The sequence below is a fragment of the Caulobacter segnis genome, assembly GCF_029543125.1.
In the GTDB taxonomy this organism is placed as follows: domain Bacteria; phylum Pseudomonadota; class Alphaproteobacteria; order Caulobacterales; family Caulobacteraceae; genus Caulobacter; species Caulobacter segnis_D.
In genome coordinates, this window is sequence record NZ_JARQWW010000003.1 from 332,173 (window position 1) to 560,291 (window position 228,119).

Genomic DNA, 228,119 nt, shown 5'->3' on the forward strand with positions numbered 1-228,119 from the left:
GCGCGGGCAGGGGCCTTCGACGCCATCCACCCCAACCGCGCCCAGATCATGGCCATGGCCGACAAGCTCGCGGCCTACGGTCAGAGCGTGGCGGCCGACCGCGTCTCCGATCAGCTCAGCCTGCTGGGCGGCGACAATGTCGCCTCCGCCCGTCCGCCCATGGCGCGCACCGAGGCGTGGAACCAGGTCCAGCTGCTGGACGAGGAGCTGGCCGCTGTCGGCTTCTATCTGACCGGCCACCCGCTGGATGACATGGTGGACGCCCTGCGCCGCAAGCGCACGACCCTGCTGGCCGAGGCCATCGTCCGCGCCGAGGCGGGGGCCGAAGCCTTCAAGATGGCCGGGGTGGTCCGCCGACGTCAGGAGCGGGTGCAGCAGAGCGGCGACCGTTTCGCCTTCGTCTCGCTGTCCGACCCCACCGGGGAATACGAAGTCCTGTTCCCGCCGGAGCAACTGCGCCGGTGCCGTGATGTGCTGGAGCCTGGCAAGGCTGTCGTCATCAAGGTGCGGGCCAAGGGCCGGGATGGAGAGGTGCGTTTCTTCGGCGACGACGCGGAGCCCATCGAGAAGGCGATCGAGGGGGCGGTGGCGTCCCTGCGCGTCCACGTCTCGCCGCGCTCGGCCGAGATCGAGGCCCTGCGGAAGCGGCTGGAGGCCGGCGTCGGCCAGAAGGGTGGGGAGATCATGCTGATCGCCAGCCTGGAGGGGGGGCGTGAGGTCGAGATGAAGCTGCCCGGCCGATACAATCTGGATGCGCCCTTGCGCGGCGCCCTGAAGACCGCGCCGGGCGTGCTCTATCTCGAAGAGGCCTAGAATGAACGGAATGCAGACTTTCGAGGGCGGCTGCCAGTGCGGCGCGGTGCGCTACAAGGCGAACGCCAGTCTCGACCAGCTGATCGAATGCAATTGCTCGCGTTGCGGCAAGCTGGGCTCGATCCTCACCTTCACCACGCCGGATAATTTCGAGCTGTTGAAGGGGGAGGACGCCCAGACGACCTTCCATTTCAACCGCAACGCCATCGACCACATGTTCTGCGCCACCTGCGGGATCGAGTCTTTCGCCCGGGGCCGCACGCCGGACGGCAAGACCATGATCGCGCTGAACGTCCGCTGCCTGGACGGGATCGAGGCCAAGGATCTCAGCCCCGCCCTGGTGGACGGCAAGAACTTCTGATTTTCAGTCTGTGCGCGGGATGAGGCGGGCGCTTTCCCGCCTCCTTTCGGTCGGTTCGCGCGGCGGCGCTTGATTTTAACGTCGTTTGCGCCTATCTCGCGCGCCATCACACACGCAGGCGTTCGGCATGAGCGGGTAAATCCCCGTCCGTACCGTTCCGGTCCCAGATCGAATTCGTCGGTTCGGGGTTTGCCTGCGGAGGCGCAACCGGAAGAAGGAAATATCTTATGGCGCTTCCCGAATTCTCCATGCGTTCGCTGCTCGAAGCTGGCGCGCACTTCGGTCACCAGACCCACCGCTGGAACCCGAAGATGGACCGCTACATCTTCGGCTCGCGTTCCAACATCCACATCATCGACCTGTCGCAGACCATCCCGCTGCTTCACCAAGCTCTGGTGAAGGTGCGTGAAGTCGCCGCCGCCGGCGGCCGTGTGCTGTTCGTCGGCACCAAGCGTCAGGCTTCCGATCCGGTCGCCGCTGCGGCCAAGCGCTGCGCCCAGTACTACGTCAACCACCGCTGGCTCGGCGGCACCCTGACCAACTGGCGCACCGTGTCGGGCTCGATCGCTCGCCTGCGCGAACTGGAAGGCCTGCTGGAGACCCCGGGCAGCCGCTCCAAGAAAGAGCTGCTGCAGCTGACCCGCGAGCGCGACAAGCTCGAACTGTCGCTGGGCGGCATCAAGGACATGGGCGGCATTCCGGACATCATGTTCGTGATCGACACCAACAAGGAAGCGATCGCGATCCTGGAAGCCCGCAAGCTGAACATCCCGGTCGTGGCCATCCTGGACACCAACTGCGATCCGGACGGCATCACCTACCCGATCCCGGGCAACGATGACGCCGCTCGCGCTCTGCAGCTGTACTGCGACCTGATCGCCGACGCCGTTCTGGACGGCCTGGCCGCCGGCCAAGCCGCCTCGGGCGTGGACCTGGGCGCTTCGGTCGCCCCGGTCGAGCCGGCCCTGGCCCGCGAACTGGCCCCGGAAGCTCCGGCCGCCGCTCAAGAAGCGACCGCTGAAGCCAACGAAGCCGTCGCTGAAGAGCCGGCCGCCAGCTAAGCGTTTCGGCCGCGCCGAAATGGGGCGGCCGTCCGAAATCTGACATGCGACCGGGCTAGATCAGCCCGGTCGCCAACTTTTTATCTGGAGATTTCTCATGGCTGAGATCACCGCCGCGCTCGTCAAGGAGCTGCGCGAAAAGTCCGGCGTCGGCATGATGGACTGCAAGAAGGCGCTCGCCGAAAACAACGGCGACATCGACGCGTCCATCGACTGGCTGCGCGCCAAGGGCCTGTCCAAGGCCGCCAAGAAGGCTGACCGCGCCGCCGCCGAAGGCCTCGTGGCCGTCGCCGTCGTCGAAAACGGCGCTGGCGAAACCGCCACCGCCGTCGAAGTGAACGCCGAAACCGACTTCGTCGCCCGCAACGACCTGTTCCAGACCGCCGCCCGCCAGATCGCGCAAGCCGCGCTCGGCACCGACGGTTCGATCGAAGCCATCACCAGCGCCAAGCTGGCCGGCGGCGAAACGGCTCAGGAGCACCTGACCAACCTGATCGCCACGATCGGCGAGAACATGATGGTCCGCCGCGCCGCCCGTTTCACGGTCGATAACGGCGTCGTCGCGTCGTACATCCACAACGCCACCGCGCCGGACCTCGGCCGCATCGGCGTGCTGGTGGCCCTCGACTCGACCGCTTCGGACAAAGCCGCTCTGCGCGACCTGGGCCGCAAGATCGCCATGCACGTGGCCGCGACCGCTCCGCTGTCGCTGCAGCCGGAAGATCTGGATCCGGCCGCCATCGAGCGTGAAAAGGCCGTGTTCACCGAGCAGGCTCTGGAATCGGGCAAGCCGGCCGCCGTCGTCGAAAAGATGATCGAAGGCCGCATCCGCAAGTTCCTGGAAGAAGTCGTGCTCGTGAAGCAGGCCTTCGTCATGAACCCGGACCAGACCATCGAGCAGCTGCTGGCCGACGCCGGCAAGACGCTCGGCGCTCCGGTGTCGATCAAGGCGTTCACCCGTCTCGCCCTGGGCGAAGGCGTGGAGAAGAAGACCGAGGACTTCGCCGCGGAAGTGGCGGCTGTTTCCGGTCAGGGCTAAGCCCTAGTCAATTAGAGTACCCTATGAGGGCGCGGCGCGTTCGACGCGCGCCGCGCCCTTGTTTATGTTGCGTCCACGAGTCGACGAGAGCCCGCCCATGACCCTTCAGACGCCCCGCTATCGCAAGATTCTCCTGAAGGTCTCCGGCGAGGTGCTGATGGGCGACAGCCCGTACGGCATCGACACCAACACCGTCGAGGCGGTGGCTCAGGACATCGCCGAGATCGTCCGCCAGGGCATCCAGCTCAGCCTGGTGATCGGCGGCGGCAACATCTTCCGCGGCCTGGCCGGCGCGGCCAAGGGCATGGAGCGCGCGAGCGCCGACTACATGGGCATGCTGGCCACGGTCATGAACGCCCTGGCCATGCAGGACGCGCTGGAGCGCATCGGCGTCCAGACCCGCGTCCAGTCCGCCATTCCCATGGACACCATCTGCGAGCCCTACATCCGCCGCCGCGCGCAGCGGCACTTGGAGAAGGGCCGCGTCGTGATCTTCGCCGCCGGCGTCGGCGCGCCGTTCTTCACCACCGACACGGGCGCGGCCCTGCGCGCTGCTGAAATGGGCGTGGACGCCCTGTTCAAGGGCACCAGCGTGGATGGCGTCTATACCGCCGACCCGAAGAAGGACCCGAGCGCCCAGCGTTACGACCGCTTGAGCCACCAGGACGTCCTGGCCAAGGATCTGCGGGTCATGGACGCCTCGGCGATCAGCCTGATGCGCGACAGCGCCATCCCGATCGTCGTCTTCTCCATCAAGGGGCGCGGCAATCTGCTCAGCGTCCTCGCCGGCGATGGCGTGCATACCACCATCGCCTGAACCGTCTGACTGAACCGAGAACAAGAGAGAGCCTGACATGGCCGCTGAGAAGCCCGTTCTGTCGAAGTACAAGGACCGCATGGACAAGGCGGTCGCCGCGCTGAAGGAGGAGTTCGGCTCCCTGCGCACCGGCCGCGCCTCGGCCAGCCTGCTGGATCAGGTGATGGTCGAAGCCTACGGCTCCATGACCCCGCTGAACGCCGTGGCCAACGTCACCGCGCCCGAGCCGCGCTCGCTGAGCGTCAGCGTCTGGGACCGAGGCGTCGTGGTGTCGGTGGAGAAGGCGATCCGCGCCGCCGGCCTGGGCCTGAACCCGGTCGTCGATGGTCAGAACCTGCGCATCCCGATCCCGCCGCTGACCGAAGAGCGCCGCAAGGATCTGGCCAAGCTGGCCGGCAAGTATGCCGAGCAGCAGAAGATCGCCGTCCGCAACGTCCGCCGCGACGCCAACGACGATCTCAAGAAGGCCGAGAAGGACGCCGTCATCAGCCAGGATGAGCTGAAGAAGATGGAGACCGAGGTCCAGAAGTTCACCGACGAAGCGGTGAAGCGCATCGACGAGACCTTGAAAACCAAAGAACAAGAGATCATGCAGGTTTAGGCCGTCAGGGCTGTCAGGGAAAAGCCGCATGACGATGACCGGCCAGCAGAGCGAAGCGCGACCGGCGGACGCCGGGACGGCGCCGCTGCACGTGGCGATCATCATGGACGGCAACGGCCGCTGGGCGAAGCGTCGCGGCCTGCCGCGCACTTTCGGCCACCGCGAGGGCGTCAAGGCGCTCAAGCGCACGGTCGAAGGGGCCGCCGCTGTCGGCGTCGGCCGACTGACCGTCTTCGGGTTCTCCACCGAGAACTGGCGGCGTCCCGCCGCCGAGGTCTCCGAACTGATGGGCCTGCTGAAGGCCTATGTGTCGAGCGACTTGGAGCGCCTGGCCAAGGAAGGGGTGCGGGTCACCATCCTGGGCCGCCGCGAGGGGCTGTCGCCCGACGTGCTGGAAGTGATCGAGCGGGCGGAGCGCCGCACCGCCGAGAACACCGCCTTCCATCTGCAGGTGGCCTTCAACTATGGCGGCCAGGCCGACATCGTCGACGCTGCGCGCAAGTTCGCCAAGGCGGTCGAGGAGGGGAGGGCCAAGGCCTCCGATCTCGACGAGGCGCTGTTCGAACGCTCCCTGTCCACCGCCGACGCCCCGCCGCCCGACCTGATCGTGCGCACCAGCGGCGAGCGACGGCTGTCCAATTTCCTTCTCTGGGAAGGCGCATACGCCGAACTGGTCTTCCAGGACGTGCTGTGGCCCGACTACGGGCCCGAACACCTGAAGGCCGCAATCGCGGAGTTCGCCACGCGCGAGCGCCGATATGGCGGAGCCATGGTCGATGACGTCCTCGCCGCCGGCTAGACGCTTCGACTGGAGCAATCTCGGCATTCGCGCCGTCTCGGCCGTGGTTCTCATCCCCGCGGTCGTCGCGGCCGTCTGGCTGGGCGGCTGGCCGTTCGTGATCATGCTGACCGTCGCCGTGGGCCTGCTGGCTCGCGAGTGGGGTTTCATGACCGCGCCCAAGTCACCCTATCTGCTGGCGGTGATCATCGGCGTCGCGGTGATGTTCGGCGTGGTGGTGGCGCAGTTCGGCTTCTATCGCCTGGCTTGGCTGGCCGCCGTGCTCGGGGCGGCGGCGGCGGGCCTCGCGGCGCGCGGGGCCGTGGAGCGGCGGGCGGATGCGGCCTATGGGGTCGTCTATCTCGCCCCGGCCTTCATCGCGCTGGTCTGGCTGCGGGCCATGCCGCACGGGATCGGCTGGACGCTGATGGTGTTCATCGTCGCCTGGTCGGCGGACATTTTCGCCTTCCTGACCGGCAGCGCCCTGAAGGGCCCGAAGCTGTGGCCGCGCATCTCGCCCAACAAGACCTGGTCGGGCCTGTTCGGCGGCCTTTTGGCCGCGATCCTGGCCGGCGTTCTGGTCAACTTCATCACGCGCCTCGGCCTCACCTGGCCGCTGGCCGCTCTGGCGGGCCTGGCGGGTGGTGCGGCGACCATGGCCGGCGACCTTTGGGAATCGTTCCTCAAGCGTCGTTTCGGCGTAAAGGATTCGGGCGATCTGATCCCTGGCCACGGCGGCCTGCTGGATCGCGTCGACGGTTTGTTGTTCGCCGTGGTGGCCGTCGCCGCCATCCGGCTGATCGTCCACTACGGATGGGCCTTTTGAGCACGCCGCGTAAAGTTGTGGTGCTCGGCTCCACCGGATCGGTGGGGGTGTCCACCCTTGATCTCCTCGAAAAGTCCGCAGCCGAGGTCGAAATTCTCGCCCTGACGGCGGGCGGCAATGTCGACAAGCTGATCGAGCAGGCTCTGCGCTGGCGGCCCCAGGTCGCGGTGATCGCGGACGAGGCGCGGCTTTCACAACTGCGAGCCGGCCTGGCCGGCTCGGGCGTCGCCGTGGCGGGGGGCGCTCAGGCTGTGATCGATGCGGCCGCCATGGGCGCCGACTGGGTCATGTCGGCTATCGTGGGCGCCGCCGGCCTCGCCCCCACCTGGGCGGCGGCGAAAACCGGCGCGGTCGTGGCCCTGGCCAACAAGGAAAGCCTGGTCTGCGTAGGCCCGGCGCTGATCGAGACGGCGCGCGCCGCCGGCGGGACGGTGATTCCCGTCGATTCCGAGCATTCGGCGATCTTCCAGGTGCTGCAGCCCGCGTGCGTGGACAAGGTGACGCGCCTGATCCTGACGGCCTCCGGCGGCCCGTTCCGCAGCGCCAGCTTGGCCGCGATGCGTGCAGCGACCCCGGCTCAAGCCAAGGCTCATCCAAATTGGTCGATGGGCGCCAAGATTTCGATCGATTCCGCGACCATGATGAACAAGGGCCTCGAGATGATCGAGGCGTCGTACCTGTTCGCCATGCCGCCGGAGCGGATCGACGTCTTGATACATCCGCAGTCCGTGATCCACAGCATGGTCGAATATGCTGACGGCTCGACCCTGGCGCAGCTGGGCGTGCCTGACATGCGCCCGCCGATCGCCTGCGCCTTCGCCTGGCCGGACAGGCTGGAGTGGCCCGCGCCCAGGCTGGATCTGGCCAAGATGGGCCAACTGACTTTCGAGGCGCCGGACGAAGAACGCTTCCCCGCCATCGCCATCGCGCGCCAGGCGCTGCGGGCCGGGCAGGGAGCCACCACGGCGATGAATGCGGCCAATGAGGCGGCCGTCGCCGCCTTCCTTGACCACAGGATCGGCTTTCTCGATATTGCCGCCGCCGTGACCGAGACTGTTGAACGTCTCGACCGCGACGGGGAACTGATCGCGGGGGCGAGCAGCGACGTGTTGGAGAACGCGATGACGATCGACCGACGCGCCCGTCAGAGAGCGGGTGAAGTCATCGACCGCCTGCGTCTTCTGGCTCACGGTTAGGAAGACCCAATGCTCGGCTTCGCCCAGACGGCGCTGACCTACATCATTCCGTTCCTGTTCGTGCTGACCCTGGTGGTCACGGTGCACGAGCTCGGCCACTTCCTGGTGGCCAAGTGGTTCGGGGTCGCCATCGACCGCTTCGCCATCGGCTTCGGCCGTCCGATCTTCCAGCGTGTGGACCGCTCCGGCGTCGAATGGCGCATCGGCTGGGCCCCCCTGGGCGGTTATGTCCGCTTTTCGGGGGACGACAACGCCGCCAGCGTGCCGGATCAGGAAGACCTGGATCATCTGCGCAGCCAGATCACCCGCGTTGAGGGCGCGCAGGCGGTCAGCAAGTACTATCACTTCAAGCCTCTATGGCAGCGAGCCTGCATCGCCGCGGCTGGCCCCATGGCCAACTTCATCCTCGCGGTCTTCCTCTTCGCCCTGCTGCTCAGCACGGTGGGCGAGATCACCCATCCGGCCCGTGTCACCGGCGTTGCGCCGGGCGGTGCGGCCGCGGCCGCCGGCTTCCAGCCGGGCGACGTCGTGCTCGAGGCGGACGGCCGGAAGATTCGCAGCTTCGAGGACCTTGAGCGCTACATCATCGTGCGCGCCAACGTGCCGATCCAGTTCGAGATCGACCGTGGAGGGCGCACTGTCGACCTGACCGCGACGCCAGCCATGGTTCGCGACGTGGATCCCACCGGCGGCAGCCAGGAAGTCGGCCGCCTGGGGATCAGCAGCCAGGTCACCGCTTCCGACGTGGTCCGCACCCGCTACAATCCCGTCGAAGCCGTGGTCGTGGGCGCCCGCAAGACCTGGGAGGTGCTGGACACCACCATCTATTACCTGGGCCGTCTGGTGACGGGTCAGGTCTCGGCCGAACAACTCGGCGGCCCCATCCGCATTGCTCAGGCGTCCGGCGCGGTGGCGCAAGCCGGCGCGGAAGGCGCGCCTGACTTCGGCTTCATGCTGCTGGGCGCCTTCGTCTCATTGCTGGGTCTGGCGGCGGTGCTTTCTGTCAGCATCGGCTTCATGAATCTCCTGCCGATTCCCGTGCTCGATGGCGGGCATCTGCTCTTCTACGCCTACGAGGCGGTCGCACGGCGTCCCTTGGGCGCCAAGGTCCAGGCGGCCGGATATCGCGTAGGCCTTGCGCTGCTCCTCGGATTCATGTTGTTCGCGACGTGGAACGATCTGCAGCGCTTGCGAGTGTTCCAATTCCTCGGCGGCTTGTTCTCCTGAGCGCCCGCCCACCGGTCATGGCTTATCCAATGAAGAATCCCCGCGTTCGTCGCGCCGCGCTTTTCTCCGGCTTCGCGCTCCTTCTGGGCTCGACGGCCATGACGGCGCCGACGACGGTCATGGCCCAGGTCCAGCAGACCGGCGTCGTCCAGCGCATCGTGGTGCAGGGCAACGAGCGGATCGAGCAGGGGACGGTGACCTCCTACCTGCCGATTCAGATCGGCGACACGGTCGATCCGGCCCGCCTCGACTTGGCGGTGAAGACCCTGTTCCGCACCGACCTGTTCGCCGACGTGGCCATGCAGATGCAGGGCACGGATCTGGTGATCCAGGTCGTCGAGAACCCGATCATCAACCAGGTCGTGTTCGAGGGGAACTCGGCCATGAAGGAAGACAAGCTGCGGGACGAGGTGACCATCCGTCCGCGCGGCATCTTCACCCGCGCCAAGGTTCAGCAGGACGTCCAGCGCATCATCGAACTTTATCGCCGCTCGGGCCGCATCTCAGCGACCGTGACGCCGAAGGTGGTCGAACTGCCGCAAAAGCGCGTCGACCTGGTCTTCGAAATCAATGAAGGCCCGAAAAGCGGCGTCCTGAACGTCAATTTCATCGGCAATCGCGAATTCTCGGACAACGACCTGCGCGACGTGGTCGTGACCGAGGAAAGCCGCCTGCTGAAGTTCTTCTCGTCGAACAACAACTACGATCCGGACCGGATCGAGTACGACAAGGAGCAGCTGCGCAAGCACTACCGCAACCGCGGCTACTATGATTTCCGCGTCATCTCGGCGGTGGCCGAGCTGTCGCCGGACAAGAACGGCTTCGTGATCACCTACACGATCGACGAAGGCCAGGAATACAAGTTTGGCAAGATCTCGGTGGACACCGAGAACAAGAAGCTCGACGGACAGATCCTGGCGGCGATCCTGCCGATCCGCTCGGGCGAGCTGTACGAAGACCAGCGCATCGAACAAGCGACGGACTCGCTGACCTTCGCCGCCGGCGCTGCGGGCTTCGCCTTCGTGGATGTCCGTCCGCGCTACACGCCGAACCGCGAGAACAAGACCGTCGACGTGACCTTCCTGGTCCGCGAAGGTCCGCGCGTCTACATCGACCGTATCGACATCGTCGGCAACACCCGCACCCTGGACACCGTCGTCCGCCGCGAAATGAACGTGGCCGAGGGCGACGCCTACAACCGCGTGCTGGTGGACCGTTCGCGCAACCAGATCCGCGCCCTTGGCTTCTTCAAGGACGTGACGATCGACGAACAGCCGAGCGCCCAGCCGGACCGCACCACCCTGCGCGTGCAGGTGGAGGAGCAGCCGACCGGCGAACTGTCCTTCAGCGCGGGCTACAGCTCGGTGGAAAAGGCGGTCATCGACCTCGGCATCACCGAGCGCAACTTCCGCGGCCGTGGCCAGAACGTCCGCGGCCGCGTTTCGGTCGGTTCGCTGCGTCAGCAGGTGGACCTGGGCTTCACCGAGCCGCGCTTCATGGGCCGCGACCTGCGGGCCGGCATCGACCTGTTCTCGTTCCGCTACGATCTGAGCGAGTTCGCCGCCTATGACACCAAGTCGCTGGGCGGCACCCTGCGCGTCGGCTTCCCGCTGACCCAGAACGCGTCGATGACGATGCGCTACCAGCTGAAGACCGACGACGTCATGATCGGCGACGAGTACTGCTCAGGCGGCTCCGTCTCGCAGATCTTGTGCCGTCAGCGCGGTTCGTTCGTGACCTCGCTCGTCGGCTACGGTCTGCGCCTGGATCGCCGGAACGACCCGATCAACCCGACGCGCGGCTTCTACGGCGACTTCACCCAGGATCTCGCCGGCTTCGGCGGCGACATGAACTACCTGAAGACCGAGGTCGGCGGCGGCTGGTTCCACGGCTTCAACAAGGACTTCATCCTCAGCTTCGTGGGCACGGCCGGCTATATTGAAGGCTGGAGCGGCGACAGCATCCGGATCAACGACCGCTTCTACAAGGGCGGCAACACGTTCCGCGGCTTCGAAATCGCCGGCATCGGTCCGCGCGACACCTCGGGCAACGACGACGCCCTGGGCGGCAAGCTGTACGCCATCGGCACGTTCGAACTGACGATCCCGACCTACCTGCCGGAACAGTACGGCATCAAGGCGTCGCTCTTCAGCGACTTCGGCACCGTCGGCATGCTCGACGACGAAGATAAGCAAGAACAGCCTGGCGTGTTCGACAACTTCATTCGGGACGATCTGTCCCTGCGCGCTTCAGCGGGCGTCAGCATCCACTGGCGTTCGCCCATGGGCCCCATCCGTTTCGACTTCAGCCGAATTTTGGCCAAAGAAGATTACGATAGGACCGAAACGTTCCGGTTCTCCACCTCCACAAGGTTCTAAGCTCCATGACCCTCCGCAACATCGTCGCGACCGCCTCCGGCGTGGTCGCCGGTCTCGCCATCGCGTCGACCGCGCTGGCCCAGACCCAAGCTCCGGCCGCTGTCCCGGCTGCTCCGGCCATGACCCATGGCGCGGCCATCCCCGGCATGTGCCTGTTCTCCAGCGCCGCCGTGGTCGCCAATTCGGCCGTCGGCAAAGCCGTGAACACCCGCCTGCAACAGATCGCCACCCAGGTGAACTCCGAGCTGACGACCGAGCGCACCGCGCTTGAGACCGAAGCCAAGACCCTGGAGACCCAGCGCGCCACGCTCGACCAGAACACCCTGGAACAGCGCGCCGCCGCCCTGCAGGTCAAGGCGAACGCCTTTGAGCGCAAGGCCCAGCTGCGTCAGCGCGAAGTCGCCGCCACCGAGCAGAAGGCGCTGAACCGCGTCGCCACCGAGATGAACCCGATCGTGCGTCAGGTTTATCAGGCTCAGAAGTGCGCCGTTCTGGTCGATCAGAACGCCGTTCTGGTGGGCAACCCGGCCATGTCGATCAACGATCAGGTCGTCCAGGGCCTGAACGGCAAGATTCAGACCTTCGCTTTCGACCGCGAACGTCTGGACCAGCCGGCTCCCGCCGCCCAAACTACGCCGCCTGCGCGTAAGTGAGTCTCGCCCGCGTCGCGGCGCGGGACCTTAGAGACGGATTGAGAACAGCCATGCCCGACCCGCGCTTTTACGAAGACCTGGGTCCGGCCACGCTTTCGGAGCTGGCCCGCCTCACCGGCGGCCAGCTTCTTTCGTCTGAACGGGCCGATTTGGCGATCAGGTCTGTCGCGCCGCTGGCGCGCGCCGACGCCGACAGCATCGGGTTCTTCTCCGACAAGCGTTACGTCGCTGATCTGAAGGCGACCAAGGCCGGGGCCTGCTTCGTCACCCAGGCGGTGGCGGGCGATGTGCCCGAGGGCTGCGCCGCGGTTGTCGTGGATCGTCCCCAGGTCGCCTGGGCCGCCGCCGCCAATCGCTTGCACCGCGCCCGACGTTTCGAGACCGGTGTTCAGGCGGTGGATCCCACCGCGAGGCTGGAAGAGGGCGTACTGGTGTCTCCAGGCGTCGTCATCGGTGCGGACGTCCAGATCGGGCGCGGCACGCGCATCGGCCCAGGCGTGGTGATCGGTCCAGGGGTCACGATCGGCCGCGACTGCGAGATCAGCGCCCGGGCGGTGATCGGCTTCGCCATGATCGGCGACCGCGTTCGCATCTATGCCGGCGCCGTCATCGGCGAGGCGGGATTCGGCGCGACGGTCAGCGCCAGCGGGATCATCGACCTGCCGCAGCTCGGCCGCGTTCTGCTGCAGGACAACGTCACGCTTGGCGCCAATTGCTGCATCGACCGCGGCGCCTATGACGACACCGTGGTGGGCGAGAACACCAAGATCGACAACCTCGTGCACATCGCCCACAACGTCCGTATCGGTCGCAACTGCTTGTTGGCGGCCTATACGGGCATCTCGGGCAGCACCATCGTGGGTGATGGGGTGAGCATGGGGGGGCAGGCCGGTGTGGCGGACCACCTGGTCATCGGCGATGGCGCGCGCATCGGCGCGGCCGCCGGGGTGATGAAGAACGTGCCGGCCGGCGAAACCTGGGGCGGATTTCCCGCCCAGCCGATCCGACAATGGTTGCGGGAGACCGCGTGGCTTGCGCGCATGGCGGCGGGCCGCAAATCCGGGGGTGTTGAATGAGCCGCAAGGACGCGGAAACCGAACAGTCGATCTCGATCGACATCAGCGAAATCCTGGCGCGGATTCCGCACCGCTATCCGTTCCTGCTTGTGGACCGGGCCGAGGACTATCGCGCCAATCAGTCCATCGTCGGCATCAAGTGCGTGACGATGAACGAGCCCTTCTTCATGGGCCACTTCCCCGACAATCCGGTGATGCCGGGCGTGCTGATCGTCGAGGCCATGGCCCAGACGGGCGCTGTCCTGATGTCCAAGTCCCTGGAAGTGGACGTGGAGGGCAAGACCATCCTGTTCATGTCTGTGGACAACTGCCGCTTCCGCCACCCGGTGCGTCCGGGCGATGTCCTGCGCATGAACGTCGAGGTCGTGCGCGCGCGTTCCTCGATCTTCAAGTTCCGCGGCCAGGCCATGGTGGGCGACAAGGTCGCCGCCGAGGCCGAGTTCGCCGCCATGGTTGTCGAGACGCCCCGCTGATGCCCATCGTTCACCCCACCGCCCTTGTCGATCCCGCCGCGACCCTGGCGGACGACGTCGAGATCGGCGCCTTCAGCATCGTGGGCCCCGACGTGACCCTGGGCGCGGGCGTGAAGCTGATGAGCCACGTGGTCGTCGAGGGCGTCACGACTGTGGGCGAGGGGTGCGTCGTGCATCCCTTCGCCAATCTCGGCGGACCGCCGCAGCACCTGGGGCACAAGGGCGAGAAGACCGAGCTGCGCATCGGCGCCCGGAACATCATCCGCGAGCATGTGACATTCCACACCGGCACGGCGTCGGGCCGGGGCGTGACCACCATCGGTTCGGACGGCCTGTACATGGTCGCCGCGCACGTGGCGCATGACTGCATCGTCGGCGACAACGTGGTCATGGCCAAGGGGGCGACCCTGGGCGGGCACGTTGTGCTGGGCGACTTCGTGTTCATGGGCGGTCTCGCCGCCGCGCACCAGTTCGGCCGCATCGGCCGCTACAGCTTCATCGGCGGCCTCGCGGCCGTCACCAAGGATGTGATCCCCTACGGATCGGTGTGGGGCAACCATGCCCACCTGGAGGGGCTGAACCTGGTCGGCCTGAAGCGTCGGGGCTTTTCGCGCGAGACGATCAACGCCCTGCGCGCCGCCTACCGCCTGCTGTTCGCCGATGAAGGCACGTTCCAGGAGCGGATCGACGAAGTGGCTGAAAACCACGCCACCTCGCCGGAGGTGATGGAGATCGTCGATTTCATCCGCGCCGACGCCAACCGGCCGCTCTGCCTGCCGGAGCGCGAGGTCTGAGGTCGTGAGGAAGCTCGGCATCATCGCGGGTGGCGGCACGCTTCCCGCCGAGATCGCCAACCACTGCCGATCGGCTGAGCGGCCCTTCGCGGTCATGCGCCTGCGCGGTTTCGCCGGTCCGGAGATGCGTGACTTTCCCGGCGTCGACGTGGGGCTCGCCGAACTCGGCAAGTGCATCAAGGCGCTCAAGGATGCGAACTGCGAGGCGGTCTGCTTCGCCGGCAATGTCAGCCGTCCGGACTTCTCCGCCCTGAAGCCTGATCTGCGCGGCCTGGCGGCCTTGCCGGGCGTCGTGGCGGCCGCGAAGCAAGGGGATGACGCCCTGCTGCGCAAGATCCTCTCCGAGTTCGAGAAGGAAGGCTTTGTGGTCGAGGGCGCCCACGAGGTCGTCGCCGGCTTGACCCTGCCGGTCGGTCGTCTCGGTGCGCATTCGCCATCAGACGGTGATGGGGTGGATATCGCCCGCGCCCTGGAAGTCGCCCGTGAGATCGGCCGGCTCGACATCGGGCAAGGCTGTGTGGTCTGCCGCGGCCTCGTGCTGGCCGTGGAGGCGCAGGAAGGCACGGACGCCATGCTCCGCCGCGTGGCGGACCTCCCCGAGGCTGTGCGCGGCTCCGCGGAGCATCTGCGCGGCGTTCTGGCCAAGGCGCCGAAGCCGATCCAGGAGACCCGCGTCGATCTGCCGACCATCGGGGTCGCCACCGTCCAACGCGCGGCGCGCGCCGGGCTGTCCGGCATCGTGGGCGAGGCGGGACGACTGATCGTGCTGGATCGGGAGGCTGTCATCGCCATGGCGGACGAGCTGGGCCTGTTCATTCTCGGCGTGGAGCCTGCCCAGCCGTGACCAAGCCGCTGACCGTCATGCTGGTGGCGGCCGAGGCCTCGGGCGATCAGCGGGGCGCGGAGCTGGCGCGGGCGTTGAAGAAGAAGCTGGGCGGCGATGTCCGCTTCATCGGCGTCGGCGGCGCCCGCATGGCGGAAGAGGGGATCGAGAGCCCCTTCGATATCGCCGAGCTTTCTATCCTGGGGCTGTGGGAGGGCGTGAGAGCCTACGGCCGGGTCAAGAAGCGCGTCGCCGAGACCGCCGCCATGGCGCAGGCGGACCGGCCCGATGTGGCCGTGCTGATCGACAGCTGGGGCTTCACGGTCCGGATGGCCAAGGCGCTGCGCGCCATCGACCCCGGCATCCTGCTGGTCAAGTACGTGGGGCCCCAGGTCTGGGCCTCGCGTCCCGGTCGGGCGAAGGTGCTGGCTCAGGCGGTGGATCACCTGCTGGCCATCCACGCCTTCGACGCTCCCTATTTCGAGAAAGAAGGCCTGCCGACGACTTTTGTCGGCAACGGCGCCCTGGCCAAGGATTTCTCCAAGGCCGATCCGCGACGCCTGCGCGAGGCGATCGGCGCGCATCCAGACGAGCCGATTCTGCTGGTCCTGCCGGGCAGCCGCCCGGCGGAGATCGAGCGGGTCATGCCGGCTTTCGAGGATGCGGTCAGCCGGGTGAAGGCCAGGCATCCCGAGCTGCACGTGGTGATCCCGGCCGCATCGACCGTCACCGCGGCCGTGAAGGCGAGGGCGGCGGGTTGGCCATATCGGGTCCACGTGATCGAGGATGAGGGGCTCAAGGACGACGCCATGGTCGCCGGCACGGTGGCCTTGGCTTGCAGCGGGACGGTGACGATAGAGCTCGCTCTGGCCGGGGTGCCGATGGTGGTGGGCTATCGGATCGGCAAGATCACCCACGCCATTCTCAAGCACCTGATCCTCACGCCCTGGATCACCTTGTTCAACATCGCGGCGCGAGAGTTCGTGGCGCCGGAGCTGATCCAGAATGACTGCACGGGTCCTAAACTGGCTGCCGAGATCGAAAGCCGCCTGAACGATCCGGGTTTGCGACGAAGGCAGGCGGAAAAGCAATTCGCGGCTCTGGACCTCATGGGCCGAGGCGGTCCTGATCCTGCCGACGCCGCCGCCAAGGCGATTCTACGGCTGACCGCCGAAAGGAACTGAACATGCCGACCCAGGCCCCCGTCATCGAAACCGAGCGCCTGATCCTTCGCGAATTCCGGATTAGTGATCTGGATGCCAGCGCGGCGCTCTGGGGCGACGAAGAGGTCACGCGGTTCATCGGCGGGCGTCCGCAGAGCCGTGAAGAGGTCTGGCCGCGAATTCTTCGCTACATCGGCCACTGGGCCGCACTGGGCTATGGCTTCTGGGTGATCGAGGAGAAGGGAACCGGCCGTTATCTGGGCGAGATCGGTTTCGGTGATTTCCAGCGGACGCTGGAGCCGTCGTTTGGCGACACGCCAGAAGCGGGATGGGCCCTGGCGCCCAACGCCCACGGCAAGGGCTATGCGAGCGAGGCGCTGGCCGCCGTCCTGTCCTGGGGCGAACAGCACTTCGGCGCCGATGCCAGGACGGTCTGCATGATCAACATCGACAACGCGCCGTCGGTGAAGGTCGCGGAAAAGGCCGGGTTCAAACCCTTCGCCTACGCCACCTATCGCAACGAACCGGTCATCCTGTTCGAACGCAAACCCAACTAGTGCAAGGGGTGCGACATTCGCCCGCTGCGCTTGCATGTCCTTTGGCGTAAAGCGCCGCCTTGGTTAAACTGGCTTCGCCGCCTGGGGGAGGCCAAGAGTGCTGCGTGACGACGACGAACTACGCCGGGGGCTGGCCGCCAGCGCGCATGAGCGCCTGAAGCAGGCGCCTGTCCGGCTGTCCACCCTCATCGCCATGTCCTGGGCGTTCTACGAGCTGGGCGAAGTTCGATTCATCATCCCTTGGCTTGTGGCCAATGTGATCGGCCAGACGATCGAATTCTTCGTCATGCGGCCGTTCAGGCTCAATCCAGCCAAGGCTGGCAACTCGATCGGCGGCCGTATGGCGGCGCTGACGGTGATCACCTTCCTGCCGGTGATCGGCTGCACAGCGATCTACTATCTGTGGACGCGGGGGGATCTGACGTCGGTGACGATGTCGCTGCTGCTTTTGACCGGGGTGGTGCTGGTCAATGCGACTTCGGCCCTTGAATCACGGGCGGTTTTCTATGTGGGCGCCGCGCCATTCGTTCTGACCACGATCGCCATGATCGTCCATTCGGCGATCAACAAGCAGGGATCTCTGGCGATCCTGGTGGTCTGCTTCGGCCTCTTCCTGTCAGGCGCGCATGCGGCGTGGGAGCGGGTCTACAGGGCCCGCAAGGCGGAGCTGGCGGCACGCCAGGAAGCCGAGGCGCGACGACGCGAAGCGGAGGAGGCGGTGGCCAACCGCGCCGCCATGGCCGCCATCGTCAGCCAGGAGCTGCGCAGCCCGCTCGCCACGGTCACGGCCGGCGCTTCTTTGATCGAGGAGGGCGTTGCGCCCCACAAGACCATTTCGGCCGCCCGCACGATCACCGACGCGGCACGCCTGATGGGCAAGCTGCTTGATGACCTGCTGGACCGCTCGAAGGTCGAGGCCCGCGCCATGGCGCTGGACGTGCGGGATTTCGAGCTGGTCGGCAGCATGGTGGACGTCGCGCGCTTCTGGCAGACCGCCGCTCACGCCAAGGGGCTGGAGTTCGAGGCGCCGGACATAGCCAGCGGGCCGATCTGGGTTCAGGGCGATCCGAACCGCCTGCGACAGATCCTCAACAACTTCCTGTCCAACGCCATCAAGTTCACGGACCGTGGGCGTGTCGCCCTTCGCCTCAGCGTGCAGCGCGAGGGCGGTTTGAAGCAGGTGCGCATCGACGTGGTGGACGACGGTCCTGGGGTGCCGCCCGACGCCGTTGAGCGCCTGTTCACGCCGTACGTCCAGGGCGCGGCGCGCACGGCCAAGACGTACGGCGGCACGGGCCTGGGCTTGGCGGTCAGCCGTGACCTTGCGGAGCTCATGGGCGGACGGGTGCAGGCGCGGGCCGGCACGCCGCGCGGGTCCGTGTTCAGCCTGATCCTGCCGATGCCTGTCGGAACGGCGACCATCGTCCTGGCTGAGTAGCCCTGCGTTGACCGTGGACGCCGTTGCGAGCACAACGGCGCTCCTTCGCTTTCCGGGACACCTTCCATGCAGACTTTCGACGTCGTCGTGATCGGCGCCGGCGCCGCCGGCATGATGTGCGCCATCGAGGCGGGCAAGCGCGGCCGCAAGGTCCTGGTGATCGACCATGCTTCCGCGCCGGGTGAGAAGATCCGCATCAGCGGCGGCGGGCGCTGCAACTTCACCAATCTGGACGTCCGGCCCGAGGCCTATATCTCGGCCAATCCGCGCTTCTGCATCTCGGCCCTGCGCCGGTACACCCAGCGTGACTTCATCGCCTTGGTCGACCGCTACAAGATCGCCTGGCACGAGAAGACCTTGGGGCAGCTGTTTTGCGACGGTTCGGCCAAGCAGATCATCGAGATGCTGCTGACCGAGATGGACGCGGCGGGTGTGACCCTGTGGCTGGAGACGGCCGTCCAGAACATCGACCATGCGGACGAGGGCTATGAAGTCCGGCTGAACAAGACCTCCGTCCGCTGCGCCTCGCTGGTGGTGGCGTGCGGCGGCAAATCGATCCCCAAGATGGGGGCGACAGGCCTCGGCTATGAGATCGCCAGCCACTTCGGCGTGCCGGTTCGCGAGACCCGCCCGGCCCTGGTGCCGCTGACCTTCGATCCTTCGAAGCTGGAGCGGCTGAAGCCCCTGGCCGGCGTAGCGGTGGACGCCGTGGTCGCCAGCGGCAAGACCAGGTTCGCGGAGGCGATGCTCTTCACCCACCGCGGTCTCAGCGGCCCGGCCATTCTGCAGATCAGCTCATACTGGCGCGAGGGCGGCGAGATCGAGGTCTCCATGGCTCCCGGCGTGAACGTCTTCGAGACGTTGAAGGCCGCCAAGGCGTCCAACCCCCGCCAGGCCGTGCACAACGCCCTGACCGCTGTTGTTCCTTCACGGCTGGCCGATCTGCTGGCCGCTGAGGCCGGCGCCAAGGGGAACCTGGCCGACACGCCGGACAAGGTGCTGCGCGCCATCGACGAAGCCGTGAACCGCTGGCGCGTGAAGCCGGTCGGCTCCGAAGGGTATCGCACGGCGGAAGTGACCCTGGGCGGTGTCGACACCGATGCGCTCGACAGCAAGACCATGGAGGTGAAGGCCGTTCCCGGCCTCTACTTCATCGGCGAAGTGGTGGACGTCACCGGCTGGTTGGGCGGCTACAATTTCCAGTGGGCCTGGTCCAGCGGCTGGGCGGCGGGGCAGGCGGTCTAGGTCTACTTGCCGGCTGGCGGGACGTCATAGGCCGACACGTGGTTCAGGGCGATCAGCCAGCGCCCGTCGATCTTGCGCATCAGACGGGTGTTGATCCCGCTCATAGCCTTCTGAGGCCGCTCCAGATGGTAGCGGCTGATCAGCTGCGCCGCGTCCGGCGCCAGGAATTCGATGCGGATGTCCGAGAAGGTCAGGGTTCCGCGCGTGTCGACCGAGTCGCCATAGTCGCGGATGTAGTGATCCAGCGTGCCCTGCCAGCCGTCCTGGAACTTGCCGCCCGAGACGAAGATCACCCCCGGGTTCTGGAAGCCGGCCATGTAGCCTCGATAGTCGCCCCGGTTCCAGGCGGCCTGCATGTCGGCGATCACCTGACGGATGCCGGCGTCCTCCCGCGCCGTGTCGGCCGGCGACAGAGCCGGCGCGGCCAGCAGGGGCGCGGGCAGGGCGGCGAGCATCAGGGCGATGGCGGCTTGGCGGATCATGACGGGCTCCAGATACGAAAACGGCGGCTCCATTGGAGCCGCCGTCATCAGAATGAAGCCGAAGCCTAGCGCTTGTCGACCGGGACGTAATCCCGCTGCGTCGCGCCCGTGTAGAGCTGACGCGGACGGCCGATCTTGCGGGTCGGATCCTCGAACATTTCCTTCCACTGGCTGATCCAGCCCACGGTGCGGGCCAGGGCGAACAGCACGGTGAACATGTTGGTCGGGAAGCCCATGGCGCGCAGGGTGATGCCCGAATAGAAGTCGATGTTCGGGTACAGCTTGCGGTCGATGAAGAACGGATCGCTCAGGGCGATCTTCTCCAGCTCCATGGCCACTTCCAGCAGCGGGTCGTTGATGCCCAGCTGGCCGAGGACCTCGTGGCAGGTCTTCTGCATGACCTTCGCGCGCGGGTCGAAGTTCTTGTACACGCGGTGGCCGAAGCCCATCAGCTTGTACTCGCGCTTCTTCACGCCCTCGATGAAGGCCGGGATGTTCTCGACCGAGCCGATCTGCTCGAGCATCTCCAGGGCTTCCTGGTTGGCGCCGCCGTGCGACGGGCCCCACAGGCAGGCGATGCCGGCCGCGATGCACGCGAACGGGTGAGCGCCCGACGAGCCGGCCAGGCGGACGGTCGAGGTCGAGGCGTTCTGCTCGTGATCGGCGTGCAGGATGAAGATGCGGTCCATGGCGCGGGTCAGAACCGGGTTTGGCACCCAGTCTTCCGCCGGCACGGAGAAGCACATGCGCAGGAAGTTCTCCGAGTAGGAGAGGTCGTTGCGCGGCGACACGAACGGCTGGCCGATCGTGTACTTGTAGGCGCGGGCCGCGATGGTCGGCATCTTCGCGATCAGGCGATGAGCGCTTATTTCGCGTTCACGGGCGTCGTCGACGTTCATGCTGTCGGCGTAGAAGGCCGACAGGGCGCCGACCGCGCCGGTCATGACCGCCATCGGGTGGGCGTCGCGGCGGAAGCCCTCGAAGAAGCGGTCGAACTGCGCGTGCAGCATCGTGTGGTAGGTGATGTTGTTGTCGAACTTCGCGAACTCCGCCGCGTTCGGCAGTTCGCCGTTCAGCAGCAGGTAGCAGACTTCCAGGAAGCTCGACTTCTCGGCCAGTTGATCGATCGGATAGCCGCGGTGCAGCAGCACGCCGGCGTCACCGTCGATATAGGTGATCTTGCTCTCGCAGGAGGCCGTGGAGGTGAAGCCAGGGTCGAACGTGAAGGTGTCCGAATCCGCGTACCACTTGCGGACATCGACGACGTCCGGGCCGGTCGACCCCTTCATGATCGGCAGGTCGTACGACTTGTCGCCGATGGTCAGGACAGCTTTATCGCTCATTCCCGTTCCCTCTGTAGCTGTGCCCTAACGGGCGTTTGCGGTGCGTTATAGCGCCTTACTGCGATTGCGAAAGCGCATCGTGAATCCGAACAAGACTCTCTGTGCGGCCTAGCGCCGCAAGGATCTTCGCCAGGTCCGGCGCGGGGGCGCCGCCGGTCAGCACGCCGCGCAGCGCAGGGCCGATCTTTCCAAGGCCTACGCCCTCGGATTCCGCGAAGGCCTTCAAGGCCGGCTCAAGCGTTTCGAAGGTCCAGTCGTTGATGCCGGCCAGAGTTTCTCGCAGTCGCGAAAGGCGGCCGGAGGTTTCGTCCGTCAGAAGGCCCTTGGTCTTGTCGTCCAGGGCGATCGGGCGCGCCTTCAGGGCAAAGGCGAGTTGGTCCGCCAACTCTAGGATCGTCTTGGCGCGCTCCTTTACGAAGGGCAGGGCGGCCAGCAGCTTTTCCTTGTCCGCCGCCTCGCCGCGCTTGGCGAGGACGCCGGCGACCAGATCGGCCAGGCGCGCGTCGTCGGCGGCCCGGATGTAGTGCGCGTTGATGAAGGCGAGCTTGTCCCAGTCCAGCCGCGCGGCGCCCTTGTTGACGTCGGCGATGTCGAACCAGCCGATGGCCTGCTCGTCGGAGAAGATTTCGTCGTCCCCGTGGCTCCAGCCCAGCCGGGCCAGATAGTTGCGCATGGCCTCGGGCAGGTAGCCCATGTCCTCGAAGTCGCCGACCGCCTGGGCGCCGTGGCGCTTGGACAGCTTGGCGCCGTCCGGCCCATGGATCAGCGGGATGTGGGCGAAGGTCGGCAGCGCCCAGTCCAGCGCCTGATAGATCAGGGCCTGGCGGGCGGCGTTGTTCAGATGGTCGTCGCCCCGGATGATGTGGGTGACGCCCATGTCGTGGTCGTCCACCACCACGGCGAGGTTGTAGGTCGGCGCACCGTCCGAACGCAGCAGGACCAGATCGTCCAGCGCCTTGTTCTGGAAGGTGACCTCGCCTTGGACCAGATCGGGGATCAGGGTCTCACCGTCGATCGCGCCCTTGAAGCGGATCACGTGCGGCTGTGACAGGTCGCCGTCGGTGCGGTCGCGCCAAGGCGAACGCAGGGCGTGGCCGGCGGCCTTCGCCCTTTCACGCTCGGCTTCCAGTTCGTCGCCGATCAGCCAGCAGCGATAGGCGCGGCCGGCCTCCAGAAGCTGCTGCACGGCCTCCTTGTGGCGTTCGACGCGGGAGAACTGGAAGACCGGCTCATCGTCGGCCTGCAGACCCATCCAATCCAGGCCCTGGAAAATGGCCTGGACAGCAGCATCCGTCGAACGCTCGCGATCAGTGTCCTCTACGCGCAGCAGAAACTTGCCACCCGTATGGCGCGCATATAGCCAGTTGAATAACGCCGTTCTCGCGCCGCCGATGTGCAGATAACCGGTGGGCGAGGGGGCGAAGCGGGTGACGACGGGAGAGGACATAGGTCTTTCGAGTACTCGGATCAGTGGGCGGCGTCTTAGCACGCGGCTTCCACGGGCTCCTAGTGCGGCGGACCTGATCGCCTGGCTCCGGGCTGAAGCGGCGGCGCAGGCGGGGCGGGCCATGCTGTGGGCGCCGGTGGCGCTGGGGCTTGGCGCGGCGACCTATCTGGCCCTGCCGATCGAGCCCTCCCTGCCGTGGATGGGCGTCTTGTTCAGCGCGACGCTTGGCGCAGCCTTGCTCGCCCGCAGGCGGGGTATGAGGGGCGCCGCCTTGCTGATCCTGCTGGCGGCGTTCGTGGGCGGCATGTTCGCTGGAACGGTGCGCACCCAGCGCGTGGCCGCTCCGATCATCAGCGAGGCGGATGGCCCGCGCCGGATCGAGGGCTGGGTGATCGACGTGGCGAGCCCGGGCGTCAGCGGCGGCCGGATCCTGATCGCGCCGGTGTTCATATCCGGCGTGGCGCCCTCTGACCTGCCGCACCGCATCCGCGTGACCGTGGCGCGCGAGGCGGTGATCGGGCCGGGGGAGGTGGTCACCTTCCGCGCCATGGTCGGGCCGCCCCCGCCGCCGGCCAGCCCCGGCGCCTATGACTTCGCGCGCGACGCCTGGTTCGACGCCGTGGGCGGCGTCGGCTTCTCCCGCGAGGCGCCGATGTTCACTCAGCTGGAGCCGCCGCCTTGGCGGCTGAGGCTGGTGATGAAGATCAACGCCCTGCGCTGGGCCTTGGCGAGCAGGATCGTGCGGTCCATGGAGCCGGAATCCGGCGCCATCGCCGCCGCCATGGTCACGGGGCACGAAGCCTGGATCACGGAGGAGCAGACCGAGGCCATGCGCGCCTCGGGCCTGGCGCACATCCTGTCGATCAGCGGCATGCATATGGCCATCGTCGGCGGCTTTGTCTTCGCGGCGGTGCGAGTGAGTGTCGCGGCCTTGCCGTGGCTGGCGCTGCGGGTTTCCGGGAAGAAGATCGCCGCGGTCGCCGGGCTGGCGGCCATCGGGCTCTATCTGGTGATCTCCGGCGCGCCCGCGCCGGCCGAGCGCGCGGCGATCACGGGAGCGGTCGCCTTCCTGGCCATACTGTTCGACCGCCGCGCCATCAGCCGCACGCCCTGGCCATCGCGGCCCTGGCGATCCTCATCGCCCAGCCGGAGGCGGCGGCCTCTCCGGGCTTCCAGATGTCCTTTTCCGCCACGGCCGCCTTGGTGGCGTTGGTGGAGGCGTGGCGGCCGCCGGCGCGCGAGATTTCGGTGCCCTGGCCGATCCGCGCCGCTCAGGCCGTGGGGGCGTGGCTGGCCGTCAGCGTCGGGGTGAGCTTCGTGGCCGGCATGGCCACCGCGCCCTTCGCCATGCAGCACTTCAACCGCGTGGCCATGTGGGGCTTGCCGGCCAATCTGCTGACCGCCCCGCTGTCGTCCTTCATCATCATGCCGTTCCTGGCGATCGGCGCGGTGCTGACCCCGCTGGGCCTGGGCGGCCCGTTCTTGGCCGTGGCCGGGTGGGGCGTCGACATGATGACCACCCTGGCGGTCTGGTTCGGGACCGCGCCTGGCGCCGACGCCCTGGTCCCCAGCGCCCCGAGCGCCGCCCTGCCGGCCGCCTTCATGGGCGTGATGATCCTGTGCCTTTGGAAGGGACGGCTGCGTTGGGTCGGCTTGCCGCTGTCGCTGGCGGTTCTCCTGTGGCCGCGACCGGCGGCTCCCGACGCCTGGATCGAGGCGGAGGGCGCGGCGGCCGCCGTTCGCCTGGGCGGGGAGGGTGTCCTGCTGCGGCCGGAGGCGCGAAGGTTCGGCGCCGAATTCTGGATGAGGCGTCGCGGCCTGACGGAATTGACGGATAAGCATATGTACATATGTAGTCGCTATACATGTCTGCCGAGGCAGGATGCGCCGGTCCGCATGGCGGCGAGCTGGACGCGTCGGGCGCCCAAGCTTGAAGCGCTCTGCGCCGGGGCTGAGGTGGTTGTGCTGAGAGGTGTGCAGCCCGCGCTTCCAAGCGCATGTGACGGTGTTCTCATTCTCGACGCCGAGCATTTCGCAGCCGGCGGCTCCGCCGAACTTTATCGAACGCCGCAGGGTTGGCGGATCGTCTGGGCGCAGCCGCTCAGAGGAAAACGGCCCTGGGTGCGGTGAGCGCCCAGGGCCGTCAAAACTTCCAGAAGAGCGAAGGGCTCAGTGGTAGCGGCGGATCAGGCCGACCAGCTTGCCCTGCACCTGAACCTGATCGGGACCGAAGATGCGGGTCTCATAGGCCGGGTTGGCGGCCTCCAGAGCGATGGAGGCGCCCTTCTTGCGCAGGCGCTTCAGGGTGGCTTCCTCGCCCATCACCAAGGCCACGACGATCTCGCCCGAGGTGGCGGTGTCGCCTCGGCGGATGACGACGTAGTCGCCATCCAGGATGCCGGCGTTGATCATGGAGTCGCCCTGGACCTCCAGAACATAGTGCTCGCCAGCGCCCAACATGCTCTCCGGCACGGTCAGGCGGTCACGCTCGTGCTGGATGGCCTCGATCGGCACGCCGGCGGCGATGCGGCCGAGCACCGGCAGTTCGCGGACGTCGTTGGCGACCATCGGCTCTGGCGCGGCCAGATGCGGCGTGCCTTCGATGACTTCGGGGCGGAAAGCGCCGCGTCCCTTGGGGGGAGCCGAGGTCGTGGCCTGCGACGGCAGCTTCACGACTTCCAGCGCGCGGGCCCGATGCGGCAGGCGGCGCAGGAAGCCACGCTCCTCCAGCGCCGTGATCAGGCGGTGGATGCCTGACTTGGACGCCAGATCCAGCGCCTCCTTCATCTCGTCGAAGGACGGGGACACGCCGGTCTCCTTGATGCGTTCATGAATGAACATCAGGAGCTCGTGCTGCTTGCGGGTCAGCATGGATCAGCCTCACGGGAGCTGCGGAACAAACCGCTAACACATGAGGATGTTCTCTAGGCGTTCTTGGTTAGTGTCAAGTTAACAAGAACGCCGCTCGGATCAGCCAAGCAGGGCCTTGGTCGCGGTCATCACATCGTCCTGACGCATCAGGCTTTCGCCCACCAGCATCGCCTTGGCGCCGGCGGTTTCCATGCGCCGGGCGTCGTCAGCGGTGAACAGGCCGCTCTCGGTGACCAACAGCGCGTCTTGCGGGGCCAGGGGGAACAGGCGCTCGGTGACGGCGAGGTCGACCACGAAGCTCTTCAGATCGCGGTTGTTCACGCCGACCAGTGTCGAGCCCAGCTTGCCGGCCCGCTCCATCTCGGCCTCGTCATGGACCTCGACCAGGGCGTCCATGCCCAGACGCGCGGCCTCGGACATCAGCTCGCCGGCCAGCACGTCGTCGATCATCGCCAGGATCACCAGGATGGCGTCGGCGCCGAGGGCCCGTGATTCGGCCACCTGCCAGGGATCGACCAGGAAGTCCTTGCGGATGGCCGGCAGGGCCACAGCTTCACGCGCAGCCACCAGATAGGCGTCATCGCCCTGGAAGCTGGGGCCGTCGGTCAGCACGGAAAGGCAGGCCGCGCCGCCCGCCTCATAGGCGCGAGCCAGGGCGGGGGGATCGAAATCCGCCCGGATCAGTCCCTTGGACGGCGAGGCCTTCTTGATCTCGGCGATCAGGGACAGGCGGCCGGGCGCGTGCTTGGCCTCCAGCGCGGCGCGGAAGCCCCGAGTCGGCGAGGCGGCCTTGGCGGCGGCGTCCACATCGGCCTGGCTGCGTACGGCTTTGCGGCCGGCCACGTCCTCGCGCTTGTAGGCGGCGATCTTGGCGAGGATGTCGGTCATCAGGCGGTCGCTTCAATAAGGGCGGCGAGGGCGTTCTTGGCGCGGCCGTCGTCAATCACGTCGGCGGCGCGCTCGACCCCTTCGGCCAGGGTCTCCACCTGCTCGCCCACCAGGAAGGCGGCGGCGGCGTTCAGCAGCACGATGTCGCGATAGGCGCCGCGCTTGCCGTCCAGCAGCTCCAGCAGGGCCATCGCGTTCTGCTCCGGCGTGCCGCCGGTCAGGTCGGCCAGGGCGGCGCGGGGCAGGCCGACGGCCTCGGGCGTGATGGTGAAGTGGCGCACGCGTCCTTCGCTCCACTCGCAGACGACGCTGTCGCCCGTGGTGGTCAGCTCATCCATCCCCGAACCATGGACCGTCCAGGCCCGCTTGGCGCCCAGCGCGCCCAGCACGCGGGCCAACGGCTCCACCAGGCGCGGGTCATAGACGCCGAGCACCTGACGGGTCGCCCCGGCCGGGTTCGACAACGGGCCCAGCAGGTTGAAGATGGTGCGGAAGCCGAGCTCCGCGCGGATCGGTGTCACATGCCGCATGGCCCCGTGATGAGCCGGGGCGAACATGAAGCAGATGTTGGCGGTCTCCAGCGCCTCGCGCTGCTTGGCAGCGCCGGCGTCGATCTTCACGCCCAGCGCGGTCAGCACATCAGCCGTGCCGGAACGGGAGGAGATGGCGCGGTTGCCGTGCTTGGCGACCTTCAGACCGCCGCCGGCCGCCACGAAGGCCACGGCTGTGGAGACGTTGTAGGTGTGCAGACCGTCGCCGCCGGTGCCGCACACGTCGATCACCTCGAACGGGTGATCCAGCATGGTGGCGGCGCGGCGCATGGCGCGGGCGCAGGCGGCGATCTCGCCGATGGATTCGCCGCGCAGGCGCATGGCGGTGACGGCGGCGGCCACCTGCGGGCCTGTCGGCTCTCCACGCAGGCAGGCGGCGAAGAAGGTCTCGGCGTCGCTTTCCGAAAGCGTCTGACCGTCCGCCAGCTTGGCCAGCAGCGGCTTGAAGGCGTCAGACATAGGTGGTCGGGTTCCGGTTGACGCCGGCCAGGTCGAGGAAGTTGGCCAGAAGCTGATGGCCGCCCTCGGTGGCGATGGATTCGGGGTGGAACTGCACGCCGTGGACGGGGCGGGTCTTGTGCTGCACGCCCATGATCTCGCCGTCGTCGGTCCAGGCGGTGACCTCCAGCTCGTCCGGCAGGGTCGCCTTATCGATCGCCAGGCTGTGATAGCGGGTGGCCGTGAAGCCGTCCGGCAGATCCTTGAACAGGCCCTTGTCGGTGTGGCGGATCTGGCTGGTCTTGCCGTGCATGATGGACTTGGCGCGGATCACGTCGCCGCCATAGGCCTCGCCGATGGCCTGGTGGCCGAGGCAGACGCCCAGGATCGGCATGTCTTCCGGTGCGGCGCGCAGAATCGGCAGGCAGATGCCGGCCTGGGCCGGGGCTTTCGGGCCCGGTGAAAGCAGAATCGCCGACGGCTTCAGGGCCAGGGCCTCCTGCACCGTCAGGGCGTCATTGCGATGCACGACCGTCTGCGCCCCAAGCTCGTTCAGATAGTGAACGAGGTTGTAGGTGAAGCTGTCGTAGTTATCGATGACGAGGATCATGCGCCGCCTTTCACTAGGCGTGCATGTAGTCCCTCACGAGGCTTCTCGCCAAGCATTTGCGACTCGCGCATCCTTAACGTCATGTCCGTCCGACAACCCGCGATAGATCCTGCCGCCATGGCCTATGCGAGAGGCCTGCTGAAGTCGCCCATGCGGCAGGAGCAGGTGTGGCCGGCCTTGGCCGCGGCGGCCTTCGCGGCGCTCTGCGCCTTGGCCTTCGTGGTGGCCATGGTGCTGGCGCCGCCGGTGATCACCGAACGCCTGCCCAAGGACACCCTGGCGAACGACGCTTCGCCCGTGGACCCCGCCAAGCCGCTCTGAATCGGGCGAAGGCGCCTGATGAACAGGCGCCGTAACGCTGGTTTTGAAAACCCGTGATCCGTGCATTGTAGGCGTCGCGATCCACGCCTTTGATCCGGACATCAAGGGGGACCTCATGGGCATTTCGCGTCGGCGTTTCTTGAGTGCGGTGGGGCAGGCGGGCGGCTACGGCGCGCTCTACACGACCATGATGGGCATGGGCCTGCTGGCCGCGCCCAGGGCCTATGCCGGAACCCCGAAGCTGCCGGCCGGCTCAGGCGCGGGCAAGAAAGTAGCGGTGCTCGGCGGCGGGATCGCCGGCCTGGTCGCCGCCTACGAGCTCAGGAAAGGCGGCTATGAGGTCACGGTCCTGGAGGCCCGCGATCGCCCGGGCGGCCGCTGCTGGTCCATCCGCGGCGGCGACCGCATCCAGCAGATCGGCCGGCCGGATCAGGTGGTGGAGTGGGAGCGGGGCAGGCACCACTACTTCAACGCCGGCCCGGCCCGCATTCCGCAATGGCACCACGCCATCATCGGCTATTGCCAGGAGCTGGGCGTGCCGCTGGAAGTGCTGGTCAACGCCAACCGCTCCGCCAAGCTCTTCTTCAACGGCAAGGTGACGACCGAGAGCCAGGCGGTGAACGACACCCGCGGCGTCTTCGCCGAGCTGCTTTCAAAGGCCATCGGCAAAGGCTCCCTGGATCAGGAGCTGACTGGGGTCGATAAGCAGATGCTGCTCGACTATCTGGCGGCTTACGGCGACCTCTCGGCCAGCCACACCTATACCGGCTCGGTCCGCTCCGTCTTCACCCAGGCGCCGGGCGCCTACGCCCGACCCGCCATCCCCGGCGCGTCGCTCAAGCTGCAGGACATGATGTCATCGCGCTTCTGGGGGGCGAGCCTGATCTTCGAGGAGATCACGGAGATGCAGGCGACCATGCTGGAGCCCGTGGGCGGCATGGACCGCATCGCCTACGCCCTCTACGAGCCGGTGAAGTCGTCCGTCCGCTTCGGCGCCGTCGTGAAGAAGATCGGCAAGGCGGGGAAGGGCGTCCGCATCGTCTATGACGAGGCGGGTGCTGAGAAGGCGCTCGACGCCGACTACTGCATCGTCACCATCCCCCTGCCGGTTCTAGCCAAGATCCCGTCCGACTTCGCGCCGGAGGTGAAGCAGGCCATCGCCTCGGCCCACTATGAGCCGGGCACCAAGGTCGCCTGGCAGAGCCGGCGGTTCTGGGAGCAGGATGATTTCCAGTACGGCGGCCTGGGCTGGACCGACGAGGAGAGCGAAGTCGTCTGGTACCCCAGCGGCGGCTTCGGCGAGAAGACCGGCGTCATCGTCGGCGCCTACTCGATCGGCTTCTCCGGCCCGGAGAACCGCCTGAAGTTCGAGGCCAAGTCCTTCGACGACCGCTTCGCCCTGTCACGCAAGGTGATCGAGACGTTCCACCCCGGGCGGGGAAAGGAGCTGATGCTGCCCGCCACGGTGTCCTGGCGTCAGACGGCCTTCAACGAGGGCGTGGCCGTGGGCTGGCGCGAGGAGCAGCGCTCCACCGACTACGCCACGCTCAGCAAGCCGGACGGCCCGTTCTACTTCGCGGGCGAGCACATGAGCTATCTCAACGCCTGGCAGGAGGGCGCGGCCCTGTCCGCCCAGGAGAGCGTGACCGCCATCCACAAGCGCGCCACGGCCGCCTAGGCGAAGCGCCAGGCTTCCTCGGCGGCGCGCTTCAGGGCGCGGGACTTGTTGAGGGTCTCGTCGTACTCGGCGTCCGGGTCGCTGTCGGCCACGACGCCGCCGCCCGCCTGGACGTAGAGCACGCCGTCCTTCACCAGACCGGTGCGCAGGACGATGCAGGTGTCCACCGAGCCGTCGGAGCCGAAGTAGCCCACGGCCCCGGCATAGCCGACGCCGCGCTTCTCGATCTCCAGCTCGTCGATGATCTCCATGGCCCGCACCTTCGGCGCGCCGGAGACCGTGCCGGCGGGCAGGGCGGCCATCAGCACGTCCACCGGGTCCAGGCCGTCAGGGGCGTCGCCCTCGACGTTGGAGACGATGTGCATCACGTGGCTGTAGCGCTCGATGACGAAGCTCTGGGTCACGCGTACCGTCATGCCCTTGGACGGCGCATCGGCGGCGTTGGAGCCTTCGTCGCGCAGCATGGCTACGCGGCCCACATCGTTGCGGCCGAGGTCGAGCAGCATCAGGTGCTCCGACCGCTCCTTCGGATCGGCGAGCAGCTCCTGCTCCAGCGCCAGGTCCTCTTCCGGCGTCTTGCCGCGCGGGCGGGTGCCGGCGATGGGGCGGATGGTGATCTTGCCGTCGCGCAGGCGGACCATGACCTCGGGGCTCGACCCGGCCATCTGGAAGTCGCCGAAGTTCAGGAAGAACATGAACGGCGACGGATTGGTCCGGCGCAGCGAGCGGTACAGCGCCAGCGGCTCCAGCTCGAACGGCGCGCTGAAGCGATGGCTGGGCACCACCTGGAAGATGTCGCCGGCCCGGATGTAGTCCTTGGCCTTCTCCACCACGCCAGCGTAGTCGGCGCGGCTGACCTTGGTCTCGAAAGCCGGCTGTTCGCGCGGGGCGTGGGGTTCGCTGCGCGGCAGCGGCTCGCGCAGGTCGTTCATCACCGCCAGCAGGCGCGCCTTGGCGGCGTCATAGGCCGTCTGGGCGGAGCCGCCGTCCGGCCGCACGCTGGTCACCAGGATGATTTCCTGGGCGATGGCGTCGAACACCGCGACGATGGACGGGCGGGTCATGATCCCGTCCGGCAGGCCCAGACTGTCGGGATTGATGTCCGGCAGATGCTCGGCCAGACGCACCATGTCGTAGCCGACCGCGCCGAACAGGCCGGCGGCCATGGGCGGCAGGCCCGCGGGCAGCGGAATGCGGTTGGCGGCGACCAGGTCGCGCAGGCTTTCCAGCGCGCCGGCGCTTTGCGGCATGAAGGACCCGGCCGCGACAGCATCCCAGCCCTCGGCGATCTCGGCCTTGTCGCCATGGCAGCGCCAGACGAGGTCGGGGTTCATCGCCACGATGGAGTAGCGGTCGCGGTGCTTGCCGCCTTCCACCGACTCGAAAAGGAAGGCGTAGGGGCGGCCGCCCGCGATCTTCATATAGGCGGAGACCGGGGTCTCCAGGTCGTCGATCAGACGCGTCCAGACGACTTGAGGTCTGCCGGCGTCATAAGCCTCGGCGAAGGGGCTGAACGCCGGCTCGAAACTCATTTCGCCTTCTCCGGAGCGGCCTTCGTATCCGCCGGGGCGTTCTTGGCGATCTCGGGATCGACGCCGATGGCGGCGCGGGCGCGATCGAGGTTAGTGGTCACCTTGATCGCCTTGCGGGCATAGGCGGCGGTCGCCTGACCCATGTCCTGGAAGATGCCGTAGGTCAGCTGGCGGCGCAGGCTCTCGGCGGCCTGGGCCATCTGGGCCTGGTCGCCGCCGCGGACGTTCTCGACCTTGGCGACGCTGAAGGCGAACTGGCTGGATTGAGCCGTGAACACCGAGCCCGGCTTCTGCGCGAAGGCCTCGCCCAGGATCTGCGGGCTGAGGGTCTGGTTCTGCTGGGCGGTCAGGCGCGACAGGCCGGCGGCCTTCTTCACCTGGGCGCCGGCCGAGGCGGCCACCGCTTCCAGGCTCTCGCCCTTGCGGACGCGCTCGGCCAGGGCGTCGGCCCGGGCGCGCATGCGGTCAGCGGTGCGCTGCATGATGATGATGCGCGACAGTTGATCCTTCACCTCGGCCAGAGGGGGCAGGGCGGGCGGGATGATCTGATCGACGCGGACGGCGAAATACTCGCCGTTGCCCAGTTCGGTCACGTCGCTTTCGCCGCCGGACGGCAGCTCGAACGCGGCCTTCATCAGGGCGGGGGGCAGTTGGATAGGCTGGCCGCTCTGGGCCATGCCCTGGGCGCTGATCGGCGGGGTGGTCAGGACCTGGGCGTTGGCCTTGGCCGCGGCCTCGGTCAGGCTTGCGCCGCCGGAGTGAGCCTCGTCATAGGTCTGGGTCTGCTCATAGACCTTTTCGTTGGCGGCTTCCTGGCGCAGTTCGGCTTCGATCGCCGGGCGCTGCTCTTCGAGCGAGGCCTGCCGGCCAGGGGTCACTTCAACGACCTTAATCACCGCGAAGCCCAGGTCGCCCTGGATCGGGGCGCTGACTTCGCCGGCCTTCAGCGCGAAGGCGGCGTCGGCCACCTTGCGGTCCGGGATAGCGGTCTTCGGCTTGGCGGCGATGGTCACCAGCTCACGGCCGACGGACTTGGCCACGGCGGCGGCGTCTTCGCCCTTGCGCAGGCGGTCGGCCACGGCCGCGCCCGTCTTGGCGTCGGCGACCGGAACCTGCAGCACGGTGCGGGTTTCCGGGGTGGACAGGCTGTCCTTGCGGAAATCGAACTTCTTCTGGACCTCGGCCTGGTCGATCGGGGCGTTGGTCTGGAACGCCTGGGGCGTGAAGCGGACGATCTTCAGAACGCGGAACTCCGGACGCGTCAGGCGCGAGGCGTTCTCCTTCATGAACGCCTGGATCTCGGCGTCGGTCGGGGCCGGCGGCTGGCCGACGCTGGCGGCGGTGACCTCGAAATAGGCCACGTCGCGCTGCTCCATCATGAAGGCGGCCTGCAGGGCGCCATAGATGCGTGGCGCGCGCAGGCCGCTGGCGAGGCCGGCCGACAGGTGGCTCTGGGCGATGTCGTCGCGCAGCAGGCCTTCATAGACCGCCGGGGTCAGATTGTTCTCGGCCAGGCGCTGTTGGTATATCGCCGGGTCGAAGACGCCGCTGACCGGGTTGAACAGGGCCGGGCTCTTGCGCAGCTCATCGGCGATCAGCTTGTCCGACGGCTTGACGCCGATCTTGGCGATCAGGGCGGCCATGGCCTCACGGGTGGCCATTTCATCCATCAGGCGCTTGTCGAAGCCGCGCTCGACCACCAGTTCGAGCGGCAGCTCCTGGCCGCTCTGCTGCTGGGCCTGCTGGCGCCAGTTGTCGAACATGCGCTTGAACTCGGGGGATGAGACCTCGCGGTCGCCGGCCTTGATCACCCAGGTCCCGATGCGGTTGGTGAACACGTCGCTGATGCCGAAGATGGCGAAGCTGACGATCAGCAGGCCCATAAGGACCGCGGCGACCCAGGATTTCGCGAACTTGCGAGTGGCGGCGAGCATCGAAGACCTTCCTGACTGGGTCGCGCGGAGAGCGCGTGAAGCTTGGCGCGCCGATGAGCGCGAGCAGGCGGTATAGTAGAGGCGCTAACTCGCCCGCAAGCGTGCAGAGGGTTGACTTACCCTGCGCCGACGATGCTCACAGGCGGTCATGAGCAAATTGACGACCCTTCGCCCGCTGATCGCTGGCAACTGGAAGATGAACGGTCTGGCCGCCGCCCTTGATGAGGCGCGCGCCGTGGCCGCCGGCGTGGACAGCAATCCGCCCGCCGCCCGCGTGGCGATTTTCCCGCCCGACACGCTTGTTCACCGCATGTCCGAAGCCTTGGCGGGGCAGACCGTCGTGGTGGGCGGACAGGACTGCCGGGCCGAGATTTCGGGCGCCTTCACCGGCGACACCTCAGCCGAAATGCTGGCCGACGCCGGCGCGGCCATGGTCATCCTCGGCCACTCGGAGCGGAGAGGCGGCTATGGCGAAAGCGACGCTCTGGTTCGCTCGAAGACCGAAGCGGCCCTGCGCGCCAGCCTGGAGCCCATCGTGTGCATCGGCGAAAGCCTGGAGCAACGCGACGCCGGCCGGGCCATCGAGGTGATCACCGGCCAATTGCGCGGTTCGCTGCCGGTCGAGGCGCTCAAGGGCGAATCCTTCGCCGTGGCGTATGAGCCGGTCTGGGCCATCGGGACGGGCCGCACGCCGACCATGGCGGACATCGAGGCGGCGCATGAGGCGTTGCGCTCCGTTCTGGTCGAATTGTTCGGAGAGCAGGGGGCGGGCGTGCAGATTCTGTACGGCGGCTCGGTGAACCCGAAGAACGCGGCCGACATCCTATCGCAGAAGGAAGTGGGCGGCGTCCTGGTGGGCGGCGCCTCGCTAAAGGCGGTCGACTTCCTGGCCATCGCCGCGGCGGCCTGAAATCAAGCTCGGGACTTGGCGGCGCACTAATGCGTCCCCAAGTCTGGCGCGGCGGCCTCTCCGGTGCTAGGAGGGCCGCTTCGTTTCGCGCGGCCCGTTTTTGGCCGCCCAGACACAAGAAATAAACGACATGCTGACCGGCATTCTTCTGACCGCCAACATCATCGTGTGCCTGGCCCTGATCGGGGTCGTGCTCCTGCAGCGCTCCGAAGGCGGCGCGCTCGGCATGGGCGGCGGCCCGACGGGCTTCATGTCGGCGCGCGGCGCGGGCGATCTGCTGACCCGCATCACCTGGATCCTGTTCACGATCTTCGTGCTGCTCAGCTTCGGCCTGACCCTGCTGTCCGGCCGCGAACGCGCCAGCCAGTCGATCGTCGATCGCATGAAGATCGACCGCATCGACCCCAATGCTCTCAAGCAAGGTCCGGCCGCGCCGGCTCCGGGTTCGGTCCCGCCGCCGGTTCAGGCCCCGACCCCGCAACTGAACCAGTTCGATCCCCAACTCTCGCCGACGACCCCGTCGGCAGCCGCCCCGGCTCCGGCCCAGGTCCCGGCTCCGGGGTCCACGCCGACCCCGCAATGACGACCTCTCTACAAATGCTGTTGATGAACACCGGGCCGCGAGTTTCGCGGCCCGAATCACGAGTACTCTGACCTCCCATGACGCGGTATATTTTCATCACCGGCGGCGTGGTTTCCTCTCTGGGGAAAGGCCTCGCCTCCGCAGCGCTTGGCGCGCTCCTTCAGGCTCGGGGCTACAAGGTCCGCCTTCGCAAGCTCGACCCTTATCTCAACGTCGATCCGGGCACGATGAGCCCGTATCAGCACGGCGAGGTCTTCGTGACCGACGACGGCGCTGAGACCGACCTGGATCTGGGCCACTACGAGCGCTTCACCGGCGTGTCGGCCCGCAAGGCCGACAACATCACCACGGGCCAGATCTACAAGACGATCATCGAGAAGGAGCGCCGCGGCGACTATCTGGGCGCGACCGTCCAGGTGATTCCGCACGTCACCAACGAGATCAAGGAGTTCGTTCTCAGCCCCGCCATCGACGATGCGACGGGCGAGCAGGCCGACTTCGTGCTGGTCGAGATCGGCGGCACGGTCGGAGACATCGAGGGCCTGCCGTTCTTCGAGGCTATCCGCCAGCTGGGCCAGGATCTGCCGCGGGGCGCGTCCTGCTTCGTGCATCTGACGCTGCTGCCGTTCATCAAGACGGCCGGCGAGATGAAGACCAAGCCGACCCAGCATTCGGTGAAGGAGCTGCGCTCCATCGGCATTCAGCCGGACATCCTGCTCTGCCGTTGCGAGCAGCCGATCCCGGCCGAGGAAAAGCGCAAGATCGGCCAGTTCTGCAACGTGCGGACCAGCGCCGTGATCACCGCCATGGACAGCTCGTCCATCTATGCGGTGCCGCTCGACTATCACCAGGAAGGCCTGGACGCCGAAGTGCTCGACGTCTTTGGCATCAAGGACGCTCCCGCGCCGAACCTGTCGCGCTGGGAGACGATCAACGAGACCACCACCAACCCGGACGGCGAAGTCACCGTGGCCGTGGTCGGCAAGTACACCGTCCTGAAGGACGCCTATAAGTCGCTGATCGAAGCCCTGCACCACGGCGGGGTGGCCAACAAGGTCAAGGTCAACCTGGACTGGGTCGAGAGCGAGACCTTCGAGGGCGAGGACGGCGCGGCCGCGGCTCGCCTGGAAGGCGCGCACGCCATCCTGGTCCCCGGCGGCTTCGGTGAGCGGGGCGCGGAAGGCAAGATCCGCGCCGCCCAGTTCGCCCGTGAGCACAACGTCCCGTACTTCGGCATCTGCTTCGGCATGCAGATGGCGGTGATCGAATCGCTGCGGAACCTGGGTGGCGTGAAGAACGCCAGCTCTACCGAGTTCGGCCCGACGTCCGAGCCCGTGGTCGGTCTGATGACCGAGTGGGTTCAAGGCAACGAGCGGGTCGAGCGCAAGGAAGGCGACGATCTGGGCGGCACCATGCGCCTGGGCGCCTATGACGCCGTCCTGACGCCGGGCTCCAAGATCGCCGACATCTATGGCTCCACCGCCATCAGCGAACGCCACCGGCACCGCTACGAGGTCAACATCGGTTACAACGACCGCATGGAGGCCACGGGCCTGAAGCTGACGGGCCGTTCGCCCGACGGCGTCCTGCCCGAGATCGTCGAGCGCCCGGACCATCCGTGGTTCGTCGGCGTGCAGTTCCACCCGGAACTGAAGAGCCGCCCCTTCGCCCCGCACCCCCTGTTCGCGAGCTTCATCGCCGCGGCCAAGGAGCAAAGCCGGCTGGTTTGACGCAATAAAAGTCAGGCCTTATGCTTTGAAATATAAGCATTATTTGAATCGATATCTTTGTTCTCCAGCGCCTCGTGGGAGGCGTTATGGAGGCAAAGAACGTGAAAATCATATTCGGAACCGATGAGGCTGACCGGCTGATCGGGACGGCCTTGGATGAGGCCATCCTTGCTGGCGGCGGAGATGATGTCGTTCGCGGCGATGGCGGTGACGACTTCATTGATGGCGGTGATGGGTGGGACGCGCTCTACGGCGGAGACGGTAACGACGTCATCCAGGCTGGCGAGGGAATCTTCTACATCGACGGCAATGCTGGTGATGACACTCTGATTGGCGGTGTTGGCGGCGGATCTATATCCGGCGGCGCTGGTCATGACCTTATGATCGGCGGCGGTGAATCCGTCGTCATGCGCGGCGAGGACGGTGACGACACGATCATCATCCTCCAACAGAGCGCCGGCCAGTTCAGCCTCGTCTGTGGCGGTGAGGGCGCTGACGTCATCGTCGCCAGCGACGGTGATGACAACATCTTCGCCGACGGGGGGAACGACTACCTCGATGGCGGAAAGGGTGTGAACATCCTCGGCGGAGGCGCCGGCGACGACATTTTCGGTATCGGCCCGGATAGTCTGACGACGATTAATGACTTCCGCGGTTCCTTCTATGGGACTGGTGAAAAGATCGATCTGACCAGGATCACCGACGGATGGACGTTCAACGACATCATGAGTCATTTCACTGACGAACAGGCGCAGTTTGGGCGAAATGCGATTTTCACTTACGAGGGCACAAAGATAACGCTGCTGGGGTACAGCATGCACTTGCTTCATCCGGCTGACTTCATCTTCGACTGATCGAAGTTTGGGCGTGGGGTTGAAACCTGAGCGCGTTTCAGGCATATGCCCCTGCTCACGCGGCGGCCCTTGCGCAATCTCGGGCCGCCGCATCCGTTTTCAAAGCTCAGCGAGCAGAGTCACTTCGATGGCCGTTCCTAAACGAAAAACCTCCCCGTCGCGCCGGAACATGCGCCGTTCGCACCACGCCCTGGGCGCCAACTCCTTCATCGAGGACAAGGACTCGGGCGAACTGCGTCGTCCGCATCATGTCGATCTGAAGACCGGCCTGTACAACGGCAAGCAGATCCTGACGCCGAACGAGGACTAAGTCTTCGCCGACGCACAGCGTTTCGAAACGCCGCTCGCCGCAAGGCGGGCGGCGTTTTGCTTTTGACCCGGAACCCGACCGCGAAGTCAGGGGTTTTGTTCCGAAGGTTCAAGCGCAGGGGCGTTCAAATGCTGAAATCCCAAACCCGTCTGGCCGCCGCCGCAACAGCGGCCTTTCTGCTGTCCGCGCCCTTGGCCGCCTGGGCGCACCACGGTTGGAGCAGCTACGACGCCGCCAAGACCATGACGGTCGAGGCGAAGGTGAAAAGCGCCGCCTACCGCAACCCCCATGGCGAGATCACCGTGGATCACGGCGGCAAGACCTGGAACATCGTGCTGGCGCCGGTGGCGCGGATGGAGGCGAGGGGCCTCGCCGCCGCCGACGTGGCGGTGGGCAAGACCGTGACCGTCGTCGGCTATCCCCGCACCGACGGCGTGGCCGAGATCAGGGCCGAGCGCATCATCGCCGGCGGCAAGACGGTCGAACTGCGCTAAGTTTGGTGATGCTCGAAAGTTTCTGGACGACGATCCAGGCGTCCGGCGTCGGCGCGTTCGTGCGCGAATCCGCCTGGGCCTACCCCTTGTTCAACGTCGCACACGTCCTGGGGGCGGTGATGGTCGCCGGCTCGGCGATTCTGCTCGACCTGCGCATCATCGGCTACGCCAACAGCCTGCACGCCTCGTCCGTCTGGCGCGCCCTGACCCCGATCGCGGTCTTCGGTTTCTCTGTAATGGTCGTCAGCGGCGTCTTCCTTTTCTCCGCCGACGCCGTGACCCTGGCGGCCTCCAGAGTGTTCCAGATCAAGCTCCTACTGATCGTCGCGGCTGTGATCAACGCCGGACTTTTCCGCCTCTACAAGCCGCGCCTGGACACCCCGCCGCTGGGCGCGAAGGTCTCCGCGGCCTTGTCGATAATGCTTTGGACGGGTGTGATCGTGGCGGGGCGCCTGATCGCTTATCTCTGATCAGTTGTGCGCGGCGTTTGCGAAATCGGCCCCGTGCGGCTAAGCCAGCCGCGCCCCTGAAACTCGGAGCCTCCCATGACCGAAATCGTCGACATCCTAGCCCGCGAGATTCTGGACAGTCGGGGCAATCCGACGATTGAGGTCGATGTCGTCCTCGAAGACGGCGCCTTTGGCCGCGCCGCGGTGCCCTCGGGCGCCTCCACCGGCGCTCACGAGGCTGTCGAGAAGCGCGACGGCGACAAGGCCCGCTATCTGGGCAAGGGCGTCCAGCAGGCGGTGGAAGCCGTCAACAACGAGATCTACGACGCCCTGGCTGGTCTCGACGCCGACGACCAGCGCCGCGTCGACAATGTCCTGATCGAACTGGACGGGACTAAGAACAAGTCCCGCCTGGGCGCCAACGCCATTCTGGGCGTCTCGCTGGCCACGGCGAAGGCCGCCGCGGAATCGGCCGGCCTGCCGCTCTACAAGTATGTCGGCGGCGTCTCCGCCCGTGTCCTGCCGGTCCCGATGATGAACATCATCAACGGCGGCGCGCACGCGGATAACCCGATCGACATCCAGGAATTCATGATCCTGCCCACCGGCGCGGAGAATTTCTCCGAAGCCCTGCGCATGGGCGCCGAGATTTTCCACGGCCTGAAAAAGGCCCTGAAGGACGCCGGCCACAACACCAATGTCGGCGATGAGGGTGGCTTCGCCCCGAACCTGGCTTCGGCCGAAGAAGCCCTGGCCTTCATCGTCAAGGCGGGCGAGGGCGCGGGCTACAAGGTCGGCGACGACTTCGTCCTGGGCCTGGACGTGGCCTCGACCGAGTTCTTCAAGAACGGCAAGTACGAGCTGGAAGGGGAGGGCAAGAGCCTCGACCCCGCCGCCATGGTCGATTACCTGGCCGGCCTGGTCAGCAAGTTCCCGATCGTCTCGATCGAGGACGGCATGGCCGAAGACGACTTCGACGGCTGGAAGCTGCTGACCGAGCGTCTGGGCGGCAAGGTGCAGCTGGTCGGCGACGATCTGTTCGTCACCAACCCCGAGCGTCTGGCTGTCGGCATCGAGAAAGGCCTGGCCAACTCCATTCTGGTGAAGGTCAACCAGATCGGCACCCTGTCCGAGACCCTGGACGCCGTGGATATGGCGCATCGCGCCGGCTACACCGCCGTCATGAGCCACCGTTCGGGCGAAACCGAGGACGCGACGATCGCCGATCTGGCGGTCGCCACCAACTGCGGCCAGATCAAGACTGGCTCGCTGGCCCGTTCGGACCGGCTGGCCAAGTACAACCAATTGCTGCGCATCCAGGAGATGCTTGACGACCAGGCGATCTACGCTGGCCGCGCGGCTCTGAAAGGTCGTGGGTAATCAGGCGTTAAGCACGATGCGCGACATGTCGGTTCATCCCTTTGGGAATCGGCATGTTCGCGCGTCTGCAGCCCTATCTGACCACCGCCATCCTGGCGTTCCTGATCTTCTACTTCGCATTTCATGCGCTGACGGGGGATCGTGGGTTGCTGACGTCGTCCCAACGCAACGCGACGCTGCAAGTCCGACAGCAGGAACTGAAGCGCATCCGCGCCGAAAGGATGGACCTGGAGGCCAGGGCTCGTCTATTACGCGACGGAAGCCTGTCGGCGGACCTTTTGGAAGAACGCGCACGCGTCCTTCTTGGGTTTGGCGACCCCAGGGATTATGTGATCCGCAAGAAACCCTGAGGCGGGACTTTACGTCCCTTGTTCTTGGGACGGAGACCGCAATGCAAACGGTCCAGGGAGAAATTCATGGCGCGAACGCGCAAAGCTGAGACTTCTTCGGGCAAGGGCACTGACACCGGTGTCAGCAACCGTAAGGGCGACCTGCTCGACAGCTACCGCAGCATGCTGCTCATCCGCCGCTTCGAGGAGCGCGCGGGTCAGTTGTACGGCATGGGTCTGATCGGGGGCTTCTGCCACCTGTACATCGGCCAGGAAGCCGTCGCGGTCGGGATGCAGAAGGTCGCCGTCAAGGGCGACCAGATCATCACCGGCTACCGCGACCACGGCCATATGCTGGCCGCGGGCATGGACCCGAACGAGGTCATGGCCGAACTGACCGGCCGCGCCGGCGGCTCGTCCAAGGGCAAGGGCGGCTCGATGCACATGTTCAGCGTCGAAGCCGGCTTCTACGGCGGCCACGGCATCGTGGGCGGCCAGGTCGCCCTCGGCACCGGTCTGGCGCTGGCCAACAAGTATCGTGAGAACGGCAACGTCAGCTTCACGTACTTCGGCGACGGGGCGGCCAACCAGGGCCAGGTCTACGAAAGCTTCAACATGGCCCAGCTGTGGAAGCTGCCGGTCGTGTACGTGATCGAGAACAACCAGTACGCCATGGGCACCTCGCTGGAGCGGGCTTCTTCGGAGACCGACCTCTACAAGCGCGGCGTGTCGTTCCGCATCCCCGGCGAAGCCGTGGACGGCATGGACATCGAGGCTGTCGAGGCCGCCGGCCGCAAGGCCGCCGACCACGCCCGCAACGGCGAAGGCCCGTACATCCTGGAAGTGAAGACCTACCGCTATCGCGGCCACTCCATGTCCGACCCGGCCAAGTACCGGTCGAAGGACGAGGTCGACGAGGTCAAGAAGACCCGCGACCCGATCGATCACCTGCGCGGCCTGCTGGACGCGGCCCGCGTGAGCGAGGAGGAGCTGAAGGAGATCGACGCCGAGGTGAAGAAGATCGTCGCCGAAGCCGCCGAGTTCGCCCGCACCAGCCCTGAGCCGGATCCCTCCGAACTTTATACCGACGTGTACCTGGAGGCCGCTCAGTGACGGACATCCTCATGCCCGCGCTCTCTCCGACCATGGAAGAGGGCACCCTGGCCAAGTGGCTGGTGAAGGAAGGCGACGAAGTGAAGGCCGGCGACGTGATCGCCGAAATCGAGACCGACAAGGCGACCATGGAAGTGGAAGCCGTCGACGAGGGCGTGCTGGAGACCATCCTGGTCGCCGCCGGCTCGGAAGGCGTGAAGGTCAACACCCCGATCGCGCGCCTGAAGGGCGATGGCGAGACCGCGGCTCCGGCCTCGGCTCCCGCCCAGTCGGCCGGCGATGCGGAGAAGCAGCAGCCTGAAGCCGCCAAGCCGCAGCCGGAAGGCGAGGCCACGGTTCCGGTGAAGCCGAAGGTCGAGCTGAAGGACCCGGAGATCCCGGAAGGCACGCCGATGGTGAAGATCACCGTCCGCGACGCCCTGCGCGACGCCATGGCCGAGGAGATGCGCCGCAACCCGGACGTCTTCCTGATGGGCGAGGAAGTCGCTCAGTACCAGGGCGCCTACAAGGTCAGCCGTGACCTGCTGCAGGAGTTCGGCGACAAGCGCGTCATCGACACCCCGATCACCGAGTACGGCTTCGCCGGTCTCGGCGTCGGCGCCGCCATGGCCGGCCTGAAGCCGATCGTGGAGTTCATGACCTGGAACTTCGCCATGCAGGCGATCGACCACATCGTGAACTCGGCCGCCAAGACGCTCTACATGTCGGGCGGTCAGATCAAGTCGTCCATCGTGTTCCGCGGCCCCAACGGCGCCGCCGCCCGCGTGGGCGCGCAGCACAGCCAGGACTATTCGGCCTGGTACGGCAGCGTGCCCGGCCTGAAGGTCGTCGCCCCGTATGACGCGGCCGACGCTAAGGGCCTGCTGAAAGCCGCCATCCGCGACCCGAACCCGGTCGTCGTGCTCGAGCACGAGATGATGTACGGCGTCGAGTTCGACATCCCGGACGTTGAGGACTGGGTGGTGCCGATCGGCAAGGCCAAGGTCCGCCGCGAGGGCAAGGACGTCACCATCACCGCGCACTCGCGCATGGTGGGCCTGGCGCTGAAGGCCGCCGAGATCCTGGCGGAAGAGGGCATCGAGGCCGAGATCGTCGACCTGCGGACCATCCGTCCGCTGGACCACGAGACGATCCTGGAGAGCGTCAAGAAGACCAACCGCCTGGTGGCGACCGAGGAAGGCTGGGGCCCGATGGGCGTCGGCGCCGAGATCGTGGCCCGGGTGATTGAGCACGCCTTCGACTATCTGGACGCCCCGCCGCTGCGGGTTCACCAGGAAGACGTGCCGCTGCCTTACGCCGCCAATCTGGAGGCGCTGTCGCTGCCGTCGGTCGACAAGATCGTCAAGGCCGCCAAGGCGGTCTGCTACAAGTGATGAAGCCGCCGGTCGCCCTGTTCTCAGCGGCGGCCGGCGCGCCTTCGAGATATTGGAAGGCCCGCAAGCCTTCCCCGCGCACCTGAATAGGGAAGACGCATGACCGACATCCTGATGCCCGCCCTGTCTCCGACCATGGAGGAAGGCACCCTGGCCAAGTGGCTGGTGAAAGAGGGCGACGTGGTCAAGGCCGGCGACGTGATCGCCGAGATCGAAACCGACAAAGCCACCATGGAGGTGGAGGCTGTCGACGAGGGTGTCGTCACCCAGATCGTCGTCCCGGCCGGCGCCGAAGGCGTGAAGGTCAATGCCTTGATCGCCGTGCTGAAGGCCGATGGCGAGGAGCTTTCGGCTCCGAAGGCCGCGCCGGCCGCCGAAGCCCCCAAGGCTGAAGCTCCGAAGGCTGAAGCCAAGCCGGCCGAAGCGCCCAAGGCCGCCGCGGCTCCGACGCCGGCTCCGGCCGCGCCGGCCAAGGCTGACGGTTCGCGCATCTTCGCCTCGCCGCTGGCTCGCCGCATCGCCGAGCAATCGAACATCGACCTGAAGAGCGTCTCGGGCACCGGCCCGCACGGCCGCATCATCAAGGCCGACGTCGAAGCCGCCAAGGCCAAGGGCCCGACCGCCGCGACCGCTGGCGCTCCCGCCGCCCAGGCCAAGAGCCTGGCGCAGCTGGGCATTCCGGACGGCTCCTACGACCTCGTTCCGCTGGACGGCATGCGCAAGACCATCGCGCGCCGCCTGACGGAGAGCGCCCGCGACATCCCGCACTTCCCGCTGAACATTGACATCGAGATCGATGCGCTGCTGGCCGCCCGCGGCCGGATCAACAAGATGCTCGAAAAGTCCGGTGTGAAGGTGTCGGTCAACGACATCGTCATCAAGGCCGCCGCCATGGCCCTGAAGCAGGTGCCGGAAGCCAACGCCAGCTTCACGCCGGAAGGCATCGCCCTGCATCACCACGCCGACGTGGCGGTGGCCGTGGCGATCGACGGCGGCCTGATCACCCCGATCATCCGCAAGGCCGAACTGAAGACCCTGTCTCAGATCGCCGTCGAGATGAAGGATCTGGCCGAGCGCGCGCGCAACAAGAAGCTGAAGCCCGAGGAATTCCAGGGCGGCACCTTCTCGGTCTCGAACCTCGGCATGTTCGGCATCAAGTCGTTCAGCTCGATCATCAACGAGCCGCATGGCGCGATCATGAGCGTCGGCGCCGGCGAGCAACGCCCGATCGTCAAGAACGGCCAACTGGCCGTGGCCACGGTGATGACCGTGACCCTGACCTGCGACCACCGCGTGGTGGACGGCGCCGTGGGCGCCAAGTTCCTGTCGGTCTTCAAGCCCATGCTCGAAGATCCGGCGACCATGCTGGCCTAAGTCCGCGGGCCCCGGTGAAAACCGGGGCCTGAACTTTTCATCGCCGCCTCGTGTCCGGTTCGCCGGCGGGCGGGGAAAGGGATTTCAATGTCCACGGAATTCGACGTTCTCGTCATCGGCTCCGGCCCCGGCGGCTATGTGACCGCCATCCGCGCCAGCCAGCTCGGCTTCAAGACCGCCATCGTCGAGCGGGAGAACCTGGGCGGCATCTGCCTCAACTGGGGCTGCATCCCCACCAAGGCCCTGCTGAAGTCCGGCGAAATCTATGAGCAGCTGGACCATCTGGGCGACTACGGCCTGGGCGTCACCGGCCGCTCCTACGACTTCAAGAAGATCGTCGAGCGCTCGCGCGGCGTGGCTTCGCAGATGTCGCGCGGCATCGCCGGCCTGATGAAGAAGCACAAGATCGAGGTCATCGAAGGGACCGCCAAGCTGGAGAAGGGCGCGCCCGCTCCGAAGGCCGTGATCGCCCTGAAGGCCGGCGGTTCGCGCACGGTCCAGGCCAAGCACGTGATCCTGGCCACCGGCGCCCGCGGCCGCAGCATCCCCGCCATCGGGCTGGAGCCGGACGGCGACCGCATCTGGGGCTACCGCGACGCCCTGGTCGCGCCGGAGCGTCCGAACACCCTGGTGGTGATCGGCTCGGGCGCCATCGGCATCGAGTTCGCCAGCTTCTTCCGCGCCCTGGGCGCGGAAGTGACCGTGGTGGAAGCCGTCGACCGCATCATGCCGGTCGAGGATGTGGAAGTGTCCAAGGCCGCCCAGAAGGCGTTCGAGAAGCGCGGCCTGAAGTTCCGCATCGGCGCCAAGGTGACCAAGCTGTCCAAGTCCAAGACGGGCGTGACGGTGGACATCGAGATCGGCGGCAAGGCTGAGACCCTGACCGCCGAGCGCGCCATCGTCGCCGTGGGCATCACCGGCAATGTCGAGAACCTGGGCCTCGAAGGCCTGGGCGTGAAGGTCGATCGCGGCCACATCGTCAACGACAAGCACGGCAAGACCAACGTCGCCGGCCTCTACGCCATCGGCGACGTGGCCGGCCCGCCCTGGCTCGCCCACAAGGCCAGCCACGAAGGCATCCACTGCGTGGAAGGCATCGCCGGCCTGAAGAGCAACAACCTGAACGCCCCGATCCCGGGCTGCACCTACGCCGACCCGCAGGTCGCCTCGGTCGGCCTGACCGAAGCCGCGGCCAAGGAAAAGGGCATCGAGGTGAAGGTCGGCAAGTTCCCCTTCATCGGCAACGGCAAGGCCGTGGCCGCCGGCCATTCGGACGGCTTCATCAAGACGGTGTTCGACGCCAAGACCGGCGCGCTGCTCGGCGCGCACATGATCGGCGCCGAGGTCACGGAGATGATCCAGGGCTTCGCCATCGCCATGACTATGGAAGCCACCGAGGAAGAGCTGTTCGCCACCGTGTTCCCGCACCCGACCATGTCGGAAGCGATGCACGAGGCGTCGCTGGCCGCCTACGGCCGCGTCCTGCACATCTAGGACGATGCTCGACCGCCGCCAGCTTCTCGCCGCCGGGTTCGCAACCGCCGCGGCGGGAGCTGCGCGGGCTCAAGAGCCATACTGGACGCCGCCGGCGCCGGAACGGGAGCTCATGGTTCCCGTCGCCGGCGGGCGCATCTATGCGCGCTCCAACGGAGCATCGACAGAGGGGCGGGCGCCGCTGGTCATGGCCCATGGCGGGCCGGGCAGCGCCCACGCCACCTTCCTGCCGGCGTTGAAGCTGGCCGAGGAGCGGCAGGTCATCCTCTACGACCAGCTCGATTGCGGCCGCTCCGACAACCCCAACGATCCCGCCAACTGGACCGTCCCGCGCTTCGTGGACGAGGTGGAGGCGATTCGCGCCGCGTTCGGGCTGGAGCGCTTCCATTTCCTGGGCGCGTCGTGGGGCGGGACCATCGCGCTGGAGTATGGGGCGCGACGGCCGAAGGAGCTCGCCGGTCTGATCCTGCAAGGGCCCCTGATTTCGACCAAGATCTGGATCGACGATGCGAACCGCTTGGTGGCGAACCTGCCGGCGCATGTGCGCGCGGTCCTCGCCGAAGGCGAGCGCACCGGCGTGCGGGGCGAAGCCTATGACCGGGCGGTGGCGGCCTTCTACGCCAGCTACAATCGCCTGGAGCGCCCGCCGGGCTATGTGCGTGACTATCAGGCCAAGCTGCCGATCCGCTTCAACACGGCCCTCTACAACCACATGTGGGGACCGAGCGAGTTCATATGTACAGGTACGCTCAAGACCTATGACGGCGAGCCGCTTCTGAAGCGGATCACCGCGCCGACCCTGGTTCTGTGCGGGCAGTACGACGAAGCCCCGCCGGCCACCGGCGCGCGGTTCGCCCGCCAGCTCCGCAAAGGGCGGCTGGAAGTGGTGCCGCGCGCGGCCCACGGCATCCAGACCGATCAGCCGGACACCTATGTGGCGGTGCTCCACAAGGCCCTGGCCCGGTTCGAGGCTGGTCTGGCCTAGCGGCCTGCCTAATGGACCTTGGTGGTCAGCTTCAGGCCGATGGCGCCGACCACGATCAGCCCGACGAACAGGATCTGCAGCGGCGACAGCGGCTGCTTGAACGCCAGCCATCCGATCAGGGAGATGGCCGCGATGCCCACCCCTGACCAGACGGCGTAGGTGACGCCCACGGGAATGCGGGTCATCACGAATGACAACGCCCAGAAGCAGCCCGAATAGAGAAGGATCGACGCCACGCCGTAGAGCGGCTTGGAGAAACCCTCCGACGCCTTCAGCAGCGACGTGGCGGCGACCTCGGCGGCGATGCAGATCGCCAGCAGCAACCAGACGTTCAAATCAACCTCAACTCGTCTTGCGGACCGTCGCGTCCAGGCTCCACGGACCGGGGCCCGCGAAGACCAGGTAGAAGAACACGAAGCAGAACAGCACCGCCGGCTCGCCGCCGTTCAGCGCCGGGTAGAAGCTGCTGCCGGCATGGGCGAGGAAATAGGCCACCGCCATCTGGCCTGACAGGATGAAGGCGACCGGCCGCGTGAACAGGCCCAGCGCCACCAACGCGCCGCCGATGATCTCCAGCCAAGCGGCGACCACCAGCATCAGGGGCAGGGGATCTGGCGCCCCCTCCTGAGGGGCCGGGAAGTGGAAGATCTTCATCAGACCGTGCTGCATGAACAGCAGGGCCGTCACGATACGCAACACGCTGAGCACCCTCGGCGCCCACACCGTCAACTGAAGCATCTTCGCCCTCCCTTGTTTTGGCCCCCTAGGCCGCTTGTGCGTCGGTCTCCGCCATACGTTGTATCGCGACGTAATCAGTCTTGCCGCTGCCGAGCACCGGCACCTCGGGCACTTTCAGGATGCGGCGGGGGACGGCCAATTCGGGCGCTCCGACGGTCTGGGCGTGCGCGACCAGCGGCGCCACGTCGGCGTCAGTCCGGTCGGTGACCAGGATCAGGCGTTCGCCCTTCTTCTTGTCCGGCATGGCGATCACTGCGTGACGGCCGTCGGGCCACACGGCGGTGGCCAGGTCTTCGGCGGCGGTCAGCGAGACCATCTCGCCGCCGATCTTGGCGAAGCGCTTCACCCGGCCCTGGATGGTGATCCAGGTCCCGTTGTCATCGATGGTGACGACGTCGCCCGTGTCGTGCCAGCCGTCCACGGGGGCTTCCAGGCTGCCGTCCTCGTTGAGGTAACCGGCCATGATGTTGGGGCCGCGCACATAGAGACGGCCGCCCGTATGGATGCCCTCAACCGGCTCGATCCGATACTCCATGCCCGGCAGCAGGCCGCCCACGGTGCCGCGGCGGTTGTCGTCCGGCTTGTTGACCGCGATCACCGGCGAGGCCTCGGTCGCGCCATAGCCTTCCAGCAGCGGCACGCCGCCGAAGCGTTCGGCGACCATGTTGTGAGTCTCGTCGCGGACCTTCTCGGCGCCGCAGACCACGAACTGCAGGCCGGACAGGTCGCCCGGCTCCGCCGCTCGGGCGTACTGGTTCACGAAGGTGTCGGTCGCCAGCAGCAAGGACGCCTTGCTCTCGCGGATCAGCGGCGGAATCTGCTTGGTATGCAGCGGCGAGGGGTACTCGAACGCCTTCATGCCGGTCAGCAGCGGGAGGATGACTCCGCCGGTCAGGCCGAAACAGTGGAAGGTCGGCAGCGGGTTGAACATCACCCAGTCCGGATCGAGGTCGATGTGCGCCGCGATCTGATAGGCGTTGGCGACCAGGTTCTCCTGGGTCAGCACCACGCCGCGCGGGGCGCCGAAGCTGCCGGAGGTGAACAGCACCACGCCCGGGTCGGAGGGCTTGGTCGCGGTGCGGAAGCGGCGGGGCAGGGCGCCGGCCGCGGCGGCGAACAGCTTGTCCGGCAGGCCGATGGTCTGGCGCACGTCTTCCAGATAGGTGATCTGGGCGAGACCCTCGATGGCGTCGACCAGGTCATGCAGCTTGCCCAGCTCGATGAACTTGTGGGCCGTCAGCACGCGCTTTACGCCCGCCAACTGGCAGGCGGCCTTGAGATTCCGGATGCCGGAGGTGAAGTTCAGCATGGTCGGCACGCGGCCGAAGGCATGCAGGGCGAAGAAGGTGACCACCACGCCCGCACCGGACGGCAGCAGAATGCCGACGCGCTCGCCGGGCTGCGTCATGGCGGCGATCTTGCGGCCAAGCGCGAAGCTGGCGCGGATCAGGTCGGTGTAGCTGAGCGGGTTGCGATCCTGGTCCTCCAGAATCTGCTTTTTCGCGCCGAAGCGGTCGCGGGCGTCGAGCAGGGCGTCGAAGATCGGACGCTGCGCCGACCGCGGATCAAAAGCACGCGGCATAAACTTAAAAACCTCCCCGAAAGACTCTCGTGCTTTCGTTATGACCGGCGAAGCTAGCCTTGGCCGTTGGGCTTGAAAAGATATGACACACTTCGTGAGAGGTAACGCTTTGCCGCATAAGGCGGTTCAAAGCTTGATCCTGAGCCTCAAAAGACCGATTTAGGCCCCATGGTCACCCTGATCGACACCGTTTCCGCCAAGGCGGTCCGCCACCCCGAAAAGCAGAACCGCCCGGAAACCCCGGTCCTGCGCAAACCGGAGTGGCTGCGCGTGAAGGCGCCGGGCTCCGCCGGCTACAACGAAACCCGCGGGATCGTGCGCGACCACAAGCTGGTGACGGTGTGTGAGGAGGCCGCCTGCCCGAACATCGGCGAGTGCTGGACCCAGAAGCACGCGACCATGATGATCATGGGCGAGACCTGCACCCGCGCCTGCGCCTTCTGCAACGTGGCGACGGGCATGCCCAACCCGCTGGACCCCACCGAGCCGCAGCGCGTGGCCGAGGCGGTGGCCAAGATGGGCCTGAAGCACGTGGTCATCACCTCGGTGGACCGCGACGACCTGACCGACGGCGGCGCCGACCACTTCGCCAAGGTGGTGCGCGCCATCCGCGTGGCCGCGCCCCTGACCACCATCGAAATCCTGACCCCGGACTTCCTGCGCAAGGACGGGTCCGAGAAGATCGTCATCGACTCCAAGCCCGACGTCTTCAACCACAACCTCGAGACCGTTCCGCGGCTCTATCTGAAGATCCGCCCGGGCGCCCGCTACTTCCACTCCCTGCGTCTGCTGCAGCAGGTGAAGGAGCGCGATCCCGAGCAGTTCACCAAGAGCGGCCTGATGGTCGGCCTGGGCGAGACCAAGGAAGAGGTCATGCAGGTGATGGACGACATGCGGTCCGCCGGCGTCGACTTCATCACCATCGGCCAGTACCTGCAGCCGACCCGCAAGCACGCGGCCGTCGACCGCTTCGTGACGCCGGACGAATTCAAGGCCTATGAGGCCATCGCGCGGGCCAAGGGCTTCCTGATGGTGTCCTCCAGCCCGCTGACCCGTTCGTCGCACCACGCGGGCGAGGACTTCGCCAAGCTGCAGGCGGCCCGCCGCGCCCGCGAAGGCGTGACGGCCTAAGCGCCTTGCGCCACAGCGTCTCACGCGTTCTGCCCTATACGCCCGACCAGCTGTTCGAACTGGTCGGCGACGTGAAGCGCTACCCGGATTTCGTGCCGTGGGTGACTTCGTTGCGCACCTGGAATGACAGGCCTGAGACCGACGGCGTCTCCAGCCTCGACGCCGAGGCGGCGGTGGGCTTCTCCTTCCTGAAAGAGAAGTTCTCCACCCACGTGCGTCGGGACCGCGCCAACCACCAGATCGACGTGTCGCTGATCAGCGGCCCCTTCAAGAAGCTCCGCAACCGCTGGCGGTTCATCCCGCACGAGCAGGGGACCGAGGTCCTGTTCGACATCGACTTCGAATTTCGGATGCGGTTTCTGGACGGCATCCTGGCGTCCAACTTCGATCATGCGGTCGCCCGTCTGATCGGCTGTTTCGACGCGCGGGCCAGGACGCTCTACGGAACGGCTTCCGGCGTCGTATGAGCTGAGGGACGGCTGAACTCGTCCACCACGTCGGCCAGGTCCTCCAGATTGTCCGTCAGACTGCTGAGGGCGAAGACCAGGCCGAACAGGCCCGCCGCCGCGTCAGCGGATAGGCTCACCGTCACCCGCTCATCCCTCAGCAACTGCAGGGTGGCTTCGAACTCGGCCTGATGCTGCAGCAGCGTGCCGCGCTCCACGACCTTGTGCGCCCCTGCGGCCTCGGCGCAGTTCTTCAGCCGCTTGATCTGCGCTTCGATGAGGCAGATGGCGGACGGGCGGAGGCGGTTCAGCGCCGGGCTTTCCTGCACCGCGCCCAGGGCGCGCTCCACGGTGACGGTGTCATTGCGGACGCGCCATAGGACGCGGGGCGCGCGTTCGGGCGTGTGCCGGCCGGGCAGGTGGCTGTCGGTCTCGCGTTGGGCCTCGGTGACGGCGGTCTCGATCTTGCCGATCACCTCCCGCAGTTCACGGTGCGCCTCGTCCACGTCCTCCACGTGGCTCTCGCCCTTCAGGATGCCGGCATAGAGCGCCAGCACATCCGCCAGCTTGTTCATGGCGCCGGACAGGCGGGACACCACCAGTCGGTGCGCCGGGGCGGGGAAGATGAACAGGGTCGCCGCCACGCCCACCAGTCCGCCGACCAGGATCTCGGCCACACGATAGAAGGCCGCGTGCCAGGGCCCCAGATCGTGCGGAGTCGCGATGACCACGATCACGGCGGTGACCGGCGCGACCTTCAGCTTCGGCCGACCAGCGGCGGCGAAAGCAGTGATCGCGGTCACGGCGCAGAGCACGAGGCCCGCATCAAGGCCGAGCAGGGCCTTCAGATAGGCGGCGACCGCTCCGATCACCCCACCCACCACCGTGCCGGTCAGGCGGTCCACCGTGGCGGTGATCGTGCCGCCGATGCTGGTCTGGACGACGATGACAGCGGTGAACACCGCCCAGAAGCCCTGCGGCAACTGCAAGGCCGTGGCCAGGGCGAACGAGACGCCGACCGCCGCCGTCACCCGGATGGCGTGGCGCAGGTCGGATCGCTTGGCCGCCGCGGCGGCCATGGCGCGCTTGGAAAGGGCGGCCAGGCCCCAGGACTGCGCTTCGGTGCGGCTGACCCGCACCATGCTAGACAGCCTCCCGCATCATGGTCAGGGCGACGGCGATGGCGGCGGCCTGAACCTCGGGACGAGTCTCGCCATCGAAGACCTCATGCCGGTGCATGACGGAGCGGTTGGCTCGCGCCACCGCCAGGTGGACCGTGCCGACGGGCTTCATGGGCGTGCCGCCGCCCGGACCGGCGATGCCGGTGATGGCGACAGCGATATGGGCGTTGGAATTGGCCAGCGCCCCCTCGGCCATGGCGCGGGCGACGGGCTCTGACACCGCGCCATGGTCGGCGATCATGTCGCCGGGCACGCCCAGCATCTCCTGCTTGGCCCGGTTGGTGTAGGTGACGAACCCGCGTTCGAAGACGTCGGAGGCGCCGGGAATCGCGCAGATGGCGCCGGCGACCAGTCCGCCTGTGCAACTTTCCGCCGTCGCCAGCCGGAGCGACCGGCTGCGCGCCTCGTCAATCAGAAGCCTGGCAAGGGTTTCGATCTCGATCGAGAACATCGCGCGTCCTTAAGCTTGAAACATGAACGCGCAAAGGTCAGCCTTCGGCACCGGTCATGCAACAGGACCGGGTGTTGCATGAGTCTCCATGACCGACGCTGCTCCGTCCGTTCGCACCGCGCCGCCGCCCGCCCTTTTCGTGGCCACGGTGTTCACCAGCGCCGCGCTGATCTTCTCTGTCCAGCCCATGATGGCCAAGCTGCTGCTGCCTCTTCTGGGCGGCACGCAGGCGGTCTGGAACGTCAGCCTGGCCTTCTTCCAGGCGGCTTTGCTGGCCGGCTACGGCTATGCGCACCTGCTGCAGAAGCTGAGTTTCCGTCGGCAGCTGACGGCTCATCTGATCGCGCTGATCATCGCGGCTGTCGTTCTGCCGCTGCGCATCACCACCTTGATGGGCGAGCCCAGGACGGACATGCCGGCCCTGTGGTTGCTCGGCGCTCTGGCCTTGTCGGTCGGCCTGCCGTTCGCGATCCTGTCGGCCACCGCGCCCCTGATACAGGCCTGGCGGGCCAGGGCGGTCAACGACGGCAGCGAGCCCTACGCTCTCTATGCGGCCAGCAACCTGGGCAGCCTCATCGCTCTGCTGGCCTATCCCGTCTTGATCGAGCCGCTCTTGACCGTGGGCGTGCAGCGCTACGCCTGGACCGGCGGCTATGCCTTGTTCATCGGGCTCATCGCCTTGCTGGCGTTGAAGCTGCGCAAAGTTCCCGACACGGTCGTCGCCGATGCGGATGAGGCCGCGCCGCCGGTCACCTGGCGTCAGCGGTTCATCTGGCTAGGCCTTTCGGCTCTGCCATCCAGTCTGTTGCTCGGCGTCACCGCCTATCTGACCGCCGACGTGGCTTCCGCGCCCTTCCTTTGGGTGGGGCCGCTGGCGCTGTACCTCGTCAGCTTCATCATCGCCTTCCAGACGCGGCCGCTGATCTCGCCGCATTGGGCGCTGGTTTTCCAGGCGGCGCTGCTGCCGGCGGCCGTCGTTCTCACGCCCTTCCCGACGCATGGGGCCATTGTGCAAGGCGCGGTTCATCTGGGAGCCTTTTTCTTCACGGCTCTGGTGAGTCATCAGGCTCTGGTGGCGCGACGACCGGCGGCGGGGCGGCTCACGGAGTTCTATCTCTGGCTCTCGCTGGGCGGCGTCCTGGGCGGGGCGTTCAACGCCTTCATCGCACCGGTCGTCTTCCCGCGTGTCATCGAATACCCGCTGGTCCTGCTGTTGGCCGCCGCCGTGCGGCCCTGGCGCCAGCCCAAGCTCACCAACTGGGAGTGGGGCGTCTTCGTCACGGGCGTCTTCGCCGCCTGTGTCGCCGTGGTCATGGCCGAGCCGCGCGGTGTGAAGGCCGAGGCTGCCGCCTCTCTCGTCTTCGTGGTGGCCGCCTGCTCGATCATGCGCCGCCACGCTCTGGTCTACGGCATCCTGCTGGTCATGCTGCTGGTCGGCGCCCAATCGGCGGGGCAGCGTGCCGAGGTGGAGAAGACCTGGCGCAGCTTCTTCGGCGTGGCGCGGGTCTCCAGCATCCATGTGAAAGGGCTGGGCGGGGATGTGAGGATGCTGACGCACGGCACGACGCTCCATGGCGCCCAGGCCCAGAACCCTGCCTTCCGCTGCCAGCCGCTGCTCTACTACGCCCGAAACACGCCTATCGCGCAGGTGTTCTCAACAAAGGGCGCGCAGCCCAGGCCGCTGAACGTCGGCGTGCTCGGCCTCGGAACCGGGGCGATCGCCGCCTACAGCCAGGCTGATGACCGGATGGTCTTCTTCGAGATCGATCCGTTGATGATCCGCCTGTCGGACGATCCCAACGGCTTCACCTATGTGCGCGAGTGCGCTGGCGGGAATGTGGAGTTCAAGCTGGGCGACGGCCGTCTGACCGTGGCGAAGGAGCCTGACAACTCCTTCGACATCCTTCTGATGGACGCCTTCTCGTCGGATGCGGTGCCGGCCCACCTGCTGACCGTGGAGGCGATCAGGCTCTACCTGTCCAAGTTGAAGCCGGACGGGGTGATGATCCTGCACCTGTCGAACCGCAATCTGGAGCTGGATGGTCCGGCGCAGGCGGCGGTCGCGGCGGCGGGCGGCTCGGCGCTTCGCCAGTACTACACGCCCAACCCGAACTCGCCGCCACTGGCTGAGACCGCCGAGGACGTGCTGATCGTCGGGCGGTCGCAGGAGGCTCTGAAGCCCTTCCGCGATGATCCCCGCTGGACATGGCCGCAGGCGGAGAAGGTTCGCCCGTGGACCGACGACTACACCGACCTGTTCGGGGCTATGGTGCGTCGCCTGAAGGAGCGCTCGCGCCTGTTCGGCCAGGGTGATTAGAGCGGTGTCTCCACCGTGGCGACCGCCTGCGCCGCGAGGCCTTCGCCGCGGCCCGGGAAACCCATGCCCTCGGTCGTGGTGGCCTTCACGCTGACGCGGTCCAGCGGCAGGTCGAGCAGGGTGGCCAGGCGCTCGCGCATGGCCTGCCGGTGCGGCTTGATCTTCGGCCGCTCGCAGATGAGCGTCACATCGACATTGATGATCTGGCCGCCCTTGGCCGCCACCAGCTCGGCGGCGTGGATGAGGAAGCGGTCGGAGGACGCGCCCTTCCACTTCGGATCGGTGGGGGGGAAGTGATCGCCGATGTCGCCTTCGCCGATCGCGCCCAGGATGGCGTCGGTCAGGGCGTGGAGCCCGGCGTCGGCGTCTGAGTGGCCGATCAGGGTCTCGTTGTGCGCGATCGCCACGCCGCAGAGCCAGACCTCTTCGCCCGGCCCCCAGCGATGGGCGTCAAAGCCCTGGCCGATGCGCGTGATGCGCGCGCCGCCGGCGAGCCGTTCGGCCATGGCGAAGTCCTCCGGATAGGTCAGCTTCATCAGCATCGGATCGCCGGCTGTCAGGGCGATGCGGCCGCCCGTGGCCTCGACCACGGCGCAGTCGTCTGTCGGATCGGCGGCTTCGGTCCAGGCGGCGTAGGCCTGTTCCAATGTCGCGCGGGGGAACGCTTGCGGCGTCTGAACCCGCCACAGGCCGTCGCGGGACGTGGTGCTGACCCGATCACCCTCAAGCCGCTTCAGGGTGTCGGCGACGGGGAGGGCGGGCGCCGCGCCGTCCGCATCTTCGAGGGCCGCCAACAACTCGGTGATGTGGCGGCTCGTCAGGAACGGGCGGGCGGCGTCATGGATCAGGACGGGCGTTTCGCCATCAGCCGTCAGGGCCGCCAGCCCGTTGCGCACGGATGCGGCGCGTGACGCGCCGCCAGTGACTGATCGCCAGCCATCCAGACCGGCCAGGGCGCCGGCAAGCTCAGCCTCGGCGCCGGCCGGAATGACCACCACGACTTCCGAGGCTCCGGCGGTCAGGAAGGCCTCGATAGACCAGCGGACGACGGGTTTTCCCGCGACCACGCGCCACTGCTTGGCGGGGCCGGCGCCGGCTCGCGATCCGCCGCCTGCGGCCACAACGACAGCTGAAAAGCTCATGCGCCGCTCATAAAGAGCTTTGGACGCGCGTTCCAGCTTTACGGCGCTGCACAAATTGCCTAAAAACAGAGCGGTGGGGATGTTTATAAAATGAGCAAATCGCTCAAGGTCGGTTCAGTCGATATTCCGGGGCGCGTTTGGATCGCGCCGATGACCGGCGTTTCGGACCTGCCTTTCCGCATTGCAGCCGTGAAGGCCGGCGCCGGCTACGTGGCGACGGAGATGGTGGCTTGCGCCGAATTCGCCCGTGGCCGTCCCGATGTCGTGCGCCGCGCGGCGGTGGGCGAGGGCTTGCCCCTGATGGTCGTGCAGCTTGTCGGCCGTGACCCCGTCTTCATGGCCGAGGGCGCGCGCCTGGCCGCCGAGGCCGGCGCCCAGATCATCGATCTGAACTTCGGCTGCCCGGCCAAGGAAGTCACCGGCGTGGCCTCCGGCTCGGCCCTGATGCGCGATCCGGATCTGGCCGAAAGCCTGGTGGCCGCCGCCGTGGACGCGGTGGACGTGCCGGTCACGGTGAAGATGCGCCTTGGTTGGGACGACGCCTCCCGGAACGCGCCGGAGATCGCTTCGCGCGCCCAGGCGGTCGGCGCCCAGGCGGTGACCGTTCACGGCCGCACGCGGTGCCAGTTCTACAAGGGCGCCGCCGACTGGTCGGCGGTGAAGGCGGTTAAGGATGAGCTGTCCATTCCTGTCATCGTCAACGGCGATATCATGGACGGCGACACCGCCGCTCAGGCGTTGCAGGCCTCTGGCGCTGACGGCGTGATGATCGGGCGGGGCGTCTATGGCCGCCCGTGGATCGGCGCCGCGATCGAGGCCGCACTGGACGGTCAGGCCTTTGTCGAGCCGGACATGGAGCAGCGCCTCGCCATCGCGCTCGACCACTTCCGGGGAAGCCTCGGCTTCTACGGCGAGCGCCTGGGCCTGAAGATGTTCCGCAAGCATCTCGCCTCGTACATCGAAGCCGCGCCCTGGCCTGAAGCGCCCGAAGCGCGTCGTGAGGCGCGCGCCCGCCTCTGCCGGCTGGAAAGCGCGGCGGAGGTCGAGGCGGCGCTCATCGCGCTCTGGACCGGCGACGATCGGAGGCTGGCCGCATGACCGAGCGCGCGCGTCCTCTTCTGGGCTCCCGGGTCGCCGACATGAAGGCCGCGGCCTTCGATCTGATCCCTGAACCCTCGCTGGTCATCGATCCTGACGGCGCCCTGGTGGCCGTCAACGACGCGGCCGAGGCGCTGTTCGGCCAGGGCCTGGCCTTGCTGGCGCGTGGACGCTTCCGGGCGGCCCTGCCGCCGGAATCCCATCTGGTCATGCTGATCGACCGCGCCGCCAACGAACAGACCCGCGTCCGCGAGCACGGCATCGTGGTCAACCTGTTCGGCCAGCCGCCGTTCGAGGCGGATGGCGCGGCGACGCCGCTGGACGACGGCTCGGTCCTTCTGACCCTGCATGTGCGCGGCGCACTGGGCGTCGAGCGTTCGAGCGACCCGGCCGGCCTGCGCTCGGTCGTCGGCCTCGGCCGCATGTTGGCGCATGAGATCAAGAACCCGCTCGCGGGCATCCGAGGCGCGGCGCAGTTGCTGAAGACCGGCGCGCCGGCCGAAGACGCGCCGTTGGCTCAGCTGATCGTCGATGAGACGGATCGCATCCGCCGCCTCGTCGACCGCATGACCGTCTTCGCAGACGACGCGCCGATGGATCTGCAGCCGGTGAACATTCACCAGGTTCTGGATCGCGTGCGGGCGCTCGCCGCCAACGGCGTCGCCGACGGCCTGGGCCTGAAGGAATCCTACGATCCTTCGCTGCCGCCGGTGCTGGGCGATGAGGATCAGCTGATCCAGATCTTCCTCAACCTGGTGAAGAACGCCGCCGAAGCCGCCCATATGCGCCGTGACGGCCAGGGCGAGATCACCATCTACACCGCCTATCGCCATGGCGTGCGCGTGCGTGGCGCCGATGGCCGGACGGCCAAGGGCGCGCCGCTGGAGGTCCGCATCCAGGACAATGGTCCTGGCGTGCCGCCCGCCATCCGCGAGGCGCTGTTCCAGCCCTTCATCAGCACCAAAAGCCATGGGGCGGGCCTCGGCCTGGCCTTGGTCGCCAAGTTGGTCGCCAGCCATGGCGGCCTGATCGATTTCGAATCTGAACCGGGCCGGACGGTCTTCCGCGTCCTGCTCCCGGTTGCTTCCTAGTCTGGAAAACGCATGAACGCCTCCGCCAAGAAGATCCTGATCGCCGACGACGACTCCTCGATCCGACTGGTGCTCAGCCAGGCCTTCACGCGTCTCGGCTATCAGGTCCGTGCGACCGGCAACGCCACGACCCTGCTGAAGTGGGTGTCGGACGGCGAGGGCGACCTTGTCGTCACTGACGTGGTCATGCCGGACGAGAACGTGTTCGACGTGCTGCCGCGCATTCGCAAGGAGCGCCCCAAGCTGCCGGTCATCGTGATGAGCGGCCAGAACACCTTGCTGACGGCGGTGAGCGCCGCCGACGCCGGGGCGTTCGAATATGTCTCCAAGCCCTTCGATCTGGATGATGTGACAGCCGCCGCGCGTCGCGCCCTGTCGAAACCTGCGGACAGCGAGGCGTCCAAGGCCCAGGCCCGCGCCATGCGCGACGAGCGCCTGCCGCTGATCGGCCGTTCCGCCCCGATGCAGGACGTCTATCGGACCATCGCCCGCCTGGTGGGCGCTGATCTGACCGTGCTGATCCTGGGCGAGTCCGGCACCGGCAAGGAGCTGGTCGCCCGCGCCCTGCACGAGCTGGGCCGTCGTCGTGACGGCAAGTTCGTGGTCATCAACCTGGCCGCCGTTCCCCGCGAGCGCGTCGAGGCGGAGCTGTTCGGCCGCGGCGACGGCGATCTGGGCAAGCTGGTCGAGGCCGACGGCGGCACCCTGTTCCTGGACGAGATCGGCGACATGCCGCTGGACGCCCAGACCCGTCTGCTTCGTGTGATCGACGGCTCAGAGCCGGCGGTGAATCCCAAGACCGGCCGTCGGCCGAATGTCCGCGTCATCGCCGCCACGAACCGCGACCTGCGCAGCCTGATCCAGCAAGGTCTGTTCCGCGAAGACCTGTACTTCCGCCTGAACGTCGCGCCCGTGCGTCTGCCGCCCCTGCGCGACCGCACGGAGGATATTCCGGATCTGGCGCGCGCCTTCCTGCTGCGGGCCAACCGCGAAGGCCTGCCGTCCAAGACCATCGACCAGGGCGCTCTCGACCGTCTCAAGACCCACGCCTGGCCGGGCAATGTGCGCGAGCTGGAGAACCTGGTCCGCCGCATCTGCGCCCTCTATGCCGAAGAGCTGATCAGCGCCCGCATCATCGAGCGCGAGCTGCAGGACCAGACGCCTGCCGTGCGGGGCGAGGAGGGGCCTGTCACCCTGTCCATGCTGGTCGAGCGTCACCTGGCCAGCCACTTCGCCGACCAGGATGGTCTGCCGGAGCCCGGCCTCTATGACCGCATCCTGGAGGAGGTGGAGCGCCCGCTGATCCAGATGACCCTGTCGGCGACGCGGGGGAATCAGGTGCGGGCCGCCGAGATCCTGGGCCTGAACCGCAACACCCTGCGCAAGAAGATCCAGGATCTGGGTGTGGAGATGGCCCGCGGTCGCCGCTGAGGCCTGATTAAACAAGCTTAATCCGGGAATGGCGCAGTTCGGCCACATAGCTGTTGAACATGGGCCACACCCGCCTCTAGTGTGCGTTTCATGGCTTTGTTCGGCCGCCTTTCCTGGTCAGGGTTCGCGCCGCCCGCTTTCGGACGCGGGCTGAGGCGGCTCTCCCGTTCGCGCTATCTGCTGGGCGGCGGCTATGCCTTGGCGGCCAGCCTGACCGTCACGGGCGTCCTGCTGGCGTCTTCGCCGCCGACCAGCGGACCGGTCGATCCCGCGATCAATCTGATCCTGGTCGTCCTCGGCCTGAACCTGATCCTGATCCTCGGCCTAGCCGCCTTCGTGGGCTGGCGGGTGCTGCATCTGATCGGCATGCGGTCCAGCGACGCCGGCGCGCGCCTGCACCTGCGCTTCGTCGCCCTGTTCTCCGCCGCCGCCGTGGCGCCGGCGGTCATCGTCGCCCTGTTCTTCGGGGTGCTGGTGAACCGGGGCGTGGAGGACTGGTTCAGCCGTCGGGTTCAGACCGTCGTCGAGAACTCCGCCACCGTGGCCCGTTCCTATGTGGAGGAGCAGAAGACCTACATCAGCGACCACGTGATGCTGATGGCGGCCAGCCTGAACAACGCCGCGCCGGCCATCACGCATTCGCCGGTGGCCTTCAGCCACTTCCTGGCGTCGGAGACGGCGGACAACGGCTTCACCGCCGCCTATGTGCTGGACGCCGACGGCCGCATCCTGGCCAGGGCGGAAGGCGAGGGCGCGCCGCCGTTCCTGGCGCCGCCGCGCACAAGCTTCGCCGGCGCGGACGAGGGGGTCATCTCCGCCCAGCAGTTCTACAGCGCCGACCTGTTCCGCGCGCTCTATCGGTTGCGGGCCTTCCCTGATGGCTACCTGTACGTCGTCCGTCCGGTGGATCGGGGCATCCTGAACCACCTGCGCGAGACCATGGAGTCCCTGGCCTCCTATCGGGAGGCGGCGAGCAGCCGTGCGCGCCTGCAGGCGGCTTTCGCCTTGAGCTATGGCGAGACGGCCTTGCTGCTGCTGGTCGGCGCGGTGTGGCTCGGGATCGCCGCCGCCAACTCGATTGCGGGCCCGGTGGCGCGTCTGGTGCAAGCGGCGGGCCGGGTGTCGGCCGGCGACCTATCGGCCCGGGTGGCGGTGGAGCGGGGGCCTGATGAGATCCGCGCCTTGTCCAACGCTTTCAATCAGATGACGGCTGATCTTAAGGATCAGCAGGAGGCCTTGATCGCCGCCGGCTACGAGGCCGAGGAGCGTCGTCAGTTCATGGAGGCCGTGCTGTCCGGCGTCAGCGCCGGGGTGCTGGGTCTGGACGGCAAGGGCCGCATCTCGGCGCTCAATCGTCAGGCGGCGGTGCTTCTGGGCATCGACGCGGCGGCGGCCGGCCGCAGCCTGGCCGAAGCCGCGCCTGAGCTGACGCCCCTGGCGCAGGAGGCCATGAGCAGCGGCGTGGACGTCGAGGCCGAGGTGGACGTGATCCGCGGCGCCGACACCCGGCGTCTGCGCGTGCGGGCCTCCGGCGGCGACGGCGGCCTGGTCCTGACCTTTGACGACATCACCCGCCTGGTGGCCGCCCAGCGCAACGCGGCGTGGAAAGACGTGGCGCGCCGCATCGCCCACGAGATCAAGAACCCGCTGACGCCGATCCAGCTGTCGGCCGAGCGGTTGCGCCGGAAGTACCGCAAGGACGTGACGCAGGACGTGGAGACCTTCGACCGCTGCACCGAAACGATCATCCGCCAGGTGGGCGACATCGGCCGGATGGTGGACGAGTTCAGCGCCTTCGCCCGGATGCCGGCGCCGAAGTTCGCCCCCGCGGATCCGCTAGAGCTGCTGCGCGAGACCGTCTTCGCCCAGCGCGTGGCCAACCCGGACATCGAGATCGAGATCGTCGAGAACCTGCCCGCGGGCGCCCTGATCTGCGACGCGCGCATGGTGGGGCAGGCCCTGACCAACATCCTGAAGAACGCGGCTGAGGCGGTGTCAGCCCGCCGCGCCGAAGATAACGATTTGAAAGGCCGAATCGTCGCTGAGATGCACGCTGACAGTTCTTCCTTCTGCTTCGTCATCGAGGACAACGGGGTCGGCTTGCCGACTAAAGACCGTGACCGATTGACGGAGCCCTACGTGACCACGCGCGAGAAGGGCACGGGCCTCGGCCTGGCCATCGTCAAGCGCGTGCTTGAGGACCACGGGGGCGACCTTGTCCTCACCGACGCCGGACATGGACGAGGAGCGCGGGCGATCCTGCGCTTTCCCGCGTCCGCACAAACCCAAGCTGCGCCGCGTAACGGCGGAGCCGATCTGAAGGAGAGCGCATGAGCGCTGACGTTCTGGTTGTTGATGACGAGGCGGACATCCGCGAACTCGTGGCGGGCATCCTGTCCGACGAAGGTTACGCGGTGCGCACGGCGGCGGACTCCGAGGCGGCCCTGGCCGCGATCCGGGCGCGCAAGCCGAACGTCCTGGTGCTCGACATCTGGATGCAGGGCGGCGGCATGGACGGGCTGGAGCTGCTCGACCTGATCAAGACCCTCGACCAGGATCTGCCGGTGATCATGATCAGCGGCCACGGCAACATCGAGACCGCGGTCAGCGCCATCAAGCGCGGCGCCTACGAGTTCCTGGAGAAGCCGTTCAAGTCGGACCGCCTGATCCTGGTGGTTGAGCGGGCGCTGGAGGCGGCGAACCTCCGCCGCGAGAACCGCCGCCTGCGCGCCCAGTCGTTGACGCCGGACGGCTTGATCGGGAAGTCGGCGGCGGCGCAGTCGCTTCGCCAGTTGATCACCAAGGTGGCGCCCGCCAACAGCCGCATCCTCATCTCGGGCCCGTCAGGCGCCGGCAAGGAGCTGGCCGCCCGCCTGATCCACGAGAACAGCCCGCGTTCGCGCAGCGAGTTCGTGGCTCTCAGCGCCGCCGGCATGGCGCCCGAGCGCATGGACATCGAGCTGTTCGGCGAGGAAGGCGAGGGCGGTCGTCCGCGCAAGATCGGGGTTTTCGAGCGCGCCCACGGCGGCACCCTGTTCCTCGACGAAGTGGCGGACATGCCGCGCGAGACCCAGAGCCGCATTCTGCGCGTCCTGGTCGAGCAACGTTTCCGGCGGGTCGGCGGTGACGCGGACGTCCAGGTGGACGTGCGCGTGGTGTCGTCCAGCTCCCGCGATCTGCGCGCCGAGATCGACGCCGGCCGGTTCCGGGAAGATCTGTTCCACCGTCTGAACGTGGTGCCCGTCCGTGTGCCCGGCCTCGCCGAGCGCCGCGAGGACATTCCGGAGCTGGTGAACTTCTTCATCGAGAGGATCAGCGAGGCCACCGGCATGCCCAAGCGCCGCCTGGGCGACGACGCCATGGCGACGCTGCAGGTCCATGACTGGCCGGGCAACGTCCGCCAGCTGCGCAACAACGTCGAGCGGATGCTGATCCTGGCCTCCGGCGATCCGGCCGAGGCCATCACCGCCGAGATGCTGCCGACGGAGGTGGCCACCGGCGCCCAGGCCGGCGCCATCGGCGCCGAGCGGATCATCGCCCTGCCGCTGCGCGAGGCGCGGGAGCTGTTCGAGCGTGAATATCTGAACGCGCAGATCATGCGCTTCGGCGGAAACATCTCGCGCACGGCCGCCTTCATCGGCATGGAGCGGTCGGCCCTGCACCGCAAGCTGAAGTCCCTGGGCGTGGCCGGTTCGCGCGCGGGCGAAGACGAAGAAGACTGATGTCCAGATACGCCTATGTGAACGGCGCCTTCGTGCGCCACCGGGACGCTGCGGTTCATATCGAGGATCGAGGCTATCAGCTGTCCGACGGCGTGTACGAGGTCTGGGCGGTGATGGACGGCAAGCTCGCTGATCCGGAAGGCCACTTCACCCGCCTGTGGCGCAGCCTGGACGAGTTGCGCATCGCTCACCCCATGAGCCGCGCGGCCCTGACCGCCGTGCTGCGCGAAGTGATCCGCAAGAACCGGATCAAGGAAGGCCTGCTGTACCTGCAGGTCACCCGCGGCGTCGCGCGCCGTGATCACGCCTTCCCGAACCCCGAGGTGGCGCCGGCTGTGACGGCGACCATCCGCCCCGTCGACCGGGTCGTGTCGGAGGCGAAGGCCGCAAAGGGTTTCACCGCCGTCACCGTGCCCGAGAACCGCTGGGGCCGTTGCGACATCAAGACCATCGGCCTGCTGCCCAACGCCCTGGCCAAGCAGGCGGCGCGGGAGCAGGGCGCGTTGGAGGCCTTCTTCGTGGACGAGCTCGGCTTCGTCACCGAGGGGGCGTCCAGCAACGCCTGGATCGTCGATCAGGACGGCTCGCTGCGCACCCGCGACACCCAGGCCAACATCCTTCGCGGCGTCACGCGCGGCACCTTGCTGCAGGTCATGGCGGACCAGGGCCTGAAGGTGAACGAACGCCCCTTCACCGTGGCCGAGGCGCAGGCCGCGCGCGAGTGCTTCATCAGCGGGGCGGGCAGTCTGGTCTCGCCCATCATCAGCATCGACGGCAAACCGGTTGGGGATGGCAAGGTCGGCCCACTGGCGACGAAGCTTCGGGCGCTCTATATCCAGCGGGCTCGCGAAACCGCGATCTGATCATCAATCCGACAACGCTGTCGAATTATGACTATTGCCGGGCCTCCTTTCGGCGGCCTAGCATCAACTGTGCGTGTGTGGAGGGCGTCGTGCTCTCCGGCCAATAAGAGGGAAAACCCCGATGTCGAACGAAAAGAAACAGAACCTTCAGGACACCTTCCTGAACAGCGTGCGCAAGTCGAAGACGCCGCTGACCATCTTCCTGGTGAACGGCGTGAAGCTGCAGGGTGTCGTCAGCTGGTTCGATAACTTCTGCGTGCTGCTGCGCCGCGATGGCCAAAGCCAGCTTGTCTACAAGCACGCCATCTCCACCATCATGCCTTCCGCGCCTGTGCAGCTCTACGAGCCGGGCCCTGACCAAGACGATTGACCAGTAAATTCATAGATCACAGCGCGCCGGTCATCACGGCGCTGGTGGTGCATCCCGTGCGGGCGTCCGACAGCGGCGCCCGCGATCCCCAGGCCCGTCTGGAAGAGGCGGTCGGCCTTGCGCTGGCGCTCGACCTCGACGTTCGTGAAACGCTGATCGCTCCGATCCGCGGCCATACTCCCGCGACTCTGTTCGGCAAGGGCAAGGTCGAGGAGATCGGCGGCATCTGCGAGGCCGAGGAGCTCGACGCCGTCGTCGTCGACGACCAGCTCACGCCGGTGCAGCAGCGCAATCTCGAAAAGGCGTGGAACGTGAAGGTCATCGACCGCACGGGCCTGATCCTCGAGATCTTCGGCCGACGGGCCCGCACGCGTGAAGGCCGGCTGCAGGTGGAGCTGGCGCGGCTCAACTACGAGCGCTCGCGCCTGGTCCGCACCTGGACCCACCTTGAGCGGCAAAGGGGCGGCACCGGCTCAACCGGCGGTCCGGGTGAAACCCAGATCGAACTCGACCGCCGCCTGATCGCCGACCGCATCGCCAAGCTGAAGAAGGAGCTGATCGAGGTGCGCCGCACCCGTTCGCTCCACCGTTCGGCGCGCAAGAAGGTCCCGTATCCGACCATCGCCCTGGTCGGATACACGAACGCGGGCAAGTCGACCCTGTTCAACCGCCTGACCGAGGCCAAGGTCCTGGCGCAGGACATGCTGTTCGCGACCCTGGACCCGACCTTGCGGACCGTGAAGCTGCCGGATGGGCGGCCCGCGATCCTGTCGGACACCGTGGGCTTCATCTCCGACCTGCCGCACGAACTGGTCGAAGCCTTCCGGGCCACCCTGGAGGAGGTGCAGGAGGCCGACATCGTCCTGCACGTCCGCGACATCGCCGGCCCCGACACCGAGGCCCAACGCCGCGACGTGGAAGGCGTGCTCAAGGAGCTCGACGTCACCGCCGAGGCCGGACGCACGATCATCGAGGTGTGGAACAAGGTCGATCTGGTCACCGACCATGACGACCGCGTCTCCCTGGTCGCCAAGGCGATCCGCAATGGCGCCCACGCCGTCTCCGCCGTCACTGGCGAGGGTTGCGAGGCTTTGCTGGAACGGCTGGCCACGCTCGTGGACGACGTGCCGGCCATCACCATCCATCTGTCCGCCAGCGAGGGCGAGGCTCTGGCCTGGCTCTATCGCAACGGCCGGGTGGAGGCGCGGGAGGCGGATGAGGACGGCGGCGTGAATGTCTCCGCCCGCCTCGACGCCCAGGCAAGAGGACGGTTCGAGCGCCTGTTCCCGGATGTCCGCTTGAGCGAGGCGGTTGACTAGATCGGATCTCCTCCCCTGCGAAGCGGGGGAGGCGTCGTGACTGGGCCCGCCTATCCCCTCGCCCCCTTTGGGGGAGAGGTAAGGGTGAGGGGGCGCTGAGGTTCAGCGGGCAAGGCGCTGCAAGCGGAACCGTCGCAAGACCCCTCACCCAACCTCTCCCCACAAGTGGGGAGGGGAAGAGTTATCCGCCCCCATTCCACCTCCCGTACTCTTCCCCCCGTCCCCGTCACGGGAAGGGCGCTCGGCCAGCGCCGGTTGTGACGGGGATGCGGTCGAGCGGGAAGCGCTCCGGCGGGCGCGCCTTACGGCCCCGTCGGATGTCGCAGGCGTGGAACCCCGGCGTCCACGCGGTCCGGGACCTCCTCGCTGGAGGAGGCCCGCCCGTCAGGGCCTTTGCTCGGAGATTTGTAAGTCCTCTCGAGGAGCCCCCAGACACGATCGCGCGGAGCGGAAAGACCCACGTCGAACCGGCACGCCTAAGTCCCACCGCCTGACGCAGGTCAGGCCGCTCCGCCGCCCTTCCAACCTCATGGGATTTCCCATGGGGAGGCTTTCGTGCGCCGATCGGCCTAGGCTTTCGCCTTCTCGGCGGCCTTGGCCGCGTTCCACAGGCCGTCCATCTCGGCCAGATCCGACTGGTCAGGCGTGCGGCCGCCCTTGGCCAGCTCGGCCTCGATGAAGGCGAAGCGGCGGGCGAACTTGGCGTTGGTAGCGCGCAGGGCGTCTTCCGGCTCCACATCCAGCTTGCGGGCCAGGTTGGCGACCACGAACAGCAGGTCGCCCATCTCCTCGCGGGCCTTGGCGTGATCGCCGGCCTCGATCTCCACCTCCAGTTCGGCGGTCTCCTCGCGCAACTTGTCGAGCACCTCGCGGGTGGAGGGCCAGTCGAAGCCGACGCGGGCGGCGCGTTTGGTCAGCTTTACGGCCCGGGTCAGGGCGGGCAGGCCGGCGGGCACATCGTCCAGCACGCCGCCCTTCTTCTTGGCGGCGCGCTCGGCGGCCTTGATGGTCTCCCATCCCGCCTTCTGATCCTCCACGTCGTCATAGGCGTGATCGCCGAAGACGTGAGGATGCCGACGCAGCATCTTGTCGCTGATCGAGGCCGCCACCTGGGCGAAGTCGAAGGCGCCTTGCTCTTCGGCCATGCGCGAATGGAACACCACCTGCAGCAGCAGGTCGCCCAGCTCGTCGCGAAGGTCGGTCAGGTCGCCGCGCTCGATGGCGTCGGCGACCTCGTAGGCCTCCTCCACTGTATAGGGCGCGATGGTGGTGAAGGTCTGCTCCAGGTCCCAGGGGCAGCCGCCCTGCGGGTCACGCAGGCGGGCCATGATCTGGATCAGTTGCTCGATCGCAGCGGCGGGATCATTCGGCGGGAGATCGGACGGCATGAGCGGCGGGGGAGACCTGGGCTGCGGGAGCCGCGCGGTCGATCTCCGCCAACTTCTGGCGAATCTCCGCATGGCGGGCTTCGGTCAGAGGATAGCGCGCCAGGACCCAGGCCGCGAGCAGGGCGAAGCCGCCAGGCAGGGCGGCATACATCCACTCGAGGCCCTTCAGGGCGAGGGGAGCGCTGGCGGCGGGGTTCTGGGCGTTGAAGCCCACCCAGCCGAGGATGATGAAACTGCCCACCGACAGGGCCATGCCGACCTTGATGGTGCCGGTGAGGATCGCATAGAGCGTGCCCGTCCGGTCCTGGCCCGTCCGCAGCCGCTCCTCGTCGCCGGCGTCCGCCAGCATGGCCCTAAGCAGGACGCCTGCCGACGAATAGGGCAGGCCCGCCGCGACCAGGAACGGCAAGGCCATGAGCAGGCCGGTGTTGGGCACGAACGGAATGGCGAACTGGACCGCGGCATAGACGATGGCGGCGGTGATCAGGGCCTTGTGCTTGCCGATCCGCTTGGAGACCACGGCCCAGATGGGCGCCCCGACGATGGCGGAGATGAAATAGATCAGCAGGAGGGTCTCGGCCTCGGTCTTCGAGTAGCCCTTGATGTGTTCGAAATAGAAGAAGAACAGGGCTCCGGCGACACCGGGGCCGATGTGCAGAAGCAGGTCCGCGAACAGGATGCGGGCGATGGTCGGCCGTCGGATCAGGTCGAAGTAGGCTTTCAGGCTGACGGTGTGGACCTCGCCGGCCGCGGGGCGGCGCGGTTCGGGCACGGCCGACAAGGCGACGCCGACCGCCAGCGGAATGAGCAGGACGATGAACCAGCCCATGGCCGGAACGCCTCGGATCGTGGCCTGCGGGATCGCGGTCAGGGCCACGGGCAACATCAGCACCAGGATCATCCCGACCACGTTGCCGCTCTGCCACCAGGCATAGATGCGCGAGCGCTCGTTATAGTCCTCCGACAGGGTCGAGCCCCAGGCGCTGTGCGACAGGATGCAGATCGAGTAGCCGCCGTAGAGGACGCAGAGCCACAGCCAAAGGTAGCCCAGCCCAACCCCTGGCTGCGCCATGAACAGCATCCAGGTGGCCAGCATGATCATCGGTGCGCCGATGCTCAACCACGGACGGAACCGCCCCGCCTGCCAGCGCGTGCGGTCCAGTATGGTCCCGAAGATCGGGTCAAAGATGATGTCGATCAGGCGAACTAGCAGGAACGCCGCCCCGACGGCGCTGACGCTCAGGCCCAGGCTCGCGGAGTAATGGTTCGGCAGATAGACGACGAGCGGCAGGCCAAGCGCGGCGAGGGGAAGGGATGGGGCCGCATAGGCGGCCATGACCCAGGACGAGCGTCGTTGGCTCTGCATGTGTTCACCCCGTCGGCCCATTCGGGCTCGAAAATCGTTTCCTCGCCACGATCAGAGACCGAGGCAAGCGCTCTGACAAGGGTGACTCTTGATAAGTTTGCGACAGCCTACTTGGCCGCCAGGGTTTCACCCTTGGCGAACTTGCTGGCGAAGCGGTCGAAGGCGCGGTTGGCGTCGCCCCAGGTCCCGCGCCACCAGGCTTCCCGGATGTCGTTCTCATACCAGCTGTACGAGACAGGCGTGCTGGCGCCGCCAGGAGCGCTGTAGGAGCCGGTCACCGAAGCGCCGCCGATGCTGAAGCTCTGGTAGGAGAGGCCAGGCGTGCGGGCCATCTGCTGCATGGTCGGACGGTTGGGCCTTGCGTCGGCGATGACCAGGTCCAGGCGGCCGCCTTGCGGGTTCAATTGCCCGGCGCGCTCCAGTTCGCGTTCGACGGTGCGCTTCAGGTCGCCTCTCAGATCGTCGAGCTCCCGGGCGCCGAGCTCCGGCGTCTTCTTGGCCAATTCGGGCCCGATGGAGACGGTGATTTCCGACACCGGGGCGGCAAGCGCGGCGCCGGCGGTGAAGGCGGTGAAAACCAGGGTGGCGGCGAAGGCGCGCATGACGGCTCTCCTCTCGTTCTAAGGCATCATATGCATGTTTAGTAAAAACTGCATATTGAAATTTCCCCGGCGGGTTGGCGAGGCTGGACGGGCTGGCTAGGGTCCGATGCCTTGAGTGCGGGGAGGCGGCCTTGATCCGATTGGCGAACGAACGTGGCGAGGTCGAAGTCCGGCCCGAACTCGGCGCCGGCGTCACCGCCTTCCGGTGGGACGGCTACGACATCTTGCGCCCGACTCCTGCGGACGCGGACGATGTCCTGCAGATGGGCAACTTTGTGCTGGCCCCCTTCTGCAATCGTATCCGCGATGGCGCGTTCGTCTTCGACGGACAGGCTGTACGCCTGCCGCCGAACCTCGGCGATCAACCTCATGCCTTGCACGGCCAAGCCTGGCGGCAGCCCTGGCGTGTCATCGCACAGACATCGACGGCGCTAGAGCTGGCCTACGAACACACACCAGGCGACTGGCCCTGGCGCTACGAGGTGGTTCAGACCATCAGCCTGACCGAGAATGGACTGGTGCAGACCGCGACCCTGACCAACACCGACGCCCGCGCGATGCCCGCTGGCCTGGGCTTTCATCCAGCTTTCCCGGCGCCCGCGGGGACGCGCCTTCAGGCCGATGTGCGGGGCGTCTGGATGATCGACGAAGAGGTCATGCCGACGGACTGGCGTCCCCTGGACTGGGGGCCGGACTGGCGCAGTGGCGCTCAGGTCGATAGCGGGACCTTCGTGGACAACAGCTACACCGACTGGGGCGGCGAGGCTGTGCTGACAGGCCTTGCGCCCAAACCTGTGCGACTGGAGGCTTCGTCCAACTGCCGCTGGCTTCACGTCTTCGCCCCGGTCGGCGGCGGCTTCGTCTGCGTGGAGCCGGTCAGCAATCGTCCGGATCCGTTCAATGGCGATGACAGCGGCCTCCAGATCCTCGCGCCGGGGGAGGGCATGACCGTCTCCATGTGGCTTTCGGTGCGCTGATCATGCGCCCGGGCCCGCTCAACCTGATCACGGACGTACCCGGCTTCACGGTCGGCAACGCCGTCGACGAAGCCGCGGCCACGGGCGTCACGACCCTGTTCTGCGGCGGTCTATGGAAGGCGGCCGTGGATGTACGCGGCGGCGGTCCTGGCGTGCGGGAGACCGACACCCTGTCGCCGGAAAACCTGGTCGGCGCGGCGCACGCCGTCGTGCTGACCGGCGGCTCGGTCTTTGGCCTTGCAGCAGCCGATGGCGTCGCGACGGGCCTATCCCACCGAAACGTGGGCCTGCGCCTGCAATCGCACTCGCCGGCGATCCCCATCGTGCCGGCCGCTGTGCTGCATGACCTCGGCAATGACGGCGACAAGGCCTGGGGGCTGGAGCCGCCCTATCGGCGACTTGGACTGGAGACGGTTGACACCGCTGGCGTCCGGTTTGATCTCGGCTCGACTGGCGCTGGGCGAGGGGCCATGGCGGGCCTTGTCGCTGGCGGGCTGGGATCGGCGTCGGTCGATCTTGGAGACGGCCTGGTTGTCGGCGCGCTGGTCGCCGTCAATCCGGCGGGTTCGGTCTATATGCCAGATGGCGAGACCTTCTGGGCCTGGCCGTTCGAGCTGGATGGAGAGTTCGGCGGTCGTCGTCCTGCGGGCGCCATGCCGGCGCCTAGCCCTATTCCGGATGACACCAAGCTGGCCCGGATGGGGCGGCTGCAGGCCGGCGCCAACACGACGATCGCCGTGGTGGCGGTGAACGCCGATTTGAGCACCGTCGAGTGCAGACGTCTGGCGATCATGGCGCAGGACGGCTTGGCTCGCTCCATCCGGCCGGTGCATACGCCCTTCGACGGCGACACCGTTTTTGCGGTGGCCAGCGGCGAGCAGAGCCTGGGTGAGGCCGGCTCGCGTCATCTGGCCGTGGCGCGCCTGGGCTCGGCGGCGGCGGACTGTCTGGCGCGCGCCATTGCGCGAGGCGTTCACGAGGCCCGCAAAGGCTAGACGACCGTCGTTCGGATATCTTACCACTGCCGCCAGGGAGCGGCCCACGGCCGAAATCAAGAATGACGGATGTTCAGTGCGTATGGGCGGTCGAGGCGGAACTCGGCGAGGGCCCGGTGTGGATGGCGGGCCAGAACGCGGTCTGGTTCGTCGATATCAAGAAGAAGAACATCCATCGCTTCGAACCCGCGACCGGCCGTCGGGACACCTGGGCGGCGCCGGATCAGCCGGGCTTCATCGCGCCGCGCAAGGCCGGCGGCTGGATTGCCGGCCTCAAGACGGGCCTGCACCATTTCGATCCGGGCAGCGGCGCCTTCAGCCTAGTCGCCCGGGTCGAGCCGCCGGAGCTGGGCAACCGTCTGAATGACGGCTTCGTCGATGCGCACGGCCGCCTGTGGTTCGGGTCCATGCATGACGGCGAGACCGACCTGACCGGCGCGCTCTATCGCTTCGACGGCGCGAACCTCGTCCGCTGCGACGACGGCTACTGCATCACAAACGGTCCGACCGTCAGCCCTGACGGGCGCACGCTCTATCACACAGATACTTTGAAGAAGACGCTCTACGCCTTTGATCTGGATGAAGAAGGTGGGCTGTCGAACAAGCGCGTGTTCGCTCAGATCGAGGATGGCGCGGGCTATCCCGACGGCCCGGCTGTCGACGCAGAGGGTTGTGTCTGGACGGGTCTCTTCGCCGGCTGGGGCGCGCGGCGCTATTCGCCCAAGGGCGAGTTGATCGACTTCGTGAAGCTGCCGGTGGCGAACGTCACCAAGATCGCTTTCGGCGGGCCGGACTTGAAGACGGTCTATGCGACGACCGCCTTCAAGGGTTTGTCCGCCGAGGAGCGGAAGGCCCAGCCCCTGGCCGGAGGCTTGTTCAGCTTCCAGGTCGGGACGCCGGGCCTTCCTCAGTCTTCGTTCAACGGGTGAGCGAGCCTTCCAGGCGACGCCACAGGCCGTAGGGGTTCTCGTCCTTCAGGGCCGCCGGCAGCAGATCTGCCGGGATATCCTGATAGCTGACCGGACGCAGGAAGCGCGCGATCGCCAGGCTGCCCACCGAGGTGGTGCGCGAGTCGGACGTGGCCGGGAACGGACCGCCGTGGACCATGGCGTGCGAGACCTCGACGCCGGTGCCGAAGCCGTTGACCAGGATGCGGCCGACCTTGCGCTCCAGAACGGGCAGCAGGGCGCGGGCGGCGTCATGGTCGGCGGCGTCGATGTGGATGGCCGCCGTCAACTGACCCTCTAGGGCGGCGAGCACCTTGCGCAGCTCCGCCTCGTCCTTGCAGCGCACGACCAGCGACGAGGAGCCGAACACTTCTTCCTGCAGATCGTGGTTGGCCAGGAACGCCGCGCCCGTGGTCGAGAACAGCGCCGCCTGGCCCTGATGGGTTTCGCCGGCCAGGCCGCGCGCCACCGTGGTCACCTCGGCATGCTTGGACAGAGCCTCGACGCCCGAGCAGTAGGACTTGTGAATGCCGGGGGTCAGCATGGTCTGAGCGGCGGCGCCGGTCAGAGCTTCAGCCGCGGCGTTGACGAACGCGTCCAGGCCGGCGCTTTCGACAGCCAGGATCAGGCCGGGGTTGGTGCAGAACTGGCCTGCGCCCAGGGTCAGTGAACCGACGAAGGCCTTGCCGATCGCTTCGCCGCGCGCCGCCAGGGCGTTCGGGAACAGGATGACGGGGTTGATGCTGCTCATCTCGGCATAGACCGGAATCGGCTCCGCACGAGCGGCGGCGATCTTCATCAGCGCCGTGCCGCCCCCGCGCGAGCCGGTGAAGCCCACGGCCTTGATGCGGGCGTCGGCGACCAAGCCCTGGCCCACGTCACGGCCGCTGTCGAACAGCAGGGAGAAAACGCCTTCCGGCAGGCCGCAATCGGCGACGGCCTTCTGGACCGCCAGGCCCACCAGCTCCGAGGTGCCGGGGTGGGCCGAGTGCGCCTTCACGATCACCGGGCAACCCGCCGCCAGGGCCGAGGCGGTGTCGCCGCCGGCCACCGAGAAGGCGAGGGGGAAGTTGCTGGCGCCGAACACGGCCACCGGGCCGACGGCGATGTTGCGCAGGCGCAGGTCGGGGCGCGGCGCCGGAGCGCGATCCGGCAGTGCCTTGTCGATGCGCACATCGAGGAAGCCGCCGTCACGCACGACGCCGGCGAACAGGCGCAGCTGGCCGACGGTGCGGCCGCGCTCGCCTTCCAGGCGGCCGCGCGGCAGGCCCGTCTCGGCCATGGCGCGGACGATCAGGTCGTCGCCCAGGTCGAGGATGTTCTGGGCGATCGCCTCCAGGAACTTGGCGCGGTCTTCGAGGCTGGTTTCGCGATAGGTGTCGAAGGCGGCCTCAGCCAGGGCGGCAGCCTTTTCCAGGTCGGCCGTGGTCGCGCCGCCGAAGGCCGGCTCCATAGCCGCGCCAGTGGCCGCCTCGACGCCGCGGATTTCACCGTTCGAGCCGCGCACGGCGGTCGCGCCGATCAAGAGGTTTCCGGCGATTGTCATTGGGGCAGGCTCCTGGGTAGGCTGGGGAGGCAAAGGTCAGACCTCCTATATAGGAAGTGATTGCGACGGATTGAACCAAAAGCCGCATCGGTCGATAGCGCCTTTGGCTTAGACCCGCATCGAAGCCCCCGATAGCGTCCCAGATCGATCGAGCGAACCTCGATCGCAGTGTTTTATCGACGCGCCTCCGAGGAAGGGCTGCGTTCGCACGAGGGCCATAATGAGCAGAATGACGCCGTCGGAGATGGCCGCCCAACTGGGCCAAGGTCTCCTGTCCTTCCCTGTCACCCATTTCGACGCCGAGCATCGCTTCGTCGAGGGCAAGTACCGTGAGCACTGCGGCTGGATGCTGCAGCGCAAGCTGTCGGGTCTGTTCGCCGCTGGCGGCACGGGCGAGTTCTTCTCGCTGACCCCGGCCGAGGTGGAGACCGTCGTCAAGGCCGCCGTGGCCGAGACCGCGGGCAAGATCCCCGTCATCGCCGGCTGCGGCTATGGCACCGCCATTGCGGTCGACCTGGCCAAGTCCGCTGAGCGGGCGGGCGCCGACGGCGTGCTGCTGCTGCCGCAATACCTGACCAACGCCACCCAAGACGGTCTGGCCGCGCACATCGAGGCGGTGTGCAAGGCGACCAAGCTGGGCGTCATCGTCTACAACCGCGATAACGGCGTCATCAACGAGGACACCCTCGAGAAGCTCTGCGACCGCAATCCGAACCTGGTCGGGTTCAAGGACGGCGTGGGTGATCTGGAGCTGATGATGCGGGTCTATGCCCGCATGGGTGATCGCCTGACCTATATCGGCGGCCTGCCGACCGCGGAGACCTTCGCCCTGCCGTACCTGGAGATGGGCGTCACGACCTACTCGTCGGCGATCTTCAACTTCCTGCCCGAATGGGCGCTGGAGTTCTATGACGCCGTGCGCGCCCGCGACCGCGCCAAGGTCATGGCCGGCCTGCGCGACTTCGTGCTGCCGTATATCGCGCTGCGCAACCGGGGCCGGGGCTACGCCGTGTCCATCGTCAAGGCCGGCATGACCGCCATCGGCCGCCCGGCCGGCCCGGTGCGCACGCCGCTCACCGACCTCACGGACGGCGAGATGGCCGAGCTGAAGGCTCTGATCGCCCGCGTTCAGCCGGACGCGCCGCGTCTGGCCGCCAACGGCTGAGACCTTATGACCGAGGCGAAGCGCTGCCTTTCCGGCGACGGATGGCGTAGCGTCTTCGCCCCGAGTCATGGAGGCGGCCGATCATGTTTGAACTGAGCCAGCTCCGCTGCTTCGTCGCGGCGGCCGAAGAACTTCACTTCGGCCGGGCGGCCCAACGCCTGAACATGACCCAGCCGCCGCTGAGCCGTCAGGTTCAGTTGCTGGAGCGCATTTTGGGCGTGACCCTGCTGGACCGCACCAGTCGGTCCGTGCGCCTGACGCCCGCGGGCAGAGCGTTCCTGCTTGAGGCGCGCCGCATTCTGCGTTTGGCGGAGAGCGCGGCGCTTGCGACGCGCCGCATCGCCTCGGGTGAGGCGGGGCGCATCGCTGTCGGATTCACGGCCGCCTCCGGCTACAGCTTCCTGCCGCGTTTGATCCAGTTGGCCAAGGCGCGCCTGCCCAATGTCGACCTGACTCTTCGCGAGATGGTCAGCGGCGAGCAGATCGAGGCTCTGCTGACCGGCCGCATCGATGTGGGTCTCGTCCGTCCGCCCATGAATCGGCTGGAGTTTGACAAGCTGCAGGTGGTGACCGAGCCGCTGGTGGCGGCCCTGCCGTCCGGCGATCCGCGCCTGGAGAAGGCGACGCTGACGCCCGAGGATTTCGACGCCAAGCCGTTCATCATGTATGCGCCCGAGGGCGCGCAGTACTTCCACAACATGCTGGTGTCGATGTTCGACGGGGCAGGGGTCTCGCCGACCTACGTCCAGCATATGAGCCAGATCCACTCCATGCTGGCGCTCGTCCATGCCGGTCTGGGCGCGGCCATGGTGCCCGAAGCGGCCATGCGCCTGCATTTCGACGACGTGCACTTCCGGCCGGTGGCCACCAAGCCTGAGCGCCCGGTGGAGCTGTTCATGGCGTGGCGCCGGGACAACGACAACCCAACGCTCGCGCCGCTGCTCGAACTCTGCGCCGCCGAGTTCTCGGGCGGCGCGCCGCCAGCCGCCAGAACCTGAAACGACAGAGCCCATCCAGCGGGCCGCCGGAGGAGACGCCATGACGAAGATGACCCCCAGCCGCCGCAGCCTGATCGCCGCCGCGGCCCTGGCGCTTCCAGGCGGCGCCTTCGCCGCGACGAGCATGTCGCCGGTCGCCGACACCCAGTACGGCAAGGTCCGCGGCTACACCGAGAACGGCGTCCATGTGTTCAAGGGCGTCCGCTATGGCGCCGACACCGGACCTCGACGCTTCATGCCGGCGATGGCGCCCGTCCGTTGGACCGGTGTGAAGGAGGCGATGGCCTATGGCCCCGCCTCACCCCAGAAGAACATCAAGGAGCCGACCAGCGAGGACTGCCTGTTCCTCAATGTCTGGACGCGCGGGCTCGCCGACGGCGGCAAGCGGCCGGTGATGGTCTATGTCCACGGCGGCGCGCATGCCTCCGGCTCAGGTTCTAGCCCGCTTTATGACGGGGTGAATCTTGCGCGGCGCGGCGATGTGGTGGTTGTGACGGTCAATCACCGCCTGAACGTCTTCGGCTACAACGGATTCGGGCGTCTGGCGCCGGATGGTCCGTGGGCCGACAGCGGCAATGTCGGCAACCTGGACCTGATCCTCGCCCTGCAGTGGGTGCGGGACAACATCGCCCGGTTTGGCGGTGATCCGGGCAATGTCATGGTCTTCGGCCAGTCGGGGGGCGGCGCCAAGCTCGTCACCCTGATGGCGATGCCGACGGCCAGGGGCCTCTATCACCGCGTGGCGACCATGAGCGGTCAGCATGTCCATGCCATGGGCTCGATCCACGCCGCCCAGCGGGCCCGCGCCTACATGGCGCACCTTGGCCTGAAGCCTGACCAGCTCGACGCACTACGGACCATGCCGGTGGAGAAGCTGACCGAGGCCCTGCGGATGACCGATCCGCTGACGGGCGACGGGGACATCATCTTCTGGTCTGTCGTGGATCACCGCAGCCTGACGCGGCACCCGTTCTTCCCCGACGCTCCGCGCGAGAGCGCCGACATCCCGATGATCATCGGCAACACGCATGATGAGACCAAGGCCTTCCTGGGCGGCGATCCCAAGAACTTCCAGCTCAACTGGGACGAGCTGCCGGCGCGTCTGGAGCCGGAGCTGGTGCTGGATGTGGACACCAATCACGTCATCGCGCGGTATCGGGAGCTGTATCCGAACTACTCGCCCAGCGACGTGTTCTTCGCCGCCTCGACAGCGGGGCGGTCCTGGCCCGGACATCTTGTGCAGGCCGAGCAGCGGGCCCGGATCGGCGCGCCGGCCTGGATGTACCAGTTGGACTTCGGCTCACCGCTCGATGGCGGCAAGATGGGCGCCTACCACAGCTTCGACATCGGCTTGGTCTTCGACAACTGCCACGTTCCGGAATCCAAGACCGGGAACACGGCGGAGGCCCGCGCCGTCGCTGCCAGGATGAGCGACGCCTTCATCGCCTTCGCCCGCATCGGAAATCCGAACACGCCGTCGATCCCGAACTGGACGCCGTACGAGCTGGAGCGTCGGTCGACGATGATCTTCGACGTCGAGGCGCGGATGCAGGACGACCCCCGCCGCGAGGAGCGCCTACTGTTCTCCGTCGCGCCCTATTTCAAGCCGGGCAGCTAGTCGAAGAGCTTCGGGTCCACCGCCGCGGCCATGGCGGCGTAGCCGGCGTCGCTGGGATGAAGCCAGTCGCCGCTTTGGAACTCGGCCCGCAGACGGCGCGGATTGGCCGGGTCCCGGGTGGCGGCGTCGAAGTCGGCATAACCGTCGAACGCTTTGCTGGTGCGGATCCAGGCGTTCACGGCCTGGCGCGTGGCCTCGCCCCCTTCGGTGAAGTAGTTCGCGCCTTCATAGGGCGGGATGGTCGCGCCGATGATCTTCAGGCCGCGAGCATGAGCGCGCGCGATCAGTTGGCGATAGCCGTTGATCAGGTCATCGGCGATCACCGGCTGGTGCGCGAACTCGGGCCGCGTCGCCCGGCCGATGTCATTGATCCCTTCCAGCACCATCGCATGGGTGACGCCGGGAACCGCCAAGACGTCGCGGTCGAAGCGCGACAGGCCGCTGGAGCCGGATATGTTGTTCAGCAGGCGATTGCCGCCGATGCCGACATTGACCACCGCCGCGCTCTTCAAACGGTCCGCCAACTGATCGGGCCAGGCGCGCCAGGCGTCGGGCGTTGAGCTCGAGCCCTCGGTGATGGAGTCGCCGATCGCCGCGATGACGACACCCTTCCGCGATCGCTCGACCTCGACGCCGGTGATCAGCGCCCCAAGGCGCATGACGGGGGTGTCGATCCTGGCGGCGGTCTGATCGCCCGCCGCCATCCGCTGGCGCAGCCTATGGCCGGGCAGGGCGGTCTCGTTGGGCAGGAACAGGCTCACGGCCAGCTTGTCGAAGGCTTTCACCGGCAGATCGACAGGGTCGCTGACGTAGGGCGCGCCGGCTGGAATGGTCACGACGCTCTTGCCGCCGAAGGTTACGGGATGGTCTGCGTCACCCTTGGCGACACGGACGGCGCCGAGGACCAGCGGGGCGGCGCCGAACTCGTTGCTGACGCGCAGGCGCACGCGGCCGCCGTCAGCAGTGACCCGCACGATCTGACGCAGTGTGGCGTTGGAGACCACAGCAGGACCCAAAGGTCCCCGCCGGTCGTCGGCGCGCGGTGTCCCCGTCGGGGTCTCGGATACGCCCGCCGGGGCCCAGCCCCACGCTCCGCTCCAGACCTGCGCCGCCGCGCCGTTGGAGATGACGAGGGCGGCGCTGAGGGCGATCAGGACGAGACGCACGGCTTTCTCCTCGATGCTCGCCTAGCGTTCCCATGGGAAGGCGAGGGTGGGCTGATTCACGTAGCGGTCCATGGCAATGACCAGCCGAGCGCCTGAGCCGGGCTCCAGGGTGACGGTGAAGGTCGAGGCGTTCACGGCGTTGGCCTTGCCATCCATGGCGACGCTGCGGATTTGGTGTTCGCCATAGCCGCCGCCCTGGATGGTGACAGTGCGGGTTTCGATCGCGCTGAGATTGACCAGGGTCACGGCGGTGCTGTCGGCCGTCATGGCGTCGACCAGGGCCGCCACATCTTCCGGCACGCCCGCGCGGCGAGCGATGGGATCGAAATAGCGCAGGCGGCTGTACATCGGCGAGCCGCCGACATTGGGGGAGCTTTGGGCCCAAGGCGGTCGGCCGATGTGGATGGCGCCCTGCATCAGATGCAAGAGGGCCGCGACGCTGGCCGGATTCTTGTTCAGCGCATCATCGGCCAGGCGAGTGTCGGGCGAGCTCTTGTCGTCGCGCTGCAGCAGGGCGCGATCTTGGACGCGCTTGAGATCCTTGCGCAGGGCTTCAGCCGGATAGCCCGGATTTTTGCCTTCGAGGTAGGACAGCCACGGATGCTCGCCAGTCCGCGCGCGGTCCGAGGCACGCTGCGACATGTACCAGATCTCGAAATTGTTCTGCCGATACTCGCCCGGCGCATAGCTGTACCAGCCGTTCGGGCCATACATGCGCGGCGCGCTGCGCTTGCCGTCGATGACCTTGGCGTTGGCGTTGATGGTGTCGTTCTGCTTGCGCCAGACGTCGAGGTACTTGTCGTCGCCGGTCAGCAGGTAGGCGTTCATGAAGGCCAGGACCGAGCGGGGGACGCGGTTGCGGTCCTCGCGCTTGTCTGTGCCCGGCACCTTGGGGCTGAAGCCCCAGCCATAGACGCCGCCCCACCAGTTGCCGTCGGCCGCGCCGCCGATCTTGCCGTCCAGCCCGATGTTGCTGGGCAGGACGTTGTTGTTGGCGCGGGCCCGCTCGACCCAGGCGTCCACATACTCCAGCAGCCACGTCCGGTACTTCGGCTCGTGGTCGAGCATATAGGCGTTCAGCGCCAGAGTGGTGCTGAGCAGGTTCAGGGGATTGTCGCCCACCACGTCGCCGTATTCGGCGTAGTGCTCGAGTGTCTCCTCGTAGCTCTTTTCGCCATGTCCCAGATCGAAGCGGTTCTCGACTTCGAAAGGATCGCCCGCCCATTCCTGAGGCGTGGCCTTGCGCAGCAGCGGGCCCCGACTGCCGTTGAAGGCGCTGCGGATGATCTTGACCTCAGGGTCGTAGTTGGGAGCGCCCGGGTCTTCGCCCATATAGAGGCCGGCGTAGCGGCGGGCCCGATCGCGAAAGCGCGGGCTGTTGGGGTCGGACAGGCCCTGGACGTTGAACATCGTCAGGCCCTCGCCGTGATGCTGCCAGTCCAGCATCGTGGGAAATTCCTTGTAGTACATGCCGTCGCGCCCGAAGGAGACCTCGGTTGTCTTCGCGGCTGTGTACTGACGAAGGTGACCTTCCCAGCCCTTGGTGTAGAGTGTCTTGACGCGATCGGACGCACCCAGGGAATGCAGGATCGGCCAGTCATTGAAGTGTTCGGCCGCATCGTCCGGGCCATCGTTGGCGCCCCACCGCTCGTAGGCGAGCAGATAGCCGCGATCGTCGAAATAGCGGTTGTAGAACGCCTCGCAGGCGGCGGCGTTGGCCCTCAGCAGCTCGCGTTCCAGCAGCGCCCACTCGGGCGGCGCCATGGGGGTCGAGATGCGAAGCAGCGGCTTGGCGGCGGCCTGGCTTGCGGCGGCGAGCAGCGGCGCGGCGGCCGCGGCGAACAGGAATGCGCGACGTCCGATCATGCCGCGGCCTTCACGGGCTTCAGCTCCAGGCGGCGGATCTTGCCGACCACCAGGAAGTAGGCGGCGATCACAAGCAGGCAGTGCGCGCCCACGAAGATCAGCGCCCCGTCGAACGATCCCGTGCCCTGCACGATGTAGCCGATGACGATGGGGGTCACGATGCCAGCCGAGTTGCCGAAGGCGTTGAAGATGCCGCCCGTCACGCCCGCCAGCTCCTTGGGCGAAGTGTCGGACACGACCGCCCAGCCCAGGGATGCGATGCCCTTGCCGAAGAACGCCACGGCCATGACCACGACGATCAGCCACTCCTGCTCGATATAGACGCAGGCGATGATCAGCGACGACAGCAGCATGCCGATCAGCAGCGGCGTCTTGCGAGCGATGTCCAGCGAGCCGGTCTTCCTCAGAAGGCCGTCGGAGATGACGCCGCCCAGCAGGCCGCCGAGGAAGCCGCAGAGGGCGGGGGCGGCGGCGGCGAAGCCGGCGTCGAGGATCGACATGCCGCGTTCCTTGACCAAGTAGATCGGGAACCAGGTGACGAAGAAATAGGTGAGCACGTTGATGCCGTACTGGCCCAGATAGACCCCCAGCAGCATGCGGCTGGTGAGCACCTGCTTGACGTTCGCCCAGGTGAAGGCCTTGCCGCGCTCGGCGGTCTTCTCCTCCATGCGCACCACGCCGCCGCCGCTTTCGATGTAGTCGAGCTCGGCCTTGTTGATGGCGGGATGTTCGATGGGGCTGTGAACGATCTTCCAGAACACGGCGGCGGCTACGATGCCGATGCCGCCCATGACGAAGAACACTGAATGCCAGTCGAAGGTGTGGACCAGCCAACCCATCAGCGGCGCGAAGGCGACGAGCGAGAAGTACTGGGCTGAGTTGAAGATGGCCGAAGCCGTGCCGCGCTCCGACCCGGGGAACCAGGCGGCGACGATGCGCGCATTGGCGGGGAAGGAAGGGGACTCCGCCAGGCCGACCATGAAGCGCATGCAGAACAGCACGGCGGCCGCGCTGGCGCCGGTCAAAAAGCCGGTGAAGCCCTGGACCAGGGTGAAGAGCGACCAGATGACCAGCGCGCTGGCATAGATGAGTTTGGTGCCCCAGCGGTCGAGCAGGGCGCCGCCGGGAATCTGGCCAAGCACATAAGCCCAGGCGAAGGCGGACAGGATGTAGCCCATGGCCACCGGATCCAGCCCGAGATCCTTGGAGGCGGCGTCGCCGGCGATCGAGAGGGTGGCGCGATCCGCGTAGTTGATCGTGGTGATCAGGAACAGGATCAGGATGATCAGATACCGGACCCGCGTCCGCTTTGAACTGGAATCGGCTGCGGCGGATGTCATCGACCAACCTCCCTTGAATCGACCTTTCTTCTGAAGGCCTGGCTTGACGATAGGGGCGAGGGGACAGGGCGTCTAAGTCAATTCGCCTATGGACCGATACGTCGAAGGCATGGATCGCGCTCTTTGATGCAGGCTGTGACTTGAACGCGACGGAAGGCCTGCACGCCCTTCCGGACTGCGCAAAACGTGCTTCGTCACCCTTTCGGCAGAGCAATGTCAGTGAATCGTCAGCTTTCCGTCAGGACGCGGAGCCCGGATTTCCACGAGCATCACGACGTTCGCTGGGGCGGTGACGAAAGGTCCTGATCAGATGTTCGACGGTGAAATGGAAAGCGCGGCGCAGCGTAGCGGGAAGCAAATCGACGAACTGCTGGCCTGCATCGCGCCGGATCATGAGAGCCGGGACCTGACGCCGAAGTCGGTCCAGAAATTCCACATCATGGCGGTGCGCGCCGGTGTGGGACGGCATGACGGACTCCTCTGGCCGGCCTTCTCGCTGGTCCGCCAGGCGAGCGCTCTTCGGGTGGCGTCCAGCCGCTTTGACGGCGCCGCTTTCGAAGGCGTGCTCGAAGCTGGTTCGATCTCGATCATCGCGCCTGGCGCCTGCATCGAGTCCGACTGGCTGTCGCGCCCGCAGGCGCACTACATCCACTTCGCCGATGACGATGTTGAAGAGGCGCTGGCGCGAAGTGGAAGCGGGCGGACGCCGCAGCTTCGCTCTGAGCTGAGCGTGGATGACAGCGTGCTGCGCGGGATGTTCAGCAACCTGGTGCTGGAGGCCGAGCAGGGTTGGCGCAACGGGGAGATGTTCGGCGAGTGGCTGGCCATGGCCATCCTGGAGCGCGCGGTTCAGGCGAATGTGCGGGAGTCCCAGCCCAGCTCGGACGGAACCGGCAAGCTGACCGCCCGGCAGCTGGCGCGGGTGCTCGGCATGATCGAGGCGCGCATAGACCAGGACGTCAGTCTGACCGAACTGGCGAACGCTGCGGGCCTCAGCCGTTACCACTTCGCCCGATGCTTCCGGGGCTCGCTCGGGGTGTCTCCTGTCCAGCATGTGATCAACCGGCGACTGGAGCGGGCGAGCAAGCTGCTGACCGCCAGCCGCCTTCCGGTGATCGAAGTGGCTTTGGCCTGCGGCTATGACAACACGTCCAACTTCGCCCGGGCGTTCAAGCAGCGCTATGGAGTGACCCCCACGCAATATGCCCGTCAGTAACGTCGGTATTTCAATTGAGGCGGGAAAAAGTCCTGTACGAAACTTAATTCTTTAAGCGCTTACGGGGTCGGTCCGGCGCTGGTAACGTCGAGTTACGATTGAATCGGATGCTTCGGGCCATCCGAGAGTGACTGGGCGATGACTGAACAGGCCGCGACATATTCGCGACAACGCGAGGTTGATCTGCTTGGCGAAGCTCCATTCGCCATCGGACGCCTGTCTGTTCGGCCCCGCACATTGGAGATCGAGGGTCCGCAAGGCTCCGTGACGGTCGAACCCCGCGTCATGGAAGTCCTGGTCGCGCTCCACCGCGCCAATGGCGAGACCCTCAGCCGGGACGAACTGAACGCCGTATGCTGGATGGGCCGGGTGGTGTCGCTGGACGCCCAGACCCAGGCGGTTGCTCGGCTGCGTCGCGTCCTGATCCAGGATCCCTCGGTTGAGGTCGAGACGGTCAGCAAGATCGGCTATCGCCTGCGTGTCAGCGAGCCCGTTGCGCCTGTCCTGCGGAAAGCCAACAACCCGCCGATGCAACGTCGCCGGCTGCCGATGTTCGCTGCGGCGGCGTTTGGAGCCACTACGGCGGCGGCCGCCTTCGCTGTGATCTGGATGGCGTCGAACGCGGCGGGAGCCGCCTCCAGCCTGGCCGCCGTCGAGCGAGAGGGCGCGGATGTGACCCTGTCGCCGGATGGCTTGATGCGCGCCTTCGCCAGCGCGCCCCGAGGCGGCCAGCGGGACATCTATCTGCATGTCATGGCCAAGGGAGCGCCGGTTCGACTGACTCGGACCGATGCTGACGAATATGGTCCGGTCTGGTCGCCGCGCGGCGACCGGCTGGCGTTCGTGCGCCACACCTCGGACGACAAGTGCCTCATCCTCACTGCCGTCGTGCAGGAGCGTTCGGAGCGTATCGTCGGGCGATGCTCAGGGGCGACATCCACGCGTCTGACCTGGGCGGACGGGGACACTCTGATCTCCTCCGACCGCGCGGAGACCGATGGCGCACGCCGCATTCTGGTCCTGGACGTGCGAGATGAAGAGGGAGCGGACGCCTTTCAACTGGCGGCCCTGAATCGTCAGCCGCTGAAGCGGCCGCTTTCATAATATTCTGTAATAATAATATCTTACGGCAATATCTGCCTGTGACTAGCAGGACCTGCCGAGCGGCCGCGTGCTGAGCGTCGCATAAAGGGCGTCCGGAAACCTCCATCCCATTTTCCGGCGCCCGCTCGATCTTGCGCCACCTCGCAGGTCGGGCGGGCGGTTGATGGCCTCGCCATCAGGATGCTTTCCTCAATCCGGTCATGTTCCGTCTGTCGCCGCGCGGCGCGTGACCGTATCCGCGCAGCGGATGTCTGGCGCAAAGAAAAAGGGCGGCGGACCGAAGTCCGCCGCCCCCGTTCAGGATTCGCCGAGCTCTTAGTACTTGAGCGTGGCGTTGATGAAGAACATCCGGCCCAGGACGTCGTACACGGCCGGGAAGCCGCTGTTCGACGGCGAGGCGTTGCCCGCCAGGATCGGATAGGATTCCTGGGTCAGGTTGCGGACGCCGCCGGTCAGGTTGACGTTGTCCGTGACCTTCCAGTCGGCGGACAGGTCGATGTAGTTCTTCACGCCGATCTTCTCGACGACGTAGGTCGTCGCGTCGTTGCCGTCGCGAACGTCATCCAGGAAGCTCCAGACGAGGTTCAGACCGACATTCTCATACGACCAGTTGATGGCCGTGCGCAGCTTGTGACGCGGCAGCGGCACGCCCTGCGGGTTGATGTTGGTGTTGGCGCAGGTCGAACCGAACTGATCGATGCAGTTCTTGGCCGAGGCCAGGGCGTCGGGCTGGAAGGAGTTCTTCCAGCTGTTGGTGTAGAGCGACTTGATCGACACGCCGCCAACGTCCGGCAGGCCGACATCGGCCAGGTCGAAGCGGTAGCTGACGCCGACGTCGATGCCCTCGTTCTTCAGGAAGCCGCCGTTGACGTTGGCCGCCTGCACGAAGTCGATCGAGCCGTTCGGCAGACGACGGATCGCCTGGCAGTACGGCGAAGCCGCGTTGCCGTTCACCGTCGAGCCGTAGCAGATGTTCATGATGCTCTGGGTCGAACCGCCGAAGCTGGTGATCACCTTCTCGATCGAGATGTCGTAGTAGTCGACGGTGATGGCCAGGCGCGGGATGAACGACGGCTGGTAGACGAAGCCGGCGGTGAAGGTCTCGGCCACTTCCGGCTCGAGGTTCGGGTTGCCGCCGTTCAGGGTCTGGGTCTGAGCATTGGCCGCGATCGTGCCGACGAGGTTCGCCGCCAGACCGGAGTTGATGCAGGCCTGACGGACCTGGGCGTTCGGAGCGCCACGAGCCGAGCAAGGATCGGTCGAGGTCGGGAAGCCGTTGCCCAGCGGTTGGAACAGTTCACCCACCGACGGCGTGCGGATGGCGCGGTTGAACGAGGCGCGCAGACGCAGATCGTCGTTGATCGCCCAGTCGCCGGCGATCTTGAAGGTTTTGGTCAGCTTGTCCTGGGTCGAGTAGTCGGCGATGCGGCCGGCCAGCTCCAGGTTCACCGACTGGGCGAACGGCAGGTCCTTCACCAGCGGGATCAGGGTTTCGCCGTACAGTTCGTACGTGTCGAAGTCGCCCGAGACCGGTGGCGAAGCGTTGAAGCCGGTGACGTTGCCGACCGCAAGATCCTGCGACGGACGGAAGTCGAAGGACTCGTAGCGATACTCGGCGCCGACGGCGAAGCCGATGCCGCCGGCAGGCAGGGTGAAGAAGTTGTCGGTGTTGCCGCTGACGAAGGCCGCGCTCACCAGTTGCTCGTAATCCTGCGAGGACTCGATGCGGGTCTTGATGAAGTTGGCGGCTTCAGCCGAGATGCGGCCGCGACCGAACAGGTTCACCGGGACGCAGCCATTGGACGGGTCGAGGCAGCCCGTGCCGGCGGCGTTCAGCAGCAGGCCCTGCTGGATGCGGGCGAGGCTGGTGTCGCCGAGCAGCGAGCTCGAACCATGGGTGTTGCCGTACTGGATGTAGGCTTCCCACCCGCCGTTGATGCCCGACAGGTCGCCGCGCAGGCCCAGTTGGGTCTGGAAGCCATAGAAGTTGTACTTCTGGATACGCGGGCCGACTTCGCTCAGGCGGCGGTTGAACACGCCGCTGACGGTGTCGAAGACGCCGTCGCCGTCAGTGTCGACGTCGGTGTAGGTGCCGGCCGCCCAGGAGGCGCTCGACGGAATGGTGTAGGCGGTGCGCGAACCCAGGCTGTTCAGGGCCTGCTTGGCGGCGGGCGTCAGGAACGGGTTGTTGTCCAGGGTGAAGCGGAAGGTGCGGTTGCCGATCGGCGTCTCGGCCAGCTGCGTCGTCACGTTGGAGTAGACGAAGTTGCCCTTGGCGAAAGCTTCGATGCTGTCGGTGATCTTGTAGCTGCCGAGGGTCGTGACCGAATAGCGGGTCTGCGGGGTCTGCAGGTAGTTGATCGGCGCGAAGTTGTAGTTGTCCGGATCGCCGGCGTAGGCGCGGACGTCGCCGTTGGGCAGGAACAGGGCCGAGGTGGCGCTGGTGGCCGGCGAGCCGGGGACGGTCGGGAAGGTGCCGGTGGCGAAGCTGTTGACGCGGCCGTCTTCCTGGCTGTTCGAGCCGGAGGGGATCAGGCCGACGCCGGCCGCGCGCTGGGCGGCCGAAGGTTCGCCCCACGAGGTGGCCAGCAGGCCGCCGCGCTTGCCTTGGGTCAGCGGCTCACGGTCGCTGTAGCCGAGCGACAGGACCACGTTGCCGCGGCCGTCGGCGAAGTTGGCGCCCATGGTGGCGTCGAGGGTGTAGATGGGCGCGTCCAGGTCGTCGGTGTTCTGGTAGCCGGCGGTGAACTGGAAGCCTTCGAAGTCCTTCTTCAGGACGAAGTTGACGACGCCGGCGATGGCGTCCGAGCCGTAGACGGCCGAGGCGCCGCCGGTGACGACTTCCACGTTCTGGATCAGGGCCGGCGGGATCAGGTTGATGTCGACCACGCCCGACTGAGTGGTCGGGGTCTGACGCTTGCCGTCCACCAGCACGAGGGTGCGGACCGGGCCGAGGCCGCGCAGGTTGACGGTGGCGGCGCCGCCCGAACCGTTGTTCACGGTCGAGGTCACGCCCGGAACCGCTTGCGGCAGGGTGTTCAGCAGGTTCTCGGTATTCACCACGCCTTGCTGCTGCAGTTCCTTCTCGCCGACCGTGGCGATCGGGCTGGAGGAGACGAGGTCAGGACGCGCGATGCGCGAACCGGTGACGACGATCTCTTCGACCGCGACTTCATCTTGCGCGTAGGCGGCGGTCGCCGAAAGCGCGGCGAAGGCCGCACCGCAGATCATGGACGACGCGAGCAGGCGCTCACGCATGGACTTGGTCTTCAATATTCTATCCTCCGACGGCCGCGCTTGCGGCCCGCCCCTAGAAGAGTGTGACGGCGTTCCCCCACCTGCCTTGTGGCCCGCGGCCCGCGTCCGATTTCTTGCGAATCGGATCGCGGCGTTCGGTCCGGGCAGACGGCGCCGGGTTCAGGGGTGTGACGGAGAGGTGAGGTCCGAGGCTCACTTGTTGCGCATGACATTCCGATCGTGCGCGCCAGGGCAGGTTTCGCTCAAAGTGTTGCTTTCCTGCACGGGCCGCGCAGCAAAGTCGGTCAGACGGGCACGGCCGTGGTATATTTCACCTGGCTGAGGGCGAAGTGTGACGCTGCAGTCGCCACCGCCGGGTGCTTGAGCAGGTCGTTCATCAAGAACCGCTCATAGGCGGCGACGTCGGGCACGACCACACGCATCAGATAGTCCCATTCGCCGGACATGGAGTGGCACTCCATGATCTCGCCCCGGGTCTGTATGAAGGCCTCGAACTTCTGACGGTCATCACCGGTGTGGGACTTCATGCGCAGCTGGCACATGACGTTGACGCCGCGCCCGACCTTTTCCGCATCCACGAGGCGCACGGCCTGTTTCAGCAGCCCTGCGGTCTCCAGCGCCTTGATCCGCCGCCAGCAAGAAGCCGGCGAAGCGCCCACCTGATCGGCCACGGCTGCATGACTGAGACCCGCGTCCTGCTGGAGAGCGCGCAGGATGCGGCGATCAATATCATCGAGCTGATCTGAATGTTTCATGGGTGGTCGAATTATCGATATGGCGTTTCAAAAATAGCGGGATATTCCGCAATTCTGAAAGCGTTTTATCAGGCTGATCGCCTAGCCTGCGATCATGACCCAAGTCTCGAAGCCGATGACGCCGCCGGAGGGTGCGGCCGCCGACTGGACCGTCCCGCAGGACTGGTCCCGGTACACGGCGGATGAGCACGGGATGTGGGACCTGCTGTTCGAGCGGCAGGCCCGGATGCTCAAGGGGCGCGTGACGCCGGCCTTCCTGCAGGGCCTCGACGTGCTGCGCCTCTCCAAGCCCGGAATCCCCGATTTCGAGGAGCTCTCCGAGCGGCTTCAGAAGCTCACCGGCTGGTCGGTCGTGGCCGTCCCGGGCCTCGTGCCGGACGATGTGTTCTTCGAGCACATGGCCAACCGCCGTTTCGTGGCCGGCAACTTCATACGCAGGCCCGATCAGATCGACTATCTGGAGGAGCCGGACGTCTTTCATGACGTGTTCGGTCATGTGCCGCTGCTCGCCAACCCGGTCTTCGCCGACTACATGCAGGCGTACGGGGAGGGCGGTCTGCGCTCCCTGAAATTCGGCTCGCTGGACAAGCTGGCGCGGCTCTACTGGTACACTGTGGAGTTCGGCCTGATCCGCGAGGCGGGCGATCTTCACCTTTATGGCGCGGGCATTGTCTCCAGCTATGGAGAATCCGTCTTCGCCCTGGATGACGCATCGCCTAACCGCATCGGGTTCGATCTGAAGCGCGTGATGCGGACCAAGTACCGTATCGACGACTACCAGCAGACCTACTTCGTCATCGACAGCTTCCAGGACTTGCTGCAGCAGACCCTCGATACAGATTTCGCGCCGCTCTACGCCGAGCTCGAAACCCTTCCAGATCTCGACACCGAAACCATTCTCCCGGGGGATCGCGTTCTCAATCGCGGCACCCAGGCCTACGCCGGAAAAAGGGCCCGCCTATGATCGATCTCAACACCGGGCCGGCGGCCCTGTTCGACGGCCTGCGTCCGCAGGCGCCGGATGCGCTGCTGTCCCTGATCGCCCTGTTCCGCAACGATCCGCGACCGCACAAGATCGACCTTGGCGTCGGGGTCTACAAGAACGAAGCCGGCGTCACCCCGGTGCTGCGCGCCGTGAAGGCGGCCGAGGGCATCCTGCTGGAGACGCAGGCCTCCAAGTCGTACCTCGGCCCCGAGGGCGACATGGGCTTCGTTGAAGCGCTGAAGCCCATCGTCTTCGGCGGCTCGACGAGCGGTGAGGAGCTGTTCGGGGTTCAGACCCCCGGCGGCACCGGCGCTCTGCGCCTGGCGGCGGAGCTGATCAATGCCGCGCGCCCCGGCGCGCGCATCTGGCTGGGCACGCCCAGCTGGCCCAATCACGCGCCGATCTTCGGGGCGGCGGGCCTGAAGACCGCGACCTATTCCTGGTTCGATCCCGCGACCCAGACGGTCCGCTTCGACGAGATGATGGCCGCCTTGAACAAGGCCGAAGCCGGGGATGTCGTCCTGCTGCACGGCTGCTGCCATAACCCTACGGGCGCCGACCTGACGCAGGACCAGTGGAAGACGGTCGCCCATGTGGTGGCGGCGCGTGGTCTGCTGCCCCTGATCGATCTGGCCTATCAGGGTCTGGGTGAGGGGCTGGAGGCGGACGCCGCCGGCGCGCGCCTGGTGATCGAGGCTGTGGACGACGCTCTGATCGCCTATTCCTGCGACAAGAACTTCGGCCTCTATCGCGACCGGACGGGTGCGCTGTTCTCGGTGAACCGCAATGTAGACCGCGCCGATCTGGTGCGCTCCAACATCCTGGCCCTGGCCCGGGCCAACTGGTCGATGCCGCCGGATCACGGCGGCGCTGTCGCCCGCATCGTGCTTGAGGACGCCGCCCTGGCCGCCGACTGGCGGGCCGAGCTGGAAGAGATGCGCGTGCGCATTGCGTCGGTGCGCGCAGCCCTGGCCGATGCCGATCCGCGACTGGACGGCCTGCGTCGTCAGCACGGCATGTTTTCTCTGCTGCCGGTCAGCCCGGCCCAGGTCTCGCACCTTCGCAGCGCCCACGCCGTCTACATGGCCGGTTCGGGCCGCATCAACCTGGCTGGCCTGACCGCCGCCACTGTTCCAGTTTTCGCGCAGGCCTTCGCCGCCTGCCTTGAGGGAGAATTCGCATGAGCACCGTCACCCAGGACAACCCGCTCGGTCTGGACGGCTTCGAGTTCGTCGAGTTCACCAGCCCCGATCCGGCGGCCATGAAGACGCTGATCGAACAGCTGGGCTTCGTTCCCTATTCCAAGCACCCGACCAAGGATCTGGTCCGCTACAAGCAGGGCCGCATCAATCTGCTGGTGAACCAGGAGACCGCCGGTCAGGTCGCGGACTTCCGCGGCGATCACGGCCCGTCGGCCAGCGGCATGGCGTTCCGTGTCGCTGACGCCAAGCAAGCCTTCGACACCGCCATCGCGCGCGGGGCCAAGGCCGCCGACGCAGGTCGCGGCGCTCTGGGCGAGGGCAGCTATGTGCTGGAAGGCATCGGCGGCTCGTACCTCTATCTGGTTGACCGCTATGGTGCGAAGGGCTCGATCTACGACGCCTGGGAGCAGATTCCGGGCGCGGCCGAGGCGGAAGCCGCCAACAATGTCGGCCTGGATCTGCTGGATCACCTGACCCACAACGTGCGTCGCGGCCAGATGCGGACCTGGTCGAGCTTCTACAATCAAATCTTTGGTTTCGAGGAACAAAAGTACTTCGACATCAAAGGGCAGGCGACCGGCCTGTTCAGCCAGGCGATGATCGCCCCCGACAAGGCGATCCGCATCCCGCTGAACGAAAGCCAAGACGACAAGTCCCAGATCGAGGAGTTCATCCGCGAGTACAACGGCGAAGGCATCCAGCACCTTGCCCTCACCACGGACGACATCTACGACACGGTGGAGCGCCTGCGCGCTCGCGGCGTGAAGCTGCAGGACACCATCGAGACCTACTACGAGCTGGTGAACAAGCGCGTGCCCGGCCACGGGGAGGATCTGGAGCGCCTGCGCAAGAACCGCATCCTCATCGACGGCAATGTCGGCGAGGAAGGCCTGCTGCTGCAGATCTTCACCGAGAACCTGTTCGGCCCGATCTTCTTCGAGATCATCCAGCGCAAGGGCAATGAGGGCTTCGGGAACGGCAACTTCCAGGCATTGTTCGAGTCCATCGAACTCGACCAGATCCGCCGCGGCGTGATCAAGGTCGACGCCTGATCTTCGTCTTCGGCCTGATCTTCGCCTTCGGGAGGAACCATGAACGACAGGCGTAACGAAGCGCCGGAAGCGTACGGGTCGGGTTTCTGCAACAGCTTCGCTTTCGAGGCTGTAGCCGGCGCCCTGCCGGTCGGCCGCAACTCGCCGCAGAAGGCGCCGTTCGGTCTTTATGCGGAGCAGCTTTCTGGCAGCGCCTTCACGGCGCCCCGGAACGACAATCGCCGCTCCTGGCTCTATCGCCTGCGGCCGACGGCGAGCCATGCGCCGTTCCAGCCCTATGGCGGCGGCAAGCTGATCCGCTCGGGGCCGTTCAACGAGGTCCCGCCGAGCCCCAACCGCTTGCGTTGGGATCCGCTGGCCATGCCGTCCGAGCCGACGGACTTCGTGGATGGCCTGACAACCTATGGCGGCAACGGCGATGTGGCGACGAACTCGGGCATCGCCATCCACCTCTATGTCGCCAATCGTTCCATGCAGGGGCGGGTGTTCTTCGACGCCGACGCCGAGCTGCTGATCGTGCCGCAAGAGGGCGCTCTCTTGCTGGCGACCGAACTGGGCCGCCTGTCTGTTGCGCCAGGGGAGATCTGCCTGGTCCCGCGCGGTGTGCGCTTCCGTGTCGAGCTGAAAGGCGCCGAGGCGCGCGGCTATGTCTGCGAGAACTACGGCGCGCCGTTCCGCTTGCCCGACCTTGGCCCCATCGGCGCCAACGGCCTGGCCAACAGCCGGGACTTCCTAACGCCGACGGCCTGGTACGAGGACATCGACGAGCCTTGCGAGGTGGTCCAGAAGTTCCAGGGCGGCCTATGGGCCACGACCTTGGACCATTCGCCCCTCGACGTGGTGGCGTGGCACGGCAATCTGGCGCCCTGCAAATATGATCTGGCTCGGTTCAACACGATCGGCACGGTCTCTTACGATCATCCTGATCCGTCGATCTTCACGGTTTTGACCTCGCCGTCAGAGCAGCCGGGCACGGCCAATTGCGACTTTGTGATCTTCCCGCCGCGCTGGATGGTGGCCGAAGACACGTTCCGCCCGCCGTGGTTCCACCGCAACGTCATGAGCGAGTTCATGGGCCTGATCCATGGCGCCTATGACGCCAAGGCCGGCGGCTTCGCGCCCGGCGGCGCGTCGCTGCACAACTGCATGAGCGGCCACGGCCCGGACCAGGAAAGCTGGGAGAAGGCGACCAACGCCGAGCTGAAGCCGCACAAGATCGAGAATACGATGGCTTTCATGTTCGAAAGCCGCTGGGTCATCCGCCCGACGCGCTTCGCCATGGAGACGCCGTTGATGCAGCTCGACTACGACGACTGCTGGAGCGGCTTCGACAAGGGGCGGCCGGTCGCTTGACCGAAGAGACGTCGTTCCGCCGCCTGCACGCCACGCCGGCCGGAGTGCGCCTTGGTCCGCTCGAACTGTTGGCGGACGGCAAGGCGCGCAATCTGGTGCTGGAGATCGGCGATGGCCGGTTTCATGGCTTTATCGTGCGCCGTGGCGAGGCTGTGTTCGGCTATGTGGATCGCTGCCCTCATGCCGGGCTTCCGCTGGCCCAGAAGCTGGACGACTATCTGACGCCGGACGGCGGGCTGATCGCCTGCAGCTGGCATAGCGCCTTGTTCGAGATCGACAGCGGCGTCTGTGTTGGCGGGCCGTGCGTGGGACAGAAACTGACGCCCTGGCCGGTCGAGGTCGTGGATGGCGTCATCAAGACGAAGCAAGGGGACTGAAATGGCGCAGCGGGTGATCGTGACGGGCGCGCGGGGCGTGCTGGGCCGCGCCGTGGTTGAGGCCTTCCTAGCGGCGGGCCATCGGGTGACGGCGCCGGTTCGGGGCGACGCTTCGAGCGTCGCCTTCTCGGGCGAGGTGGCGGTGATCGACGGCGCGGACCTGTCCGACCCTGCCGCCGCGCGGTCCGCTTTCGAGCGAGCCAAGGCGGCCTTGGGCGGCGCGGATGTGCTGGTGAACGTGGCCGGCGGTTTCACCTTCGAAATGATTTCCGACGGTTCGCCAGCGGCTTGGCGCGAAATGTTCGCGATGAACCTGGAGACCTGCGCCAATCTCTCGCGCGTCGCCGCGAGCGGTCTGGCGGACGGCGGCGCCATCGTCAATGTCGGCTCGGCCGCGGCGACAACGGCTGGCGCCGGCATGGCGCCCTATGCCGCCTCCAAGGCCGGAGTCGCCAAGCTGACCGAAAGCCTGGCGGCGGAGCTGAAGGGGCGGGTGCGGGTCAACGCCGTGCTGCCGTCCGTCATGGACACGCCCCGCAACCGCTCCGACATGCCTGACGCCGATCCGGCGGCCTGGACCGCGCCGGCCGCCGTGGCCGACGCGATCGTCTTCCTGGCCTCCCCACAGGCGCGGGCGATCAATGGGGCCCTGGTGCCGGTGACCAACCCCGCCAGCGCCTAGGGCTCGCGCGGCGTGGTCGGCGTCACGCGCCAGATCACGTCGCCCACATCATCGGCCACCAGCAAAGCCCCGACGTGATCCACGGCGACGCCTACAGGTCGTCCCCAGGCCTCGCCTTTGGGGCTGAGGAAACCGGTGAGGAAATCCTGGGCTGGGCCTGACGGCAGGCCGTCGGCGAAGGGTACGAAGGCGACCTTGTAGCCGCTGGCCGGCTTGCGGTTCCAGGAGCCGTGCTGGCCGATGAAGGCGCCGTTGACGTACCGGGCGGGGAAGGTCGCGCCCTCGTAAAAGGTCAGTCCCAGGGATGCGGTATGCGCGCCGAGGGCGAAGTCCGGCTTGATCGCCTTGGCGACCAGATCCGGGCGTTGCGGCTTCACCCGAGCGTCCACGGTTTGACCGTAATAGCTGTAGGGCCAACCGTAGAACCCGCCGTCCTTCACCGAGGTCATGTAGTCGGGGACCAGATCGTTGCCGATCTCGTCGCGCTCGTTGACGGCGGTCCACAGCGCGCCGCTCTGCGGCTGCCAGCTCATGCCGTTGGGATTGCGCAGGCCTGAGGCGAAGATGCGCGCCGCGCCCGTGGCCGGGTCGATTTCGAGGATGGCGGCGCGGCGTTCCTCGTTCTGCATGCCGTTCTCGCCGACATTGCTGTTGGAGCCCGTGGTCGCATAGAGCCTGGAGCCGTCCTTGCTGGCGATCAGGCTCTTGGTCCAGTGGTGATTGATCGCTCCCGCCGGCAGATCAGCGACTTTGCGCGGCGCAGCTGTGATCCTGGTCTGTCCCTCCTGATACGGGAAGCGCACCACGGCGTCGGTGTTGGCCACGTAGAAGCTGTCGCCGACCAGCGCCATGCCGAAGGGCGAGTTCAGCCCTTCCAGGAAGGCGGTTCTGACTTCAGCGACGCCGTCGCCGTCCTCGTCACGCAACAGGCTGATGCGGTTGGCGCTGGGTCCTCTGGCGCCGGCCTTGCCCATGATCTTGCCTTGAACCCAGCCGCGCAGGCCTTTCAACTTCTTGGGCGGGCCATTTGTCTCGGCGACCAGCACGTCGCCGTTCGGCAGCACATGGAGCCAGCGTGGGTGATCCAGTCCCGAGGCGAAGGCGGCGACGGTGAAGCCCGCCGGCGCTATCGGCTTCTGGCCATCCGGCCATCCCTTGGCGGGCGCGATGTTGATCACTGGCAGAAGCGACTTGTGCGGTTTGGGCAGTTTGGGATCGGGTCCATAGCCGTCTTTGGTGGGCAGAGCAGGGCCGCTGCAGGCGGCTAAGGCCAGCATCAACGGCGCCAAGGCCGTGATCGCACGTCTCTTCACTTGGGCTTCCTCCCGCCGCGTTTGCCGGCTTAGGCGTCGGACTGTGCCGCAAGTTCGTGCATCTGGCGATCGAGGCTTCAGCGGAACTGCAGGTCTATCTGCATCAGCAGAATTCCTGCGGTCGCATAAGCCGAGCGAAACACTAGGTTTAGCATTGACTTTCCACGTTCCGGAGCCGGGTCATGACGACGGCCGCCGCCCAGAAAACCTCTAAGCCCCTCTGGTCCAATTTCGGGTTCCAGGTTCTGATCGCGATGGTGATCGGCCTCGGCGCTGGTCTTCTGGCGCGCAACCTCGGCGTGGAGGAAGGGCAGGCGGGTTTCGCCTTGGCCGAAACCCTGCGTCAGGTCGGCTCCCTGTTCGTGCAGTTGCTACGGACCCTCGTGCCGCCCCTGGTGTTCACCGCCATCGTCGCCAGCATCGCCAATCTGCGCGAGCTTCAGAACGCAGCGCAGCTTGTCTGGAGAACCCTGCTGTGGTTCGCGATCACCGCCCTGGTCGCGGTGACCATCGGCATCGCGCTTGGCCTGCTGCTCCAGCCGGGTCTGCATGCGTCGGTGGCCGCCAGCCAGGCCAAGGCGCCGTCCACTGTCGGTTCCTGGCTCGATTTCCTCACCGGCCTCGTGCCCAGCAACATCCTGGGTCTGCAAGCGTCCACCAAGCTGAAGGATGCCGGCGCGACGACCAGCCTGTCGTTCAACGTGCTGCAGATCGTGGTCATCTCTCTGGTGGTCGGCATCGCGGCGCTCAAGGTTGGCGAGGCGGGCCGCAGCTTCCTGGCATTCAACGCCTCGGCCTTGGCCATCGTGCGCAAGATCCTGTGGTGGGTGATCCGCCTGACGCCGATCGGCACGATCGGCCTGTTCGGCAACGCCGTGGCTCAGTACGGTTGGACTACCTTGGGCCAACTCGGCGCCTTCACCGTCGCGGTCTATGTGGGCCTCGGTCTGGTGTTGTTCGTGGTCTATCCGGCGCTTCTGCTGGCGCACGGTCTGAACCCGCTGAAGTTTCTTGCGGGCGTCTGGCCCGCCGTGCAGCTCGGCTTCGTCTCGCGTTCCTCGATCGGCACCCTGCCGGTGACGGAGACCGTGACCGAGAATCGCCTGGGCGTGCCGCGCGCCTACGCCGCCTTCGCCGTGCCGCTGGGCGCCACCACCAAGATGGATGGCTGCGCGGCGATCTATCCGGCGGTGGCGGCGATCTTCGTGGCCCAGTTCTATGGCCTGCACCTGGATCTGGCCGACTACGCCCTGATCGTCTTCGTCTCGGTGATCGGATCGGCCGCGACCGCGGGCCTGACGGGCGCCATTGTCATGCTGACGCTCACCCTATCGACCTTGGGCCTGCCGTTGGAAGGCGTCGGTCTGCTGCTGGCCATCGATCCGATCATCGACATGGGCCGAACCGCCGTGAATGTGGCGGGGCAGGCTCTGGTCCCGACCCTGGTCGCCAAGGAGCAGGGCATCCTGGATCAGGCCGTGTTCGACGGTGTCCATCACGACGAGGACGCCGCTCTCCATGGTCTCGCGCCGGCGGAATAGTCGGCGCTTGCCGTCCGGCGACCGCCGCGCCAAGACAGGCTCATGAGCGAGACCCCGGACGAAGACGCGATCAACGCGCGCCATAACGCCAAGATGAAGGTCATCCAGGCCGCCCGCGCCCGGATGATGGGGGAGCGGCAGGAACAGCGCGGTCTGGTGATCGTCAACACCGGTCCGGGCAAGGGCAAGAGCACGGCCGCCTTCGGCATGGCGGCCCGAATGATCGGCCACGGCCGCCGGGTCAGCGTCATACAGTTCATCAAGGGCGCCATGGAGACCGGCGAGAAGGCCGTCTTCGACGCCTTTCCCGATCACATCGAGTTCCGCCCCATGGGCGAGGGGTTTACCTGGGACACCCAGGACCGGGCCCGGGACATCGCCGTGGCCCGTGTGGCCTGGGAGGCGGCCAAGGCGCGCCTGCTCGATCCCAATGACTGGGACATGGTGATCTGCGACGAGCTCAACATCGTCCTGCGCTACGAGTATCTGCCCTTGCAGGAGGTGCTTGACGCCATCGCCGCCAAACCGCTGATGAAGCACTTCGTCATCACGGGCCGCAATGCGCCGCAGGAATTGATCGACGCGGCCGATCTGGTCACCGAGATGAACCAGGTGAAGCACCCCTTCCGCAGCGGCGTGAAGGCCCAGGCCGGGGTGGAGTTTTGAGCCTGCTGCAAGCGGCCTCCGAAGGCCCGGCCCTGATCGTCTGCAACACCTGCCGCTGGTCGGCTGACGAGCGCGAGGACGCCGAGGGCGTGCGCGGCGGCGCCAGGATGTTCGAGGCGCTGATCGAGGCTGCGAAGGGCGATGATCGCCTCGCTGAGTTGGCGATCGAGCAGATGCCCTGTCTGTTCAATTGCAGCCAGCACTGCTCGATCCACCTGCGCGGGCCGGGGAAGATCGGCTACGTGCTGGGCAAGTTCGAACCGACGGCTGAAGCCGCCAAGGCGATCCTCGACTACGTCGCGGCCTGGCTGGAGAGCGCGGAGGGCGTCGTGCCCTACCGCCAATGGCCGGAGGGCGTGAAGGGGCATTTCATCGTCCGCACCCCGCCGCCGGAGCGGGTCGTGGTCAGCTAGCCGACTTGCCGTCCAGCAGCGGCGTGATCAGGCTTTCCAGGCCGGTGCTGATGATCTGCACGCCGATGCACAGCAGCAGCAGGGCCACGAGGCGTGACATCACCCGTGCGCCAGCCGTGCCGATCAGCTTCATCATGCGGTCCGCCGAGCGGTAGGACAGCCAGACAGCCGCCGCCATGCAGATCGCGGCGAGGCTAGCTCCGATGAAAAACGACGCGGTGCCCGGGCCGTCGGCTGGCCGCTGCGACGACAGGGCGACCGCCACGGAGATCGAGCCTGGTCCGGTCGTGAACGGCATGGTCAGCGGGAAGAAGGCGACGTCGTCGGGCGAGCCCTTGGCCATGGCCGCGTCACCAGCCTTGCGGTCTTCCAGGGCCTCGGGCGCCATGAGCATGCCCCAGGCGCGGATGGCGACCACCAGGCCGCCGGCGACGCGCAGCGCGCCGAGGCTGATGCCGAAGAAGTTGAGGATGTAGCTGCCCAACCAAAGCGAGCCCAGCAGGACCACCAAGGCATAGAGCGAGATCTTCGTCGCCAGCTTGGCGCGGTCCTCACGGCTATAGCCGCCCGTGACCTCGTTGAAGATCAGGGACGCCCCTATCGGATTGACGATGGAGAACAGCGCGGGAAAGGCCAGCAAGAAGGCGCCGACCACGCTCGTCACGGGCAGGGGGCTGAATTCCATGGCTCTCAAGGGTCCGCGTCAGATGCGTCCCCTAAAGAGGCGATTCCCTCAAGCTGCGGAAGGCTTGTCCGAACAGGGCGGCGGCGGCGAGCGCCGCAGGTTCCAGGTGTGGGCGGCCGTCAGGGTCAGACCCCCGGCGATGGACAGCCATGTCTCCAGGTCATGAGAGGGCCATCCCAGCGCGCCGAACAGAAGAAGGGCGAGGCCGCTGGCGGCCAGGGCGAGCAACGCGGCGGACGGACGAGGCGCGCCTCTGCGAAAGAGCGCCACGACGGAGATCGGCGCGGCCAGGGCGATAAACACTAGGTGCACCCACTCCGCTTGGCTCCAGCCTCCGATGAACGGCAGAGCGACGGAGACGGCGGGCAGGACCAGGCAGTGGATCAGGCACAGGCCTGACAATCCGATCGCGGATACGTCGAGGGCCTTTGCCGGGGAAGCGATCTTCATCGTGATCCGGTTCTCAAGCGGTACTTAAGGGGGCCCCGTCCGACTGGCTGGGGGAGGGGTGTCGGACGGGGTGATCTGCCCTGGGGGAACAGGGAAGACGCAGAACATAGGCGTTATGCTATAACATTCAAGGCGTCAGGGCGCCGCATTCTGAGAGAACCGGAATCGCTGCGGCGTGGGCCGTTGAGCGGCCTAGAACGGGATGTCAGTTCCTTGCACCGTCACCCGCTCCACCACGCGATCGTGTGGGAAGTAGTCGAGCACCGCATAGTGCTGCGTGGCGCGGTTGTCCCAGAACACGATAGCGTTGGGCGACCAGCGGAAGCGCACCTGGTACTCCGGCGCCTTCACCCGATCGGTGAGATAGGTCAGCAGCTCGCGGCTCTCATCCTCGTCGATGCCCAGAATGCGCGTCGTGAAGACGTGATTGACGAACAGGTGCTTGTCGCCCGTCTCCGGATGGGTGCGGACGATGGGGTGTGCTCTCGGCGGATAATCTCGTCGCAGCTGCTCCTTCGTCTCCTCGCTGATCCGGTAGCCGAAGCTCTGCAGGATGTCGTGCGCGGCCTTCAGGCGGCTGATCTTGGCCTTCACAGGCGGCGGCAGGTCTTCGTAGATGGCGTTGGTGTCGGCGAAGATCGTATCGCCCCCATAAGGTGGCAGCAGGCGTCCCCGCAAGATGCCGGCGAAGGACGGCTTTTCCCGGAAGGTGACGTCGGTGTGCCATTTGTTCGCCGGTCGGGCGATGGGCAGGATTTCCTCAGTGATCTTCAGCCCGTCCGCCGCCTCGATGTGCAGAATTTCGGGAAAGCCGGGAACAGTCGCGGTGACGGGGTGTCCCTCCAGATCGCCGAAGTAGCGACCGAAGCGGACGTGCTCCTCATGGGTGATGTCCTGGCCTCGGAAGAACAGCACCTTGTATCGGTTCAATCCACCGCGGATGGCGGCGACCACGCCGGGTTCAAGCGGTTGGCTGAGGTCGAGGCCGGTGACCTCGGCCCCCAGAAGCGGGCCGGCGGGTGTGAAGGTCAGGCCTTCGACGACTTCGGTCTCGAAACGCTTGCGGTCTGCGATGGCGTTCATGGACGCCTCCATCTTGTTGCTGGAAGAACGCGCACGAAATCTGGCGGCAGCTTCGCGCGGACTGGCGGGATTGACCAGTCCGCGCTCGGCAGTCTGCAGCGACGTAAAGGGGAGGGAACGTCGCCTGCTGAAAATCTATCTATTTAATAGGAATTGAGTCCCGCCAGATTTTCTAAGGCGGGATTCAGGGCGTCAGATGCCGGCGCCCATGTCCATGAAGGCTGTGGCTGACAGGGGTGACGCCGGCGTGGCCTCGTTGGCTAGGCGTCGAACCAGATCATCGATCTGGATGGTGATTTCCGGAACCGCCGTGATCTCCCACCACGCCGCCTTCGCCAGCGGACCAAGGGCGAACAGGCGCTCGGAAGGGTCACCGGATACGCCGACGACAGCGCCGCCCTGGGTGTCCAGGCCAAGGCCGAGCGCATCGGCCCGCGCCAGTCCCTTGGCGCGTAGATCGGCGATCAGCGGGATCGCTGTGCGATCGAACCGGCCGCCCGGGCCGGTGCAGTTTATGACGCGCGATGCGTCAACGGTTCGCGTCACGCCATCGACCGCGACCTGAATCTTAGCTACGCCATCCATGATCGAAACATCACCGAAGCGCCCGCCCAGCACCTCAAGACGTCCGCCGTCGAGCAAGGCTTGCAGATTGGCCGTGACCTCGGGCGCGGTGCGATGTCGGTGGACGTCCCACCAGGGGCGCAGGCGCTTGAGGAAGCGCCGCCGCTCCGCAAGGCTCCAGGCGCTCCAAACCGCTGGGACCGCTGGCCGGGCCGCATCGAACACCCGCTGCCAGGGCGTGCCGGCGACCTGTGCAAGCCTGACCTGCCGCCGCAGCTCCCGTGCGATAGTCCGCGGCGAATGGCCCACAAGCTCATGCAGGAAGGCAGGCCAGATTCCACCAGCCACGTGACCGCGCGGCAGAAGTCCGCGTCGGGAGACCGCCGTCATGGTTCCGCGATGCCTGCGGCCAGCCAAACGAAGGGCGATGTCGATCATCGTCAGGCCGGCGCCGATCAGCAGGACCGGCGCCTCGGACGGCAGGCCGTCGAGCGCGCCCGCCGCCCACGGATCGGAAACGAACAGGTCGCTGTCGAGCACGATCTCCGGCATGCCGCCGGGACGGTCGGGCGGAAGGTTGCCGAGCGCCAGGACCACGACGTCAGCCGCTACGGTCCGCCCGTCGGCCAACAGGACGGACGAGCGAAGTCCATTGTCCATGCCGACGGCTTCGCCGCGCACGCGATGAATCCGCTCCGTCGTCGTAGCTGTGGCGGCGAGAGCCTCCATATAGTCGCCGAACAGCGCGCGGGGCGCGAAGTCCTCCAGCGTCCAATGATCGCCATGCTCGGCGCGCAGCCAATCATGGAAAGAGGGCTGCAACCCCAAATCCATACGGCTGACCGGCACGTTCAGCATGTGCATGGGATCGGCCGCGCCATAGGCCAGACCACGGCCAAGGCGGCGTTCGCGGCCGATCACCGTGACACGCGCCTGCGGCTTGGCCGCCGCGATCTTGAGGGCGAACAGCGTCCCGCTGAACCCGTCGCCGACGATGGCTATGTGCAAACTGACCGACCCTGTCGTCCGCGAAGAAGCGCCATCTATAGAAGGGGCGTCAGCGCAAAAGCCAGCGGCATCAACGGACCATTTCACAGGCGATTGTCATAATTCCCGTCATAGGCGAAGCTGACAGTCTCGTGCTACGCGACGCTGTTTCAGCAGCCGCACGACGCCATGAACGACGTGACCATCACCGATGTCGCCGACCGCAGCGGGGTTTCGCTGCGCACGGTTTCGCGCGTCATCAACGGCTCAAGCAAGGTCAATCCAGAGACCCGGCGCAGAGTTGAAGCGGTGATCGAAAGCCTCGGCTTTCGACCCAGCGCCAGAGCGCGAGCCCTCGCTACCGGGCGCTCGTTTCTGATCGGCCTGATCCATGACGACCCCAACGCCCAGGTCCTCGATCCCGTGCAGCGGGGACTCACCGAGATTTGCGGAGCCATGGGCTTCGAGGTCGTGGTTCACCCGTGCTGCTACGGCTCCGAGCAACTGCTCGACGATGTGCGCAGCTTCATTCGGCGATCCAGAGTGGACGGCGTGGTGGTGCTGCCGCCGCTGGCCGAGTTGTCCCAACTCCATCAGGTCATCGCCGAGACCGCGACCCCGAGCGTGTCGATCGCCTCGATCCCGATCGCCGGCGCCGACATGCTGGTCTCCATGGAGCGTCAGGCCGTCCAGATCCTGACGCGCCGCCTGATCGAAATGGGCCATCGCCGCATAGGGTTCATCTCAGGTCCGTCGAGGTTCATCTCGGCCCAGCAGCGACGTCTGGGCTTCCTGGATGCATTGGCCGAATCTGGCTTGAGCCCGACGGTGATGAGTGAAGGCGATTACAGCTTCGAATCAGGCATCGCCTTCGGCAGGAGTCTGCTTGATTTGCCCGATCCGCCGACCGCGGTCTTCGCCTCCAACGATTTCATGGCCGCGGGCGTGCTGAAGGCTTTGTCCGAGCGGGGGCTTTCTTCGCCGGGCCATCTGTCGGTCGCGGGCTTTGACGACAGCAGCATCGCGCAGATGATTTCGCCCGCCCTGACAACCATCAACCGGCCCATGCGCGCCATGGCTCAAACCGCCGCGAAACGCCTGCTGGCAAGGATCGGAGCGGAGGAGGGAGAGCCTTCCATTCAAACCGCGCCGGATGAAATCACCCTGGAGCTTGTGGAGCGGGAAAGCACCGCCCCGCCATCACGCTAGCAAATTCGGGCGGGATTTTTGCTCACCGCCGCGCAAAATGTTTCGTGCCAGCGCTGGCATATTCAGATTGACATGGCCGGCCTTGACGCGCTTGCTGTGAGTAACGCTGAATAGCGAAAACAAAGCCGAGCTCGGGCATCGCTCGATGACACCGGTATCAGGGGAGAGGAAACGATGCGCCTTCAAGGTGCCTGCATCGCTGCGCGCGATCTGTTTCGGGCCACGCCCGAAACGTCGAACTTCCTGCAGATGGTCAATGAAGCCCGCCCATTTCCCCTCCTGGGCTTCGGGGTCGATCGCGCGCGATTGATCCCCTTTCTATCGGCGACCTGAGCTTGATCGGCTTGGGGGCAGAGGGGCCGGCGGAAACAACCGCCGCAATCACAAGAAACAAGTTCAGGGAAAGAAGAGACGACATGAAAAAGTGCGATCAAGCGGGCAGGGGACAGCTGCGTCGCAACGCCGTTCTGCTGGGCACCAGCGCTGCGGCGGTCCTCATGCTGGCCGGCGCGGCTCACGCCCAGTCCGGCCCACAGGACGCCGAGGTTGAGGAAGTCGTTGTCACCGGCTTCCGCAGCAGCCTCGAAAAGGCGCTGGAGCTGAAGCGCGAAAGCACTGGCGCGGTGGACTCCATCGTCGCCGAAGACATCGCCAAGTTCCCCGACAACAACCTCGCCGAAGCCATTCAGCGCGTGCCGGGCGTGTCGATCACGCGTGACGGCGGCGAAGGCCGCAACCTGTCGGTCCGGGGTCTCTCCGAAGAATTCACCCGCGTCCGCATCAACGGCATCGAAGCGCAGGCCACGACTGGCTCGAGCCGCGGCCGCGGCTTCGACTTCAACGTGTTCGCCTCCGAACTCTTCAGCCAGATCGACGTGCGCAAGACACCGTCGGCCGAAATCGATGAAGGTTCGCTCGGCGCCACCGTCGACCTGCGCACCGGCAAGCCGTTCGACTACAACGGCTTCAAGATCGCCGGCTCGGCCAAGATGGGCTACAGCGACCTGTCGAAGGACTACGACCCGCGCGTCGCGCTGCTGGTCAGCAACACCTTCTTCGACGACACCTTCGGCGCCCTGTTCTCGGCGGCCTACTCCGAACGCGGCATCCGCCAGAACGGGGTGAGCACCGGACAGTTCAACGTCGGTCCGGCTGACGGCGGCTTCTGCAACGTGGCCCAGCGCCCCGCGCTCTGCGCCGGCACCAACCCGGCCGCATATGACCTGGCCAGCGCTGCTACCACGCGCTATCCGCGTTTCCTGCGCTACCAGCAGTACGAGACCCAGACCAAGCGTCTGGGCCTGACCGGCGCCCTGCAATGGCGCCCCTCCGACCGCACCGAAGTCAGCCTCGATGTCATGTACTCGAAGTTCGAGGCCGAGCGTAACGAGCGCCAGCTGGAGTCGATCGGCCTGAGCCGCGGCGCCTCGCAGGGCGGCAAGCCTGAAACCGTGGTCCGCGACGCCGCCGTCAACGCCGACGGCACGCTGGTCTATGCGCTGCTCGACAATGTCGACATCCGCTCGGAAAACTATCTGGACGTCTACGACACCCAGTTCACTCAGTGGACTCTCGCCGGCAAGCACGAGTTCACTGATCGCTTCTCGGTGACCGGCACCGTAGGCTACGTGTCCAACGACTTCGACAATGCGCTCGACTACATCGCTCAGATGGACCGCATCAATACGGACGGTTACTCGTTCGATGCGCGCAACAGCCAGAACTTCCCGGCCATCAACTATGGGTTCGACGTCAAGGATCCGAACAACTGGTACATCGGCCCGACCGTCACGGTCCCGGGCGGCACCGGCGCCACTGGCCCGGACATCCGTCTGCGTCCGAACTGGAACGACAACACCTTCAAGATCGCCCAGGCTCAGGCCCAGTACGAGCTGAACGACAGCCTGACCTTCAAGCTGGGTGGCAGCCTCAAGAAGTATGAGTTCGTCGGCACCGGTCAGCGTCTCGCTGCGGGCGAAGGCAACATTCCGGCCATTCCGGCCGGCTCCACCATGGCGACCCTCACCGAGCAATGGTGCGGGCTGCAGAAGCTGAATCTGCCGGCGGGCACGCCCAATTGCTGGGCCAGCCCGAACCGTGACGCCATCGCTCAGGCTTACGGCGTGTTCAGCAACACCGGCCGTTTCGCCCTGTCGAGCACGACGTCCAGCGCTCGTGGCGACAACCGCTCGGTGGAGGAAGAGGATCAGGGCGCATTCGTCCAGGCCGACTTCAAGCATGAACTGTTCGGCCTGCCGGTCCGCGGCGACGTCGGCGTCCGCTACGTGAAGACCAAGCAGAGCTCGACCTTCTTCTCGACGGTGCCGACCTCGGTGAACCCGGCGGGCTTCGAGCTGACGACTGTCGGCCGGTCCTACGAGGACACCCTGCCGTCGCTGAACCTGGTGATCGAACCGCGCGAAGACGTCCTGGTCCGCTTCGGCGCCGCCAAGGTCATGTCGCGTCCGGGCCTCGGCGCCCTGTCGGCGGCCACCAACGTCAACGTCGCCGGCGGTTCGCGCACCGTGACCACCGGCAATCCGATGCTGGAGCCGTACCGCGCCAAGACCTTCGACGTGGCGGTGGAATGGTATCCGAGCCGCGGCGCCGTGGTGTCGGCCGCATTCTTCTACAAGGACATCAGCACCTACGTTCAGAACATCACGGTCGTCGCGCCGTACTCCACGACCGGTCTCCCGGCGAGCCTGCTCACCGGTACGGGCGTGAACGTCAACGACGACTTCAGCATCTCCAACGTGGTCAACACGCCTGGCGGCCCGCTGAAGGGGGTGGAGCTGAACTACCAGCAGCCCCTGACCTTCCTGCCGTGGAAGTTCGAGAACCTCGGCGTTCTGTTGAACTACACCTTCGTGGACTCCGAGATCGACTACTTCCTGTCGTCGAGTTCGGCGGCCACCACGGTGACCCGCGATCTGCTGAACCTTTCGAAGAACGCCTATAACGGCACGATCTATTATGAAGACGGTCCGTTCCAGGCGCGCGTCTCGGCCGCTTACCGCGACAAGTATCTGACCGCGGTTCCGGCAGCGTACAACGTGGACGTGGCCGGCCGTCGCTCGACCCTGTTCGTCGACTTCTCGGCGTCCTACAAGTTCAACGACGACATCACGTTCAGCCTCGAAGGCATCAACCTCACCAACGAGAAGGACATCTCCTATCTCGACTCCGAGGTGCAGCGGACCAACGACTACTTCCAGGTAGGCCGTCAGTTCTACCTGGGCGTCCGCTACAGCTTCTAGGACGATCCAAGGGCGGCCGGCCAAGTCGGCCGCCCTTTCTATTTTTGCTTTGAGGGGAGACCTCCGCATGCGCGCGCCTGTCGTCGCGGTGATCCTTGCCGCTTGCCCATTCATCACGGCTCACGCCGCTATGGCGCAGGTTCAGCATCCGGCGGCGCACCCGCCGCTCATTCCGTTCCCCAGTCCGTTCCAGCTTGAGGTCATGGCCAAGGCCCGCAAGGTCGGGACCTCGATGCCCGTCGGATGGTGGGATGGCATGGCTGCGAAACCTGCCGCTTGGTTCGCCTCTGACGAGGCGCGCGCCATCGGCGACAACATCATCTCCTGGCAGATCAGCGAGACCGGCGGATGGCCCGGCGGCGATGTGGTCACTCAGCCTTTCCGAGGGGCGGAGGGACAGATCGGCTGGCGGGGCCATTCCACCAGCCTCTACCGTTTCGATCAGATGCGCTTCCTGGCGCGTGTCTACGCCGCGACGGGTGAGGAGCGTTATCGCCAGTCGCTGGACACCGGGCTGAGCTATGTCCTTGATGCGCAGTACCCGAAGGGCAGCTGGCCCTACGGCTCGCATCCGTCGGTGGCCGCGCATAACGCCCGCTATGCGTCCTTCAACGACGACGCGATGGTGAAGGTCATGACCTTCGTCCGCGAGGTCGCCACCGATCCCATCTACGCCAAGGTTTCTCCGGGACGCCCCGCCCAGGCGCAGGCCGCCTTCGACAAGGGCGTGGCGTACATCCTGCGCGCCCAGATCGTCGCAGATGGGAAGCTGACGGCCTGGGGATCCCAGCACGACGAAGTCACCTATGAGCCGCGCATGGGCCGCATGTTCGAGCCGCCGTCGATCAGCGCCAACGAAAGCGCCGGCGTCCTGCTGCTGCTCATGAGCCTCGACAAGCCGAGCCCAGAAGTGGTGCGGGCCGTGGAAAGCGGTGTCGCCGGGTACAAGGCCACCGCTTTGAAGGGCGTTCGCATCGATCGCCCCGCCAACGGCGACCGCATCGCCGTGGCTGATCCGAAAGCCAAGCCGATCTGGGCGCGCTTCTACGAGATCCCCACCAACCGTCCGATCTTCGCCGGCCGCGACGGCATCGTCCGATACGATCTGAAGCCCGTCGAGCTGGAGCGCCGCGCTGGCTACGCCTGGTACGGCGACTGGGGCGACGTTGTAATCGCACGTTATCAGGAGTGGGCTCGGGCGCGAGCTTGAGGGGAAAAGTCATGAAGATCAGGACATTCGCCGCAGGTCTTTCGCTGCTCGCTCTACTGGCCGGCGGCGCTCACGCGGCCGAGCCCACCGGTCGTGATCAGCTCATTCGTTACATCGACGGCCTGGCGGACAGCCAGCTCAAGGCGCGCGAGGCGGAGCTGGCCGCTGTCGACACCTCTGCCAAGATGGACGCCCGCAAGGCCAAGCTGCGCCAGACGATCCTGGACCTGATCGGCGGCCTGCCGGCCGAGCGCACGCCGTTGAAGGCGCGCATGACCGGCGGCTATCAGGCCGACGGCTATCGGGTGGAGAAGGTCGTTTACGAAAGCCTCCCGGGCTACTTCGTGACCGCGAATGTCTATGTGCCCACCGCCGGCAAGGGGCCATTTCCCGCCGTCCTGATCACGCCGGGCCACTCGCCGGACGGCAAGGCCGGCGACCGCTTCGGCGGCAACCTCGCCAAGGCTGGAATCCTGGCTCTGATCTATGACGAGATCGGCATGGGCGAGCGGCTCCAGCACTACGATCCCGAACTCGGCGAGTCCAAGGTCGGCCGTCCGACTGGCGAGCATTCCATGGCCTACTGGCAGACCGTGCCGGTGGGGGACCACGTCTCGCGCTACTTCATCTGGGACGCCATGCGCGGGCTCGACTATCTGCAGGCCCGCGCAGACGTGGACGGCGCGCGGCTTGGCGCGCTGGGCTGTTCGGGCGGCGGGACGGTCACAGCCTTTCTCACCGCCCTAGACGAGCGGGTGAAGGCGGCGGCTTCGGCCTGCTACGTCAACACCTTCCGCCACGTACTTGCCGGCCCCGGCCCGCAGGAAGCGGAGCAGTCTCCGCCCGGATTCATTGCCGCCGGCCTCGACGTGCCGGACTGGGTGGAGCTGGCCGCGCCCAGGCCCTACGCCATCGTATCGACAGAAGCCGACTTCTTCCCGTTCGAGGGCGCGCGCACGGCTTATGAAGAGGCGCGCCGCATCTGGGGGCTCTACGGCGCCCAGGACCGCATCAGCTGGATCACCGGCCCGGGCGGTCACGGCAATCTGGCGCCTGTGGGCGACAAGATCGTGGGCTTCTTCAGCCGCTGGCTGAACAACGACACCACGCTGCGGCCCTTCGTGGACATCCGTCCGCCACGCCCGGAAGACAATCTGGTCACGGCCACGGGGCAGGTCTCCACCGCCCTGAAGGGCGTGACCCTGCAGCAGGTTAACCAGGCCCGCGCTGCAAAGGTCGCTCCGGCCGCCAAGACGGCGATTCCGCTCGACCGCCTGCGCGCCGATATCCGCGCAGTCACGAACGCCCGCACGCCAGCCATCAAGCTGAGCGCCGGGCAGGGGACTTGCGTGCTCAGCGGCTCTCCCGCTGGCGATCTCCACTGCCGCCTGACCGGAACGCAGGGCGGCGGCAGGAAGCGCGCGCTGCTGATCACCGGCCGTCCTGAGCAGCTGGCCGCCGCCCGTGCGCAGACCGACGCCCTGGCCGCCAACGGATGGCTGGTCATGGAGCTGCCGGCGCGCGGTTCCGGCGGCACGGAGGAGATCAAGTCAGCGCTGCTTGGCGACTGGAACCTGCTGTCCCTGCGGGCGATGCTGGCGGGCGAAAGCGTGCTTGGCCTGCGCACGGATGACGTGACTGGCGCCGTCGCAGTCCTCAGCCAGCGTGATGATGTGCAGTCGGGGGTGGCGGTCTATGCGCTCGGCGCCATGGCCCCAGCGGCTTTGCACGCCGCGGTGCTCGATGAACGCATCACCAGCCTCACCCTAGACGGCGCCCTGGCCAGCTATCGTTTCGCGGTCGACCGTCCGATCCAGCGTGATCTGCCTGAGGTTCTGCCTTTTGGAGTCCTTCGCAAGTACGACCTGATCGACCTGACCACTTCGCTCGGCTCGCGCCCGGTCACCTGGATCAATCCCGAAAACGGCGTGGGCGAGACCCTGCGCCAGGGTCAGTTCGAGGCGCTGTTCCGCGCCAAGCCGGCCACCGTCCGCTGGGCGTCACGCGGCGCCCGCGATCCCCTAGTCCTGCCTTAGTCCGAGAAAGCCGTCGCCATGCGTAACTCCTCCACTTCTTCGGCCCAGTCCAGCCGCCGCGCGTTCCTGGGCGCCGCGGGTCTCGGCGTCGTCGGCGCGGCCTTGGCCCCGGCCATCGCCAACGCTCAGAGCGCCAAGGGCCCGACGCCGCCGGCTTTGCCCGCCGCGTTCAAGCCGGCCAAGACCGGTGTGCGGATCGACCCCCGCGATTGGGGCGCCAAGGCGGACGGCAAGACCAACGACACCCATGCCGTTCAGCAGTCGCTCGACCGCTGCGCCGTGCTCGGCGGCGGCGAGGTGGTCCTGAGCGGCGGGACCTTCCTGGTCGGTGCTGTGCGCATCGGCTCCAACACCACCCTGCGTATCGAGGAAGGCGCTGTGTTGCAGGGCTCTTCCGACGTGGCCGACTACCCGGTAATCCAGGTGCGCTGGGAGGGCCGTTGGGTGCCAGGCTATATCGGCCTTGTCTGGGCTCAGGACGCCAAGAATGTCGCCATCACCGGCAAGGGCAAGATCCTGGCGTCCAAGGATATTCACAAGCGCCTGGAGGAGAAGACCGGCCTGCGCCATCCGGCGCTGCTGGAGTTCGTCGAGGTTCAGGGCCTCAGCGTCACCGACGTGTGGACCGAGCAGAACGACATGTGGTCGATCCACCCAGTCTATTGCGAGGACGTGATCTTCCGCAACATGACGGTGAAGGGCGCGGCCGACGGCATCGACGTGGACTCCTGCCGCCGCGTGGTCATCGACAAGTGCGATTTCGACACGGTCGATGACTGCATCTCGCTGAAGTCCGGGCGCGGCATGGAAGGCAACGTCATCGCCCGGCCGACCGAGGACGTGACCATCACCGATTGCGTGTTCCGCGACCGCCGGTGGGCCTGTATCGGCATCGGCAGCGAGACGTCGGCCGGCATTCGCCGCGTGCTGGTGGAGCGCTGCAAGTGCCTGGCCGCCCACACCTTCGCCATCTACATCAAAAGCCGGCCGGGCCGGGGCGCCTTCATCGAGGACATCGTGATGCGCGACCTGGAGGTGGAGAACGCCGGCTACGGCTTCCTGCGCTTCAACTTCCTCGACAGCGGCAAGCAGGACCAGTTCCCGGTGCCGGGCATGGACGGTGTTCCGACGGTCCGCAACTTCGTCTTCGAGCGCATCACGGTCAAAGACGTGCCGGTGCTGGTGGAGGGCGTTCAGGTCCATCCCGACAAGCCGCTGGACGGCTTCGTCTTCCGGGATGTGAAGGGCACGGCGGGCCGTGGCATCACCCTGGCCAATGCTCGCAACGTGACGCTGGAGAACATCAATGTGAACGTCTTCAGCGGCCCCAAGCTGGCCGTCGACAACGTCACGGGCAAGGGGCTGGAGGGGGCGGCGCGGCTGATCCCCACCGAGCGTCCCGCGCCGATCCCGGCGCCGGCGACGCCCTATCGGCTGGGCATGACGACCGGCCGTCCGAACTAGAACGGGTGAGGGGGGCATGCTGATGAAACCAATTGCTGGTCTGAGCTTCGGCCTGCTCCTCGCGCTCGCGCCTGCCGCGATCCATGCCCAGGACACCCTGGTGGGCATGGGCCACATCAATGGCTACACCGGCGTGGTCTTCGACACCCGCAACGAGCGGTACGACTATCTCGTCGACGCCTCGCTGCCTGAAGATCCCGCCGCCCGGCGCTATCGTACGGTCGAGGCGGCTTATGCCGCGGCTCCGGCGGGCACGCCCGGCAAGCCGACGGTGATCGGCATCAGGCCAGACGTCTATCTGCTGCCCGGCAAGAACCTGACGCCGGGCCTCGTCATCACCAAGCCGAACATCACGCTGCTCGGCCTGACCGACGACCGCCGCAAGGTGGTGCTGGCCGACAATCGGGGCAACCAGCAAGGCGCGGGCGTGCTGGGCGCGTCGAACAACGGCTTCACCATGATCGTCGACGCCGACGGCTTCTCGGCGATCAATCTGACGATCCTTAACTACTGCAACACCGACTACGACTATCCAGGCGACCCGTCGAAGAGCCTGAAGAAGCGCTCGGACGTCATCACCCAGGCCGTGGCCCTGGAGGCCAAGGGCGACCGGCACGTCTATTCCCACGTGGCCATCCTCAGCCGCCTGGACACGCTCTTCACCCGCACCAAGCGCTCCTACTTCACCCACGTCTATGTGGAGGGAACCGACGACTTCATCGGTGGCGGCGCGGCCAGCGTGTGGGAGGATTCCGAGGTCCACTTCATCAACGGCGGCGGCGTGATGTGGGCCAGCGGCGTGACCTTCATCCGCACGGTCTTCAAGGCCGAAAAGCCCATGCAGTTCTACAAGATCAGCGGCCCGCCGGTGGCGCTGATAGACTCCGTCCTGCCGAACACCCAGGTGGCCTGGTACGCCTGGAAGGCGCCGGAACACGCAGGCGCCTATTCCCTGACGTACCGGACGCGTCATGTCGACGGTCGGCCGGCGGAGATCATCGACAGCATCGTCGGGTCCGAGCGCCGGGTCCTGTCCCGTGAGCTGTCGGCCGAGGAGGCGAAGGCCTTCAATCCCTGGAACATCCTGCGCGCGACGCCGGAGGGCGTTGAGGACGGCTGGGATCCGGCGGGCGTGCGCGAGAAGCACGCGGGCGAGCAGCCTTCGGTGTTCCGCATGGTCATGAACGGCGAAGCCTCGCGCATCCGCACCGGTGAGAAGGGCGCGGTGCTTTCGGTGAACGTCCAGCCGGCGGCGGCGCAGTCACAGCCCATCCGCTGGTCCACGCGGTCCAAGCTCGTGAAGCTCAGCGCTGTAGAAGGGCGCGAGATCACGGTCTCCGGCGCCAACACGACCGACCAGGTTGAGATGGTGGCGGTCGATGCGATCGCGGCCAACGGCATGAAGGCCACCGCTCATGTCCGTGTAGAGCCCGCCTATGGCCCGTCGCCGACGTTCACCTCCGCGCCAAGAATGTCGTCGCCTTCGGGTGGGGTCCTTTCGGTGAACTACGGCCTGAACCTGTCGCCGCGTCGGCGGGATCAGTCTCTGGTGAGCTGGTCATTGTGTGACGATCGCGCCTGCGGATCATCGCGCCCGGTTGCGGTGTCGCGAGGCGGCGAGCCTCTGAAGCGGCTGCCGCTGACAGCAGGCATGATTGGCGGCTACCTGCGCGCCGAGATCGCGCCGAAGCATGACCTGAGCGAGGCGGGCCCTTCCGTCAGCGTCGTCAGCGCCAACCCGGTTGCTGCGCGCGACGTGTCGGCTGGCGGGGTCGATCCTGACTTCCGCTCCTTCGTCGAAGCCGTTGATTTGCCCCAGAAAGGTGGCCTCTGGTCGCTGACCGGCGCCTGGTCGGTCGTCGAGCCGCAGAGCGACAACGGTCGTTGGGGCCTGCGCGTGGGACCGAAGATCAGCACCGCGATCTATGGCGCGGATCGGCCCGTGGGCGATATGGACCTCACGGTGACCCTGGACCCGGATAAGGGGGAAGGGCAGGGCTTCTCGATCCCGGGATCGCCCGAGGACGCCAAGGGGCCGCGCGGCGACATCCTGTTCAAGTATGATCCGAAGACCCAGACCGGTTATGCCCTGCGCATGTGGCGCACGACCCAGTCGGCCACGGCGACGATGTTCCAGCTTTACCGGATCGTCGACGGCAAGGGTCAGCCGCTGGACGACGCGCAGCAGCTGACGGGCGTCTTCAAGCCATCGACCACCATCAAGATCTCCGTGCGCGGCGACAAGGTCTCCGTTCAAGGGGCCAATACGGTGGACGGCGAGACCTTGAGCCTGGACGGCAGGATCACCCAGAACAGCTTCGGTGGCGGTGGCGTCTACTGGACCGCGTCGGGCCTCGGCGGCTCCACCGTGATCCGACAGTTCAAGATCACCTACCCTTAAGGCGCCGGATCGGCGGCTGGCGTCAGCCCGCCTTGCGCGCGGACAAGGTCCGCGGCCAGGATCAACTGGCGAGTGCGCAGCTCGATCAGGGCGCTTTGCGCGGCCAGCGAAGCGGTCTGGGCGGTCACGACCTCCACATAGTCGGCGGCGCCGTCGCGATACCGATCTAGGGCGATCTCCTCCGCCCGCCGTGCGGCTTCGGTCGCGGTCGTCTGATGGGTGATCTGGGCGGCCATGCGGCGCGCTGAAACAAGATCGTCCTCGACCTCGCCAAAGGCGGTCAGGACCGTCTGACGGTAGTCCGCCGCGGCCTCGTCATATTGAGCCTGGCTGATGCGCACGCCGGCGCGGCGTCGTCCGCCGTCGAACAGGATGGCGGCGGCCGAAAGCGGACCTAGCGCCCAATAGCGGTTCGGCGTCGTCAGCAACTCGCCATGGCTGGTCTGGAAGCCGGCCGCGGCGCCTAGGGTGATGCTCGGAAAGTAGGCTGTCCTCGCCACGCCGATGGCGGCGTTGGCGGCGGCCACGCGTCGCTCGGCCGCCTGGATGTCGGGGCGGCGCTCCAGCACGGCGGAAGGCAGGCTGACCGGCACGGCGGGCGCAGGGGGCTGAAGGCTGGAGGCGGCCAGGCTGAAGACGCCGGGGACCTCGCCGATCAGAATGGCCACGGCGTGCTCGGCTTCGGCCCGGCGTGCGGCCACCGCCTCCACCTCCGCCCGGGCGGTGGAAAGCTGGCTCTGCGCCTGGGCCACTTCGACCCCCGACGCCAGACCGCCATCGTGACGGGTCGAGGTCAGGTCGAAGGCCCGCTGATAGGCTTCGACCGTGACGTCGAGAAGCTCAGCGCGGGCATCAAGGCCACGCAGCTCGAAATAGGCCGCCGCCAGCTGCATCTGCAGCCCAAGCCTTACGGCGGCGAGGTCATGGCCGGCGGCTTCAGCCAAAGCTCTGGCCTGCCGTGACTGGCCCCGGATGCGGCCGAACAGATCGAGCTCGTAGCTCAAGGACGCGCCGACTGAGGCGTCGTTGTAGGTGACGGAGTTGTTCGCCTGGGGCCGGCCGGCCGAAAGCCGGTTCCGTTCCGCGGCCCCCCCCACGCCGATCGAAGGCCAGAAGCCGCCCCGCGCTCGCGCCAGAGCGGCGGAGGCTTCGGTGTATCGGGCGGCGGCTGCGGCCAGGGAGGGATTGGCGCTCTCGATCCGCGCTTCAAGCCCGCTGAGGGTGGGATCGCCAAACATCTCCCACCAGCGATCCGCTGGCGAGGCAACAGCGCCGCCGGCCGGAACCCAGGCGCCGCCTTCCTTGAACGCCTGGCCGATCTGGATGGCGGGCGGCGCATAGGGCGCGGCGATGGCTGGGACCGCGCCCAGCAACAGGCTGGCGGCTAGCAGCGCCGAGCTTAACCTCATTGCTCGGCGCTCTTGGCCAGGCGCACCGGATCGCCGTCCTGAAGCGCTTCGGGCGGGTTGTCGATCACGTCATCCTTGGCGGTGAGGCCCGCGGCGATCTCCACGGTAGCGCCGTGGTCGCGGCCGATTGAGACCTTGCGCAGCACCGCGCGCCCATTGGCGCCGCGCAGCGCCACCTGAGCGCCGTCAGCGCCGATGATCAGAGCGCTGGGGGGCAAGGTGACCGCACTCGCGGCCCCGGTGATGGTGAACTCGGCCTGGGCGAAGGCGCCGGGTTTCAGGGCTCGATCGGCGTTGGCGGCCTGCAATTCGACGAGCACCGTGCCGGACGACGGCTCCACGGCGCCCGCGTCGCGCGTCACCAAGGCCGTAAAATCGCGGCCGGGATATTCGGGCAGGTTGAGCGCCACCTGCTGACCCGGCTTCACCCGCGCAGCGTAGAGCTGCGGCACCCGGACGAAGGCGCGGATTCGGCTGACGTCTGAGACGGTGAAGAGGGGAGGCGACCCCGCCGCTCCTGCCGCGACCAAGGCGCCGATCTGAGCGTTGCGCGTGGTGACGACCCCGTCGAAGGGCGCCACGAGACGCGTGAACCCCATCAGGGCTTCAAGACGGGCCACATTGGCGCGGGCCGCATCCGCCGCCGCGGTCCGGGCGGCCAGATCGCCCAGCTTTTCATCCGCCGCCTGTCGGGACACGGCGTCCTTGGCGACCATGGCGTTCCAGCGCTCGGCGGTCGTCGCCGCAAGCTGCCTGTTGGCCTGGGCCGTCTGCAGCTCGGCGCGTGCGGCGATCAGTTGCTGCTCAACTTCCGGCGCATCGAGGATCGCCAGCACCTGGCCCTCCCGCACGGTCTGCCCGATATCGACCGCCCAACTGCGCACATAGCCGCTCGTCCGGGCATAGATCGGCGCGGTGTTGAGCGCCTGGAGCGTGGCGGGCAGCCGCAGTACATCGCTGGCGTCCGCCGCCTTGGGGTGGATGACGGTAACCGTCGGCACGGCCTGGTCCGCCGTCCAGGCGGCCAGCTTACGCTGCTGGTTCATCCGCAAGGCGACGCCGGTCCCGACGGCCACCACGGCGATGACGCCGGCGATGATCATCCACCGCGTCTGCCGGCTGTTGTCGGGCTTAAGCATCCGCTTGCTCCATAACCGCGCCGGGCTCGCGGCGACGGTTCACGATAGAAAACACGACCGGCACGAACAGCAGGGTCGCGAAAGTAGCGACGATCAGGCCACCGATCACCGCCCGACCGAGCGGCGCGTTCTGCTCGCCCCCTTCACCCATGCCGATGGCCATGGGGGCCATGCCGATGATCATGGCCAGGGCCGTCATCAGCACGGGGCGGAAGCGTACCATGCCGGCCTCCAACGCCGCCTGGACGGCGTTCCCGACCACGGCGAAACGTTCCTTGGCGAAGCTGACCAGCAGCACGGAGTTGGCGGTCGCCACCCCCATGCACATGATCGCGCCGGTCAGGGCCGGCACCGACAGCGTCGTGCCGGTAAGGAAGAGGATCCAGACGATGCCGGCGATGGCGCCGGGCAGAGCCATGATGATGACGAAGGCGTCGAGCCAGCTTTGGAAATTCACCACCACTAGCAGGTAGATCAGCACGATCGCCCCGATCAGGCCAAAGCCCAACCAAGTGAAGGCCGTGCTCATGGTCTGATATTGGCCGCGCAGTGTGACCGTGCTGCCCTTGGGCGCTTCCTTCTCCAGGTCCTTCAGCACCGCCTTGATGTCGTCCGCCACCGCACCCAGATCGCGCCCGTTTGTGGCGGCGTAGATATTGGTCATGTTGGCGATGTTGTAGTGCGAGACCAACGCCGCCGAATTGCTGCGCGTGACCTCGCCGATGCCGCCCAAGAGCTGTGACGTCTGGCCGGCGCCCGTGCCCGTCACCGGCAGATTCATCAGGTCGTCGAGCGTGCTCACCCGATGCTCCGCCGCCTGCGCCACCACGGAATAGGACACGCCGTTCTCCGGGTTCAGGAAGAACACCGGCGCGGTTTGGCCCGTGCCGGCGAGCGAGGTCGCCACGCTGGCGGTGACGTCTCTTTCCGTCAGACCGAATTGCCCGATGCGGCTGCGATCCACGTTCACATTGAGCTGCGGATAGCGCGAGGACTGCTGGATGCGCGCATCGGCGACGCCGGGAATGGCCGTGATACGCCGCAGGATCTTGCGGGCGTAGGCCTCGTTGGCGGCGCTGTTGCGGCCCACGATCTGGATGTCGATGGGGGCCGGCGTGCCGAAGTTGAGGATCTGGCTGGTGATGTCGGCTGGCAGGAAGGCGAACTGCGTGCCGGGGAAGGCGCGGGGCAGTTCTTCGCGCAGCTTGCGGACATACTCCTCCGTCGGCTGATGGCCCTTGGCCAGCTGCACCAGGATGTCGCCGTCCTGCGGGCCGATGGTGCCGGAGTTGTTGTAGATCGCATTGATCGAGCTGACCGGCAGGCCGATGTTGTCGACGATCGACAGCACGTCGTCCTGAGGAACGATCTGGCGGATCTTGCGGGTGATCCGGTCGAAGTGGGCGGAGGTCTCCTCCAGCCGCGACCCCACCGGCGCACGCACGTGGATCGCCATGGCGCCTGCATCCACCGCCGGGAAGAAGTTGCGCCCCAGGAACGGCGTGAGCAGTAGCGACGCCAGCACGACGCCGATGAAGATCAGGGTGAAGGGGCGGGGAGCCGCGAGAATCTTCTCCAGCGCCTGCCCATAGGTCGTGCGGAAGGCCTCGAACCGGCGCTCGAAACCGCGTTGGAACCGCACGAACGGATTGGCCGGCGGCGTTGCGGGATCATGCACGCCCCCATGCACATGCGGCTTCAGCAAGTACATCGACAGCGTCGGCACCAGGGTGCGCGACAGGACGAACGACGCCGCCATGGCGAAGATCACGGCCAGGGCCATGGGTACGAAGAGGAAGCCCGCCACGCCGGGCAGGAAGAACATAGGCACGAAAACAATGCAGATGCAGAGCAGGGACACAAAGGCTGGCACGACGATCTGCTGAGCCCCGTCGAGGATCGCCTGACGAACCGGCTTTCCTTGCTCCAGGTGCCAGTTGATGTTCTCGATCGTGACCGTTGCGTCGTCGACCAGGATGCCGACGGCGAGGCTGAGGCCGCCCAGGGTCATGATGTTCAGGGTATTGCCTGTCGCCGCCAACGCCGCGATGGCAGCCAGAACCGCCAGCGGGATCGAAACGGCGATGATCGCCGTCGAGCGCCAGGAGCCGAGGAACAACAGGATCATCAGAGAGGTGAGGGCGGCGGCGATCACCCCTTCGTGCATAACGGCCTCGACCGCGGCGCGAACGAAGACGGATTGGTCGCCTATGGGAACGATCTTCAGTTCCTCGGGCAGCGTCTCCTGCAGCTTGGGCAGCATGCCCTTGATCCCGTCGACGATGGCCAGGGTCGAGGTCGCGCCGTTCTTCAGGATGGTCACGACGACAGACCGGCCGCCGTCCACATGCACCACGTTGGTCTGTTGCGCCGAGCCATCGCGCACGAAGGCCACGTCGCGCAGATAGATGGTCGCGCCGTCGACCACCTTCACCGGCAGGTCGTTCATGTCCTTGATCGAAGCCGGAGCGTTGTTCAGCTTCACCGCGTACTGGTAGGTGCCGATCTTGGCGAAGCCCGCCGGATTGATCTGCATCTGTGCGGCGATGGCCAGGCTGACGTCCTGGGCTGACAGGCCCTTGGACTGCAGCGCCTGGGGGTCCAGATCGATCTGGACCTGGCGCTGACGCCCGCCGGAGGGAAGGGGGATCGCCGCCCCCGGCACGGTGACGAGGATCGGACGGATCTGGTTCTGGCCCAGGTCGAAGAGCTGGCCTTCCGACATGCCCTTGCCGGCCAGGGCCAATTGCAGGATCGGGACGGTAGAGGCGTCGTAGTTGATGATCAGCGGCGGCTGAACGCCCGGAGGCATCTGACGCAGCACACTTTGCGAGACCGCCGTGATCTGGGCGGTGGCGGTGCGGACATCGGCCCCGGGCTGCAGGAAGACCTTGACCACGCCGATGCCCGGCATGGCCTGGCTTTCCACGTGTTCGATGTTGTTCACCGCCGTGGTCAGGGTGCGTTCGTACGGCGTGATGATCCGGCCGGCCATCTCCTGGGGCGACAGGCCCTGGTACTGCCAGGCGACCCCGACCACGGGCACCTTGATCGCCGGGAAGATGTCGATGGGCGTACGCAGCGCCGCCAAAATCCCGATGATGGTGATCAGGATCGCCATGACGATGAAGGTCAACGGCCGCGTGAGCGCGGTCCTCACGATGGCGATCAAGGAATGAGCCTGTCTACGTCTTGGGGCATGCAACTAAGGACGGCTGACGCCGCAAAAGCCTCACCTGGCGAACTGTCGTGACCTGCATCGTCGTCCCAGCTTCCCCGGTGCGCGAAGCAGTCATCGTATACTATCGTGAACATGTTCGCCGAAACGGCGCCAAAAAATCCTGCAAGCCGCGCGAGCCTCCTTTCACAGAGGCGATTTCGGCGCCCGTCCGCCGGGCGGCCGGACCGCCATACCGCCTCGATCTTGGGCGCCTTGAGGGCTTGCCGGGCGCAATCTAGCGCAAGGCTTCGGGCTCTTCGGGATGATAGCGGCCCGCGTTCGTACTCACAGGAATGACCCTGAGGGCATTTGAGGGAGCGCCATGGGATTGAGACACGCAGCGGGCGCGCCGGCACGCGGAGCTTCATCGCGCCTTGCCGGCGGATCTTGCGAGCACGATGACGTTCCGGTGATCGCTCTCATTGAGATTTGAAGCGACCAGTCAGCAGTTCATCCGGCTGTGAAGCAGCCGGAGAACGTGTGGGCAGCTCATGTGAAGTACGCTGGAGAAGCGTCCTCAATTCAAGGACGGCGCGATCATGGCGCCAATGCGGTGGCCAAGCTCGTCGATATCGAAAGGCTTGGTGATCATCTGCATCCCGGCGTCCAGGAATGTCGTCTGATCCACCGCGGCGAGCGCATAGCCGGTGATGAACAATACCGGCAGGCCGGGGCGGCTTTCCCGGGCGATCTCGGCGAGCTGGCGCCCGTTCAGCCCGGGCAGGCCCACATCGGTGACCAGAAGATCGATCTTGTCCTGGCTGGCGAGGAGGGGCAGGGCGTGGTCGGCGTCGGGCGCCTCCAGCCCGCGATAGCCGAGCTCCTGGAGGACCTGGAGGACGAGCAGGCGCACTGACGGGTCGTCCTCCACCACAAGCACGGTCTCGCCGCGCCCCTGTTGCGGCGTGCCTGCAGGCGCCGACGGCGTCTCCACAGCGCCGCTGTGACGCGGCAGCAGCAGGCGCACGGTGGTGCCCTTTCCTTCGAGGCTGTCGATGCGGACCGCGCCGTTCAACTGCTGCATGTAGCCATAGATCATCGAAAGACCCAGGCCGGTGCCCTGGCCGATAGGCTTGGTGGTGTAGAAGGGCTCGAACACCTTGGCGACCACGTCACGCGACATCCCCATGCCGGTGTCGGAGACTGAAACCTCGACATACTCGCCCGGCTTGGCCGCCTCGGCGGGATCAAGATCGCTTGCGCCAAGCGTGCGGTTGGCGACGCTGATCGCCAGCCGTCCGCCCCTCGGCATGGCGTCGCGAGCATTGATGGCGAGATTCAGGATCGCGCTTTCCAGCTGACTGGGATCGGCGGCGGCGTGCCACAGCTCTGCCGGCAGGCTGGTCTCGACCACGACCTGTTCGCCCATGGTGCGCGACATCAGCTCGCTCATGGAGGCCACAAGCGCCCCGACGTCGGTCGCACGGGTGTCCAGGGATTGCCGGCGCGAGAAGGCGAGCAGGCGGTGGGTCAGGGCGGCTGCGCGCTGACCAGATTGAGACGCCGCCTCCAGGAACCGCTCGGCGTCTTGCGGGCGGCCCGTCTGCAGTCGCTTTCGCACCATGTCGATGCCGCCAAGAATACCGGTCAGCATATTGTTGAAATCGTGGGCGATGCCGCCGGTGAGCTGGCCCACCGCCTCCATCTTCTGGCTTTGGCGCAGCTGGTCCTCAAGCGCCCGTCTCTGGGTCAGATCGCGACCCGAGCCGAAGATCGCGCCGGCTTCACCCGTCACGGTCCAGCTGATCCATCGCCAGTCGCCGTCAGGCCCGAGCATTCGGCAATCAAATTCAGCGGCGATCCCTTGACTGGCGGCGGCGCGCAGATGGCTGCGCGCCGCCTCGGCGTCATCGGGGTGGATGAGCGCGGTGACCATGGCGCCCAGCAGATCGTTGTGGTCCTTACCCAGAACCGTCGACCAAGCGGGATTGAGCGCTGTGAAGCGTCCCTGGTTGGAGGCTACGAACAAGAGGTCGCGCGATAGATTCCAGATGCGGTCACGCTCCTGGGTCCGTTCGACGATGCTCTCTTCCAGACTTTCAGTCAGAATCCGCAGTCTGGCCTCGGCGAGCTTGGCGTCGGTGACGTCGTAGATGACGCCCGTGAAGCTGCCGCCGTCGCCGGCGGCGTGTGCCTGATGCTCGCCGCGAACCGTCAGCCAGCGCTCCTGACCATCATTGGCGCGTCGGATCCGGACAGCCTTCTGAGTGACGTCGGCCTCGCTCCAGTTGCCTATCAGGGGCGGGTCGTCGGCATGAACCAGGCTGTTGATCGTACGCACAGGCAGGCTGTCGGCCGGGTGAAGCCCCAACAAGCGGCAAAACTGCTCTGACACCTCCACGGTGCCAAAGCCGCTCAGATACTCAAAAGTGCCGACGCCGCCGGCCGATTGGGCGACGCGAAGACGCTCTTCGACACGCTTCTGATCAGTTATATCGGCAAGCACGCCCGAGAAGCGGATCGGGCGGTCGCCTTCATCCAGCCATGTGCGCCCACGAGCGGAGACCCAACGAAGGGCGCCGTCCGGGCCGACGATCCGATAGTCGCGTGCAAAGACTTCGGCGCCGTTCATCATCCCGGCCACCGCGATCTTCATGCGCAGAACATCGTCGGGATGCATCGGCTCGTAGAACGCGCTTGCCGGAAGGCCCGCCGCCGCCTTGGCCGGATCAAGGCCGTAAAGAGCGGCGAAACGGACGTCCGCCACCAGCACGTTCGAGGCGATGTCCCATTCCCAGGCGCCGGCGCCGCCCGTGATCGGCCGACCGAGGCGAGCGCCCGTTCCAGCTGCCTCCTGCGGGGGATGAGGTTCTATCTGTTCTGGCGGGATGGGCGACAGGATCGAAAGGTGGAAGGCGGTCTGATCAACCTCGTCGACGAGGCGGGTGACCGCCAGCCGGCACCAGAACGGCGTACCGTCTCCATGGCGCAACTGGATGTCGCTGCGCGCGCTCTTGGTCCTCTCGAGGTCCTCTTCGAGCGCTGCGACGACCGCCGGGTCACTGGCGTCGCTCAGCAGGATGCGCGCGCTCTGGCCGGCCAGATCAACGGCTTTGTGGCCTGTCAAAGCTTCGAACGCGGCGTTGGCGAAGACGATAGGCTCGCCTGTGCGGCTCGGATCGCTGACGCATAAGGCGGCGCCGCTGGCTGAGAAGGCGTCAAACAGCGGGCCGCCGAGGGCGCGCAGCCGCGCGACGGCGTCCGCCTGGCGGGCGGCGTCGCTTTCCTGCACGGGAGCTTCGCTTTGGACCATGGTCAGTCGGCGGTCACACGGGCGATGAAGTCTGCGATCAGTCTCCGCAGGGCCTCCAGGGAGGGCAGGTCCATCAGCATGGCGATGTAGCCACGGATGTCGCGGTCGTTGATCGCGAAGTTGATGTAAAGGAAGAGCACCACACCTTCCTCGCCGGGCTGGGTGCTGCTGTTGAAGAGCACCAGGCCGTCGCCGCGGATCACTTCGGGCAGCGACATGGTCAGGGGCTCCTGCAGCATGTTGGCCATGGTCGCCAAGCAGCTGTTGAGAACCACATTACCGGTCTCGGCCAGGGCTTCTTGCTCCATCTCGGCCGTTTCTTGCGGCGACAGGGCGCCGCCGCTCACCGCGTGAACCAGAGACAAGCTGTTGGCCTGCGGGAAAATCAGCAGGGCCCGCCCGGAGAAGACGCCTTCGAAGTCCTGACGAACGGCGACGAGCTCGCCATGCTCGCGCTCGCGGATCAGGGCGGCGGCGCCAGTACGGCTGACCACCTCGACGGAAGGAACCGAGAGGAGGACCTGTTCGCCGACCATCTTGCGCAGACTGGCGGCGGCGCGGCTGACGCCGATATTGACCAGTTCGGTGAGCGCGTCGCGCTCAAGAACCTCCAGTTCGATCTGCCCCTGCGCCATCACCGGGCGGCCTTGAGGCGCAGTGCGGCGCCCGAGATGAAGCCGCGAAGGCTGTCTTCAGTGACAGGCTTCGGGATGAAGGTCGCATTGGCGGCGCGCGCGCGCGCCACGATCTCATCTTGAATATTGGCGGTCGCGACGGCGATCGGCATCTGCGGATACTTCTCACGCAGCTCCTCGGCCAGAGACAGACCGTCTCGCCCAGGCATGTTGTAATCGATCATGACCACGTCCACCTGCTCGGCGCCGATCACTTGCAAGGCGTCTTCAGCGCTGGCGGCTTCGATGCGGGCCCAGTCGGGCTGCAGGGCGTCGAGCGCCTTGGACACCACGATCCGCGCAAGCTTGCTGTCATCGACGATGAGAACAGTCGTCCCCATGATTTGTTGCTCCTTTGGCCGATCTTCGGCCGACCTATACCTCGCCCTGGTCGGGCTGTCGTTGTGCTCGCAGGGCAGGGGCGATCCAGTCCCGGACAAAGGGATCGGCCGCCTCGCCGATGATGGTGGGACCAAAGACGAGCAACGCTTGCGTCACCGCACTATGCAGGCCGTCACATGATGAAATGTCTACAGTCTCGAACCGGCCGCTTTGTAGCAGCACTGTCAGGGGCTCTGCGTCCTCCACCCGACACAGGCCTTCAAGCCGGATATTTGCGCCGTCCTCGATGATGCTCATCGCGCCAGGCTCTCCACATCAAGGACCAGCAGCGCAAGCCCGTCGGCCGTGGTGACCGAGCCGACGAAGCCTGGAGCTCCCGCCATCAGACCTGTCAGGGGTTTCACCGCAGCATCGAGCCGCCCGATCACGCCGTCTACGACCAACAGGGCGCCGCGTTGCAGCTGCAGAACCGTCAGCGTGGTTGAGCCCGATCGGCGCTGGGCGCCCACAAGATCGGCCAAATGAACGGCGTCGGCCGCTTGTCCGCTGTCGATCCGGGCGCTCCTTTCCACCGCGGCCAGAGGAACAGCGTAGCGCGCCTGGCCGCACACCACGAGCGCCAACGGCGTCAGCATGATGGAGGCCGGCATGATCAGCGTGATCGTTGTGCCCTGACCCGTGGTGCTGCGCACCTGCACGCGTCCTCCCAACTGAGCGATTGCGGCGCGCACCGCATCCATTCCCACGCCTCGCCCCGAGATGGCGCCAGCCGTGCGAGCGGTGGTGAAGCCAGGATGGAAGATCAGCTCTAACAAGGCGTCCGGATCGAGCTGATCGGCGCTGCGCGCGTCGAGCACGCCTCGCGCCACAGCTCGCGCGCGGATGGCGCCCAGGTTCACGCCAGCGCCGTCGTCCTTGATGTCGATGGCGACTTCGCCCGCCTGACGGCGGGCCACAACATGCAAAGCGCCCATCTGAGGCTTGCCGCTGGCTGCGCGCTCGGACGCAGGCTCAAGGCCATGATCCATGGCGTTGCGCAAAATGTGCAAAAGCGGATCGAACAGTCCGTCCACGACACTGCGATCCAACTCCAACGCACCGCCCGAAAGCGTGAGGGCGGCGGGTTTGTTCAGGGTTTGCGACAAGGAGCGGACGACGCGGGGCAAGCGCTCGAGCAGTCCGGACAGAGGAACCAGCCGCGCCTGACCGATCACCGCGCGCAGTTCTTCGGACAGGCGATCCACCCGGCCCAGCCTTGCGGACAGGCCGCTTGCGAGGTCATGACCGCCAGGCAGATGCTCCACCTGACGCGCTAGATCCATGAGGCCGTTGCGCGCCGCGGTGAGCTCCTCGGTCAATCGGGCCATCTCGTCCAGCCGCTCGGCGGACAGGCGCACCGTGCGTGCGGCCTGACTTTCGGGCGAGCGAGCCTCCGGCGCCCCGGGCTCCAGAGACGCAGCCTCCAGAGCCCCGGCTTCTGGCATGGCGCTCGTCGTCAGGTCGACCTGATCGGCCACAAGGGCCAGCGCCTTTGCGATCACCTCCGGCGGAGCGCTGGAGGCGGCGTCGAGGACGAGGCGGCAATGAAAGGGGTCGTAGAGCGCGCCCGAGGCTTGATCACGAAGGCTGATCCGCAGAGCAGTCAGATGCGGCACGGCCTTGATGATCGCCAGGGGGTCGTCGCCGGCGAAATAGGCGTCCTCACGCGGAACGTAATGAATGCGCGTCACGCCGGGCCGAGTGAGGTCGTCGTAGCGCCCTGCGCGGGTCAGCGTCGAGCCGGCGTCTGCGGCGCGTTCGGCTGCGTCGGCGGGCAAGGCGCCATAGGCCGCCAGATGCTCGAGCCAGTCCTCGATGAGATCGACGATGCGAAGAAGAGGGAGTTGATCAGCCCTTTGGAGGAGGCCGGTCTTGCGCGCCGCCTCAAGGCGGTCTTCAGCTACGTGCAGCATCTGGCCCATCGGCGCCAGATCAAACAGGCCGGTGGAGCCTTTGAGCGTATGAACCGCCCGAAAGCAGGCCTCCAGCGCGTGGGCGTCGTCGGCGGCGACGGACAGGCGCTCGAGCGCGCGGGCAGCCTCACGCCGCTGGTCGCGCCCCTCGATCAGGAACTGCTCCAGAAGGGCGTCCATCACCGCACCGCCCGCTGGTAGACGGTGGCGTCCTTGAAGCGGCGCGTGACGAACCGGTCGTTGATGCGGGTCATCGCCTCGCTGTGGCCAAGACAGACATAGCCGCCCGGCGCCAGGCGGTCATAAAGGTTGTCCGCCGCCTTTTGCCGCGCGGCCTCATCGAAATAGATCAGCACGTTGCGGCAGAAGATGATGTCGAACAGACCTTGGCGCTGGAGGCTGGCGGCGTCGATAAGGTTGGCGAAGGTGAAGGTCACAGACTCGCGCAGGTCGTCGATGATCTTGCGCCTGTGTCGGCGCAGCGGCTCGAAGTAGGTCTCCAGAGCCGGTTCCGGGAGGCGGGCCAAGGCGCGTTCGCCATAGAGGCCGGCACGGGCGGCCTCGAGCGCGTCGGTGTCTATGTCCGAGCCGACGATCTCCACATTGTAGGCATCGACCATCCGCCAGTTGTCCAAAAGCCACAGGGCGATGGAGTAGGCTTCTTCGCCGGTAGAGCAGGGCGCCGACCAGATGCGGATTTTGTCCCCCGGCCGCCGTGTGGCGGCGATGTCGGGGAGCAGATCGTTCACCATGCAGGCGAACTGGTGCTCTTCGCGATAGAAGTAGGTTTCATTGACGGTGAAGGCGTTGATCAGGTTCTCGCGTTCGCCAGGGTCGCGGGCCAGGCGGGCGAAGTAGTTGTCGAAGACTTGGTCGCCCACTGCATCCATGCGGCTGAAGACGCGGCGCTCAACGTAGTAGCGTCGCGACTCGCCGAAGTTCATGCCTGTCCAGCGCAGCATCTCGCCACAAAGCCGTGTCAGGTCAGGAGCAGACAGATGGCCGCTCATGACGCAGAAATCCAATCGACGATCTGATCGGCCATTTTCTCCAGGTCGAGAATCTCATCGGCGCCGCCGAGGCGCGCCAGAACGCCCGGCATGCCCCAGACGACCGCGCTTTCCTGTGACTGTGCGATCGTGCGTCCGCCGGCCTGGCGGATGGCGGCCAGGCTCGCTGCGCCGTCGTCGCCCATGCCTGTGAGGAGGACGCCGATGAGTTTTGAGGCGTCAAGGTTAGCCAGGGCGGAGGCGGCGAGGCGGTCGACGCTGGGGTGCCAGCGGAGCGCGCGGTCGGAAGGAGCGGGGAGGGCGACGAGGCTCTCGCCACGTCGCGAAACGATCATGTCGGCGTCGCCGCGGGCGATATAGACGCGCCCTGTCTCGAGTACGGTGGGGGCGATGACCTCCAGAACCTGAAGCTCGCAAAGACCGTCCAGACGCCGCGCAAGCGACCCTGTGAAGGCGGCGGGCATGTGCTGAGCCACGACGACGGGCCAGGGCAGATCTTCAGGCAGTCCGCCGAGCACGGCCTCAAGCGCGGGCGGCCCGCCCGTGGAGGCGCCTACGATGATCAGGCCCGGACCGGTGTCGAGGCTGAACGTCCTGCGCCGCGCAAGGCTGGCGGTTTTCCGGGGGCGGCCCCTGACGGAGGTGCTTTGCAAGGCTCTTGCCCGCTTCGGCTGCGCCGCGGCAGCCGCGCGCACCTTGTCCACCACCAGAGGCGCCAGCTCATCGATGTGCAGGCTGGCCGGTCCCCCGGGCTTGGGAACAAAGTCGATCGCGCCGCGCTCAAGCGCGTTCAACGTGGTTTCAGCGCCTTGCTGGGTGAGCGAGGAGACCATCACCACAGGTCTGGGCCGCTCGACCATGAGCCGCTCCAGAACCTGCAGTCCATCCAGGCGCGGCATCTGAACGTCGAGAGTGATGACGTCCGGCGAGAAGGCGTCCGCCATTTGCAGCGCTTCAATGCCGTCGCGCGCGAAGGCCAGTTCAAAGCCCTCCGCCTCTGACAAGATCTCACCCAGCACGCGACGCATCAGCGGTGAGTCATCGACGATGAGCACCTTGATCATTTGGCCGTCCGCGCTTGGCGCCAAGCTTGATCGAACGCCTCGCCCAACACACGCTCAAGATCGAACGGGCGTGTCACGCCGTCTGTCTCGACACTGCACGAGGCGTCATCGCCGGCTTCCATGAGCGCCTCCACCTCGTCGATCACCAATCCGACGCGCGGTTCGACGAGAACCACAAGCCGGCTGCCGCCGGTGCTGACGCATCCGTCGATGAGGCGCGCCAGGTCGACAACGGGCGTCAGCTCGCCTCGCAGCACGGCCAGCCCCAATGCTGCAGGCGGCCCGTTGGGCAGCGTCGTCATCTCCGGAAGATCGAGGACCTCGCGCACACGCGCGACATCGAGTGTCATCCGATGCTGTCCGGCCAGGACGCTTAGACGTCGCGAAGCAGCCATGATCAGCCAGCGGGCGCTGCGAGCGCTTGCGCGAGCAGGGCGACCTCTTCGATCGCCGCGGCCAAGTCTTCTGCGCCACGCGCCTGCTCGCGCGCCGCGCCCGCCACCTGAAACGCCGCGCCTCCGGCCTGATCGGCGGCTGAGGCGATCTGGGCGACGCCGGCGCCGACCTGGCTGACGGCGCGCAAGATCACATCAGCGCCCTGACTGATTTCATCCGCGCCTTCCAGGAGGGTGTCGATATCGGCGGCCATGACGCCCAGACGCTCCAGAACAATCGCGTTGCGAGCGACTTCCGCCTCTGCGGCGCGGGCGATCGTCTCCAGGTCGCGGCGGATGCGGCCCGCCTCCAGTCCAACCCCGTCCACCAGGTCCTTGACCTGGTCGGCGTTGCGGCTGGCGGTGTCCGCCAGAGTGCGGACGTCAGCTGCGACAAGTTTAAAGGCGAGGCCGGCTTCGCCGGCGCGCGCGGCCTCCACGGCACCGCTGGTGGCGAGCATTGTGGTGCGCAAGGCCAGCAGGATGATGGCGTCGCTGGCCTTGGCGATGCGGCGCGATCCGCCTTCAAGGGCGTCGACCAGGAGGACTACAGCGTCCGTTTCTTCACGGGCGCGCGCCACCGCGGCGATCATGCGCTCCACATCGGCGCGACTGCGCAAGAGCAGGGCGCGCGTGGCCTGCGCGCGCGCCTGGGTCTGACGGGCGCGGGCGGCTGCGATCTGAGCCGACTCCTGGATCTGGTCCATGGCCGCAGAGGCTTCCTGGGTGGCGCTCGCCTGCGACTGGGCTCCTCGATTGATCTGGTCGGCGGCTACGAGGATTTGGCTTGCGGAGCCGGACAGCTCCTGAATGACCGCCGAAAGCTCTTCGGCCGCGGCTGAGATCGCCGTGACCGCCTCGGGCGTGACCGTTCCGGCGGCGATCTGATCGGTCATTCCTGAAAGCTCGGCCGCGGCCTCTTCGGATTGTTCGAGCGAGCTCGTCTGTTGTTCGACCGCCGCCTGCGCCTCGGCGGCGGCGGCGGCCTGTTCTTCGGCGGCGCTGGCGATCACTTCGCTGCCGCGTTTGGCCTGCTCGATGGCGGCGGCGGAGTCGATGGCGGCGGTGAGGACCGCTTCGCTGTCCAGGCGCAAGGCGATCAGATCATCGCCGATCTGCGCGAGCAAATCAGTGACGCCCTTGGCCTGTCCAGCCTCGACGGCGGCGAGGTCGGCGGCGGCGCCGAGACGGGCGACGATTTCCTGCACGCCGGCGTCGATCGTTCGGCTTATGCCCCCGATGTCGTTTGACCGGTACCGAGCGGCGTCGGCCAAGGCGCGGATTTCGTCGGCGATCACCGTAAAGCCTTGGCCCGCGTCCGCGGCGCGGTCGGCTTCGATCGCCGCGTTCAGGGCCAGAAGGTTGGTCTGCTCGGCGATGTCGGCGACCCCGGCCATTAGGGCCTCGATCCGCTGGGCATGGGCCTTTAGGGCGGCGACCATTTCGACGCTTTGGATCTGCCGACGGGCGTTTTGGGCGACCGCCTCCACCGAAGCGGTCACCGCCCGACGTGATTCGGCCGCCAGCTCCTGCAGCGCCAAGGTGCGCTGACGCGCGGCGTCGGCGCGTGTTCGCGCCTGTTCGAAAGCCGCGCCCATGGTAGTCACGGCGGCCATCGACTCTTGAGCGGCCGAAGCAGCTTCCTCTGCGCCGGAGGCGATGACGGTCAGGGCCTGACCCAGTTCGGCCGCGGCGCCGGCGGCTTCGGCCAGGCCGCCCGCAAGCTCCAGGGTCGCAGCGCCGATGCGTTCATGGGCGCTTGTCGTTCGGGTCAGGGGGCGGCGACGGGGAGGCGAGGCGGGCTCTTGCGCAACGGATGAGGCGGCTCGGCGGCCGGATAAGGCCGATTTCTTCACCAACGCCATCATCGCCCCCTGTGCATCGCTGCGCGATCCATACGCGCGATCACGGCAAAGGGCAGCGTAAATCGGCGTTCTTCAGCCGAGCCGACGAAAAGATGGATCTGATGAAACGTCGTCTGCACAGTCGCCGCCCCAGCGACACCCGCCGCACTACGGGCAGGAGCTAAACTCAAGGCGAAGCTTGTGGTTCCCTTGATCGAAGGGAACGCGTCGCTGTTTTCCTTGGAAATCTGGGAAGTTCAGGTTCGGCCCGATGTCTGGCGTTTAACTTTCCCAGGGCCTCGTCACGTCATTGCCGGCGGCCGATCATTCGCGTGCAGGCCACAAGCGCGTCTTCAAGGGCAGCCTGCCGCGACGCGAGTGAGACAAGCTGGATTTGGCGCTCCGACAAGACTGACACGATGATGCTCCGTTGCGTCGCGCCCGCAAATGTGGACAGGAAGATTGGGCAAGAGGTGGAGCGCCATGCTTGCGCTCACTGGAAGCTGCTCCTTCAGGCCGTACGCTGCCAGGGGCGACCTGCCTGAGGCGTCAATCACGGCCGAGATTTCCGATAATATATATTAGACGCTAAATGGATGGGGCCGTCCAGGCGACGTCCCTGCTCATCACTGACCATAATAGATGCCCCATTTAATTGATGCGGCTTTTGGCACCGGAATAGATGCCGCTTTTCGCCAAAATAGATGCGGCATTGTCCCGGCCCGGAGAACGAAGACACCGCCATCGCCCAGGTCGCGACTGTCCCGAAACTCGTCCGATGCGGAGGTTTCGCGACTTTGATTTCGCTACAGAGTTCTCGGACGCACCTACCCGGAAATATTTCAACGATGCGTCGCCGGCAGCTGCTGTCCGGAAAACGTAGGTTTTTCGGACGCGGGCTACAGTGGAGCATGTCCGCCTAGGAGCCGCCATGATTCAGAAGGGCTTTACATAGGTGATGCCGGCGCGAACGTTGGAGTCGTCACCGCGCGCCGTCACGCGTGTCGTTGCATAGCCAACTACTGACAAAGTTCGACCAGATCGGACGGGACTGGCATCGGCGCTTCAGCTGGTACATCAGCGCCCCCGGTATTGCCGACGGGCAAGCGTCCCATCCACGACAGTAAGCCACCCGCCGCCAGGCGGATTATCTGCCCCCTCACCTCGCGCCAGTCACGCCGGCGCAAGCCGACTTTCAGCATCGTCCAATGGGCCCAGCTATGAGCTCCGGCCGAAGGTTGACCCAGGATGTGTGCGCGCTCCAGGCGCCGAAAGGCCTCGTCAAGATCGCCTTTGGCCAACGCCTCCTTCGCCAAGGCGGCCTCGTCGCGATAGGCGGCCAACCGTTTCGGCTTGAGCGTCATGCCGCGGCTCCAGCGGCGCTCCGCTCCTCGCGCGCCTGCAGGGTGATCTGCCAAGCCGAGCGAAGGAAAATCACGGCCAGGAAGACGCCGACAATCAGGTCGGGCCAGCGCGAGCCCGTCAAGCTGACCACAAGACCAGTGAACGCCACGGCGATGCATTGGATGACATCGTTGCGGGTGCAGAGCCAAACCGAGCGGACATTGGCGTCGCCGTCGCGGTATCGAAGTAGGAGCAGCGCGGCGAGCAGATTGGCGGCGATGCCGAACAGTCCTGCGCCAGAAATCGCGAAGCCCTCAGGCTCCGCGCCCGACACCAGTCGCCAAACGGCGATGCCGACGACGCTGGCCGCCAAGAGCGCCAGGCTGGCGCTCTTGATGAAAGCCGCATTGGTCCGGGCCGCGACGCTTCTGCCAATCACCCAGAGGCTAAGGCCATAGGTGGCTGCATCGGCCGCGAAATCCAGTGAGTTGGCCGCAAGCGTCGTCGATTGCGCCACCAGACTTCCGACCGCGACCACCACGAACCCCACGAGGTTGATGGCGATCACCGCCGCAAGAATGCGCCGGTAGGCCTTCGAGGCGCCATCGAAGCGAACGGTCTGGCCGCAGCAAGACGATCCGGCGGAAGGCGTGGTGGATTTGGTGGTTGAGCAGCTTGTCATGCCTGCACCCTGCGCCCTGTAGCTGGTACAGGGTCAAGTTCGTCATTGGCCGTCATCGGATCGCGGTAAGCCAGCAGGCGAAGGGCGTTGAATACCACCAACAAGGTCGACCCCTCGTGCATCATCACAGCCGGCCCGATCCCCAGACCCATGATCGTCGCGGGCACCAGTATCGCCACGACGCCGAGGCTGACGAAGACGTTCTGGCGGATGATCCGCCGTGTGCCGCGGCTTAAGCCCACCGCGAACGGCAGATGAGCGAGATCATCGGCCATCAGCGCTACGTCCGCTGTCTCGAGCGCGACGTCCGAACCGGCCGCCCCCATGGCGACGCCGACCGTCGCACTGGCCATGGCCGGGGCGTCATTGACCCCGTCGCCGACCATGGCGACCTTGTCCTCACCGGCGAGCTTCTTTATCGCCGCCACCTTGTCCTCGGGCATCAGGTCGCCCCAGGCCTCGTCGAGCCCAACCTCCCTGGCGATGGCGTCGGCGACCTTCTGGTTATCGCCCGAGATCATGATCATGCGGCTGACGCCCAGCTTGTGCAGCTTTGCAAGCGCGGCCTTCGCCGAGGCCCTTGGCGTGTCCATCAGGCCGATGGCGCCAAGGTCCCTCCCCGCCCTGCGCACCACCATGGTCGTACGGCCCGCCTCGCGAAGCTTGGCGATGGCATTCTTGGCGACTGCATCCAGCGCGGGCACGCCGTCCGCACCGAACATCTCAGCCTTGCCGATCCAGACGGTGTCTCCATCGATCTTCGCGGCGACGCCCTTGCCCGTGAAGCTGCGAAGATCGGTCGCCACAGGAAAGGTCTGCTCGCCCAGACGTTTACGCCCATCCCTGACGATCGCTTGGGCGAGCGGATGGTCGCTCATAGCCTCGACCGCCACCGCCACAGCCAGAAGCTCCTGCTCGGTCGCGCCCTCGACCGCAACGATGTCGGTGATCCGCGGACGCCCCTCGGTCAGAGTTCCGGTCTTGTCGAAGGCGATGGCTTTGAGCGAGCCAAGGTTCTCCAGAGGCGCGCCGCCCTTGACGAGCACCCCGCCACGCGCCGCCCGAGCGACGCCGGACAGCACGGCGCTGGGCGTGGCGATGGCCAGGGCGCAGGGGCTTGCCGCCACGAGGACGGCCATGGCGCGGTAGAAGCTGTCGGTGAAAGGCTCATCCACGACCACCCAGGCGAAGAGCAGAAGAACGGCGGTGATCAGCACGGCGGGGACGAAGAACCGTTCGAAACGTTCGGTGAACCGCTGGGTCGGCGACTTCTGGGTCTCCGCCTCGCTGACCATCTTGACGACCTTGGCCAGGGCGGTCTCGTCCGAGCGACGGGTCACCTCGATCTCGATCACCGCGCCGCCGTTGATCGTGCCGGCGAACACCCGGCTCGCAGCGTCGAGAGAGTCTGGTCGTTCGCGGGCTATAGCCGGGTCAGCCACGGGTGATTTGTCGACGGGGATGCTTTCGCCAGTGACCGGAGCCTGGTTGATCGCGCTGGCGCCTTTGGTGACGAAGCCGTCGGCCGCCAGCCGCTCGTTGGGACGAATGATGACGGTGTCGCCGACCACCAGCTCCTGCACCGCAATCTCGAGAGTTTGCCCTTCCCGACGGACGGTGGCGGTGTCGGGCGCAAGTTCGGCCAACGCCTCGATGGCGCGCTTTGCGCGCCCCATGGCATAGTGCTCGAGCGCATGGCCTAGGCTGAAGAGGAAGAGCAGCAAGGCGCCTTCGGCCCATTCCCCAAGCGCGGCCGCGCCCATGGCGGCGACCAGCATCAGGGTGTCGATCTCGAACTTCCTGTGCTTGAGGTTCTCAAGAGCCTCGCGCGTCGTAAAGAAGCCGCCGAAGCCGTAGGCTGCAATATAGCAGGCCATCGGCAACGCGCCCGGTGCGCCAGAGACGAGCTTTTCGACAGCAAAGCCCATGCCCAGCAAGGCGCCGCAAGCCAGGGCGAAGATTAGTTCGGTGTTGGCGCCGAGGAGGCCAGCGTGGGCGTGTTCGTCTTCGGAACCGGAAGACGCAACGTGATCTTGGTGGTTCTGGTCGGCCATCAGCGGCCCTCCCCTTGCCTGTCGGACTCGCGACGCGCGTCCTGAAGAATTTCGACGCCGCCCTTCAACGCTATGGCGGCGACGAGGACGCCAATCGCCAGGTCGGGCCAGGCTTGGCCTGTGAGCATGACCAGCGCGCCAGCCAGGAGGATGCCGCCGTTTGAGGCGAAATCGTTCAGACTGAAGGTCTCGGCCGCACGCATGTTCACATCCTTGCCGCCCTGCCGTTTGACGAGGATCAGGCAGACGAGGTTCACGACGGCGGCGACTAGGGCCAGGACCATCATCGTGCCGCCGACAGGCTCGGTTCCGACGACCCAGCGGCGGACGGCGTCGGCCACCACGCCCACGGCGAAGATCAGCAGCATGATCCCTGACAGGCGGGCGGCGCCGCGCTTCCACCTGCCCGCCCTGCCCACAGCCAGAAAGCTGATCAGATAGACCGCCGCGTCCGAGCCGTTGTCGACGGCGTTGGCGAGCAGCGCGCTGGAGTCAGCGACGACGCCGCCAACTCCAAGCCCGCCCGCAAGGGCCGCGTTGAGGAGGAACACCGTCGCCAGCGTCTTGCGCTGGCGACGTTCCGATTGCGCCTTGGTCGTCATTCCTCGATCGCCTTTGGCTTGCGACGGCGAGCCGCCACGGCGGCGAAGGTCGGCAAGACCAGCAAGGTCAAAGCCGTGGACGTCAGCAGCCCGCCGATCACGACCGTGGCCAGGGGCTTTTGCACCTCGGCGCCGGCGCCGTGGGCGATGGCCATGGGGATAAAGCCAACGATGGCGACCAGAGCGGTTGTGAGCACGGCGCGCAGGCGGCTTGTCGCCCCCTCAACGGCGGCCTCGACGCTGGCGACACCCCTGTCGAGGCGTTCACGGATGGCTTGCATGAGGACAAGGCCGTTGAGGGTGGCCACGCCCGAGACGGCGATGAAGCCGACCGCCGCAGATACCGAGAACGGCATGCCGCGCAAGACAAGCGCCAGCGCGCCCCCGATCAGCGCCAAGGGCACGCAAGCGAACACCAGTCCGGCTTCGGCGAATGAGCCCAGCGCCATGAACAGCAGCAGCCCGATAAGGACGAACACGACCGGGATCACCAGCCCCAGGCGCTGTTCGGCCCGCTTGAGATTCTCGAACTGCCCGCCCCACTCCAGACGCACGCCGGCCGGCAAGGCGATCTGATCGACCTTGCCTTGAGCCTCAGCGACGAAGCCGCCCAGATCGCGGCCGCGCACATTGGCCTGCACAACCATGCGGCGGCTGCCATTGTTGCGGCTGATCTGGTTGGGTCCCTCAGCGGTTTCGATACGCGCCACCGACGACAGCGGCACGGTGACTCCACTGGCCGACACGATCGGCAGCGCCGCCAGACTGGCCGGGTCGTTGCGAGCCGTCTCCGGCAGGCGCACGACAACGTCGAAGCGGCGGTCGCCCTCGAAAATCCGACCGGCTTGCGCACCGCCGATCGCAGCCGAGACCGCATCGCTGACATCGCCGGCGGTGAGGCCGTAGTTGGCGGCCGCGAACCGATCGACGCTGATGGTCAAGGTGGGAAGTCCCGAGGCCTGCTCCACACGAACGTCGGCCGAACCGCTGGTCTGGCGAAGCTGACCGGCCACCTGATCGGCGACCTTTTGCAAAGTGGCGAAGTCATCGCCATAGACGAGGACGGCAAGGTCGGTCCGCACGCCCGAGATCAGCTCGTTGAACCGCAGCTCGATCGGCTGGCTGAATTCAAAGCTGTTGCCGATCTGGAGCGAAGCCTCCTTCTCGATCCGCGCGATGAGGTCTTCCTTGGGAAGCTTGGAGTCGGGCCAGTCGCTGCGGTCCTTCAGCACGATGACGCTGTCGGAGATGTTCGGCGGCATGGGGTCGACCGCCGCCTCGGCCGTGCCGGTGCGCGAGAACATGGTCTCGACCTCGGGCTGTGCCGTGATGGCGCGCTCCAGGGCCATCTGCATGGCCAGCGACTGCTCCAGGGACGCCGACGGCACGCGCAGCGCCTGCATGGCGATGTCGCCTTCATCGAGGGTCGGGATGAACTCTCGACCAAGGGTCGCAAAAGCCAGACCTCCGACAACGAGCGCCCCGAGGGCCGAGATAAGGACGACCTTGGGACGCGCCACGGCCGCAGATATGGCCGGTTCGATCCAGCGCCGCGCAAAGCGGATGACCAGGGTCTCGTGCTCCTCGGCTTCGCCGTTCGACGCGACATGGACACTCTTGGGCTCACGCACCAGCAGCGCTGTCATGGCAGGCACGAAAGTGAAGGAGAAGATGAAGGCCCCGATCAGGGCGAGCATCACTGTGGCGCCCATGGGGATGAAGGTCTTGCCCTCGACGCCTTCCAGCAGAAGGAGCGGCGTGAAGACCAGAAGAATGATCAGCTGGCCGAAGGCGGCCGGCTTGACCATCTGGCCGGCCGCCTTGCCCGCGGCTTCAAAGCGCTCCTTGCGGGTCAAAGCGCGCCCCAGGTCAGCACGTCTTTGCGCCAGCACCAGCAGGGTGTTCTCGACGACGACAACCGCCCCGTCGACCAGCAGCCCAAAGTCGAGAGCGCCAAGGCTCATCAAATTGCCGCTGATGCCAAAGCGGTTCATGCCGATGACGGCGAAGAGGAAGCTGATGGGGATCATCAGCGCCGTGATGCTGGCGGCGCGGATGTTGCCCAGCAGCAGGAAGAGCACGACGACCACCAGTAGCGCGCCTTCGGTGAGATTGCGCGCCACGGTCTTGATGGTGGAGTTCACCAGGGCCGAGCGGTCAAGGACCGTCACCGCCTCGATGCCTGGCGGCAGGGTCTTGCGCACTTCCTCCAACCGCTCGCCCGCCGCCTGGGCGACCGTGCGGCTATTGCCGCCTGCGATCATCAGAGCGGTGCCAAGCACCGCCTCGTGCCCGTCGCGGCTGGCGCCGCCAAGCCTGGGCGCCTGGCCGATCTCGACAGTCGCCACATCAGCCACGCGCACCACCAGGCCGTTGCGGTTGGTGACCGGAGCTTGGGCGAGGTCTTCGGTGCGAAGCGCCAGGGCGTCGGTGCGCACCACGAGCTGTTCGCCCGCCCGCTGCACATAGCCGGCGCCGGCCTGCATGTTGGCCCGATCCAGGGCTGTGATCAGGTCCTGCAGTCCAAGTCCGTAGGAAGACAGGCGCGCGACGTCCGGCCGGACCGCATACTCCTTGACGTAGCCGCCGACGGTGTCGACGCCGGCAAGGCCCTTGGCGGTGCGCATTTGCGGCGCGACGATCCAATCTTGGACCGTGCGCAGATAGGTGGCGCGCTGCTCGGGCGTGGCGAGCCGGTCCCCTTCCGGCGTCAGATAGGCGCCGTCAGATTGCCAGCCCGGCTTGCCGTTGCGAGCCAGGGCGCGATTGAACGGCTTATAGTCCACCGTCCACATGAGGACTTCGCCCAGGCCGGTGGTGATCGGCGCTAGGGCGGGCTCGACGCCCTCTGGAAGGCGCTCGCGCGCCTGGGCCATCCGTTCGGCCACCTGCTGGCGGGCGAAGTAGATGTCCGTCTTGTCGTTGAAGATCACGGTGATCTGGCTAAAGCCGTTGCGGCTGAGCGATCGCGTGCTGGTGAGGCCGGGAATGCCGGCCATGGCGGTTTCCAGAGGATAGGTGACTTGGCGTTCGATCTGTTCGGGAGCCAGCGCCGGCGCGACCGTCGTGATCTGGACTTGGCGGTTGGTGATGTCCGGAACAGCGTCGATCGGCAGTCTCGTCAGCTCGAAGAGGCCGTAGGAGGCCAAGACGGCGACGATGAGGACGACGAACCACCTGAGGCGGACGGAAAGTTCGATGATGGGTTTGAACATGGGCCTGCTCCCTAGTGCCCATGCCCGGCTTCGCCCTTGGAGAGCTCAGCCTTCAGCAAAAAGGTGTTGGTGGAAGCGATCCGCTCTTGTCCGGTGAGGCCGCTGACGATCTCGGTTCGACCCTCAGCCTGACGGCCGACGACGACTGGGCGAGCCCGAAAGCCCTCCTTGACCTGCACGAACACGACCGGCCCGCTCTCCAGGGTCTGGATGGCGTCAGCCGGAACGGTCAAGCCTTGGTCGCCAGTCTGGGTGACGACCGCTCCGGTGACGGCGGCGCCCGCCGGCGGAAGCACCGCGCTTGCCGCTCTGGCGCGTATCACCGCCGCGCCGCTTTGCGGCGTGGCGTTGGCGGCGACCCCGGTCACTTCGGCCTGGAAGTCGCCGGCCGGTCCGGTGACGCGGATAGCCGAACCCACCTTCACCTGGTTGGCGAGGCCGGCTGGCGCGTTGAACACCAGCTCCACGCGGGTCGGGTCGGTGACTTCGGCCACCACGCCGCCCTGGGCGACGAAGCCGCCAGGTCCGACCTGAACGCCGGTGACGACGCCAGAGATCGGGCTGGTGATGCTCAGACGCCCCGACGCATTTGGCGATCCGGCGGCGCTGGTCCTAGCTCGCGCCGCCTGGGCGGCGGCGGCGGCGGCGGCGTGTTGTGCGCGTGAGGCCTCAACCTCCTGCCGAGCCACCACGCCCTGGTCGGCCAGGTTGCGGTTGCGCTGGTAGACCAGACGCGCAGCTTCGGCCTGGGCCGACGCCGCCGAGACGTCGGCCGCGAGCGATGCTGCGTCGCCGCTGACCAGGGTGACCAGCGGCTGACCCGCCCGGACCGTTTGCCCGGCCGCCACCAGAACACGTTCGACACGACCGGCCACGGCGGCGCCAGCTGCTGCCCTGGCGTCGACCATGGCCTCGACGCGGCCCGAGACGCGGGTTTCGGCGCCGCCGCCCCTGCCGACGGTGACGACAGCGATGCGTGAGGCTTCGATTTGCTGCGCATCGAGGGCGATCACGCCTTCAGGGGCTTTGGGCTCTGAGGCCTCGCCGGACTGCGGCGCCTGCGCGTCCGCCGGTGGATGCTGTTCACGCGGCCAGTTGAAGGCCACGCCCGCAGCGACGACAGCCGCCACACTTGCTCCGATCAGGAGGCTTTTGGAGAGTTTCATTGAGATGAGCCTTGGTAAGGGGCGCGGCCTTCCAGGCGCGCCAGATCGATTTCAGCGCGGACGCGCGTGAGACGGGCTTCGACAGCGGTCGTGCGCGCGTCGATCAGGGCCGACCGTGTCGTTCGCAGCTCAAGTTGTGAGATGCGCCCGGCCTCAAAGCCGATGCGTGACAGACGGTAGGCTTCCTGAGCTGTGGCGACGCCCACGTCGGTGGCCTGCACGCGTGAGCTCGACGCCCGAAGACGCGCGCTCGCCGCCGCATAGCCCGCCGCCGCGTCCTGACGCGCCGAGGACAGCCTTGCGTCTGCCGCCCGGTACTCGGCCTGTGCGGCCCGCAGATTACCCCGGTTCCGATCGAACAGAGGAAGCGGCATGCTGACGCCGAACACGACGGCCGCCGTATCATCGACTTCGAACCGCCGCACACCGACATTGGCGGTAATATCGGGCATGGCGCGCACACGCTCCACGGCGATGGCCCGCTCGGCCGCGAGACGCTCAGCCTCAGCCACCTGCACCGACGGGGGTGTCGATGACCCATCGCCACGTTGCGCTGGGCTAAGATCCAGGAGGCTTACCTCGACGCTCGTGACAGGTTCTGCCAACAGGGCGACGGCTCGCAGACGAGCGAAGGCTGCGTCCCTTTCGGCGAGCGCTTCATCGCGCGCGGCGGCAGCCGCAGCCGACTGGCTTTGCGCCTGGACACCCCGGAGGGCCGGTTCACGCCCCTCCTCCACCTGCAGGCGCGCAGCTTTGGTGTCCGCTTCGGTAAGCGACAGGGCCTCATCTGCAAGGAGGTAGCGGCGCTGAGCGGCCTCGGCTTCGGCATAGACCAACGCAAGGCGGCCGGCCGCATCGAACGCGGCCAGATCGCGGCGGCGGGCGGCAGCCCCGGCTTCGGCTCTGGCGGCGTCGATACGAATGCCCCGCCGCCCCCAAAGCTCCAGTTGTTGGCTGACCGACAAGGTCGTCTCGGCCGCGTTGAAGCCAGAGTAAGCACCCCGCCCCAGCACGTTCTCTGCATCAAGGCCGAGCGTAGGGTTGGGTCGAGCGCGAGCCTGGAGGAGCCGTCCTTCGGCGGCGTCCTGAAGAGCGGCCGCTTCTTGCGCGGCTGGTGTTTGATCGAGCCGCTTCAGGAGGTCCTGAAACGGGGGCGCGGGTTCAGCCCAGGCAGGGCTGGTGAGCGCGGTCGCTAGAGCGATCCACGCGCAGCCGGCCGCAAAGCGCGGCGGCCGCCGAAATACGGATGACATGATTGGAGTCCCAAAGAGCTGACACGAGACGCGCTCATCGGCGCGGCGGCGGTCAGGCCTTGGGTGGGCGCTTCAGGCCTTCGGGTGTAATCGAGGCGAGCGCCGGATCCGCCATGAGCGGACGATCGTTGGCGCCGACCAGCGTCAGCGTCTCAGTGGCGATGAACTCGCCCCGGAGAGACGAGCCGTGGTGGCAATGTCCATGCGCGCAGACGGCGTGATCCGCCCCTGCTCCACCGTGGTCGCCGCCCTTAGGTCCGTGATCAGAGGAGACATGCTCAGCCGCCGCAACGGGCGACTCTGGCGCGCAGGTGACAGCGTCGATGACAGGCGCAGCGACGAACACGGCGACCACGAGGGTCAGCGCCGCGATCAGCCGCTTAAAGCTTGCGATCGTCCGGTCCATAGCCGCCACGTAGTAAGCGTCGAGTGCTTTGGCAATGCGTTATAAGTTACCGCACGCCTGTATGTTATAAGATACAGTAGGCGAGCCGGCAGCGATCCGCGGCGACATCAAGTAGTTCGTAGATTCTAGGTCTATGTTTGACGGGGATTAGAAAACACCGCGCCTCGTGCTGAACAACAGACTGGCGCGTACGGCGCCCCGGGCCACTAAGCCACATCTAGCACCTGATCTTGCGCGTCAATTGCCGCGAAATTTCTGACCGAGTGCGATCCTCGTATCGACGATGGTCGCTTCAAATGCAGCATCAATTCCAGTGAAACTACGCATCTATTGTAGTAGGCGACGCTGCTCCTCACTGACCAAAATAGATGCCCCATTCTATTGATGCGGCTTTTCGCACCGGAATAGATGCGGCTTTTGGCCAAAATAGATGCGGCATCTAGTCTCTCACGTCAGAGACGTAAGAGACTTACATCGATGGACGCATGGGCTTCCCGATCATAGCGCCGCGTGAGGTTTACGCTGGAGTGACCAGCAAGCTGTTGAGCACCTCGTAGGTCTCCGCCGCTCTCGAGGTAGTTCGTAAGGCTCGCTGCGCGGAATGAATGGCTAGAGATCCCTTCACCATCGATGCCCAACTCTTTGAAGCGCCTGGTGATGATTGACCAAGTCTCCTGGCGTAAAAGCCTCTTCCCGGATTTCGACGGAAAAAGCGGTGTATCGGGACCGTCGAGATATGGATGGACGTCAAGGTAGGCATCGAGGATCGTGCTGAACTGTAGCCCAATTGCGAGTCGCCGAACTTGTCTCCGGCTGTTTTGGACGAGCAGGCAACGTGTGCCCCCAATGTCAGCAATCGTCCCAATGTTGAGGCCGGTGAGCTCGGAAGCTCTGATCGCGGTGAAGTAAAAGGTGGCGAAGATTGCCCTGTCACGGATATCGAGCCATGTCTCTGTGGGCATCGCTTCAAGCAGCATCTTTATCTGATTGCGATCGAGCGCCGTAGTTGCGGGCGCTTTCTCCAAACGCGGGGGCTTAATGCCCCACGTTGGATTGACCTGAGACGGCTCGTATATCCTGAGCCGTCGGTAGAAGTGAGCGATTGCAGCTAGACGTTGCCTCCGCGTCGCCGTCGTAACACCAGCTTCGGCAGCAGCGTCATCCCAGGCTCTAACGATGGCATCAGTGACATGCTGCGCCGCGCCGACCTCTGCGACCTGCGGCGAGGAGAAGAAATAACGGAGCGCCAACCGATACGCACTGACGGTGCTTGGCGGCGTGCCTGGATCGAATAGGTTCGACCATGTCTCCTGGACTGCGGAGCTGCTCACGGACAGCACAGGCGGATCGACTGGTACGTACGTCCTGCTACGTTGCCCCCCTGCCCGCTGAGCCATCACCACCTCGCTGGAAGATCGTCGGAGGGTATCTAGATTCGGGATTCGGCAGCGCTCTCGTATGCATTATGCTGCTGTCGGATTTGATCGGTTGAGGCAGGGCCATGAAGTCAACGCGATCGAACTCGCGCACTTTTCGAGTGCTCGGGGTCACCTATGACGGCGTCGCCATTATAAAACCCCCGCGATCGACTCGGTTCACCATGGCCGAGTTGAAAGCCGCGATCACATCAGTTCGGGCGAAGGCCGCGGCGCCCACATAACCCTTCCCCGCCACACGCGTGTTTAGGCGCTATAGGCCTTCAAGCCGGCTCGTCCAGAGGCGATGGAGGCCCGCTTCCCCGATCTCGCACAGGCCCTCCGCCACGCCCTGGCGTGGTCCCAGCGAAACCTTGCTTGCGCGCATCGACGCGGGTCCGGCCAGCAGAGGGCGACTACGATCTAAGTGACGCTGCGTCCTCCACAATCGGACGATCTCGACCAACAGTGGTGCAGATCGCGCTTGCGCAAGCTGGTCGGCCTTCGTTGATTGCGAGTTTACACTTTGGCGATTGCGGTTGACTAAGCGCGGTAGGCGTGGTCAATATGGCGCATGACAGTTGACACCGCCACGCTTCTTGAGATTTTCGATGCCGCCTTGGAGGCGGACTACACCCGCGTACGCCGGGTGGGCAACCGCGTGGCGCGCGCCTTGGCGGAAAGTGGTGATGCCGCCGGCGCCAAAGCGCTCCAGGCCGCGCTCAAGCAGCGCGCAATTCCGCTTCAGGCCAGTGGATATGCGGAAGCTCTGCCGCGCGACGCCGGGTCGAGACTGCCGCTTGTCGAAGAAGGTCAGTGGCCCACGACGCCCGCTTTTCTAAACGAACAGTCTGGCAAGACGGTCGCTCGGTTCCTAGAGGACGCCGCCAATATCGACCTTTTGGCGCGCGAGGGCGTGGCGACCCGCCTGGGCTTGTTGATGCACGGTCCGCCGGGATCCGGGAAGTCTCTGCTCGCCGGTCACATCGCGGCGCGTTTGCAGCGTCCGTTCTATATCGTCAGGCTGGACTCGATGATCTCCTCGCGGTTGGGCGAGACCGCCAAAAACATCCGCGGCGTGTTCGAGTTTATCCCGCAACGCAACGCCGTCCTTTTCCTCGATGAAATGGACGCCATCGCCAAGGTGCGCGATGACCGACATGAGCTCGGAGAACTCAAGCGGGTTGTAAATACCGTTCTGCAAGGTCTGGATTCTCTATCCGATGACGTCGTGGTCGTGGGCGCAACCAATCACGCTCATCTGCTTGACCCCGCGATCTGGCGGCGCTTCCCCTACAAGCTCGCTCTAGACATGCCGGAAGAGGACGTGCGGCGCGAGATGTGGGCGCGGTTCCTTTATGGGGACGCAACCGGGCCCGATCTTGAGGTCGCCCTGTTGTCGCGACTGTCGGCCGGGCTCAGCGGCGCAGACATCGAGAACATCGCCCTCGGCGCGCGGCGTCGCGCCATCCTCGACGGCGCGCCGCTCGCCCTAGCGCAGGTCTTTAACGCGGTCACGCTCTCGCGACCCGGCGCGCCCGAGCTCGTCCATGACGGTGACTTGTCAGCCGAGGAGAAGAAGCGCCTCGCCGCGCGACTGCGCGACAGCGGCGAGATGACTGTCACCGATATCGCCAAACTGCTCGGCGTCAGCCGTCAGATGGCACACCGATATCTCGGAAGCCAGGAGCCGACCGATGCCCGCTGACGCCCGCCCTCTCCTCAATCCGGTTCTACGCTTCACCAAGGAGCCCAGCCCCAAACGTGTCACTGGCGGCGGTAAAAACGCCCGGGCGATCCTGAGTTCTCGCCTTGGCGCGCAACGCGCACGTCTGGCTCGTGAGTTTCGAGGGCTGGCGGCGACAGCGCCGGACGCGCCACGCTTCAACGGCCGCGTGGTCGTGTACGCCGCGATGTTCGACGACTCACTCGCCCCAAGCTACACGCCTAAAGACTTCCTTTCCCCCGAACGTGGCGCGCGCCTGATCGCCCCATTCCGCTCCGGCTATTTGGTCGAGGTCGAGACAGCGTGGTTGCCTCGCCTCGCCGCTGCGGCGGAGGCGACGGACCGCACCGTGGATATGGTGGATCTATCGCGTATCCAGGGCGTGCGCTTTTTCGATGAGGCCGATCCCTCGGGCCTCCGCAGTCTCGACGAGGCGTGGGCGGCCGCTCCGAAGCTTCAAGGCGGTCGCGCCTTCTTGGCCTGGTTCATGCCCCTGCACGACGACGAGGCAGGCGAGGCGCTGCTGGATCGCCTGGAGGCTCTGCGCGACGGTGTCATCGAAGCCGCGCCGAACCTGCTCGCCGACCTCGGGATCGACCTATCCGAAGCGCCCACTCTTTTACAACGGGGGGTGCGCATCGCTGCAGGACAGGATCGCTTCAGCCTCGCTCTGAGGGCCTATCGTCAGGAGAAGCGGGCCGTCACGACCGTGATTGTGCCCACGCGACTGGCGCTTACCAAACTGGCGGCATCTGGCACAGTCTATCGACTTGAACCTATCGCACCGATCGCTTCTACCGCGCCCGGAGAAGGGGTAGAGCCGGACCGGCCGTTGCCGAAAACCATGGCTGCCCTGCCCATCGTTGGCGTCGTCGACGGGGGGCTGACCGCCGGCTCCTACGCAGCGGCCGAAGCCTGGCGCGCTCCGCCGTTTGTAGCAAATAGCCTCGCCGATACGGCGCACGGCAATCGGGTTACGTCTCTGGTCGTCCAGGGGCACGACTGGAACAACAATCTGGTGCTTCCACCGCTTTATTGCCAGATCGGCATTGTTCAAGCGGTTCCGCGCAAGGACGCTGGCGTCTTGCTCGATCCGCAAGAGTTCTTAGCCTATCTCGATCTGGTGATGGCGGCCTACCCGGACACCAAGGTCTGGAACTTTTCGATGAACCAGCCGGCCTCCTGCGACCCTGAGGCCGTTAGCTATCTCGGACACGGCATCGCACTGCTTGCACGCAAGCACGATGTCCTGCCGGTTATTTCCGTGGGCAACAAACCGGGCGCCCTCCTGCAGCCGCCGGCGGACTGCGAAGCGGCGCTCACCGTTGGCGGACGGGCTCATAATGATGACGGCGCCGTCGCGGGCGCTTGTCCTGTGAGTCTGACTGGACCTGGGCCATCGAGCATGTTGAAGCCCGACTTGTCGCATTTTTCTAGCGTGCGGGTCCTCGGCGGGCTGCTGACGCAGGGATCGAGCTTCGCCACAGCCCTCACCTCACCTCTCGCGGCCCATACAGCGCAGCGCTTGCGCGATCCGAGGCCCGACTTGGTGAAAGGACTTCTCCTGCATCGCGCCGACGGCATAGGACACGACGCCGCTTTTGGTTTCGGCGCCCCTGGTCCGACCCTGCCTTGGGACTGCGCACCCGGCTACGTCACCATGCAGTGGACGGCACGTCTCCGTCCCGGCGCCGCTTACTATTGGGATTTGCCGATCCCGCCAGCGCTACGCAAAACCGGAAAGCTGCGCGGCGAAGGCAAGCTCACTGCCATCCTCAACCCGCACCCGATGGTAACGGACATCGGCGGACCGAACTATTTCAGCGCCCGTGTCGAGACCGCGCTCCAGCTCCAGCGCGGCGGAAAGAACCACAATCTGCTGGGCGGTCTGGAAACCGGTCAGGCGACGGAAGCCGAGGCACGGGCTCAAGATCATAAGTGGAGCCCCGTACGCCAGCATGCGCGAGCCTTTCAAGGGGTCTCATTCGACGGCGAGACGCTGAAAGTATATGCGCGCACCTATGTCCGCGACCTATACCTCCACGGATTGACCGCGACTGAAGAAGTTCCGGCAATGGAGGTAGTCTTCATCCTAACCCTTTCGTCCGGCAATCCGGCTGACGACATCTACAACGAATTGCGCGATCAGCTCGGTTCCTTCGTCGAAACCTCTGTGATTCAGATCGACGCCGACATTGAGGTCTGAGGCTTTGCCGGTTCGGCTCTGCGCCAACTCCAGACATTCAGCTCTGGCGTAAACCTGACGTCCGCGGGCGCGGAGCCAGGTCGGTGTGAACGAGGTGCTCTTGCATCCGCTGTGCGCCAACATCAGCCCTGCAGGTCGGACATCTCGCGACGGAGAAAGTCGAGGCCGTAGGCGGCGAGGGCCACTGCGGCGAAGGTCTCGCCTAGATCGTAGTTGTAGCCGTCTGGAACAGCATGGAGCTGGCCCCGCTCCATGACGGGCTGCAGCCGAAGGTGCTCCGGCAAGAAGGAGATGAACGGTGGCGGGTCATCGCAGGTCGGCGTGTACGTGTATATCCGCCTGCCATCCCCCTCGGTTCGGACGCTCTCCTCATACCCACCGAAGGCGCCCACCGCGATGATGCTTTCCTGCGGCGCACTAATCGGCGCGACGCCATGCTCGTCGGCGTTTCGGGCGGCCCAAAGGTAGGCGAGCGCCGAATCGGCGGCCACGCGAGTGATCGGAGCGGCGTAAGCCTTGGACCTCCTGCGCCCAGCTGCCTCGCAGCGGTTCAAGGCGCGACGCCAGTGGATGAGGTAATCTTCCCAAGCGGACCTGGCACTTTCGAAGGATGCAGCGGCGGCCAGGGCCTCGTAGGCTTGGATCGCGCGATCCGCCGACGCACGCGCCGGATCAAGGTCGGCAGGCGAATTGGCCGTCACGCGCCCGCATACCTGTCGCGCAAGTACGCCATCGCCTGCTCGCCAAGCACGACATCCACATATGGGGCTGCGGCTATAAGTACATCTGCGAGGAGCTGCCCGCCCTCCCGATCGGACGCCAAGGCCTTCTCGATGGCCTCGCTCGCCGAAGACGGATTGAGGAGTGCAAATCTCTGGTGCTGGAGCACGAACGACCACTTGCGCCGCGCCCAGTCTGTAATCAGCGCATCGGAGGGTTCCTTGAACGCCGGGTTTTCGAGCCACCCAAGCAGATAGAAGCCAGCGACGAAAAGCTCTGCTGGGGCCACGGCTTGCTGATCGGCCAACTTGCGCCAGGCGCCGACGACCACAGCGGCGCGGTCCGTGCGCTCGTCGTTGAACCGCTGCCAACCCTCCGGATAGCCAAGGTCATGCAGGTGGCGCGAGACCTCCTGAACCGTCGCGATGGCGTTGGTGCGACCACTCAGAGCGCCCGTCAGCAGCACATAGACCAGAACACCATCGACCAAGTCCGCGGCGCTGCCCGCAGCATTCGGTCCTGGCGCTGGAATGGGACCCGCTACCGCCTCCAGATGCTCGGGCCGCGACGCACCTTGATCGCTCAGCCAGAGCCGAATGCGCAGGTAGTCTTCGGCTGCGCGAGCAAGCTGATGCATGTCCCAGCAAATTGCGGCGTTATCCACGCGACGGCGAGCGGCCAACGCCTCGCATTCCAAGACGACCTTGCCCTTGAGGCGATCTTCCAGCCGAACCGCTTGGCCGGCCTTCCCTCCAATGGCCTCGTCGGCCTCGGCGATCAGGTACCAGGCCGCCTCAATCGGGGCCACCGGCTGCGTCGCGAAATCGGGGTCAGGATCAGGATTGCTGCAAGATCCTGACGGGACCTGCTGGTCCTCGTCGCTGCCGAACGATGTCCCCGTGAGCGACGAACACAGACACATCGTTGCGTGCCCGACGACCCTATGGACGTACTTGGCGCGCAAGGAGCTTTCCGGATCGATCCGTTCGAGACCTTCCAGGCTTCGCGCCATCAGACCGACAGCCTCGACAGGATCACCCTCGCGAGAAGCCGCGACCGCCGCGTCCGCCAAAAGACCGACCGCCATCGGCGCCATGGTTTCGGAGTTCACATTCGATGCAGCCAGGTGAGCGGCTTCAAACCATTGCCGGGCATCAGAAAACCGTCCGAGTTCACCGGCGCAGATCCCCGCTTCGCGGAGCACAAATGCGCGCTCGACACCATCGCCTTGCAGATCGTCGATAAAGCTCTCAATCAGCTCCAGCGCCTGAGCGTGATTTCGGCCGCGATAGAAAAGCTTGGCTCGGGCCCGGGAAATCGCGACGCTGGAGCCGAACTTTTCCTCGGCTGCCTTCAGCACCGCAAGCGCATCGGATTTGTGCTCCAGGTACTCGTCGTACATCACGGCTTGCGCGATCAGAGCCTGCTGCGCCAGGGCCGGCTCCTTCCACGTCTCCGCCATCGTGGCCATCCTGGCGTACGACCCTGCGGCGGCGGCGGCGTCCAACGTCCCCTTGTCATTGTCCGCCACCCAAGCGCGGCTGACGAGAAGCGCTCGGTCGTCGCGATCGGCGTTGACGCCGGCCAGCAGATCACGGCGACGCTCGGCGGGAAGCCGGTCCAGAAGGTTGAACGTGTGTTCCAAGGCGTCGACGGAGGGGACGCCCATCGCAAGGTTCATGAACATGAACCCCAAGATGTTATCCGGCCGGTCCTTTCCACCCGCTTTGTACTCAGCGACGAGGGCTTCCAGATCGGGACGGCTTTGCATTAATGACGCGAAGCGCGAGAGGTAGGTCACCCAGTCTGGAACATCGCGAGCGAACGCCTTCGACATGAGAATCTTGCTCAAGGCCATAACCTCGAGCTGCTCGCGCCGCTTTTCCTCGATTGCGGCGCTCTCCCGCTCAAAAGCCTCCCAGATCACCCCAAGCGGGCCGCCGGCGGGCGCCTCGGCCTCGACAATCAACTGAGCGAGCCGAAGAAGTTGGCTGACCACGAGATCGGCCGGAAAAATCGGACCGTCCGTCTTGAGCGCCCTCAGCGGCATCAACCAGGTCGATAGCGAAGGAAGTTGATTGATCGACGTGCCCAATATCGCCAGTGCGATCTTCGTCAGCACAGAAGGAGATGGCGCGGCCAAAGCATGGACCAGCGCGACCCCAACTTGGGTCACATCGAGACCACCTTCCGGGGTCAATCGATCGGCGACGAAACTATGAACTGAAGACTGCTCGGCCTGCGTCAAGTTGACCGCGCCGCAACCGATCAGAAGCGGTGACAGGCGCAGTTTCCCGTCCGCCAGTCGATCGATCCACGGTCCTATGAGACCGTCGATATGAGCGCCGGCGTCAGGGATAGGCGGCGGCAGCGCTGCAAGTTCTATCGCCATCGAGCGATCGAAGCGCCCCATCATCAGCCCAAGGCGATTGATCAGGTTGCGCGCGTCCGGCGCGGCTGCCCTGATCAGCCGGCGACGAGCCGCATCGCGTTCATCACCCAACGCAAGGTCGCCGATACTCATGGCGGTCAGGTCATCACCGCCCTGGGCGGTCCATCGCCGGCGGCGAAGATCGGCGATCAAGGCCTGGACGAGCTGGGGGTGGCCAGGCCCGCTGGCGAGATAGATTTTTCGCGTCCAAAGATCCGGATCGCCGTCAGCATCGGCGACAAGCTGGGCCACCTCCGCGACGGACAGATGCCCGATCAGAACCTCCGAATCCGCGCGCAAGCCCATGGCATCGCGCACCCGAGCGGACGGTCGCGTGTAGCTGGTGATGACGATCCGGCGATCTCGCCGGCGCAAGGCGGCGATCAGCCGAGCAAGGCCGCGTTCGACCGACGGGTTCGTGTGGTCGTTGAGATCGTCGAGGACGATCCCGTCAAAGATATTGGTGGCGGTGACGCCGACAAGCTCATCCAGCCTGGCCTCAAGCTCACGCCCCTCGAGATTGTACAGGTCGGCGATCCGCCAATCGCCGCCCACAGCGTCGCAGCCAAGCCGGACGAGCAAGGATTTGCCGGTTCCGGTTCCCCCATGGATCCACGCCGCACTTTCCTCGCCAAGGGCCCGAAGGACTTCACCGACCGCGAGGGTTCGATGCGCCAGAATTGACGGGAGCGGCGTCGCGCTGAGCGAGGGCAGCATTGGCCTGGGTGCAGCGGCGACGCGGCCCTGCGCCTGAGCAAGGAGAGTTTCCATCTGGCGGCGCGGCAAATTGATCGTGGCTGCCGCCTCAACCCGGCTCGTCAGATCCGACGCTGAAAGCGCTCGCAAACCCGGCTCGATCACGGTGCGCAGGGCCGCCACAAGGAGCGTATCGCCCAACTGTCGCGCCTCTTGGGGCGTCAGCTCATGACGCGATCCAAGGCTGAGCAACGCAAGGTCGAATTCCTGTTGGACAGTCGCCATGTCAGGCCGCCCCACGTCCCAGTGGATGCGGCTGAGCATGTCCTCCCGAAGCTCGACGTCATTACGCTTATCTATGAACTCTTTTGTTTCAGGCTTAAGGGCGAGACCGTCGAGCACCTTTCGCAGTGGAGCCACGTCCGCGCCGGCCGCAGCCTTGCGCCAATACTCCAGCCCCGCGATACCGGATGGCCGATCGGCCTTTGCACGCTCAAGGCCGATCTCGGCCGTCGAAAGAAATCGAACCCTCACTGTGCGGCTTGGGTTTCGGTCGATGAGATCAACCAGGGAGTCGATCGCTGCGATGACATCGCCGTGTCGCAGCGTCAGGCTGGCCGAAGCCGCCGTGTCCTTGACCTGGACGGCGTCCAGCGCTTGGCGGGTGGCGACCGCATAGTCCTCCGCCACTTCGAGATGGAGCGTTTCATCTGGCTTCAGGTCCATCCAGGCCAGAGCGCTCAGATAGATCTGGTAGGCATATCCCCGGATCGAGGCGATCGCCTCGCGCGACGGATCCCCCGTTACGGGCTCGACCAGCCTTTCTCCGGCGGAAAAAACCAAATCTCGCCCCTAGAATCGCGTTCGCTGCACTTTTCGCATTTCCGCGACCAAGACGTCGAGGACCGCCGTTCTTCCGCTGCTCATCGCCCCATTGAACTATCACCGCCCTGTCCACCCGGACGCCGATCTGGTCGTAGCACGCGAGCCAGCGACGCCCTCGCCCGATCGCCGGTCTCTAAAACCACCCTTTTCCGGACAGCGAAACGGATTGGACTCCCGATCAAATAAAATCGGCTGCCCCCAGTCCGAAAACTCTGTTGCGAAATCAAAGGCTCGAAACTTGCGTTCCGGACGAGTTTTCGGACTTTGTTGCGTATGCTCATCGGCTACGCCCGCGTCTCGACGAACGAACAGAACCTCGACCTTCAGAAGGACGCGCTTCTGGCGGCGGGTTGCGAACGCATTTTCGAGGAGAAGGTCAGCGGCAGCCGTGAGGACCGGACGTCGCTAAGCGCTGCACTCTCCCACCTGAGGGCTGGCGACACGCTCGTTGTGTGGAAGCTCGACCGCCTGGGGCGCACTGTCCGTCAGCTCGTCGAGTTGGTGAGCAAGCTCGAAAAGCGGGGCGTCCACTTTGCGAGCCTCACCGACCGGATCGACACCTCGACCGCCTCCGGCCGCTTCTTCTTCCACGTAATGGCGGCGCTAGCGGAGATGGAGCGCGACTTAGTCCGCGACCGTACGCGCGCGGGCCTGGCAGCTGCTAAGGCGCGCGGGCGCCACGGCGGCCGGCCCCTAAAACTCTCTGGTTTGCAAATCGAGCATGCCAGGCGCCTCCTGGCCGACCCGACGATCACCGGAACGGATGTGGCGAGAACTCTGGGGGTTGCCCGGTCGACGCTTTACCGTTCAGTCGGAAAGGCTATTTGACCGTCGGGACCAGAGCCGCGCTGAAACGGAGGCCGAGCGCGGCTAGAGCTTTGAGAACCCGCGACAGGCTTGGATCGCGTCGGTGCATGAGAGGCAGGCCCTTGTTAGCCAGCATCCCGTTCAAAGCATTCCTGACGCTACAAGCGTCGGCTTGCGCCAGCGCTTCGTTCAAGTCGTCGTAGAGGTCGCGTTGTGTCGACGCCACGGCAAACCCTATTTCTTCGTTTCCCGTTTGTCGGACGCACGGTCCGCCGCAAGCGCTTCGATAGTGAGATCACGCAGCCCTCGAACGGTGGCCGTAATAGGCATGAGCGCAGCGCGAAAGGCCAGCCGTGCCTCTTGGAGGATGAATGTCCGGATCGTCGAAAGATCGCCCATCGACGTATCTCCTAAAGTCTCGCGTCCGGGGTGGAGATTGCGGCCTCACGCTCGTCTTTGACGTTGCTTCTTAGGCTCTCAACCCGCTTCACCAGGAACCAGGCAGAAATTCCGGCCAGGATCACTATGGGCGTCATAGCAATCATGGCTATGTCGAAGCTGCTCATCGACGAACCCTGTCACCTAACGGCGTCGGTCAACTGCAAATCGGCCCCATACTCCTCCAGGACTGTTGTCAGCACAACATTGGAGGCAAACTGCTCGCGCCTATCCAGCTCAGCCTTGAGCTGCCGATGGAAAGAAGGCTCCAACCAAAGTGTAATCTGGGTGGCCGACGTCGGAGGCCCCCTTAAGAAGGGCTCATCAGGCAAGCGGTCGGCCACAAAACGAGCGAGTGCTGACTGATAAAGATCGTTGACCCGTTCGCCGCGCTCGAGCGCGATCGCACGCATGCGTCGATGCAGCAGGGCTGGCAGGCGCACGGAGAGGGCGACCCTCCCCTGCTCAGCAAATGATTTTGGTTTCGCGGCCGACGGCATTGCCGAATCAGAAACTGCGTCGGCCCAATTATCAAGGGCGCTCAACATACAGCTGGCCGTGCATATGAACTCGACGGCTCAAATGTGCGATCACCATATCGTTCAGGGGGGGCGGCCACTGCCTGCGCATACAGTCGAGCATACGCAGCTGGAACGGCGTCATCTCGTTGATCGCCACGGACCAGGGCGACGCCATGGTTCGCGTAAGGTTGCGGGTTGAAGCTCCGTACAGCCCCGCCTCCCAAACCCTCATGGTGGCGGTGAGCTCGGCTGAAGGGCGACAGAGCAACAGCGCCGCAGCGACTAGAGCGTGGCTGCGCATGGTCGCGCCGAGAGTGCTTAGCGCCTCGAGATCAGCTGCCAGACTGCACGCCGTGGAGCGCCTCAGGCGCTCACGAGAGACCCAGTCGCTGAGGCTCCAGAAGAAGCCACGATCCGAGACCAAGACAAGAGCGAGATCGAGACCGACGCGGCGAACCATCTCGGGTTCACTCACAAGGAAATGGCCTGGCGCCCGATTGCTGAGGCCCATCATCACCGATTGAAACTGCAAAACCAGGTCGGGCACCGGAAAGGCGTGTCGCTCCACTTCGACATTGGTCGGCCGACGACGCGGCAAAAACTCCTCGCCAACTTCTGAGAGCAGGCAAGCATGGTCGGGACAGGCGGCCGCGAAAACGCTGTTGTCGCGCGCCCGTAAAACCGTGCGGCCAATGCGGTCATGGTCAAGCTGAGCGTAGTGAAGGCAGATCTGCCAGCGTTTGGTGCGGCCGGGGTTGAGTCGGTATTGAGCTAGCGGCTGGGCCCTGCAGGCCTGAGCGACAATGCTGCGCAGCTGCGGGACCGTGGTTTCGGCGCCCTTTGCCAGTAGCCTGAGAAGTGACTCCTCCGGCCGCCAGTCCAAATCCCCGGCAGGACGGTCGATCAGGGCCGCGATCGATGTGCCCTGCCCGCGCGCGATGGCGTGGATCCATCCGCTAAGCAATTCGCCTGGTTCAGGGCTCGCGGCGTAGGCGAACAGCATTGGCGGTCAACCGCGCCGACGGCGGTCACGGGCCGACTCGCGGGCCTCGCTCGCGGTGGGGATGAAAGCGCGACCTCCCCTCGCCGCTTCCAATTCGTGGACGCTGATGACCTCGGAGCCTGTCTTGATAGCGATCCGAGCAGCGTCTTGGAGCAACATCACAGCGTCGTGGGTGATGTCGCCACCGTCGTCGAAGACGCGCTCGATCAGCGCTCGGTTGACCACAGTGGGGAGACGCAGGGGCATGCCTGCGAGGTACGCGGCTATAAACCCACTGTACTCAGATTTGCACGGCCAGGGCTCCATCAAGATTCGGCGAAAGCGCCGATTGAGCTGGATATCTTCGTCCAGTACATTCGCCACTACTTCAGTGCCAGCTAGCACCACAGGGACCATTGTCTCGTTGGTCAGCCACTTCAGCGCATGGCGAAAAGCAATGACCGCAGAGCGGGGGAAATCATCGACGTTGCCAGTCTCGTCGAGGATGATCACCCGCGTGCCAGCCTCCTCGAGAAGTTCGACAAGTTTGCGAAAGCGAGCGCCTGTCGACCGAGGTAACGCAAGCTTGTATCCGAGCTTTCTGATCATCTCTTCGATGAGCCAAGGAATGCTCGGTTCAGCCGGGTATTGCAGATACAACACCGGCACCTTGAGCATGCCCTGCTTGTCGCGGTAACTGGGGTGACGTTCCTGGAAGCTCTTCAGAATGAACGTCTTGCCGATGCCTGGTGGCCCCAGAAGCGCCAGGCCGACGGCGCGGAGCGTCTGCTTCCTTCGATACTGGATTTCGAGCTCTTCACCGACGAATAGGAAGGTCGGCGTAGCGACGATCCGGTCCTCATCGATGTACCGCAGGCGTGCCTTGTCGGAGCGTGCTGCAATCCTTGCGATACGCGGATCCAGATGTGGATACGGGTTCTCCGTCGTCATCGCGACCACCATTGATAGGTTGGAATGATGAGGGCGTCGTCCGGCTGTTCTTCCAAAGGCCCTTCGACCCGAACGTCTCGATCCTGCGGCGCCTGTGCGGCCATAGGCGCTGGTTTGAAATCGGCGAAGCGGCGGTCATCCGCTGCGTGACGGGCTCGAAGCCGGGTTGGGCCGCGCGGAGGCGTGACGTCGGCTATGGCTGGCGATGGCGTCCATAGGTGGTTGGTGTCGCGCGCCACCTTCAGCTGAGAGAGCAAGGCGCTGTCGCGAAGCCCGCGGGCGCTGGCGCGCTCGCCCTTTCGCCACTCTTTGTAGCCGTAGAAATCCGTCGGCGCGGTCGTATGTACGACGCGTGGGACAGGCGCTGGCGGCTGACCGTCACGCAAGAGCCAGACTTGGCTGATGTCCCTCGGGTCGAACGCCACCTCAACCTCTTTGACGCCCTCCAATTTCAGAACCGCGACCTCAGTCGAGCGATAGAGTCCCCCGAGGCATTTCAGGCCTTCAAAGCCGATCTTCGGAAACCGACGTGGCAGAAAATGGATGAAGGTCTCGAAGGGGCTGATGGGCACCTGGGCCATGACCCCAGGCTGGCCGATCGCCGCCTCCCAAAGCGCTAGAGGCGGCGGCTTCATGCCCTCGTAGGTCTCGTTGTTGTGCGCTGTGACGATGTTGAGCATCTGGCGTTGCGCCTGCTCGAACGTCATCTCCGTGGGTCGACGACCTCCGTGAGCCTCGAGATGCTGTGGGTTGCTGAGCGTCGCGCCCTGGAGTCGGTGGATCTGCTCCTTCCACACGCCAAAAACCCGCTCGATGTGAGGCCGCTTGTCCGGATCGCCGGGCGGGCCAATGACGAGCTCGCCGCCGCGCTTAGCCAGCGCGGCTCTGAGCCCCTCGCTTTCGAACTCCCCGTCGGCCAGCAACTGCAGCGGAGTGCCGTGCGGCTCCCACGTGCCAGGAAGATCGTACTGCTGCAGGAGCTTCGTCTTCGGCACGGACATCAGCGCCATCGCAAGCGCCACCGTCGAACTGCTCGGTCGCAGCGGCGATAAGAATGCCGCAAGGGTCACACCAGTGCACAGATCCTTGGCAGCGGTGACAGTCGGCCGAAGTGCGACCCGACGAGATCCGATGTCGAACCAGACGTGGGCATCGAAGATCGTATGATCGATCATCACGATCTCCAGCGGTCTGCTGGCTGTGATCTCACCGCGTTGCAGAGCCACGTTACGATCGCCATGCCGGCCGTAGCGGGCACGCTGGAAATGCGGGAAATTTTTGGCTTCCACCGCCTTGGCGAGGCGGCGTGCCGAAGAAGGCTTGGGCTGCTCCTCAATGGGCAACCCTTCGGCGATCAGCGCGCCCTCGATCTCACGGGCCGTTAGCGAGAAGTTCTGCGGATGACGGGCCGCTCGATAGACTTCCCTTTCGATGACCTGATGTACGAGCGGCGCGAATTTGCTCGTTCCCTTCTTGCGCCCACGCTGCCGTGGTCGCCACGCGTCGTAATTCTGATGCTGGCGGGCCCTCCGTATATCGCGGCGGAGTGTGTCGATCGAGATGTTGAGTTCTGCTGCCGCAGCGCTGAAGTCTCCCCAGCCAAGCAGCCCTGACACGAACTTGCGAGCGGCCATGAAGCGCTTCGGCAGGTTCTCATCCCACGCCCTCTGGCCAGCCATAGGCGCTCCCTCTCAGTAAAGCGGCACAAATCAAATGCCGATTCATTATGTGAGAGTCAATATCGGAGTCGACACGTGGAACTGGCAATTCATACACCGCGCAGGGTATATTTGCGGTTCTATGTCATGGGCCTTCTAGTGCCTTTACATTGCTCAGGTGATAATTTGCGTGATGCGAAATACATGGGCTAATCTCAGGTGCAGTGTCAGTCTTCCAGAAGCCCTTTGGGTCGCGCCCTGATCCCCAGTAAAGCGCAAGGTGACGACCAGTGGACTTCATCAGACCCGATCGCAGTTGCGTCATGATGCGATAGTCTCGATCATAAACTGAACACGTGTTGGTCACCCGACCGCGGAACGGCTCAGTCCAAATTCCATCGAACGGCGGTCTCGACGTCGGCCCTCCGACTCAACGATGCTGGCGACGGAGTGGCAGATGACATCAGAAGAAATCTTGTCGTGGTCGACGGTGGGAGCGAGCGTTGCGACCGCGCTGTCCTCCGCAGTCCTGACGTTCCTCACCTGGTTGCTGTTTAAAGCGACAAAGCGAATGGCCGAAGCCACGAGCGAGCCGACCATCACCGCTACGCTTGAGCCGAGCCGCTGGTCGATGATCCATATGGAGCTGTGCATCCAGAATGGCGGAACCGGGCCTGCTTACGACGTTCAAATTTCATTTGATCCGCCGTTGAGCAGGACCGACGACCGTGGACAATCCGTGCCCCTTCCTATCAACAGCATCAGTGTGCTGCGGCCGGGTCAGGTGCTCCAGAACTTCGTTGGCGAAGGAGCTGGGCTGATAGGCAACGCTTACAACGTGGCTATCCGTTACCGAGCGAAGCCTGCCGGCAGGATGCTCTTGTTCAGCTATCGGCTTTCCCTTGAACACTATCGCGATTTTATCCAGCTCGGCAGCGGCGACCCCTCGGTCAAAACCGCGGAAGAGCTCAAGAGGCTGCGCGAAGTTATGGATCGTTTCCGCCAGGGCCGGACCAAGGTCGATGTCTTCACGCAGAAGGATCGGAGTGCTGAGCATGATGCTCTGCGGCGCAGGCTTGAAGGTGGCGAGTAGCCGATCTGAGACTAGCGCCCGTCCACTCGTTGGGCAGGCTCCACCTACAGGTCCTTCAAATGATAGCGATCGCTGAACGCATCGAGATGATGACCCGCAACGTAATCGCGGGGTGCCTACACTACGATTTATGGGCAGCGCACATCAGACAGGAAGGCTGGGATCGGTCAGAGCTCTATCGCGAGACCATGCCCGATCTGTGGTCGGTAACTTCCCTCGCCCACCGGTACGCCTTCTACAATCGCTTTGGCGCGGCCTACGTTCAGAGCAAGGGCAACAACACCCTGCCCCGTCTCGTACGCGAGGTCGCGGAGACGGGCATGGGAGACCTCACGGCGGGTCGGGCCGCGCTCGCCGAAGCCGAGCCGATCTTTGAAAAGATACGACACCTGAGGAATAACATTTACGCACACCAATCCGCGAAGCTGCGGGTCGCACAAGTGTATGCCGAGGCTGAGTTCACGCTGGATGAGGCCGCCAAGGTCTCGACTCTATCTGTGGACGTGGTGAATGGTCTCCGGGACGCAGTCGGGCTCGATGCGGTCGAGCCCAGCCGCTCACATCTGGATCAGTTTGAGGCTATGCTGATAGCGTTGGACGCCTTCGATCCTGGCTTGATCTCGTGACTCAGCATGCCGCGCCGACTGCATATCCGCAGCCCTAGCATGGTGCTCAGTCGTTGGCCGAAGAACGCCGGCGCGTGGTGATCGAGACCTAGCTGGGCGCCGGCCTCAGCCCACCGACTACGGCTACAGCTGGCGTCCGTCGGGCAGCCATTACGGCGCGGGTTTGTCCTCCCCGCGATACTGGGCATCAGATACCTGTTCCATCAAATCGACCGACTTGCCGTTGAGTACCTCGGCGATGGCGGGTGGCTCATCGGGCTGGCGAGGCCCGCCCCGTGCCAGTGACGCTGACTGCGAGCTATGGTGACGATGTCGCCGGGCCGAACCCCTTGAACCGCATCGCCTTCGGCCTGCACGCGGCCGATGCCCTCGGTGATGATCAGGGTCTGACCCAACGGGTGCGTGTGCCAAGAGAAGTGCGGGCACCAGCGCTGAAGCGCACTAGGGCGCCCGCGGCGCGCCCCGGGCTTGGGCCGCGAAGGGGCCGGACACTTCGACCTGTCCGGGGAAGTTCTCCGCCGGCCCCTGTGAGGCTTTTAGTCACCTGAAAAGGAGCACCATTTATGGTGCGATTAGGCGCCCCTATCCTGTTGAAGCGGCCTAGAAGCTGCATCTATTACGAGAATATGGGGCATCAAATGCGGTCGGTGACGCTGCTTCAAAGACGGCTTGCCGGTTGATCGCCTCGACCCACGTGCTTTGATGGACGCCATGCAGGTCACGACACTCGATTTTGCACCGGACGGTCAAAGCCGCTGGGCCGGCATGGGCGATTACATTCTGCGTTCGCCTGACGGCGGTCACGAAATTGCGCTGCGCTACTTGGGCGAACCGCCCCACGGCGATAGCTACCATGAGCTCCAGGTCGATGGCGTGAAGCTCCCTGGTTATGCCTGGGTCTGCAATTTCGCCTTCACGCCGGATTCGAAGTTCCTGGCCGCAAATTGGATGGCCGAATGTTATGAACGAAGGACCGTCGTTATAGACGTTCATGAGCGGCGTTTTGCGGTTCTTCCCGAGCACCTTGTGAACTTTGCGTTCAGCGAGGAGCAATTGGTCGGAATCGGCGAGAGTGTCGGGAGTTCCTTTTCGATTGCAGCGGTTGGAGAGTGGACGCGCTTTTGATGGGCATCGGCTCTCGAGCAGTCCACGTGCAGCAGCGTGCAAAGCGGCGGGCCGGTGCGCGTTCTCAAGAAGCGCGGGGACGCCATTGAATTTACTCACTAAATAATGCCGAACTCGCGCATTGCCGGCACGAAGTTGACGTTGTCGTGGTTGTCTCGGGTCAGTTTCAGCAGCGCGAACCGCTGCAATTCGGTGAGGCCGGACCACTGTGCTGGCGCCGGCGGTGAAGCCTTGATCGATCGGGCGTGGATGGCGACGATTTCGGGGACGCTGTCAGACTGCTCCCACAGGGGCTCTGGCGGGTTGGTCAATGCACCAGCCACCTCCCCTGCACGGCACGCCACCAGCTCAACGAGCAGGCGTCGATAGTCGCCGATCTCCCGGTGTGTTCGGCAGGGCGTCCGCAGCAGTTGCTGGCGATCGTCCAGCGTGAACCGGCTCCACTGTCGAAGCGTGAGCTTGATCGCCACCCGGTCGAGCTTCATGCGGACCGCCATAGGTATGCATCTCAAGCTGGCGACGAAGTCGCTTTCGAAGGCGAACAGTTGCTCATCGCTCATAGGCGGGCTTCCTTGTCGGCTTGGAGGAATGTCGTCGCTCGCCAGGCCGAGGAGCGCGCCGCCACCTCGCCCACGATCACGACCACGGGACCATCGAGGTCTTCGGCGGCAAGCTGCGCCGGAAGCTCGGAGAGCGTGCCGCCGATCGCGCGTGCCGTGGCCCGGCCAGCATTTTCAATCGCGAGCACCGGAGTAGAACCGCGCCTTCCGGCCGCGATCAGGCGTGCTGAGGCTTCGGCCAGTTTCGAGCGCCCCATATAGAGCGCCAGCGTGGTCTCTCGATCCGAAGCGCCTGCCCACCCCTCTTCCGTGAGCCGGCCGTCAGCCGTGGTCGCCGTGGCGATCACCAGGCGACGGGCTTCGGCGCGATGGGTCAAAGGCACGTCGAACTGGGCTGCGGCGGCGCAGGCGGCGGTCACGCCGGGCACGACGTCGACGTCTATCTGGTGGGCGCGAAGGAAGGCCGCCTCCTCCCCTACCCGACCGAAAATCGACGGATCTCCCCCCTTGAGGCGAACGACCGTCAGGCCCCGCCTGGCCAGCCGAAGCATCAGGCGATTGATGGTCTCCTGCTTCATGCTCGTGCGCCCTGCCCGCTTGCCCGTCTGGATCTTGAGGCAGGCGGCCGGGGCGAGGCTGATGACGTCGTCGCAGACGAGAGCGTCATAGAGTACCGCCTGAGCGCTTCGGATATGGCGAAGCGCCCGAACGGTGAGCAGGTCCGCGGCTCCCGGACCCGCGCCCACCAGGCTGACCCTGCCGACAGCCTTTTCACGCGGCATCTTGATTCGCCATGACGAGGGTCTCCTTGAGGATGCGGGCGATTTGCGGCCGGCAGGATCCGCAGGCCGAGCCGGCGGCCGTGGCGTCGGCGACGGTGTCGACGTCCCGTGCTCCGGCTCTGGCGGCGGCCACGATCTTGTCGGCGCGGACGCCGCGGCAGGCGCAGACGACCGGGGAATTGGAGTGCGGCTGGCCCGGCGCGCGTCCGATCAGCAGGTTGAGGCGGTCGAGGTCATCGAGGCAGGGCTTCTCGAAGAGCTGCGTCAGCCATTCACGAGGCGGAAGCCGGCCCCCGGTCGTTGCAAAGAACACCCGGTCCAGCCGCCCCTCGTTCAGATAGGCCTCCCTGAGGCTGCCCGCGGAGGCGTCTTCCAGCCGAAGAACATCGCGCCCGGCGCCTTCGACGAGCCGTCGCCGAAGGGCCTCTCGCTCGCGAACGTCGCCGCGACCGGCGAACTCGTGCAGGTGACAGCCGTCCTGAGTGATACGGCGCCAGATCAGGTCGCCGGACATCGAAAGTTCTGGCCGGCGGCCGATATAGAACCCGCGCCAGGTGTCCCTGTAGGGACGCACACGCGCAGGGGTGTGCTTGAACTCCGGCTGGCCCGATCGCGGGTCGACGGCGGCGGCGACAAGCGGATTGACCCGGCCGGATGCCGCGTAGGCGCTTGTCCAATGCATCGGCATGAAGGCGCAGCCCGGCGTCTGACGATCTGTGAGGCGCGCCACGACAACCGCCTCGCCGCTGCGCGTCTGCACGCGCGTCAGCTGTCCGTCGCATACGCCCGAGGCGGCGGCGTCGTCAGGATGCAGCTCCACGAAGGGTTCCGGCTCGTTACGGCAGAGCTCCGGAGCAAGGCCGGTGCGCGTCAGGGTGTGCCAGTGATCGCGCACCCGGCCGGTGTTGAGCGCCAGGGGATAGACCTCGCAAACCTCCCGGGCCGGTCCTCGCGGGCGCACCGGGTTCATCCTTCCGCGGCCGTCGGCTGTCTCGAAGCGACCATCGGTAAAGAGGCGCGGGGTTCCGCCTGCGGCGGTGACCGGCCACTGGACCGGCTCCAGCGCGTCATAGGATTGGGGCGTCATCCCGGTCAGCCCGGCAAGATTGAGCGTGCGCCCGTCGTTCTCATAGGCCGTCAGGCGCGCCCATTCTCGGAAAATCTGTGCCGGCGAGCGCCAGTTGAAGCCGTCGGCGAATCCCATGGCCTGCGCCACGTCGGCGATGATCCTCCAGTCCGCCCTTGCTTCTCCGGGCGCTTCGAAAAGCGCCCGCTGACGGGAGATGCGCCGCTCCGAGTTTGTGACCGTTCCATCCTTTTCGCCCCAGGCCAGGGCCGGCAGGGCGACATCGGCGAAGGCCAGGGTGTCCGTGTCCGCCATGACGTCGGAGACGACCACGAACGGACAGGCCTTGAGCGCCTGGCGCACCCTGTGCGCATCGGGCAGGCTGACGGCCGGGTTGGTCGCCATGATCCAAAGGGCTTTGATGCGGCCGTCGGCCGCCGCCTCGAACATGTCGACCGCCTTGAGGCCCGGCGTCGCCGCTATCGTCGGGGCGCCCCAGAAACGCTTGACCCTGCGCCGCGCGGCCTCATCGAAGTCCATGTGGGCGGCCAGGGTCGTGGCCATGCCGCCGGTCTCGCGTCCGCCCATGGCGTTGGGCTGGCCGGTGATCGAGAACGGACAGGCGCCAGGCTTGCCGATGCGGCCCGTGGCCAGATGGGCGTTGATGATGGCGAGGCCTTTAGCGACGCCCTGGGCCGACTGATTGGCGCCCATGGAAAACAGGCTGACCGTCCGGGGCGTTCGGGCGAAGAGTGCGTAGAAGCGCTCCAGATCCGCAATCTTCAAGCCGCAGTCGACGGCCACCGACGCGATCGACTGATCGTCCTGCGCCAGCGCTTGCTCGACCTCATTCAGCCCGTTGACATGATCGTTGATGAACCCGCGATCGATGGCGCCGCGCCGGATCAGGTCGGCCAGAAGGCCGTTCCATAGCCGCACGTCCGTCTGGGGGTGGAGCGCCAGGTGCAGGTCCGCCATCTCGGCGGTGTCGGTCCGTCGCGGATCAATGACCACATGCTGCTGGCCGCAGGCCTTTGCCGCCTCCATGCGCCGATAGAGCACAGGATGCGTCCAGGCGGCGTTATGGCCGCTGAAGACGACAAGATCGGCGATCTCCAGGTCCTCGTAGCAGCCCGGCACCAGATCGGCGCCGAAGGCCAGCTTGTGAGCGACCACGGCCGAAGCCATGCACAGGCGCGAGTTGGTGTCGATGTTGCCTGAGCCGATGAAGCCCTTCATCAGCTTGTTGGCTGCGTAATAGTCTTCTGTGAGCAGCTGGCCTGAGACATAGAAGCCGACGGCGTCGGGCCCATGGCGGTCGATTGTTTCACGAAAACGCTGCCCGACGAGCCCCGCGGCCTCCTTCCATGAGGCCCGCCGCCGGCCGATCGATGGGTGCAGCAGGCGGCCATCGAGGCCGACCGTAGAGCCCAGCGCGGCGCCCTTCGAGCAAAGCCGCCCCAGGTTGGCCGGGTGAGCCGCATCGCCGGAAGCCTTCAGGAGGCGGTCCCGTGGCGACACGGCCAGGCCACAGCCGACGCCGCAGTAGGGGCAGGTCGTGCGCACCGGGCCCCCTTCCCCGTCCATGTCAGATCCGCCCCAGCAAAAGACGGCCCAGTTCCACGCGCAGCGGCACCTTGGGCGCACAGCCCTTTCCGTGGTCGGCGCCCATGGGCTCGCCGGTGGCCAGGTCGATGTTCCACCCGTGGAGAGGACAGGCGACCGCACGACCGTGGACAATGCCCTGGCTCAAGGGACCGCCCTTGTGCGGGCAGGCGTCCTTCAGGGCGAAGACGGCTCCGTCTCCGGTGCGGAAGATGGCGATATCGCCATCGGCTGTGGGCACCCGCCTTGCGCCTCGCAACGGGATATCGGTGACGGCCCCCACGTCCGTCCAGACGATCGTGTCCAGTGTGAGCGTCATGCCGGGGCGAACTCCATGCGGCGGCTGAGCGGATTGAATTCGTCGGCGTCGCGGCCTGCCACGCGCTCGGCCCAGGGGTCGATCCTTGAAAAGCGCTGCGAATAGGCGAAGCGGTCGTAGAGCGCCTGGCGCAGGCCCTCGTCCTCTACATGCCGGCGGATGTGCTCGAGGCCGACCCGATCCACCCACTTGTAGATGCGCTCCAGGTAAAAGCCCTCCTCACGATAGAGCTGGGTCGCCGCGCAGATCACCCAAAGGGCCTCGCGCTCTCCGACGGCCTTGGTCAGCAGTTGCGTGCCCTGGATGTGCAGCCCGGCAGCGCCGCCGATGTGGATCTCGTAACCGCTGTCGACGCAGACCACGCCGATGTCCTTGCAGGTGGCTTCGGCGCAGTTTCGAGGGCAGCCCGAGACCGCAAGCTTCAGCTTGGCGGGGGTCCAGGAGCCCCACATGAACTTCTCAAGCCGCACCCCAAGGCCGGTGGAGTCCTGCGTGCCGAACCTGCACCAGTCGGATCCCACGCAGGTTTTGACGGTGCGCAGGCCTTTTGCGTAGGCGTGTCCGCTGACCAAGCCCGCAGCGTTCAGATCTGACCAGACCGCCGGGAGGTCATCCTTGCGCACGCCAAGAAGATCGATGCGCTGGCCGCCGGTCACCTTCACCGACGGGATAGCGAACTTATCGACCACATCGGCGATGGCGCGAAGTTCCGCGGCGCTGGTCATGCCGCCCCACATGCGGGGGACGACCGAATAGGTGCCGTCCTTTTGGATGTTGGCGTGGACGCGCTCATTGATGAAGCGCGACTGCTTGTCGTCGCGGTACTCGCCGGGCCAGGCGCAGAGCAGGTAGTAGTTCAGCGCCGGCCGGCAGCTGGCGCAGCCGTCGGGGGTGGTCCACTCCAAGGCCTGAAAGACCGCGTGCAGCGATTTGAGCCCGAGATCCACGATCGCTCGCCGGGCATGCTCATGGCCATGATGCGTGCAGCCGCAGACCGGCTTTGGACCCGCCTGCGTCTTGAACCCGTCGCCCAAGGTGAGCTTGAGCAGCTTCTCAACGAGGGGCGTGCAGGAGCCGCAGGAAGCCGAGGCCTTGGTGACAGCCTTGACCGCATCAAGCGTATTGAGGCCTTGGCCCGTAACCGCCGCTACGATCGCGCCCTTGCAGACGCCGTTGCAGCCGCAGACTTCGGTGTCGTCGGCCATGGCTGCAACGGCCGCGCTAGGGTCCAGACCTCGAAGGCCCTCCGTGGCGGCCTGACCGAAAATCAGGGTTTCTCGCATATCGGAGACCGCGGCGCCCGAGCGCATGAGGTCAAAGTACCAGCCGCCGTCGGCCGCCTCCCCAAAGAGCACCGCGCCGGCGAGGCGCCCCTCTTCTATAACGAGGCGCTTGTAGACGCCGCGCCCGGCGTCCCGAAAGACGATGTCCTCGCAGCCTTCACCGCCGGCGAAGCGGCCCGCCGAGAAGACTTCGACGCCTGAGACCTTCAGGCGTGTCGACAGCACCGTGCCTTCATAGGCGCCAAGACCGCCGGTGAGCCCGAGGGCGAGGCTCTTGCACATCTCCCAGATGGGCGCGACGAGCCCATAGATCTGGCCGCGGTGCTCAACGCATTCGCCGACGGCGAATATGTTCGGATCGGACGTACGCATGGCGTCGTCGACGACCACGCCGCGACCGATCTCAAGACCGGCGGCCCGGGCGAGCGCCACGTTCGGACGGATGCCGACCGCGAGAACGAGAAGCTCGCAAGGCAAGGTGCGGCCATCCTTCAATCGAAGGCCGGCCACTTGGCCATCGCGCCCGACAATTTCTTCGGATTGGGCGCCAAGGACGGTCTCGACGCCGCGAGCGCCAAGCGCTTCGGCGAGAAGATGGCCGGCCGACGGATCAAGTTGGCGCTCCATGAGCACGTCCATCAGATGGACGACGGTGGCCTCCATGCCCCTCCTGGCAAGACCGTAGGCCGCTTCGATCCCCAAGAGCCCGCCGCCGATCACCACGGCCCTGCCGCCTGCGTCCGCGGCCGCGACCATGGCGTCGACGTCATCGAGGTCACGGAAGGCCACCACGCCTTTCAAGCCGATCCCCGGCAGGGGCAATCTGACGGGATCGGATCCTGTGGCGAGGATCAGCTTGTCGTAGGGCGCCGTGATGTCCCCTGCCCTGACCTGACGGGCCTGTGCGTCTATGGCGTCCACGGCTCGGCCGGCGTGCAGGGTGATGTTGTTGTCCTGGTACCAGGACAGGTCATTGATGATGATGTCCTCGAACCGCTTCTCGCCGGCCAGCACGGGCGACAGCATGATGCGGTCGTAGTTCACCCGGGGTTCGGCCCCGAAAATGGTGATCTCATAGCGGTCCGGGTCGCGCTTGAGAACTTCCTGAACCGCGCGGCATCCGGCCATGCCATTGCCGATGACGACGAGCTTTTGCTTGACCATGGCGGTACTCCTAGAGGCGCAGCGGCGCGGCGGCCGGACCGGATATCCCCGCCCATGTGCGCCTCCACCGGCCCTTGACCCCCGTGAGGCCAAGGAGCGCGATGAGGCAAAGCAGGGAGAAGGCCAAGATGCCGGCCTGATAGGATCCGGTCGCCTGTTTGGCCCAGCCCAGGCTGGAGGCGAGGTAGAAGCCCCCCAGCCCTCCGGTCATGCCCACTAGTCCGGTGACGACGCCGATCTCCTTGCCAAAGCGCTGAGGCGCAAGCTGGAAGACTGCTCCATTGCCGGCGCCCAGGACGATCATGGCCGACATGAGAACCATCAGAGCCATGTGCTCGTCGGCGGCTTGGAAGCTGGCCGCGGCTAGCAGCAAGGCGGCGAGCAGGTAGACAGCCGTCAAGGTGCGCACGCCGCCGAACCGGTCAGCCAGGCCTCCCCCGACCGGGCGGGCGAAGGAGCCGGCAAACACGCACGCGGCGGTGAACAAGCCGGCGGTCACGGCCGGCAGACCATATTCGGCGTTGAAGTAGATCGTCAGCGAGGACGACAGCCCCACAAAACCGCCGAAAGTGACGCCGTAGAGCGCCATGAGCCACCAGGCGTCCTTGATCTTGAGGACCTCAAGATACTGGGCGAGCGCCTTTGGCTGAGGCCGCGCCGGCGGGTCCTTGGCGAAGACCGCAAAGACGATGAAGGCGACCATCAGGGGCGCGACGGCCAGCCCGATGACGTTGGTCCATCCGAAGGCCTGCGCGAGCCCCGGCGCAAAGAGCGCCGCCAGAGCGGTTCCGGAATTGCCGGCTCCTGCGATGCCCAGAGCGAGACCTTGATGCTCCGGGGGATACCAGCGCGAAGCCAGCGGCAGGGCCACGGCGAAGGAAGCGCCGGCCACGCCAAGCACACAACCCAGGGCCAGGACTTGCGGATAACCGCCGACCCCAAAGAGCCAGGCGACGCCCAGACCGATCATGACGACGAGCTGACCGATGATGCCGGTGGTCTTGGGGCCCAGATGGTCGACCATCACGCCCGCGACCAGGCGCAGGAGCGCGCCGGCGAGAACAGGCAGAGCGACCATGAGGCCCTTCTGCGAAGGCGTAAGGCCAAAATCTTCGGCGATGGCGACGCCCAGCGGGCCGAGCAGGACCCAGACCATGAAGCTGAGGTCGAAATAGAGAAAGGCTGACAGGAGGGTCGGCGTATGACCGGCCTTCAGGAACGCGCGGTTCAGCATAGCGGGAGGCCCCGTGCAGATATGGACGGAAGCGGCGGCGTCGCCGTGGCGCAAAGCAGCTCATCATCGAGCTGCCGGTCGCAATGAGCCGCGAACGCCGTTGTCCTGGGCCTTGACCCCATGACGGATCGCTCCGCGGCCGCCGTCACCTCTTCTTGCAGCGGCCAACCTCGACGACGGCTACATCGCGGAAAAATCAGGCGCCCCGACGCGGCTTCTGATCGGTTTTGTGGCTAAGTGAGAGGCGCGAAGACCTGACTGGCGGCCTCAACCGTCTGCTCAGGGCCGGCGGCCGCGCCCCAGCGGAGCATCTGCTCGGTCTGCCGCGCCACGGCCTGGGGCGGAGCTTGGGCGACGGCGAACCGGATCTCGTCCAATGCAGCGCTGGCGGTGGTCGCGACGGGGCCTAACGCCTCGGGCGTGCTGAGGAGGCATACGAGCTCTGCACGGTTTGCCGGGTGCCGGGCCCAGGCTGCAGCATCTTCCAGCGCTGCGACGACCGCGGCCAAGCGGTCTGACTGCCGCTGCAGAGGCGAGTCGGCGAACGCAAAGACCTTGTCGAGGGCGCCGGGCTGGAGCTGGGAGGCCCTCGCCGCGACCTTAGCGACGCCAGAGGCCTGGGCGGCCAGATTCCATGGCTCACCTGCACAAAAGCCGTCTATCGCCCCGCATTCGAGGAGCTCGCCCATACGGGCTGGCGGGGCGACGGTGATGCGTACATCGTTCACGGGATCGACGCCGGCCGCCGCGAGCCAGTCGCGAAGCAGGTAGTTGTGCAGCGCGTGCGGATAGACGACCGCGAAGGTCAGCGGGCCTAGCCCCGCCTCCCGGCGGCCGGCGACGTGCTGCGGCAGCGTCAGCCCGTCGACCTCCAGCCGACGTGACAGCGTGATAGCCGCGCCGCCTTCGTTCAGCGTAACGGGCGCGATGAGCCGGTTCGGCTCGCTGGCATCTCCAAGACGCGCCGCCAGCGCCAGAGGGGCCAATAGATGCGCTCCGTCCAGCGCGCCGACCGCCAGCTTGTCGCGCACGGTGGCCCAGGAAGCCTCCCGGCGCAGATCAACCTTCAGATCACGCGCCGAAAAGAAGCCCTTGTCTTTGGCCACGATGAGGGGGGCGGCGTCGAAGAGCGGCAAGAAGCCAAAGAGCAGGTGATCAGCCATCGGCTTCCCCCTTCAGGATGTCGGCGAAGGCGAGAAGGTCGGCGGCGACGGCGCCCAACGGGCGCCCTTTGTCCATGGAAAGCTTGCGCAGCAGCCTGTACGCAGCCTCCTCATCCAGACCGCGCTCACGCATCAACAACGCCTTGGCGCGTTCAACGGACTTGCGTGAAGCCAAGTCGGCCTTGGCCTTCTCCAGATCGAGTCGCAACTGATTCATGAGCGCAAAGCGGCTCATGGCCACCTCGAGCACCGGGCGGACCCGTGCCGGAGCCAGGCCACCGACGACATAGGCGGCCACGCCGGCCCGGACCGCTTCCTCGGCAAGACCGGGCTCGGATCGATCGACGAACATCACCACGGGGCGCGGGTTGGCGTGGCTGGATTCGCGCAGGCTCTCCAGGGTGTCCCGATCCGGGCTGTCGGCGGCGACGACTACGACATCAGGTCCAAAGGCGACGGCCTCCTGCTCGTCGAGAACCGTGAGATGCCGTACTTGCAGCGGCTGCACGCCGCCAAGCCCTTCGATCACGAGCGCGGCGCGGGCTGGATCGGGATCGACGATAAGCACGCGCATGGGGATTTCATAGGACGGTGCGCCGCCGTACGCAGGCCCTCATCGCAATCCGGACAGTCACACCGTTCAAGTGCTCAGAAATTGATCATCGCGGTCGGCGCTCCCAAGCCGCGTCCGGCGCGGCGGGCGCTTGAAGAAGACGTTCACGCTCGACGGGTGTGTTGGCCCCTCTGAGCCGCTCCCGGGCTTCAGGCGCAGGCGCCAGCCTCCTCAAGCCAGCGCGCTCCGCCAGACGCGCCAAGGGCCATCCGCATTGCGCATCCTCCGCCAGGGCGTCGAGTGCGATCACCATCGGCAGATGCAGGCCCTCGAAGGCCGCTCCCGGGTCGCCAGCGCTAAGCAACGGCACGAGATCTTTGACCTCAATGGTCGGTGCATCCACCGCCAGGATAAGCGCGCGGTGAATGCCAAGAGCCCGCAGGGCCGCGGCTCCGGCGAGCACGCCCCCGACTGGTCCAAGTTGCGGGTCTTCCACCTCCCCACCCGGCCCTACGACGAGGATCGGGTCGGCGCCCACAGCCGCTGTAGTCGATCGGCAGCGCTGCAGTGCCGACCGCCCCCACCAGTCCAGCCCACCTTTGTCTGCGCCCATGCGGGTAGAAGCGCCTCCGTTGAGGATCAGGGCTCCGAGCTCATCTATGGCATGCATGCGATCTCCTTGAGGCAGCATCGCCTGATATTTCGGCGCCGCTTGCGAGCAAGCGCAAGAATGGCGCTTGCGCCCTTGTCCAATGTGCCGGCCGACCTCTGCTGCTGGGACGCAAAGGAGCATCGTCGTGTCACCGTTGTCCGACCATCAAACGCAGCTGGTTGCGCTTGCCTCACGGCAGGCCGCTCTTGAAGACATGCTGGTGGCTTACACGCGAGTGATTGCCAGAGTTCGTGGCGCGGAGGACAGGGGTCCTGCGATCGCTGCAGGGTTGGCCGAGCTACATGGGTGGCTTGCGGAGGCCGGTCGCGAGACCTCAATTGAGCTAGCGCTTTTAAGGGAAACACCCCCGCCAGCTGCAATCGAGCAAGCCCGTCCCGCATTCAACCGCCAGCGGTGGGGCTGGCTGAAGGGGCTTTGGGGCTAACACAGCGAGGTTGGCTGTCCCCGTTCCAGACCAGCAGCTAATGCTTCCTGGTCCGGCGGCTATGCGCCAACTGCGGAAGTTGGCTTAGCTGCACGAACTGGACATTCTCGCGGTCCGAACGGATCCGTCCAGAACACCGCGCCGCGGCTTACCTTGGTTCCCGCGCGCCGAAAGCCGTTCAGCGACTTCGGCCGCCGTGCAATCATGCATTTCACGCGCTCTCCCAGCTGTGAAATGGCTCGTTAACCAAATCCGGCCACGCATGGCTCAAGGAGCCACCATGACCCATTTGTTCACCATCGGCTATGAGGGGGCTACCCCAGAGGCCTTTGACGCGACCTTGCAAAGTTCGGGGGTCGAACGCTTAGTCGACCTTCGCGCCGTTGCTGTCAGCCGGCGAAAGGGATTCTCCAAGACCGGCCTTGCGGCACGGATCGAAGGTCACGGTATCGACTACACGCATCTACGCGCGCTAGGAGACCCCAAGCCGGGCCGCGACGCCGCCCGGGCGGGACAGTTTTCGTTGTTCCGCACGATCTACGCGCAGCACCTTCAATCTGCGGAAGCCCAAGCGGCTTTGGAGGAGCTCCAAAGTTTGGCCGAACGTCAGCGCCTCGCGCTCCTGTGTTTTGAAGCAGATGCGGCGCACTGCCACAGAACAATGGTCGCCCTAAGCGTTGCCAAGGCGAGCGAACTGGCCATTGTTCACCTCAAGGTAGAGCTTGAGCCGAAGAGCAATGGCGCCGCAGCGCGAACGTACGATCATCCTTATCAAGGCTTGGCCGCAGCCTAGTCAGAAGTACGGAGAAACGGTCTGCTGCGCCGGGGTCACACCCGATGGCGAGTGGCGCAGGCTTTTTCCTATCCGATTTCGACACCTGACTGGCGAGGCGCAGTTCTCCCGCTGGGACATCGTGTCCTACCGCCCCGATAGACCGCGCGACGACCGCCGGGTTGAAAGCCGCCGAGTTCACGAAGACTCCCTGCAGAAGGAGAAGCCAATCCCCGTGCGCGAACGGGCGGGCTTCTTCGACAAGCTTTTTCGCAGCTCGACTTCGCAGGCGGCGGAGCGCGGTGAAAGCCTCACCTTGATCCGCCCCCGGAACGTTAAGTTCATTGCTCGCCGACGGTCGGCTTCAGACATGGCCGAGGAAGAGGCGCGCCGAGTGAAAACTGCTGCGCAAGGAAATCTCTTCGACAAGGAACTCCTCCAGATCGCGCCCTGCCCCTATGAGCTCAAGCTTCGCTATGAAGATGCGGACGGCAGGCACGAGATGGCATGCGGGGACTGGGAGACCGCCGCGGCCTTCTTCTCGCTAAGCCGGCAGTACGGCGACGAGAGGGCTCTTGAGCACCTGCGGAAGACGTACGAGGAGGCTTACGTGACCGCAGGGATCGCATTGGCTTTGGGAACAGCCAAGAAGCGTCCTGAACAGTGGATGCTTCTGGGAATTCTACGCCTCGACGAGGCGGCGCAACCGTCTCTGCTTTGAACAAGCATGCCGACCGCGGAAGCGTCAGAACCTGCGAGGCCGACGGGGCCGCTCAAAGCGGGTCTACATGGGCCGGAATAGCTCTCAATGCGTGAAATCACAGCAACTTCGTTGGCCGATGAGCTCCCGAGCATGACCATGATGCTCAGTTCAAAGCTGTTTGAAGACTTACGTGGAGGCTATGATTCCACGAAGCACGCCAATTTGGCGGAGCACGTTCGCCTAAGGGAGCTGGCCCACCCGTTTGCCGTCGCGTGGGATGAACTCACCAGAGGTGCGGAGCTATCCAAGCGCGCAGGCGTCTTTCAGCTCTCCGAGCAAGCTTACTTCCTACTCGACACGCTGCAAGCATTGTCGACAGCTTCAAATGATCCCGAGTTTCCCGATGTGGTAGAGCGCTTGCGCGACGACGAGCAGTTTTATTCGACCGCCTTTGAAGCGCAGACGCACTCCGCATATCGCGAACGCGATGTCCCGATCGCGTTCCTTCCGGAGTCAGTCCAACACGGAGTGCGTACACCGGACTTGGTTTCGCGGAGTTCGGGCCGGCCTGACGTCCACCTAGAATGCAAAGCCCTCCTGGACGATGTCCGGCGTGAAGATCGCGTTTGGACGGAGTTGCTACGGCGAACCGCCGAGAAGCTGGAAAGGCAGCCTGCAAGCTTTTCGATCAGGTTTCGAGCTCATCGCCGGCTTGAGGCCGATGATGTCTCTCCACTTTGCAAGCTAGTGGTGGAGCTTCTTGGCAACTTTCCACTTCTGCACTCCGGCGAAGACGCTGGCTGCGAAGTCCGTATTGAGCGTATCGGTGCGGAAGGGGGTCAATTTCCGCCCGGGACGCAATTCAACGCGCCTGCGGGGAAGCCCAGCTGGATCGATACACAAGTCGATGAGGAAACGGGGTGGATAAAGAAGGTCTCAATCCTATACGCCGAACGCTACGCGCCGGATGCGGATCAGACTAAGCGCTTGTTGAAGCGCTTCAGGGAAGCATCCGAGCAGCTGCCGAGGGGCCAGGCTGGCGTTGTTCATCTGCTCGTTCCGTATCGTGATCCCTCGCACTTTTTGTCAGTGGTCGATCGTAGCCTAGCTGAACTTGAGAACACCCTCTCTCGGCGGCCTCACGTTGCCGCCATCGTCATAAGTGGAAGGTTCGTTGAGACCAACGTTCCAGATGGCGGCTATCCGGTAAGGCACTTCCAAGTCGTGATCCCGAACTTCGCGGCGTCTCACGCACTTCCGACTGACTTCAAGATAATTGGCGCCGTCGACGGTGCCATCTCTCTCGCCAGGGCTCAGGAAGTCGATCTGTCGGCATTGCCAGACGGCAAGTTCAGCGTTCTTCCTACCGGAACAATCTTCTTGCACTTCGGCATAGATGCAGGTCTTCAATCCCAATCAGGAAAGTACCTTTTTCAGCACTGCTCTGACGACGGTCGAAGCCAGCTCTTCATTTGGCAGAGCTACCACAACAATGTGCGCTTTGAGGTGGTTCACCCGGACCTGGGACGAATGACCATGACGACGGATCTGAACCATCTCGCCCCCGGACAACTCCATGGACTGGCCTTTAATTGGGGGCCGCATGGCGTGCGATGTTCCGTGAACGGAGGCGAAGCCTTGCCGATACAGTCGCATGGCGGCTCCAGAAACGCTGTGTGTTCCCACGTCTCAAGCTCACTCACGCGCTGAGTCAGGCCTCGGCTTTACACGTGGACAACGCTGCCAGGGAGCGGACCTTCCAAAGGTCCAAGATAGAGCCGTTAGCGCCCCTCGCCTGCTGGTGGCTTCGCGCCAGATCAGGCCGTTCAAGTCGCTCGCTCAGCGCCACGTTCGGCCATTGAGCTCGGGCGCAAACTGGACCTTCGCGCACCAGGGACCACCTCGGTGTGAACGAGGTGCTCTCCCTTCCGCTGGGTGCCAGGTGCGGACATTCGGGTCTGGCCGGAAGACAGACTTTCGGACGCGGCATTCCGTATAATTGCCGATCGCTTTCTGGACCTAGCCTGCATCCGTGGTGTCTCAAAGCGCGCTTTAACTTGCCAAGGAAACTCGCTCTAGTCTCCTCAAGGAGCTTGGTACATCTCCGTTTCAGCCGAGAACTTCGGACTAATCCAGTGGATGCTTCTCAGGCGTGACCTATTGTGTTGGTGGCGTCGACCATTTCGCGACGATCACAAGGACGCTGCCAAGAACAAACAGAACGCCCCGCACGAGTGCGAATCCTTGGAGATTCCACACCTCGGGGTCGCCCCACTCATGCACTTCCCAGAAGCGTTGCCTATTCTCCTGGACATGCTGAACGGAGCTTTCGGCACCGATGGCCTGCCAGATCATCAGTAGTTGCTCGTTCAAGGTCACGAAGTAGCCATGTGGCACCTCACCAACGACCGGGTCTTCCAGGAAGAGTTGCCACCCGGCCGCGGCTAGTATGAGGAGCAGACCTACTGCCTCGACACGGTGCGTATTCCGGAAAATCGCCGCCACTTTGGTTGATACTCCCACTCTCGCGCTCCCTGTGATCTCCTCATTTGCGGCGAAGCTTGCCTTTAGGCAACCATGGGAATGCGTGTAGTTGCTTGTGTCCAAATGGCCGACCGCGGCCCCCAATGCACCACTAAACGCCCCTCGCCTGTTGGTGGCTTCGCGCCAGGAGCGCTCCCTCACCCATCGGCGAACTGGCGCCATTAGGTGCCGGTGGCTCACCGCCAGAAAGCATACGCTGAAGCCTCTCGCACGTAGTGCCGTTCGGCGACGCCGAGCAGGTCTTCCCGAAGCTTGATCTCGAAGGCTCGCTCCACTCGCGCACCAAGCGCCTTCGCCGCTTTGCTCAAGCCGCCGCCTTCATCGACTTCATGCTTTTGAAGTTCACCATCTTCACGGGCACAAACCGCAGCACAATGTCCTGAAACTTGCAGACCGTGCGAAGCCGGTCGTGCATCAACTTTAGCCCGAACTGCGCGATCAGCGGCAAGTCCATGCGCGTCGGCTCCGGCAGCTTGTCGTCGTAGAGCAACCAGAGACAAACACGGTAATCCTGTCCCCTCACCTCCCTAGGATCGGCAGAGATGGCGTCAAGATACGCCTGTGTTCTCGCGTTGCCGGACGCCTTGATGTGCGCCCGAATATCCCCGAGGAAAGTCGCGTCCGTCAGGAAGGCCTCACAATAGAGCTGCGTCTGAGCGAAAAGGTAGTTGAGGGCTGACGAACCCTTTAACGGCTTGCAGTTGACGATGCGGATCGCGCCGTCGTCGGTCATATCCAGCAGGTCGCAGAATTCCTTATCCTTGCGCCCCCGACCAATTTGTAGCTTCGACCGATCAAAGAGGACGCTCTCGGCCCGACGCCGACACGCCTCGGTGTTGAACAGCTCTTCCTTGTTCTTTGAGTCCGCCATGTCTGCGATGGCGATGCCCCGATACAGCGCTTCGCACGGCTCCTCGCGGACCTGGTCACGGACGAAATTGATGACAGCCGCGTGGAAATCGCGATCGACTTTCTGCCAGCGACCGGCGCTGAGCAGGTAATACTCACCGCTCAAACTCTGCTCAGTCAGGAGACACTCGTAGACCGACCAAAACTTGCTCTCCATGATCCGACTGGACAGATGGGAGTAAGCGTAGATGCGCTTTGAATGCAGGCGGGTCAGCGTGAGCTTGTCGAGCTTGAGCTCCACGGCGAGCTGGGACGCTTCAAGGTAGGCGTACACCGGGTTGTCACGCTTATCGCTCGCCGAGTAGGCGAAGCTGAACTCGTCGTCCTGGATGATCTCTGGCACCCATAGCTGGACACCATCGAGGTCGCCTGTCCGGAGCCTCGCCACCAGCAGCTCGTCCAAGGCCGCCGCCTCCTCATCGGTCGCCGCGGTGAAGTTTCGATAGTTGGGAAACAGCTCCGCGAAGTCGCGGCTGGGGTAAGCGACCAGAAACTTGCGCAGCCGCGCGATCAAGGATGGCCAGGTCAGCTTGCTGTCGCCGAGCACCTTGATCGTGAGACTGTCCTTGCCATGAAGCGTGACGTTCTTCTCGCCTTTTAGGTGCGCCGAGATCGCCCTGAGGTCCTCGGCTTCGCTCAGCCCCAGAACCAGCGGTTCCGACGGCATGGCGACCTGCCGATCGATGTGGGTCGGCGTGATGGAGTTGTTCTGAGTGCGTGTCTGTCGAACCCGCTCATTCCCACAGAGGTTCATGGCGGTGCGAACGCCAAAGTCGAGCTCCAGGACCTTGCGAGAGATCGCGGCACCCGCACTCCGGCCGAACGCCGCCACGAACAGCCGCTCATCGACCATCATCAAGAGGATGCCATTCGGGTTTCGACTGCTGCCGGCGAACGCTAGGGCCGCTTCCGCGCCCAACTGTTCGTTGACGAACTCAAGCCAAGGCGGCGTGGTTTTCGCCGTCGTGCTCTCAAAGTAGACGAAGCGGCATTTGACGCCGTCCACCTCGAACTCTCGGCTCGAGTAGTGCGGCTTGGTCGAAATGCCGGCGGCGGGGTTGATAACATCATCAAACCCAGTCTCAGGCTTTGTCAGGTAAACAGCCAGCTGAGCCAGCTGGGCGAGTTCTTGCGCCTCTTCCCTCAAGATTTTGGCCTCCCTCCTTGAAAGGCTATCGCGAAACGGGAAGACCTAAAAGACCTCAACTTCAAGCTCTCAACGCTCGCCGAAGGCAGAGCTCTAAGCCCCCTTGCTCACAATTCACTACTGTCTGTAAGTCCGCCGGAGCGCCGCGCGAACTGAGCGAGAAGGTCGAACGGCTTATTCATTGGTCGGTGCTTCTCAAGGTTCTCGATAGCGAAGCGGGCCAAATCGCTCGCCGACAAGCGGACGCTCCAGACGGCAGCTTTGAGCCGGAAGCCGACGTCCCCCTGGCTCAAGTTGACAGGTGAGATAGGCTCAGCGTCGACCTGAGGCGCGCGGTCTGCAGCACCATTTCAAGTTGGTCGAAGGCTCGCAGAACCGCATCTTTGTCGCCCTCCACACTGGTGACGAACGAGCGCACCTCGATTCTGGCGCGAAGGTCGTCCACAGCGTCTGCAACGATGCTCAAGGCCGCCTGGACAACAGGATCAGGCTCGACACGCGCTTCGATCTCGCGGACGACATTGAGTATGTTTCTCAGATTATGAGCGGGATCAAGATACGGCGTGAGCGCCTCGGTCTGGGCGCGGCCAAGTTCGAGCCAGGCTGCGAGGGATTGCGACGCCGTCATCGCGGCAGTCTATCGACTTGTGGTCGCCGTAACGAGAGCCGCCACCCGTTTTAGCAGCCGCCCCCCATTTCTTGCACTTGCGACGCGTTCTTTATGGGCCTTAGAAGCCTTGAGCGACGCTTCCTGGGCCACGGCCGCAATGTCGCTGTCATCGGCGATCGATCAGAGGGTTCATGAAGCACGGCACGCTCAGAAGCTGGTTCTGGGTCCACAAGTGGACGAGCCTCCTCTGCACCCTCTTTCTGCTGCTGCTTTGCGTCACCGGCCTGCCGCTGATCTTCAGCGAGGAGATCGGACATCTAACGGGCTCGGCAGTCGAACCTGCGCCGCCGTCGGCCGGCTCTAAGCCGCTCAATGTCGACGACCTCGTCGCCACGGCCAACGCCAAGTACCCTGCGGACGTGCCGCTCTTCTTCGGCTGGGATCCACACTCAACCGGCGTCTACGTCAATCTTGGCGCCGAGCCCTCCACCCCCGCGCCGAAGATGAACACCGTGGTCATGGACAGCCACACCGCCCGGGACATGGAGGCGCCGCAGTTCAACACCGGCTTCATGTACGTGCTCTTGCGTCTCCACACTGACCTCTACGGCGGTTTGGTCGGCTATCTGTTCCTCGGCGTCATGGGGCTGCTGTTCGTGGTCTCCACGGTGTCCGGCGTCGTGCTCTACGCCCCGTTCATGAAGAAGCAGCCGTTCGGTGTTTTTCGGACCGACCGCAGCCGGCGTCTCGCCTGGCTCGATCTGCACAATCTGCTGGGCGCGGCCAGCATCGTCTGGGTCCTGACCGTCGGCGTCACCGGCGCCTTCAACACAATCGCAGGCCCCCTGCAGTCGGCTTGGCAGGCCGATGCTGTCTCGGCGTTCGCGGCAAAGTACGAGGGCCGCCCCCTCCCCTCCAAGCTCGCCTCGGTGCATCAGGCGATCGAGACGGCGAAGGCTGCGGAGCCCGGCATGCGCCCCGCCTTTGTCTCCTGGCCGGGCACCGGCTATAGCGGCGACCACCACTACGGCGTCTTCATGTCGGGTACGAGCCCCCTGACCGCCCAGCTCTATCGGCCTGTACTGATCGATGCGGCGAGCGGCCGGCTGACGGCGCAGCCGAAGGCTCCGTGGTACATCACCGCCCTCCTCCTCAGCCAGCCGTTGCACTTCGGCAATTATGGCGGGCTGGCTCTCAAGTTCATCTGGGCGCTCTTCGACCTGCTGGTCATCGCCATCCTAGTGAGCGGCGTGGTCCTTTGGCTTCGCAAGTCCGGCGACACCGGGCGGCTCGAGCGGCTCAAGACCGCCCATGGCGTGGAGGCCGTCGCATGAGGTCCTATCCGCTTCGGCCTTTGCTGATCCCCGGGGTGCTCGGCGCGGTGACGGCCTTCGCCCTGCTCGCTGCTCTCTTGAGCGACGGCCCATTGGAGACGCTCTCCGTCATTCTGCTGGCGGGTGTTGTGGTTCTAGTGATTCTGCGCCTCGTGCGCCGCGGACGAGGCTGACGTAGTTCCTATACCTCAAGGATTGTCGCGCCCTTCTTTGAGAGCAGGTCAACTATTGCAAAGTGCATGCTGAGCCTTCGCTTGTAGCCAGTACCGAATTTTAGCGGCTGCAAAGTTACTTTCTCAGCCGCACGCCAGCTCCGGTATCTTCATCTGTAGCGACAAACACCACCCCGGCATCCTCTAGGGCGCGGCGGACAGCTGCCACATTGGCAGCCGAACTCTTTTCCGGTCCACTACCACTCTCCATCCTCCGGATGGTCGCAAGCGACACCGCGGAACTGCGCGCGAGCTCAAGCCCGCTCCAGCCAAGAAGGGCGCGAGCAGCACGAATTTGCGCGGCAGTTATTGCTACTTTAGAATTCATATGCTACTTTTGAACGCTCTATCGAGTCTTCAATCTAACGCCAGCATACTGAGTCGCGCCCATGACCTCACGTCTTAAGACGGGAGCCGACCTCCCGCGTCCTATCGGCTTGTCTTCTGTGCAGCCGGACAGCGTCGATGACCGTGCCCACGGCGTCGCCCTGCGCTGGCTTGTCATCGAAAGAGAACGGCATCGGCTCGAAGATGTATGGGCCGCAACTGAGGCCTTCATGGCCAAAAGCTACAATTGGTTCGCACTGAGCGATCGCGAGCGAGCCGATCATCCCGCCGGCCAGCTCATGGAGGCGCTCGACAGACGGATCGCCAAGCTCGGCAAAAGAAACGAGCGCCTGCTGGAACGCCTTTTGCGTCAGCCGGCGACGACGCCGGGCGGGATCATGGCGTGTCTGCAGATTTTGGCTGAACTCGTCCACCCCGCCGAGAATGAGGAGGCCCACCGGCTTATTCGGCAGATCACCTCCGCGCTCGAAGTCCGGGCAGCAGCACAATGACAGCCGCATCCCACTCTGTCGTGATGCTTTGTGATCGGCTGCTCGCTCTCCATGCTGAGCGTGAGCAGCTACACCTCGACTACGGCAGGCACGAGGAGAGTCTTTGCCTGTGGCTCGACAAGGCCGGCCTGAGGCTGGCGGAAGCCGACGATCTGCCGGAGGGCCGCCTGCTGTCGGCAATTTCTGATCGGCTTTCATCGTCGATCGAGGAGAGTCGCGGGCTTTTAGCGGAGCTGGCGAGGCATCGACCGGATAAGCTCTCTGAGATCGGGGCGACCCTTAAGGTCGCAGCGGCCTTGATCGATCCGCAAGATGAGCCGGAGGTTCACGCCTTGATTTCCTGGGCGGCGGGACGCGTTTCGACCGCGGCCCAGGCCACTAATGCGGCCAGCCTCTAACGCGATAGGTCCAAATCGCGATCGAGCGTCCGCTCTTGTCGATCGCGTTTGAGCCACGCCTCCAGTTGTTCCACCCGCACTCGGTCTTCTGCGGCTCTCACGAGTTCCGTGCGTCGCGTTATGGGTTCGCCGAACTGATGCTCCAAGGCTGCGACACGCCGGCCGAGCTGACGGTCGGCGGGGTCGGGGCTGCGCGAGAGTTCGAATGCAGCGTCCCTGTAGGTCCTTCGCAGCGCATCGTGCCGCGCGTGGATCGCCGGTATCCAGGGCTGGTCCGTATAGCTTCGACCTCGGGCCTCCTCGAGCGCTCGATCTGCGGCGCTGACGAGCACGCGAGGCGGCGCGCCGCCGTCCAGATACTCGGCTTCGAGCCGCCACATGGCCATCGAGCAACCACCGCGTTGAACGAGACCTCTCGTCCATCGCGGACTGGTGACAGCCGGTAATCCCTCGCTGTGCAGGTGTTCGGGCCATGAGGCGCGCCAACGCTCGTATGTGGCATCGTCCGGACGCAACCTGGAGCCGTCATCGCCGAGCGCGCGCACAGCGATATGGATGTGGGGATGGGCCGTGTCGCGGTGCGGGACCAGCAAGTACTCGTGGTTAGCCGCAAAGAGGCTTCTCGCAAGGGCCCTGCCCGCCCGATAGACCGCCTCGCGGTCACGATCATCCGGATAGGAGACAACGTAGGATTTGGCGATCTGGCCGACCTTGCCCGTTTGAAGATCGTCCGCGGCCCAATCGACGGCGGCCTCCTTGATGGCGTCGCGGCCGTGAAGCCTTTCGCCGTCACGGCCTTCCAGCTCCAGTTCGCCGCCGCGCGATATGTACCTGAGATGCGCGTGCAACCGCGCCCCTGTCAGGCTGCCGCCGGTTTTCTTGAAGACCGTAGAGGGAGCCGTACTCGTGGACCTGTGAAGGAGGCCGCGCAGCCTGGATGTAAGCATCAATCGGCCGTCCGCGTACCGTCGCGGCTGCAGGAGCGAGCGCCAATCGTCTTCGAAGCCTCGAGGGACGCGGTCATCGGCCATCGTCGGCTTCCCAATAGGCGAGGTTGCCCCTCACCGCATCGCGTACGGCGCACAGCTGCGCTCGGATTTCCAGGTGGTAGGCGCGCGCATTGTCGATGCAGGCTTCCGCAGCGTGGATCGTCTGCGCCCTGGCTGCGAGCATGCGGATCGCAACACCGATGCGGCGAAGCTCCATTCGGATCTGAACGAGCGCAAGCGCCTGGTCGTGCGGAAAACAAGGCGCTCCGGCCAGGACACGCATCACGCAGCCGCGGACCCAGGTCGCGCGTTTCAAACCGCTGTCCAGGCAGGCCCGGTCCAAAAGCGCGACCTCGTCCGCCTCCAGGCGCAGGCCGATGGAGATCGGCTGCTCCTTGTTCACCCAGTAGCGCCGCGGTTTGGGTGCATCCTTGGCCATCGCAAAGCTCCGAAGCTCATTTCACGGCAAGCTTGGAGAAGGCGGGCGCGGCACAACAAGCGGCGCCGGAGCAACAGCGCGCATTCAACGCCACAAAATGTGTGAGCCGGCGCGCAACCGGCAAGTTCGCGCCGATTTCGGCGCGGACGGCGCTGAAGGCTGCACGCCGCGCGTCCATTTCTGCACGTCCGCGGGACGCATCCGCACGAAAAACGGCCGGCGACGCATCGCGCGCCGCCGACCCCTCTTGTCGTTTCAGGACGCCCCGAGGGGCGTCACGTCGATGGATGCGATCAGAACTTGCGGCGCAGGCCGATATAGTAGGAGCGGCCCATCACGTCATAGTTCTGCGGATCGTAGTTGCCCTCGGTGTCGCCCACCTGGGGCGGCGCCTTGTCGAACAGGTTGTTGACCCCGAAGCGCATGTCGATCTCGTACGGCAGGTCCACGTTGGCGTTCAGGTCGAACGCGTCATAGGACTTCACGCCGCGCGAGGTGCTGGCCGGAGTGACGATCTTGGCCGAGTTGATCATCGAGTCGATATGGCGCCAGCGCAGGCCAAGGCTGGCCGGACCCCACCGATAGCCGACGCTGGTCACCGACTTCCACTCGGGGTGAGCCGTGCCGGCGCTGGCCTCGACCGCCTGACCATGGCTGCCGGCATAGTCGTAAGTCGGAGCCGTCGGCAGCTGCTGGATCTTGAAGCTGTCGAGATAACCGAGCGCCACGTTGATCGACAGGGTGCCGAGGTTGCCCAGGCCCACCTGATCAAAATCGACGCTCCAGTCCACCTGCATGTCGACGCCCGTGGTCTGGAACTGGCCCAGGTTCAGCAGCGGCTGCACCGGGTTCAGCGGCACGCCGCTGGCCGGATTGCGGGTGATCAGCGAGCAGTAGTAGTTGCTCGGATCGTAGCTGGGGTTGTTGCCGCCGGAGTTGAAGCAGTACTGGAAGGCGTTGGCGATCGAGAGGCTGCCGACGGCGTCCTTGACCTTGATGCTGTACCAGTCGACCGAGGCGCTGAGGCGCGACAGCCAGGGGCTCTCGAACGGCGAGCGAAGCACGGCGCCGAACGAGTAGGTGTCGGCGGTTTCTTCCTGCAGGTCGGGGTTGCCTCCGGTCAGGGCGAACACCTGGGCGGTGCCCAGCTGGTAGCTGCCCATAATCGCGCCCGGGACGCCTTGGGCCGAGCAGAGCGCGATCACTCGCGCCGCATCCGGACCGTTGCGGTAGGACGAGCGCACATCGCAAGGATCGCCGTTGACCGTGGTCGCCGACGCCGTGCCGATGGCCACCGATCCGGTGGAGACCGGCGCGAACAGCTCGCCGACGCTGGGGGCGCGGATGGCGCGGTTGTAGCCGCCGCGCAGACGCACCGCGTCGATGATCTTCCAGTCGAAGTCGGCCTTGTAGGTGTGGACCGAACCGACCGAGCTGTAGTCGGAGAAGCGGTAGCCCAGGTTGGTGTTCAGCTCGGCGATGAACGGCAGGTCTTTGAGGATCGGGACCAGGACTTCGCCGTAGGCTTCATAGGTGTCCACCGAGCCGCCGGCGTCGCGAAGGACGCTGTAGCCCAGCACGTCGCTCACCCCGCCGGGCATGTTGAGTTGGCTGTCGGGGGTGAAGGTGTACTCGTTGGAGCGGTAGTCGGCGCCGATGGCGAAGCGCACCTCGCCGGCCGGCAGGCTGAAGGCCCCGCCCTGCAGGTTGGCTTCCACCATCCGCTGCTCCAGGCTGTTCTGGTTCAGGGTGCGGCGGGTGATGTAGTTGATGCACTCGTTGGAGGGCGTCAGGTTGCCGAACGGATTGAAGCCGCCGGCGCAAAGCTCGGCGCCGCCGGTGGGGCTGTAGAGCAGGCGCGCCACGGCGCTGGCGCTGGCGCCGCCACGCTGTTCGTTGTCGAACTTGGCCTTGCTGTAGGAGCCGTAGGCGTTCCAGGTCCAGTCCTTGAAGCCGACTTCCCCGTCGATGCCGTTGATCAGCTGGAAGACGTCGTAGCTGTACTTCTGGATCCGCGGACCCAGGATGCTGAAGGCCTTGTAGTAGGTGAAGTCCGCGCCGGGCGTCGGGCGAGAGGCCAGGATGGTGCGGAAGTCCGCCGGGACGTACGGGTTGGAGACCGGAACGGTCAGGCCATAGACGTTGGAGGCCAAGGTCGGGTTGGTGACGCCCACCGACACATAGTCGGTGAAGGTGAACTGCGAGAACACCCGCAGCTTGTCGGTCAGCTCATAGTCGACCTTGCCGAACACCGAGTAGCGGTCGAGGTCGGACTGCAGGGAGCCGCCGTTATAGCCAAAGTTGATCTGCTGGCTGGTGCCGGCGGCATTGGCGTTGACGATATAGGCCTCGTCCGTCTGCGGATCGCGGAAGTTGCGGACCGGAACGCCGGCGGTGGAGAACAGGGTCTGGTCGGTGTTGAAGCCGATCTGGCCGGTGTAGCGGCCGGCGGCGTTGCCGGTCAGCGCCGGGGTTCCGTATGTCCCCACGAACACCGAGTTCACCGAGGCCAGCGTCGGAAGGTTGGCGCCGAACAGCACCGTGCCCTGCGGGATGGTCGACAGGCCCGGAGCCGAGGTGCGGAAGATGTAGTAGTCGCGCGACGCCTGCAGGGCGCGGTCCCGGTTGGTGTAGTCGAAGGACAGGACCGCCCGGCCCTTGTCGTCGGCGAAGGTCGAGCCGCCGGTGATCGAGATCTTGAAGGACTCGCCGTCACCCTTCTCCGAAGTGCCGTACTGGGTGTCGATCATCAGGCCGTCGAAGTTGCGGCGCAGGCGGAAGTTCACGACGCCTGCGGTGGCGTCCGAGCCGTAGGCGGTGGACGCGCCGCCGGTGATGACCTCGACGTTCTCGATCAGGGCTTCTGGAATGATGTTCAGGTCGACCGAGCCGTCCGGGTTGGACGGCTGCAGGCGACGACCATCCAGCAGGATCAAGGTTCGCTTGGCGCCCAGGCCGCGAAGGCTGGCGTAGGACTGACCGCCGTTCAGGCCGGTGCTGGTGGAGCCGGTGTTGCCCTGACCGAAGGAGCCGCTGAACTGCGGCATCTGCGACAGCGCCTTTTCCACCGTCACCTGACCGGTGGCCTCGATGGCGGCCTGGCCCACCGAGACGATCGGGCTGTTGGCCACATAGTCCTGGCGCGCGATGCGCGAGCCGGTGACAATGATCTCCTCAACGGCCGCTTCCCCGGTGGCCTCCTGAGCGTAAGCCGTACTGGCCAGCAGCGCCCCGTACGCGCTGGCGCCAAACATCAACCACTTGAACGCTTTGGACTGCTTCATGCGATGTTCCCCTCATGAGGTCGCGCCCTCCGCGCACCCCAACGAGCACGACGCAGCGTTTTGAATTGACCACACGTGGTTCATCCACAGGCCGTCATGATTTCGTCAGACAAAGGCGCTGCGCCTCAATTTGCGGCGCTGGCGTTGTGCAGCGCACCAAATGTGGGCGGCGATCACCCGGATGTGCGTCAAACCCGCTCAATCTCTTGCCCGGCAAGGAGCGTGGGGAATCGCCCAGGGCGCGTCCATGACAGCCTTTTCACGTGACTGCGTCCAAACGGGTTGTGAAAGTCCGCAGCCTCGATCCCGGAGGCCGCGTGACCCATCGAATTCTTGCCGGCCTGGCGGCCGGCGCCCTGGCTCTGGTCGCCAGTCCCGCCTGGGCGACCTTCTCGATCATCGCCTGCGACAAGGATCAAAGCTGCGGCGTCGCCGTGGCGACGAACAATCTGGCCGTGGGGGCCAGCGTGCCCTACGCCCGCGCCGGCGTCGGGGCCCTCGTCACCCAGTTCGAGACCAATCCCGACTACGGCCCAAAGGGCCTGCGTCTGCTGTCTGAAGGCCGAACGCCTGACGATGTCCGCGCGACCTTGCTGGCCGAGGACGGCGGGTTCGAAGGCCAGGATCAGACCTGGCGGCAGATCGCGGTCATCAGCGCCGACGGTCAGGCAAGCGCCTACACCGGCGACAAGGCCGCCGCCTCGCCGTGGGCGGGCCATAAAGTGCTCGAGGGCTTGAGCGTGCAGGGCAACGGCCTTGCAGGCCCCCAAGTGCTGGACGCCATGACCGCGGCGTTCCGGGCGACCCGGGGCTCTCTGGCCGAAAGACTGCTGGCCTCGCTCGAGGCCGGAGAGGCGGCGGGCGGCCAGACCACGGGACGAATGTCGGCGGCGCTCCTTGTCCGCGACAGCGAAGGCGGGTGGCGCGATGTGGACCTGCGGGTGGACGCCTCGGGCGCGCCGGTCCCCGAGCTTCGACGCCTCTTCAGTCTGAGGCGCGCCAACGAAGTTCTGGCGCGAGCCGAGCGTGCTGCACGACAGGGCCGGCCCGACCTTGCTAGAGGCGAACTTGCGGCGGCGATCGCCCTTAGCGGCGATTGGGACCGGGTCAGACGTCGCGCGGCCAGGCTTCAGATGACGATGGGCGATCACGCAGCAGCGATACAGTCCCTGCAGGCGATGTATCGGCTCAATCCCCGGTGGGCGATCAGCGAGCGTGAAACGCCGCTGTTCGAGCCCGTGCGCGCGGCCATAAGATTTGAAGACTAGGGTCGCCGGATCCCGGCCCCCAGAAAGGCGATCGGGCGGTTCGGCGTGAACCCGAACCGCCCTGCCCTCATCCGGCGCGGACGAGCCGCGACCTGCGCCAGGCGAAGGGTGTTCAGGCGGCCCTGGCCAGTGCGGGACGCTCGGCCAGAAGCTCGGCCGACAGGCTGGCGTCGTCGGCGATGTAGAGCCCGCGGGCGCGCAGCCGGCGGCAAAGCGCGGCCCGCGCATCGGCGCCGAGCATGAGGCCGGCGTCCACGACAATGCGCCCGCCCGGAGCCAGCATGCCCAGCACCGCGCCGATCAGGAAATCGGCGCCCTGCACGTCAGGGCAGCCCATGACGAGCAGCAGATCGCAGCGCTCGTCGGCCGAGCTGCAGGTGGCGCGCCTGGCCGCCTCCACACGCTCAAAGCCCCTTCTCCAAAGCTCGACCATGGCGTCGGCGGCCTGCGGTCCGGCCACGGCGACCGCATCGAGGGGCCCTGCCCCGGCCAGATCGAGCATGCGCTCAAGCGGCGTCGAGCGCGAAAGGCCGAGGAGAAACTGAGCGGCCCGGGCCGCGGGATGGATGGACATCGAAATGTTCCTGATACGCCTCAACAGATGAGGCCCGGTCAGGATCGCGCCGCCGGCCGCAAGGCCGCCATAGGGAACGGCGCGGCGGTCGTAACCGCCCCATAAAGATCAGTCGGCTTCGAAGCGGTAGCCGATCCCGGGCTCGGTCAGGATCATCCGCGGCGCGGACGGCTCGGCTTCGAGCTTTTGCCGAAGCTGGCCGATGAAGACGCGCAGATACTGGGTGTCGGCGGCGTGCGCCGGACCCCAGATGGCGGTAAGCAGGTCCTTGTGGGTCAGCAGCCGCCCCTGCGCCCGGGCCAAGCGCGCCAAGAGGTCGAACTCCTTGGGCGACAACTTCACAGGCGCGCCGGAGCGGCTGACCTTGTGCTTGTCCAGATCGATCAGCACCTCGCCCGCTTTGATCTGCAAGGGCCCCGTGTCCGCCTTGCCGGCATGGCGAAGAGCCACGCGAAGACGCGCCAATAACTCCCCGACCCCGAAGGGTTTTTCCACATAGTCGTCGGCGCCCTTGTCCAGGGCGTCGATCTTTTCGATCTCACGGTCACGCGCCGACAGGATCACGATCGGCCCCTCATAGAAGGCCCGCGCCTTCTCGAGCACCTGCTTGCCGTCCATGTCGGGCAGCCCAAGATCAAGGACGACCGCGTCGGGGCTCCAAAGGGCGATGGCGCGCAGCCCCTCCTGCCCGCTCTCGGCTTTCAGCGGCTCATAACCGGCCGCCTCCAGGGCGGGGCCCAGGAACCGCTGGATCTGAGGCTCGTCGTCGATGACGAGGATGCGTTGGCCAGATCCGGTCATAACAGATGGTGCGGGGTCTCGAGGGCTTTGGGCAAGCTGATCAGCACCCGCGTGCCGCAGCCGTTATGGATGGGGCTGGCGGCGGCGATCCGCCCGTTCATGGCCTCGACGAAGCCCTTGGCGATGGCCAGGCCCAGGCCCGCGCCTTTGCGACGGTCGGTGGGTTCGTCCATTCGGCGGAACTTCTCGAACACCCGCTCCAACTCCTCGGTGGGAATGCCCTTGCCCTCGTCCTCGATGCTGAGGACGACATTGCCGCGATCCTCATAGACCGCAAGCTCGATCGCGGCATCCTCGGGGCTATAGGCGATGGCGTTTTCCAGGATGTTGACGACGGCTTGCTCCAGAAGCCCGGCGTCGGCCTGCACCAGGGTCAGCTTGTCCGGATAATCGCGGCTGAGCATCCTGCCGCCCAGGCGCCGCTTCACCCGTTCGGCGCCCGCGTTCAGCACGTCGCGAAGATCAAGGGGTTCGGCCCTGACTGAAAGCGCCCCGCCCTCCAGGCGCGTCATGTCGAGCAGGTCGCCCACATAGCGGCTGAGGCGCTCGGCCTCCTCACGGATCGACACCAGAAGGTCGTCACGGACGGCGGCCTTCATCGACTTGCCGTAGTCGATCAGGGTGGTGGAGGCCCCCAGAACAGTGGAGAGCGGGGTGCGCAGGTCGTGACTGATGGAGTTCAGCAGGGCGGAGCGGAAGCGGTCGGCGCGTCGCAGGGTCTCCGCCTCCACCGCATCGGCGGCCAATTCCGCCCGCTCAAGCGCCACCGCGCCCTGCTCCAGCAGAGCCGTGACAAGACGACGGTCTCGTGATCCGTCCTGAAGGCCTGCCGCCCTGACGCCAGCAACGCCGGAACGGGCCCGCACGCCCTCCAGCGGATGGAAGGTCCAGGGAGTCTGCGGCAGGGTGCCGGTCCCCGCTCCTGCCGGCTCGCCCTTCTCCCAGGCCCAGCGAGCGGCCGCCATGGCGGCGGTGTCCAGCGGCTCGAGGTCCGGCGCGCCCGCGACGGGAATGATCTCCTCACCTTGCGGCAGCAGCACCAGGGCCGAGCCGCTCGCCGCGGCGGCGATCTGTTCTGACAGGGCGCGGGCGGCGACGGTCTTGTCGGCGGCTCCTGAAAGGGTGCGGCTGGCGGCCAGCAAGGTCGAGACGGCGGCGGCGCGCTTTTGCGCGGCGCGGGCCTGATCACGGACGCGCCCGGCGAGTCCCCCCGTGGCCAACGCCACTGCCCAGAAGACGATCAGGGTCAGGACATCGGTGGGTGAGCCGATCGCCAGGCTGTAGCGCGGCTCCAGGAAGAGGAAGTTGTAGATCAAGAAGGCGACCGTGGCCGCCGCGAGCGCGGGCCGCAGACCATAGAGCACCCCGGCGCCCAGGACGGCGGCCAGGAAGATCATCGAAAGGTCGATGCGGGCGGTGACTTCGTCCAGCCCCCACGCGGCCAGAGTGGCAGCCCCGACGAAGGCTGCGCCGGTCAAGTAGCCGGTCCAGCCGGTCGTCAGGTCCAGCCGCTTTCGCTCGTGAACCGGCCCCTCCTGCGCGCGCTCGGTGACGATATGGATCGCCGCGCCACGTGACCGACGCAGAAGGGCGGCGGCGAGAGAGCGTCCCGTGATTTCCTTCAGTCGGTTGTCGCGCGACTTGCCGATGACGATCTGGGTGACGTTGTTGCGCCGGGCGTAGTCCAGCACGGCCCCCACCAAGTCTTCCCCGGTCAGGGCGACCGTCGTGCCGCCGAGCTGTTCGGCCAGCTTGAGGGCTTCGAAAACCTTCCCCGGATCGGACCGACGCGCAGGCTGCTCCACGTGCGCCACGGTCCACGGCGAGTCCATCATCATGTCGGAAAGCCGCCGCCCGGTCCGCACAAGCGCCGGAGCCATCGCGTCGTCGCCCACCAGGACCAAAATCCTCTCCCCCGCCGCCCAGGGACCTTCGACCCCCTTTTCGCGCATGGCGGCGACGAGCTGGTCGTCGACTGTCTGGGCGGCGCGGCGAAGGGCCAGCTCACGCAGGGCGGTGAGGTTTTCGACCTTGAAGAAATTGTCCGCGGCCAGACGCGCGGTCTCGGGCACGTAGACCTTGCCTTCGGTCAGGCGGCGCCGAAGCTCGTCCGGCGTGATGTCGACGACCTCGATGTCGTCGGCCCGCGACAGGGCGCTGTCGGGGACGGTCTCGCGCTGGCGCACGCCGGTGATGCGCAGCACCACATCGACCAGGCTCTCCAGGTGTTGGACATTGAGGGTGGTCCACACGTCGATGCCGGCCGCCAGCAGCTCGGCCACGTCCTGCCATCGCTTGGGATGGCGCGAGCCCGGCGCATTGGAGTGGGCGTACTCATCGACCAGCAGCAGCGCCGGCTTGCGGGCCAGGGCCGCGTCGATGTCGAACTCGAGCAAAGTGCGGTCACGATGCTCGACGGGCTTGCGAGGCAGGACCTCCATGCCTCGCAGGAGGGCCTCGGTCTCGCGCCGGCCGTGGGTCTCCACCACGCCGATCAGCACGTCGCCGCCCTCCGCCTTGCGGCGGCGGGCGGCCCGCAGCATCTCGTAGGTCTTGCCCACCCCCGGCGACATGCCAAGGAACACCTTCAGCTTTCCCCGCCGCGCTTTTTGGGCGGCGGCGAGGAGCGCGTCAGGATCTGGGCGCGGCGGCTCTTCGATCACAGTTTGTCGAGGGCCCGGTTCACGGCGAGAACGTTGACCCGCGCCTGACCGATGAAGCCAAGCAGAGGTTTCTCTGTCTCGTTTTCAATCACGGTCTGCACCTGGTTCACATTCAGCCCTCTGGCCTTGGCGATACGCGCGGCTTGAAGCCGGGCATAGGCCGGAGAAATGTCCGGGTCCAGTCCCGAGCCGGACGCGGTGACCGCATCGGCGGGGATCGGCTGCCCCGGCGCTTCGGCGCGCAGGGCGTCGGCCCGGGTCTTCACCCTCCCGGCCAAGTCGGCGTTGAGAGGGCCCATGTTGGAGCCGCTCGAGGCGGAGGCGTCGTAGCCGTCGCCCGCGGCCGAGGGCCGCGGATGCAGGTACTTCGGCTCGGCGAAGCCCTGGCCGATCAGGGCCGAGCCGATCACCCGGCCCTGGTCGTCCCTGAGCAGGCTGCCGCCCGCCCGGAACGGAAAGGCCGCCTGGCCCACCCCGGTGACCGCCAGCGGATAGCCGAGGCCCAGAAGGACCGTGAACAGGCCCATGGAGACGAGGGCTGGTCGGATATGTCGGATCATCACGTTCTCCTAGAAGCGCTTAGGCCAGGCCCAGCGCCGAGATCACCAGGTCGATGATCTTGATGCCCGCGAAAGGGGCCACAAGACCGCCGAGGCCGTAGATCAGCAGGTTGCGGGACAGCAGGTTGGCGGCCCCGACGGCGCGATACTTCACGCCCTTCAGCGCCAGCGGGATCAGGACGACGATCACCAGGGCGTTGAAGATCACCGCTGACAGGATCGCGCTTTGGGGGCTGGCGAGGCCCATGATGTTCATCGCGCCCAGCTGCGGCAGGGCCGCGGTGAACAGCGCCGGGATGATGGCGAAGTACTTGGCCACATCGTTGGCGATCGAGAACGTGGTCAGGGCGCCGCGGGTGATGAGCATCTGTTTGCCCACCTCCACGATCTCGATGACCTTGGTCGGGTCGCTGTCGAGATCGACCATGTTGCCGGCCTCGCGGGCCGCCTGAGCGCCGGTCTGCATGGCTACGCCCACATCGGCCTGGGCCAGCGCCGGGGCGTCGTTGGCGCCGTCGCCGCACATGGCGACCAGACGCCCCTTGCCCTGCTCCGCCCGGATCAGGCGCAGCTTATCCTCGGGGGTCGCTTCGGCGAGGAAGTCGTCGACCCCGGCCTCCGAGGCGATAGCTGCGGCGGTCACCGGGTTGTCGCCGGTGATCATCACCGTACGTAGGCCCATCCGCCGCAGATCGGCGAAGCGCGCCTTGACGCCGGGCTTCACCACGTCCTTCAGGTGAATGACCCCGACCAGAGCGCCGTCCTGGCTGACCGCCAGGGGCGTGCCGCCGGACCGGGCGATACGGTCGATGGCCGTTTCCAGAGCGCTGGGCGGCGCGGCCAGCTTGCACTCGCGCAGGACCGCGTCGACCGCGCCCTTGCGCCAGCTGCGGCCGTCGGCGTCAAGGCCCGACTGGCGGGTCACGGCGCTGAACGCGATGGCGGTCGCGCCGTCGGGCATCTCGATGGCGACGCCCTGGTTGCGGCCGAACTCGATGATCGAGCGGCCTTCAGGGGTCTCGTCAGCCAATGAGGCGATGATCGCCGCGCGCAGAGCCACTTCCGGACGAACGCCCGGCGCCGGGATCACTTCGGTGGCCATGCGGTTGCCGAAGGTGATGGTGCCGGTCTTGTCGAGCAGCAGGGTGTCGACATCGCCGGCGGCTTCCACGGCCCGGCCGGACGTGGCCAGGACGTTCACTTTCAGCAGGCGGTCCATGCCGGCGATGCCGACGGCCGACAGAAGGCCGCCGATGGTCGTCGGAATCAGGCAGACGAAGAGCGCGCCCAGAACCAGCGGATCCAGCTCCACGCCGGAGAATTTGCCCAGGCCCAGGAGAGAGACGACAGCGATCAGGAAGATCAGGGTCAGGCCCGCCAGGAGGACGGCCAGGGCGATTTCGTTCGGCGTCTTGCGCCGATCGGCGCCCTCCACCATCGCGATCATGCGATCGAGGAAGGACGAGCCCGGCTGGCTGGTGACGCGCACCTTGATCCAGTCGGAGACGACCGTAGTGCCGCCGGTCACGGCGCTGCGGTCGCCGCCGCTTTCGCGGATGACGGGCGCGCTCTCGCCGGTGATGGCCGCTTCGTTGACGCTGGCCACGCCCTCGACGATCTCGCCGTCGGCGGGGACCACGTCGCCGGCCTCGACCAGGACGATCTCGCCGACATTGAGCTTATGGGCCGGTGTCGGGATGACCGTGCCGGTCTTCGGATCGATGATCAGCTTGGCCTTGGTGGTGACACGCGCGGCGCGCAAGCTGTCCGCCGCCGCCTTGCCGCGACCTTCGGCGATGCTCTCGGCGAAGTTGGCGAAGAGGACGGTGGCCCAGAGCCACAGAGCGATCTGCACCGCAAAACCGGCGGCCGTCCCGGTGGCCGTCGCCGCCACGGCCGAAGCCGTGGACAGGACAGCCACCACCCAGGTGGCGAAGATCACCGGATTGCCGGTCAGCGCACGCGGATCGAGTTTGACGAAGGCGTCTCGCAGGGCGCGCCCCATCATGTTCGGCGTCAGGCTGGAGGCGAAGCCCAGCCCTTTGTGCGCCGTATCAGGTGTTGTCATGGTCATGGGGATTGGTCCCTTAAGACCCGGAGACCGCGGCGAGCGCCTGGAAGTGCTCGACGATCGGACCCAGGGCGAGTGCCGGGAAGAACTGCAGGCCGCCCAGGATGATGATCACCCCGATCAGCAGGCCCACGAACTGGCTGCTATGGGTCGGCAAGGTGCCGGTCGTGGGCGCAAGCTTCGGCTTGGCCGCCACGGCGCCGGCGATGGCCAGCACCGCGACGACCGGCCCAAAGCGGCCAATCAACATGGAGACGCCAAGCGTGGTGTTCCACCACGGCGAGTTGGCGGTCAGACCGGCGAAGGCCGAGCCGTTGTTGGCCGTGGCGGAGGTGTAGGCGTAGAGGATCTCCGACAGGCCGTGGGGCCCTTCATGCATGAGTCCCTTAAGAGCTTCCGGCAGGACGGCGGCGATCGCCGAAAAGCCGAGGATGCAAAGCGGGATCACCAGCACGGCCAGCATGGCCAGGGTGATCTCGCGGCCTTCGATCTTCTTGCCCAGGTACTCCGGGGTGCGGCCGACCATCAGGCCGGCGACGAAGACCGACAGCATGGCCATGACGACCATGATCGCGACACCCGAACCGATGCCGCCGGGCGAAATTTCGCCAAGCTGCATCAAGAAGAGGGTCACCGCTCCGCCAAGCGGCATGAGGCTTGAGTGCATGCCGTTGACCGAGCCATTGGAGGCGCCCGTGGTCATGGCGGCCCAGGCTGCCGTGGACGCACCGCCCAGGCGCAGCTCCTTGCCTTCCATGTTCACCGAGGCGTCCACGCCGGCGGCGACAAGCGCCGGAGCAGCTTGCGTCTCGGTCCAGTAGATCGCAGCGGCGCCGGCGAAGAGCAGGATGAAGGCCGCAGCGCAAAGCGCGCGGACATCTTTCCTGGCCATGGCCGTGCGGCCAAAGGCGAAGAACGCCGCCCAGCCCAGCATGTTGATCGAAACGGCCGTGATCAGGTTGGTCAGCGGGCTCGGATTCTCGAAGGGGTGAGCCGAGTTGGCGTTGAAGATGCCGCCGCCGTTGATGCCCAACTGCTTGATCGCTTCTTGGGAAGCGACCGGGAAGAGAGCGATCTTCTGCTCAGCGCCTTCCAGGGTCGTGGCGACCGCGCCGCCGCTCAGGGTCTGCGGCAGGCCAAGGGCGACCAGCACGATGGCCAGGATCAGGCTCATCGGCAGCAACACATAGAGGGTGGTGCGAACGAGGTCGGCCCAGAAGTTGCCGACCCCCTCCCCGCGATTGGCGGTGAAGGCGCGGGCGAGCGCTGCGGCGATGGTCGCGCCGGTGGCGGCGGAGACGAAGTTTTGCACCGTCAGCACGAGCATCTGGCTGAGCGTCGACATGGTGGTCTCGCCGCCATAGCTTTGCCAGTTGGTGTTGGTGACGAAGCTCACCGCGGTGTTGAAGGCCAGATGCGGCGACAGGCCGTCAAAGCCTTGCGGGTTCAGCGGCAGCACGCCTTGCAGGCGCAGCACTGCGAAGACGAAGACAAAGCCGATGAAGTTGAACGCCAGCAGCGCGCCGGCGTAGCCGAGCCAGTTTTGGCTCTTGTTCGGGTCCACGCCGCAGCCCGCGTAGAACAGCTTTTCAACGGGGCGCAGGATCGGGTCGAGCCAAGTGCGCTCTCCGTTCCATACGCGTGACATGTAGACGCCGGCCGGCCAGCCCAATGCGATGGCCAGACCCAACGTCAGGGCGATTTCCGCCCAGCCTTGGAAGTTCATGGAAGGATGTCCGTCAGAAACGGTCCGGCCGCAGCAGTGCTGTGACCATGTACGCCGCGACGCCCAGCGCCCCGGCGGCCCACAGAAGGTCCAGCCACACGGCTCAGACCCTCTTCAAAGCGACGGCGAAAGCGGCAAAGGCCAAAAAGGCCCCGCCGCCCAACGCCAGAAAGATCAGATCAGCCATAGGCCTCACGCTCCAGCTTGGAAGAAACTGGGGCGTGGTGTGATCCTCAGGAGCGTAACCTCGCCATCAGGGATCGATGGTCACGCATAAGGGACGCGTAAAGGCCGCCATCCGGCGCCGGCGACTTTGGGCGCCAAACGGGGAGCTCAGGTCCATCACCCTTCGCAAGGATCAACCTAGCCGCGCGTCCTGCCCGGCGATACTCTCAGGAGCCGGAACGGGAGAGGCGCGATGTTCGAGCATGACGTCACACGGCGGCGGTTCATGGAGGCCGGCGGCGGAGCGGCTGCAGCGTCCCTGGTGATGGCGACGGGCGCCGCGGCCGCGCCCCCTCAGCGGTCCGGCGGCGTTCAGGCCATCGGTCAGCCGATGCCGACCGGTGTCGTGCTCTCCAAGACCCGGCCTGCTCCCAAGCGCGCGGACAGCGTAGGCTTCGCCATCATCGGCTTGGGCGGATATGCGCTCAACCAGATGATGCCGCGGTTCCCGCAAGCAGAGCGGGCGCATGTCGCTGCGCTCGTCTCGGGCAACCCCGACAAGTTGCGGCAAGTGGGCGACGCCTACGGGGTCCCCCCGCAGTCGCGCTACTCCTATGAAACGTTCGCCAGGATCGCTTCGGACCGCCGGGTCGAGGCCGTCTACATCACGCTGCCCAGCGGCCTGCATGCGGACTGGACCGAACGGGCTTTCGCAGCCGGCAAGCACGTCCTGTGCGAAAAGCCGATGGCGCTCTCGAGCGCCGAGTGCGAGCGCATGATTTCGGCCGGCCGCCGCGCCAATCGCAAGCTGATGATCGCCTACCGCTGCCACTTCGAGCCTTACAACATGCAGGCGATGGCGCTGATGGAGCAAAATGCCGTCGGCCAGCTCCGGCTTGTGAGGACGGAGCAATCCTATCGAATGCCCCCGACGAACCCGAGCGAGAACTGGCGGGTGAACCGCGCCCTGGCTGGCGGCGGTCCGCTGGAGGACTACGGGCTCTACGGCCTGCAGGCGGCGCTCTACCTGGCGCGCGAGATGCCGGAAAGCATCAGCGCCACCGGCTTTCGACCGGCCGACGATCCCCGCTTTTCCGAGATCCTGGCCCATGTCTCCGCGCAGTTGCGCTTCCCGTCCGGGGCTGTGGCGCAGCTGGTCACCTCTTATGACTCGGCGGGCGGCAACATCGTCTATGCGCGCGGAACGGCCGGTTCGCTGATCATGGACCCGGCGACCGGCTACGCCGGCAACCGGATGGTGCTGAAGTCTGGCCGGGACCAGCGCGAGTTGACCCCTGGCGATTCGGATGTCCAGTTCGCGCGTCAACTCGCTCATTTCGCCGACGCGATCCGTGACGACGCGCAGATCAGGACGCCCGGCGAGATGGGTCTGCGGGATCTGAGGCTGATCGAGGCGATCTACGCTTCGGCGGACACCGGTCGCACAGTGATGCTCAATCCCGACGGAACAATGAGAAGCTGAGCTCCTCGCGCCTCAGTGAAGCCGCCTGGCCCGCGCTTTGCTCGCTGCCTTCAATTGGTAGCGACATGAGTGCCAAGGATCGTTATAATATAACAATGACCCGGCACGCATCCTTCAGCACTTCGCATTTCTTCAACCAGGACATGGCGGAGGCGTACGATCAGCGAAACAGCGGCCTGAAGCCCATATCGGACAGCCTGCATTTCCTGATGGCGCTTCTGCTGAAAGACCTGCCCAGGGATGCGCGCGCGCTCTGCGTGGGTGTCGGGACCGGCGCTGAGATCCTGTCACTGGCCAAAGCGTTTCCGGACTGGACCTTCGTCGGCGTCGACCCTTCGGCCGAGATGCTGAGCGTCGGCCGGCATCGGTTGGAACAGGCCCGCGTGCTGGATCGCTGCGAGTTGATCCACGGCTATGCCGACGCCGTCACCGAGACCGGGTTCGACGTCGTCGTCACCCTGTTGGTCGCCCACTTCATCAAGCGCGACGACCGCCCCGCCTTCTATGCGGCCCTGCATGATCGGCTGAAGTCGGGCGGCCGGCTGGTGAGCGCCGAGATCAGCTGCGATCTCGAGGGCGCGGAGTTTCCCGCCATGCTGGAGGACTGGAAGAGCATCCAGACCTTGATGGGCGCGACGCCGGAATCCCTGGGGAAGCTTGAAGACATGTTGCGAAGCGTCCTCGGCGTCGTCCCGCCGTCAGAAACCGAGGCCATGTGGCAGGCAGCGGGTTTCCCGCTGCCGGTCCCGTTCTTCCAGGCCTTCATGATCCGCGGCTGGCATGCGGCCAGGCGATGAGATGGGTGTGTCTTCGCCGGGACGGTTGCTCACTGCCCTGAACAATTGGCGTCGCTTGCCGCTGTTTCGGCGTCATCGAGCTTGACCTGACGGTTCTGTGCCGGTCTCGTCGGCGACCAGATTCCAGGAGTTCCCATGATCGATCGTCGCCGTCTTCTCGCCACTGCAGGGGCCGCTGTCGCAGCCTCCGGCGCCCCACGCGCCCTTGCGGCCCCGCAGGGCGCCGGACAGGCCAAGGCGGCCCTCGCCGCCTTCATGGACAAGACCTTCGAAGCGACCCTGGACCGTTCGCCGGAGACCGTCACGAGCTTTGGGCTCGACAAGGGCGCCCGCGCCGCGGCCAAGTCGAAGCTGACCGTTCCGACCAAAGCCGAGGAAGAGGCCTTCCGCACCTTCACGCGGCGCACCCGCGCTGAACTTGGCGCCCTCGATCGCAGGTCGATGGATACGCAGGACGGCATCTATTACGACACCATCGCCACCAATCTCGATGCGGTGATCGCAACTTTCGACATCCCCTATGGCCAGGGCGGCTGGCCGCAGATCTACCGGGTCAATCAGGGCGGCGGCGCCTATGCCAACACCGCCGATTTCCTCGACAACCAGCACACCATCGAAACGGCCGCTGACGCTGAAGCCTATGTGAGCCGGGTCAACGCCTTCGCTGATGTCCTCACCGCCGAGACTGATCGGATGCTGGAGGATTTCGCGATCGGCGTGATCCCGCCCGATTTCATCCTGACCAAGACCATCGCCCAGCAGGAAGGCATGCTGGGCACGCCCGCGGCGCAGTCGACCCTGGTCAAATCCATCGTTCGCCGCACGGGCGAGAAGAACATTCCGGGCGACTGGGCCAAGCGCGTCGAGGCGCTGGTCGAAGGCCGCGTGAACCCGGCGCTGAAGCGCCAGAACGACGCCCTCAAGGCCGCCCAGTCCAAGGCCGGCCATGACGCCTCGGTGTCGCGCCTGCCGCAGGGCGAACAGTATTACGCCAACAGCCTGCGCTACATCACCACCACCCTCCTCACCGCCGAAGAGATCCATCGCATCGGTCTGGAGCAGGTCGCCGACCTGACCGCGCGTTCGGACGCGCTGCTCAAGGCGCAGGGCATGACCAAGGGAAGCGTCGCCGAACGGATCAAGGGTCTGAGCGCGGTGCCCGGTCAGGTCTATCCCAACACCGACGCCGCCAAGGCCGAGCTGATCAAGGAGCTGAACGCTCAGATGGCCGACATGCAGGCTCGCCTGCCCAAGGCCTTTGGCCGCCTGCCCAAGGCGCCGGTGGAGATCAAGCGCGTGCCGCCGGAAATCCAGGAAGGTGCATCGCAGGGCTATTACAACTCGCCGAGCCTGGATGGGACGCGGCCGGGGATCTTCTGGATCAACCTGACCGACACGGCCAACTGGCCTGTCTATGGCCTGCCCACCCTCACCTATCATGAGGCGGCGCCGGGCCATCACCTGCAGATCGCCCTGCAGCAGGAAAGCGCCGCGGCGCCCAAGCTGATGAACACCCTCTTCTTCTCCAGCTTCGCCGAGGGCTGGGGCCTGTATGCAGAGCAGGTCGCCGACGAGCTGGGCGCCTATGACAATAATCCCCTTGGCCAGGTCGGCTTCCTGCAGTCGATGCTCTTCCGCGCGGTGCGCCTGGTGGTCGACACCGGCATCCACTCCAAGGGCTGGAGCCGCGAGCAGGCCATCGCCTACATGATCGAGCAGACCGGCCGGGCCCAGGGCGCGGCGACCTCCGAGATCGAGCGCTACTGCGCTTGGCCGGGCCAGGCCTGCGCCTACAAGGTCGGTCACAACGAATGGGTGCGCCTGCGTGAAAAGGCCCGGACCGCGCTCGGCTCCCGCTTCGACATCCGCGGCTTCCACGACAACGCTCTGGCCGGCGGCGGCATGCCCCTGACGGTGCTGGAGCGTGTGGTCGACAACTGGATCGCGGCGCAGCAGGTCTGAGGTCAAGAAGGACGCTTGTCAGCGGGCATCGCTCGCCCATATCGCCCGGGGAGAGAAAACCCCGGACAGGAGAGTTTGATCCTCTGTTGTAAAGCAGCCCGGCGTGAGACCCAGGACCGCCTGAGGCTTCACCGTCTCGGCTCCGGTGTAGCTCCCTCTTCGGTCCCGGGGCCGTGACGCACCTAAACTTGTGCTAGAAGTCGGCATGGCGAACGCTCGAGGGCCGGGCCCTGACGCACGACGTTTCTTTCGCGGCCATCGACGCCGAGCGGCTCTGCGCCGACTGCTCACCCAAAGAAACGCCGCGATCGGTGTGATGGTGCTGATCGCTGCGGGGGTGGCCCTGAACATCCCCGCCATCAGGGCCTACCTGCCAGGGCCCAAGCCTCGTGCACCCGTCGTTGCGACACCCCTCCCGGCCCCTTTGCCGCAACAGGCTCTCCTGGCGCCGCAAACCCCTGAACCGACCAGCCGAGCGCCTGTAGTCGTCGCCGCGGCCCCCCGGTCGCCCGAGCCGACCATCGCGGAGGCGGTCGATATCGTCCCTGTTCGTGTCATCGACGGCGATACGTTCGATCTGCCCAACGGCGAGCGCGTAAGAATTCTCAACATCGACACCGCTGAGATGCCGCCGCGTTCAGCCTGCGAGACCGAGCGCGATCTGGCCGTCAGAGCCAAGATGCGCCTGCAGCAACTGATGGCGTCGGGCCCTATCGTCCTTCATGCGGAGGAAAGAGATCGTGACCGTTATGGCCGCCGGTTGCGGCGCGTCGAGATCGACGGGCGCGATCTTGGCGAACAGCTTATCGCCGAGGGGCTTGCGCAAAGATGGGCGGGCGGCAAAGCGCAATGGTGCTGAGACCGAGCACCTGATCTTGGTGACGCCCCGCCGCAAGACGGCGAGGCGTCGAGCCGGTTCGGACGCTTTCGTCAGACGGCCATGGCTGCGCGGACGCGACGGTCAAGGACGGTGAGCGGGATGTTGCCCCCGTCGATCATGGCGGCGTGGAACTTCTTCAGGTCAAAGCCGGGCTTGGCCTGCATTTCATCGCGCAGGCGCGACATGAAGGTCTCGCCGATCTTGTACGAGCAGGCCTGACCCGGGGCCACGCAGTAGCGCTCGACCTCGGCTTCGTTGCCGTCGCCCAGGTTGTCACGGAAGTAGGTGATGGCCTGCTCGCGGCTCCAGTCCTCGTGGTGCAGACCGGTGTCGACCACCAGACGACAGGCGCGGAAGAGGAAGCTCTCCAGATAGCCGATGCGGCCGAAGGGATCATTCTCATAGACGCCCAGCTCGTCGGCGATGCGCTCCGAGTAGAGCCCCCACCCTTCCCCGTAAGCCGAGAACCCGCCGCCGATCCGGCGATAGAGCGGAAGCTGCCCCTGCTCCTGGTTCAGCGCGCCCTGGAAGAGGTGGCCCGGCGCCGCCTCATGATAGGTCAGCGTCTTGAGCGTCCAGCGCGGCCATTCGGCCGTGTCACGCAGGTTTATGTAATAGGTCCCAGGCCGCGTCCCGTCGAGAGATCCGCCCTGAGCATAGCCGCCCGGAGCGCCGGCCTGGATCGACACCGGCACCCGGCGGACCACAAAGTCGGTGCGCGGGATGCGCGGGAAGACTTCGGGCATGCGTGCGCGTATGGCCGCCATCTCGGCGTTCACATAGGCCAAAAGATCTTCGCGCCCCTTGTCGTCATTGGCGAAGCGGAAGCGCGGCTCTTCGCGCAGCCCCGCCAGACGCTGGGCGACCGTGCCCTTGGTGTAGCCTTCCTTGCGCAGCAGGACGTCGATCTTCGACGAGAGGTCGGCCACCTGGTCGAGACCGATCTTGCGAATCTCCGACGGCGTGTACTCCGTCGTGGTGAAGTTGCGCAGGTTCAGGGCGTAGTAGGCCTCCCCGTCGGGCAGGCGTCGCACGCCGGCTTGATGGCTGCTTAAGGCCCGCAGGCGCTTGATCTCGGCGATCTGGCGATCGAGGGCCTCACGCACCGGCCCGTCGAAGATGGCGGCCGCCTTGGCGCTTTCATCCTTCAGTCCCTTCTCGGCCGAGCGGCGCGCCAGGGACTTGATCATCGGCTGCTCGGCGCCGGGACGATCGCGCAGGGCCGTCAGTTGGCCAAGCGTCTGGTCGAGGATGAAGTCCGGCGCGATGACGCCCATGCCGGCATTGGCGCGGGTGCGCTCGGTGTCCTGATCAAGGGCGGTGACGAAGGCCCGGGTGCGGGCGAGGAAGGCGTCCACGTCGGCGGCGTCATTGATCGGCTGACGGCTGTCCAGGAAGTCGGGGATCGCCGCATAGGCGCCGCCCAGCTGCGAGACGCCGTAGGGGGTCTGGCGCCAGCCGTCTGGCGTGTGCCAGGCGAAGCGGCGATAGCCGTCGGCGAGCGTGCGCTGGAACATGGCGATGTCGTAGGAGAGCCGCGCTTCAGGGCTCAGCCGGTCGGTCTTGATCGTCTTCAGCTCCGCAAGGCGCGTCGCCGCACGATCGCGATCGGCCGCGAACGCTGCAGAGGATCGGTCATCGAGTTTGCTGCGCTGGCCGGCGCGCTTGCCAACATCCAGGCCAAGGCTGGTGACGCCCTCGTGGGCCCGATCGAGGTTGTCCTCAAGCTGGCGCGTGAGCAGCGCGTCGAGACGCGCGTTCTCATCCGTCTGAGCAATGGCCGAAACCGGCAAGGCCGCGACGGCGGCGGCGCCAAGAAGCTGGCGACGATCGATCATGTTAGTTCTCCCCCGAAATCCGGCTGGCATAAGGGCCCAGAGCGTCGTGCTCGGCAAGAGCGCCCATTCTTTAGGTTGAAAGCGCCGCCAAGGCGTCGATTTCAGCAGCGATGATCTCTTCGATGACCGCCACGAGACCCTTCACGACCGGGGCGGAAGCCTGTTCGGCGGTCACGACCGCGGACATGTCCGCGGCCATCGTCCAATCGATCGGAACCCGCACCACCCTGCCCGCTTCCAGGTCGCGACGGGCCTTGACGCTCAAGGTCATGACAATGGCGTCGCTGCTCTGGCCGATCATCTGCAAAAGGCCGTCATCGTTGCAGCTGTAGGCGGTCAGGTTGCGAAGCTCCTCCGGCGAAATCACGGTCGGCAAAAGACGGCGCAAGACGTGATCAGCCCGCGGATGGGCTATGGGCCAACGCAGAAGCGAGCGCAGGGAATGAGGGCCGGGCTCTTCGAGGATCGGATGTCCCGCCCGCACCACGAAGGCGCCCTCAAGGCCTTTGCCGATCTTGATGTCGACGAAGCCTTCTTGAATGGGGACCAAAGCAGCGCTGGCGATCACCACATCGAGTTCGTGAATCTCGAGCCGCTGATAGAGGGTCTCTGCGCTTTCGCTGAGGATTTCGAGAGCCAAGCCCGGATGCTGTTTGAGGAGCCGCTCGACCAGGAGCGGACCAAGCCATGCGCGAGCGCCGCTACCCAGCCCCACCCGCAGACGTCCGCTCTCTCCGACCGCCAGACGCCGCAGTTCCGCCACCAGGGCGGAGGTGCTCGTGAGCACCTTGGTGGCGTGTCGCGCAAGGTATCGGGCATAGGCCGTAGGCTTGGCCGCTCCGGCCGAGCGATCGAAGAGGACGACGCCGATCTCGTCCTCAAGTCTTGCGATGCTTCGACTGAGCGTCGGCTGGGAGACCCCCAGCGTCTCGGCCGCCCGCCCGAAACTCCCCGCCCGGCAAATCTCTATGACCTGCCGCATCTGACGCGTATCCAAACTCGAACGCCCCTTGATCCCCGTCAAAATTGCTTAGGCACGATTCAAATCGGCGTCCCATGCAATTTCTGCGATAGCCCCGCAATTCTTTGCATTGGCGCATGGCGACGCTTCGCGGCCGGATGACGACGCAAGACAGCTTGATTCGTCGCGAGGGGATGATGGGTTCGGTGTTGTCGATCTCTGCAGACTGCGGTTGTGCGAACCGAGATGAGCTGATGGCGGGACTGCGATCGGCGGCGGCTATTCTGGAGGCCATCGACGAGGGCGAGCTGCTCTCGACATTGCCGTCACCGTCGGAGGCCAAGAGCCGGCATCAGACGGCTGTCACCCTGCTGTCGCTGCAGCATAAGCTGCTCAAGGAGCTGATCGCCAGGGCGAGCGCCGAAGAGCGCTCGTTCAGGGCGTAGGCGTCTGATTGAGGCCGGCAAGCCGCGCGCCCCAATCGCCGAAGAGAACCTCCGTCACACCACCCGGTTCGATCGCCAGACGGTCGTGCGCGGCCAGGCCCATGCCGAGCACAAGGCAGACGGCGGCGCGGACCAGCTCTACATGGGTCACGGCCGCCACCGAGCGGCCGGCGTGCGCGGCCTCGGCGTGCGCCATAAATCGCAAGGCGCGACGGCCGACATCGGCCAGGCCCTCGCCTTGCGGCCCGCCGCCCGTCACGAGGTCGAACCCGGGATCGCCGCCGGCCAGGAAAGGCGCCATCGGCTCGCCGGTGCGCACGCCAAAATCGATAGCCTGCAGGTCATCGTCGAGCCGCAGCGGCGCCTTGGCGGCTTTTGCGATCGGTCCGGCCGTCAGGCGGGCGGGTCGAAGCGGGCTGCAGTAGACCGCCGCAAGCTTGCGCTGGGCCAGCATCTCGCCAAGCCGGTCGGCGTGACGAAGTCCGTCGGCGCTGAGGTCCAGATCATGCACCCGTCCGCCCGGCATGGCCGAACCAAGACCGCACGAGGCGTGGGTGACGAACAGGACTTCGACGGTCACGGCTTGTAGCGGCGCTCCACATGACCCTCGAGCTCCTCGGGGTAAAAATAGACCGGCCGCAGACTGCCTTGAGCGTAACGCTGCGATTGGTCCGAGAAGTGCTTCGAGGTCGGATCACTGCTTTCGCCGCCGACGCTGATGGCGCGCGCTTCGACCCTGGGGCCGAAGGCGACCGCCGCGACGAAGCTGTTGCCCAAGGTTCCGTAGTACCGCTTCGTCCCCGGATACCGCTTGGCCCCGAAGGCGGCCAATGATCCCCATTGTGAGGCGGTGAACGGCACGCCGATGCTGGGCTTTGCGTCATCGAAGGTCTGGACGATGGCGCCGTCATTGCGCTGCAGACGATTGATCTGACCCCACGCCACGCGCCAGGAGCCGAAGTCCTGAACCAGGCGGTCCGAGGCTTCTGCAAGCGCCGCCAGACGTTGGGCGTCCGTGGCGCGGGTCGCCAGGTAATCCCAGACCGAAACGCCCGCCGCCTTAGCCGGCGCGGCGGATGGCGCCCACAGGGCCTCGCCCCAGAACACCGCCAGCGACGTGGCCTCGGAGTTCAGACCCCAACGTTTGTCCCAGGTCCGTAAGAGTTCGACCTGGCCTGACAGTTTCGCCTTCAGCGGATCGCCTGCCGGCAAGGCGTCATAGGCAGCGGTCAAGGTCGGGATCAGGCGTGAAAAGGCCGTCAGATGCGGATCATAAGCCGCCTCGATCAGGGTCGGGATGGTGAAGTCCCTGCGAGCGTTCAACACCTCCACCGCGTGCGGTCCGCGCGGGTTCTCGCCAGCTTGGTCCATGTAGCGTGGAAAGCTTGCGGCCTTGGGGCTGTCGGCGCCGGCCGCCGTCCACGGCCAGTTGTTGGTGTTCATCGCCCAGCCGTTTTTCGGGTTCACCGCAGACGGCAGGGTGTCCAGTGCGTGCAGCCCGTTCCAGTCGGTGGCCGGATCGGCGCCGTCCACCGGCTTGCGATAATCGAAGCGATCCTCGCGCACCGGCACGAACTGCGGATGCAGATAGGCGATGGCGCCCGTGCTGTCGGCGAACAGGGTGTTGTTGGAGGAGTTGGCCTTCAGGTCGGCGACCTTGATGAAGGCGGCGTAGTCCTTGGCCTTGGTGCGCAGGAAGGATTGCTGGAGCGCCGCGATCGGCCGGTTCATCAGGGCGAAGGCGATCCACTTGCCGCCCTCCTCCCGAACGATCGGGCCGTGATGGGTGGCGTAGGTGGTGAAGGTGCGGCTCGCCTGCGATCCGTCGGCCGTCCGGTAGCTGAGCGTCACGGGCCTCTCGACGACCGAACGCTGCTCCGCCCCGTAGCGATAGGTCAGCTTGCCGGCCGCGTCCTTGCCGATCGTCTCGGCGAACTCATCCACGTTGTCGACGCCGCTGGAGGTGTGCATCCAGCCCGCCGTGGCGTTGAAGCCCTGATAGATGAAGAACTGCCCCCAGGTCGCCGCGCCATAGGCGTTCAGCCCTTCATCGCTGGTCACCTGCTGCTCGGAGCGGAAGAAGAAGCTGGTGTGCGGGTTGATCAGCAGCAGCGCCTTGCCGTCCCTGGTGTGCGACGGTGAGATGGCGAAACCGTTGGAGCCCTGCGGCTCCTTGTAGAGCAGGCCCTTCTCGTCGGCGGTCATGCCGATCTTGCGCTGACCATAGAAGGCCTCCAGCTGGCTCAGCGGCACGCGTTCGATATCGCCGCCGATGCTGCCCTCGGTGAAGCTGAGCGCCATCCAGGGTTCGAACTTGGTCAGGACGCGCGGCTTCACTTGCGGATGGGTGGCGAGGTAGTAGTTCAGCCCGTCGGCCCACGCGGTCATCAGGACCTTCAGCCATTGCGGGCTGGCCGCGTAGTCCGCCTTCAGGACCTCGTGATCGATGAACAGGCGCTGGCGCAGGTCCTGCCAGACCGCCTTCTCTCCATCCGCTTCGGCCAGGCGCCCGAGATTGACGAGATAATTGTTCTCGATGCGCGCGAAGTCGTCTTCGGCCTGGGCGTAGATCATGCCGAACACCGCGTCGGCGTCAGTCCTGCCCTTCACATGAGCGATGCCCCAGTCGTCCCGAGTGATCGTCACATTGGCGGCGCGCGCCTTCCAGGCGGCGGAAGGATCAGCGGCCTGAACCGAGGAGCCAAGGGTCAGGACAGCCAGTGCGGCGGCGACAGCGAAGCGGGACGAGGTGCGCATGCCACATGGCTATCCCTCGCCCGCGAGCGCGGCAAGACGGCATCCAGCGCGGACGAACGCCGCGCTGGATCAGCAGGCTACCGGGCCGCCGGGGTCTTGGTCTTCTGCTCTGCGATGAAGGCGTCCATCTCCTCGGCCAGGGCCGGCAAGGTGGCGACGCCGAGCGACAGGAAGCGGTCATGGAAGGCCTTGATGTCGAACTTGGCGCCTAGCTCGGCTTCGGCCTTGGCCCGCAGGCGCAGGATCTCCATATGGCCCAGCTTGTAGGACAAGGCTTGGCCCGGCCAGGTGATGTAGCGGTCGACCTCGGTCGTCACTTCGTGGTCGGAGAGCGCCGTGTGGCTGGCCAGGTAGTCGATGGCCTGCTTGCGGGTCCACCCCTTCGCGTGGACGCCGGTGTCGATCACAAGGCGCGCGGCGCGCCACATCTCGTAGCTCAGGCGCCCGAAGTCGTCGTAAGGCGTCTCATAGACGCCCATCTCGACGCCCAACGTCTCGGTGTAGAGACCCCAACCCTCGCCATAGGCGGAGATGTAGGTCTGGGTGCGGTACGGCGGCAGGCCCTTGATGTTGCGCTGGACGATGCCCTGGAAGGCGTGGCCCGGATTGCACTCATGCACCGTCAGGGCGGCGATGTTGTACTTCGGACGCGACGGCAGGTCATAGGTGTTGAGCATGCACGAGCCGTTGCCGCCACGACCGGCGGTGTAGAACGGCGCGATGTTGTCGGGCACCGGGATCAGGGTGAAGGGCGTCTCGTTCAGGGTGCCGAAATAGCGCGGCAGCTGGCCGTCGACCTTCTTGATGATCCACGCGCCGTACCACAGCAGGTGTTCGGGCTTGTCGAATTTGAACTGCGGATCGGTCTTCAGATAGGTGTTGAAGGCGGCCAGGTCGCCCTTGAAGCCGACCTTGTCCTTGATCGCCTCCATTTCCGCCTTGATGCGCGCCACCTCCTTCAGGCCGATCTCGTGGATCTGGTCGGGGGTCAGCGTCGTGGTCGTGTATTGGCGGATCTGCGACTGGTAGAACGCCTTGCCGTCCGGCAGGGACGAGGCGCCCAGCGTCGTGCGGGCCTTGGGCAGGTATTCCTGACGCCAGAAGGTCAGGAGCTTCTGGTGCGCCGGGATCACCGACTGGCCGATCACCGTCTCGGCCTCGGCGCGCAGGCGGGCCTGGTCCGCCGCCGGGATCGAAGCCGGCATCTTGTTGAACGGCTCGTAGAACAGGTTGGCCTTGGCGTCGGTCACATCGGCGACCGCGGCGATCGAGGCGTCACGGCCGGCCAGGGTCTCGCGCGGCTGGGTGAAACCGCGCTTGATGCCGGCGCGCATATTGGCGATCTGATCGTCGTAGTACTTGGGCACCCCGCGCAGGCGGGTCAGATATTGCTCGTACTCCGCCGTGGTGGTCAGGGTGCGGCGCGCCTGACCGGCCAGACCGGCCCAGAACGAGCTGTCGGCGTTGAACGGCATTTCATAGAGCTTGAAGCGGCCGTCCTCGACGAAGTTGTCGATGTCGTGCTTGTAGACCGCATAGGTGGTCCGCTCCGAAATCGGCAGCTTGGAGACATCGATCGCCGCCAGCTGCTTTTGGACATCGACCCAGTAGGCCAGGCGGCGCGCTTCGGCCGCGGCGCTGACATCCGGCATGATCTGGTTGCCGCGCTGGGGAACTTCCTTCTGACGCCAGGCCCATTCGGTGTCGGCGATCTTGCGGAACGCGGCGACCGCGTCGGACTGCACGGCGGGCGCCGGCTGCGCCAGCACCTGTGGCGCGCACATGCCGAACCCGGCGCCGGCGGCCAGCGCGGCGGCCAAGACGATCTTCTTCATCGGAACTCCCCCAGAAACGTGGCCAAGCCTCAAGCTTGGGGCCGGGATGTCAGTCCCGCTTGCGGCATTGGTCAAGTCCGTTCGGCGGAACCTCGGTATCATCGCCTCGCCCCGGGCGCTCCGAGCCCCCTTCCCCTCGCCTTCTGTCCGCGCAAGAGTGCCGGCCGCTTACGCACAACACCAAGGTGAGGAACCGCCATGTGTGACGACGATATCCACCCCGGTCTGGTCGTGGACCCCACGGTTTCGCGCCGCGCCTTCGGCCTGATGGCCGCCGCGGCCACGGGCGTCGCCGGCGCGGCCCGCGCCGCGACCCCGGTTGTCGAGAAGGACGTGGAGATCAAGACGCCCGATGGCGTGGCCGATGCGGCGCTCTACTATCCGGAGGGCAAGGGCAGCTGGCCGGCTGTGCTGATCTGGCCGGACGTCATGAGCCTGCGGCCGGCCTTCCGCGAAATGGGCCGCCGTCTGGCCGCCTCCGGCTATGTGGTGCTGGTTCCCAATCTCTACTACCGCGTCAAGCGCGCCCCGGTGATCGACGGCGCCTTCAGCTTCGCCAACCCGGAAGACCGCGCCAAGATCACCCCGTTGCGCGCGACGGTGACGCCGGACGGCACCGCACGGGACGCGGTCGCCTATCTGGCCTTCCTCGACGCCCAGCCGCAGACGAACAAGAAAAAGAAGGCCGGCGTTCAGGGCTACTGCATGGGTGGTCCCCTGTCGGTCCAGACCGCTGCGGCGGCGCCCGACCGCATCGCCGCGGTGGCAAGCTTCCACGGGGGCGGACTATTTACCGACCAGCCGTCGAGCCCCCACCTGCTGCTGCCCAAGACCAAGGCCGAGTACCTGATCCTTGTCGCCGAGAACGACGACAAGCAGGACCCGACCTCCAGGGAGAAGTTCAAGGCCGCGCTGGACGCCGCCAAGCGCCCCTCCAAGGTCGAGGTCTATGCCGGCGCGGCCCACGGTTGGACCGTCAAGGGCAGCCAGGTCTACAACGAGCCCGCCGCCGAAAAGGCCTGGGCCGAGCTGCTCGATCTCTACAAGCGCAACCTGGGCTGATTGCGGATCCAGGTAATGGCCGGCGCAGCGATGCGTCGGCCTGCGTGTTTCGAGGGGATCAGGATGGGCGGCGAGGCTTTCGAGGTCATTCACAACGAGGCTGACGGCCGCTTCGAAATCCGCCTCGACGGCAAGATCGCCTATGCCGAATATCGGCTGCTCGACAGCGGCGTGCTCTTTCCTCACACAGAGGTTCCACCCGCCTTCGAGGGACGCGGGGTAGGCTCAGCCCTGGTCAAGGCGGCCATGGCCTGGGTGCGCGAGCGTGAGCAACTGGCGATTCCCACCTGCACCTTCGTGGCCGGTTACATCCAGCGCCACCCTGATCTGCACGACATGGTCCACCCCGGATATCGCGCCGCTCTCGGCATCTAGACCATAAAACGCTGTTCGTCCGGGAGCGTCCGGTTCAGCTTCGCGTTTAAAACTCGAGCTGCAACAAACCGGAGCCAACATGCCCAAAGCCAAGCGCGAACCGATCGTCGGCGACGCCGTCCTGTCCTTCCGCCGTTGCAAGGAGCCGGTCGCCTTTTCGATTGATGGCGACCGCAACCTGGCCCAGGGCAAAGGCTCTCTGACCGGCGACATCGAACAGCTTCGCGCGGCCTTCCGCGAAGGCGCCGCCGAGCTCGCGCTGGAAGACGGCCGGGTTCTTCCCATCACCGTCATCGCCCACAGCGAAGGCGCGGCGACCGCATACTTCGAGATTCGCGCAGCGCGCCGCTACTAGAAGATCACCCTGCGAGGGCGGCGGCGCCGGATTCCATGACCGCCGCCTTCACGGTCAGGCACGCGGCGACCAGGATCGCCACTTCACGGTTGACCGGGTAGGCCCACGGCTTCTCCGCCACGGCATTGGCCAAGGCGGCGATTTCGCTCGGCGTGGCCGCGGAGGCTGCGGCCATATCCCTGGCGGCGCGCGCTTCGATATCGGCTCGGTCGCGCGGGTTCAGCGTGGCCAGAAGCGATTGTGCGGACGTTAGCGCAACTTTCATCAGGGTCCTCCTCCCGCCTTTGGGAAGGTGACTCTAGCGATGCGGCAATAAGAACAAAAGAAGTACTCTCGTTCTTCCACAGCCGATCGCCGCTATTGCAAATCACTCACGGACGGCGGTGGATTTTCCCGCCTTTCATCACGAAGCGCACATCCTTGATGACGGTCAAATCGCGGGTCGGATCACCCTGCACAGCGACAATGTCGGCGAAGAATCCGTCCTCCAGGCGACCCAGGTCGGTCTCGCGACGCAGCACCTTGGCGTTCCCGGCCGTGGCGGCGGTGAGCGCCTGCAGGGGCGTCATGCCGTAGCGGACCATCCAATCCAGCTCGCGCCAGCTTTCGCCGTGAGCAAAGACGCCGACATCGCTGCCGACGCCGATGTTCACGCCTAGACGCAAGGCCGTGCGGAACGCCTTCTCAGCCGCCTGCATGGACGGCGTCGGCGGGCTCTTCCCCGGCACATAGCCCTGGAAGTATTGCGCGGTGGAGGCCGGCGCGGTCAGGGTCGGGACATAGGTCGCTCCCTTTTCCTTCATCAGCTTGAAGGTCGCCTCCGATGCGCCGTAGCCATGCTCGATCGTGTCGGCGCCGGCCAGAACCGCGCGACGGATGCCCTCGTCGCCCGCCGCGTGGATCGCCACCGGCCGGCCGGAGGCGTGGGCGATCTCGACCGCCACATCCAGCTCCTTCTGGGTGAAGGTCGGCCGGGTGGAGCCGTCGGGACCTGTGCGGTAATCGGAATAGAGCTTGATCCAGTCTGCGCCCGCCGCCGATTGACGGCGCACGGCCGACGCCATCTCCGCCTCGCCGCTGACTTCCTCGGCGCCCTGCGGCAGCTCCATGTCGGTACGGAAGCCCTTGCGCGGACCATAGGTCCCGGTGGCCACGATCGCCCGGGTGGCGACCAGCAGGCGCGGCCCCTCGATCACGCCGTCCTCGATCGCCGTCTTCAGCGCCACGTCGGCGTCCGCGGCGCCCTCGCTGCCCAGATCGCGCAGAGTGGTGAAGCCGGACTGCAGCGTGCGCGCCGCGTCGCGCCCGCCGCGCAGGGTCCGGTAGTAGGGTGACTCCTTGAGCACCTGATCGTCCCAGGTGGTCTCGTTGTACGGGTGCAGCAGCAGGTGGGAATGCAATTCGATCAAGCCGGGGATCAGTGTCGCTCCCGGCAGGGCGATCACCTCGGCTCCGGCCGGCGCTGCGGCCCGAGGGCCGACGCGAACGATCTTCGTCCCGTCGACCGTCACCGACCACCCCTTCGAAGGCGTCGATTGCCCGGCGGTCCAGACGGCGTCAGGCTCCAGGACATAGGTCGCGGCGCTGGCTTGAACAGCCCAGGCCAGACTGACAACGACGGCGGCCGTCCCAAGCGCGATCTTCATGCGTCCCCCGACTCTGATGTCGGGAATGATGGCCCGTGCCGCAGTCTACAGGAAGTCGAAGATGCTGCTTTGGCTGGTGTCCGGCGCCTTGGGTTCCGGCGCAGGCTTAGGCGGGCGCGGCTTGGCGGCTTTCACCGGCTCGATGACGGGCGCGGGCTCTGGAAGCGCAGGCGGCGGAGGTGGCGGCGCAACGACAACAACCGGCCGAGGCGTGGGCGCGCCTTCTCGCTCGAACGCCGCCTCGCCTTTCGCCGCCCGGTGCTGCATCGCCTCGGCGATCAGCACGCGCATCAGTTCGCCCTTGCTCAGCTCGACCTCGAACGCGATCGCGCGAAGCTGCTTGTCCAGGGCCTTGGGCAGATAAACCGTCCGCAGCACCATGTTCTCGGACGCGTCGTCCTTGGCCATTCAATCCGCCAGGTGATTCATATGTACATATGCTGATGCAACGAGCAGCGACGAAGATCAATCGCACGCAAAGCTGAAGCTCGGCCTTGATTTCCCGCGCCGCGCGCACAAGTGACAACGAGGTTCAGGGGCGCCGACGTCATGCGTTTTCGATCACTTCTCGCAGCAGCGGCCCTGGCCGCAGTCGCCGGCTGTTCTCCGGCCAAGCAGTCAGAGGCCGACATCGCCGACGTCCAGCCCTCGGTGGGCAGCCGCGCGACGGTGATCAGCGCCGACATCCTGGTGATCGACGGCCGCCACCTGCGCCTGTCCAACGCGTTCGCGCCCGAGACCATCCCCGACGCCCGCTGCTGGGCCGAAGCCGTCGCCGCCCGCCAGGGCATCTCCATCGTCCAGCGCCTGGTCAACAACGCCCGGACGGTCAGCATCGAAGAGACCGGCGGCAAGGACGAGTACGACCGCGCCTTCGCCCTGGTGACCCTGGATGGGCTCGATCTTGGCCAGGTGCTGATCGACAACGGCTTGGCCGGACGCCGGACCCAGGAGTTGTTCAACTGGTGCGATCCGATCAGCCGCAACGCCCCCGGCGCTCCGGCCGTGACCGCCCTGACCGGCCCTCCCCGCCTCTAGTGATATTGACCCGCGTTCGCGCGGGTGCGAGACCGCCTTTTCTTAAAGGCTTCACGCCTTCTTTCGGGGGAATTGGGTTTGAGATCGGAGAGCGACCGCTCGGGCCGTCGTCGGCTCACCCAGCCCGAACTCGACATGCTGATGAGCGCCCACGCCAAGTTCGTGGCCCGTCAGCCCGGCGGCAAGCGCGCCGTCCTGAAGTTCATGCACCTGTCAGGCCTCAACCTGTCGCGGCGCGATCTGTCGGGCGTGGACCTGTCCGCCTCGGTGCTCGAAGGCTGCCAGATGGCCGGGGTGAAGCTCACCGGCGCCAACATGTTCGGCTGCGACCTTCGCCGGGCCGATCTGCGCGGCGCCAATCTTGTCGATGCGGACATGCGCGGCGTGTGCCTGCGCGGCGCGACGCTGGCTCAGGTCGACATGACGCGCGCGGACCTGCGCCCCGGCATCGTAGACGCCCCCACCGGAGCCGCCGCGCCCACGGGCAAGAACGTCAATGCCGACCTGCGCGTCTCCGACCTCGACGAGGCCGACCTGCATGGCGCAACCCTTGTCGAAGCCCAACTCGACGACGTCTCGGCCATGGCGGCTGATTTCTCCGACTGCTCACTAAGCGGCGCGATGATGCGCGGGGCGAACCTGCGCGGCGCCAACTTCACCGGCGCTATCCTGCGCGGCGCGAACCTGACCGGCGCCAATATAGAGAAGGCCAATTTCGAGGGTGCGGTCCTCATGCAGATCGACCTGACCGGCGCGCGCTCCAAGGGCGCGCGTCTGGGCGGCTGCGTCGTCGATCCGACCGATCAGGCGCTGGAGAAGGCTGAAACCCTTCACGCCGCCCTGATCCAGCACGACCTCTGGTGCCGCACCGACGGCGCCGAGGGCGCGCCCGCCGTTGTCGATGGCGAAGATCTGCGCCCGATCATCCACCTGATCTCCAACCTGAAGCTGACCGCCATCAGCGCCCGCCGCACCTGTCTGGTGGGCCTGCGCATGGCCGGCGCCCAGCTTCAGGGCGCACGGCTGGATGGCGCGGACCTGCGCGGCTCGGATCTCTCCGGCGCGGATCTGCGCGGCGTGCGCCTGATGCAGGCCAACCTGACCAAGACCATCATGCGCAAGGCCACGCTCGGCCCGTTGGTGGTGGGAACGCGCGCCGTGACCGCCGACCTGACTGGCGTGCGGGGCCGCTATCTCGATGTCCAGGGCGCTGATTTGACCGGCGCCAGCTTCGCGGAGGCCGATCTGCGCGGCGCCAACTTCACCGACGCTGAAATCAAGCAGACCAATCTGTCTCAGGTGGATGTAAAGACGGTGATCGGCCTGCCGGCCTGATCGGAACATCATGACGACCGAGACCCCGCGCTTCGCGCGCACGCTGAAGACCCGCCACATCCAGTTCATCGCCATCGGTGGAGCCATCGGCGCCGGCCTGTTCCTGGGCAGCGGTCAGGCCATCGCCCAGGCCGGTCCAAGCGTCCTGATCGCCTACGCCATGGCGGGGCTGGCGGTGTTTCTCATGGCGCGCGCTTTGGGCGAGCTGACCCTCAACCGCCCCGCCGTCCCGGCCTTCACCAGCCACGTGGACGACCTCGTCGGCCATTGGGCTGGGTTCATCAGCGGCTGGAGCTACTGGCTGATCTGGGTGCTGGTCGGCATCGCCGAGATCACCGCCGCCGGCGTGTTCGTCAAATTCTGGGCGCCGGACTTTCCGCAATGGATCACCGCCCTGATCACCCTGGTCGGCCTCTATCTGGCCAACCGTTTTGGCGTGCGCCTGTTCGGCGAGATCGAGTTCGGCCTGACCCTGATCAAGGTGGCGGCCATTGCCCTGCTGATCCTGGGCGGGGCTGCCATGGTTCTGTTCGGCTTGGGCGCGGCGGGCGAAGGCGCGTCGTTCGCCAACCTGTGGCGTCACGGCGGGGTCTTCCCGTTCGGCGTGGCGGGCTTGCTGGCCGTGATCCCCACCGCCCTCTTCTCTTTCGGCGGCACCGAGCTGGTCGGGGTGACGGCGGCCGAAGCCGAGGATCCCGAACGCTCCCTGCCCAAGGCGATCAATGGCGTGATCGTCCGCATCCTGCTCTTCTACGTGGGCTCCCTGGCCGTGATCATGGCGGTGACGCCCTGGAGCGGCATTCCCGCCAACGAAAGCCCCTTTGTCGCCGTGCTGCAGAAGATCGGCCTGTCCGGCGCGGCGGGCGTCATCAACTTCGTGGTGCTGTCGGCGGTGATCTCGTCCTGCAACAGCGGCATCTTCGCCACCGGTCGGGTCCTGTCGGCCCTGGCCACGCGCGGACAGGCGCCCAAGGCGCTGGCCCATAACAACGCACGCCAGTTGCCCGCCAACGCCATCACCGTCTCGACCCTGGCCATGCTGGTCGGCGTTGGCCTGAACTACGCGTTCCCCGAGAAGGTTTTCGGCTATGTGATGTCGCTGGTGGCGGCTCTGCTCCTATGGACCTGGCTGATGGTGGTCCTGGCCCACTTCGCCCATCGCCGCCGCCTGACCGCGCAGCAGCGCGCCGGCGTCCGCTTCCCGACACCGTTTTATCCGTTGTCGAACTGGATCGTGGTCGGCTTCATCGCTCTTGTGACCGCGGTCATGGCCATCGATCCCGGCAGCCGCCCCACCTTCTACACGGCGGTCGTCTGGTTCTCGGCCCTGGGCGCGATCTATGCGCTGGCGGTCCGCAAGCGCTAAGCGCCGACGGTCACATAAAGCTCGGAGTCAATCATCCAGCGGCCGTCGATCTTGCTCCAGCCGGCGAGGTAAGGGCCGGAGAGACCAGTCTGACCGTGCCAGGTCGCCGCCCAGCGCCCCTCCTCCGCGGCCCGTTCGCCGGACGCGTCCATGGTGATGGCCGAGGGGGTGCGGACATAGGTGACGAAGTCCGGGTCCTTGAACTGTCCCTTGAAGGCGGCGATCAGATCGTCCGCGCCCTGGATCAGCGAGCCGTCTCCGACGATGACCTTCACATCGGCGGCGAAAAACCCCTTCAGCTTGGCGGCGTCATGCTTGGCGATCGCCTCATTGCTCATCCGACGCCGGGCGCGGATCAGGGTCTCGGCGGCTTCACTCATAGGGCGACCTCGACGGTCATGCCGTCATAGGCAGGCTCGACGCCTTGCGGCAGCCTTCCCAGCACGTCCCGATAGTCGATGTCGATGTGCATGTTGGTGAGGATCGCGCGCTTGGGCTTCACCCGCTCGATCCAACCCAGTGTCTTCTCCACATGGGCGTGGGTCGGATGCGGGGTCCAGCGCAGGGCGTCGATGATCCAGACGTCCAGCCCCTCCAGCGCCGCGAAGCTGCTTTCCGGGATATCGCGCACATCCGGGCAATAAGCCGCGCCTCCGAGGCGATAGCCGACCGAACGGATCTCGCCGTGATCCAGATCGAAGGTGCGGACCGGGATCGCCCCGGACGGCCCATCCACGGACCACGCCTCGCCATGCGCCGGGATCACCCACGGCTCACAAATCGCCGGATAGCCGCCCTTGGCGTGAAAGATGTAGTCGAACTTGGTGATCAGGCTGGCGTGGGTCGCATGATCCATGAAGGTCGGGATCGGCGCGCGCTGCCGGATGTAGAAGGCGCGCAGGTCGTCGATGCCGTGGGTCTGATCGGCATGCTCATGGGTCAGCAGGACCGCATCCACCCGTTTCACCTTGGCGGCGATGAACTGCTCCCGCAGATCCGGCGAGGTGTCGATGACGACCGTCGTCTCCGGCTCCCCGCCCTTGCGCCGCGCCAGCAGCGAACAACGGGTGCGGCGGTTCTTGGGCTCGGCAGGATCACAGACGCCCCAGTCCCCGTCCGCCCGCGGCACGCCGCCGGACGACCCGCAGCCCAGGATGGTCAGCTCCAGGGTCACGGGCGAGGGATCCGGTTGAACAGGGCGAAAAAGGCGTCCTCAGTCCGCTTCTCGGCGTCTTCGCGCGACCAGCCGCGGATTTCGCCCAGCTTGTCGACGATATGCGGCAGATAGGCCGGCTCGTTGCGACGACCGCGCATGGGAACCGGCGCCAGGTAAGGGCAGTCGGTCTCGACGATGATCCGATCGGCCGGCATGTCGGCGATCACCGCCCGAACATCCTCGGCCTGCTTGAAGGTGGCGATGCCGGAGACCGAGAACCACGCCCCGAGCGCCGCCGCGCGGCGCGCCAGTTCCGCGCCGCTGGTATAGCAGTGCATCAGCAGCTTGAACGGGCCCTTGGCGAACTCTTCCTCGAGAATCTGCCCCATGACGTCGTCGGCTTCGCGGGTATGGACCACCAGCGGCAGACCCGTCTCCCGGGCCGCCGTCACATGAGCCCGGAATACCCGGGCCTGCACGTCGCGCGGCGACAGATCATAGTGGAAGTCCAGGCCGCATTCGCCGATCCCGACCACCTTGGGCCGCGCCGCCAGATCAATGAGGGGCTTGGCCTCAAGCTCCGGATCCTCCTTGGCCTCGTGCGGGTGCGTGCCGACCGTCGCCCAGATGTCGTCATGCGCCATGGCGATGGCGTGGACCGCCTCGAAGGACGAGACCTTGTCGCAGATGGTCACCATCATCTCGATCCCCGCCGCACGGGCGCGGTCGATGACCTGCGCCTGGTCCTCGGCGAACTGGGGGGCGTGAAGGTTGACGTGACTATCGATCAGCATATCGGCGTAACAAACTCAAAAGGCGCGGATTTTGGCGGCGCTGCGAAGATCGCGCACCGCGGAGAAAAAGGCGTCGGCCCGATCCAGGTTCACCGCCTCGACCCGATCAGGCAGGGCGGTCAGCTTCTCCCAGGCGGTCGCCCAGCCATCCAGGCCAAGGCCCCGGCCTTCGGCGGCCTCACGGGTCGTGAAAATGTGGATGCGCTCGGCCAGCCGCTCGATCACGGCCCGAAAGCGCTGCATTCCCTCCGATCCCCGGAAGGTGTCGGCCAGCGATAGCAGGGCCGCCTCGTCGGCGCGCGGCAGGGACAGCAGGATCTCTCGCGCGGCGTCGTCCGCCGCCAGGGCGCCATTGGCCGCCAGCTGCAGGGCCATGCCAGGCGCACCCTTGGCCATCCGCGCTAAGCGTAGCGCGTTCTCGCCCTCGGCCGCGCCCGCCTGCTCCAGCATCTCAACAGCCATGCCTTCCGACCCCGCGGCCATGGTCAGGCGCCGGCAGCGCGACCGGATCGTCGGTAACAGCTTACCCGGGGAATGGGAGATCAGGAACAGCACGCCCCGCCCCTGGGGCTCCTCAAGAGTCTTCAGTAAGGCATTGGCGGCGTTGACATTCAGGTCGTCCGCCGCGTCGATGATCGCCACCCGGTAAGGGGCGCTGGCCGGGGCCTTGGCGAAGAACTCCGGCAGACGGCGCGCCTCCTCAACCGGGATCACCTTGCGCGGCTTGCCATCCTCCCCGACGCGCTCCAGGACCATCAGGTCGGGATGCGAACGGGCGCTGATCTGGCGGCTTACCGGATCCTTGGGATCGGAGCCGATGCCCTCGCCCAACGCCCTGGCGCCCATGAGTCGCCGCGCGGCCCGATAGGCGAAAGTCGCCTTGCCCACGCCCTCCGGCCCGGTCAGCAGCCAGGCGTGATGCAGGCGCCCGCGCTCGATGGCGTCGGCGAAGGCGGCCTCCGCCGCCTCCTGCCCCTTCAGGCCGAAGACGTCGCGCGGATGCGGCGGCTCGTAGGCCATCAGCCGGCCTTCAGTCGCGGCTCGACCGCCGCCCAGATGTCGGCCTCGACCGCATCAATGGATTGGTCCGCGACCACCACGACGCAGCGCTGCGGCTCGCGCTCGGCGATGGCCAGGAAGGCGGCGCGCAGCCGCTCGTGGAAGGCCTGCCCCTTGGATTCAAAGCGGGCCTCGCCGCCGCCCCGGCTGGCGGCGCGGGTCAGGCCCTTGTCCACGGGCAGGTCCAGGATCAGCGTTACGGATGGCCAATCGGAGCCGACCACATAGCGCTCCATGGCCTCGATCAGGCCCGGATCAGCGTCGCCGCCCGCGCCCTGATAGGCGCGCGTCGAGTCGGCGAAACGATCGCACAGGACGATCTTTCCCTCCGCCAGGGCCGGCCGCACCACGCGCTCCAGATGGTCGCGCCGCGCGGCGTACATCAGCAGGGTCTCGGTCGTGGCCGACCACTTCTCGGCCGCTCCGTTCAGCAGCAGATCACGGATCGCCTCGGCCCCCTCGGAGCCGCCGGGCTCGCGGGTCAGGACCACGTCGCGGCCCATCGTGTTCAGACGCTGGGCCAGCCGACGGATCTGGGTCGATTTCCCAGCCCCCTCGCCGCCCTCGAAAGTGATGAAGATGCCGGTCGCCACGTCCCGTTCAATCGACTGGAACGGTCCGGTTGTCCAGAACCTAGAAGGGCCGCAGCACCGTCGCGTCCGGGAAACCGAAGGCCGCGGCGGCGTCACGCAGCTCCAGGGCGGCGCTCTCATCCGCCGCCGGCCCCATGACCACGCGGTACAGGGTCACGCCGCCACGGTCGGTCGGTTCGATCACCGCCAGGCCGGCGTCGGAAAGCAGCTGCACCGCCCGCTCGGCGTTGGCGCGGCTCGAGAACGCGCCCGCCTGAACGCGATAGGCGCTGGACGTGGTCTGGGCGACCGCCACCGGCGGCGAATAACTCGCCGTCGAACCGATAGGCGGCAGCGTGCCTGACTGCACGGGCGCCCGAGCCGGCGGGACATAGGGGGCAGGCTCATAAGCCGGCGGCGCATAGGCGGGAGGCGGCGGCGGGGCCGCGGCGACCATCACGGGACGCGGATCGGCCTTCTTGGCGTAGCGTTTCGGCTGATCGAACGGCGTCGGCTTGCCGGCCGGGCCGATGTAGCGGACCCGCACCCGCGCCACCCCGGCGCTCTTGAAGCCCAGCTCGTCCGCGGCGGCCTTCGACAGGTCGATGATCCGCTTGTCCACGAACGGGCCGCGATCATTGACCCGCACCCGCATGGTTCGGCCGTTGTCCAGGTTCTTCACCTCAACGATCGACGGCAGCGGCAACGTCTTGTGGGCGGCCGACGGCAGATCCATGTCGAAGATCTCGCCATTGGCGGTGTAGCGGTTGTGGAATTGCTCGCCGTACCAGGAGCCGATGCCGGTCTCGTCGTATCTCGGCTGCTCCTGCGGGTAATACCAGGTCCCCTTCACCTGATACGGCTTCATGGTGCCGCGCAGCGGGTTGCCGTCCTTGTCCTTCCAGGCCCGGGCGGGCGGCGCCGATTTGCTGGAGAGCGACGAACCATTCTTGGTCGGCATGGGCGTGGCGCAAGCCGCCAGCCCCGCCGTCGCCAGCAGCACGGCGGTCAAGGTGCGCGCGGATGCGAATGGAGGACGGGCGATCATCCCCTCATGGTGAATCAAAGGTTTTTATGAGGGGTTAAGGCTGATGCGCGCTGGAGCCCTCCGCCCGGCCCTGTTATAGCCCCCTTCCCCTTGGGGACAGGTGGCCGAGTGGTTTAAGGCAGCGGTCTTGAAAACCGCCGTAGGTGGAAGCCTACCGTGGGTTCGAATCCCACCCTGTCCGCCATTCTCAGACTTCGAACATCTAGGATGATCGGCGCGGCTGCTCTGCGGCGCGAACCGGTTCGGCTGACCGCCGCCAATCCCTCACCACAGGCTGAATACGAAGTCCGCCCACCGGCTGGGTGACTTCCCTGCGCGCCGCCGTCGTCCAGGGCCGCCGGCGCCGAATGCTTACGCTTCGCTTATGCGCGGCGCCGCCAAAGCACATGGAATCCACATCTCGGTTTGAGGCCAGTTCGAGCCGCCCACGGGCGTGGTTCGGCTGTGGCGACCGAACCCGATCGGCGCCTGCCGATGGGGCCCTCGCCACTTGTCTCAAAAAGGAATTCAAGATGTTGCTACGGCTTTCCACTGGTCGGCTCAAGACGCTCGCCGCGAAGACGCGGCCGCTCCGTGCCGTCCTGGCTGCCGGCTCGGCCGTCGCGGCGGTGATGTGTGTGTCGGCTGCTCATGCCGATCCGCTCGCCATGCCGGCCATGGGCCCCACGCTGTCGGCCAATCCGTCGCCGACGACGGTCGACACCGGTCCGTTGGGCACGGTCTATGTCACCGGGGCCGTGAGCGGCCTGGCCTATGCGCAGAACCACGAAGCCTCCAGCGACATGGGCGCTCGCGGCGACGTGAGCAACGCCCAGGTGTTCCTGCAGACCACGGAAGGTCCGGTGCAATTCTTCGTCCAGGTCGGCGCCTATTCCATCCCGACCGTAGGCGTGCCCTATGGCAAGTCCTCCGACATCACCCAGGACACCTACGGCGTCGTGCCGCAGGCCTATGTGAAGATCGCTCCGGCCGACAATCTTTCGATCATGGCAGGCAAGCTGCCGACGCTGATCGGCTCGGAATACACCTTCACGTTCCAGAACATGAACATCCAGCGCGGCATGCTCTGGAACCAGGAGAACGCGGTGAACCGCGGCGTGCAGGTGAACTATTCCACCGGCAAGCTGAGTGCTTCGTTCTCGGTCAACGACGGCTTCTATTCCAACAAGTACAGCTGGGTCAGCGGCCTAGTCTCGTATGCGTTCGATGCCAGCAACGTCCTGACCCTGGCTGGCGGCGGCAACACCTCGCACTCGGGCCGCGCCGGCACGGCGACCCCGCTCGCCCAAAACAACTCCGAGATCTACAACGTCATCTACACCTACACGAACGGCCCTCTGACGGTCTCGCCGTACTTCCAGTACAGCACGATCCACGATGAGCCCGGTCTGGGCCTGAAGGGCGCCAAGACCTACGGCTATGCGCTGCTGGGCAAGTACGGTTTCACCGAAAACTTCAGCCTGGCTGGCCGCGCGGAGTACATCGACTCCACGGGCGACGCCGACGCCGCCAACCTGGTCTACGGCCCGGGCAGCAATGCCTGGTCCCTGACCCTCACCCCGACCTTCCAGTTCGGCCGGGCCTTTGTTCGCGGCGAGCTGTCCTACGTGAAGGTCGACAAGACGGGCCCGGGCTTCGCCTTCGGCTCGAACGGCGACGAGCGTAGCCAGACGCGCGCGCTGATCGAAACCGGCATCCTGTTCTAGAGCCGTCGGTCACAGTGGCGAAGAGGGCTCTCCCCGACCCCCTCTTCGTCTTGACCGCACCGCCCCACCCCACCTCGAAGCGGATTCCCCAACTCCGCTTCGCCTCCCCCATGGGGTGGGGCGGGCCCGGTCAGCAATGCCTGGCGCCCATGCTCAAGGCTGGGCGACAGTGAACTCCAGAGCCTGGATCTCGACCTTCTGGGTCGGTGCGCGCTGCACGCGGCCGGTCACCCGGCCCCGCTCGCAGGTCCAGGTGAAGCGCCCCTCCATGGCCGACAGCGGCCGCACCGGTTCGTCCGCCCTGCAGGCGCCGACCTCGGCCTTCACGTCAGCGATCAGGCGCTTCCAGCGCGGCGCGTCCCGATCGAGCAGCAGATTGTTGGCCAGCGGCGCTTTTTCGATGTCGCCCGCGCGCCAGACGGCCTTGGCGGCCTCATAGGCCTGGCTGAGACCGTCGCTCACCGGGGTGGCGCTCGCGTCCTTCAGCGCGCCAGCGCCCTGTAGAGCGAGAAGCGAGCGCAAGGCGGGCAAGGTGGGGCCCGCATAGGTGCGGCTGGCGAAGGCGAAAACTCCCACGCCCTTGGCCGGCAACAGCATGACGATGGAGCCGTAGCCCGGATAGCCGCCGCTGTGCGTCACGATCTGGCCCAGGTCGCAGTCGTCGATAGTGCTCCAGCCCATGGCGTAGGCCACGGCTTGGCGGCACGGCGCGCCGCCGACCGAGGCCTGGCGCATGCGGCCCGCCACGAAGTTGCTGCCGGTGGCGATCTCGCGGACCGTGGAGCGGCGGAGGGGACCGGTCTCGGCGTCGTCACGCGCCGGCCAGGCCGACAGCAGGAAGCTCACCCAGCGGGCATAGTCGTTGGCGCTGGTCTCCACCCCGCCCATGGCGCCGAAGGTCCCGTCCTTCATGTCGGGCTCGCGGGTCCAGCCGTTGTCCTGCCAGCGATAGCCGATGGCGCGCCGCCCCTTCGGCGAGGCAAAGATGTCGTAGCCGGTGGAGGTCATGCCCAGGGGGCGCATGATCTCCTCGCGGATATAGTCCTGGTAGGGCTTGCCGGAGACATTGGTGATGATCCGGCCCAGGGTGGCGTAGCCCAGGTTCGAATATTCCATGGCCAGGCCCGGCGCGCGGGAGAACGGCACGCCGCCGGCCAGATAGGATGTGAACTCCGCCTCGCTCATCACCTGCTGGCGGTCGCCCCAGGGATTGTCCTCCACGAAGCCCGCCGTGTGGGTGATCAGGTTGCGCACCGTGATCTTGGGGCTGTCGGCGGTGGGATAGCGCCAGGTCTTCAGCTCCGGCACGTAATTTTCGGCCGGCGCCTCCAGCGACAGCTTGCCCTCGTCGCGCAGCTTGAGGATCGCCAGGGCCGTGAACGCCTTGGACATGGAGGCGATGCGGAACAGGCTGTCGGCCGTCACCGGCGCCTTGGTGTCCAGGTCCTGGGCGCCAAGGCCCTTCACATGGACCAGCTTGCCATCGGCGACCACGCCATAGACGAGACCCGGCGCGTGGGCGGACAAGCCCCAATCAGCGAATATCCGATCAACCTCCGCCAGGGTCTGCGGCGACGGCGCGGCGGCATGAGCCTGCCCGGCGGCAAGAAGGAACAGGCTGGCCAGCGCGGCGCGGATTTCCATGACAATTCTCCCCAGGATCATGGGGGAAGGTAAGCTGCAAAAGCCGAGCCGGGAAAGCCTCGCGATCAGGCCTGAATCACCAGATGCGGAATCGCTTCCCCGCCGCAAAGACCACGACGCTGGAGACCACGACCACGGCGGCGGCGCCGAGGAACTTCAGCGCCGTCTTGTCCTTGGAGCCGACGCCCGATCCGTTGATGGCGTCGGGGTAGCGCGCGGCGTCCAGCGGCGGCGACATGTCCGTGATCTGGGCCTGAGCCTGCTGCCAGGGCAGCTTCTTGGACTTGTCCAAAGTCCGCCAGACGTACTGGTGGACATAACCCGTCCTGGCCACGATCTCGGCGGGGTTGAGCCCCTCGTCGGCGAGACGGCGGATGACTGCGGCTTTACTCACGACGTTACCTCTACTGAATTCAGCAGCACCTTACCGGCCCTGCCTAGGGTTCGGCTATGTTGGAAATGCGTCAAACGCCTAAAGCGCCTATCGGTCGTCGGGGTCATCCGTGACGGCTGCCGGGATTTGCGCCGGCTCCTCGCATCGCGGACCAGTCTTGTTCAACCTGCTGAGCATCGAGGCCGCATACGCCGCGTAGGGTCCGATCCACCGCTCGTGGATCGCATGGATCGGCAGGGCGTCCAGGTGATTCCAGCGCTCCCTTCCCCGTCGCTCGACCACAATCAGATCCGCCGCCTCCAGCACCTTCAAATGCTGCATCACTGTGCATCGGTCGAGCTCCGGCAGGAGCGCACACAGCATTCCCGTGGTCCTGGGGGCCGACTTCAACGCGTCGAGGATCAACCGCCTGGAGCGGTGACCCAGGGCCTTGAACAGCGCATCGTCCTGATCGTCCGTTGACATGTTATAATTTAATAACATGATTGCCGGACACAGACAACGGGAGCCGACCCATGGACCTCAAGTTCGCCGTCGCCCGGCGCATTGCCAAGCCTGTCAGCGAGACATTCGAAGCGGTCGTCAATCCCGATCACCTTTCTCAGTTCTTCACGACCGGCGGCGCCAAGGGGCGCCTTGAGACGGGCTCCGTCGTCACTTGGGATTTCCACGACTTCCCCGGCGCCTTTCCGGTGCAGGTGGTCGAGGTGGAGAAGGACAAGCGCATCGTCCTTCGATGGGATGGCGCTGAGAATGCGGTCGAGCCCGACGCTTCAGGCGCCCGCCTGACGACGGTCACCATGACCTTCGAGGCGCTGGCGGATGGCCGAACGCTCGTCCGCATCACCGAGGAGGGCTGGTTGCAAAGCCCGGAAGGCCTCAAGGCCTCCTACGGCAATTGCGAAGGCTGGACAGGCATGCTCTGCGCCATGAAGGTTTGGCTGGAGCATGGCCTGAACTTGCGCGACGGCTTCTACAAATAGCTCAGACGTCGGCGCGGCCCTCACGGACGACCGCCCACACCGTCAGCAGCCCGCCGATGACCGCAGGCGTGGTGACCGCCGGAAAGTCGCGCAGCAGGACCGACGGGCCACAGATCCCGACCGCGACTTCCCAGAAGTGAAATAGCGCGTGGCCGCCCAGCCAGAGGCTCGCCGCGCCCCACAGGATGACCCTGTGGCGGGAAAGCATGACGCCTGTCAGATAGGCCGCGCTGACCAGCAGGAAGATCAGCCCGATATCCCGCAGGAAGTGCTGGTTGAACGGCCCGGTCGTGGTGACGCCCGGGATGGCGAAGTACCAGTCAAGCGGCGCGACCAGCATGAAGGTACCGTTGGCGCCGAGGCCGACACCCAGGACCGTTGCGAGGCCCAGTATGAACTTGGTCGACATGAAATCTCCTTGTCATCCGAGGCCGGCGAAAATCGGCGCGGCCTGATGCGGACAAGACGAGACAGCGGCCGTTCGTGTGACATTGTCAGCTGATGGCTGGCGAATCGACGATCTCAACGGTGTGCGTTAGATCGCTTTCATGGCTTCCGGCTCGCCCTCGCCTTTCCATCCGCGCCTGATCGCCGCCGCACTCGGGGCGTGGGTCCTGGCGGCGTTCGTCAGTGCGGGTCAGGGCTACGCCTTTGGCGTCTTTTCAGGGCGGACGCAGCCCTGGTGGCCGACGCTGGCCTATAGTCTGGCGATCTTTTCGATCTGGGCCTTGATCTCACCTTTCCTGCTTGCGGCGCTGTCGCATGCGCTTCGGATTGAGAAGGTCAGTCTTCGCATAGCGGCGTTGGTTCTCGGCGCACCGCTCGCGATGCTGCTGCATGTGGCGGTCTTCGCTGTCGCCTTCCATCCGATCTACGGCCAGGGCCGATCCGCCGTCGACATGATCGCCCCGGTGCTGGCGTCCAACATCGACACCGCCGCGCTGGCTTACGGTCTTCTGATCGCGGGCGCGCGGCTGGACATTCGGCGCACGGCCGGACGCTCCACGCAGCCGGCCGCCGAGGGGCTTTGGATTCGCAACGGCGCAGCCGCCAGTTTCGTGGGCTATGGCGAGATCGACTGGATCGCCGCCGCCGGCGATTACGCCGAGATCCATGCCGGCGCCCGCAGCCGCCTGACCGACCAATCGCTGACCGCCCTCGCCGACGTCTTGCCCGCCGCCGAGTTCGCCCGCATCCATCGCAGCGCTATCGTCCGCCTCGACCGTGTGCGCCGGATTCAGGGCGTCGGGCGCGGCGACGCCGAGGTGGAGTTGCGCGACGGCCGCCGCCTTCGCCTCAGCCGTAGGTTTCGCTCAGGCCTCGCCGGACGCCTGCCGGTCTAGACCCGCTCGCCGCCGCAGCGGTCCCGCCTGGCGATACGCACTTTGGGGACGCCGACCTGGCGGCCATCACAACCTCCTGTTCACCTGGAGGCTCGCCTTGAAACTTCGCTCCGTCGCCGTCGCGCTCGCCCTCTTCTCAAGCACATCCGCGGCGCACGCCGCCTGTCCCGCGCAACCCGCTGATGCGGTAGCGGTGATCGGGGCGCTCCACGGCCTTCATGCGAAATCCAGCGGCTTCAGCTACGCCGCCCTGCGCCGCGCGATCCTGGATTTCAAACCTGACGTTCTGGTTCTGGAGGTGCGCCCGGACGAACTCATCGACCGCGCCGTCACGCCCGGCCGTCCGGAGTATCCCGAGGTCATTTGGCCGCTCCTCAAGCAGCGCAAGATCGTCTCCGTGCCGATGGAGCCCGGCGGTGACGTGTTCAAGGCGATGATCACCGAGGCCGGCTCCGCTTTCGAGACCTTCCGCCGAGATCAGCCCGACAGCGCCAAGGCCCTCAGCACGCTCGATGATGCGACCGAGGCGGCCTTGCTGACTTATTGGAGCACGCCCGCCCGCGCTCACGACAGCCTCACCGCAGCCGCAGCGGCGGGCCTGGGTGCGGTCCGGTACGGCCTGGCCGGTGACAAGGCCTTCGGCGTGCAGGTGCGCTGGGACAACTACATGGCCGACCGCGTAGCCGAAACGGTCGCCGCTCATCCGGGCCGCCGCGTCCTGGTTCTGGGCAGTTGGCGTAATCGAGAGCGCCTTGTTCAGGCGGTGATCCCCTCCCGCCTCGTCGACGCCTGCTTCGCCGTCGACTAGGCCTTGCATGGAAGGGCTGGCGGGAGCGAAACAGGCGCAACCGTCATTTCGCGAAGCGTCCGACCATGGCCAAGACCACGCCCGCCACCCTCGCCCTCGACAAGGCCAAGGTCGCCTATGTCCTGCAGACGTATGACTACGACCCCAATGCCGAGCGCGTGGGCCTGCAGGCGGCCGAGGCCATGGGCGTCACGCCCGACCGGGTGCTGAAGACCTTGATGGTCAAGGCGGACGGCAAGCCGGCCTGCGTGGTCATTCCGTCCGACCGCGAAGTCAGCATGAAGAAGCTGGCCGCCGCCTTGGGCGCCAAGTCGGCCGAGATGATGCCGCCGCCGGAGGCCGAACGTCTGACCGGCTTCAAGGTCGGCGGCATCAGTCCCTTCGGCCAAAAGCGAAAGGCCCCGACCGTGGTCGAGGCCGACGCCCTCGCCTTCGACGAGGTGTTCGTCAACGGCGGCCAGCGCGGGCTTCAGGCCCGACTGAAACCGCAGGACCTGATCGCCGCCCTGGAGGCCAAGGCCGCGAACGTAAGCTAGCCGCGCGCCAGATTGTAGGCGCAGAGCTTGTTGCCGTCGAGGTCACGGAAGTAGGCGAAGTACATGCCCGGCATGCGCGCGCCCGGCTCGCCCTCGCACTGGGCGCCGAGCTCCACGGCCTTGGCGTAGAACGCATCGACCTCAGCCGTGGAATTGAAGCCGAATCCGGCCATGGAGCCGTTGCCGACGCAGGCCTCGGCGCCGTCATAGGGACCAAGCACGCCGAACATGCCCGTGCCCTTGCCGCGATAGAGGCGGCCGCCAGACGGGTGTTCATAGACCGGCGTCATCTCGATGGAGCCCAGCAGGGCGTCATAAAACGCCTTGGCCGACTCCAGCTTGTTGGACCCCACGGTGAAATAGTTGAGACTCGCCACGACCAATCCTCCCAGTTGGTATTTTAAAGCAACGCTATCATGGCGCAGGCTTTAGGCAAATCGACGCCAAGCCTTATCGGAGCGGTTGCGTCGCCGCGTCCGCCCGTTATCGTCCCCGCGCCGGACGGGGGTCCGGCTCAAGTTTCGTAGGGGGGATAATGCGTCGTTTGAACCTGTTGCTGGCTGGCGCCGGCATCGCCGTCGCCATGGCTTGCATGACCGCACCGGCGATCGCCCATGTGGCCGCCGAACCGGCCGCCGCCCCGCGCGCCAGCCTCAATCCCGCCCCGGCGCGCAAGGCGGGCGAAGGCTTTGGCCCTTACCGCAAGCTGGTCATCCGCGGCGTGACCCTGGTCGACGGCACCGGCGCCCCGCCGCGCGGCCCGGTCGACATCGTCATCGAGAACGACAAGATCACCGATGTGCTGCAGGCCGGCTGGCCGGGCATGCCCCTCAAGCAGAACCGCGAGCCGCGCGACGCCGACCATGAGATCGACGCCACCGGCATGTACGCCCTGCCCGGCTTCGTCGACATGCACGCCCACGCCGGCACGCCGCAGAAGGCCGCCGACCTGGAGTATGTCTACAAGCTGTGGCTGGCCCACGGCGTGACGACCGTGCGCGGCGTCAGCCTGGCTCCCCAGGCCATCGCCTCGTCGGAAAAGAACCGCAGCGCCCGCGGCGAGATCGTCGCCCCGCGCATCTATAACTACCAGACCATCGGCTCCGGCTGGACGGGCGGCCGCATCACCGGCCCGGACAAGGCTCGCGCCTGGGTCCAGTGGGCGTCCAAGAACAACGTCGACGGCATCAAGTTCTTCGGCTGGAACGACGAGACGCCGGAGGTGATGCTGGCGGCCATCGACGAGGCCAAGAAGGTCGGCATGGGCACCGTGGCCCACATCGCCCAGCCGGGCGTCGCCAGCCTGAACGCGAAGCAGCTCGGCGAAGCGGGCCTGGGCACCGTCACCCACTTCTACGGCCACTTCGAGTCCCTGCTCGCCAACGGCCGCCTGCAGAAGTACCCCACCGACTACAACTTCTATGACGAAGCCAAGCGCTTCGGCGAAGCCGCCGAGATCTGGGACGAGGTGGAGCCGGGTTCGGAAGCCTGGTTCGACTACCTGAAGGCTCAGAAGGCCGCGGGCGTGAACTTCGACCCGACCATGACCATCTACGCCGCCTCGCGCGACCTGATGAAGGCCAAGAACGCCGACTGGCACTCGACCTACACCCTGCCGACGCTGCTGGACTACTACCAATCCACCCGCGACAACCACGGCAGCTACTTCTTCGATTGGACGACCTCCAACGAGGTGGCCTGGCGCAACTTCTACAGCCGCTTCATGCGTCTGATGAACGACTACAAGAACATGGGCGGCCGGGTGACGACCGGCTCGGACAGCGGCTTCATCTGGAAGCTCTACGGTTTCGGCTACATCGAAGAGCTGGAGCTGATGCAAGAAGCCGGCTTCACCCCGCTGGAAGTGGTCCAGGCCGCCACCATCAACGGCGCCCGCACCCTGGCCGATCCGAAGCATGAAGCCCCGACCTTCGGCATCGTGAAGCCGGGCTACAGCGCCGATCTGGTGATCACCCCGGAAAACCCGCTGGCCAACTTCAAGACCCTGTACGGCACCGGCCACCAGCGCCTCAGCGCCGACAACAAGATCGAGACTGTCGGCGGCGTGAAGTGGACCGTCACCCGCGGCGTCGCCTATGACGCCAAGGCCCTGCTGGCCGATGTGAAGGCCATGGTCGACAAGCAGAAGGCCGATCGCGGCCAGAAGTAGATCCGTCGTCGGGCGGTCAGGCCCAGAGCCTGGCCGCCCCGCGCACCCCTGAGCTGTCGCCCCACTTCGCAGGGGCGATCTTCGCCTCCCACACGTCCGAGAAGACGTAAGAGCGGATCACCCGCGGCAGGCGCTCATAAAGCTCGCCGACATTGGACAATCCGCCGCCCAGGACGAAGGCGTCCGGGTCGATCAGGTTACAGGCCACGGCCATGGCCCGCCCCAACCGATCCACATAGCGGTCAAAGGCGGCGACGGCCTCGGCCTCGCCTTCACGCATGGCCTTGATGATCGCTTCGCCCGTCAGGTCACGCCCGGTCGCGGCCTTATAATCCCGGCGAAATCCCGTGCCCGACACCCAGGTCTCCAGGCAACCCATCTGGCCGCACCAGCACTTGGCGCCGGGAAGCTCATCCGCCTTTGGCCACGGCAGGGGCATGTGCCCCCATTCTCCCGCAATGCCGTTCGCGCCGTTGATCAGCTTGCCATCCACCACGACGCCGCCGCCGCAGCCGGTGCCGACGATGATGGCGAACACCACCTTCTCGCCCGCCGCCGCGCCGTCCACCGCTTCCGACAGGGCTAGGCAGTTGGCGTCGTTGGCCATGCGCACCGGGCGTCCCAGCGCCTTCTCCAGATCAGCATCGAAAGGCTTGCCGTTCAGGTAGAGGGAGTTGGC

At 66.1% G+C, this 228,119-nt stretch carries 201 protein-coding genes, 1 tRNA gene and 2 pseudogenes (2 of these 204 only partly in view); 103 read left to right on the forward strand and 101 right to left on the reverse strand.

All coding sequences use genetic code 11. The features are described from left to right. From dnaE to P7B02_RS10845, 20 genes are all read left to right on the forward strand, one after another. Positions 1–813, forward strand: partial view of a DNA polymerase III subunit alpha gene (gene dnaE / locus P7B02_RS10750; RefSeq protein ID WP_277786341.1) — the 3' portion only. It extends 2,625 nt beyond the left edge of the window; the window shows 813 of its 3,438 coding nt (coding positions 2,626–3,438); the start codon falls outside the window, past its left edge; it ends in the stop codon at positions 811–813. A gap of 1 nt (position 814) precedes the next feature. Then, positions 815–1,174, forward strand: a complete 360-nt coding sequence (locus P7B02_RS10755; RefSeq protein ID WP_277786342.1) for a GFA family protein — start codon at positions 815–817, stop codon at positions 1,172–1,174. Between the two features lie 227 nt (positions 1,175–1,401). Then, the gene (gene rpsB / locus P7B02_RS10760) at positions 1,402–2,235 is read left to right on the forward strand and encodes a 30S ribosomal protein S2 (RefSeq protein WP_277786343.1); all 834 of its coding nucleotides are present in this window, start codon (positions 1,402–1,404) and stop codon (positions 2,233–2,235) included. Between the two features lie 97 nt (positions 2,236–2,332). Then, entirely contained in the window at positions 2,333–3,274 is a 942-nt protein-coding gene (gene tsf / locus P7B02_RS10765; RefSeq protein WP_277786344.1) for a translation elongation factor Ts, read from the forward strand. Positions 3,275–3,371: 97 nt separating this feature from the next. Then, positions 3,372–4,091, forward strand: a complete 720-nt coding sequence (gene pyrH, locus P7B02_RS10770; RefSeq protein ID WP_277786345.1) for a UMP kinase — start codon at positions 3,372–3,374, stop codon at positions 4,089–4,091. A gap of 37 nt (positions 4,092–4,128) precedes the next feature. Next, on the forward strand, positions 4,129–4,692 hold the full coding sequence (frr, locus tag P7B02_RS10775) for a ribosome recycling factor (protein WP_277786346.1): 564 nt from the start codon (positions 4,129–4,131) through the stop codon (positions 4,690–4,692). 28 nt (positions 4,693–4,720) lie between these two features. Continuing rightward, positions 4,721–5,491, forward strand: a complete 771-nt coding sequence (uppS, locus tag P7B02_RS10780; protein ID WP_277786347.1) for a polyprenyl diphosphate synthase — start codon at positions 4,721–4,723, stop codon at positions 5,489–5,491. Further along, complete coding sequence (locus P7B02_RS10785; RefSeq protein ID WP_277786348.1) at positions 5,469–6,296, forward strand: phosphatidate cytidylyltransferase; 828 nt, start codon at positions 5,469–5,471, stop codon at positions 6,294–6,296. The genes uppS and P7B02_RS10785 overlap by 23 nt, the downstream gene beginning before the upstream one ends. Next, positions 6,284–7,492: a 1-deoxy-D-xylulose-5-phosphate reductoisomerase gene (gene dxr, locus P7B02_RS10790; RefSeq protein WP_277786349.1), complete on the forward strand. Its 1,209-nt coding sequence runs from the start codon at positions 6,284–6,286 to the stop codon at positions 7,490–7,492. The genes P7B02_RS10785 and dxr overlap by 13 nt, the downstream gene beginning before the upstream one ends. Positions 7,493–7,501: 9 nt before the next feature. Next, positions 7,502–8,719: an RIP metalloprotease RseP gene (gene rseP / locus P7B02_RS10795; protein ID WP_277786350.1), complete on the forward strand. Its 1,218-nt coding sequence runs from the start codon at positions 7,502–7,504 to the stop codon at positions 8,717–8,719. 17 nt (positions 8,720–8,736) lie between these two features. Next, positions 8,737–11,097, forward strand: a complete 2,361-nt coding sequence (gene bamA, locus P7B02_RS10800) for an outer membrane protein assembly factor BamA (RefSeq protein ID WP_277786351.1) — start codon at positions 8,737–8,739, stop codon at positions 11,095–11,097. A 5-nt stretch (positions 11,098–11,102) separates the two neighbouring features. Next, on the forward strand, positions 11,103–11,750 hold the full coding sequence (locus P7B02_RS10805; protein ID WP_277786352.1) for an OmpH family outer membrane protein: 648 nt from the start codon (positions 11,103–11,105) through the stop codon (positions 11,748–11,750). Between the two features lie 50 nt (positions 11,751–11,800). Continuing rightward, the gene (gene lpxD, locus P7B02_RS10810) at positions 11,801–12,826 is read left to right on the forward strand and encodes a UDP-3-O-(3-hydroxymyristoyl)glucosamine N-acyltransferase (RefSeq protein WP_277786353.1); all 1,026 of its coding nucleotides are present in this window, start codon (positions 11,801–11,803) and stop codon (positions 12,824–12,826) included. Next, complete coding sequence (gene fabZ, locus P7B02_RS10815) at positions 12,823–13,299, forward strand: 3-hydroxyacyl-ACP dehydratase FabZ (RefSeq protein WP_277786354.1); 477 nt, start codon at positions 12,823–12,825, stop codon at positions 13,297–13,299. The genes lpxD and fabZ overlap by 4 nt, the downstream gene beginning before the upstream one ends. Continuing rightward, positions 13,299–14,093, forward strand: a complete 795-nt coding sequence (lpxA, locus tag P7B02_RS10820) for an acyl-ACP--UDP-N-acetylglucosamine O-acyltransferase (protein WP_277786355.1) — start codon at positions 13,299–13,301, stop codon at positions 14,091–14,093. Before fabZ ends, lpxA begins: the two co-directional genes overlap by 1 nt. 4 nt (positions 14,094–14,097) lie before the next feature. Next, the gene (gene lpxI / locus P7B02_RS10825; protein WP_277786356.1) at positions 14,098–14,937 is read left to right on the forward strand and encodes a UDP-2,3-diacylglucosamine diphosphatase; all 840 of its coding nucleotides are present in this window, start codon (positions 14,098–14,100) and stop codon (positions 14,935–14,937) included. Beyond that, a complete protein-coding gene (gene lpxB, locus P7B02_RS10830) occupies positions 14,934–16,100 on the forward strand; it encodes a lipid-A-disaccharide synthase (protein WP_277786357.1) in 1,167 nt (388 codons plus the stop codon). Before lpxI ends, lpxB begins: the two co-directional genes overlap by 4 nt. A 2-nt stretch (positions 16,101–16,102) precedes the next feature. Further along, the gene (locus tag P7B02_RS10835) at positions 16,103–16,636 is read left to right on the forward strand and encodes a GNAT family N-acetyltransferase (RefSeq protein WP_277786358.1); all 534 of its coding nucleotides are present in this window, start codon (positions 16,103–16,105) and stop codon (positions 16,634–16,636) included. A 97-nt stretch (positions 16,637–16,733) separates the two neighbouring features. Continuing rightward, positions 16,734–18,074: a sensor histidine kinase gene (locus P7B02_RS10840; RefSeq protein WP_277786359.1), complete on the forward strand. Its 1,341-nt coding sequence runs from the start codon at positions 16,734–16,736 to the stop codon at positions 18,072–18,074. 66 nt (positions 18,075–18,140) lie between these two features. After that, positions 18,141–19,319 carry an NAD(P)/FAD-dependent oxidoreductase gene (locus P7B02_RS10845; RefSeq protein WP_277786360.1) on the forward strand — a complete coding sequence of 393 codons (1,179 nt, stop codon included), beginning with the start codon at positions 18,141–18,143 and terminating at the stop codon, positions 19,317–19,319. 2 nt (positions 19,320–19,321) lie between these two features. On the opposite strand, the gene P7B02_RS10850 is transcribed toward P7B02_RS10845, so the two are convergent. From P7B02_RS10850 to gltX, 3 genes are all read right to left on the reverse strand, one after another. After that, positions 19,322–19,801, reverse strand: a complete 480-nt coding sequence (locus tag P7B02_RS10850) for a YybH family protein (RefSeq protein ID WP_277786361.1) — start codon at positions 19,799–19,801, stop codon at positions 19,322–19,324. Between the two features lie 65 nt (positions 19,802–19,866). Then, positions 19,867–21,144, reverse strand: a complete 1,278-nt coding sequence (gene gltA / locus P7B02_RS10855; protein ID WP_277786362.1) for a citrate synthase — start codon at positions 21,142–21,144, stop codon at positions 19,867–19,869. A gap of 55 nt (positions 21,145–21,199) precedes the next feature. Continuing rightward, positions 21,200–22,591, reverse strand: coding sequence for a glutamate--tRNA ligase (gene gltX / locus P7B02_RS10860; RefSeq protein ID WP_277786363.1), 1,392 nt, complete (start codon positions 22,589–22,591; stop codon positions 21,200–21,202). A 199-nt stretch (positions 22,592–22,790) separates the two neighbouring features. On the opposite strand from gltX, the pseudogene P7B02_RS10865 reads away from it, so the two are divergent. After that, a pseudogene (locus tag P7B02_RS10865) lies at positions 22,791–24,721 on the forward strand (ComEC/Rec2 family competence protein). Between the two features lie 39 nt (positions 24,722–24,760). Here P7B02_RS10865 and lexA read toward each other — a convergent pair. The 4 genes from lexA to P7B02_RS10885 all read right to left on the reverse strand — a co-directional run bounded on the left by lexA (position 24,761) and on the right by P7B02_RS10885 (position 27,949). Then, the gene (lexA, locus tag P7B02_RS10870) at positions 24,761–25,462 is read right to left on the reverse strand and encodes a transcriptional repressor LexA (protein WP_277786364.1); all 702 of its coding nucleotides are present in this window, start codon (positions 25,460–25,462) and stop codon (positions 24,761–24,763) included. A 99-nt stretch (positions 25,463–25,561) separates the two neighbouring features. Continuing rightward, positions 25,562–26,350 carry an indole-3-glycerol phosphate synthase TrpC gene (trpC, locus tag P7B02_RS10875; RefSeq protein WP_277786365.1) on the reverse strand — a complete coding sequence of 263 codons (789 nt, stop codon included), beginning with the start codon at positions 26,348–26,350 and terminating at the stop codon, positions 25,562–25,564. After that, positions 26,350–27,360 (reverse strand): anthranilate phosphoribosyltransferase, encoded by a 1,011-nt coding sequence (gene trpD / locus P7B02_RS10880; protein WP_277786366.1) that lies wholly within the window; start codon positions 27,358–27,360, stop codon positions 26,350–26,352. The genes trpC and trpD overlap by 1 nt, the downstream gene beginning before the upstream one ends. Further along, entirely contained in the window at positions 27,353–27,949 is a 597-nt protein-coding gene (locus P7B02_RS10885) for an anthranilate synthase component II (RefSeq protein ID WP_277786367.1), read from the reverse strand. Before P7B02_RS10885 ends, trpD begins: the two co-directional genes overlap by 8 nt. A gap of 117 nt (positions 27,950–28,066) precedes the next feature. Here P7B02_RS10885 and P7B02_RS10890 point away from each other — a divergent pair, with 117 nt between their 5' ends. Both P7B02_RS10890 and P7B02_RS10895 read left to right on the forward strand, forming a co-directional pair. After that, positions 28,067–28,270 carry a hypothetical protein gene (locus P7B02_RS10890; RefSeq protein WP_347276648.1) on the forward strand — a complete coding sequence of 68 codons (204 nt, stop codon included), beginning with the start codon at positions 28,067–28,069 and terminating at the stop codon, positions 28,268–28,270. A 115-nt stretch (positions 28,271–28,385) separates the two neighbouring features. Beyond that, positions 28,386–29,948, forward strand: coding sequence for a flavin monoamine oxidase family protein (locus P7B02_RS10895; RefSeq protein ID WP_277786369.1), 1,563 nt, complete (start codon positions 28,386–28,388; stop codon positions 29,946–29,948). On the opposite strand, the gene trpE is transcribed toward P7B02_RS10895, so the two are convergent. Together trpE and P7B02_RS10905 are read right to left on the reverse strand one after the other, a co-directional pair. Next, on the reverse strand, positions 29,945–31,480 hold the full coding sequence (gene trpE / locus P7B02_RS10900; RefSeq protein WP_277786370.1) for an anthranilate synthase component I: 1,536 nt from the start codon (positions 31,478–31,480) through the stop codon (positions 29,945–29,947). The genes P7B02_RS10895 and trpE overlap by 4 nt on opposite strands. Beyond that, complete coding sequence (locus P7B02_RS10905; protein WP_277786371.1) at positions 31,477–33,414, reverse strand: peptidyl-prolyl cis-trans isomerase; 1,938 nt, start codon at positions 33,412–33,414, stop codon at positions 31,477–31,479. Before P7B02_RS10905 ends, trpE begins: the two co-directional genes overlap by 4 nt. Positions 33,415–33,562: 148 nt before the next feature. Between P7B02_RS10905 and tpiA the strand changes: the two genes are divergently transcribed. The 14 genes from tpiA to P7B02_RS10975 all read left to right on the forward strand — a co-directional run bounded on the left by tpiA (position 33,563) and on the right by P7B02_RS10975 (position 46,792). Then, positions 33,563–34,324, forward strand: a complete 762-nt coding sequence (gene tpiA, locus P7B02_RS10910) for a triose-phosphate isomerase (protein WP_277786372.1) — start codon at positions 33,563–33,565, stop codon at positions 34,322–34,324. Positions 34,325–34,454: 130 nt separating this feature from the next. After that, positions 34,455–34,907 (forward strand): preprotein translocase subunit SecG, encoded by a 453-nt coding sequence (gene secG / locus P7B02_RS10915; protein ID WP_277786373.1) that lies wholly within the window; start codon positions 34,455–34,457, stop codon positions 34,905–34,907. Between the two features lie 77 nt (positions 34,908–34,984). After that, positions 34,985–36,637 (forward strand): CTP synthase, encoded by a 1,653-nt coding sequence (locus P7B02_RS10920; RefSeq protein WP_277786374.1) that lies wholly within the window; start codon positions 34,985–34,987, stop codon positions 36,635–36,637. Positions 36,638–36,723: 86 nt separating this feature from the next. Further along, on the forward strand, positions 36,724–37,491 hold the full coding sequence (locus tag P7B02_RS19695) for a calcium-binding protein (RefSeq protein ID WP_431355807.1): 768 nt from the start codon (positions 36,724–36,726) through the stop codon (positions 37,489–37,491). A gap of 127 nt (positions 37,492–37,618) precedes the next feature. Beyond that, positions 37,619–37,801, forward strand: a complete 183-nt coding sequence (gene rpmF / locus P7B02_RS10930) for a 50S ribosomal protein L32 (RefSeq protein WP_269713389.1) — start codon at positions 37,619–37,621, stop codon at positions 37,799–37,801. A 128-nt stretch (positions 37,802–37,929) separates the two neighbouring features. Next, positions 37,930–38,295: a DUF6152 family protein gene (locus P7B02_RS10935; RefSeq protein WP_277786376.1), complete on the forward strand. Its 366-nt coding sequence runs from the start codon at positions 37,930–37,932 to the stop codon at positions 38,293–38,295. An 8-nt stretch (positions 38,296–38,303) separates the two neighbouring features. Then, entirely contained in the window at positions 38,304–38,765 is a 462-nt protein-coding gene (locus tag P7B02_RS10940; protein WP_277786377.1) for a hypothetical protein, read from the forward strand. A 75-nt stretch (positions 38,766–38,840) separates the two neighbouring features. Then, positions 38,841–40,124, forward strand: a complete 1,284-nt coding sequence (gene eno / locus P7B02_RS10945; protein WP_277786378.1) for a phosphopyruvate hydratase — start codon at positions 38,841–38,843, stop codon at positions 40,122–40,124. Between the two features lie 53 nt (positions 40,125–40,177). Next, entirely contained in the window at positions 40,178–40,474 is a 297-nt protein-coding gene (locus P7B02_RS10950) for an FtsB family cell division protein (RefSeq protein ID WP_277786379.1), read from the forward strand. Between the two features lie 66 nt (positions 40,475–40,540). Next, positions 40,541–41,566, forward strand: a complete 1,026-nt coding sequence (gene pdhA / locus P7B02_RS10955) for a pyruvate dehydrogenase (acetyl-transferring) E1 component subunit alpha (protein ID WP_277786380.1) — start codon at positions 40,541–40,543, stop codon at positions 41,564–41,566. Further along, positions 41,563–42,939, forward strand: a complete 1,377-nt coding sequence (locus P7B02_RS10960) for a pyruvate dehydrogenase complex E1 component subunit beta (protein WP_277786381.1) — start codon at positions 41,563–41,565, stop codon at positions 42,937–42,939. The genes pdhA and P7B02_RS10960 overlap by 4 nt, the downstream gene beginning before the upstream one ends. Before the next feature lie 99 nt (positions 42,940–43,038). Beyond that, positions 43,039–44,313 carry a pyruvate dehydrogenase complex dihydrolipoamide acetyltransferase gene (locus tag P7B02_RS10965; RefSeq protein ID WP_277786382.1) on the forward strand — a complete coding sequence of 425 codons (1,275 nt, stop codon included), beginning with the start codon at positions 43,039–43,041 and terminating at the stop codon, positions 44,311–44,313. 87 nt (positions 44,314–44,400) lie between these two features. After that, on the forward strand, positions 44,401–45,807 hold the full coding sequence (lpdA, locus tag P7B02_RS10970; RefSeq protein WP_277786383.1) for a dihydrolipoyl dehydrogenase: 1,407 nt from the start codon (positions 44,401–44,403) through the stop codon (positions 45,805–45,807). Positions 45,808–45,919: 112 nt separating this feature from the next. Next, positions 45,920–46,792 carry a proline iminopeptidase-family hydrolase gene (locus P7B02_RS10975; RefSeq protein ID WP_277786384.1) on the forward strand — a complete coding sequence of 291 codons (873 nt, stop codon included), beginning with the start codon at positions 45,920–45,922 and terminating at the stop codon, positions 46,790–46,792. A gap of 8 nt (positions 46,793–46,800) precedes the next feature. Here P7B02_RS10975 and P7B02_RS10980 read toward each other — a convergent pair whose 3' ends face one another. The 3 genes from P7B02_RS10980 to P7B02_RS10990 are packed head-to-tail and all read right to left on the reverse strand — an operon-like array spanning position 46,801 to position 49,112. Then, positions 46,801–47,127: a DMT family transporter gene (locus P7B02_RS10980; RefSeq protein WP_277786385.1), complete on the reverse strand. Its 327-nt coding sequence runs from the start codon at positions 47,125–47,127 to the stop codon at positions 46,801–46,803. Between the two features lie 7 nt (positions 47,128–47,134). Next, positions 47,135–47,530 (reverse strand): DoxX family protein, encoded by a 396-nt coding sequence (locus P7B02_RS10985; protein WP_277786386.1) that lies wholly within the window; start codon positions 47,528–47,530, stop codon positions 47,135–47,137. A gap of 25 nt (positions 47,531–47,555) precedes the next feature. Continuing rightward, on the reverse strand, positions 47,556–49,112 hold the full coding sequence (locus tag P7B02_RS10990; protein ID WP_277786387.1) for an AMP-binding protein: 1,557 nt from the start codon (positions 49,110–49,112) through the stop codon (positions 47,556–47,558). 168 nt (positions 49,113–49,280) lie between these two features. On the opposite strand from P7B02_RS10990, the gene lipA reads away from it, so the two are divergent. Together lipA and P7B02_RS11000 are read left to right on the forward strand one after the other, a co-directional pair. Next, positions 49,281–50,243, forward strand: coding sequence for a lipoyl synthase (gene lipA, locus P7B02_RS10995; RefSeq protein ID WP_277786388.1), 963 nt, complete (start codon positions 49,281–49,283; stop codon positions 50,241–50,243). 5 nt (positions 50,244–50,248) lie between these two features. Beyond that, positions 50,249–50,710 carry a type II toxin-antitoxin system RatA family toxin gene (locus P7B02_RS11000; RefSeq protein ID WP_277786389.1) on the forward strand — a complete coding sequence of 154 codons (462 nt, stop codon included), beginning with the start codon at positions 50,249–50,251 and terminating at the stop codon, positions 50,708–50,710. On the opposite strand, the gene P7B02_RS11005 is transcribed toward P7B02_RS11000, so the two are convergent. Next, positions 50,683–51,831: an FUSC family protein gene (locus P7B02_RS11005; RefSeq protein WP_277786390.1), complete on the reverse strand. Its 1,149-nt coding sequence runs from the start codon at positions 51,829–51,831 to the stop codon at positions 50,683–50,685. The two genes, P7B02_RS11000 and P7B02_RS11005, sit on opposite strands and share 28 nt — an antisense overlap. Position 51,832: 1 nt before the next feature. Next, the gene (locus tag P7B02_RS11010) at positions 51,833–52,321 is read right to left on the reverse strand and encodes a CinA family protein (protein ID WP_277786391.1); all 489 of its coding nucleotides are present in this window, start codon (positions 52,319–52,321) and stop codon (positions 51,833–51,835) included. An 88-nt stretch (positions 52,322–52,409) separates the two neighbouring features. On the opposite strand from P7B02_RS11010, the gene P7B02_RS11015 reads away from it, so the two are divergent. Next, on the forward strand, positions 52,410–54,638 hold the full coding sequence (locus tag P7B02_RS11015; RefSeq protein ID WP_277786392.1) for a fused MFS/spermidine synthase: 2,229 nt from the start codon (positions 52,410–52,412) through the stop codon (positions 54,636–54,638). Here the strand turns inward: P7B02_RS11015 and P7B02_RS11020 are convergent. Continuing rightward, the gene (locus P7B02_RS11020; RefSeq protein ID WP_277786393.1) at positions 54,635–55,780 is read right to left on the reverse strand and encodes a bifunctional 2-C-methyl-D-erythritol 4-phosphate cytidylyltransferase/2-C-methyl-D-erythritol 2,4-cyclodiphosphate synthase; all 1,146 of its coding nucleotides are present in this window, start codon (positions 55,778–55,780) and stop codon (positions 54,635–54,637) included. The genes P7B02_RS11015 and P7B02_RS11020 overlap by 4 nt on opposite strands. A gap of 90 nt (positions 55,781–55,870) precedes the next feature. Between P7B02_RS11020 and dusB the strand changes: the two genes are divergently transcribed. The 8 genes from dusB to hflX all read left to right on the forward strand — a co-directional run bounded on the left by dusB (position 55,871) and on the right by hflX (position 65,674). Beyond that, positions 55,871–56,878, forward strand: a complete 1,008-nt coding sequence (dusB, locus tag P7B02_RS11025) for a tRNA dihydrouridine synthase DusB (protein WP_277786394.1) — start codon at positions 55,871–55,873, stop codon at positions 56,876–56,878. Continuing rightward, on the forward strand, positions 56,875–57,969 hold the full coding sequence (locus tag P7B02_RS11030; protein ID WP_277786395.1) for a two-component system sensor histidine kinase NtrB: 1,095 nt from the start codon (positions 56,875–56,877) through the stop codon (positions 57,967–57,969). The genes dusB and P7B02_RS11030 overlap by 4 nt, the downstream gene beginning before the upstream one ends. 12 nt (positions 57,970–57,981) lie before the next feature. After that, the gene (locus P7B02_RS11035) at positions 57,982–59,400 is read left to right on the forward strand and encodes a sigma 54-interacting transcriptional regulator (RefSeq protein ID WP_277786396.1); all 1,419 of its coding nucleotides are present in this window, start codon (positions 57,982–57,984) and stop codon (positions 59,398–59,400) included. A gap of 90 nt (positions 59,401–59,490) precedes the next feature. Beyond that, the gene (locus tag P7B02_RS11040) at positions 59,491–61,734 is read left to right on the forward strand and encodes a sensor histidine kinase NtrY-like (protein WP_277786397.1); all 2,244 of its coding nucleotides are present in this window, start codon (positions 59,491–59,493) and stop codon (positions 61,732–61,734) included. Beyond that, the gene (locus tag P7B02_RS11045; RefSeq protein ID WP_277786398.1) at positions 61,731–63,122 is read left to right on the forward strand and encodes a sigma-54-dependent transcriptional regulator; all 1,392 of its coding nucleotides are present in this window, start codon (positions 61,731–61,733) and stop codon (positions 63,120–63,122) included. Before P7B02_RS11040 ends, P7B02_RS11045 begins: the two co-directional genes overlap by 4 nt. Then, on the forward strand, positions 63,122–63,985 hold the full coding sequence (locus P7B02_RS11050; protein ID WP_277786399.1) for a D-amino-acid transaminase: 864 nt from the start codon (positions 63,122–63,124) through the stop codon (positions 63,983–63,985). Before P7B02_RS11045 ends, P7B02_RS11050 begins: the two co-directional genes overlap by 1 nt. A 121-nt stretch (positions 63,986–64,106) precedes the next feature. Then, positions 64,107–64,355 carry an RNA chaperone Hfq gene (hfq, locus tag P7B02_RS11055; RefSeq protein WP_269713344.1) on the forward strand — a complete coding sequence of 83 codons (249 nt, stop codon included), beginning with the start codon at positions 64,107–64,109 and terminating at the stop codon, positions 64,353–64,355. Beyond that, on the forward strand, positions 64,352–65,674 hold the full coding sequence (gene hflX / locus P7B02_RS11060; RefSeq protein ID WP_277786400.1) for a GTPase HflX: 1,323 nt from the start codon (positions 64,352–64,354) through the stop codon (positions 65,672–65,674). Before hfq ends, hflX begins: the two co-directional genes overlap by 4 nt. A gap of 569 nt (positions 65,675–66,243) precedes the next feature. On the opposite strand, the gene mazG is transcribed toward hflX, so the two are convergent. The 3 genes from mazG to P7B02_RS11075 all read right to left on the reverse strand — a co-directional run bounded on the left by mazG (position 66,244) and on the right by P7B02_RS11075 (position 69,030). Then, positions 66,244–67,062: a nucleoside triphosphate pyrophosphohydrolase gene (gene mazG / locus P7B02_RS11065; protein WP_277786401.1), complete on the reverse strand. Its 819-nt coding sequence runs from the start codon at positions 67,060–67,062 to the stop codon at positions 66,244–66,246. Then, positions 67,037–68,428: an MFS transporter gene (locus tag P7B02_RS11070; RefSeq protein ID WP_277786402.1), complete on the reverse strand. Its 1,392-nt coding sequence runs from the start codon at positions 68,426–68,428 to the stop codon at positions 67,037–67,039. The genes mazG and P7B02_RS11070 overlap by 26 nt, the downstream gene beginning before the upstream one ends. Before the next feature lie 107 nt (positions 68,429–68,535). Next, a complete protein-coding gene (locus tag P7B02_RS11075; protein ID WP_277786403.1) occupies positions 68,536–69,030 on the reverse strand; it encodes a hypothetical protein in 495 nt (164 codons plus the stop codon). A gap of 131 nt (positions 69,031–69,161) precedes the next feature. Between P7B02_RS11075 and P7B02_RS11080 the strand changes: the two genes are divergently transcribed. The 3 genes from P7B02_RS11080 (at position 69,162) to P7B02_RS11090 (ending at position 71,931) form a co-directional block, all read left to right on the forward strand. Then, positions 69,162–70,007, forward strand: coding sequence for an aldose 1-epimerase (locus P7B02_RS11080; RefSeq protein WP_277786404.1), 846 nt, complete (start codon positions 69,162–69,164; stop codon positions 70,005–70,007). Further along, complete coding sequence (locus P7B02_RS11085) at positions 70,007–71,002, forward strand: P1 family peptidase (RefSeq protein WP_277786698.1); 996 nt, start codon at positions 70,007–70,009, stop codon at positions 71,000–71,002. The genes P7B02_RS11080 and P7B02_RS11085 overlap by 1 nt, the downstream gene beginning before the upstream one ends. Positions 71,003–71,064: 62 nt before the next feature. Beyond that, the gene (locus tag P7B02_RS11090) at positions 71,065–71,931 is read left to right on the forward strand and encodes an SMP-30/gluconolactonase/LRE family protein (RefSeq protein WP_277786405.1); all 867 of its coding nucleotides are present in this window, start codon (positions 71,065–71,067) and stop codon (positions 71,929–71,931) included. Here the strand turns inward: P7B02_RS11090 and P7B02_RS11095 are convergent. Next, a complete protein-coding gene (locus P7B02_RS11095; RefSeq protein WP_277786406.1) occupies positions 71,921–73,495 on the reverse strand; it encodes an aldehyde dehydrogenase (NADP(+)) in 1,575 nt (524 codons plus the stop codon). The genes P7B02_RS11090 and P7B02_RS11095 overlap by 11 nt on opposite strands. A gap of 220 nt (positions 73,496–73,715) precedes the next feature. On the opposite strand from P7B02_RS11095, the gene kdgD reads away from it, so the two are divergent. The 3 genes from kdgD to P7B02_RS11110 all read left to right on the forward strand — a co-directional run bounded on the left by kdgD (position 73,716) and on the right by P7B02_RS11110 (position 77,276). Then, a complete protein-coding gene (gene kdgD / locus P7B02_RS11100; RefSeq protein ID WP_277786407.1) occupies positions 73,716–74,660 on the forward strand; it encodes a 5-dehydro-4-deoxyglucarate dehydratase in 945 nt (314 codons plus the stop codon). A gap of 83 nt (positions 74,661–74,743) precedes the next feature. Further along, positions 74,744–75,658 (forward strand): LysR substrate-binding domain-containing protein, encoded by a 915-nt coding sequence (locus tag P7B02_RS11105; RefSeq protein WP_277786408.1) that lies wholly within the window; start codon positions 74,744–74,746, stop codon positions 75,656–75,658. A 49-nt stretch (positions 75,659–75,707) separates the two neighbouring features. Next, complete coding sequence (locus P7B02_RS11110) at positions 75,708–77,276, forward strand: carboxylesterase/lipase family protein (RefSeq protein ID WP_277786699.1); 1,569 nt, start codon at positions 75,708–75,710, stop codon at positions 77,274–77,276. Here P7B02_RS11110 and P7B02_RS11115 read toward each other — a convergent pair. The 3 genes from P7B02_RS11115 to P7B02_RS11125 are packed head-to-tail and all read right to left on the reverse strand — an operon-like array spanning position 77,273 to position 81,648. Continuing rightward, positions 77,273–78,442, reverse strand: coding sequence for an SGNH/GDSL hydrolase family protein (locus tag P7B02_RS11115; RefSeq protein ID WP_277786409.1), 1,170 nt, complete (start codon positions 78,440–78,442; stop codon positions 77,273–77,275). The two genes, P7B02_RS11110 and P7B02_RS11115, sit on opposite strands and share 4 nt — an antisense overlap. Before the next feature lie 21 nt (positions 78,443–78,463). Then, positions 78,464–80,308 carry a hypothetical protein gene (locus P7B02_RS11120; protein ID WP_277786410.1) on the reverse strand — a complete coding sequence of 615 codons (1,845 nt, stop codon included), beginning with the start codon at positions 80,306–80,308 and terminating at the stop codon, positions 78,464–78,466. After that, a complete protein-coding gene (locus P7B02_RS11125; protein ID WP_277786411.1) occupies positions 80,305–81,648 on the reverse strand; it encodes an MFS transporter in 1,344 nt (447 codons plus the stop codon). Before P7B02_RS11125 ends, P7B02_RS11120 begins: the two co-directional genes overlap by 4 nt. A 310-nt stretch (positions 81,649–81,958) precedes the next feature. Here P7B02_RS11125 and P7B02_RS11130 point away from each other — a divergent pair, with 310 nt between their 5' ends. Together P7B02_RS11130 and P7B02_RS11135 are read left to right on the forward strand one after the other, a co-directional pair. Beyond that, positions 81,959–82,864, forward strand: a complete 906-nt coding sequence (locus P7B02_RS11130) for a helix-turn-helix domain-containing protein (protein ID WP_277786412.1) — start codon at positions 81,959–81,961, stop codon at positions 82,862–82,864. A 264-nt stretch (positions 82,865–83,128) separates the two neighbouring features. Then, positions 83,129–83,968, forward strand: a complete 840-nt coding sequence (locus tag P7B02_RS11135; RefSeq protein ID WP_277786413.1) for a winged helix-turn-helix domain-containing protein — start codon at positions 83,129–83,131, stop codon at positions 83,966–83,968. Between the two features lie 315 nt (positions 83,969–84,283). Here P7B02_RS11135 and P7B02_RS11140 read toward each other — a convergent pair whose 3' ends face one another. Both P7B02_RS11140 and P7B02_RS11145 read right to left on the reverse strand, forming a co-directional pair. Next, the gene (locus tag P7B02_RS11140; RefSeq protein WP_277786414.1) at positions 84,284–87,241 is read right to left on the reverse strand and encodes a TonB-dependent receptor plug domain-containing protein; all 2,958 of its coding nucleotides are present in this window, start codon (positions 87,239–87,241) and stop codon (positions 84,284–84,286) included. A gap of 269 nt (positions 87,242–87,510) precedes the next feature. Continuing rightward, positions 87,511–87,981, reverse strand: a complete 471-nt coding sequence (locus P7B02_RS11145; protein WP_277786415.1) for an Lrp/AsnC family transcriptional regulator — start codon at positions 87,979–87,981, stop codon at positions 87,511–87,513. A gap of 94 nt (positions 87,982–88,075) precedes the next feature. Between P7B02_RS11145 and phhA the strand changes: the two genes are divergently transcribed. Genes phhA through P7B02_RS11175 form a run of 6 tightly spaced genes read left to right on the forward strand, consistent with a single transcriptional unit; the run spans position 88,076 to position 93,632 of the window. Then, positions 88,076–88,945 carry a phenylalanine 4-monooxygenase gene (phhA, locus tag P7B02_RS11150; protein WP_277786416.1) on the forward strand — a complete coding sequence of 290 codons (870 nt, stop codon included), beginning with the start codon at positions 88,076–88,078 and terminating at the stop codon, positions 88,943–88,945. Next, a complete protein-coding gene (locus P7B02_RS11155; RefSeq protein WP_277786417.1) occupies positions 88,942–90,150 on the forward strand; it encodes an amino acid aminotransferase in 1,209 nt (402 codons plus the stop codon). Before phhA ends, P7B02_RS11155 begins: the two co-directional genes overlap by 4 nt. Next, entirely contained in the window at positions 90,147–91,220 is a 1,074-nt protein-coding gene (gene hppD, locus P7B02_RS11160; RefSeq protein WP_277786418.1) for a 4-hydroxyphenylpyruvate dioxygenase, read from the forward strand. The genes P7B02_RS11155 and hppD overlap by 4 nt, the downstream gene beginning before the upstream one ends. A 39-nt stretch (positions 91,221–91,259) precedes the next feature. Then, positions 91,260–92,573 (forward strand): homogentisate 1,2-dioxygenase, encoded by a 1,314-nt coding sequence (gene hmgA, locus P7B02_RS11165; protein ID WP_277786419.1) that lies wholly within the window; start codon positions 91,260–91,262, stop codon positions 92,571–92,573. Continuing rightward, complete coding sequence (locus tag P7B02_RS11170; RefSeq protein WP_277786420.1) at positions 92,570–92,950, forward strand: Rieske (2Fe-2S) protein; 381 nt, start codon at positions 92,570–92,572, stop codon at positions 92,948–92,950. Before hmgA ends, P7B02_RS11170 begins: the two co-directional genes overlap by 4 nt. A gap of 1 nt (position 92,951) precedes the next feature. Beyond that, positions 92,952–93,632 carry an SDR family NAD(P)-dependent oxidoreductase gene (locus tag P7B02_RS11175; RefSeq protein WP_277786421.1) on the forward strand — a complete coding sequence of 227 codons (681 nt, stop codon included), beginning with the start codon at positions 92,952–92,954 and terminating at the stop codon, positions 93,630–93,632. Here the strand turns inward: P7B02_RS11175 and P7B02_RS11180 are convergent. Beyond that, positions 93,629–94,909: a PQQ-dependent sugar dehydrogenase gene (locus P7B02_RS11180; RefSeq protein ID WP_277786700.1), complete on the reverse strand. Its 1,281-nt coding sequence runs from the start codon at positions 94,907–94,909 to the stop codon at positions 93,629–93,631. The genes P7B02_RS11175 and P7B02_RS11180 overlap by 4 nt on opposite strands. A 218-nt stretch (positions 94,910–95,127) precedes the next feature. Between P7B02_RS11180 and P7B02_RS11185 the strand changes: the two genes are divergently transcribed. The 3 genes from P7B02_RS11185 to P7B02_RS11195 are packed head-to-tail and all read left to right on the forward strand — an operon-like array spanning position 95,128 to position 97,565. Beyond that, positions 95,128–96,486: a dicarboxylate/amino acid:cation symporter gene (locus tag P7B02_RS11185; RefSeq protein WP_277786422.1), complete on the forward strand. Its 1,359-nt coding sequence runs from the start codon at positions 95,128–95,130 to the stop codon at positions 96,484–96,486. Between the two features lie 42 nt (positions 96,487–96,528). Then, positions 96,529–97,152: a cob(I)yrinic acid a,c-diamide adenosyltransferase gene (gene cobO, locus P7B02_RS11190; RefSeq protein ID WP_277786423.1), complete on the forward strand. Its 624-nt coding sequence runs from the start codon at positions 96,529–96,531 to the stop codon at positions 97,150–97,152. Further along, on the forward strand, positions 97,149–97,565 hold the full coding sequence (locus tag P7B02_RS11195; RefSeq protein ID WP_277786424.1) for a DUF1636 domain-containing protein: 417 nt from the start codon (positions 97,149–97,151) through the stop codon (positions 97,563–97,565). Before cobO ends, P7B02_RS11195 begins: the two co-directional genes overlap by 4 nt. On the opposite strand, the gene P7B02_RS11200 is transcribed toward P7B02_RS11195, so the two are convergent. From P7B02_RS11200 to P7B02_RS11215, 4 genes are all read right to left on the reverse strand, one after another. Continuing rightward, positions 97,558–98,250, reverse strand: a complete 693-nt coding sequence (locus P7B02_RS11200) for a MarC family protein (protein WP_277786425.1) — start codon at positions 98,248–98,250, stop codon at positions 97,558–97,560. The genes P7B02_RS11195 and P7B02_RS11200 overlap by 8 nt on opposite strands. 48 nt (positions 98,251–98,298) lie before the next feature. Beyond that, positions 98,299–98,700, reverse strand: a complete 402-nt coding sequence (locus P7B02_RS11205) for a MerC domain-containing protein (RefSeq protein WP_277786426.1) — start codon at positions 98,698–98,700, stop codon at positions 98,299–98,301. A gap of 192 nt (positions 98,701–98,892) precedes the next feature. Beyond that, positions 98,893–99,783, reverse strand: coding sequence for a TauD/TfdA dioxygenase family protein (locus P7B02_RS11210; RefSeq protein WP_277786427.1), 891 nt, complete (start codon positions 99,781–99,783; stop codon positions 98,893–98,895). 192 nt (positions 99,784–99,975) lie between these two features. Further along, on the reverse strand, positions 99,976–101,355 hold the full coding sequence (locus tag P7B02_RS11215) for an FAD/NAD(P)-binding protein (RefSeq protein ID WP_277786428.1): 1,380 nt from the start codon (positions 101,353–101,355) through the stop codon (positions 99,976–99,978). A gap of 168 nt (positions 101,356–101,523) precedes the next feature. On the opposite strand from P7B02_RS11215, the gene P7B02_RS11220 reads away from it, so the two are divergent. From P7B02_RS11220 to P7B02_RS11245, 6 genes are all read left to right on the forward strand, one after another. Further along, the gene (locus P7B02_RS11220) at positions 101,524–102,543 is read left to right on the forward strand and encodes a LacI family DNA-binding transcriptional regulator (RefSeq protein ID WP_277786429.1); all 1,020 of its coding nucleotides are present in this window, start codon (positions 101,524–101,526) and stop codon (positions 102,541–102,543) included. A gap of 416 nt (positions 102,544–102,959) precedes the next feature. After that, positions 102,960–105,803 carry a TonB-dependent receptor gene (locus P7B02_RS11225; RefSeq protein WP_277786430.1) on the forward strand — a complete coding sequence of 948 codons (2,844 nt, stop codon included), beginning with the start codon at positions 102,960–102,962 and terminating at the stop codon, positions 105,801–105,803. Between the two features lie 67 nt (positions 105,804–105,870). After that, positions 105,871–107,013 carry a pectate lyase gene (gene pelA, locus P7B02_RS11230; RefSeq protein ID WP_277786431.1) on the forward strand — a complete coding sequence of 381 codons (1,143 nt, stop codon included), beginning with the start codon at positions 105,871–105,873 and terminating at the stop codon, positions 107,011–107,013. An 11-nt stretch (positions 107,014–107,024) separates the two neighbouring features. After that, on the forward strand, positions 107,025–109,049 hold the full coding sequence (locus tag P7B02_RS11235; protein WP_277786432.1) for an alpha/beta hydrolase: 2,025 nt from the start codon (positions 107,025–107,027) through the stop codon (positions 109,047–109,049). A gap of 18 nt (positions 109,050–109,067) precedes the next feature. Then, on the forward strand, positions 109,068–110,513 hold the full coding sequence (locus tag P7B02_RS11240; protein WP_277786433.1) for a glycoside hydrolase family 28 protein: 1,446 nt from the start codon (positions 109,068–109,070) through the stop codon (positions 110,511–110,513). Between the two features lie 22 nt (positions 110,514–110,535). Next, entirely contained in the window at positions 110,536–112,914 is a 2,379-nt protein-coding gene (locus P7B02_RS11245) for a pectinesterase family protein (protein ID WP_277786434.1), read from the forward strand. Here P7B02_RS11245 and P7B02_RS11250 read toward each other — a convergent pair. From P7B02_RS11250 to P7B02_RS11350, 21 genes are all read right to left on the reverse strand, one after another. Further along, positions 112,911–114,323: an efflux transporter outer membrane subunit gene (locus P7B02_RS11250; RefSeq protein ID WP_277786435.1), complete on the reverse strand. Its 1,413-nt coding sequence runs from the start codon at positions 114,321–114,323 to the stop codon at positions 112,911–112,913. The two genes, P7B02_RS11245 and P7B02_RS11250, sit on opposite strands and share 4 nt — an antisense overlap. Next, entirely contained in the window at positions 114,320–115,462 is a 1,143-nt protein-coding gene (locus tag P7B02_RS11255) for an efflux RND transporter periplasmic adaptor subunit (RefSeq protein WP_277786436.1), read from the reverse strand. Before P7B02_RS11255 ends, P7B02_RS11250 begins: the two co-directional genes overlap by 4 nt. After that, positions 115,455–118,622 (reverse strand): efflux RND transporter permease subunit, encoded by a 3,168-nt coding sequence (locus P7B02_RS11260; RefSeq protein ID WP_277786437.1) that lies wholly within the window; start codon positions 118,620–118,622, stop codon positions 115,455–115,457. Before P7B02_RS11260 ends, P7B02_RS11255 begins: the two co-directional genes overlap by 8 nt. Positions 118,623–119,199: 577 nt before the next feature. Further along, positions 119,200–121,935 carry a hybrid sensor histidine kinase/response regulator gene (locus P7B02_RS11265; RefSeq protein ID WP_277786438.1) on the reverse strand — a complete coding sequence of 912 codons (2,736 nt, stop codon included), beginning with the start codon at positions 121,933–121,935 and terminating at the stop codon, positions 119,200–119,202. Between the two features lie 2 nt (positions 121,936–121,937). Then, positions 121,938–122,570 (reverse strand): chemotaxis protein CheX, encoded by a 633-nt coding sequence (locus P7B02_RS11270; RefSeq protein WP_277786439.1) that lies wholly within the window; start codon positions 122,568–122,570, stop codon positions 121,938–121,940. Then, on the reverse strand, positions 122,570–122,950 hold the full coding sequence (locus P7B02_RS11275) for a response regulator transcription factor (protein ID WP_277786440.1): 381 nt from the start codon (positions 122,948–122,950) through the stop codon (positions 122,570–122,572). The genes P7B02_RS11270 and P7B02_RS11275 overlap by 1 nt, the downstream gene beginning before the upstream one ends. A gap of 34 nt (positions 122,951–122,984) precedes the next feature. Continuing rightward, the gene (locus P7B02_RS11280) at positions 122,985–123,248 is read right to left on the reverse strand and encodes a hypothetical protein (RefSeq protein ID WP_277786441.1); all 264 of its coding nucleotides are present in this window, start codon (positions 123,246–123,248) and stop codon (positions 122,985–122,987) included. Next, complete coding sequence (locus P7B02_RS11285) at positions 123,245–125,083, reverse strand: chemotaxis protein CheA (RefSeq protein ID WP_277786442.1); 1,839 nt, start codon at positions 125,081–125,083, stop codon at positions 123,245–123,247. Before P7B02_RS11285 ends, P7B02_RS11280 begins: the two co-directional genes overlap by 4 nt. Next, complete coding sequence (locus P7B02_RS11290) at positions 125,083–125,913, reverse strand: CheR family methyltransferase (protein ID WP_277786443.1); 831 nt, start codon at positions 125,911–125,913, stop codon at positions 125,083–125,085. The genes P7B02_RS11285 and P7B02_RS11290 overlap by 1 nt, the downstream gene beginning before the upstream one ends. Further along, positions 125,910–126,977, reverse strand: coding sequence for a chemotaxis-specific protein-glutamate methyltransferase CheB (gene cheB / locus P7B02_RS11295; RefSeq protein ID WP_277786444.1), 1,068 nt, complete (start codon positions 126,975–126,977; stop codon positions 125,910–125,912). Before cheB ends, P7B02_RS11290 begins: the two co-directional genes overlap by 4 nt. Next, positions 126,974–127,372: a chemotaxis protein CheW gene (locus P7B02_RS11300; protein ID WP_277786445.1), complete on the reverse strand. Its 399-nt coding sequence runs from the start codon at positions 127,370–127,372 to the stop codon at positions 126,974–126,976. Before P7B02_RS11300 ends, cheB begins: the two co-directional genes overlap by 4 nt. A gap of 2 nt (positions 127,373–127,374) precedes the next feature. Next, entirely contained in the window at positions 127,375–129,276 is a 1,902-nt protein-coding gene (locus P7B02_RS11305) for a methyl-accepting chemotaxis protein (RefSeq protein WP_277786446.1), read from the reverse strand. A 998-nt stretch (positions 129,277–130,274) separates the two neighbouring features. Beyond that, positions 130,275–130,619 (reverse strand): DUF3703 domain-containing protein, encoded by a 345-nt coding sequence (locus tag P7B02_RS11310; protein ID WP_269717131.1) that lies wholly within the window; start codon positions 130,617–130,619, stop codon positions 130,275–130,277. Then, positions 130,616–131,281: a cation transporter gene (locus P7B02_RS11315; RefSeq protein WP_277786447.1), complete on the reverse strand. Its 666-nt coding sequence runs from the start codon at positions 131,279–131,281 to the stop codon at positions 130,616–130,618. Before P7B02_RS11315 ends, P7B02_RS11310 begins: the two co-directional genes overlap by 4 nt. Next, entirely contained in the window at positions 131,278–133,335 is a 2,058-nt protein-coding gene (locus P7B02_RS11320) for a heavy metal translocating P-type ATPase (protein ID WP_277786448.1), read from the reverse strand. Before P7B02_RS11320 ends, P7B02_RS11315 begins: the two co-directional genes overlap by 4 nt. Further along, positions 133,335–133,937, reverse strand: a complete 603-nt coding sequence (locus P7B02_RS11325; RefSeq protein WP_277786449.1) for a cation transporter — start codon at positions 133,935–133,937, stop codon at positions 133,335–133,337. The genes P7B02_RS11320 and P7B02_RS11325 overlap by 1 nt, the downstream gene beginning before the upstream one ends. After that, complete coding sequence (locus P7B02_RS11330; protein ID WP_277786450.1) at positions 133,934–137,152, reverse strand: efflux RND transporter permease subunit; 3,219 nt, start codon at positions 137,150–137,152, stop codon at positions 133,934–133,936. Before P7B02_RS11330 ends, P7B02_RS11325 begins: the two co-directional genes overlap by 4 nt. An 11-nt stretch (positions 137,153–137,163) precedes the next feature. Beyond that, positions 137,164–138,282 (reverse strand): efflux RND transporter periplasmic adaptor subunit, encoded by a 1,119-nt coding sequence (locus tag P7B02_RS11335; protein WP_277786451.1) that lies wholly within the window; start codon positions 138,280–138,282, stop codon positions 137,164–137,166. Positions 138,283–138,314: 32 nt separating this feature from the next. Beyond that, positions 138,315–139,571 (reverse strand): TolC family protein, encoded by a 1,257-nt coding sequence (locus P7B02_RS11340; RefSeq protein ID WP_269717189.1) that lies wholly within the window; start codon positions 139,569–139,571, stop codon positions 138,315–138,317. A 52-nt stretch (positions 139,572–139,623) separates the two neighbouring features. Then, on the reverse strand, positions 139,624–139,977 hold the full coding sequence (locus P7B02_RS11345) for a hypothetical protein (protein WP_269717188.1): 354 nt from the start codon (positions 139,975–139,977) through the stop codon (positions 139,624–139,626). A gap of 452 nt (positions 139,978–140,429) precedes the next feature. Next, complete coding sequence (locus P7B02_RS11350; RefSeq protein ID WP_277786452.1) at positions 140,430–141,308, reverse strand: tyrosine-type recombinase/integrase; 879 nt, start codon at positions 141,306–141,308, stop codon at positions 140,430–140,432. 658 nt (positions 141,309–141,966) lie between these two features. On the opposite strand from P7B02_RS11350, the gene P7B02_RS11355 reads away from it, so the two are divergent. After that, positions 141,967–143,100, forward strand: coding sequence for an AAA family ATPase (locus P7B02_RS11355; protein WP_277786453.1), 1,134 nt, complete (start codon positions 141,967–141,969; stop codon positions 143,098–143,100). Then, entirely contained in the window at positions 143,090–145,324 is a 2,235-nt protein-coding gene (locus tag P7B02_RS11360; protein WP_277786454.1) for a S8 family peptidase, read from the forward strand. Before P7B02_RS11355 ends, P7B02_RS11360 begins: the two co-directional genes overlap by 11 nt. Positions 145,325–145,446: 122 nt before the next feature. On the opposite strand, the gene P7B02_RS11365 is transcribed toward P7B02_RS11360, so the two are convergent. Both P7B02_RS11365 and P7B02_RS11370 read right to left on the reverse strand, forming a co-directional pair. Further along, on the reverse strand, positions 145,447–145,815 hold the full coding sequence (locus P7B02_RS11365) for a hypothetical protein (RefSeq protein ID WP_277786455.1): 369 nt from the start codon (positions 145,813–145,815) through the stop codon (positions 145,447–145,449). A gap of 206 nt (positions 145,816–146,021) precedes the next feature. Beyond that, complete coding sequence (locus tag P7B02_RS11370; protein WP_277786456.1) at positions 146,022–150,014, reverse strand: hypothetical protein; 3,993 nt, start codon at positions 150,012–150,014, stop codon at positions 146,022–146,024. 315 nt (positions 150,015–150,329) lie between these two features. Between P7B02_RS11370 and P7B02_RS11375 the strand changes: the two genes are divergently transcribed. Continuing rightward, positions 150,330–150,884, forward strand: coding sequence for a recombinase family protein (locus tag P7B02_RS11375; protein ID WP_277786457.1), 555 nt, complete (start codon positions 150,330–150,332; stop codon positions 150,882–150,884). A gap of 213 nt (positions 150,885–151,097) precedes the next feature. On the opposite strand, the gene P7B02_RS11380 is transcribed toward P7B02_RS11375, so the two are convergent. Genes P7B02_RS11380 through P7B02_RS11405 form a run of 6 tightly spaced genes read right to left on the reverse strand, consistent with a single transcriptional unit; the run spans position 151,098 to position 155,389 of the window. Next, positions 151,098–151,262: a hypothetical protein gene (locus P7B02_RS11380; RefSeq protein ID WP_277786458.1), complete on the reverse strand. Its 165-nt coding sequence runs from the start codon at positions 151,260–151,262 to the stop codon at positions 151,098–151,100. 11 nt (positions 151,263–151,273) lie between these two features. Further along, on the reverse strand, positions 151,274–151,429 hold the full coding sequence (locus P7B02_RS11385) for a hypothetical protein (protein WP_277786459.1): 156 nt from the start codon (positions 151,427–151,429) through the stop codon (positions 151,274–151,276). Between the two features lie 12 nt (positions 151,430–151,441). Then, positions 151,442–151,849 (reverse strand): hypothetical protein, encoded by a 408-nt coding sequence (locus P7B02_RS11390; protein WP_277786460.1) that lies wholly within the window; start codon positions 151,847–151,849, stop codon positions 151,442–151,444. Further along, the gene (locus P7B02_RS11395) at positions 151,833–152,825 is read right to left on the reverse strand and encodes a hypothetical protein (RefSeq protein ID WP_277786461.1); all 993 of its coding nucleotides are present in this window, start codon (positions 152,823–152,825) and stop codon (positions 151,833–151,835) included. Before P7B02_RS11395 ends, P7B02_RS11390 begins: the two co-directional genes overlap by 17 nt. 6 nt (positions 152,826–152,831) lie before the next feature. Then, positions 152,832–153,755, reverse strand: coding sequence for a TniB family NTP-binding protein (locus tag P7B02_RS11400; protein WP_277786462.1), 924 nt, complete (start codon positions 153,753–153,755; stop codon positions 152,832–152,834). Next, positions 153,752–155,389, reverse strand: a complete 1,638-nt coding sequence (locus P7B02_RS11405; protein ID WP_277786463.1) for a Mu transposase C-terminal domain-containing protein — start codon at positions 155,387–155,389, stop codon at positions 153,752–153,754. The genes P7B02_RS11400 and P7B02_RS11405 overlap by 4 nt, the downstream gene beginning before the upstream one ends. Before the next feature lie 481 nt (positions 155,390–155,870). Between P7B02_RS11405 and P7B02_RS11410 the strand changes: the two genes are divergently transcribed. Then, positions 155,871–156,506 carry a hypothetical protein gene (locus P7B02_RS11410; RefSeq protein ID WP_277786464.1) on the forward strand — a complete coding sequence of 212 codons (636 nt, stop codon included), beginning with the start codon at positions 155,871–155,873 and terminating at the stop codon, positions 156,504–156,506. Positions 156,507–156,565: 59 nt separating this feature from the next. Further along, entirely contained in the window at positions 156,566–157,132 is a 567-nt protein-coding gene (locus tag P7B02_RS11415) for a hypothetical protein (protein WP_277786465.1), read from the forward strand. Between the two features lie 203 nt (positions 157,133–157,335). On the opposite strand, the pseudogene P7B02_RS19700 reads toward P7B02_RS11415, so the two are convergent. After that, positions 157,336–157,536: pseudogene (locus P7B02_RS19700) on the reverse strand (hypothetical protein); the annotation flags it as partial. 265 nt (positions 157,537–157,801) lie between these two features. Between P7B02_RS19700 and P7B02_RS11420 the strand changes: the two are divergent. Beyond that, a complete protein-coding gene (locus P7B02_RS11420) occupies positions 157,802–158,257 on the forward strand; it encodes a hypothetical protein (protein ID WP_277786466.1) in 456 nt (151 codons plus the stop codon). Between the two features lie 98 nt (positions 158,258–158,355). Here the strand turns inward: P7B02_RS11420 and P7B02_RS11425 are convergent, their stop codons facing one another. The 9 genes from P7B02_RS11425 to mobA form a co-directional block, all read right to left on the reverse strand. Then, positions 158,356–158,817, reverse strand: a complete 462-nt coding sequence (locus P7B02_RS11425; protein WP_277786467.1) for a nitrate reductase associated protein — start codon at positions 158,815–158,817, stop codon at positions 158,356–158,358. Then, positions 158,814–159,599, reverse strand: a complete 786-nt coding sequence (gene cobA / locus P7B02_RS11430) for a uroporphyrinogen-III C-methyltransferase (protein WP_277786468.1) — start codon at positions 159,597–159,599, stop codon at positions 158,814–158,816. Before cobA ends, P7B02_RS11425 begins: the two co-directional genes overlap by 4 nt. Continuing rightward, positions 159,589–162,252 (reverse strand): nitrate reductase, encoded by a 2,664-nt coding sequence (locus P7B02_RS11435; RefSeq protein WP_277786469.1) that lies wholly within the window; start codon positions 162,250–162,252, stop codon positions 159,589–159,591. Before P7B02_RS11435 ends, cobA begins: the two co-directional genes overlap by 11 nt. A gap of 1 nt (position 162,253) precedes the next feature. Next, positions 162,254–162,589 (reverse strand): nitrite reductase small subunit NirD, encoded by a 336-nt coding sequence (gene nirD, locus P7B02_RS11440; protein WP_277786470.1) that lies wholly within the window; start codon positions 162,587–162,589, stop codon positions 162,254–162,256. Then, entirely contained in the window at positions 162,586–165,036 is a 2,451-nt protein-coding gene (gene nirB / locus P7B02_RS11445; protein ID WP_277786471.1) for a nitrite reductase large subunit NirB, read from the reverse strand. The genes nirD and nirB overlap by 4 nt, the downstream gene beginning before the upstream one ends. Positions 165,037–165,046: 10 nt before the next feature. Continuing rightward, positions 165,047–166,270 carry a nitrate/nitrite transporter gene (locus P7B02_RS11450; protein WP_277786472.1) on the reverse strand — a complete coding sequence of 408 codons (1,224 nt, stop codon included), beginning with the start codon at positions 166,268–166,270 and terminating at the stop codon, positions 165,047–165,049. A gap of 233 nt (positions 166,271–166,503) precedes the next feature. Continuing rightward, a complete protein-coding gene (locus tag P7B02_RS11455; RefSeq protein WP_277786473.1) occupies positions 166,504–167,433 on the reverse strand; it encodes an ABC transporter substrate-binding protein in 930 nt (309 codons plus the stop codon). Next, a complete protein-coding gene (locus P7B02_RS11460) occupies positions 167,426–168,007 on the reverse strand; it encodes an ANTAR domain-containing response regulator (RefSeq protein ID WP_277786474.1) in 582 nt (193 codons plus the stop codon). The genes P7B02_RS11455 and P7B02_RS11460 overlap by 8 nt, the downstream gene beginning before the upstream one ends. Before the next feature lie 85 nt (positions 168,008–168,092). Next, complete coding sequence (mobA, locus tag P7B02_RS11465) at positions 168,093–168,779, reverse strand: molybdenum cofactor guanylyltransferase (protein WP_347276649.1); 687 nt, start codon at positions 168,777–168,779, stop codon at positions 168,093–168,095. Between the two features lie 584 nt (positions 168,780–169,363). Between mobA and P7B02_RS11470 the strand changes: the two genes are divergently transcribed. From P7B02_RS11470 to P7B02_RS11480, 3 genes are all read left to right on the forward strand, one after another. Then, positions 169,364–169,876, forward strand: a complete 513-nt coding sequence (locus P7B02_RS11470) for a DUF488 domain-containing protein (protein ID WP_277786475.1) — start codon at positions 169,364–169,366, stop codon at positions 169,874–169,876. Beyond that, a complete protein-coding gene (locus tag P7B02_RS11475) occupies positions 169,821–170,576 on the forward strand; it encodes a hypothetical protein (RefSeq protein WP_277786476.1) in 756 nt (251 codons plus the stop codon). The genes P7B02_RS11470 and P7B02_RS11475 overlap by 56 nt, the downstream gene beginning before the upstream one ends. Before the next feature lie 132 nt (positions 170,577–170,708). Next, positions 170,709–172,268 carry a hypothetical protein gene (locus tag P7B02_RS11480; protein WP_277786477.1) on the forward strand — a complete coding sequence of 520 codons (1,560 nt, stop codon included), beginning with the start codon at positions 170,709–170,711 and terminating at the stop codon, positions 172,266–172,268. A 447-nt stretch (positions 172,269–172,715) separates the two neighbouring features. Here the strand turns inward: P7B02_RS11480 and P7B02_RS11485 are convergent, their stop codons facing one another. The 3 genes from P7B02_RS11485 to P7B02_RS11495 all read right to left on the reverse strand — a co-directional run bounded on the left by P7B02_RS11485 (position 172,716) and on the right by P7B02_RS11495 (position 175,786). After that, the gene (locus P7B02_RS11485) at positions 172,716–173,063 is read right to left on the reverse strand and encodes a hypothetical protein (RefSeq protein WP_277786478.1); all 348 of its coding nucleotides are present in this window, start codon (positions 173,061–173,063) and stop codon (positions 172,716–172,718) included. A 343-nt stretch (positions 173,064–173,406) separates the two neighbouring features. After that, positions 173,407–175,158: a DUF6119 family protein gene (locus P7B02_RS11490; RefSeq protein ID WP_277786479.1), complete on the reverse strand. Its 1,752-nt coding sequence runs from the start codon at positions 175,156–175,158 to the stop codon at positions 173,407–173,409. 289 nt (positions 175,159–175,447) lie between these two features. Beyond that, positions 175,448–175,786, reverse strand: a complete 339-nt coding sequence (locus P7B02_RS11495; protein ID WP_277786480.1) for a hypothetical protein — start codon at positions 175,784–175,786, stop codon at positions 175,448–175,450. 173 nt (positions 175,787–175,959) lie between these two features. Between P7B02_RS11495 and P7B02_RS11500 the strand changes: the two genes are divergently transcribed. From P7B02_RS11500 to P7B02_RS11515, 4 genes are all read left to right on the forward strand, one after another. Then, a complete protein-coding gene (locus tag P7B02_RS11500; RefSeq protein ID WP_277786481.1) occupies positions 175,960–177,102 on the forward strand; it encodes a PepSY-associated TM helix domain-containing protein in 1,143 nt (380 codons plus the stop codon). After that, positions 177,099–177,275 (forward strand): hypothetical protein, encoded by a 177-nt coding sequence (locus P7B02_RS11505; RefSeq protein WP_277786482.1) that lies wholly within the window; start codon positions 177,099–177,101, stop codon positions 177,273–177,275. The genes P7B02_RS11500 and P7B02_RS11505 overlap by 4 nt, the downstream gene beginning before the upstream one ends. Before the next feature lie 428 nt (positions 177,276–177,703). Beyond that, positions 177,704–178,153, forward strand: a complete 450-nt coding sequence (locus P7B02_RS11510) for a hypothetical protein (RefSeq protein ID WP_277786483.1) — start codon at positions 177,704–177,706, stop codon at positions 178,151–178,153. Continuing rightward, positions 178,150–178,551 carry a hypothetical protein gene (locus tag P7B02_RS11515; RefSeq protein ID WP_277786484.1) on the forward strand — a complete coding sequence of 134 codons (402 nt, stop codon included), beginning with the start codon at positions 178,150–178,152 and terminating at the stop codon, positions 178,549–178,551. The genes P7B02_RS11510 and P7B02_RS11515 overlap by 4 nt, the downstream gene beginning before the upstream one ends. On the opposite strand, the gene P7B02_RS11520 is transcribed toward P7B02_RS11515, so the two are convergent. The 3 genes from P7B02_RS11520 to P7B02_RS11530 form a co-directional block, all read right to left on the reverse strand. Beyond that, complete coding sequence (locus P7B02_RS11520; RefSeq protein WP_277786485.1) at positions 178,548–179,399, reverse strand: relaxase/mobilization nuclease domain-containing protein; 852 nt, start codon at positions 179,397–179,399, stop codon at positions 178,548–178,550. The genes P7B02_RS11515 and P7B02_RS11520 overlap by 4 nt on opposite strands. Before the next feature lie 172 nt (positions 179,400–179,571). Then, the gene (locus P7B02_RS11525; protein WP_277786486.1) at positions 179,572–179,979 is read right to left on the reverse strand and encodes a hypothetical protein; all 408 of its coding nucleotides are present in this window, start codon (positions 179,977–179,979) and stop codon (positions 179,572–179,574) included. A gap of 293 nt (positions 179,980–180,272) precedes the next feature. Then, positions 180,273–183,263, reverse strand: a complete 2,991-nt coding sequence (locus P7B02_RS11530) for a TonB-dependent receptor domain-containing protein (RefSeq protein WP_277786487.1) — start codon at positions 183,261–183,263, stop codon at positions 180,273–180,275. A gap of 317 nt (positions 183,264–183,580) precedes the next feature. Here P7B02_RS11530 and P7B02_RS11535 point away from each other — a divergent pair, with 317 nt between their 5' ends. After that, complete coding sequence (locus P7B02_RS11535) at positions 183,581–184,531, forward strand: DUF1028 domain-containing protein (RefSeq protein ID WP_277786488.1); 951 nt, start codon at positions 183,581–183,583, stop codon at positions 184,529–184,531. A 112-nt stretch (positions 184,532–184,643) separates the two neighbouring features. Here P7B02_RS11535 and P7B02_RS11540 read toward each other — a convergent pair whose 3' ends face one another. From P7B02_RS11540 to P7B02_RS19705, 7 genes are all read right to left on the reverse strand, one after another. Beyond that, complete coding sequence (locus P7B02_RS11540) at positions 184,644–185,105, reverse strand: hypothetical protein (protein ID WP_277786489.1); 462 nt, start codon at positions 185,103–185,105, stop codon at positions 184,644–184,646. 108 nt (positions 185,106–185,213) lie between these two features. After that, positions 185,214–185,906, reverse strand: coding sequence for a response regulator (locus P7B02_RS11545; protein ID WP_277786490.1), 693 nt, complete (start codon positions 185,904–185,906; stop codon positions 185,214–185,216). Next, positions 185,903–188,569, reverse strand: a complete 2,667-nt coding sequence (locus tag P7B02_RS11550; RefSeq protein ID WP_277786491.1) for a sensor histidine kinase — start codon at positions 188,567–188,569, stop codon at positions 185,903–185,905. Before P7B02_RS11550 ends, P7B02_RS11545 begins: the two co-directional genes overlap by 4 nt. Continuing rightward, positions 188,566–189,129 (reverse strand): potassium-transporting ATPase subunit KdpC, encoded by a 564-nt coding sequence (kdpC, locus tag P7B02_RS11555; protein WP_277786492.1) that lies wholly within the window; start codon positions 189,127–189,129, stop codon positions 188,566–188,568. Before kdpC ends, P7B02_RS11550 begins: the two co-directional genes overlap by 4 nt. A gap of 19 nt (positions 189,130–189,148) precedes the next feature. Next, positions 189,149–191,197, reverse strand: coding sequence for a potassium-transporting ATPase subunit KdpB (gene kdpB, locus P7B02_RS11560; protein WP_277786702.1), 2,049 nt, complete (start codon positions 191,195–191,197; stop codon positions 189,149–189,151). Positions 191,198–191,216: 19 nt separating this feature from the next. Then, positions 191,217–192,926, reverse strand: coding sequence for a potassium-transporting ATPase subunit KdpA (gene kdpA / locus P7B02_RS11565; protein WP_277786493.1), 1,710 nt, complete (start codon positions 192,924–192,926; stop codon positions 191,217–191,219). Between the two features lie 13 nt (positions 192,927–192,939). After that, positions 192,940–193,026 (reverse strand): potassium-transporting ATPase subunit F, encoded by an 87-nt coding sequence (locus P7B02_RS19705; RefSeq protein ID WP_431355812.1) that lies wholly within the window; start codon positions 193,024–193,026, stop codon positions 192,940–192,942. A gap of 318 nt (positions 193,027–193,344) precedes the next feature. Between P7B02_RS19705 and P7B02_RS11570 the strand changes: the two genes are divergently transcribed. The 4 genes from P7B02_RS11570 to P7B02_RS11585 all read left to right on the forward strand — a co-directional run bounded on the left by P7B02_RS11570 (position 193,345) and on the right by P7B02_RS11585 (position 198,192). Then, the gene (locus tag P7B02_RS11570; RefSeq protein WP_277786494.1) at positions 193,345–194,574 is read left to right on the forward strand and encodes a Gfo/Idh/MocA family protein; all 1,230 of its coding nucleotides are present in this window, start codon (positions 193,345–193,347) and stop codon (positions 194,572–194,574) included. A gap of 95 nt (positions 194,575–194,669) precedes the next feature. Beyond that, entirely contained in the window at positions 194,670–195,371 is a 702-nt protein-coding gene (locus P7B02_RS11575; protein WP_277786495.1) for a class I SAM-dependent methyltransferase, read from the forward strand. A gap of 135 nt (positions 195,372–195,506) precedes the next feature. After that, a complete protein-coding gene (locus P7B02_RS11580; protein ID WP_277786496.1) occupies positions 195,507–197,333 on the forward strand; it encodes a DUF885 domain-containing protein in 1,827 nt (608 codons plus the stop codon). A 316-nt stretch (positions 197,334–197,649) separates the two neighbouring features. Continuing rightward, entirely contained in the window at positions 197,650–198,192 is a 543-nt protein-coding gene (locus P7B02_RS11585; RefSeq protein WP_277786497.1) for a thermonuclease family protein, read from the forward strand. A gap of 71 nt (positions 198,193–198,263) precedes the next feature. Here P7B02_RS11585 and P7B02_RS11590 read toward each other — a convergent pair whose 3' ends face one another. Continuing rightward, the gene (locus P7B02_RS11590) at positions 198,264–200,051 is read right to left on the reverse strand and encodes a DUF885 domain-containing protein (RefSeq protein ID WP_277786498.1); all 1,788 of its coding nucleotides are present in this window, start codon (positions 200,049–200,051) and stop codon (positions 198,264–198,266) included. A 70-nt stretch (positions 200,052–200,121) separates the two neighbouring features. Next, on the reverse strand, positions 200,122–201,075 hold the full coding sequence (locus P7B02_RS11595) for a LysR family transcriptional regulator (protein WP_277786499.1): 954 nt from the start codon (positions 201,073–201,075) through the stop codon (positions 200,122–200,124). Positions 201,076–201,149: 74 nt separating this feature from the next. On the opposite strand from P7B02_RS11595, the gene P7B02_RS11600 reads away from it, so the two are divergent. Then, on the forward strand, positions 201,150–201,458 hold the full coding sequence (locus tag P7B02_RS11600) for a hypothetical protein (RefSeq protein WP_277786500.1): 309 nt from the start codon (positions 201,150–201,152) through the stop codon (positions 201,456–201,458). Here the strand turns inward: P7B02_RS11600 and P7B02_RS11605 are convergent. The 3 genes from P7B02_RS11605 to P7B02_RS11615 form a co-directional block, all read right to left on the reverse strand. After that, positions 201,448–202,038 carry a histidine phosphatase family protein gene (locus tag P7B02_RS11605; protein WP_277786501.1) on the reverse strand — a complete coding sequence of 197 codons (591 nt, stop codon included), beginning with the start codon at positions 202,036–202,038 and terminating at the stop codon, positions 201,448–201,450. The genes P7B02_RS11600 and P7B02_RS11605 overlap by 11 nt on opposite strands. Further along, positions 202,035–204,215: a penicillin acylase family protein gene (locus P7B02_RS11610; RefSeq protein WP_277786502.1), complete on the reverse strand. Its 2,181-nt coding sequence runs from the start codon at positions 204,213–204,215 to the stop codon at positions 202,035–202,037. Before P7B02_RS11610 ends, P7B02_RS11605 begins: the two co-directional genes overlap by 4 nt. A gap of 77 nt (positions 204,216–204,292) precedes the next feature. Further along, positions 204,293–206,050 (reverse strand): DUF885 domain-containing protein, encoded by a 1,758-nt coding sequence (locus P7B02_RS11615; protein WP_277786503.1) that lies wholly within the window; start codon positions 206,048–206,050, stop codon positions 204,293–204,295. A 198-nt stretch (positions 206,051–206,248) separates the two neighbouring features. On the opposite strand from P7B02_RS11615, the gene P7B02_RS11620 reads away from it, so the two are divergent. From P7B02_RS11620 to P7B02_RS11630, 3 genes are all read left to right on the forward strand, one after another. Further along, positions 206,249–207,112, forward strand: coding sequence for a dienelactone hydrolase family protein (locus P7B02_RS11620; protein ID WP_277786504.1), 864 nt, complete (start codon positions 206,249–206,251; stop codon positions 207,110–207,112). A 63-nt stretch (positions 207,113–207,175) separates the two neighbouring features. Beyond that, complete coding sequence (locus P7B02_RS11625) at positions 207,176–207,487, forward strand: GNAT family N-acetyltransferase (protein ID WP_277786505.1); 312 nt, start codon at positions 207,176–207,178, stop codon at positions 207,485–207,487. A 79-nt stretch (positions 207,488–207,566) separates the two neighbouring features. Next, entirely contained in the window at positions 207,567–207,842 is a 276-nt protein-coding gene (locus P7B02_RS11630; RefSeq protein ID WP_277786506.1) for a hypothetical protein, read from the forward strand. A gap of 4 nt (positions 207,843–207,846) precedes the next feature. Here P7B02_RS11630 and P7B02_RS11635 read toward each other — a convergent pair whose 3' ends face one another. From P7B02_RS11635 to P7B02_RS11645, 3 genes are all read right to left on the reverse strand, one after another. Further along, the gene (locus P7B02_RS11635; RefSeq protein WP_277786507.1) at positions 207,847–208,107 is read right to left on the reverse strand and encodes a hypothetical protein; all 261 of its coding nucleotides are present in this window, start codon (positions 208,105–208,107) and stop codon (positions 207,847–207,849) included. A gap of 106 nt (positions 208,108–208,213) precedes the next feature. Continuing rightward, a complete protein-coding gene (locus tag P7B02_RS11640; RefSeq protein ID WP_277786508.1) occupies positions 208,214–209,488 on the reverse strand; it encodes a metal-dependent hydrolase family protein in 1,275 nt (424 codons plus the stop codon). Between the two features lie 45 nt (positions 209,489–209,533). Beyond that, positions 209,534–209,896, reverse strand: a complete 363-nt coding sequence (locus P7B02_RS11645; RefSeq protein ID WP_277786509.1) for a hypothetical protein — start codon at positions 209,894–209,896, stop codon at positions 209,534–209,536. A gap of 141 nt (positions 209,897–210,037) precedes the next feature. On the opposite strand from P7B02_RS11645, the gene P7B02_RS11650 reads away from it, so the two are divergent. From P7B02_RS11650 to P7B02_RS11660, 3 genes are all read left to right on the forward strand, one after another. After that, complete coding sequence (locus P7B02_RS11650; protein ID WP_277786510.1) at positions 210,038–210,526, forward strand: thermonuclease family protein; 489 nt, start codon at positions 210,038–210,040, stop codon at positions 210,524–210,526. 78 nt (positions 210,527–210,604) lie between these two features. Further along, positions 210,605–211,861 (forward strand): pentapeptide repeat-containing protein, encoded by a 1,257-nt coding sequence (locus P7B02_RS11655; RefSeq protein WP_277786511.1) that lies wholly within the window; start codon positions 210,605–210,607, stop codon positions 211,859–211,861. A 10-nt stretch (positions 211,862–211,871) separates the two neighbouring features. Beyond that, on the forward strand, positions 211,872–213,227 hold the full coding sequence (locus P7B02_RS11660; RefSeq protein ID WP_277786512.1) for an amino acid permease: 1,356 nt from the start codon (positions 211,872–211,874) through the stop codon (positions 213,225–213,227). On the opposite strand, the gene P7B02_RS11665 is transcribed toward P7B02_RS11660, so the two are convergent. The 6 genes from P7B02_RS11665 to P7B02_RS11690 are packed head-to-tail and all read right to left on the reverse strand — an operon-like array spanning position 213,224 to position 217,856. Continuing rightward, positions 213,224–213,607, reverse strand: a complete 384-nt coding sequence (locus P7B02_RS11665; RefSeq protein WP_277786513.1) for a YybH family protein — start codon at positions 213,605–213,607, stop codon at positions 213,224–213,226. The two genes, P7B02_RS11660 and P7B02_RS11665, sit on opposite strands and share 4 nt — an antisense overlap. After that, complete coding sequence (locus P7B02_RS11670) at positions 213,604–214,401, reverse strand: MBL fold metallo-hydrolase (RefSeq protein WP_277786514.1); 798 nt, start codon at positions 214,399–214,401, stop codon at positions 213,604–213,606. Before P7B02_RS11670 ends, P7B02_RS11665 begins: the two co-directional genes overlap by 4 nt. Beyond that, entirely contained in the window at positions 214,398–215,177 is a 780-nt protein-coding gene (locus P7B02_RS11675) for a TatD family hydrolase (RefSeq protein ID WP_277786515.1), read from the reverse strand. Before P7B02_RS11675 ends, P7B02_RS11670 begins: the two co-directional genes overlap by 4 nt. Before the next feature lie 15 nt (positions 215,178–215,192). Further along, a complete protein-coding gene (locus P7B02_RS11680) occupies positions 215,193–216,197 on the reverse strand; it encodes a DNA polymerase III subunit delta' (RefSeq protein WP_277786516.1) in 1,005 nt (334 codons plus the stop codon). Further along, positions 216,197–216,829 carry a dTMP kinase gene (tmk, locus tag P7B02_RS11685; protein ID WP_277786517.1) on the reverse strand — a complete coding sequence of 211 codons (633 nt, stop codon included), beginning with the start codon at positions 216,827–216,829 and terminating at the stop codon, positions 216,197–216,199. Before tmk ends, P7B02_RS11680 begins: the two co-directional genes overlap by 1 nt. Positions 216,830–216,869: 40 nt before the next feature. Continuing rightward, entirely contained in the window at positions 216,870–217,856 is a 987-nt protein-coding gene (locus tag P7B02_RS11690) for a septal ring lytic transglycosylase RlpA family protein (RefSeq protein WP_277786518.1), read from the reverse strand. Positions 217,857–217,950: 94 nt separating this feature from the next. Here P7B02_RS11690 and P7B02_RS11695 point away from each other — a divergent pair. After that, positions 217,951–218,040: transfer RNA gene (locus tag P7B02_RS11695), tRNA-Ser, on the forward strand. A gap of 328 nt (positions 218,041–218,368) precedes the next feature. Further along, complete coding sequence (locus P7B02_RS11700) at positions 218,369–219,562, forward strand: outer membrane beta-barrel protein (RefSeq protein ID WP_277786519.1); 1,194 nt, start codon at positions 218,369–218,371, stop codon at positions 219,560–219,562. Between the two features lie 153 nt (positions 219,563–219,715). Here P7B02_RS11700 and P7B02_RS11705 read toward each other — a convergent pair whose 3' ends face one another. The 3 genes from P7B02_RS11705 to P7B02_RS11715 all read right to left on the reverse strand — a co-directional run bounded on the left by P7B02_RS11705 (position 219,716) and on the right by P7B02_RS11715 (position 222,065). Beyond that, positions 219,716–221,206: a serine hydrolase domain-containing protein gene (locus P7B02_RS11705; RefSeq protein WP_277786520.1), complete on the reverse strand. Its 1,491-nt coding sequence runs from the start codon at positions 221,204–221,206 to the stop codon at positions 219,716–219,718. A gap of 76 nt (positions 221,207–221,282) precedes the next feature. Continuing rightward, positions 221,283–221,600 carry a hypothetical protein gene (locus P7B02_RS11710; RefSeq protein ID WP_277786521.1) on the reverse strand — a complete coding sequence of 106 codons (318 nt, stop codon included), beginning with the start codon at positions 221,598–221,600 and terminating at the stop codon, positions 221,283–221,285. Between the two features lie 87 nt (positions 221,601–221,687). After that, positions 221,688–222,065 (reverse strand): ArsR/SmtB family transcription factor, encoded by a 378-nt coding sequence (locus P7B02_RS11715; protein WP_277786522.1) that lies wholly within the window; start codon positions 222,063–222,065, stop codon positions 221,688–221,690. 50 nt (positions 222,066–222,115) lie between these two features. On the opposite strand from P7B02_RS11715, the gene P7B02_RS11720 reads away from it, so the two are divergent. After that, positions 222,116–222,583, forward strand: a complete 468-nt coding sequence (locus P7B02_RS11720) for an SRPBCC family protein (RefSeq protein ID WP_277786523.1) — start codon at positions 222,116–222,118, stop codon at positions 222,581–222,583. 1 nt (position 222,584) lies between these two features. On the opposite strand, the gene P7B02_RS11725 is transcribed toward P7B02_RS11720, so the two are convergent. Next, the gene (locus P7B02_RS11725) at positions 222,585–222,992 is read right to left on the reverse strand and encodes a hypothetical protein (RefSeq protein ID WP_277786524.1); all 408 of its coding nucleotides are present in this window, start codon (positions 222,990–222,992) and stop codon (positions 222,585–222,587) included. Between the two features lie 139 nt (positions 222,993–223,131). Between P7B02_RS11725 and P7B02_RS11730 the strand changes: the two genes are divergently transcribed. The 3 genes from P7B02_RS11730 to ybaK all read left to right on the forward strand — a co-directional run bounded on the left by P7B02_RS11730 (position 223,132) and on the right by ybaK (position 225,270). Continuing rightward, positions 223,132–223,926 (forward strand): LytTR family DNA-binding domain-containing protein, encoded by a 795-nt coding sequence (locus tag P7B02_RS11730; RefSeq protein WP_277786525.1) that lies wholly within the window; start codon positions 223,132–223,134, stop codon positions 223,924–223,926. 97 nt (positions 223,927–224,023) lie between these two features. After that, positions 224,024–224,734, forward strand: coding sequence for a hypothetical protein (locus P7B02_RS11735; RefSeq protein WP_277786526.1), 711 nt, complete (start codon positions 224,024–224,026; stop codon positions 224,732–224,734). Positions 224,735–224,799: 65 nt separating this feature from the next. Next, complete coding sequence (ybaK, locus tag P7B02_RS11740; protein WP_277786527.1) at positions 224,800–225,270, forward strand: Cys-tRNA(Pro) deacylase; 471 nt, start codon at positions 224,800–224,802, stop codon at positions 225,268–225,270. Here the strand turns inward: ybaK and P7B02_RS11745 are convergent. Beyond that, positions 225,267–225,647: a VOC family protein gene (locus P7B02_RS11745; protein WP_277786528.1), complete on the reverse strand. Its 381-nt coding sequence runs from the start codon at positions 225,645–225,647 to the stop codon at positions 225,267–225,269. The two genes, ybaK and P7B02_RS11745, sit on opposite strands and share 4 nt — an antisense overlap. A gap of 158 nt (positions 225,648–225,805) precedes the next feature. Between P7B02_RS11745 and P7B02_RS11750 the strand changes: the two genes are divergently transcribed. Beyond that, positions 225,806–227,440: an amidohydrolase family protein gene (locus P7B02_RS11750; protein ID WP_277786529.1), complete on the forward strand. Its 1,635-nt coding sequence runs from the start codon at positions 225,806–225,808 to the stop codon at positions 227,438–227,440. Positions 227,441–227,456: 16 nt separating this feature from the next. On the opposite strand, the gene P7B02_RS11755 is transcribed toward P7B02_RS11750, so the two are convergent. Then, a protein-coding gene (locus P7B02_RS11755) for an ROK family protein (protein ID WP_277786530.1) crosses the window boundary here: on the reverse strand, positions 227,457–228,119 show its 3' portion. It continues 231 nt past the right edge of the window; 663 of the gene's 894 nt are visible here — the last part of the coding sequence; its start codon lies off the right edge, out of view — the gene reads right to left on this strand; the stop codon is at positions 227,457–227,459.

What these genes read in the sequence shown, in the direction of transcription:
- P7B02_RS11255 (WP_277786436.1), bottom strand. Translation starts at nt 115,462, where the DNA reads ATGCTTAAGCCCGACAACAGCCGGCAGACGCGGTGGATGATCATCGCC.
- P7B02_RS11650 (WP_277786510.1), top strand. Translation starts at nt 210,038, where the DNA reads ATGCGTTTTCGATCACTTCTCGCAGCAGCGGCCCTGGCCGCAGTCGCC.
- P7B02_RS11270 (WP_277786439.1), bottom strand. Translation starts at nt 122,570, where the DNA reads ATGGCGCAGGGGCAGATCGAACTGGAGGTTCTTGAGCGCGACGCGCTC.
- P7B02_RS11030 (WP_277786395.1), top strand. Translation starts at nt 56,875, where the DNA reads ATGACCGAGCGCGCGCGTCCTCTTCTGGGCTCCCGGGTCGCCGACATG.
- P7B02_RS11750 (WP_277786529.1), top strand. Translation starts at nt 225,806, where the DNA reads ATGCGTCGTTTGAACCTGTTGCTGGCTGGCGCCGGCATCGCCGTCGCC.
- P7B02_RS19695 (WP_431355807.1), top strand. Translation starts at nt 36,724, where the DNA reads ATGGAGGCAAAGAACGTGAAAATCATATTCGGAACCGATGAGGCTGAC.
- P7B02_RS10850 (WP_277786361.1), bottom strand. Translation starts at nt 19,801, where the DNA reads ATGATCCGCCAAGCCGCCATCGCCCTGATGCTCGCCGCCCTGCCCGCG.
- P7B02_RS11005 (WP_277786390.1), bottom strand. Translation starts at nt 51,831, where the DNA reads ATGGTGCGGGTCAGCCGCACCGAAGCGCAGTCCTGGGGCCTGGCCGCC.
- P7B02_RS11245 (WP_277786434.1), top strand. Translation starts at nt 110,536, where the DNA reads ATGAAACCAATTGCTGGTCTGAGCTTCGGCCTGCTCCTCGCGCTCGCG.
- P7B02_RS11320 (WP_277786448.1), bottom strand. Translation starts at nt 133,335, where the DNA reads ATGGCCGACCAGAACCACCAAGATCACGTTGCGTCTTCCGGTTCCGAA.
- P7B02_RS11020 (WP_277786393.1), bottom strand. Translation starts at nt 55,780, where the DNA reads ATGAGCTTTTCAGCTGTCGTTGTGGCCGCAGGCGGCGGATCGCGAGCC.
- ybaK (WP_277786527.1), top strand. Translation starts at nt 224,800, where the DNA reads ATGGCCAAGACCACGCCCGCCACCCTCGCCCTCGACAAGGCCAAGGTC.
- P7B02_RS11450 (WP_277786472.1), bottom strand. Translation starts at nt 166,270, where the DNA reads ATGCTGAACCGCGCGTTCCTGAAGGCCGGTCATACGCCGACCCTCCTG.
- P7B02_RS11625 (WP_277786505.1), top strand. Translation starts at nt 207,176, where the DNA reads ATGGGCGGCGAGGCTTTCGAGGTCATTCACAACGAGGCTGACGGCCGC.
- P7B02_RS11315 (WP_277786447.1), bottom strand. Translation starts at nt 131,281, where the DNA reads ATGACAAGCTGCTCAACCACCAAATCCACCACGCCTTCCGCCGGATCG.
- nirD (WP_277786470.1), bottom strand. Translation starts at nt 162,589, where the DNA reads ATGACGCTCACACTGGACACGATCGTCTGGACGGACGTGGGGGCCGTC.
- fabZ (WP_277786354.1), top strand. Translation starts at nt 12,823, where the DNA reads ATGAGCCGCAAGGACGCGGAAACCGAACAGTCGATCTCGATCGACATC.
- P7B02_RS11590 (WP_277786498.1), bottom strand. Translation starts at nt 200,051, where the DNA reads ATGATCGATCGTCGCCAGCTTCTTGGCGCCGCCGCCGTCGCGGCCTTG.
- lipA (WP_277786388.1), top strand. Translation starts at nt 49,281, where the DNA reads ATGGTCACCCTGATCGACACCGTTTCCGCCAAGGCGGTCCGCCACCCC.
- P7B02_RS11220 (WP_277786429.1), top strand. Translation starts at nt 101,524, where the DNA reads ATGAACGACGTGACCATCACCGATGTCGCCGACCGCAGCGGGGTTTCG.
- P7B02_RS11235 (WP_277786432.1), top strand. Translation starts at nt 107,025, where the DNA reads ATGAAGATCAGGACATTCGCCGCAGGTCTTTCGCTGCTCGCTCTACTG.
- P7B02_RS11360 (WP_277786454.1), top strand. Translation starts at nt 143,090, where the DNA reads ATGCCCGCTGACGCCCGCCCTCTCCTCAATCCGGTTCTACGCTTCACC.
- hmgA (WP_277786419.1), top strand. Translation starts at nt 91,260, where the DNA reads ATGAACGACAGGCGTAACGAAGCGCCGGAAGCGTACGGGTCGGGTTTC.
- P7B02_RS11570 (WP_277786494.1), top strand. Translation starts at nt 193,345, where the DNA reads ATGTTCGAGCATGACGTCACACGGCGGCGGTTCATGGAGGCCGGCGGC.
- rseP (WP_277786350.1), top strand. Translation starts at nt 7,502, where the DNA reads ATGCTCGGCTTCGCCCAGACGGCGCTGACCTACATCATTCCGTTCCTG.
- P7B02_RS11155 (WP_277786417.1), top strand. Translation starts at nt 88,942, where the DNA reads ATGATCGATCTCAACACCGGGCCGGCGGCCCTGTTCGACGGCCTGCGT.
- P7B02_RS11110 (WP_277786699.1), top strand. Translation starts at nt 75,708, where the DNA reads ATGACCCCCAGCCGCCGCAGCCTGATCGCCGCCGCGGCCCTGGCGCTT.
- P7B02_RS11435 (WP_277786469.1), bottom strand. Translation starts at nt 162,252, where the DNA reads ATGGACGGGGAAGGGGGCCCGGTGCGCACGACCTGCCCCTACTGCGGC.
- P7B02_RS11400 (WP_277786462.1), bottom strand. Translation starts at nt 153,755, where the DNA reads ATGACGACGGAGAACCCGTATCCACATCTGGATCCGCGTATCGCAAGG.
- P7B02_RS11385 (WP_277786459.1), bottom strand. Translation starts at nt 151,429, where the DNA reads ATGAGCAGCTTCGACATAGCCATGATTGCTATGACGCCCATAGTGATC.
- P7B02_RS11390 (WP_277786460.1), bottom strand. Translation starts at nt 151,849, where the DNA reads ATGTTGAGCGCCCTTGATAATTGGGCCGACGCAGTTTCTGATTCGGCA.
- pyrH (WP_277786345.1), top strand. Translation starts at nt 3,372, where the DNA reads ATGACCCTTCAGACGCCCCGCTATCGCAAGATTCTCCTGAAGGTCTCC.
- uppS (WP_277786347.1), top strand. Translation starts at nt 4,721, where the DNA reads ATGACGATGACCGGCCAGCAGAGCGAAGCGCGACCGGCGGACGCCGGG.
- dxr (WP_277786349.1), top strand. Translation starts at nt 6,284, where the DNA reads ATGGGCCTTTTGAGCACGCCGCGTAAAGTTGTGGTGCTCGGCTCCACC.
- P7B02_RS11660 (WP_277786512.1), top strand. Translation starts at nt 211,872, where the DNA reads ATGACGACCGAGACCCCGCGCTTCGCGCGCACGCTGAAGACCCGCCAC.
- P7B02_RS10920 (WP_277786374.1), top strand. Translation starts at nt 34,985, where the DNA reads ATGACGCGGTATATTTTCATCACCGGCGGCGTGGTTTCCTCTCTGGGG.
- P7B02_RS11275 (WP_277786440.1), bottom strand. Translation starts at nt 122,950, where the DNA reads ATGGGGACGACTGTTCTCATCGTCGATGACAGCAAGCTTGCGCGGATC.
- P7B02_RS11665 (WP_277786513.1), bottom strand. Translation starts at nt 213,607, where the DNA reads ATGAGTGAAGCCGCCGAGACCCTGATCCGCGCCCGGCGTCGGATGAGC.
- rpsB (WP_277786343.1), top strand. Translation starts at nt 1,402, where the DNA reads ATGGCGCTTCCCGAATTCTCCATGCGTTCGCTGCTCGAAGCTGGCGCG.
- hppD (WP_277786418.1), top strand. Translation starts at nt 90,147, where the DNA reads ATGAGCACCGTCACCCAGGACAACCCGCTCGGTCTGGACGGCTTCGAG.
- P7B02_RS11585 (WP_277786497.1), top strand. Translation starts at nt 197,650, where the DNA reads ATGGTGCTGATCGCTGCGGGGGTGGCCCTGAACATCCCCGCCATCAGG.
- lpxA (WP_277786355.1), top strand. Translation starts at nt 13,299, where the DNA reads ATGCCCATCGTTCACCCCACCGCCCTTGTCGATCCCGCCGCGACCCTG.
- P7B02_RS11690 (WP_277786518.1), bottom strand. Translation starts at nt 217,856, where the DNA reads ATGATCGCCCGTCCTCCATTCGCATCCGCGCGCACCTTGACCGCCGTG.
- P7B02_RS11250 (WP_277786435.1), bottom strand. Translation starts at nt 114,323, where the DNA reads ATGAGGTTAAGCTCGGCGCTGCTAGCCGCCAGCCTGTTGCTGGGCGCG.
- P7B02_RS10890 (WP_347276648.1), top strand. Translation starts at nt 28,067, where the DNA reads ATGGCCTATGCGAGAGGCCTGCTGAAGTCGCCCATGCGGCAGGAGCAG.
- P7B02_RS11240 (WP_277786433.1), top strand. Translation starts at nt 109,068, where the DNA reads ATGCGTAACTCCTCCACTTCTTCGGCCCAGTCCAGCCGCCGCGCGTTC.
- P7B02_RS10885 (WP_277786367.1), bottom strand. Translation starts at nt 27,949, where the DNA reads ATGATCCTCGTCATCGATAACTACGACAGCTTCACCTACAACCTCGTT.
- P7B02_RS11510 (WP_277786483.1), top strand. Translation starts at nt 177,704, where the DNA reads ATGACCTCACGTCTTAAGACGGGAGCCGACCTCCCGCGTCCTATCGGC.
- mazG (WP_277786401.1), bottom strand. Translation starts at nt 67,062, where the DNA reads ATGCCGTCCGATCTCCCGCCGAATGATCCCGCCGCTGCGATCGAGCAA.
- P7B02_RS11040 (WP_277786397.1), top strand. Translation starts at nt 59,491, where the DNA reads ATGGCTTTGTTCGGCCGCCTTTCCTGGTCAGGGTTCGCGCCGCCCGCT.
- P7B02_RS10950 (WP_277786379.1), top strand. Translation starts at nt 40,178, where the DNA reads ATGTTCGCGCGTCTGCAGCCCTATCTGACCACCGCCATCCTGGCGTTC.
- P7B02_RS11500 (WP_277786481.1), top strand. Translation starts at nt 175,960, where the DNA reads ATGAAGCACGGCACGCTCAGAAGCTGGTTCTGGGTCCACAAGTGGACG.
- kdgD (WP_277786407.1), top strand. Translation starts at nt 73,716, where the DNA reads ATGAGCAGAATGACGCCGTCGGAGATGGCCGCCCAACTGGGCCAAGGT.
- P7B02_RS11340 (WP_269717189.1), bottom strand. Translation starts at nt 139,571, where the DNA reads ATGTCATCCGTATTTCGGCGGCCGCCGCGCTTTGCGGCCGGCTGCGCG.
- P7B02_RS11180 (WP_277786700.1), bottom strand. Translation starts at nt 94,909, where the DNA reads ATGCTGGCCTTAGCCGCCTGCAGCGGCCCTGCTCTGCCCACCAAAGAC.
- P7B02_RS11035 (WP_277786396.1), top strand. Translation starts at nt 57,982, where the DNA reads ATGAACGCCTCCGCCAAGAAGATCCTGATCGCCGACGACGACTCCTCG.
- P7B02_RS11265 (WP_277786438.1), bottom strand. Translation starts at nt 121,935, where the DNA reads ATGGTCCAAAGCGAAGCTCCCGTGCAGGAAAGCGACGCCGCCCGCCAG.
- tpiA (WP_277786372.1), top strand. Translation starts at nt 33,563, where the DNA reads ATGAGCAAATTGACGACCCTTCGCCCGCTGATCGCTGGCAACTGGAAG.
- P7B02_RS10785 (WP_277786348.1), top strand. Translation starts at nt 5,469, where the DNA reads ATGACGTCCTCGCCGCCGGCTAGACGCTTCGACTGGAGCAATCTCGGC.
- mobA (WP_347276649.1), bottom strand. Translation starts at nt 168,779, where the DNA reads ATGCTCCTTTGCGTCCCAGCAGCAGAGGTCGGCCGGCACATTGGACAA.
- P7B02_RS10905 (WP_277786371.1), bottom strand. Translation starts at nt 33,414, where the DNA reads ATGCTCGCCGCCACTCGCAAGTTCGCGAAATCCTGGGTCGCCGCGGTC.
- lpdA (WP_277786383.1), top strand. Translation starts at nt 44,401, where the DNA reads ATGTCCACGGAATTCGACGTTCTCGTCATCGGCTCCGGCCCCGGCGGC.
- P7B02_RS11225 (WP_277786430.1), top strand. Translation starts at nt 102,960, where the DNA reads ATGAAAAAGTGCGATCAAGCGGGCAGGGGACAGCTGCGTCGCAACGCC.
- P7B02_RS11515 (WP_277786484.1), top strand. Translation starts at nt 178,150, where the DNA reads ATGACAGCCGCATCCCACTCTGTCGTGATGCTTTGTGATCGGCTGCTC.
- P7B02_RS10895 (WP_277786369.1), top strand. Translation starts at nt 28,386, where the DNA reads ATGGGCATTTCGCGTCGGCGTTTCTTGAGTGCGGTGGGGCAGGCGGGC.
- bamA (WP_277786351.1), top strand. Translation starts at nt 8,737, where the DNA reads ATGGCTTATCCAATGAAGAATCCCCGCGTTCGTCGCGCCGCGCTTTTC.
- P7B02_RS11495 (WP_277786480.1), bottom strand. Translation starts at nt 175,786, where the DNA reads ATGACGGCGTCGCAATCCCTCGCAGCCTGGCTCGAACTTGGCCGCGCC.
- P7B02_RS11130 (WP_277786412.1), top strand. Translation starts at nt 81,959, where the DNA reads ATGTTCGACGGTGAAATGGAAAGCGCGGCGCAGCGTAGCGGGAAGCAA.
- P7B02_RS11205 (WP_277786426.1), bottom strand. Translation starts at nt 98,700, where the DNA reads ATGAAGATCGCTTCCCCGGCAAAGGCCCTCGACGTATCCGCGATCGGA.
- lpxD (WP_277786353.1), top strand. Translation starts at nt 11,801, where the DNA reads ATGCCCGACCCGCGCTTTTACGAAGACCTGGGTCCGGCCACGCTTTCG.
- nirB (WP_277786471.1), bottom strand. Translation starts at nt 165,036, where the DNA reads ATGGTCAAGCAAAAGCTCGTCGTCATCGGCAATGGCATGGCCGGATGC.
- P7B02_RS11305 (WP_277786446.1), bottom strand. Translation starts at nt 129,276, where the DNA reads ATGGCGTTGGTGAAGAAATCGGCCTTATCCGGCCGCCGAGCCGCCTCA.
- P7B02_RS10985 (WP_277786386.1), bottom strand. Translation starts at nt 47,530, where the DNA reads ATGCTTCAGTTGACGGTGTGGGCGCCGAGGGTGCTCAGCGTGTTGCGT.
- P7B02_RS10975 (WP_277786384.1), top strand. Translation starts at nt 45,920, where the DNA reads ATGGTTCCCGTCGCCGGCGGGCGCATCTATGCGCGCTCCAACGGAGCA.
- P7B02_RS11095 (WP_277786406.1), bottom strand. Translation starts at nt 73,495, where the DNA reads ATGACAATCGCCGGAAACCTCTTGATCGGCGCGACCGCCGTGCGCGGC.
- frr (WP_277786346.1), top strand. Translation starts at nt 4,129, where the DNA reads ATGGCCGCTGAGAAGCCCGTTCTGTCGAAGTACAAGGACCGCATGGAC.
- P7B02_RS11405 (WP_277786463.1), bottom strand. Translation starts at nt 155,389, where the DNA reads ATGGCCGCTCGCAAGTTCGTGTCAGGGCTGCTTGGCTGGGGAGACTTC.
- P7B02_RS11380 (WP_277786458.1), bottom strand. Translation starts at nt 151,262, where the DNA reads ATGGGCGATCTTTCGACGATCCGGACATTCATCCTCCAAGAGGCACGG.
- eno (WP_277786378.1), top strand. Translation starts at nt 38,841, where the DNA reads ATGACCGAAATCGTCGACATCCTAGCCCGCGAGATTCTGGACAGTCGG.
- P7B02_RS10990 (WP_277786387.1), bottom strand. Translation starts at nt 49,112, where the DNA reads ATGCCGCGTGCTTTTGATCCGCGGTCGGCGCAGCGTCCGATCTTCGAC.
- P7B02_RS11355 (WP_277786453.1), top strand. Translation starts at nt 141,967, where the DNA reads ATGACAGTTGACACCGCCACGCTTCTTGAGATTTTCGATGCCGCCTTG.
- P7B02_RS11620 (WP_277786504.1), top strand. Translation starts at nt 206,249, where the DNA reads ATGTGTGACGACGATATCCACCCCGGTCTGGTCGTGGACCCCACGGTT.
- kdpC (WP_277786492.1), bottom strand. Translation starts at nt 189,129, where the DNA reads ATGATCCGACATATCCGACCAGCCCTCGTCTCCATGGGCCTGTTCACG.
- P7B02_RS11010 (WP_277786391.1), bottom strand. Translation starts at nt 52,321, where the DNA reads ATGTTCTCGATCGAGATCGAAACCCTTGCCAGGCTTCTGATTGACGAG.
- P7B02_RS11645 (WP_277786509.1), bottom strand. Translation starts at nt 209,896, where the DNA reads ATGGCCAAGGACGACGCGTCCGAGAACATGGTGCTGCGGACGGTTTAT.
- hfq (WP_269713344.1), top strand. Translation starts at nt 64,107, where the DNA reads ATGTCGAACGAAAAGAAACAGAACCTTCAGGACACCTTCCTGAACAGC.
- P7B02_RS11175 (WP_277786421.1), top strand. Translation starts at nt 92,952, where the DNA reads ATGGCGCAGCGGGTGATCGTGACGGGCGCGCGGGGCGTGCTGGGCCGC.
- P7B02_RS11580 (WP_277786496.1), top strand. Translation starts at nt 195,507, where the DNA reads ATGATCGATCGTCGCCGTCTTCTCGCCACTGCAGGGGCCGCTGTCGCA.
- gltX (WP_277786363.1), bottom strand. Translation starts at nt 22,591, where the DNA reads ATGTCCTCTCCCGTCGTCACCCGCTTCGCCCCCTCGCCCACCGGTTAT.
- P7B02_RS11545 (WP_277786490.1), bottom strand. Translation starts at nt 185,906, where the DNA reads ATGACCGGATCTGGCCAACGCATCCTCGTCATCGACGACGAGCCTCAG.
- P7B02_RS10755 (WP_277786342.1), top strand. Translation starts at nt 815, where the DNA reads ATGAACGGAATGCAGACTTTCGAGGGCGGCTGCCAGTGCGGCGCGGTG.
- P7B02_RS11090 (WP_277786405.1), top strand. Translation starts at nt 71,065, where the DNA reads ATGACGGATGTTCAGTGCGTATGGGCGGTCGAGGCGGAACTCGGCGAG.
- P7B02_RS11455 (WP_277786473.1), bottom strand. Translation starts at nt 167,433, where the DNA reads ATGGCTGATCACCTGCTCTTTGGCTTCTTGCCGCTCTTCGACGCCGCC.
- P7B02_RS11725 (WP_277786524.1), bottom strand. Translation starts at nt 222,992, where the DNA reads ATGTCGACCAAGTTCATACTGGGCCTCGCAACGGTCCTGGGTGTCGGC.
- P7B02_RS11200 (WP_277786425.1), bottom strand. Translation starts at nt 98,250, where the DNA reads ATGGAATTCAGCCCCCTGCCCGTGACGAGCGTGGTCGGCGCCTTCTTG.
- P7B02_RS11280 (WP_277786441.1), bottom strand. Translation starts at nt 123,248, where the DNA reads ATGAGCATCATCGAGGACGGCGCAAATATCCGGCTTGAAGGCCTGTGT.
- P7B02_RS11705 (WP_277786520.1), bottom strand. Translation starts at nt 221,206, where the DNA reads ATGGAAATCCGCGCCGCGCTGGCCAGCCTGTTCCTTCTTGCCGCCGGG.
- P7B02_RS10845 (WP_277786360.1), top strand. Translation starts at nt 18,141, where the DNA reads ATGCAGACTTTCGACGTCGTCGTGATCGGCGCCGGCGCCGCCGGCATG.
- P7B02_RS11290 (WP_277786443.1), bottom strand. Translation starts at nt 125,913, where the DNA reads ATGAGCGGCCATCTGTCTGCTCCTGACCTGACACGGCTTTGTGGCGAG.
- P7B02_RS11640 (WP_277786508.1), bottom strand. Translation starts at nt 209,488, where the DNA reads ATGAAGATCGCGCTTGGGACGGCCGCCGTCGTTGTCAGTCTGGCCTGG.
- P7B02_RS11675 (WP_277786515.1), bottom strand. Translation starts at nt 215,177, where the DNA reads ATGCTGATCGATAGTCACGTCAACCTTCACGCCCCCCAGTTCGCCGAG.
- pelA (WP_277786431.1), top strand. Translation starts at nt 105,871, where the DNA reads ATGCGCGCGCCTGTCGTCGCGGTGATCCTTGCCGCTTGCCCATTCATC.
- P7B02_RS11310 (WP_269717131.1), bottom strand. Translation starts at nt 130,619, where the DNA reads ATGACGCTCAAGCCGAAACGGTTGGCCGCCTATCGCGACGAGGCCGCC.
- phhA (WP_277786416.1), top strand. Translation starts at nt 88,076, where the DNA reads ATGACCCAAGTCTCGAAGCCGATGACGCCGCCGGAGGGTGCGGCCGCC.
- P7B02_RS11630 (WP_277786506.1), top strand. Translation starts at nt 207,567, where the DNA reads ATGCCCAAAGCCAAGCGCGAACCGATCGTCGGCGACGCCGTCCTGTCC.
- P7B02_RS11125 (WP_277786411.1), bottom strand. Translation starts at nt 81,648, where the DNA reads ATGACATCCGCCGCAGCCGATTCCAGTTCAAAGCGGACGCGGGTCCGG.
- cobA (WP_277786468.1), bottom strand. Translation starts at nt 159,599, where the DNA reads ATGCCGCGTGAAAAGGCTGTCGGCAGGGTCAGCCTGGTGGGCGCGGGT.
- cobO (WP_277786423.1), top strand. Translation starts at nt 96,529, where the DNA reads ATGAGCGAGACCCCGGACGAAGACGCGATCAACGCGCGCCATAACGCC.
- P7B02_RS11530 (WP_277786487.1), bottom strand. Translation starts at nt 183,263, where the DNA reads ATGAAGCAGTCCAAAGCGTTCAAGTGGTTGATGTTTGGCGCCAGCGCG.
- P7B02_RS11700 (WP_277786519.1), top strand. Translation starts at nt 218,369, where the DNA reads ATGTTGCTACGGCTTTCCACTGGTCGGCTCAAGACGCTCGCCGCGAAG.
- P7B02_RS11045 (WP_277786398.1), top strand. Translation starts at nt 61,731, where the DNA reads ATGAGCGCTGACGTTCTGGTTGTTGATGACGAGGCGGACATCCGCGAA.
- P7B02_RS11330 (WP_277786450.1), bottom strand. Translation starts at nt 137,152, where the DNA reads ATGTTCAAACCCATCATCGAACTTTCCGTCCGCCTCAGGTGGTTCGTC.
- P7B02_RS11105 (WP_277786408.1), top strand. Translation starts at nt 74,744, where the DNA reads ATGTTTGAACTGAGCCAGCTCCGCTGCTTCGTCGCGGCGGCCGAAGAA.
- tsf (WP_277786344.1), top strand. Translation starts at nt 2,333, where the DNA reads ATGGCTGAGATCACCGCCGCGCTCGTCAAGGAGCTGCGCGAAAAGTCC.
- P7B02_RS11300 (WP_277786445.1), bottom strand. Translation starts at nt 127,372, where the DNA reads ATGGCTGCTTCGCGACGTCTAAGCGTCCTGGCCGGACAGCATCGGATG.
- secG (WP_277786373.1), top strand. Translation starts at nt 34,455, where the DNA reads ATGCTGACCGGCATTCTTCTGACCGCCAACATCATCGTGTGCCTGGCC.
- P7B02_RS11540 (WP_277786489.1), bottom strand. Translation starts at nt 185,105, where the DNA reads ATGTCCATCCATCCCGCGGCCCGGGCCGCTCAGTTTCTCCTCGGCCTT.
- P7B02_RS11410 (WP_277786464.1), top strand. Translation starts at nt 155,871, where the DNA reads ATGACATCAGAAGAAATCTTGTCGTGGTCGACGGTGGGAGCGAGCGTT.
- P7B02_RS11600 (WP_277786500.1), top strand. Translation starts at nt 201,150, where the DNA reads ATGGCGACGCTTCGCGGCCGGATGACGACGCAAGACAGCTTGATTCGT.
- trpC (WP_277786365.1), bottom strand. Translation starts at nt 26,350, where the DNA reads ATGACCGACATCCTCGCCAAGATCGCCGCCTACAAGCGCGAGGACGTG.
- P7B02_RS11395 (WP_277786461.1), bottom strand. Translation starts at nt 152,825, where the DNA reads ATGCTGTTCGCCTACGCCGCGAGCCCTGAACCAGGCGAATTGCTTAGC.
- P7B02_RS11680 (WP_277786516.1), bottom strand. Translation starts at nt 216,197, where the DNA reads ATGGCCTACGAGCCGCCGCATCCGCGCGACGTCTTCGGCCTGAAGGGG.
- P7B02_RS10965 (WP_277786382.1), top strand. Translation starts at nt 43,039, where the DNA reads ATGACCGACATCCTGATGCCCGCCCTGTCTCCGACCATGGAGGAAGGC.
- P7B02_RS11475 (WP_277786476.1), top strand. Translation starts at nt 169,821, where the DNA reads ATGGCGCCGCAGCGCGAACGTACGATCATCCTTATCAAGGCTTGGCCG.
- trpD (WP_277786366.1), bottom strand. Translation starts at nt 27,360, where the DNA reads ATGTCTGACGCCTTCAAGCCGCTGCTGGCCAAGCTGGCGGACGGTCAG.
- P7B02_RS11575 (WP_277786495.1), top strand. Translation starts at nt 194,670, where the DNA reads ATGACCCGGCACGCATCCTTCAGCACTTCGCATTTCTTCAACCAGGAC.
- rpmF (WP_269713389.1), top strand. Translation starts at nt 37,619, where the DNA reads ATGGCCGTTCCTAAACGAAAAACCTCCCCGTCGCGCCGGAACATGCGC.
- cheB (WP_277786444.1), bottom strand. Translation starts at nt 126,977, where the DNA reads ATGATCAAGGTGCTCATCGTCGATGACTCACCGCTGATGCGTCGCGTG.
- P7B02_RS11285 (WP_277786442.1), bottom strand. Translation starts at nt 125,083, where the DNA reads ATGGACGCCCTTCTGGAGCAGTTCCTGATCGAGGGGCGCGACCAGCGG.
- P7B02_RS11210 (WP_277786427.1), bottom strand. Translation starts at nt 99,783, where the DNA reads ATGAACGCCATCGCAGACCGCAAGCGTTTCGAGACCGAAGTCGTCGAA.
- pdhA (WP_277786380.1), top strand. Translation starts at nt 40,541, where the DNA reads ATGGCGCGAACGCGCAAAGCTGAGACTTCTTCGGGCAAGGGCACTGAC.
- lexA (WP_277786364.1), bottom strand. Translation starts at nt 25,462, where the DNA reads ATGCTGACCCGCAAGCAGCACGAGCTCCTGATGTTCATTCATGAACGC.
- P7B02_RS11730 (WP_277786525.1), top strand. Translation starts at nt 223,132, where the DNA reads ATGGCTTCCGGCTCGCCCTCGCCTTTCCATCCGCGCCTGATCGCCGCC.
- kdpA (WP_277786493.1), bottom strand. Translation starts at nt 192,926, where the DNA reads ATGAACTTCCAAGGCTGGGCGGAAATCGCCCTGACGTTGGGTCTGGCC.
- P7B02_RS11720 (WP_277786523.1), top strand. Translation starts at nt 222,116, where the DNA reads ATGGACCTCAAGTTCGCCGTCGCCCGGCGCATTGCCAAGCCTGTCAGC.
- P7B02_RS11050 (WP_277786399.1), top strand. Translation starts at nt 63,122, where the DNA reads ATGTCCAGATACGCCTATGTGAACGGCGCCTTCGTGCGCCACCGGGAC.
- P7B02_RS11345 (WP_269717188.1), bottom strand. Translation starts at nt 139,977, where the DNA reads ATGGACCGGACGATCGCAAGCTTTAAGCGGCTGATCGCGGCGCTGACC.
- P7B02_RS11415 (WP_277786465.1), top strand. Translation starts at nt 156,566, where the DNA reads ATGATAGCGATCGCTGAACGCATCGAGATGATGACCCGCAACGTAATC.
- P7B02_RS11070 (WP_277786402.1), bottom strand. Translation starts at nt 68,428, where the DNA reads ATGCAGAGCCAACGACGCTCGTCCTGGGTCATGGCCGCCTATGCGGCC.
- P7B02_RS11375 (WP_277786457.1), top strand. Translation starts at nt 150,330, where the DNA reads ATGCTCATCGGCTACGCCCGCGTCTCGACGAACGAACAGAACCTCGAC.
- P7B02_RS11145 (WP_277786415.1), bottom strand. Translation starts at nt 87,981, where the DNA reads ATGAAACATTCAGATCAGCTCGATGATATTGATCGCCGCATCCTGCGC.
- P7B02_RS11325 (WP_277786449.1), bottom strand. Translation starts at nt 133,937, where the DNA reads ATGACGACCAAGGCGCAATCGGAACGTCGCCAGCGCAAGACGCTGGCG.
- P7B02_RS11460 (WP_277786474.1), bottom strand. Translation starts at nt 168,007, where the DNA reads ATGCGCGTGCTTATCGTCGATCCCGATCCAGCCCGCGCCGCGCTCGTG.
- P7B02_RS11425 (WP_277786467.1), bottom strand. Translation starts at nt 158,817, where the DNA reads ATGAGCGATGAGCAACTGTTCGCCTTCGAAAGCGACTTCGTCGCCAGC.
- P7B02_RS11480 (WP_277786477.1), top strand. Translation starts at nt 170,709, where the DNA reads ATGACCATGATGCTCAGTTCAAAGCTGTTTGAAGACTTACGTGGAGGC.
- P7B02_RS11120 (WP_277786410.1), bottom strand. Translation starts at nt 80,308, where the DNA reads ATGATCGGACGTCGCGCATTCCTGTTCGCCGCGGCCGCCGCGCCGCTG.
- P7B02_RS11615 (WP_277786503.1), bottom strand. Translation starts at nt 206,050, where the DNA reads ATGAAGAAGATCGTCTTGGCCGCCGCGCTGGCCGCCGGCGCCGGGTTC.
- P7B02_RS11635 (WP_277786507.1), bottom strand. Translation starts at nt 208,107, where the DNA reads ATGAAAGTTGCGCTAACGTCCGCACAATCGCTTCTGGCCACGCTGAAC.
- kdpB (WP_277786702.1), bottom strand. Translation starts at nt 191,197, where the DNA reads ATGACAACACCTGATACGGCGCACAAAGGGCTGGGCTTCGCCTCCAGC.
- P7B02_RS10940 (WP_277786377.1), top strand. Translation starts at nt 38,304, where the DNA reads ATGCTCGAAAGTTTCTGGACGACGATCCAGGCGTCCGGCGTCGGCGCG.
- P7B02_RS11525 (WP_277786486.1), bottom strand. Translation starts at nt 179,979, where the DNA reads ATGGCCAAGGATGCACCCAAACCGCGGCGCTACTGGGTGAACAAGGAG.
- P7B02_RS11715 (WP_277786522.1), bottom strand. Translation starts at nt 222,065, where the DNA reads ATGTCAACGGACGATCAGGACGATGCGCTGTTCAAGGCCCTGGGTCAC.
- dusB (WP_277786394.1), top strand. Translation starts at nt 55,871, where the DNA reads ATGAGCAAATCGCTCAAGGTCGGTTCAGTCGATATTCCGGGGCGCGTT.
- P7B02_RS11470 (WP_277786475.1), top strand. Translation starts at nt 169,364, where the DNA reads ATGACCCATTTGTTCACCATCGGCTATGAGGGGGCTACCCCAGAGGCC.
- P7B02_RS11015 (WP_277786392.1), top strand. Translation starts at nt 52,410, where the DNA reads ATGACCGACGCTGCTCCGTCCGTTCGCACCGCGCCGCCGCCCGCCCTT.
- P7B02_RS10935 (WP_277786376.1), top strand. Translation starts at nt 37,930, where the DNA reads ATGCTGAAATCCCAAACCCGTCTGGCCGCCGCCGCAACAGCGGCCTTT.
- P7B02_RS10805 (WP_277786352.1), top strand. Translation starts at nt 11,103, where the DNA reads ATGACCCTCCGCAACATCGTCGCGACCGCCTCCGGCGTGGTCGCCGGT.
- gltA (WP_277786362.1), bottom strand. Translation starts at nt 21,144, where the DNA reads ATGAGCGATAAAGCTGTCCTGACCATCGGCGACAAGTCGTACGACCTG.
- P7B02_RS11185 (WP_277786422.1), top strand. Translation starts at nt 95,128, where the DNA reads ATGACGACGGCCGCCGCCCAGAAAACCTCTAAGCCCCTCTGGTCCAAT.
- trpE (WP_277786370.1), bottom strand. Translation starts at nt 31,480, where the DNA reads ATGAGTTTCGAGCCGGCGTTCAGCCCCTTCGCCGAGGCTTATGACGCC.
- P7B02_RS11610 (WP_277786502.1), bottom strand. Translation starts at nt 204,215, where the DNA reads ATGCGCACCTCGTCCCGCTTCGCTGTCGCCGCCGCACTGGCTGTCCTG.
- P7B02_RS11075 (WP_277786403.1), bottom strand. Translation starts at nt 69,030, where the DNA reads ATGCGCGCCTTCGCCGCCACCCTGGTTTTCACCGCCTTCACCGCCGGC.
- P7B02_RS10835 (WP_277786358.1), top strand. Translation starts at nt 16,103, where the DNA reads ATGCCGACCCAGGCCCCCGTCATCGAAACCGAGCGCCTGATCCTTCGC.
- P7B02_RS11505 (WP_277786482.1), top strand. Translation starts at nt 177,099, where the DNA reads ATGAGGTCCTATCCGCTTCGGCCTTTGCTGATCCCCGGGGTGCTCGGC.